Origin of the sequence: Amycolatopsis sp. NPDC051903 (genome assembly GCF_044452505.1) — a bacterium.
GTDB lineage: Bacteria > Actinomycetota > Actinomycetes > Mycobacteriales > Pseudonocardiaceae > Amycolatopsis.
This window is the reverse complement of the sequence record NZ_JBITBT010000001.1, coordinates 1-223,796: the sequence shown is the minus strand read 5'-3', so window position 1 is coordinate 223,796 and position 223,796 is coordinate 1. Positions and strand designations below refer to the sequence as shown.

General features: G+C 70.9%; 231 protein-coding genes, 4 tRNA genes and 3 pseudogenes (1 of these 238 running past the window's edge). 120 read left to right on the top strand and 118 right to left on the bottom strand.

Annotated features, from left to right (window positions below):
* On the bottom strand, positions 1-365 hold the start of the coding sequence (locus ACIA77_RS01190) for a UDP-N-acetylmuramate dehydrogenase (protein WP_395883741.1). Its footprint begins 697 nt before the window's first position; the window shows 365 of its 1,062 coding nt (coding positions 1-365); its start codon is at positions 363-365; the stop codon falls past the left edge of the window.
* Positions 366-390: 25 nt separating this feature from the next.
* Between ACIA77_RS01190 and ACIA77_RS01185 the strand changes: the two genes are divergently transcribed.
* The 5 genes and pseudogenes from ACIA77_RS01185 (at position 391) to purU (ending at position 4,250) form a co-directional block, all read left to right on the top strand.
* The gene (locus tag ACIA77_RS01185) at positions 391-891 is read left to right on the top strand and encodes a DUF2505 domain-containing protein (RefSeq protein WP_395883740.1); all 501 of its coding nucleotides are present in this window, start codon (positions 391-393) and stop codon (positions 889-891) included.
* On the top strand, positions 870-1,670 hold the full coding sequence (locus tag ACIA77_RS01180) for a class I SAM-dependent methyltransferase (protein ID WP_395883739.1): 801 nt from the start codon (positions 870-872) through the stop codon (positions 1,668-1,670). Before ACIA77_RS01185 ends, ACIA77_RS01180 begins: the two co-directional genes overlap by 22 nt.
* A 398-nt stretch (positions 1,671-2,068) precedes the next feature.
* Positions 2,069-2,860 (top strand): DedA family protein, encoded by a 792-nt coding sequence (locus ACIA77_RS01175; RefSeq protein ID WP_395883738.1) that lies wholly within the window; start codon positions 2,069-2,071, stop codon positions 2,858-2,860.
* Positions 2,757-3,362 (top strand): annotated as a pseudogene (locus ACIA77_RS01170) (maleylpyruvate isomerase family mycothiol-dependent enzyme); the annotation flags it as partial. The gene ACIA77_RS01175 and the pseudogene ACIA77_RS01170, both read left to right, overlap by 104 nt.
* Positions 3,363-3,377: 15 nt before the next feature.
* Entirely contained in the window at positions 3,378-4,250 is an 873-nt protein-coding gene (gene purU / locus ACIA77_RS01165) for a formyltetrahydrofolate deformylase (protein ID WP_395883737.1), read from the top strand.
* Between the two features lie 33 nt (positions 4,251-4,283).
* On the opposite strand, the gene ACIA77_RS01160 is transcribed toward purU, so the two are convergent.
* Positions 4,284-5,333, bottom strand: coding sequence for an NAD(P)-dependent alcohol dehydrogenase (locus tag ACIA77_RS01160; protein ID WP_395883736.1), 1,050 nt, complete (start codon positions 5,331-5,333; stop codon positions 4,284-4,286).
* A gap of 117 nt (positions 5,334-5,450) precedes the next feature.
* Between ACIA77_RS01160 and ACIA77_RS01155 the strand changes: the two genes are divergently transcribed.
* Both ACIA77_RS01155 and ACIA77_RS01150 read left to right on the top strand, forming a co-directional pair.
* A complete protein-coding gene (locus ACIA77_RS01155) occupies positions 5,451-6,041 on the top strand; it encodes a TetR/AcrR family transcriptional regulator (RefSeq protein WP_395883735.1) in 591 nt (196 codons plus the stop codon).
* Positions 6,042-6,090: 49 nt separating this feature from the next.
* Complete coding sequence (locus ACIA77_RS01150; RefSeq protein ID WP_395883734.1) at positions 6,091-6,738, top strand: haloacid dehalogenase type II; 648 nt, start codon at positions 6,091-6,093, stop codon at positions 6,736-6,738.
* Here the strand turns inward: ACIA77_RS01150 and ACIA77_RS01145 are convergent.
* The 3 genes from ACIA77_RS01145 to ACIA77_RS01135 all read right to left on the bottom strand — a co-directional run bounded on the left by ACIA77_RS01145 (position 6,731) and on the right by ACIA77_RS01135 (position 9,390).
* Complete coding sequence (locus ACIA77_RS01145) at positions 6,731-7,744, bottom strand: NADP-dependent oxidoreductase (RefSeq protein WP_395883733.1); 1,014 nt, start codon at positions 7,742-7,744, stop codon at positions 6,731-6,733. The two genes, ACIA77_RS01150 and ACIA77_RS01145, sit on opposite strands and share 8 nt — an antisense overlap.
* Positions 7,745-7,861: 117 nt before the next feature.
* Positions 7,862-8,296, bottom strand: a complete 435-nt coding sequence (locus ACIA77_RS01140; protein WP_395883732.1) for an SRPBCC family protein — start codon at positions 8,294-8,296, stop codon at positions 7,862-7,864.
* A gap of 170 nt (positions 8,297-8,466) precedes the next feature.
* Positions 8,467-9,390 carry an ABC transporter substrate-binding protein gene (locus ACIA77_RS01135; protein WP_395883731.1) on the bottom strand — a complete coding sequence of 308 codons (924 nt, stop codon included), beginning with the start codon at positions 9,388-9,390 and terminating at the stop codon, positions 8,467-8,469.
* 137 nt (positions 9,391-9,527) lie between these two features.
* Here ACIA77_RS01135 and ACIA77_RS01130 point away from each other — a divergent pair, with 137 nt between their 5' ends.
* Both ACIA77_RS01130 and ACIA77_RS01125 read left to right on the top strand, forming a co-directional pair.
* Positions 9,528-10,226 (top strand): ABC transporter permease, encoded by a 699-nt coding sequence (locus ACIA77_RS01130; protein WP_395883730.1) that lies wholly within the window; start codon positions 9,528-9,530, stop codon positions 10,224-10,226.
* A complete protein-coding gene (locus ACIA77_RS01125) occupies positions 10,199-10,933 on the top strand; it encodes an ABC transporter permease (protein WP_395883729.1) in 735 nt (244 codons plus the stop codon). Before ACIA77_RS01130 ends, ACIA77_RS01125 begins: the two co-directional genes overlap by 28 nt.
* Here the strand turns inward: ACIA77_RS01125 and ACIA77_RS01120 are convergent.
* From ACIA77_RS01120 to ACIA77_RS01095, 6 genes are all read right to left on the bottom strand, one after another.
* Complete coding sequence (locus ACIA77_RS01120; RefSeq protein WP_395883728.1) at positions 10,930-12,321, bottom strand: aromatic amino acid lyase; 1,392 nt, start codon at positions 12,319-12,321, stop codon at positions 10,930-10,932. The two genes, ACIA77_RS01125 and ACIA77_RS01120, sit on opposite strands and share 4 nt — an antisense overlap.
* The gene (locus ACIA77_RS01115) at positions 12,318-13,334 is read right to left on the bottom strand and encodes an ornithine cyclodeaminase family protein (protein WP_395883727.1); all 1,017 of its coding nucleotides are present in this window, start codon (positions 13,332-13,334) and stop codon (positions 12,318-12,320) included. Before ACIA77_RS01115 ends, ACIA77_RS01120 begins: the two co-directional genes overlap by 4 nt.
* On the bottom strand, positions 13,331-13,876 hold the full coding sequence (locus tag ACIA77_RS01110) for a YbaK/EbsC family protein (RefSeq protein WP_395883726.1): 546 nt from the start codon (positions 13,874-13,876) through the stop codon (positions 13,331-13,333). Before ACIA77_RS01110 ends, ACIA77_RS01115 begins: the two co-directional genes overlap by 4 nt.
* 20 nt (positions 13,877-13,896) lie before the next feature.
* Positions 13,897-14,196, bottom strand: coding sequence for a DUF2516 family protein (locus ACIA77_RS01105; protein ID WP_395883725.1), 300 nt, complete (start codon positions 14,194-14,196; stop codon positions 13,897-13,899).
* Between the two features lie 78 nt (positions 14,197-14,274).
* Positions 14,275-14,937, bottom strand: a complete 663-nt coding sequence (locus ACIA77_RS01100) for a hypothetical protein (RefSeq protein ID WP_395883724.1) — start codon at positions 14,935-14,937, stop codon at positions 14,275-14,277.
* Complete coding sequence (locus ACIA77_RS01095; RefSeq protein WP_395884305.1) at positions 14,934-15,338, bottom strand: helix-turn-helix domain-containing protein; 405 nt, start codon at positions 15,336-15,338, stop codon at positions 14,934-14,936. Before ACIA77_RS01095 ends, ACIA77_RS01100 begins: the two co-directional genes overlap by 4 nt.
* A 142-nt stretch (positions 15,339-15,480) precedes the next feature.
* Between ACIA77_RS01095 and ACIA77_RS01090 the strand changes: the two are divergent.
* A pseudogene (locus tag ACIA77_RS01090) lies at positions 15,481-16,386 on the top strand (methyltransferase domain-containing protein); the annotation flags it as partial.
* A gap of 1,512 nt (positions 16,387-17,898) precedes the next feature.
* Here the strand turns inward: ACIA77_RS01090 and ACIA77_RS01085 are convergent.
* Genes ACIA77_RS01085 through ACIA77_RS01075 form a run of 3 tightly spaced genes read right to left on the bottom strand, consistent with a single transcriptional unit; the run spans position 17,899 to position 19,272 of the window.
* On the bottom strand, positions 17,899-18,522 hold the full coding sequence (locus tag ACIA77_RS01085) for a nucleoside kinase (protein ID WP_395883723.1): 624 nt from the start codon (positions 18,520-18,522) through the stop codon (positions 17,899-17,901).
* A 6-nt stretch (positions 18,523-18,528) separates the two neighbouring features.
* On the bottom strand, positions 18,529-18,888 hold the full coding sequence (locus ACIA77_RS01080; protein ID WP_395884304.1) for a zf-TFIIB domain-containing protein: 360 nt from the start codon (positions 18,886-18,888) through the stop codon (positions 18,529-18,531).
* Positions 18,889-18,903: 15 nt separating this feature from the next.
* Positions 18,904-19,272: a VOC family protein gene (locus ACIA77_RS01075; RefSeq protein WP_395883722.1), complete on the bottom strand. Its 369-nt coding sequence runs from the start codon at positions 19,270-19,272 to the stop codon at positions 18,904-18,906.
* 85 nt (positions 19,273-19,357) lie between these two features.
* Between ACIA77_RS01075 and ACIA77_RS01070 the strand changes: the two genes are divergently transcribed.
* Positions 19,358-19,825, top strand: coding sequence for a CGNR zinc finger domain-containing protein (locus tag ACIA77_RS01070; RefSeq protein ID WP_395883721.1), 468 nt, complete (start codon positions 19,358-19,360; stop codon positions 19,823-19,825).
* A 1,248-nt stretch (positions 19,826-21,073) separates the two neighbouring features.
* Here ACIA77_RS01070 and ACIA77_RS01065 read toward each other — a convergent pair.
* Positions 21,074-21,682: a hypothetical protein gene (locus ACIA77_RS01065; protein ID WP_395883720.1), complete on the bottom strand. Its 609-nt coding sequence runs from the start codon at positions 21,680-21,682 to the stop codon at positions 21,074-21,076.
* A gap of 58 nt (positions 21,683-21,740) precedes the next feature.
* Between ACIA77_RS01065 and ACIA77_RS01060 the strand changes: the two genes are divergently transcribed.
* Positions 21,741-21,992, top strand: a complete 252-nt coding sequence (locus ACIA77_RS01060; protein ID WP_395883719.1) for a hypothetical protein — start codon at positions 21,741-21,743, stop codon at positions 21,990-21,992.
* Between the two features lie 21 nt (positions 21,993-22,013).
* Positions 22,014-22,289, top strand: coding sequence for a hypothetical protein (locus ACIA77_RS01055; protein WP_395883718.1), 276 nt, complete (start codon positions 22,014-22,016; stop codon positions 22,287-22,289).
* A gap of 697 nt (positions 22,290-22,986) precedes the next feature.
* Here ACIA77_RS01055 and ACIA77_RS01050 read toward each other — a convergent pair.
* Entirely contained in the window at positions 22,987-24,153 is a 1,167-nt protein-coding gene (locus tag ACIA77_RS01050; protein WP_395883717.1) for a pyridoxal phosphate-dependent aminotransferase, read from the bottom strand.
* Between the two features lie 29 nt (positions 24,154-24,182).
* On the opposite strand from ACIA77_RS01050, the gene ACIA77_RS01045 reads away from it, so the two are divergent.
* Entirely contained in the window at positions 24,183-25,481 is a 1,299-nt protein-coding gene (locus ACIA77_RS01045; protein WP_395883716.1) for a DUF445 domain-containing protein, read from the top strand.
* Positions 25,482-26,167: 686 nt separating this feature from the next.
* Here the strand turns inward: ACIA77_RS01045 and ACIA77_RS01040 are convergent.
* A complete protein-coding gene (locus ACIA77_RS01040) occupies positions 26,168-27,622 on the bottom strand; it encodes a PLP-dependent aminotransferase family protein (protein WP_395883715.1) in 1,455 nt (484 codons plus the stop codon).
* A 61-nt stretch (positions 27,623-27,683) separates the two neighbouring features.
* On the opposite strand from ACIA77_RS01040, the gene ACIA77_RS01035 reads away from it, so the two are divergent.
* Positions 27,684-28,325, top strand: a complete 642-nt coding sequence (locus tag ACIA77_RS01035) for a YitT family protein (protein ID WP_395883714.1) — start codon at positions 27,684-27,686, stop codon at positions 28,323-28,325.
* Here the strand turns inward: ACIA77_RS01035 and ACIA77_RS01030 are convergent.
* Both ACIA77_RS01030 and ACIA77_RS01025 read right to left on the bottom strand, forming a co-directional pair.
* Complete coding sequence (locus tag ACIA77_RS01030; RefSeq protein ID WP_395883713.1) at positions 28,322-28,864, bottom strand: Clp protease N-terminal domain-containing protein; 543 nt, start codon at positions 28,862-28,864, stop codon at positions 28,322-28,324. The two genes, ACIA77_RS01035 and ACIA77_RS01030, sit on opposite strands and share 4 nt — an antisense overlap.
* A complete protein-coding gene (locus ACIA77_RS01025) occupies positions 28,864-29,073 on the bottom strand; it encodes a sigma factor-like helix-turn-helix DNA-binding protein (protein ID WP_004559389.1) in 210 nt (69 codons plus the stop codon). Before ACIA77_RS01025 ends, ACIA77_RS01030 begins: the two co-directional genes overlap by 1 nt.
* 66 nt (positions 29,074-29,139) lie before the next feature.
* Here ACIA77_RS01025 and ACIA77_RS01020 point away from each other — a divergent pair, with 66 nt between their 5' ends.
* Together ACIA77_RS01020 and ACIA77_RS01015 are read left to right on the top strand one after the other, a co-directional pair.
* On the top strand, positions 29,140-29,901 hold the full coding sequence (locus tag ACIA77_RS01020) for a hypothetical protein (protein WP_395883712.1): 762 nt from the start codon (positions 29,140-29,142) through the stop codon (positions 29,899-29,901).
* A gap of 60 nt (positions 29,902-29,961) precedes the next feature.
* Positions 29,962-30,642: a DUF998 domain-containing protein gene (locus tag ACIA77_RS01015; protein WP_395883711.1), complete on the top strand. Its 681-nt coding sequence runs from the start codon at positions 29,962-29,964 to the stop codon at positions 30,640-30,642.
* Position 30,643: 1 nt separating this feature from the next.
* Here the strand turns inward: ACIA77_RS01015 and ACIA77_RS01010 are convergent, their stop codons facing one another.
* Positions 30,644-31,672 carry a D-cysteine desulfhydrase family protein gene (locus ACIA77_RS01010; protein WP_395883710.1) on the bottom strand — a complete coding sequence of 343 codons (1,029 nt, stop codon included), beginning with the start codon at positions 31,670-31,672 and terminating at the stop codon, positions 30,644-30,646.
* 134 nt (positions 31,673-31,806) lie between these two features.
* Here ACIA77_RS01010 and ACIA77_RS01005 point away from each other — a divergent pair, with 134 nt between their 5' ends.
* The 3 genes from ACIA77_RS01005 to ACIA77_RS00995 are packed head-to-tail and all read left to right on the top strand — an operon-like array spanning position 31,807 to position 34,566.
* A complete protein-coding gene (locus ACIA77_RS01005) occupies positions 31,807-33,180 on the top strand; it encodes an amidase (protein ID WP_395883709.1) in 1,374 nt (457 codons plus the stop codon).
* Complete coding sequence (locus ACIA77_RS01000; RefSeq protein WP_395883708.1) at positions 33,147-33,719, top strand: TetR/AcrR family transcriptional regulator; 573 nt, start codon at positions 33,147-33,149, stop codon at positions 33,717-33,719. The genes ACIA77_RS01005 and ACIA77_RS01000 overlap by 34 nt, the downstream gene beginning before the upstream one ends.
* A gap of 1 nt (position 33,720) precedes the next feature.
* The gene (locus ACIA77_RS00995; RefSeq protein ID WP_395883707.1) at positions 33,721-34,566 is read left to right on the top strand and encodes an oxygenase MpaB family protein; all 846 of its coding nucleotides are present in this window, start codon (positions 33,721-33,723) and stop codon (positions 34,564-34,566) included.
* A gap of 1 nt (position 34,567) precedes the next feature.
* On the opposite strand, the gene ACIA77_RS00990 is transcribed toward ACIA77_RS00995, so the two are convergent.
* On the bottom strand, positions 34,568-35,107 hold the full coding sequence (locus tag ACIA77_RS00990) for a CGNR zinc finger domain-containing protein (protein WP_395883706.1): 540 nt from the start codon (positions 35,105-35,107) through the stop codon (positions 34,568-34,570).
* A 55-nt stretch (positions 35,108-35,162) separates the two neighbouring features.
* Between ACIA77_RS00990 and ACIA77_RS00985 the strand changes: the two genes are divergently transcribed.
* Complete coding sequence (locus ACIA77_RS00985; protein ID WP_395883705.1) at positions 35,163-36,020, top strand: alpha/beta fold hydrolase; 858 nt, start codon at positions 35,163-35,165, stop codon at positions 36,018-36,020.
* An 800-nt stretch (positions 36,021-36,820) separates the two neighbouring features.
* On the opposite strand, the gene ACIA77_RS00980 is transcribed toward ACIA77_RS00985, so the two are convergent.
* From ACIA77_RS00980 to ACIA77_RS00970, 3 genes are read right to left on the bottom strand one after another with little or no spacing between them, the layout of a single operon-like run.
* Entirely contained in the window at positions 36,821-37,255 is a 435-nt protein-coding gene (locus ACIA77_RS00980; RefSeq protein WP_395883704.1) for a VOC family protein, read from the bottom strand.
* A gap of 40 nt (positions 37,256-37,295) precedes the next feature.
* Positions 37,296-38,150 carry an LLM class flavin-dependent oxidoreductase gene (locus tag ACIA77_RS00975; RefSeq protein ID WP_395883703.1) on the bottom strand — a complete coding sequence of 285 codons (855 nt, stop codon included), beginning with the start codon at positions 38,148-38,150 and terminating at the stop codon, positions 37,296-37,298.
* Between the two features lie 11 nt (positions 38,151-38,161).
* Complete coding sequence (locus ACIA77_RS00970) at positions 38,162-39,181, bottom strand: aldo/keto reductase (RefSeq protein WP_395883702.1); 1,020 nt, start codon at positions 39,179-39,181, stop codon at positions 38,162-38,164.
* Positions 39,182-39,350: 169 nt separating this feature from the next.
* On the opposite strand from ACIA77_RS00970, the gene ACIA77_RS00965 reads away from it, so the two are divergent.
* Genes ACIA77_RS00965 through ACIA77_RS00950 form a run of 4 tightly spaced genes read left to right on the top strand, consistent with a single transcriptional unit; the run spans position 39,351 to position 42,858 of the window.
* Positions 39,351-40,790: a hypothetical protein gene (locus ACIA77_RS00965; protein ID WP_395883701.1), complete on the top strand. Its 1,440-nt coding sequence runs from the start codon at positions 39,351-39,353 to the stop codon at positions 40,788-40,790.
* Entirely contained in the window at positions 40,787-41,185 is a 399-nt protein-coding gene (locus ACIA77_RS00960) for a FixH family protein (RefSeq protein ID WP_395883700.1), read from the top strand. The genes ACIA77_RS00965 and ACIA77_RS00960 overlap by 4 nt, the downstream gene beginning before the upstream one ends.
* A gap of 13 nt (positions 41,186-41,198) precedes the next feature.
* The gene (locus ACIA77_RS00955) at positions 41,199-42,317 is read left to right on the top strand and encodes a hypothetical protein (protein WP_395883699.1); all 1,119 of its coding nucleotides are present in this window, start codon (positions 41,199-41,201) and stop codon (positions 42,315-42,317) included.
* Positions 42,310-42,858 carry a hypothetical protein gene (locus tag ACIA77_RS00950; protein ID WP_395883698.1) on the top strand — a complete coding sequence of 183 codons (549 nt, stop codon included), beginning with the start codon at positions 42,310-42,312 and terminating at the stop codon, positions 42,856-42,858. Before ACIA77_RS00955 ends, ACIA77_RS00950 begins: the two co-directional genes overlap by 8 nt.
* A 595-nt stretch (positions 42,859-43,453) precedes the next feature.
* Here the strand turns inward: ACIA77_RS00950 and ACIA77_RS00945 are convergent.
* On the bottom strand, positions 43,454-43,714 hold the full coding sequence (locus tag ACIA77_RS00945; RefSeq protein ID WP_395883697.1) for a DUF397 domain-containing protein: 261 nt from the start codon (positions 43,712-43,714) through the stop codon (positions 43,454-43,456).
* 245 nt (positions 43,715-43,959) lie between these two features.
* On the opposite strand from ACIA77_RS00945, the gene ACIA77_RS00940 reads away from it, so the two are divergent.
* Positions 43,960-44,145: a hypothetical protein gene (locus tag ACIA77_RS00940; protein WP_395883696.1), complete on the top strand. Its 186-nt coding sequence runs from the start codon at positions 43,960-43,962 to the stop codon at positions 44,143-44,145.
* A 4-nt stretch (positions 44,146-44,149) separates the two neighbouring features.
* On the top strand, positions 44,150-44,404 hold the full coding sequence (locus tag ACIA77_RS00935) for a hypothetical protein (protein ID WP_395883695.1): 255 nt from the start codon (positions 44,150-44,152) through the stop codon (positions 44,402-44,404).
* Positions 44,405-44,454: 50 nt separating this feature from the next.
* Here ACIA77_RS00935 and ACIA77_RS00930 read toward each other — a convergent pair whose 3' ends face one another.
* Entirely contained in the window at positions 44,455-45,303 is an 849-nt protein-coding gene (locus ACIA77_RS00930) for an SAM-dependent methyltransferase (RefSeq protein ID WP_395883694.1), read from the bottom strand.
* A 161-nt stretch (positions 45,304-45,464) separates the two neighbouring features.
* On the opposite strand from ACIA77_RS00930, the gene ACIA77_RS00925 reads away from it, so the two are divergent.
* Positions 45,465-45,773: a hypothetical protein gene (locus ACIA77_RS00925; protein WP_395883693.1), complete on the top strand. Its 309-nt coding sequence runs from the start codon at positions 45,465-45,467 to the stop codon at positions 45,771-45,773.
* 75 nt (positions 45,774-45,848) lie between these two features.
* On the top strand, positions 45,849-46,628 hold the full coding sequence (locus ACIA77_RS00920) for a glycosyltransferase (RefSeq protein WP_395883692.1): 780 nt from the start codon (positions 45,849-45,851) through the stop codon (positions 46,626-46,628).
* On the opposite strand, the gene ACIA77_RS00915 is transcribed toward ACIA77_RS00920, so the two are convergent.
* On the bottom strand, positions 46,585-47,442 hold the full coding sequence (locus ACIA77_RS00915; protein WP_395883691.1) for a helix-turn-helix domain-containing protein: 858 nt from the start codon (positions 47,440-47,442) through the stop codon (positions 46,585-46,587). The two genes, ACIA77_RS00920 and ACIA77_RS00915, sit on opposite strands and share 44 nt — an antisense overlap.
* Positions 47,443-47,782: 340 nt before the next feature.
* Here ACIA77_RS00915 and ACIA77_RS00910 point away from each other — a divergent pair, with 340 nt between their 5' ends.
* Positions 47,783-48,700, top strand: a complete 918-nt coding sequence (locus ACIA77_RS00910) for an MBL fold metallo-hydrolase (RefSeq protein ID WP_395883690.1) — start codon at positions 47,783-47,785, stop codon at positions 48,698-48,700.
* 3 nt (positions 48,701-48,703) lie between these two features.
* On the opposite strand, the gene ACIA77_RS00905 is transcribed toward ACIA77_RS00910, so the two are convergent.
* Entirely contained in the window at positions 48,704-49,501 is a 798-nt protein-coding gene (locus ACIA77_RS00905) for an SDR family NAD(P)-dependent oxidoreductase (protein ID WP_395883689.1), read from the bottom strand.
* 104 nt (positions 49,502-49,605) lie between these two features.
* On the opposite strand from ACIA77_RS00905, the gene ACIA77_RS00900 reads away from it, so the two are divergent.
* The gene (locus ACIA77_RS00900; protein WP_395883688.1) at positions 49,606-50,166 is read left to right on the top strand and encodes a PadR family transcriptional regulator; all 561 of its coding nucleotides are present in this window, start codon (positions 49,606-49,608) and stop codon (positions 50,164-50,166) included.
* 74 nt (positions 50,167-50,240) lie between these two features.
* On the top strand, positions 50,241-51,677 hold the full coding sequence (gene gndA / locus ACIA77_RS00895; protein WP_395883687.1) for an NADP-dependent phosphogluconate dehydrogenase: 1,437 nt from the start codon (positions 50,241-50,243) through the stop codon (positions 51,675-51,677).
* Between the two features lie 57 nt (positions 51,678-51,734).
* On the opposite strand, the gene ACIA77_RS00890 is transcribed toward gndA, so the two are convergent.
* The 8 genes from ACIA77_RS00890 to ACIA77_RS00855 form a co-directional block, all read right to left on the bottom strand.
* Positions 51,735-52,598: a hypothetical protein gene (locus ACIA77_RS00890; RefSeq protein ID WP_395883686.1), complete on the bottom strand. Its 864-nt coding sequence runs from the start codon at positions 52,596-52,598 to the stop codon at positions 51,735-51,737.
* Positions 52,599-52,715: 117 nt separating this feature from the next.
* Complete coding sequence (locus ACIA77_RS00885; RefSeq protein ID WP_395883685.1) at positions 52,716-53,441, bottom strand: Clp protease N-terminal domain-containing protein; 726 nt, start codon at positions 53,439-53,441, stop codon at positions 52,716-52,718.
* A gap of 53 nt (positions 53,442-53,494) precedes the next feature.
* Positions 53,495-54,322 (bottom strand): MerR family transcriptional regulator, encoded by an 828-nt coding sequence (locus tag ACIA77_RS00880; protein WP_395883684.1) that lies wholly within the window; start codon positions 54,320-54,322, stop codon positions 53,495-53,497.
* A 37-nt stretch (positions 54,323-54,359) separates the two neighbouring features.
* Positions 54,360-55,535: a 4-hydroxybenzoate 3-monooxygenase gene (locus ACIA77_RS00875; RefSeq protein WP_395883683.1), complete on the bottom strand. Its 1,176-nt coding sequence runs from the start codon at positions 55,533-55,535 to the stop codon at positions 54,360-54,362.
* A gap of 19 nt (positions 55,536-55,554) precedes the next feature.
* Complete coding sequence (locus ACIA77_RS00870; RefSeq protein WP_395883682.1) at positions 55,555-56,790, bottom strand: NAD(P)/FAD-dependent oxidoreductase; 1,236 nt, start codon at positions 56,788-56,790, stop codon at positions 55,555-55,557.
* The gene (locus ACIA77_RS00865) at positions 56,787-57,110 is read right to left on the bottom strand and encodes a 2Fe-2S iron-sulfur cluster-binding protein (RefSeq protein WP_204091904.1); all 324 of its coding nucleotides are present in this window, start codon (positions 57,108-57,110) and stop codon (positions 56,787-56,789) included. Before ACIA77_RS00865 ends, ACIA77_RS00870 begins: the two co-directional genes overlap by 4 nt.
* A gap of 5 nt (positions 57,111-57,115) precedes the next feature.
* On the bottom strand, positions 57,116-58,288 hold the full coding sequence (locus tag ACIA77_RS00860) for a cytochrome P450 (protein ID WP_395883681.1): 1,173 nt from the start codon (positions 58,286-58,288) through the stop codon (positions 57,116-57,118).
* Between the two features lie 82 nt (positions 58,289-58,370).
* Positions 58,371-59,168 (bottom strand): IclR family transcriptional regulator, encoded by a 798-nt coding sequence (locus ACIA77_RS00855; protein WP_395883680.1) that lies wholly within the window; start codon positions 59,166-59,168, stop codon positions 58,371-58,373.
* A gap of 35 nt (positions 59,169-59,203) precedes the next feature.
* Between ACIA77_RS00855 and ACIA77_RS00850 the strand changes: the two genes are divergently transcribed.
* Entirely contained in the window at positions 59,204-59,881 is a 678-nt protein-coding gene (locus tag ACIA77_RS00850; RefSeq protein WP_395883679.1) for a MerR family transcriptional regulator, read from the top strand.
* Here the strand turns inward: ACIA77_RS00850 and ACIA77_RS00845 are convergent.
* Positions 59,878-60,192, bottom strand: coding sequence for an NIPSNAP family protein (locus tag ACIA77_RS00845; protein ID WP_395883678.1), 315 nt, complete (start codon positions 60,190-60,192; stop codon positions 59,878-59,880). The genes ACIA77_RS00850 and ACIA77_RS00845 overlap by 4 nt on opposite strands.
* Positions 60,189-61,307, bottom strand: coding sequence for a 5-methyltetrahydropteroyltriglutamate--homocysteine S-methyltransferase (locus tag ACIA77_RS00840; RefSeq protein ID WP_395883677.1), 1,119 nt, complete (start codon positions 61,305-61,307; stop codon positions 60,189-60,191). The genes ACIA77_RS00845 and ACIA77_RS00840 overlap by 4 nt, the downstream gene beginning before the upstream one ends.
* A gap of 73 nt (positions 61,308-61,380) precedes the next feature.
* Here ACIA77_RS00840 and ACIA77_RS00835 point away from each other — a divergent pair, with 73 nt between their 5' ends.
* Positions 61,381-62,730 (top strand): nucleobase:cation symporter-2 family protein, encoded by a 1,350-nt coding sequence (locus tag ACIA77_RS00835; protein ID WP_395883676.1) that lies wholly within the window; start codon positions 61,381-61,383, stop codon positions 62,728-62,730.
* A gap of 11 nt (positions 62,731-62,741) precedes the next feature.
* On the opposite strand, the gene ACIA77_RS00830 is transcribed toward ACIA77_RS00835, so the two are convergent.
* Positions 62,742-63,314, bottom strand: coding sequence for a hypothetical protein (locus ACIA77_RS00830; protein WP_395883675.1), 573 nt, complete (start codon positions 63,312-63,314; stop codon positions 62,742-62,744).
* A gap of 255 nt (positions 63,315-63,569) precedes the next feature.
* On the opposite strand from ACIA77_RS00830, the gene ACIA77_RS00825 reads away from it, so the two are divergent.
* Complete coding sequence (locus tag ACIA77_RS00825; protein WP_395883674.1) at positions 63,570-64,211, top strand: rhomboid-like protein; 642 nt, start codon at positions 63,570-63,572, stop codon at positions 64,209-64,211.
* 124 nt (positions 64,212-64,335) lie between these two features.
* On the top strand, positions 64,336-66,738 hold the full coding sequence (locus tag ACIA77_RS00820) for an EAL domain-containing protein (protein WP_395883673.1): 2,403 nt from the start codon (positions 64,336-64,338) through the stop codon (positions 66,736-66,738).
* 16 nt (positions 66,739-66,754) lie between these two features.
* Here ACIA77_RS00820 and ACIA77_RS00815 read toward each other — a convergent pair whose 3' ends face one another.
* The 9 genes from ACIA77_RS00815 to ACIA77_RS00775 all read right to left on the bottom strand — a co-directional run bounded on the left by ACIA77_RS00815 (position 66,755) and on the right by ACIA77_RS00775 (position 71,219).
* Entirely contained in the window at positions 66,755-67,555 is an 801-nt protein-coding gene (locus ACIA77_RS00815) for an arylamine N-acetyltransferase (protein WP_395883672.1), read from the bottom strand.
* 43 nt (positions 67,556-67,598) lie between these two features.
* The gene (locus ACIA77_RS00810) at positions 67,599-67,943 is read right to left on the bottom strand and encodes a YciI family protein (protein WP_395883671.1); all 345 of its coding nucleotides are present in this window, start codon (positions 67,941-67,943) and stop codon (positions 67,599-67,601) included.
* Positions 67,944-68,044: 101 nt separating this feature from the next.
* Positions 68,045-68,713 carry a class I SAM-dependent methyltransferase gene (locus tag ACIA77_RS00805; RefSeq protein ID WP_395884303.1) on the bottom strand — a complete coding sequence of 223 codons (669 nt, stop codon included), beginning with the start codon at positions 68,711-68,713 and terminating at the stop codon, positions 68,045-68,047.
* Positions 68,714-68,796: 83 nt separating this feature from the next.
* Positions 68,797-69,258, bottom strand: a complete 462-nt coding sequence (locus tag ACIA77_RS00800; RefSeq protein WP_395883670.1) for a hypothetical protein — start codon at positions 69,256-69,258, stop codon at positions 68,797-68,799.
* 457 nt (positions 69,259-69,715) lie between these two features.
* A tRNA-Phe gene (locus ACIA77_RS00795) sits at positions 69,716-69,792 on the bottom strand.
* A 31-nt stretch (positions 69,793-69,823) separates the two neighbouring features.
* Positions 69,824-69,897: transfer RNA gene (locus ACIA77_RS00790), tRNA-Asp, on the bottom strand.
* A gap of 15 nt (positions 69,898-69,912) precedes the next feature.
* Positions 69,913-69,985 (bottom strand) — tRNA-Glu (locus ACIA77_RS00785).
* Between the two features lie 117 nt (positions 69,986-70,102).
* A complete protein-coding gene (locus ACIA77_RS00780; RefSeq protein WP_395883669.1) occupies positions 70,103-70,864 on the bottom strand; it encodes a hypothetical protein in 762 nt (253 codons plus the stop codon).
* A 103-nt stretch (positions 70,865-70,967) separates the two neighbouring features.
* Positions 70,968-71,219 carry a hypothetical protein gene (locus ACIA77_RS00775; RefSeq protein WP_204091923.1) on the bottom strand — a complete coding sequence of 84 codons (252 nt, stop codon included), beginning with the start codon at positions 71,217-71,219 and terminating at the stop codon, positions 70,968-70,970.
* A gap of 485 nt (positions 71,220-71,704) precedes the next feature.
* Here ACIA77_RS00775 and ACIA77_RS00770 point away from each other — a divergent pair, with 485 nt between their 5' ends.
* Positions 71,705-72,124, top strand: a complete 420-nt coding sequence (locus ACIA77_RS00770; protein WP_395883668.1) for a hypothetical protein — start codon at positions 71,705-71,707, stop codon at positions 72,122-72,124.
* 1,154 nt (positions 72,125-73,278) lie between these two features.
* On the opposite strand, the gene ACIA77_RS00765 is transcribed toward ACIA77_RS00770, so the two are convergent.
* The gene (locus tag ACIA77_RS00765) at positions 73,279-73,482 is read right to left on the bottom strand and encodes a cold-shock protein (RefSeq protein ID WP_003097368.1); all 204 of its coding nucleotides are present in this window, start codon (positions 73,480-73,482) and stop codon (positions 73,279-73,281) included.
* A 470-nt stretch (positions 73,483-73,952) separates the two neighbouring features.
* On the opposite strand from ACIA77_RS00765, the gene ACIA77_RS00760 reads away from it, so the two are divergent.
* The 5 genes from ACIA77_RS00760 (at position 73,953) to ACIA77_RS00740 (ending at position 78,411) form a co-directional block, all read left to right on the top strand.
* The gene (locus ACIA77_RS00760; RefSeq protein ID WP_395883667.1) at positions 73,953-75,155 is read left to right on the top strand and encodes an Ig-like domain-containing protein; all 1,203 of its coding nucleotides are present in this window, start codon (positions 73,953-73,955) and stop codon (positions 75,153-75,155) included.
* A 174-nt stretch (positions 75,156-75,329) separates the two neighbouring features.
* Positions 75,330-75,653, top strand: coding sequence for a hypothetical protein (locus tag ACIA77_RS00755; protein WP_395883666.1), 324 nt, complete (start codon positions 75,330-75,332; stop codon positions 75,651-75,653).
* Between the two features lie 8 nt (positions 75,654-75,661).
* Positions 75,662-76,207, top strand: a complete 546-nt coding sequence (locus ACIA77_RS00750; protein WP_395883665.1) for a SigE family RNA polymerase sigma factor — start codon at positions 75,662-75,664, stop codon at positions 76,205-76,207.
* A 4-nt stretch (positions 76,208-76,211) separates the two neighbouring features.
* The gene (locus ACIA77_RS00745) at positions 76,212-76,685 is read left to right on the top strand and encodes a hypothetical protein (protein ID WP_395883664.1); all 474 of its coding nucleotides are present in this window, start codon (positions 76,212-76,214) and stop codon (positions 76,683-76,685) included.
* Between the two features lie 1,603 nt (positions 76,686-78,288).
* The gene (locus ACIA77_RS00740) at positions 78,289-78,411 is read left to right on the top strand and encodes a hypothetical protein (RefSeq protein WP_395883662.1); all 123 of its coding nucleotides are present in this window, start codon (positions 78,289-78,291) and stop codon (positions 78,409-78,411) included.
* Between the two features lie 107 nt (positions 78,412-78,518).
* Here ACIA77_RS00740 and ACIA77_RS00735 read toward each other — a convergent pair whose 3' ends face one another.
* Entirely contained in the window at positions 78,519-79,877 is a 1,359-nt protein-coding gene (locus tag ACIA77_RS00735; protein ID WP_395883661.1) for an MFS transporter, read from the bottom strand.
* Positions 79,878-80,079: 202 nt separating this feature from the next.
* Here ACIA77_RS00735 and ACIA77_RS00730 point away from each other — a divergent pair, with 202 nt between their 5' ends.
* Positions 80,080-80,670, top strand: a complete 591-nt coding sequence (locus tag ACIA77_RS00730) for a PaaI family thioesterase (protein WP_395883660.1) — start codon at positions 80,080-80,082, stop codon at positions 80,668-80,670.
* Positions 80,671-81,705: 1,035 nt separating this feature from the next.
* Here the strand turns inward: ACIA77_RS00730 and ACIA77_RS00725 are convergent.
* From ACIA77_RS00725 to ACIA77_RS00660, 14 genes are all read right to left on the bottom strand, one after another.
* Positions 81,706-84,042 (bottom strand): tetratricopeptide repeat protein, encoded by a 2,337-nt coding sequence (locus ACIA77_RS00725; RefSeq protein WP_395884302.1) that lies wholly within the window; start codon positions 84,040-84,042, stop codon positions 81,706-81,708.
* A 1,714-nt stretch (positions 84,043-85,756) separates the two neighbouring features.
* Positions 85,757-86,620 carry a glutamate ABC transporter substrate-binding protein gene (locus tag ACIA77_RS00720; protein ID WP_395883659.1) on the bottom strand — a complete coding sequence of 288 codons (864 nt, stop codon included), beginning with the start codon at positions 86,618-86,620 and terminating at the stop codon, positions 85,757-85,759.
* A gap of 205 nt (positions 86,621-86,825) precedes the next feature.
* Positions 86,826-88,232, bottom strand: a complete 1,407-nt coding sequence (locus ACIA77_RS00715) for a hypothetical protein (RefSeq protein WP_395883658.1) — start codon at positions 88,230-88,232, stop codon at positions 86,826-86,828.
* A 95-nt stretch (positions 88,233-88,327) separates the two neighbouring features.
* Entirely contained in the window at positions 88,328-88,624 is a 297-nt protein-coding gene (locus ACIA77_RS00710; protein ID WP_395883657.1) for a DUF397 domain-containing protein, read from the bottom strand.
* Entirely contained in the window at positions 88,621-89,478 is an 858-nt protein-coding gene (locus ACIA77_RS00705; protein ID WP_395883656.1) for a helix-turn-helix domain-containing protein, read from the bottom strand. The genes ACIA77_RS00710 and ACIA77_RS00705 overlap by 4 nt, the downstream gene beginning before the upstream one ends.
* 107 nt (positions 89,479-89,585) lie before the next feature.
* The gene (locus tag ACIA77_RS00700) at positions 89,586-90,821 is read right to left on the bottom strand and encodes a GAF domain-containing protein (protein WP_395883655.1); all 1,236 of its coding nucleotides are present in this window, start codon (positions 90,819-90,821) and stop codon (positions 89,586-89,588) included.
* 9 nt (positions 90,822-90,830) lie between these two features.
* The gene (locus ACIA77_RS00695) at positions 90,831-92,009 is read right to left on the bottom strand and encodes an acetoin dehydrogenase dihydrolipoyllysine-residue acetyltransferase subunit (protein ID WP_395883654.1); all 1,179 of its coding nucleotides are present in this window, start codon (positions 92,007-92,009) and stop codon (positions 90,831-90,833) included.
* Positions 92,009-93,022 (bottom strand): alpha-ketoacid dehydrogenase subunit beta, encoded by a 1,014-nt coding sequence (locus ACIA77_RS00690; protein ID WP_395883653.1) that lies wholly within the window; start codon positions 93,020-93,022, stop codon positions 92,009-92,011. The genes ACIA77_RS00695 and ACIA77_RS00690 overlap by 1 nt, the downstream gene beginning before the upstream one ends.
* A gap of 14 nt (positions 93,023-93,036) precedes the next feature.
* Complete coding sequence (locus ACIA77_RS00685) at positions 93,037-93,993, bottom strand: thiamine pyrophosphate-dependent dehydrogenase E1 component subunit alpha (RefSeq protein ID WP_395883652.1); 957 nt, start codon at positions 93,991-93,993, stop codon at positions 93,037-93,039.
* 14 nt (positions 93,994-94,007) lie between these two features.
* Entirely contained in the window at positions 94,008-95,018 is a 1,011-nt protein-coding gene (locus ACIA77_RS00680; RefSeq protein WP_395883651.1) for an ATP-NAD kinase family protein, read from the bottom strand.
* Positions 95,019-96,443: 1,425 nt separating this feature from the next.
* A complete protein-coding gene (locus tag ACIA77_RS00675; RefSeq protein WP_395883650.1) occupies positions 96,444-96,668 on the bottom strand; it encodes a heavy-metal-associated domain-containing protein in 225 nt (74 codons plus the stop codon).
* Between the two features lie 628 nt (positions 96,669-97,296).
* A complete protein-coding gene (locus ACIA77_RS00670) occupies positions 97,297-97,500 on the bottom strand; it encodes a cold-shock protein (RefSeq protein WP_204091936.1) in 204 nt (67 codons plus the stop codon).
* A gap of 200 nt (positions 97,501-97,700) precedes the next feature.
* Entirely contained in the window at positions 97,701-97,913 is a 213-nt protein-coding gene (locus tag ACIA77_RS00665; protein ID WP_395883649.1) for a hypothetical protein, read from the bottom strand.
* A 235-nt stretch (positions 97,914-98,148) separates the two neighbouring features.
* Positions 98,149-99,810 (bottom strand): thiamine pyrophosphate-binding protein, encoded by a 1,662-nt coding sequence (locus ACIA77_RS00660; protein ID WP_395884301.1) that lies wholly within the window; start codon positions 99,808-99,810, stop codon positions 98,149-98,151.
* Between the two features lie 117 nt (positions 99,811-99,927).
* On the opposite strand from ACIA77_RS00660, the gene ACIA77_RS00655 reads away from it, so the two are divergent.
* The 5 genes from ACIA77_RS00655 to ACIA77_RS00635 all read left to right on the top strand — a co-directional run bounded on the left by ACIA77_RS00655 (position 99,928) and on the right by ACIA77_RS00635 (position 104,747).
* Complete coding sequence (locus ACIA77_RS00655) at positions 99,928-101,208, top strand: hydroxyacid-oxoacid transhydrogenase (protein WP_395883648.1); 1,281 nt, start codon at positions 99,928-99,930, stop codon at positions 101,206-101,208.
* The gene (locus ACIA77_RS00650) at positions 101,202-101,615 is read left to right on the top strand and encodes an acyl-CoA thioesterase (protein ID WP_395883647.1); all 414 of its coding nucleotides are present in this window, start codon (positions 101,202-101,204) and stop codon (positions 101,613-101,615) included. The genes ACIA77_RS00655 and ACIA77_RS00650 overlap by 7 nt, the downstream gene beginning before the upstream one ends.
* 76 nt (positions 101,616-101,691) lie before the next feature.
* On the top strand, positions 101,692-102,525 hold the full coding sequence (locus tag ACIA77_RS00645; RefSeq protein WP_395883646.1) for a hypothetical protein: 834 nt from the start codon (positions 101,692-101,694) through the stop codon (positions 102,523-102,525).
* A gap of 129 nt (positions 102,526-102,654) precedes the next feature.
* On the top strand, positions 102,655-103,293 hold the full coding sequence (locus ACIA77_RS00640; RefSeq protein WP_395883645.1) for a cysteine hydrolase family protein: 639 nt from the start codon (positions 102,655-102,657) through the stop codon (positions 103,291-103,293).
* 239 nt (positions 103,294-103,532) lie between these two features.
* Complete coding sequence (locus ACIA77_RS00635) at positions 103,533-104,747, top strand: cytochrome P450 (RefSeq protein ID WP_395883644.1); 1,215 nt, start codon at positions 103,533-103,535, stop codon at positions 104,745-104,747.
* On the opposite strand, the gene ACIA77_RS00630 is transcribed toward ACIA77_RS00635, so the two are convergent.
* The 9 genes from ACIA77_RS00630 to ACIA77_RS00590 all read right to left on the bottom strand — a co-directional run bounded on the left by ACIA77_RS00630 (position 104,734) and on the right by ACIA77_RS00590 (position 113,734).
* Complete coding sequence (locus ACIA77_RS00630) at positions 104,734-105,987, bottom strand: cytochrome P450 (RefSeq protein ID WP_395883643.1); 1,254 nt, start codon at positions 105,985-105,987, stop codon at positions 104,734-104,736. The genes ACIA77_RS00635 and ACIA77_RS00630 overlap by 14 nt on opposite strands.
* Positions 105,984-106,514 (bottom strand): GTP-binding protein, encoded by a 531-nt coding sequence (locus ACIA77_RS00625; protein ID WP_395884300.1) that lies wholly within the window; start codon positions 106,512-106,514, stop codon positions 105,984-105,986. Before ACIA77_RS00625 ends, ACIA77_RS00630 begins: the two co-directional genes overlap by 4 nt.
* A gap of 52 nt (positions 106,515-106,566) precedes the next feature.
* Positions 106,567-106,926 (bottom strand): DUF742 domain-containing protein, encoded by a 360-nt coding sequence (locus ACIA77_RS00620; RefSeq protein ID WP_395883642.1) that lies wholly within the window; start codon positions 106,924-106,926, stop codon positions 106,567-106,569.
* Positions 106,923-107,339 (bottom strand): roadblock/LC7 domain-containing protein, encoded by a 417-nt coding sequence (locus ACIA77_RS00615; protein ID WP_395883641.1) that lies wholly within the window; start codon positions 107,337-107,339, stop codon positions 106,923-106,925. The genes ACIA77_RS00620 and ACIA77_RS00615 overlap by 4 nt, the downstream gene beginning before the upstream one ends.
* A gap of 76 nt (positions 107,340-107,415) precedes the next feature.
* Positions 107,416-108,882 (bottom strand): sensor histidine kinase, encoded by a 1,467-nt coding sequence (locus tag ACIA77_RS00610; protein WP_395883640.1) that lies wholly within the window; start codon positions 108,880-108,882, stop codon positions 107,416-107,418.
* 505 nt (positions 108,883-109,387) lie between these two features.
* Complete coding sequence (locus tag ACIA77_RS00605; RefSeq protein ID WP_395883639.1) at positions 109,388-110,068, bottom strand: fasciclin domain-containing protein; 681 nt, start codon at positions 110,066-110,068, stop codon at positions 109,388-109,390.
* 85 nt (positions 110,069-110,153) lie between these two features.
* On the bottom strand, positions 110,154-111,638 hold the full coding sequence (locus tag ACIA77_RS00600; protein ID WP_395883638.1) for a molybdopterin-dependent oxidoreductase: 1,485 nt from the start codon (positions 111,636-111,638) through the stop codon (positions 110,154-110,156).
* Between the two features lie 37 nt (positions 111,639-111,675).
* Positions 111,676-112,881 carry a glycosyltransferase 87 family protein gene (locus ACIA77_RS00595; RefSeq protein ID WP_395883637.1) on the bottom strand — a complete coding sequence of 402 codons (1,206 nt, stop codon included), beginning with the start codon at positions 112,879-112,881 and terminating at the stop codon, positions 111,676-111,678.
* A gap of 148 nt (positions 112,882-113,029) precedes the next feature.
* On the bottom strand, positions 113,030-113,734 hold the full coding sequence (locus ACIA77_RS00590; RefSeq protein ID WP_395883636.1) for a LysR substrate-binding domain-containing protein: 705 nt from the start codon (positions 113,732-113,734) through the stop codon (positions 113,030-113,032).
* 36 nt (positions 113,735-113,770) lie between these two features.
* Between ACIA77_RS00590 and ACIA77_RS00585 the strand changes: the two genes are divergently transcribed.
* The 4 genes from ACIA77_RS00585 (at position 113,771) to ACIA77_RS00570 (ending at position 115,780) form a co-directional block, all read left to right on the top strand.
* The gene (locus tag ACIA77_RS00585) at positions 113,771-114,136 is read left to right on the top strand and encodes a DUF5997 family protein (RefSeq protein ID WP_395883635.1); all 366 of its coding nucleotides are present in this window, start codon (positions 113,771-113,773) and stop codon (positions 114,134-114,136) included.
* 109 nt (positions 114,137-114,245) lie between these two features.
* Entirely contained in the window at positions 114,246-115,037 is a 792-nt protein-coding gene (locus tag ACIA77_RS00580; RefSeq protein WP_395883634.1) for an SRPBCC domain-containing protein, read from the top strand.
* Positions 115,034-115,621 carry a dihydrofolate reductase family protein gene (locus ACIA77_RS00575; protein ID WP_395883633.1) on the top strand — a complete coding sequence of 196 codons (588 nt, stop codon included), beginning with the start codon at positions 115,034-115,036 and terminating at the stop codon, positions 115,619-115,621. The genes ACIA77_RS00580 and ACIA77_RS00575 overlap by 4 nt, the downstream gene beginning before the upstream one ends.
* Positions 115,622-115,707: 86 nt before the next feature.
* Positions 115,708-115,780 (top strand) — tRNA-Lys (locus tag ACIA77_RS00570).
* Positions 115,781-116,264: 484 nt separating this feature from the next.
* On the opposite strand, the gene ACIA77_RS00565 is transcribed toward ACIA77_RS00570, so the two are convergent.
* The 4 genes from ACIA77_RS00565 to ACIA77_RS00550 form a co-directional block, all read right to left on the bottom strand.
* Entirely contained in the window at positions 116,265-116,657 is a 393-nt protein-coding gene (locus ACIA77_RS00565) for a hypothetical protein (RefSeq protein ID WP_395883632.1), read from the bottom strand.
* 453 nt (positions 116,658-117,110) lie between these two features.
* Positions 117,111-118,121: a WxL protein peptidoglycan domain-containing protein gene (locus ACIA77_RS00560; protein ID WP_395883631.1), complete on the bottom strand. Its 1,011-nt coding sequence runs from the start codon at positions 118,119-118,121 to the stop codon at positions 117,111-117,113.
* Positions 118,122-118,203: 82 nt separating this feature from the next.
* Entirely contained in the window at positions 118,204-119,778 is a 1,575-nt protein-coding gene (locus ACIA77_RS00555; protein WP_395883630.1) for a fibronectin type III domain-containing protein, read from the bottom strand.
* A 122-nt stretch (positions 119,779-119,900) separates the two neighbouring features.
* Positions 119,901-121,091, bottom strand: coding sequence for a HupE/UreJ family protein (locus tag ACIA77_RS00550; protein ID WP_395883629.1), 1,191 nt, complete (start codon positions 121,089-121,091; stop codon positions 119,901-119,903).
* Positions 121,092-121,266: 175 nt separating this feature from the next.
* On the opposite strand from ACIA77_RS00550, the gene ACIA77_RS00545 reads away from it, so the two are divergent.
* Entirely contained in the window at positions 121,267-121,920 is a 654-nt protein-coding gene (locus tag ACIA77_RS00545) for a hypothetical protein (RefSeq protein WP_395883628.1), read from the top strand.
* 51 nt (positions 121,921-121,971) lie between these two features.
* On the opposite strand, the gene ACIA77_RS00540 is transcribed toward ACIA77_RS00545, so the two are convergent.
* On the bottom strand, positions 121,972-122,850 hold the full coding sequence (locus ACIA77_RS00540) for an SDR family oxidoreductase (protein ID WP_395883627.1): 879 nt from the start codon (positions 122,848-122,850) through the stop codon (positions 121,972-121,974).
* A gap of 40 nt (positions 122,851-122,890) precedes the next feature.
* The gene (locus ACIA77_RS00535) at positions 122,891-123,634 is read right to left on the bottom strand and encodes an SDR family oxidoreductase (RefSeq protein ID WP_395883625.1); all 744 of its coding nucleotides are present in this window, start codon (positions 123,632-123,634) and stop codon (positions 122,891-122,893) included.
* A 246-nt stretch (positions 123,635-123,880) separates the two neighbouring features.
* Here ACIA77_RS00535 and ACIA77_RS00530 point away from each other — a divergent pair, with 246 nt between their 5' ends.
* Positions 123,881-127,255: a phosphodiester glycosidase family protein gene (locus ACIA77_RS00530; RefSeq protein ID WP_395883624.1), complete on the top strand. Its 3,375-nt coding sequence runs from the start codon at positions 123,881-123,883 to the stop codon at positions 127,253-127,255.
* A gap of 89 nt (positions 127,256-127,344) precedes the next feature.
* Here ACIA77_RS00530 and ACIA77_RS00525 read toward each other — a convergent pair whose 3' ends face one another.
* The 3 genes from ACIA77_RS00525 to ACIA77_RS00515 all read right to left on the bottom strand — a co-directional run bounded on the left by ACIA77_RS00525 (position 127,345) and on the right by ACIA77_RS00515 (position 128,649).
* Positions 127,345-127,722 (bottom strand): DUF427 domain-containing protein, encoded by a 378-nt coding sequence (locus ACIA77_RS00525; RefSeq protein WP_395883623.1) that lies wholly within the window; start codon positions 127,720-127,722, stop codon positions 127,345-127,347.
* Positions 127,723-127,889: 167 nt separating this feature from the next.
* A complete protein-coding gene (locus ACIA77_RS00520; RefSeq protein WP_395884299.1) occupies positions 127,890-128,261 on the bottom strand; it encodes a hypothetical protein in 372 nt (123 codons plus the stop codon).
* Positions 128,262-128,283: 22 nt separating this feature from the next.
* Positions 128,284-128,649, bottom strand: coding sequence for a hypothetical protein (locus ACIA77_RS00515; protein WP_395883622.1), 366 nt, complete (start codon positions 128,647-128,649; stop codon positions 128,284-128,286).
* Between the two features lie 434 nt (positions 128,650-129,083).
* Between ACIA77_RS00515 and lanKC the strand changes: the two genes are divergently transcribed.
* The 8 genes from lanKC to ACIA77_RS00475 all read left to right on the top strand — a co-directional run bounded on the left by lanKC (position 129,084) and on the right by ACIA77_RS00475 (position 140,021).
* Positions 129,084-131,630: a class III lanthionine synthetase LanKC gene (lanKC, locus tag ACIA77_RS00510; protein ID WP_395883621.1), complete on the top strand. Its 2,547-nt coding sequence runs from the start codon at positions 129,084-129,086 to the stop codon at positions 131,628-131,630.
* Between the two features lie 32 nt (positions 131,631-131,662).
* The gene (locus tag ACIA77_RS00505; protein ID WP_395883620.1) at positions 131,663-131,809 is read left to right on the top strand and encodes a SapB/AmfS family lanthipeptide; all 147 of its coding nucleotides are present in this window, start codon (positions 131,663-131,665) and stop codon (positions 131,807-131,809) included.
* 482 nt (positions 131,810-132,291) lie between these two features.
* On the top strand, positions 132,292-133,974 hold the full coding sequence (locus ACIA77_RS00500) for an ABC transporter ATP-binding protein (RefSeq protein ID WP_395883619.1): 1,683 nt from the start codon (positions 132,292-132,294) through the stop codon (positions 133,972-133,974).
* Positions 133,971-135,686 (top strand): ATP-binding cassette domain-containing protein, encoded by a 1,716-nt coding sequence (locus tag ACIA77_RS00495; RefSeq protein ID WP_395883618.1) that lies wholly within the window; start codon positions 133,971-133,973, stop codon positions 135,684-135,686. Before ACIA77_RS00500 ends, ACIA77_RS00495 begins: the two co-directional genes overlap by 4 nt.
* A gap of 402 nt (positions 135,687-136,088) precedes the next feature.
* On the top strand, positions 136,089-138,530 hold the full coding sequence (locus ACIA77_RS00490; RefSeq protein ID WP_395883617.1) for a nitrate- and nitrite sensing domain-containing protein: 2,442 nt from the start codon (positions 136,089-136,091) through the stop codon (positions 138,528-138,530).
* 52 nt (positions 138,531-138,582) lie between these two features.
* Positions 138,583-139,008, top strand: a complete 426-nt coding sequence (locus ACIA77_RS00485; RefSeq protein ID WP_395883616.1) for a roadblock/LC7 domain-containing protein — start codon at positions 138,583-138,585, stop codon at positions 139,006-139,008.
* Positions 139,009-139,081: 73 nt separating this feature from the next.
* On the top strand, positions 139,082-139,450 hold the full coding sequence (locus ACIA77_RS00480; protein ID WP_395883615.1) for a DUF742 domain-containing protein: 369 nt from the start codon (positions 139,082-139,084) through the stop codon (positions 139,448-139,450).
* Positions 139,431-140,021 (top strand): GTP-binding protein, encoded by a 591-nt coding sequence (locus ACIA77_RS00475; RefSeq protein ID WP_395883614.1) that lies wholly within the window; start codon positions 139,431-139,433, stop codon positions 140,019-140,021. Before ACIA77_RS00480 ends, ACIA77_RS00475 begins: the two co-directional genes overlap by 20 nt.
* Before the next feature lie 65 nt (positions 140,022-140,086).
* Here ACIA77_RS00475 and ACIA77_RS00470 read toward each other — a convergent pair whose 3' ends face one another.
* Both ACIA77_RS00470 and ACIA77_RS00465 read right to left on the bottom strand, forming a co-directional pair.
* Positions 140,087-141,460, bottom strand: coding sequence for a tryptophanase (locus ACIA77_RS00470; RefSeq protein WP_395883613.1), 1,374 nt, complete (start codon positions 141,458-141,460; stop codon positions 140,087-140,089).
* Between the two features lie 45 nt (positions 141,461-141,505).
* Positions 141,506-142,582 carry a tryptophan dimethylallyltransferase family protein gene (locus ACIA77_RS00465; protein ID WP_395883612.1) on the bottom strand — a complete coding sequence of 359 codons (1,077 nt, stop codon included), beginning with the start codon at positions 142,580-142,582 and terminating at the stop codon, positions 141,506-141,508.
* A gap of 403 nt (positions 142,583-142,985) precedes the next feature.
* Here ACIA77_RS00465 and ACIA77_RS00460 point away from each other — a divergent pair, with 403 nt between their 5' ends.
* On the top strand, positions 142,986-143,906 hold the full coding sequence (locus tag ACIA77_RS00460; RefSeq protein WP_395883611.1) for an SAM-dependent methyltransferase: 921 nt from the start codon (positions 142,986-142,988) through the stop codon (positions 143,904-143,906).
* A 152-nt stretch (positions 143,907-144,058) separates the two neighbouring features.
* On the opposite strand, the gene ACIA77_RS00455 is transcribed toward ACIA77_RS00460, so the two are convergent.
* The 3 genes from ACIA77_RS00455 to ACIA77_RS00445 all read right to left on the bottom strand — a co-directional run bounded on the left by ACIA77_RS00455 (position 144,059) and on the right by ACIA77_RS00445 (position 147,666).
* The gene (locus ACIA77_RS00455; protein WP_395883610.1) at positions 144,059-145,369 is read right to left on the bottom strand and encodes an MFS transporter; all 1,311 of its coding nucleotides are present in this window, start codon (positions 145,367-145,369) and stop codon (positions 144,059-144,061) included.
* A gap of 32 nt (positions 145,370-145,401) precedes the next feature.
* Positions 145,402-146,727, bottom strand: coding sequence for an MFS transporter (locus tag ACIA77_RS00450; protein WP_395883609.1), 1,326 nt, complete (start codon positions 146,725-146,727; stop codon positions 145,402-145,404).
* A 168-nt stretch (positions 146,728-146,895) separates the two neighbouring features.
* Positions 146,896-147,666 carry an IclR family transcriptional regulator gene (locus ACIA77_RS00445; RefSeq protein ID WP_395883608.1) on the bottom strand — a complete coding sequence of 257 codons (771 nt, stop codon included), beginning with the start codon at positions 147,664-147,666 and terminating at the stop codon, positions 146,896-146,898.
* A 114-nt stretch (positions 147,667-147,780) separates the two neighbouring features.
* Between ACIA77_RS00445 and ACIA77_RS00440 the strand changes: the two genes are divergently transcribed.
* Genes ACIA77_RS00440 through ACIA77_RS00415 form a run of 6 tightly spaced genes read left to right on the top strand, consistent with a single transcriptional unit; the run spans position 147,781 to position 154,248 of the window.
* On the top strand, positions 147,781-148,392 hold the full coding sequence (locus tag ACIA77_RS00440; RefSeq protein ID WP_395883607.1) for a CoxG family protein: 612 nt from the start codon (positions 147,781-147,783) through the stop codon (positions 148,390-148,392).
* Entirely contained in the window at positions 148,389-149,276 is an 888-nt protein-coding gene (locus ACIA77_RS00435) for an FAD binding domain-containing protein (RefSeq protein ID WP_395883606.1), read from the top strand. Before ACIA77_RS00440 ends, ACIA77_RS00435 begins: the two co-directional genes overlap by 4 nt.
* Positions 149,230-151,551, top strand: a complete 2,322-nt coding sequence (locus ACIA77_RS00430; RefSeq protein ID WP_395883605.1) for a xanthine dehydrogenase family protein molybdopterin-binding subunit — start codon at positions 149,230-149,232, stop codon at positions 151,549-151,551. The genes ACIA77_RS00435 and ACIA77_RS00430 overlap by 47 nt, the downstream gene beginning before the upstream one ends.
* On the top strand, positions 151,548-152,027 hold the full coding sequence (locus ACIA77_RS00425) for a (2Fe-2S)-binding protein (protein WP_395883604.1): 480 nt from the start codon (positions 151,548-151,550) through the stop codon (positions 152,025-152,027). Before ACIA77_RS00430 ends, ACIA77_RS00425 begins: the two co-directional genes overlap by 4 nt.
* Positions 152,024-152,809: an alpha/beta fold hydrolase gene (locus ACIA77_RS00420; RefSeq protein WP_395883603.1), complete on the top strand. Its 786-nt coding sequence runs from the start codon at positions 152,024-152,026 to the stop codon at positions 152,807-152,809. The genes ACIA77_RS00425 and ACIA77_RS00420 overlap by 4 nt, the downstream gene beginning before the upstream one ends.
* Complete coding sequence (locus ACIA77_RS00415; RefSeq protein WP_395883602.1) at positions 152,806-154,248, top strand: UbiD family decarboxylase; 1,443 nt, start codon at positions 152,806-152,808, stop codon at positions 154,246-154,248. Before ACIA77_RS00420 ends, ACIA77_RS00415 begins: the two co-directional genes overlap by 4 nt.
* A gap of 341 nt (positions 154,249-154,589) precedes the next feature.
* Here the strand turns inward: ACIA77_RS00415 and ACIA77_RS00410 are convergent, their stop codons facing one another.
* From ACIA77_RS00410 to ACIA77_RS00395, 4 genes are all read right to left on the bottom strand, one after another.
* Positions 154,590-155,309 carry a maleylpyruvate isomerase N-terminal domain-containing protein gene (locus ACIA77_RS00410; protein ID WP_395883601.1) on the bottom strand — a complete coding sequence of 240 codons (720 nt, stop codon included), beginning with the start codon at positions 155,307-155,309 and terminating at the stop codon, positions 154,590-154,592.
* Between the two features lie 81 nt (positions 155,310-155,390).
* Positions 155,391-156,146 (bottom strand): alpha/beta hydrolase family protein, encoded by a 756-nt coding sequence (locus ACIA77_RS00405; RefSeq protein WP_395883600.1) that lies wholly within the window; start codon positions 156,144-156,146, stop codon positions 155,391-155,393.
* Between the two features lie 89 nt (positions 156,147-156,235).
* Entirely contained in the window at positions 156,236-156,979 is a 744-nt protein-coding gene (locus ACIA77_RS00400; protein ID WP_395883599.1) for a hypothetical protein, read from the bottom strand.
* Positions 156,980-157,061: 82 nt separating this feature from the next.
* Positions 157,062-158,108, bottom strand: a complete 1,047-nt coding sequence (locus ACIA77_RS00395) for an acyl-CoA dehydrogenase family protein (RefSeq protein ID WP_395883598.1) — start codon at positions 158,106-158,108, stop codon at positions 157,062-157,064.
* 115 nt (positions 158,109-158,223) lie between these two features.
* Here ACIA77_RS00395 and ACIA77_RS00390 point away from each other — a divergent pair, with 115 nt between their 5' ends.
* On the top strand, positions 158,224-159,423 hold the full coding sequence (locus tag ACIA77_RS00390; protein ID WP_395883597.1) for an acyl-CoA dehydrogenase family protein: 1,200 nt from the start codon (positions 158,224-158,226) through the stop codon (positions 159,421-159,423).
* A 16-nt stretch (positions 159,424-159,439) separates the two neighbouring features.
* Positions 159,440-160,999 carry an AMP-binding protein gene (locus ACIA77_RS00385; RefSeq protein ID WP_395883596.1) on the top strand — a complete coding sequence of 520 codons (1,560 nt, stop codon included), beginning with the start codon at positions 159,440-159,442 and terminating at the stop codon, positions 160,997-160,999.
* Here ACIA77_RS00385 and ACIA77_RS00380 read toward each other — a convergent pair.
* Entirely contained in the window at positions 160,990-161,604 is a 615-nt protein-coding gene (locus ACIA77_RS00380) for a hypothetical protein (protein WP_395883595.1), read from the bottom strand. The genes ACIA77_RS00385 and ACIA77_RS00380 overlap by 10 nt on opposite strands.
* A gap of 102 nt (positions 161,605-161,706) precedes the next feature.
* Here ACIA77_RS00380 and ACIA77_RS00375 point away from each other — a divergent pair, with 102 nt between their 5' ends.
* The 5 genes from ACIA77_RS00375 to ACIA77_RS00355 all read left to right on the top strand — a co-directional run bounded on the left by ACIA77_RS00375 (position 161,707) and on the right by ACIA77_RS00355 (position 166,269).
* Complete coding sequence (locus ACIA77_RS00375; protein WP_395883594.1) at positions 161,707-162,525, top strand: SDR family NAD(P)-dependent oxidoreductase; 819 nt, start codon at positions 161,707-161,709, stop codon at positions 162,523-162,525.
* 18 nt (positions 162,526-162,543) lie between these two features.
* Positions 162,544-163,131 (top strand): TetR/AcrR family transcriptional regulator, encoded by a 588-nt coding sequence (locus tag ACIA77_RS00370; protein ID WP_395883593.1) that lies wholly within the window; start codon positions 162,544-162,546, stop codon positions 163,129-163,131.
* Between the two features lie 68 nt (positions 163,132-163,199).
* Complete coding sequence (locus tag ACIA77_RS00365; RefSeq protein WP_395883592.1) at positions 163,200-163,739, top strand: DinB family protein; 540 nt, start codon at positions 163,200-163,202, stop codon at positions 163,737-163,739.
* 82 nt (positions 163,740-163,821) lie between these two features.
* Positions 163,822-165,168 carry a 3-carboxy-cis,cis-muconate cycloisomerase gene (gene pcaB, locus ACIA77_RS00360; RefSeq protein WP_395883591.1) on the top strand — a complete coding sequence of 449 codons (1,347 nt, stop codon included), beginning with the start codon at positions 163,822-163,824 and terminating at the stop codon, positions 165,166-165,168.
* Positions 165,169-165,294: 126 nt separating this feature from the next.
* Positions 165,295-166,269, top strand: coding sequence for an SCO0930 family lipoprotein (locus ACIA77_RS00355; protein WP_395883590.1), 975 nt, complete (start codon positions 165,295-165,297; stop codon positions 166,267-166,269).
* Between the two features lie 114 nt (positions 166,270-166,383).
* Here ACIA77_RS00355 and ACIA77_RS00350 read toward each other — a convergent pair whose 3' ends face one another.
* Complete coding sequence (locus ACIA77_RS00350) at positions 166,384-166,968, bottom strand: DUF4383 domain-containing protein (RefSeq protein ID WP_395883589.1); 585 nt, start codon at positions 166,966-166,968, stop codon at positions 166,384-166,386.
* Positions 166,969-167,153: 185 nt separating this feature from the next.
* On the opposite strand from ACIA77_RS00350, the gene ACIA77_RS00345 reads away from it, so the two are divergent.
* On the top strand, positions 167,154-168,089 hold the full coding sequence (locus ACIA77_RS00345) for a hypothetical protein (RefSeq protein ID WP_395883588.1): 936 nt from the start codon (positions 167,154-167,156) through the stop codon (positions 168,087-168,089).
* A 3-nt stretch (positions 168,090-168,092) separates the two neighbouring features.
* Here the strand turns inward: ACIA77_RS00345 and ACIA77_RS00340 are convergent, their stop codons facing one another.
* Positions 168,093-169,304, bottom strand: coding sequence for an alpha/beta hydrolase (locus tag ACIA77_RS00340; RefSeq protein ID WP_395883587.1), 1,212 nt, complete (start codon positions 169,302-169,304; stop codon positions 168,093-168,095).
* A gap of 142 nt (positions 169,305-169,446) precedes the next feature.
* Entirely contained in the window at positions 169,447-170,412 is a 966-nt protein-coding gene (locus ACIA77_RS00335) for an alpha/beta hydrolase (RefSeq protein ID WP_395883586.1), read from the bottom strand.
* 160 nt (positions 170,413-170,572) lie between these two features.
* On the opposite strand from ACIA77_RS00335, the gene ACIA77_RS00330 reads away from it, so the two are divergent.
* From ACIA77_RS00330 to ACIA77_RS00320, 3 genes are all read left to right on the top strand, one after another.
* Positions 170,573-171,046 carry a MarR family winged helix-turn-helix transcriptional regulator gene (locus ACIA77_RS00330; protein ID WP_395883585.1) on the top strand — a complete coding sequence of 158 codons (474 nt, stop codon included), beginning with the start codon at positions 170,573-170,575 and terminating at the stop codon, positions 171,044-171,046.
* Positions 171,047-171,100: 54 nt separating this feature from the next.
* Entirely contained in the window at positions 171,101-171,949 is an 849-nt protein-coding gene (locus tag ACIA77_RS00325) for an SAM-dependent methyltransferase (RefSeq protein WP_395883584.1), read from the top strand.
* Positions 171,950-172,095: 146 nt separating this feature from the next.
* Positions 172,096-172,566, top strand: a complete 471-nt coding sequence (locus ACIA77_RS00320) for a hypothetical protein (protein WP_395883583.1) — start codon at positions 172,096-172,098, stop codon at positions 172,564-172,566.
* 9 nt (positions 172,567-172,575) lie between these two features.
* Here ACIA77_RS00320 and ACIA77_RS00315 read toward each other — a convergent pair whose 3' ends face one another.
* A complete protein-coding gene (locus ACIA77_RS00315; RefSeq protein ID WP_395883582.1) occupies positions 172,576-173,514 on the bottom strand; it encodes a patatin family protein in 939 nt (312 codons plus the stop codon).
* Between the two features lie 104 nt (positions 173,515-173,618).
* On the opposite strand from ACIA77_RS00315, the gene ACIA77_RS00310 reads away from it, so the two are divergent.
* The 4 genes from ACIA77_RS00310 (at position 173,619) to ACIA77_RS00295 (ending at position 177,485) form a co-directional block, all read left to right on the top strand.
* Complete coding sequence (locus ACIA77_RS00310; protein ID WP_395883581.1) at positions 173,619-174,170, top strand: PadR family transcriptional regulator; 552 nt, start codon at positions 173,619-173,621, stop codon at positions 174,168-174,170.
* Positions 174,167-176,161, top strand: coding sequence for an FAD-dependent oxidoreductase (locus tag ACIA77_RS00305; RefSeq protein ID WP_395883580.1), 1,995 nt, complete (start codon positions 174,167-174,169; stop codon positions 176,159-176,161). The genes ACIA77_RS00310 and ACIA77_RS00305 overlap by 4 nt, the downstream gene beginning before the upstream one ends.
* A 21-nt stretch (positions 176,162-176,182) precedes the next feature.
* Positions 176,183-177,160, top strand: a complete 978-nt coding sequence (locus ACIA77_RS00300; RefSeq protein WP_395883579.1) for a prephenate dehydrogenase — start codon at positions 176,183-176,185, stop codon at positions 177,158-177,160.
* A 100-nt stretch (positions 177,161-177,260) separates the two neighbouring features.
* Positions 177,261-177,485, top strand: a complete 225-nt coding sequence (locus ACIA77_RS00295) for an antitoxin (protein ID WP_395883578.1) — start codon at positions 177,261-177,263, stop codon at positions 177,483-177,485.
* Between the two features lie 7 nt (positions 177,486-177,492).
* On the opposite strand, the gene ACIA77_RS00290 is transcribed toward ACIA77_RS00295, so the two are convergent.
* On the bottom strand, positions 177,493-179,454 hold the full coding sequence (locus ACIA77_RS00290; protein ID WP_395883577.1) for an FUSC family protein: 1,962 nt from the start codon (positions 179,452-179,454) through the stop codon (positions 177,493-177,495).
* 71 nt (positions 179,455-179,525) lie between these two features.
* Here ACIA77_RS00290 and ACIA77_RS00285 point away from each other — a divergent pair, with 71 nt between their 5' ends.
* Entirely contained in the window at positions 179,526-179,978 is a 453-nt protein-coding gene (locus ACIA77_RS00285) for an SRPBCC family protein (RefSeq protein WP_395883576.1), read from the top strand.
* Positions 179,979-180,046: 68 nt separating this feature from the next.
* Positions 180,047-180,814 carry a polysaccharide deacetylase family protein gene (locus ACIA77_RS00280; RefSeq protein ID WP_395883575.1) on the top strand — a complete coding sequence of 256 codons (768 nt, stop codon included), beginning with the start codon at positions 180,047-180,049 and terminating at the stop codon, positions 180,812-180,814.
* Here ACIA77_RS00280 and ACIA77_RS00275 read toward each other — a convergent pair.
* The 5 genes from ACIA77_RS00275 to ACIA77_RS00255 form a co-directional block, all read right to left on the bottom strand.
* Positions 180,811-183,405 (bottom strand): CHAT domain-containing protein, encoded by a 2,595-nt coding sequence (locus ACIA77_RS00275; RefSeq protein ID WP_395884298.1) that lies wholly within the window; start codon positions 183,403-183,405, stop codon positions 180,811-180,813. The genes ACIA77_RS00280 and ACIA77_RS00275 overlap by 4 nt on opposite strands.
* A 64-nt stretch (positions 183,406-183,469) precedes the next feature.
* Positions 183,470-183,952, bottom strand: coding sequence for a carboxypeptidase regulatory-like domain-containing protein (locus ACIA77_RS00270; protein WP_395883574.1), 483 nt, complete (start codon positions 183,950-183,952; stop codon positions 183,470-183,472).
* Positions 183,949-184,554: an RNA polymerase sigma factor gene (locus ACIA77_RS00265; protein ID WP_395883573.1), complete on the bottom strand. Its 606-nt coding sequence runs from the start codon at positions 184,552-184,554 to the stop codon at positions 183,949-183,951. The genes ACIA77_RS00270 and ACIA77_RS00265 overlap by 4 nt, the downstream gene beginning before the upstream one ends.
* A 299-nt stretch (positions 184,555-184,853) precedes the next feature.
* Complete coding sequence (locus ACIA77_RS00260; protein WP_395883572.1) at positions 184,854-185,006, bottom strand: hypothetical protein; 153 nt, start codon at positions 185,004-185,006, stop codon at positions 184,854-184,856.
* Positions 185,007-185,105: 99 nt separating this feature from the next.
* Entirely contained in the window at positions 185,106-185,849 is a 744-nt protein-coding gene (locus tag ACIA77_RS00255; RefSeq protein WP_395883571.1) for an SGNH/GDSL hydrolase family protein, read from the bottom strand.
* Positions 185,850-185,939: 90 nt separating this feature from the next.
* Here ACIA77_RS00255 and ACIA77_RS00250 point away from each other — a divergent pair.
* Together ACIA77_RS00250 and ACIA77_RS00245 are read left to right on the top strand one after the other, a co-directional pair.
* A pseudogene (locus ACIA77_RS00250) lies at positions 185,940-186,151 on the top strand (hypothetical protein); the annotation flags it as partial.
* 30 nt (positions 186,152-186,181) lie between these two features.
* Positions 186,182-186,382 carry a hypothetical protein gene (locus ACIA77_RS00245; RefSeq protein WP_395884336.1) on the top strand — a complete coding sequence of 67 codons (201 nt, stop codon included), beginning with the start codon at positions 186,182-186,184 and terminating at the stop codon, positions 186,380-186,382.
* On the opposite strand, the gene ACIA77_RS00240 is transcribed toward ACIA77_RS00245, so the two are convergent.
* On the bottom strand, positions 186,339-186,968 hold the full coding sequence (locus tag ACIA77_RS00240) for an NAD(P)-dependent oxidoreductase (RefSeq protein ID WP_395883570.1): 630 nt from the start codon (positions 186,966-186,968) through the stop codon (positions 186,339-186,341). The genes ACIA77_RS00245 and ACIA77_RS00240 overlap by 44 nt on opposite strands.
* Positions 186,969-187,056: 88 nt before the next feature.
* Between ACIA77_RS00240 and ACIA77_RS00235 the strand changes: the two genes are divergently transcribed.
* Positions 187,057-187,626, top strand: a complete 570-nt coding sequence (locus tag ACIA77_RS00235) for a TetR/AcrR family transcriptional regulator (protein ID WP_395883569.1) — start codon at positions 187,057-187,059, stop codon at positions 187,624-187,626.
* Here ACIA77_RS00235 and ACIA77_RS00230 read toward each other — a convergent pair.
* On the bottom strand, positions 187,623-188,114 hold the full coding sequence (locus ACIA77_RS00230; protein WP_395883568.1) for a GbsR/MarR family transcriptional regulator: 492 nt from the start codon (positions 188,112-188,114) through the stop codon (positions 187,623-187,625). The genes ACIA77_RS00235 and ACIA77_RS00230 overlap by 4 nt on opposite strands.
* A gap of 94 nt (positions 188,115-188,208) precedes the next feature.
* On the opposite strand from ACIA77_RS00230, the gene ACIA77_RS00225 reads away from it, so the two are divergent.
* Together ACIA77_RS00225 and ACIA77_RS00220 are read left to right on the top strand one after the other, a co-directional pair.
* Complete coding sequence (locus tag ACIA77_RS00225; protein WP_395883567.1) at positions 188,209-189,108, top strand: ATP-binding cassette domain-containing protein; 900 nt, start codon at positions 188,209-188,211, stop codon at positions 189,106-189,108.
* Entirely contained in the window at positions 189,105-190,748 is a 1,644-nt protein-coding gene (locus ACIA77_RS00220) for an ABC transporter permease (RefSeq protein WP_395883566.1), read from the top strand. Before ACIA77_RS00225 ends, ACIA77_RS00220 begins: the two co-directional genes overlap by 4 nt.
* A gap of 65 nt (positions 190,749-190,813) precedes the next feature.
* Here ACIA77_RS00220 and ACIA77_RS00215 read toward each other — a convergent pair whose 3' ends face one another.
* Positions 190,814-191,155: a hypothetical protein gene (locus tag ACIA77_RS00215; protein ID WP_395883565.1), complete on the bottom strand. Its 342-nt coding sequence runs from the start codon at positions 191,153-191,155 to the stop codon at positions 190,814-190,816.
* Positions 191,156-191,415: 260 nt separating this feature from the next.
* Between ACIA77_RS00215 and ACIA77_RS00210 the strand changes: the two genes are divergently transcribed.
* A complete protein-coding gene (locus tag ACIA77_RS00210; RefSeq protein ID WP_395883564.1) occupies positions 191,416-192,582 on the top strand; it encodes an MFS transporter in 1,167 nt (388 codons plus the stop codon).
* Here the strand turns inward: ACIA77_RS00210 and ACIA77_RS00205 are convergent.
* On the bottom strand, positions 192,579-193,118 hold the full coding sequence (locus ACIA77_RS00205) for a TetR/AcrR family transcriptional regulator (protein ID WP_395883563.1): 540 nt from the start codon (positions 193,116-193,118) through the stop codon (positions 192,579-192,581). The genes ACIA77_RS00210 and ACIA77_RS00205 overlap by 4 nt on opposite strands.
* A gap of 105 nt (positions 193,119-193,223) precedes the next feature.
* Here ACIA77_RS00205 and ACIA77_RS00200 point away from each other — a divergent pair, with 105 nt between their 5' ends.
* A complete protein-coding gene (locus tag ACIA77_RS00200; RefSeq protein WP_395883562.1) occupies positions 193,224-194,018 on the top strand; it encodes a nuclear transport factor 2 family protein in 795 nt (264 codons plus the stop codon).
* On the opposite strand, the gene ACIA77_RS00195 is transcribed toward ACIA77_RS00200, so the two are convergent.
* The 3 genes from ACIA77_RS00195 to ACIA77_RS00185 all read right to left on the bottom strand — a co-directional run bounded on the left by ACIA77_RS00195 (position 193,984) and on the right by ACIA77_RS00185 (position 195,718).
* Entirely contained in the window at positions 193,984-194,766 is a 783-nt protein-coding gene (locus ACIA77_RS00195) for a metal-dependent hydrolase (RefSeq protein ID WP_395884297.1), read from the bottom strand. The genes ACIA77_RS00200 and ACIA77_RS00195 overlap by 35 nt on opposite strands.
* Before the next feature lie 59 nt (positions 194,767-194,825).
* Complete coding sequence (locus tag ACIA77_RS00190) at positions 194,826-195,179, bottom strand: STAS domain-containing protein (RefSeq protein ID WP_204092009.1); 354 nt, start codon at positions 195,177-195,179, stop codon at positions 194,826-194,828.
* Positions 195,180-195,409: 230 nt separating this feature from the next.
* On the bottom strand, positions 195,410-195,718 hold the full coding sequence (locus tag ACIA77_RS00185; protein WP_204092010.1) for a WhiB family transcriptional regulator: 309 nt from the start codon (positions 195,716-195,718) through the stop codon (positions 195,410-195,412).
* A 151-nt stretch (positions 195,719-195,869) separates the two neighbouring features.
* Here ACIA77_RS00185 and ACIA77_RS00180 point away from each other — a divergent pair, with 151 nt between their 5' ends.
* From ACIA77_RS00180 to ACIA77_RS00165, 4 genes are all read left to right on the top strand, one after another.
* Positions 195,870-196,286, top strand: a complete 417-nt coding sequence (locus ACIA77_RS00180) for an anti-sigma factor (RefSeq protein ID WP_395883561.1) — start codon at positions 195,870-195,872, stop codon at positions 196,284-196,286.
* On the top strand, positions 196,283-197,059 hold the full coding sequence (locus ACIA77_RS00175; RefSeq protein ID WP_395883560.1) for a SigB/SigF/SigG family RNA polymerase sigma factor: 777 nt from the start codon (positions 196,283-196,285) through the stop codon (positions 197,057-197,059). The genes ACIA77_RS00180 and ACIA77_RS00175 overlap by 4 nt, the downstream gene beginning before the upstream one ends.
* Before the next feature lie 68 nt (positions 197,060-197,127).
* The gene (locus tag ACIA77_RS00170) at positions 197,128-197,553 is read left to right on the top strand and encodes an ATP-binding protein (protein ID WP_395883559.1); all 426 of its coding nucleotides are present in this window, start codon (positions 197,128-197,130) and stop codon (positions 197,551-197,553) included.
* 30 nt (positions 197,554-197,583) lie between these two features.
* A complete protein-coding gene (locus ACIA77_RS00165) occupies positions 197,584-198,561 on the top strand; it encodes an aldo/keto reductase (protein ID WP_395883558.1) in 978 nt (325 codons plus the stop codon).
* A 49-nt stretch (positions 198,562-198,610) separates the two neighbouring features.
* On the opposite strand, the gene ACIA77_RS00160 is transcribed toward ACIA77_RS00165, so the two are convergent.
* The 3 genes from ACIA77_RS00160 to ACIA77_RS00150 form a co-directional block, all read right to left on the bottom strand.
* Positions 198,611-199,354: a 3D domain-containing protein gene (locus ACIA77_RS00160; protein WP_395883557.1), complete on the bottom strand. Its 744-nt coding sequence runs from the start codon at positions 199,352-199,354 to the stop codon at positions 198,611-198,613.
* Positions 199,355-199,463: 109 nt separating this feature from the next.
* On the bottom strand, positions 199,464-200,114 hold the full coding sequence (locus ACIA77_RS00155; RefSeq protein ID WP_395883556.1) for an alpha/beta fold hydrolase: 651 nt from the start codon (positions 200,112-200,114) through the stop codon (positions 199,464-199,466).
* A gap of 41 nt (positions 200,115-200,155) precedes the next feature.
* Complete coding sequence (locus ACIA77_RS00150) at positions 200,156-200,812, bottom strand: HNH endonuclease family protein (RefSeq protein ID WP_395883555.1); 657 nt, start codon at positions 200,810-200,812, stop codon at positions 200,156-200,158.
* Positions 200,813-200,983: 171 nt separating this feature from the next.
* Between ACIA77_RS00150 and ACIA77_RS00145 the strand changes: the two genes are divergently transcribed.
* From ACIA77_RS00145 to hypB, 17 genes are all read left to right on the top strand, one after another.
* Positions 200,984-202,036, top strand: a complete 1,053-nt coding sequence (locus tag ACIA77_RS00145) for a tetratricopeptide repeat protein (protein WP_395883554.1) — start codon at positions 200,984-200,986, stop codon at positions 202,034-202,036.
* A gap of 181 nt (positions 202,037-202,217) precedes the next feature.
* A complete protein-coding gene (locus tag ACIA77_RS00140; protein ID WP_395883553.1) occupies positions 202,218-202,841 on the top strand; it encodes an SIS domain-containing protein in 624 nt (207 codons plus the stop codon).
* Positions 202,842-202,870: 29 nt separating this feature from the next.
* Positions 202,871-203,062, top strand: a complete 192-nt coding sequence (locus ACIA77_RS00135; RefSeq protein WP_395884296.1) for a HypC/HybG/HupF family hydrogenase formation chaperone — start codon at positions 202,871-202,873, stop codon at positions 203,060-203,062.
* Between the two features lie 10 nt (positions 203,063-203,072).
* Complete coding sequence (locus ACIA77_RS00130) at positions 203,073-203,759, top strand: SIS domain-containing protein (RefSeq protein ID WP_395883552.1); 687 nt, start codon at positions 203,073-203,075, stop codon at positions 203,757-203,759.
* Positions 203,756-204,805: a hydrogenase expression protein HypE gene (locus ACIA77_RS00125; RefSeq protein ID WP_395883551.1), complete on the top strand. Its 1,050-nt coding sequence runs from the start codon at positions 203,756-203,758 to the stop codon at positions 204,803-204,805. Before ACIA77_RS00130 ends, ACIA77_RS00125 begins: the two co-directional genes overlap by 4 nt.
* A gap of 14 nt (positions 204,806-204,819) precedes the next feature.
* Positions 204,820-206,610 carry a nickel-dependent hydrogenase large subunit gene (locus tag ACIA77_RS00120; RefSeq protein ID WP_395883550.1) on the top strand — a complete coding sequence of 597 codons (1,791 nt, stop codon included), beginning with the start codon at positions 204,820-204,822 and terminating at the stop codon, positions 206,608-206,610.
* Between the two features lie 3 nt (positions 206,611-206,613).
* Positions 206,614-207,174 (top strand): NifU family protein, encoded by a 561-nt coding sequence (locus ACIA77_RS00115; protein ID WP_395883549.1) that lies wholly within the window; start codon positions 206,614-206,616, stop codon positions 207,172-207,174.
* Positions 207,171-207,794 (top strand): DUF5947 family protein, encoded by a 624-nt coding sequence (locus ACIA77_RS00110; RefSeq protein ID WP_395883548.1) that lies wholly within the window; start codon positions 207,171-207,173, stop codon positions 207,792-207,794. Before ACIA77_RS00115 ends, ACIA77_RS00110 begins: the two co-directional genes overlap by 4 nt.
* Positions 207,787-208,425, top strand: a complete 639-nt coding sequence (locus tag ACIA77_RS00105) for a DUF6084 family protein (RefSeq protein ID WP_395883547.1) — start codon at positions 207,787-207,789, stop codon at positions 208,423-208,425. Before ACIA77_RS00110 ends, ACIA77_RS00105 begins: the two co-directional genes overlap by 8 nt.
* Positions 208,422-209,726, top strand: coding sequence for a hypothetical protein (locus ACIA77_RS00100; RefSeq protein WP_395883546.1), 1,305 nt, complete (start codon positions 208,422-208,424; stop codon positions 209,724-209,726). The genes ACIA77_RS00105 and ACIA77_RS00100 overlap by 4 nt, the downstream gene beginning before the upstream one ends.
* Complete coding sequence (locus ACIA77_RS00095) at positions 209,723-210,220, top strand: hydrogenase maturation protease (RefSeq protein ID WP_395883545.1); 498 nt, start codon at positions 209,723-209,725, stop codon at positions 210,218-210,220. The genes ACIA77_RS00100 and ACIA77_RS00095 overlap by 4 nt, the downstream gene beginning before the upstream one ends.
* 2 nt (positions 210,221-210,222) lie before the next feature.
* Positions 210,223-210,330 carry a DUF6893 family small protein gene (locus tag ACIA77_RS00090; RefSeq protein WP_395883544.1) on the top strand — a complete coding sequence of 36 codons (108 nt, stop codon included), beginning with the start codon at positions 210,223-210,225 and terminating at the stop codon, positions 210,328-210,330.
* Between the two features lie 2 nt (positions 210,331-210,332).
* Positions 210,333-210,605: a HypC/HybG/HupF family hydrogenase formation chaperone gene (locus tag ACIA77_RS00085; RefSeq protein ID WP_395883543.1), complete on the top strand. Its 273-nt coding sequence runs from the start codon at positions 210,333-210,335 to the stop codon at positions 210,603-210,605.
* A gap of 23 nt (positions 210,606-210,628) precedes the next feature.
* Positions 210,629-211,756 (top strand): hydrogenase formation protein HypD, encoded by a 1,128-nt coding sequence (gene hypD / locus ACIA77_RS00080; protein WP_395883542.1) that lies wholly within the window; start codon positions 210,629-210,631, stop codon positions 211,754-211,756.
* Positions 211,753-212,829, top strand: coding sequence for a hydrogenase expression/formation protein HypE (gene hypE, locus ACIA77_RS00075; RefSeq protein WP_395883541.1), 1,077 nt, complete (start codon positions 211,753-211,755; stop codon positions 212,827-212,829). The genes hypD and hypE overlap by 4 nt, the downstream gene beginning before the upstream one ends.
* Positions 212,829-213,158, top strand: a complete 330-nt coding sequence (locus ACIA77_RS00070; protein WP_395883540.1) for a hydrogenase maturation nickel metallochaperone HypA — start codon at positions 212,829-212,831, stop codon at positions 213,156-213,158. Before hypE ends, ACIA77_RS00070 begins: the two co-directional genes overlap by 1 nt.
* A 1-nt stretch (position 213,159) precedes the next feature.
* Positions 213,160-213,873, top strand: a complete 714-nt coding sequence (gene hypB, locus ACIA77_RS00065; protein WP_395883539.1) for a hydrogenase nickel incorporation protein HypB — start codon at positions 213,160-213,162, stop codon at positions 213,871-213,873.
* On the opposite strand, the gene hypF is transcribed toward hypB, so the two are convergent.
* Both hypF and ACIA77_RS00055 read right to left on the bottom strand, forming a co-directional pair.
* Complete coding sequence (gene hypF, locus ACIA77_RS00060; RefSeq protein WP_395883538.1) at positions 213,803-216,049, bottom strand: carbamoyltransferase HypF; 2,247 nt, start codon at positions 216,047-216,049, stop codon at positions 213,803-213,805. The genes hypB and hypF overlap by 71 nt on opposite strands.
* 4 nt (positions 216,050-216,053) lie before the next feature.
* A complete protein-coding gene (locus tag ACIA77_RS00055; RefSeq protein WP_395883537.1) occupies positions 216,054-216,986 on the bottom strand; it encodes a helix-turn-helix domain-containing protein in 933 nt (310 codons plus the stop codon).
* Positions 216,987-217,140: 154 nt separating this feature from the next.
* Between ACIA77_RS00055 and ACIA77_RS00050 the strand changes: the two genes are divergently transcribed.
* The 6 genes from ACIA77_RS00050 to ACIA77_RS00025 all read left to right on the top strand — a co-directional run bounded on the left by ACIA77_RS00050 (position 217,141) and on the right by ACIA77_RS00025 (position 221,650).
* Positions 217,141-218,148: a carbon-nitrogen hydrolase family protein gene (locus ACIA77_RS00050; RefSeq protein ID WP_395883536.1), complete on the top strand. Its 1,008-nt coding sequence runs from the start codon at positions 217,141-217,143 to the stop codon at positions 218,146-218,148.
* Between the two features lie 115 nt (positions 218,149-218,263).
* Positions 218,264-218,671 (top strand): tRNA (N6-threonylcarbamoyladenosine(37)-N6)-methyltransferase TrmO, encoded by a 408-nt coding sequence (gene tsaA / locus ACIA77_RS00045; protein ID WP_395883535.1) that lies wholly within the window; start codon positions 218,264-218,266, stop codon positions 218,669-218,671.
* An 80-nt stretch (positions 218,672-218,751) separates the two neighbouring features.
* Complete coding sequence (locus ACIA77_RS00040) at positions 218,752-219,288, top strand: sigma-70 family RNA polymerase sigma factor (protein ID WP_395883534.1); 537 nt, start codon at positions 218,752-218,754, stop codon at positions 219,286-219,288.
* Positions 219,289-219,353: 65 nt separating this feature from the next.
* Entirely contained in the window at positions 219,354-219,926 is a 573-nt protein-coding gene (locus tag ACIA77_RS00035; protein ID WP_395883533.1) for a hypothetical protein, read from the top strand.
* Between the two features lie 169 nt (positions 219,927-220,095).
* A complete protein-coding gene (locus tag ACIA77_RS00030) occupies positions 220,096-220,938 on the top strand; it encodes an MBL fold metallo-hydrolase (RefSeq protein ID WP_395883532.1) in 843 nt (280 codons plus the stop codon).
* Between the two features lies 1 nt (position 220,939).
* Entirely contained in the window at positions 220,940-221,650 is a 711-nt protein-coding gene (locus ACIA77_RS00025) for a flavin reductase family protein (protein ID WP_395883531.1), read from the top strand.
* Here the strand turns inward: ACIA77_RS00025 and ACIA77_RS00020 are convergent.
* From ACIA77_RS00020 to ACIA77_RS00005, 4 genes are all read right to left on the bottom strand, one after another.
* Positions 221,641-221,994 carry a DUF3040 domain-containing protein gene (locus tag ACIA77_RS00020; protein ID WP_395883530.1) on the bottom strand — a complete coding sequence of 118 codons (354 nt, stop codon included), beginning with the start codon at positions 221,992-221,994 and terminating at the stop codon, positions 221,641-221,643. The two genes, ACIA77_RS00025 and ACIA77_RS00020, sit on opposite strands and share 10 nt — an antisense overlap.
* A complete protein-coding gene (locus tag ACIA77_RS00015) occupies positions 221,991-223,064 on the bottom strand; it encodes a CU044_5270 family protein (RefSeq protein ID WP_395883529.1) in 1,074 nt (357 codons plus the stop codon). Before ACIA77_RS00015 ends, ACIA77_RS00020 begins: the two co-directional genes overlap by 4 nt.
* Positions 223,057-223,620: an RNA polymerase sigma factor gene (locus tag ACIA77_RS00010; RefSeq protein ID WP_395883528.1), complete on the bottom strand. Its 564-nt coding sequence runs from the start codon at positions 223,618-223,620 to the stop codon at positions 223,057-223,059. Before ACIA77_RS00010 ends, ACIA77_RS00015 begins: the two co-directional genes overlap by 8 nt.
* Positions 223,621-223,686: 66 nt before the next feature.
* Positions 223,687-223,796: acyl-CoA dehydrogenase family protein (locus tag ACIA77_RS00005; protein WP_395884295.1), on the bottom strand; the 110-nt coding region annotated here is incomplete at its 5' end.

Sequence of the window (223,796 nt, the reverse complement as noted above, 5' to 3'; positions counted from 1 at the left end):
GGCGTCGCGCCGACCGAGCCGGGGATCCCGGACAGGCACTCGAGGCCACCGAGGCCCGCTTCGACGAGCGCGGCCACGAACGCGTCCCACTCCTGGCCCGCGGCGACCTCGACGATCTCGCCGTCGCGGGTCCAGCCGGTGGTCGCGATCCGGACGAGGGTGCCGGGGAACCCGTCGTCGGCGACGACGAGGTTGGATCCGCCGCCGAGCAGCAGCACCGGCTCGCCCGCGTCTTCGGCCTCGCGCACGGCGGCGACGACGTCGGCGCTGGTCGCGGCCCGCACGAAGCGGCGCGCGGGACCTCCGAGGTGCAGCGTCGTGTAGTCGGCGAGGCGCGGCGGAACGGGCGTTTCGGCGGGGTTCACGCTGTCTAACGGTACTGTCCGGCGCATGGGATCCCGGATCGAGCACCGCGCCGAGTTCTCCGCGCCACTCGCGGCCGTGCTGACCGCTGTGTCGGGCGAAGACGCGCTGCGGGCGCGCTTGGCCGAGCTGGGCGGCGACGACGCGAAGCTGCTGTCGCACTCGGCCAACGGCGACGCGGTGCGCTACGAGCTGCAGCACGGCATCGCGGCGCAGCGCCTGCCGCAGGCCGTGCGCGCGCTGCACAAGGGCGACATCATCGTGCAGCGCAAGCAGGTGTGGCAGCGTTCGGGCGACGGGTACACCGGCCACGTCGACGTCAACGTCAGCGGCGTGCCGGGTGAGATCGGCGCCCAGACGTTCCTGACCCCGCGCGGCGAGCGCGTGGAGTTCCGGACGTCCGGCGAGGTGACGGTGCGGATCCCGCTCTTCGGCGGGAAGATCGAGGAGTTCGTGGCGCAGCAGGTGACCACCCTGCTCCGCCGCGAGGCCGACTTCACCGCGTCGTGGCTGGCCGAGCACGCCTGAGCCCGGTGGGCGCCCCGACGCGGGGCACCACCAACCCCAACCGGTTGCGGCGAGTCGATCGCTGGCTCGCGCACGATCCCGCGGTGACGCGCCTGCTGCGCCGCTCCCCCGACCCGCTCGTCGTGGACCTCGGCTACGGCGCGTCCCCGGTGACGACCGTCGAACTGCTGCGCCACCTGCGCCGGGTCCGCACCGACGTCCGGGTGCTGGGCCTGGAACTCGACCCCGTGCGCGTCGCCGCCGCCCTGCCCGCCGCCGACCCGCCCTGGCTCGACTTCCACCGCGGCGGCTTCGAACTCGCCGGCGCGCGCCCGGTGCTGGTGCGGGCGTTCAACGTCCTGCGCCAGTACGCGGAATCCGAGGTCGAGGGCGCCTGGAAACTCGTGCTCGACGCCCTGCCTCCAGAAGGCCTCCTGGTCGACGGCACCTGCGACGAAATCGGCCGGCTCGCTTCCTGGGTCGCTGTCGGGTCCACGGGTCCGCTGTCCCTGACGGTGTCCATGCGCCTGGCTGAGCTGGATCGTCCGTCCACTGTGGCCGAACGGTTGCCGAAGATCCTCATTCACCGCAACGTTCCTGGTGAACGGGTGCATTCTCTGCTCTCTACTTTGGACGAGTGCTGGGCGGCGGCCGCACCGCATCGGGCGTTCGGCGTCCGGGCGAGGTGGGTCTCCGCGGTCGGGATGTTGCGTGATCGGGGGTGGCCGCTGCTGGGGCGGCCGGACCGCTGGCGACTGGGGGAGTTGTCGGTGCCTTGGGAGAGTGTTGCGCCGAGGTGATCCGGGGGCGTGGCGCTGTGGTCGGGATGCGGTCCTGCGCAGGGGCGTGTTGCGGGGCGTAAGCACCCCGAAGCTGGATTGTGCCAACGGCCGCTGACCCCGTGTCAAGGCGGGAAAGCGTGCCTTGACACGGGGTCGGCGGCCGTAGAGGAGCTTCGGATCGGGGTGCCGGGCAGGGGCTGGGTGCCAGGGTTGTTGCGTAGTTCGGCGACGGGTGCGTAGGTGGAGGTTTGTCGCCTTTCGACGTGCTTGGCGGGAGTTGGGCGTGGTGGCTCACCGTGGCCCCCGGGTCCTCACCCGGCGGTACGAATGCGTCGTCCAGGTACGAATCCCACCTGTTCACCGACGCACCCCCACGGCGTCACCCGGTGGTGACCTGCGGTGATCACGATGGGGCCGTGGAACTGCTGGAGCACGTCACCGAGCTGCTGCGTGGTGCGTTGGGCTCGCCGTGGTTGTGGGTGCTCGTGTTCGCCGTCGCGGGGCTGGACGCGTTGCTGCCGTTCATGCCGAGCGAGACGACCGTGGTGACGGTCGCGGTGTTGGTCGGGCCGCACCCGGAGAAGCTGGCGCTGCTGGCGCTCGTCGCGACGGGCGGGGCGTGGGCGGGCGACTGCCTGGGGTACTTCGTGGGCAAGCTGGCCGGGCCGCGGGCGCTCGCGAGGGTGCAGCAGGGGCCGTCGGGGCGGCAGCGCTACGAGTGGGCCCGCGCGCAGGTGCGGCGGCAAGCGCCGTTGCTGATCATCGCGGCCCGGTACTTGCCGGGCGGGCGCGTGGCGAGCGCGCTGGCCACCGGCAGCCTCGGTTACCCGCTGCGCCGCTTCATGCCGCTCGACGCGCTGGGCGCCGCGCTGTGGTCGGTGTACAGCGTGCTGATCGGGCTGGCCGGCGGGTCGACGTTCGCGCACGAGCCGGTGAAGGGGCTGCTGCTGTCGTTCGCGCTGGGGCTGCTGCTCGTCAGCCTCATCGAGCTCGGCCGCCGCGGCCGGCTGCGCAGGTTACGGTCGACGGATGCGGCAGCTGATCGAGGCCATCGACATCCACGCGGACCGGTTGAAGGCGGCGGCGCTGACGGCGGGCCCGGCGGTCCGGGTCCGGAACTGTCCGCAGTGGACAGTGCTGGACCTGGTGACGCACCTGACGGGAGTGCTCTCGTACACGGTCGCGGCGATCACGGACCGGCGCGCTGACCCGCCGCGGCCCGAGGACTGGACCGACGCGCTCGGCAGCTGGGACGGCCAGCGCCTCGCCGTCCGGGAAGCCCTGCGCCGGCCGGCCGAGTCACCCGTGCGCTCGTGGTTCCCGCGGGGTGCCGGCGTGACCGTCGGCGACCTGGCTCGGCGGCTGGCCCACGAAACGGCCATCCACCGGCTCGACGCGGAGAGCGCCCTGCCGGAGCCGCCCGACACGCGCTACGCCGAGGCGTTCGCGGCCGACGGCGTCGACGAGTACCTCACCTTCCTCGCGCCGCGGCGCAACTCCGGCGGCGACGGCGTGGTGCGCGTCGAGGCCGGCGGCCGCGCTTGGACGCTCGTGCTGCGCCCCGACCAGGCGCCGGCCCCCGGCGAGGGCGCCCCCGACGTCACGGTCAGCGGCGCACCGAACGACGTCTACCGCGCGTTGTGGGGCCGCCCGCACACCGCGCGGATCGTGGGCGACGTCGCACTCCTGGAGCCCCTCGCGGCGCCCTGACCAGCACCGGTGAGAATGGTGGCCGTGCCTGATCCCCAGCGTTACGTGCTCACCTTCGGCTGCCCCGACCGCACCGGCATCATCGCCCGCATCGCGGGCTTCCTCGCCGACCACGGCGGGATGATCGTCGAGGCGGCCTACCACACCGACCCCGACACCGGCTGGTTCTTCACTCGCCAGGTGGTACGGGCCGATTCGCTGCCGTTCGACGCAGTCGGCTTGCGCGAGCGGTTCGCCGACGTCGCGGCAGAGCTGTCGGCGGAATCGAGCTGGCAGGTGCGCGACACCGGCGAGCGGCCGCGCGCCGTCGTGCTCGTGTCGACGGCCGGCCACTGCCTGTACGACCTGCTGGGCCGCGTCGCCTCCGGCGAGCTGGACGTGGAGATCGCCGCGGTGATCGGCAACCACACGGCGCTGGCCGACATCACGCGGGCGCACGGGATCCCGTTCCACCACGTGCCGTTCGCGCCCGGCGACAAGGCCGCCGCGTTCGACGAGGTGCGCAAGCTGGTCGACGAGCACGACCCGCACGCCGTCGTGCTGGCGCGCTTCATGCAGATCCTGCCCGCGGACCTGTGCGAGGCGTGGGCCGGGCGGGCGATCAACATCCACCACAGCTTCCTGCCGTCGTTCATCGGCGCGAAGCCGTACCACCAGGCGCACATCCGCGGCGTGAAGCTGATCGGCGCCACGTGCCACTACGTCACCGCCGACCTCGACGCCGGCCCGATCATCGAGCAGGACGTGATCCGCGTCGACCACGGCGATTCGGTCGACGACATGGTCCGCAAGGGCCGCGACATCGAGAAGGTGACGCTCGCCCGCGGGCTGCGCTGGCACCTCGAGGGCCGCGTCCTCGTGCACGGCAACCGGACCGTGGTGTTCTGAGCGGGGGCCGGAGTTCCGGCCCCCGCCCGGGAATCAGGCGCCGATCGTCGACGCGTCGATCACGAAGCGGTAGCGCACGTCGCTGTTCTCGACGCGGTCGTAGGCCTCGTTGACGCGGTCGGCGGAGATGGTCTCGATCTCGGCGCCGATGCCGTGCTCGGCGCAGAAGTCGAGCATCTCCTGCGTCTCGGCGATGCCGCCGATCATGGAACCCGCCAGGATGCGGTTGCCGCCCAGCAGCGAGAAAGCGTTGTACGACAGGGGTTCGCCCGGGGCGCCGACGTTCACCATCGCACCGCCGACCCGCAGCAAGCTCAGGTAAGCGTCCACCGGCAGCTTGGCCGAAACGGTGTTGACGATGAGGTCGAACCGGCCGCGCAGGGTGTCGAAAGTGGACTCGTCGCCGGTGGCGAAGTAGTCCTTGGCGCCCAGCTTCAGGCCGTCTTCCTGCTTCTTGAGGCTCTGGCTCAGCACGGTCACCTCGGCGCCCATCGCCGCGGCGAGCTTCACGGCCATGTGGCCGAGCCCGCCGAAGCCGATCACGGCGACCTTCTTGCCCGGGCCGGCGCCCCACTGGCGCAGCGGCGAGTACGTGGTGATGCCCGCGCACAGCAGCGGCGCGGCGACGTCGAGGCCGATGCCCTCGGGGATGCGGCAGACGAAGGCGTCCTTCACGACGATCTGGCGGCTGTACCCGCCATAGGTGGTCTCGCCGTCGAAGCCGACGCCGTTGTAGGTCTGCACGTTGCCCTTCACGCAGAACTGCTCCGTGCCCGCCCGGCAGTACTCGCACTCGCCGCACGAATCGACCATGCAGCCGACGCCCACGCGGTCGCCGACCTGGTACTTCGTCACGTCCGAGCCCACCGCGGCGACGACGCCGGCGATCTCGTGCCCCGGCACCATCGGGAAGGCCGAGCCGCCCCACTCGTCCTTGACCTGGTGGATGTCGCTGTGGCAAATGCCCGCGAACGCGATGTCGATCAGCACGTCGCCGGGGCGCAGGTCGCGCCGCTCGATCGTCGTCGGTGCGAGCGGCTGCCCGGCGCCCGGTGCGGCGATGGCGTGCGTGGTCGTGGTCATGAAATCCTCCAACAATCCGGGCAACCGCCCGGCTGACACGATGTAAGACCCCCCTTACATCTCTATCGTAAGAGGGGTCTTACATTCGCGCGACCGAGATCGGGTGTGATCCACGCCATGGGCAACTACCACCACGGCGACCTGCGCGCCGAACTGGTGCGCGTGTCACTGGAACTCATCGCGGAACAGGGGGTGGCCGGCTTCTCCGTCGCGCAGGTCGCCAAGCGCGCCAAGGTGTCCGCGGCCGCGCCGTACCGCCACTTCCCCGACCGCACGAGCCTGCTGGCCGCCGTCGCCGCCACCGCCGCGTGCCGCCTGCGCACCATGGTCGACTCCGCCGTCGCCGACTCCGGTGCCGATCCGGTCACCCGCCTGGCCACGGCGCTGGGCGCCTACACCCGCTTCTTCATCGAGACCCGGCTCGGCTTCCCGGTCCTCTTCGCGGAAGGACTGGCCGACCCGAAGTACACCGAACTGCACGACCACCGCCGCGCCATGAACGACGCGTACCTCGTGCTGTGCCTGGAAATCAGCCCCACGCCCGCCGCGGCCCTCGAGCTGCTCGAACAGCTCTACGCCCAGTCCCACGGCTACGGCGAGCTCTACCTCGACGGCGTCTACGTGCGCATGGGCTACACGCCCGACCTGGTCGTCACCAAGGCCACCGCCGCGGCCCGGCTGGTGATCGAGGCCCACCGAGCGGGGTGACGGCTTATCCTCCACCACGAGGCGTCCACTGAGACCCCCTGGAGTGCGGATGCTCTGCGTGTTCGACGTCAACGAGACCCTGCTCGACCTCCGCGCCCTGGATCCCCTGTTCACCGAGCTCACCGGGAGCGCGGGAGCGCGCCGGGAGTGGTTCGGGCTGGTGGTGCACACCGCGCTGACCGTGACGGCCACCGGCGGCTACCGGGACTTCGCGGAGATCGCGGGGCTCGCGGCGGCCGACACGGCGCGGCGGTACGGCCGCGAGCTCACCGACGCCGAGCTCGTGCGGATCGGCGACGGGTTGCGGGCACTGCCGGCGCACGAGGACGTGAAGCCCGCCCTCGACCAGCTCAAGCGAGACGGCCACCGGATCGTCGCGCTGACGAACTCACCGTTGGCGACGGCGGAGGCGCAGTTGCAGCACGCGGGCCTGGCCACGAAGTTCGAGCGGATCTTCTCCGCCCAGCAGGTCGCGCGGCTCAAGCCGGCGCCCGAGCCGTACCGGCAGGTGCTCAGTGCGTACGGCGCGGACGAAGCCGTGATGATCGCCGCGCACGGGTGGGACCTGGCGGGCGCGCAGGCGGCCGGCATGAAGACCGCGCTGGTCAGCCGCGAGGGGCAGCGCGCGTTGCCGGGCACGCCCGCGCCGACCTACGCGGCGGCGAGCCTGCCCGGGCTCGCGCGGCAGCTCAGCTGAGCCGCACCAGCATCTTGCCGGTGTTGGCGCCGCCGAGCAGGCCCAGGAACGCGTCGGGCGCGTTGCGGATGCCGTCGACGAACGTCTCCGAGTACTTGATCTCCCCGGAAGCCACGAGCGGCGCGACCTCGGCCACGAACTGCTGCTGCAGACCCCAGTGGTCCAGCACGAGCATGCCGCGCATGGTGATCCGCTTCGCGATCAGCTGCACCAGGTTGCGCGGCGCCGGCGTCGCCTCGGTGGCGTTGTACTGCGAGATCATGCCGCAGATCGTGATGCGCCCGTGGAGGTTCATCGACGCGATCGCGGCCTCCAGGTGCTCACCGCCGACGTTGTCGAAGTACACGTCGATGCCCTCGGGCGCGGCCTCGGCCAGCTGCGCGGCGACGGGGCCGTCCTTGTAGTTGAACGCGGCGTCGAAACCGAGGTCCTCGACGAGGTGGCGCACCTTCTCCGCCGAACCCGCGCTGCCGATCACGCGCTTCGCGCCCTTGAGCTTCGCCAGCTGACCCACCAGCGAACCCACCGCACCGGCCGCGCCGGACACGAACACCGTGTCACCCGGCTTGAACTCCGCGGTCACCAGAAGGCCCGCGTACGCGGTGAGCCCCGGCATGCCGAGCACGCCCAAGTACGTCGACAGCGGCGCGACGGAACCGTCGACCTTCACGACCTTCGTCGCGTCGACCACGGCGTGGGTGCGCCAGCCGAGCTGGTGCAGCACGTGCTCACCCGGCGCGAATCCATCCACAGTGGACTCCACGACCTCGCCGACCGCACCGCCCGACATCGCCTCGCCCACCTGGAACGGCGGCGCGTACGACTTCGCGTCGTTCATCCGGCCGCGCATGGCCGGGTCGACGCTCATCACCACGTTGCGCACCAGGAGCTGGCCCGCTGCCGGGGCCGGGATCTCGGTGTCGACGACGTCGAAGTTCTCGAGCGTCGGGACACCGTGCGGGCGGGCGGCGAGCCGGATCTCGGTCGCCTGGGTCGGTGCGTTCACCGTCGGACTCCGTTTCGTAGAGGCTGGGTCAACCGGGGCGTGCGCCCCGCATCCACTCCCGCCCCAACGAGGGAACCGGGGCGATCATTCCGATCATCCCCCGCCCTGTGGCCGGCGCTACACGATCTCCTCGAGCTTGCCCAGCACGCCGTCGTAGATCTTCTTCAGGCCACCCGGCGCGAACGTCTTCTCGAAGAACCCGCCGACGCCGCCGGCCCCGTCCCAGCTCGTCTCGATCCGCACGACGCTGTCCGAGCCCGCGGGCGAAACCGTCCACGTGGTCACCATGCTGGAGTTCGCGTCGGTCTCCACGAGGGTGCCCGGCGACGGCTCGGTCACGGTCGCGGCGACGTCGCGCACGCGCTTCGAGGTGGCCTGCAGCTTCCAGCTGGCCTTGGTGCCGGCGCCGACCCCGCCCTCGGTGACCTCGTAGTCCCGGTAGTGCTCGGTGAGCAGCTTCGGCCGGGTCTCGGCGTAGTCGGCGACCAGCTCGCGAACCCTGTCCACCGGCGCCTTGATCGTGCGCTCCGCGGTGGCCGTGACCTTACCCATCTCGCTCCTCGATCCAAGAAAGTTCCGGGAAACCAACCCCTGGACGCCACCTTTGCACACCAGCCACCGCGCCACCGCGTCACCAGGCGTTATTCCGTTCAGGCTCACACCGGAACGAGACGGGCCGCCCGCGGACGGCGTGTCCGCGAGCGGCCCGTTCGGCGAAAACGTCAGGCGAGGCCCTGCTGCGACAGCCACTCCTTCGCCACGTCGGCGGCCGGCTCACCGTCGGAGTCGACGCGCTTGTTCAGCTCGCGCATCCCTTCGGTGGTCAGCTTCGCGCTCACGGCGTTGACGGCGTTCGCGAAGTCGGCCCCGCGCTCGTCGAGCACCTTCTTGGTCACGGCGGGCACCACGTTCTCCGTCGGCACGATCTGCAGGTCGTCCTTGAGCGCGACGTACTGCGGGTCGCCGACCAGCGGGCTCACCGAGTCGACCGGGATCACGGTCGCCGCACCGGAGTTGAGCTGCTGCACGCGCGGCCCGGCCTCCTGCACGGTCTGGAAGGTCGCATTTGTCAGCTTGTAGACGTCGGTGAACCCCTTGAAGCACGGCAGGCGCGTCTCGCACTCCGGCGGGCCCGCCATCACGACCTTCGGGAGCTTCTTGAGGTCGCTGATGCTGGTGATGCCGTTGGCCTTCGCGAGGTCGGCCTTCATGATGTAGGTGTTCTTGTTCTCCGCCGGCGCGTAGTTCAGCAGCGCGATGCCGGACGGCGCGAACAGCTGCGCCAGCTGCTCGTGCTCCCCCTGCGCGTCTTTCACGGCGTCCTTGCCGAAGCCGGTGGTGATGGCCGCGCCCTGGTACTCGGGCAGGAACTGCAGCTCACCCGACTTGAGCGACGGGTAGATGAGCTCGCGCGAACCCAGGTTCAGCTTGCGGGTGACCGGGTAGCCCTTGGCCTCGAGCGCGCCCGCGTAGATCTCCGCCAGGATCTGGCTGTCGGTGAAGTTGAACGACGCCACGACGATCGGCGCCCCGCCCTTGCTCTGCGCGGCGGGCTGGTTCGAGCCGCCCCCACCCCCGCACGCGGTCAGTCCGAACGCGGCCACCGCCACCAGCGCGGCCGCTCGGATGTTCCGGGTCCAGCGCACGTCCCCACACTCCTCAGTCCACGAACGACAGGACTGGACCCTAACGGTGAGCCACGACAGAAACCACATATCGGGAACCACCGCCACCGAATCTCAACAACGGGAAATGCACCACCCGAACGGGGTAGCCTTCTCCGGTGCACGCGTTCTCGGTCACCCCGCTGCTCGCGGAGAGCAACCGGCCGATCTTCGAATGGCGGTGGGTCGAGCGCAACGCCGACGCCATCGGCCAGCGCCTCGGTGAGCACATCGCCCTCACCGCGACGGCCCTGGGCATCGGGCTGGTCGTGTCGCTCGCGCTGGCCACGCTCTGCCTGCGGTTCCGCTGGTTCTACCCGCTCGTGCTGGGCACGGCCGGCGCGCTGTACGTGATCCCCAGCTTGGGCGCGTTCGCGCTGCTCGTGCCGTTCTTCGGGCTGACGTTCACCACGGCCGTCATCCCGTTGGCCACGTACACGCTGCTGATCCTGATCCGCAACATCGTCACCGGCGTGCAGCAGGTGCCCACCGAGGTGCGCGAGGCGGCGATCGGGATGGGCTTCACGCGCGGCCGGCTGCTGTGGCAGGTCGAGCTGCCGCTGGCGCTACCGGTCGTGATCGCGGGCCTGCGCGTGGCCGCCGTGACGACGATCGGCCTGGTCACCGTCACGTCGCTGCTCGGCATGGGTGGTCTCGGCTACTTCATCCGCGCCGGCATCCAGACGACCACGCCGAACCCGAGCCCGATCATCGTCGGCGTGGTGCTGTCGGTGGTGCTCGCGGTCGTCGTCGACCTCCTGCTGTGGCTGAGCGAGCGCGCGCTGGCGCCGTGGGTGCGGAAGGTGGGCAAGCGGTGAACGTCTTCACGCAGTTCGGCCAGTGGCTCTCGGCTCCGCAGCGGTGGAGCTGGACGGACCCCGCCGGCATCCCGTACCGGACCGTCGAGCACCTGTGGTTCTCGGTGCTGTCGCTGGTCGTCGCGGCCGTGCTCACGATCCCGCTGGCGCTGTGGCTCGCGCACTACCGGCGCGGCGCGTTCCTCGCGAGCAGCGCCGTGAACATCGGGCGCGCGATCCCGAGCTTCGGCTTGATCATCCTGTTCTGGTTCCTCGCGAGCCGCTGGGGCGCCGACACGGACTTCTGGCCGCTGCTGCTGGCGCTCGTCGGCCTGGCGCTGCCGCCGCTGTTCACCAACACCTACGCCGGTGTGGTGCAGCTCGACCAGGAGACCATCGACGCAGCCCGCGGCACCGGGTACCGCGAGTGGCAGATCATGCTGCGCGTCGAACTGCCCTTGGCCTCGCCGGTCATCGTGGCCGGCGCGCGCGTCGCGTTCCTGCAGCTCGTGGCCACCGTCGCGATCGGCGCCATCGTCAACGACGGCGGTGGCCTCGGCCGCTACATCGTCGACGGCTTCGCCGAAGGCGCCCAGGGCTACGGTGAGATCTTCGGCGGCGGCGTGGCGGTCATCATCCTCGCGCTGCTGTGCGAAGGCGTGTTCTCGCTGCTGCAGAAACTGGCGACGCCGAAGGGCGTGGCGCTGCAGAACGCCCGGCGCGACTAGGCCAGGTCCTCGATCAGCCGCGTGAGTTCCGGGCCCAGCGAGCGGTCCGCGTCCAGCGGTTTGACGCGCTCGGCGACCCACGCGTAGAGCGGCTCCAGCGCGGGCGCGCCGGTGCCGCGCAGGTACCGCGCCTGCGCACCGGCGATCAGTTCGCACGCCGTGATGGCCGTGAGGTGGTCCAGGGCGGTGTGCAGCTCCGCGCCGGCGGCCCCGGCGAAGGCCTGCACGTCCTCCTGGCCGGCGGACGTGTCGAGGGAGCCGAGCGTGGCGGGCGCGGCGAGGCGGCGCAGGGCGTGCAGCTCGCCGGCCGCGCGTTTGTGCAGCGGGGTGAGGCCGGCCTGCGGACCCGGGTCCACGGCCAGCTGCGCGGGCAGTCCGCTGAACTGCGGGTCGAGCAGCCGGTGCAGGCGCTGCACGGCGATCTCGCCGACGTGCACCAGCGCGGCCTTCAGCGCGTCCATCCGCAGGCCGAGGCCGGCGGCGTGGTAACCGGTGGTGGTTACGAACTCGCCGTCCACAAAGGACGGGGAGTCGCCCGGTTCGTCCCAAGCCAGCTGGAGTTCGTCGTGCAGTTCGCCCGTGACGCGCGTGAGGAGTTCCAGCACGCGGGGGCCGACGCGCACGGAGACGGGCGCCTGCACGACTCCGGCGCGCGGTTCGGCCCCGGCGATGAGCTCGTGGAACCGCGCCGAAGCGCCGAACCGGTAAACGGAGTGCGGCGCGCCGAGCACGTCGACGGCGATCGCGGCGCATTGCGTCTGCAGGTCGGCCAGTGCCGAAGCCCGGCGGGCACCGAGCCACGCGTACGCCTCGGCCAGCGGTGAGCCCTGGATGAGGCTCGCGCCCTCCTTCGGGCCCAGCGCCAGCGGCCGGACGCCGCGACGCTGGAGGGCGTCGGCCGCGGGCGTGAGCACCCCGTCCGCCAGCATCGAACCGAGGCCGGCGAACGTCTGGAACGCGTGCGCCAGCGGGATGATCTCGCCGGCGCTGCCGAGGCCGGTGCTCGGGACGGCGGGCAGGAAGCCGTCGTTGAGGCGGTCGGCGAGGAACGTCACCAGCGCCGGGCTCACCGCCGGCTCCGGCCGAAGGAAGCCGCGCAGCCGCATGAGCAGCAGCGTCCGCGTGAGCTCGGGCGAGAGCCACGGCGGTCCGCCGACGGCCCGGCCGACCAGCAGGTTCCGTTGGTGCTCGGCCTGCTGGTCCGGGGTGAGCCGCACGCCCGCGAGGCGGCCCATGCCGGTGTTGACCCCGTAGACGGGCGTGTCCGCGCGGTCGAGCGCGGCCAGCATCGCCGCGCGGTTCTCCGCCAGCTCGACCAGCAGCGCCGGGTGGAGTTCAAGGCGTTCGCCGGGGGCCGCCAGGACGTCGGCGGGACTGCGGACGATCACCGGTACGGCAGCATCGTGCCGACGTCCGCGGCTTCGGCGCGTTGCAGGACCAGGTGCGCGACGGCGACGTCCGTTGTGGACAGTCCGCGGTGCCAGAACAGGATCCGCTCGCCGTCGCTCTCGCGGCCGGGCCGGTTGCCCGCGACGACGTCACCGATTTCGGCGTGCACGTCGCTCGCCGTGAGCAGACCCGCGTTGAGCTGCGGCCGAAGCGCGCCGAAGCGCGGGTTGCCCGACTGCGATTCGCGCCAGTCGTCGACCACGACCTTGTCCACGGCGTCGAGCAGCGTCAGTTCGAGCGCGCTGATGGTGCCGTACGGCACGAGGAACGAGCCCGGGCGCAGGAACTCCTTGCGCACCAGCGCCTCCGGCTCCGTCAGCCGTGAGGCTTCGACGAGGATGTCGGCGCCGTCGAGCGTTTCGGCCGCGGTGTCGCACACGCGCACGTCCTTGCCGAGGTGCTCCGAGAGCCGTCGGCCGAAGTCTTCACGCGATTCCGGGCGCTTGCTCGTCACGCGGATCTCGGCGAAGTCGAACAGCGAATCGAGCAGGACGACGTTCCACCACGCCGTGCCACGCGCACCGACGTGCCCGAGCACCTTCGAATCCGGCCGCGCGAGGTACTTCGCGCCGACGGCCGTCATCGCGCCCGTGCGGGCCTCGGTGATCATGGTGCCGTCGACGATCGCGCGCGGCATCCCCGTCTCGGGGTCGAGCAGCAGGATCAGCGCCATTTCGCTGGGCAGGCCGCGTTCGAAGTTCGAGACGAAGTCGCCGACGACCTTGACGCCGCTCACCTGCTTGGCCGACAGGTGGCCGCGCAGGATGTTGAAGTGGCCCTTGCCGCCGTTGTCCGGCACGAGGTGCGTGCGCGGCTCGAACACGACGTCGCCCCGGCCGTGGTCGCCGAGCACGCTCTCGACGGCACCGACGATGTCGGCGTGCGTGATGCCGAGGCTGTCGATGTCTTCGCCGGTGAGGTACCTGAGCCAGACCGAGGCGGACGCTGTCACCGGGCGAGGTCCTCGATCACCTCGGCGCCCGGCAGCGATTGCAGGGCGGCTCCGGAGATGAGGAGCTTGCTGCCGCGGATGCCGCTGCCGATCACGAGCTCCGGCGCGGCGGCCACGCGCGCGTCGATGAGGATCGGCCATTCGGCGGGCAGGCCGACGGGCGTGATGCCGCCGTACTCCATACCCGTGAGCGACACGGCTTCGTCCATCGGGGCGAACGACGCCTTGCGCACGTCGAGGCGGCGCTTGATCACGCCGTTGACGTCGGCGCGGGTGGTGGCGAGCACCATCGCCGCGGCGAAGCGGACCTCGCCGGCGCGCTTGCCGGCGACGACGACGCAGTTGGCCGACGCGTCCAGCGGCGAGCCGTACGCCTCGCAAAAAGCGGCCGTGTCAGCCAGTTCGGCGTCGATTTCGGCGACGCCGACCGCGTCGGGGTCCGCCAGCGCGGCGAGCGCCTTCGCGACGGGTTCGGCGAGCAGGTCGGTGCGGGCGGGCGCGGGGACGACCGTGAGGCTCCCGGCGATGGTCCAGGTGGTCACGACCCGAATCTACGCGCCGGTCACCAGTTGCGATTACCCCGCTGGACTTCGATGAGGCGCGGGCGCACGTCCACGAGGTACACCAGCGTCGCGGCCATGGCGGGGACGTAGAAGATGAAGCCGGGCCCGTTGATGAAGTTGCCGAACAGGACCAGCGCGAGCGTGGCGCCACCGGTGATGAGCATCCAGATCGGCTTGGTCTTCTTCTCCGCCGCCGGGTACGCGTCGGAGCGCTGCAGCAGCGCGTGAACGAAGGCGAAGAGCCCGACCAAGGCGCTGCCCCAGTGGATGACCATGATGATCCATTCGGCAACCAGCACCAAGTCAGCTTACGGCAAACCACCCAACCCACCCGGGCCCCGGCAGCGGGTGCTGCCGGGGCCCGGGGGTGTCGTTCGTTACTTCTCGGTCTTCGGCTCGGCCGGCTTCTTCGCGGCGGTGGTCGTGGTGCGACGCGCCGGCGAAGCGGTCTTCGGCGCCGTGCGGTTGGCGGCCTTGCGGGCCACGGAGCGGGTCTCGTGGGCCAGGTCGTCACCGAGTTCCTCGACGGCCTCGGCGGTGTCGTTCGCGACCTCGGTCACTTTGCGGGCGGTCTTCTCGCCGGCGGAGCGGGTGCGCTTGGTCACCTTGGCCAGCACGTCGTCGACGCGGCCGCGGGTCTCCTCGGCGAGGCCGTCGACGCGGGTCTGGGCCGTGGACAGCGCCTGGTCGAGCTGCTCGAGGGCCTGCTTCACCTGCGGCTGCGCGGCGATCTTGTCCCAGGCCTGCTCGCCGGACTCGGCCAGCTTGTTGTAGAGCTTGAGCGCGGCCTCGGTGTACTCGTCGATGACCTTGCGCAGCTCGGCCGGGTCGAGCTTCTCGCGGAGGCTCTCGACGTCGGTCGGCAGCTCCTCGAGGTTCTTGCGGGCCTGCTCGCCGCTCTTGCGAGCCTTGGCGACGGCGTCCGTCACGGCGTGGGTAGCCAGGTTGCCGGCGCCGAGCGCGGCGAGCAGCGGGGTGCGGACCTGGTCGATGGCGGTGCTGACGGCCTTGCGGACGTCCTCGGTCTTGGGGGTGGTCATGCCGACTCCTCGGTGGTCTGGTGGGTGGTCGTGGTGGGCTTGGTGGCGGGTTTCTCGGCGGCGTTCTCGCGCCGGAACGACTCGTAGACGTCGAGCAGGACCTGCTTCTGGCGCTCGGTCAGCTCCGTGTCGGCGCGGATCGCTTCGCCGACCGGCCCGCCGGTGGGGAGGTCGAGGATCCCCGCCTGCACGTACAGGGCTTCGGCCGAGATGCGCAGCCCTTTGGCGATCTGCTGGAGGATCTCCGCGCTGGGTTTGCGCACCCCGCGCTCGATCTGGCTCAGGTACGGATTGGACACGCCGGCGAGCTTCGACAGCTGGCGCAACGAAATCTTCGCGGAGCTGCGCTGCTGGCGGATGTACTCACCGATGTCGGAGGCGATGTCCGCGACCTTCTCCATCGGGTTCTGGGTCCCGCCGGGTTCTGTCATCCGGTCACCTCCTCGCGACGTCTTCGACGGTACGCGGGAGTGCTAGCTATTGCAAGCACCCTGCTTGCACTTGTGGGTGTGGCTCCGCTCACCCGCCACTACGGTGGTCCCCATGGCGACTCAACGGCTGCGCCGCAGGCTGGTCAAGCAGCTGATCGAAGAGGACGTGCTGCACGACCCCAAGTGGGTCGAGGCGTTCCGCAGCGTGCCGCGCCACGTGTTCCTGCCACGCTTCTTCACCCACGCCGGCGACCTCTGGGCCGCCGTCGACCGCGGCGATCCGGGGTGGCTGGAGCGCGTGTACTCCCGCGACGTCCTGGTGACCCAGCTCGACGACGACTCCTCGCTGTGGGAGCAGGCGCGCGCCGCCGGGCCGGTTTCCGGCGTGCCGACGAGTTCGTCCAGCATGCCCGCGATCATGGCGATCATGCTCGAGGAGCTGCGCGTCGGAGACGGGCACCGCGTGCTGGAGATCGGCACGGGCACCGGTTACAACGCCGCGCTGCTGAGCCACCGCTGCGGTTCGGGTCTGGTGTCCACTGTGGACGTCGATGCCGGGCTGGTTTCCTCGGCTCGGGAGCACTTGCGGAAAGCCGGCTACGCGCCGGCCGTGGCCGTCGGCGATGGCGCCCTCGGGTTCCCGTCCGGGGTGCTGTTCGACCGCGTGCTGTGCACGGCCTCGGTTTCGTCGATCCCGCCCGCGTGGCTCGAACAGACGGTCCCCGGCGGCCTCATCGTGACCACCCTCAACCGCCCCCTCGGCGCCGGCCTGGTCCGCATCACCGTCGGCGACGGCGCCACGGGCCACGGCAAGGTCCTCGCCCAGGACGGCCGCTTCATGCCGCTGCGCGCCCACCGCCTGCCACCCCCACCCACCCTGCCCACCCCCTCCGACCACGACTGGCGCCCCACCCAGTTGCCCCTCGACCTGGTGCTGAAGCCGCGGCTGAAGTTCGAGTTCTTCGCGTCCTTGGAGCTTCCCGACGTGCAACCCGTCCTCGATCGCGCTGACGACAGTGCCGACCCCTATCCCGGTTCGGTAACCGATGAGCCTCCGGCCGGCCCCTCGGCCTCGCCGAGCTGCGGCACCACGGCCTCGCCGAGGGACGGCGCCACCGATCCGGCGACGGGCTCTGCGGCCTCCGCCTCCGGTGCCGATTCGGCCTCGGATCGTGGTTCTGGCGCGGGTACCGGTTCGGATTCAGAACCGGTTCCAGCTTCCGGCTCAGGCCCGACCTCGGGCCCGGGGCTGAGGTCGGGGACGGATTCGGGTTCAGGTCCGGTTTCGGGTCCCGGTCCAGGTCCAGGTCCGGGTCCGGGTTCGGGTCCGGGTCCGGGTTCGGGCCCGGGTCCGGGTTCGGGCCCGGGTTCGGGCCCGGGTCCGGGTTCGGGTCCAGGTTCGGGTCCGGGTCCAGGTCCGGGTTCGGGCCCGGGTCCAGGTTCGGGTCCCGGTTCGGGTTCAGGTTCGGGTTCGGGTTCGGGTTCGGACGATCGCCCCCGCCCAGGCTCCTTCGCCCTCACCCACCCCGACGGCTCCTGGGCCCGCTACCGCACCCGCGGCACCACCCTCGAAATCGCCCAAGGCGGCCCCCGCGCCCTCTGGGACCTCGCCGAACGCGCCTACGTCCTCTGGGACTCCCTCGGCCGCCCCCAACGCGACCGCTTCGGCCTCACCCTGGACGGCCCCCACCAAGAATTCTGGCTCGACGAACCCGACGGCCTCCGCTGGAAACTCTGCGACTAGGCCCAACCCACCCAGCTCCGCCGCCCACAACAGCTCGCTGGGTCCGACCCAACCGCTCGTCCCCAACCTCAACCCCTCGCTGGGTCCGACCCAACCGCTCGTCCCCAACCTCAACCCCTCGCTGGGTCCGACCCACTCAGCCACACCCGACAGCACCGCTCGCAGAGTCCAACCCAAACGCTTGCCCCCCACCCCAACCGCTCGCTGGGTCTAACCCACTCAGCCACACCCGACAGCACCGCTCGTGGGGTCCGACCTACCCGCTAGCCCCAGCGGGCACTCCTCGCTTGGACCGACCCAGCTACTCGTCCCCACCCTGCAGGCGCTAAGTGGGTCCGACCCACCCGCGCATGCTCAGCCGGGCCAGGTTGTTGGGTCCGACCCAACCGCTAGCCCCAGCAGCAGAGCTCGCTGGGCTGACCCCACCTGCCCATCCCCACCGGCCTCCGCTCTGCGCAGTGCAGGGGTCTGCCCCAACAGCCACCAGCGAACATCCGCGCGGCTTCGCCCCCAACATCGGCAAGAACCAGGCCAGGAGCACCGCCTCAGCCGCACTGCCGGCACTGCCCGCTCACCCCAGCCGAACCACATTCTTCGACCGAACTGCCCACTGGGTCCGACCTACCCGGCCGCACCAACAGCACTCCTCACTGGGTCCGGCCCAGCTACTTATCCCCACCCTGCGGGCGCTTGGCGGGTCCGACCACCCACGCATCCCCAGCCAGGCCAGGTCGTTGGGTCCGACCCAACTGCTTGTCCACACGCGCGCGGCTCGTTGGGTTCGACCTACTCACCATCCCCAGGTAGGCCACCCGCCAGGTTCGACCGCACCCACTTCTCCACCTGCGCAACCACCTCGTCGAGCGAAACGGCCGTGGTGTCGATGTGCTCGACCTGCGTCCGTATCCACAGGTTGAACTCCAGCATCTCCTCGATGCGCGGCTCATCCCATTCGCGCCAGGCGGGGCGGGCGCGCAAGCGTTTGCCGAGAGCGTCCGGGGAAGCGACGAGGGCCAGGTAGTGCACGTCGGAGAAGAAAATGCGTTCCGGGAGGGGCTCGAGTTCCTGCGGGGCGACGGTGCCGCACAGCACGACGGGCAGGCCGTTCTGGTGCAGCATCGCCGCGGTGCGCAGCCAGGTGGCGCGGAAGCCGCGGGTGTCACCGTGCCAGGCACCTGTCCACAGGACGTCCTGCTCCAGGACCACGGCATCCCCAGCCAGCCGCGCCGCCAGGGCCGGCCCGACGGTCGACTTGCCGGCGCCGCTCGGCCCCGTCAGTGCGAACAGCGGCAACCGCCGGAAGGGCCAGCGGTGGCCGCACGCCGAGCACACCAGCGTGGCGCCCGAAGCGTGCGGTGACTCGGCCCGATCGCCGCACGCTGGGCAGATCCGCAGGTCGAGAGCGCACACCGGCGGTCAGTCGAACAGGTTCTCGAGGAAGCTGCGCTTGCGGTGCCCGCCGTACGGCCGCGGCGAATCCGAGTAGCCACCGCGATACGGCCGCGGCGAATCCGCGTATCCACCCCGGTACGGCCGCGGCGAATCGGAGTACCCGCCGCGATACGGGCGCGGCGAGTCGGGCCGGCTGTGCGCGTACGGCGGCGGTGGCCGTTGCCCGTAGTACGAGCTCTCGGCCCCGACGATCTGCTCCAGCTCACCGTGGTCCAGGAAGATCCCGCGGCACGCTTCGCACTGTTCGATGTGGATGCCGTTCTTGTCGACGGCCCGCATCCGGTTCTGACACTTCGGACAAATCACCCCGCCGAGACTACGCAGATTCCGCCCGCCGCGTCAGCACGCGCACAGGCAGAACGGGTGCCCGACCGGATCGGCGTACACGCGGAACGTCTTCGGCGAGTCGTCCAGCAGCTTCGCGCCGAGGCTCAGCACGCGTTCGTGCGCGGCCTCCAGGTCCGTGACGTCCAGGTCCACGTGCGCCTGCTGCGGCTTCTCAGCCGACGGCCACTCCGGCGCCCGGTAGTCCGTCACCCGCTGGAACTCCAGACGAGCACCGCCGAGCGGGTTGACGAGCCGCGCCCAGTGGCCGTCGGGCGTCACCTCGGGTTCCGTCCAGTCGAGCAGCGCGCGGTAGAAGCCGGCGAGCGCCGCGGGGTCCGGGCAGTCGATGGCCACGCCGCCGAAGGTCGGTGTCGCACTCATGTTTCGTCTCCCTCCAGTAACCGGTGTTCGGATTATGGGAGTTATCGTTCGACGAAGCAACCAGCATCCCTCGTACACTGGTTGCGTGCACACCGACGCGACCCTGGTGGTGGACTTCCTCAACACCGTCGACATCGAGCACGGTGAGGACGTACTGGACAACCCCGAACTCTGGCGACGGTGGGCCGAGGAACACGAGTTGTCCCCAGGTGAGGGCGACGACGCGCGCGCGGCGCGCGACGGCCTGCGCGCGGCCGTCGGCGACCCCCGGCTGCCCGGCGCCTCCCTCGAAGTCCCCCTCGTCTTCTCCCTCGACGACGGCGGGCCCAGCCTGCGCGGCACCGACGCGACCTCGACGATCCTCGCCGCCGCCACCCGCCTCGCCATCCGCGGCGACTGGGTGCGCCTCAAGATCTGCCCGGCGGACGACTGCCTCTGGGCCTTCTACGACGAGTCCCGCAACCGCTCGCGCACCTGGTGTTCGATGCGCGTTTGCGGAAATCGCGAAAAGGCGCGCACCTGGCGCGCCCGGGCGACGGGTGTGCACAACTGACGTTGCCCGAATGGGGTTGTGGACAAGTCGGGGTGGGCACCACATGTGCACGTGCAGAAGCACCGGATCCCCACAAGTTGTGGATGGGCGTTAGGCCATCACCGTGAAAAGTTGTGGATAACCCGGGGGATAACTCAGGTTCCTGTGGACAACTGGTTCTGGGGTCCCCCGGGTGTGGTAAAGGCACGGGTTGCGTGTGGATGGGTGCGGGGAGTGGTTGTGGAGGGGTTGGATTGGGCTGTGTGGGGGATGGGGTCTGGGGGCCGTCGCGGGGGCGGGTGCGGCTGATCTGTGGTGGGGATGCGGTCCTGCGCGGGGGCGTGTTGCGGTGCGTAGGCACCCCGAAGCTTGAGTGTGACTACGGCCGCTGACCCCGTGTCAAGGCGGGAAAGCGTGCCTTGACACGGGGTCGGCGGCCGTGGGGAAGCTTCGGATCGAGGTGCCGGGCAGGGACTGGGCGCATCCTTAGTGGGGTGGTCGGGCGGCGGTGCCGTATGCGTGGTGCGTCGCCTTTTGAGGTGGTTGGCAGGGGCCTGGGCGCAGCCTTGTGGTGGTGGGCGGCGGTTGCGTGCATCGCTTTGCGTCGCCTTGGGTGGGTGGCGGAGTTGAGCGCGTCGGCTGAGGCGGGGCGGGGCTGGGTGCATGACTCATTGCGTTGTCGGCCGGCGGTTTCGTGGTTGGAAGCCCGTCGCTGTTGAGTTGTTGCGCGGGGCTGTTGGGTCGTCGGCCGGTGGTGGGGCTGGTGTAGGGCGTCGGTGCGTGGCTCGGTGGAGACTCGTTCCGGGGGGCCGTGACTGAGGTTCCAGGGCACCGACATAAACAGCCGGTGCACCGGATGGTCCGGCCACCCAGGGATGGTGGCGGTCGCATTCGGTGCACCGGCTGTTCGTCACCCGCTCGGTTTGAGCGGGCGCCGCGGCGGCGTCCCGGCACAGCCCCTCGACGTGCCGGGAGCCGCCGACGGCTCAGGCGGGCTTCGGTTGGCGCAGGTTCCCGCTCGGCGCGGTGAGCGGGAACCTCCGGAGCACGCCCGTTGTGGGTCCCGGCGCCGCGGGGGCCGCGCGGCGCCGGGACCAGGACCCGATCCGGCCGGGCGCGGTCGGCCGGTCGGGAAGCGAGGTCTTGCGCATGGTTCAGCCCCTGGGGAAATGCGTGCGGTGGGGTGAGCCAGGCGCTGCGAACGGGCGCGCGCTCCAAGAAGTTGATCTTGGTCTGGACGTGGCTCTCCCCGGAGGACCGGGTGGTCGGTCAGTCCGGAGAGGTGGTCGGCAGGGCCGCTTCGCGACCCGCCCCCGCGACTTCGTGGTCGCGGCTCACGCCGATCAGCTTGAGCTGGGTCGTCGTGACGCTGTCCGCGGCGACCGCGAACGGCTGCCGCGCGCCGCCCGAGCCGTCGTGGCCCGAGTTGGCGGTGGTGCTGGGTGCGGCGGGGGCGCTGGGCGCCGAGGGCAGGCCGCCCCCGCCCCCGCCGCCGCCGTTCGCGGCGCCGAGGTGGGACGCGCTGTCTTGCTTGGCCGCGGCGGCGCTCTGCTGCACGGGGATCAGGTGCACTGCGCCGAGGTACCTGACGCCGTGGATCTCCTGCTCCGGTGCCGTCGCCGGCACCGCTTCGGTCGACGTCCCCGGCGCGACCGCAGCGATCTCCGGGACGGGCGCGGTCGCCGGCTCGGGCGCCGTCGCGCTGACCCCGCCGCTCACGGACCCGCCCGAGAACACCGGCCCGAGCACGTCGCCGATCGGGATCAGCGGCGGGTCTTCACCCGTGCCCGGCATGGTCGTCACGGGCGGCAGCACACTGCCCCCGACGTCGCCCACCGTGTCGACGACGCCGGTGACCGAGGTCAGGGTGGTGTCCACGACCCCGAGCACGCCGCCGAGAAGACCGCCGAGCAATCCGCCGCTCGGGGATCCACTCGTGCGCAGGGGCGTCTGGTCTGTTGTGGACTGCTCCGAGCCGGTTCCAGTCGGCGCACTCGTTTCGCCGCCTTGGCCGGAGTTCGTACCGGAGCTGGGTGACTCATTGCTGGGGGACGAGGTCCCGGACTGGTCCGAGCCAGCGCCGGTGGAGGTGCCGGAGCTGGAGCCGGCCGAACCGGACTGGTCCGAGCCAGTGCCGGTCGACGTGCCGGAGTTGCTGTCCTGGCACGGGTTGCCGGTGCCGGACTGATCCAGGCCGTTGTCGCTCGGCGTGCCGGTCTCGTGGGAGCCGCTGCTGTCGTTGTCGGATTGGTCCGGATCGTTGGTGCTCGGTGTGCCGGTCTCGTGCGAGCCGCTGTTGTCGTCCGCGGTGCCGCCTTGGGCCGGGTTGCTGGTGCCGGAGTGGTCCGAGCCGTTGTCGCTCGTCGCGGCGGACTCGGGGGAGCCGCTGCTGCCGTTCGACGAGCCGCTGTCGGTCGCGGTGCTGGTGTCCGAAGTCGACGCTCCGGACGGGCCGCCGTGGTGCCAGTCCCATGTGGACGTCTGAACCCAACTGTGGTGGCTGTGCCGGTGTTCCCGCGCCTTTTCCGCGGCCTCGCCGTGTGAAGCGCGCCCGGGTGCCGTTGCGACAGTCCCGCCGGAGGTGTCACCGCCGTGGGGGTGTTCGGCCGCGTCGGCGCTCGCGCCGGCGAGCACGGCTCCCAGGAGCCACCCCACGACCGTCAAACCGCCCGCCAACGCGATTCGCGCAGCGGGCCGGGAGAGAGGTGCAGTCCACGGTCGCGGGCGGCGGAGGGCGGGATCAGCGCTGGTGACCGGGGGTGCGACGGTGCGCACGGATTCCGTGCCGCTCACGCCACCACCACCGTCCGCGCCTGAAGCTCATGCGGTTCGCCGCACGAGGCTGATCCAACTGGGTTCTTCTCCGGCCAGGTCGCAGTTCCCCCGGGGCTGCACTCTTTCTAGCACCGCCCGCGAGTGTTTCATCTTCCCTGCGTTCGATCCACCCCGTAAGGCGGAACGGGCTTACCGGCTCCGGTGTCCGAACGGCCGAAGTTGATCACGGAGCGTGTGCCCGGACGGACGGGCTGCGGCCATCCGGGCGGCCGGTCGCACTGCGGTTGACCTGATGTTTCAGCCCGAAAACGTACTCTCGGTATTTCCGGCTTGACGCACTGTCAACGAAATCGGAGCGTCACCGGCCCGGACTCGCCGGGCGCTCCGGCCGCGACCAGCGGAAGTGGTCAGACGAGTTGCCGCAATCGCTCGACGGCTTCGTCGATGACCTCGTTCCGTTTGCAGAAGGCGAAACGCAGCAGGTGTTTCCACTCGTCCGGGTGATCTGTGAACACCTTGACGGGCACGGCCGCGACGCCGACGCGCTCGGGCAGTTGCCAAGCCAGTTCCGCCGCGTCGGAAAAGCCGAGCGGACGGACGTCGGCCGTCACGAAGTACGTGCCGGTGCTCGGCCGCACGGCGAAGCCCGCGTCGGCGAGGCCCGCGGAGAGCCGGTCGCGTTTGTCCTGCAGGCTCGTGCGCAGTTGTTCGACCCACGCGAGTTCGTGGTCCAGCGCGTACGCGACGGCCGGCTGCAGCGGCCCGCCCGAGACGAACGTGATGAACTGCTTCGCCGCCTTCACCGCGGCGACGAGTTCGGGCGTCGAGCAGACCCAGCCGATCTTCCAGCCGGTGCAGTTGAACGTCTTGCCGGCGCTGGAGATCGCGACCGTCCGCTCGCGCATGCCGGGCAGGGTGGCGAGCGGGACGTGCTCGGCGCCGTCGAACACGAGGTGCTCGTAGACCTCGTCGGTCACGGCGACCAGGTCGTGCTCCACGCACACCGCCGCGACGGCCTCCAGCTCGGCGCGCGAGAACACCGTGCCGGTCGGGTTGTGCGGCGAGTTCAGCAGCACGGCGCGGGTGCGGGGCGTGACGGCGTCGAGCAGGGCGTCGACGTCCAGCTCGAGGCGCCCGCCGGCCGTCTCGCGCAGGCCGATCACGCGCCGCTGGGCGCCGGCCATCGCGACGGCCGCCGCGTACGAGTCGTAGTACGGCTCGACGACGATCACCTCGTCGCCCGCCTCGACCAGCGCGATGAGCGCCGCCGTGATGGCTTCGGTCGCGCCGGCCGTGACGAGGACCTCCGTGTCGGGGTCGTACTCGGTGCCGTAGCGGGTGCGGTGGCGCGAGATGGCCGCGCGCAGCTCGGGGCGGCCCGGGCCGGGCGGGTACTGGTTGTCGCCGCCGAACAGGGAGTTCTTGGCCGCTTCGAGCATGCCGGCGGGGCCGTCGGTGTCGGGGAAGCCCTGGCCGAGGTTGACGGCGTCGTGCTTCACGGCGAGCGCCGTCATCTCCGCGAAGATGGTCGCGGTGAAGGGCCGGAGGCGAGGGACGAGAGCTGGTTCACGCACGAAAACGCATCCTCACGGACAATGGCCTTGTGGAGCAACTCACCCCAGCCAAGGTCACGCCCGCGGACCCGCCCGGAGGCGCCGCCGGCGAGGAGGCGAAGAAGCGCGGCCTGCGCCGCATGAAGCTGGTCGCGCTGGCCTTCCTGCTCGGCGCCACGGTCGTCTTCCTGCTCACGAGCTGGGCGGAGGCGGCCGGCTGGCCCGCGTGGGTCGGCTACGTCCGCGCGGCGGCGGAAGCCGGCATGGTCGGCGCGCTCGCCGACTGGTTCGCGGTCACCGCGCTGTTCCGGCACCCGCTCGGCCTGCGCATCCCGCACACCGCGATCATCCCGAACAAGAAGGACCAGCTCGGCAACAGCCTGGGCGACTTCGTCGGCTCGAACTTCCTGTCCGAGACCGTCATCCGCGACAAGCTGAAGCGCGTCGAGATCTCCCGGCGCCTCGGCGGCTGGCTCTCGCAGCGCGAGAACGCCGAGCGCGTGACGTCCGAGCTCGCGACGGTGGTCCGCGGCGCCGTGACGGTACTGCGCGACGAAGACGTGCAGGCGATCATGGAACAAGCCGTGGTCAAGCGGGTCATCGACCGGCCGTGGGGCCCGCCGCTCGGCAAGATCCTCGCGGGCGTTTTCGAGGACGGCGCGCACCACAAGCTGGTGGACCTGATGTGCGACCGCGCGTACGAGTGGGTGCGCGACAACCACCAGACCGTGCTGCGCGTCGTCTCGGACCGCGCCCCGAGCTGGTCGCCGAAGTTCGTCGACGAGATGCTCGCGGACAAGGTGTACGGCGAGGTGCTGACCTTCGCGTGGGCCGTGAAGACCGACGTCAACCACCCGATGCGCCTCGCGCTGGACAAGTTCCTCGGCGAGTTCGCCCAGGACCTCCAGACCGACCCGAGGACCATGGAGCGCGCCGAGCAGGTCAAGGGCCAGATCGTCCACCACGCCGAGGTGCAGCGGCTCATCGGCTCCGCCTGGGCCACCGCGAAGGAGATGCTGCTCAACGCCGCCGAAGACCCGTCCAGCGAACTGCGCCTCCGCGTCCGCGGCGCCCTCGAATCCCTCGGCGACCGCCTCACCTCGGACCCGAGCCTCTCCACCAAGGTCGACGGCTGGGTCGAAGGCGCCGCGGCCTACCTGGTGAAGAACTACTCGAAGGAAATCACCACGATCATCACCGACACCGTCGAACGCTGGGACGCCGAAGAAACGTCCCGCAAGATCGAACTCCAGGTCGGCCGCGACCTGCAGTTCATCCGCATCAACGGCACGGTGGTCGGCGCCTTGGCGGGGTTGATCATCTACACGGTGGCACAGCTGCTTTTCTGAGCCACCCCACTGCCGGCGGGCGGCTGAAAGCCACGGCCTGCGGCGCGCCGCCGACCCAACTTCGGCAACCAGCCATGCAAGGCGACGCGCAGCCACCTGCGACACAGCCTGTCGACAACTGAAAGAGATCTCCATCCAGCCCCGTGGCCGAGCACCTCAAATGGCGACGAACGCCCACCTACGGCACCGCCGCCGAGCCATCCACCGAGGGCGTGCCCAGCCCCTGCCGGGCATCTCGAACGGTGACGTATCCCCACCTGCGGCACCGCTGCCGAACCACCCACCGAGGGCGCGCCCAGCCCCTGCCCGCCACCTCGAACGGCGACGCACCACGCATGCGAATCCGCCGCCAAACCACGCAGAAAGGCCTGCACTCAGCCCTTGCCGAGCACCTCGAAACGGCGACGCACCACGCATACGACACGGCCGCCCGACCGCCCAACTGAGGATGCGCCCAGTCCCTGCCCGGCACCTCGATCCGAAGCTTCCACACGGCCGCCGACCCCGTGTCAAGGCACGCTTTCCCGCCTTGACACGGGGTCAGCGGCCGTAGTCACACTCAAGCTTCGGGGTGCCTACGCCCCGCAACACGCCCCCGCGCAGGACCGCATCCCACCACAACCCAACCGCACCCGCGCAGGCCCACATCCCCTCCGCAACGAGACCGCACACAAAAACCCAAACCCCTAAGTCACCGGCACATTCACCGCAGGTACATCCGCACACCCCCGCACCGAAGCCACCGCCAAACTCACCCTCCGCATCGCCTCAAGCAACTGCTCACGCGGCAACCCGAACGGCACCCTCAACCACCTCTCCAACCCCCCATGCACCCCGAACCGCGACGCCGGCGCCAGCTGCACCCCATGACTCGCCGCAGACACCGCCAACCGCGTACTCATCGGCTCCGGCAGCCGGCACCACAACGACAACCCGCCGGGCGGGACCTCGAACGTCCACTCAGGACAGTACGTGCGCACGGCGTCGATCAACACATCCCGCTGCCCCCGAAACTCCACCCGCCGCTGCGCGAGCGCGGCATACCCCTCGGGCTCCAGCAACGACGCCAGCACCAGCTGGTCGAACACCGGCGCCCCCAGGTCCACGGCGTACCGCGACGACAGCAACCGGTCCAGCAAATCCGCCGACGCGCGGATCCAGCCGAGCCGCAGCCCGCCCCAGTGGGACTTCGCGGCCGAGCCGACCGTGAGCACCAAGTCGCCCGAGAACGCGGCCAGCGGCGGCGGCGCGTCGAGCGGATCGCCCTCGTAATCCAGTTCCACCAACGATTCGTCGACCACCACGGGGGTGCGCGACCGCGCGAGGAGGCTGCCGAGCCGTTCGCGGCCGGCGGCGTCGAGGCGAAGCCCCGTCGGGTTCTGGAAGTCGACCACGAGGTAGCCGAAGCGCGGTGAAGCCTGGCGCACGGCGGCCTCGATGCCCGGGAGATCCCAGCCGTGCACGGGATCCAGCGCGACCGGCACGGGCAGCGCGTGCGTCGCGCGCACGGCGTCGATCGCGTTGGGGTAGGTCGGCTGCTCCACGAGCACGCGGTCGCCGGGGCCGGCGAGCATGCGCAGGCACAGCACGAACGCCGAGTACGCGCCGGAGGTGACCATGACCTGGTCCGGTGTCGTCGGCAGGCCGCGCGCGGTGTAGCGCTCGGCGATCCGCTCGCGCAGCCGCGGCAGGCCGCCGGTGAGGTACCCGTTGCCGCCGAGGTGGTCGACGAGGTCGCGGCGCGCCGCGTCGACGGCCGTCATCAACCCCGGCAACGCGGGCGGCGCGGCGCGCGCGAGGTCGAGGACGCCGTCGCGTTCGCGCAGCACCGGTTCGTGCGCGCGGCGGCCCGCGCCCGAGATCCACGAACCGGCGCCGCGGCGGCTCGCGACGAGGCCGTCTTCGCGCAGCCGGTCGAGCGCTGCGCCGATGAGCGTGCGGCTGACGCCGAGCGTGTCGGCGAGCTCGCGCTCGGCGGGCAGCCGGGTGCCGATGGGGAGCTGGCCGTCGAGCACGTGCAGCTCGACGGCCGCGGCGAGATCCGCCGCCCCCTGCCGGGAGCCGCGACGGCGCCACTCCCCCAGCAACACGGCCAATCGCTGACCGGAAACGCGGCTACCGAGCGGGACAGACGAGGTCATAAGGCCAATTATCCGATATTGGCCATGGTTTACCAGTCCACTTGTCCCGGATAGTGCAGTGGTGGCAGTTGTCGACCTCAGTCCCCTCAGTGTCCGCCGCGCCCCCGTCCGCCGCGGTGCGCAGCTCCTCGCCGGCCTCGCGCTCTACGGCGCCAGCATGGCCATGCTCACCCGCGCCCACCTGGGCCTCGACCCGTGGGACGTGCTGCACGAAGGCCTCACCAAGCTCACCGGCCTGACTTTCGGCACGGTCACCGCCATCGCGTCGGTGTTCGTGCTACTGCTGTGGATCCCGCTACGCCAGCGACCCGGCGTCGGCACGGTCGCGAACGTGCTGGTCATCTCGGTGACCGTCGACGCCGTCCGCGCCGTGCTGCCGGACCAGCACGCGCTCGCCCTCCAGATCCTGCTGATGGTCGGCGGCATCGTGCTCAACGCCGTGGCCACCGCCGTCTACGTCGGCACGCGGCTCGGTCCCGGCCCGCGCGACGGGCTGATGACCGGCCTCACCGCGCGCACCGGCTGGTCGGTGCGGCTGGTGCGCACCGGGATCGAGGTGACCGTGCTCGCCGTCGGCTGGCTGCTCGGCGGCACCTTCGGCGTCGGCACCGTGCTCTACGCGTTCATGATCGGACCGCTCACGCAGGCGCTGTTGCCGCTGGTCACGTGGCGGACGCGGCGCCGCGAAGAGCAGGAGCACTAGCCGGCCTCGCGCTGCCCGACCGCTCGGCGGACCGACACGTAGTCGACGCCGCGGGCGGCCAGCAGGTCGGGGACCGGGCCCTTCTGCTGCGTCAGCGCGAGCAGGATGTGCTCCTGGCGCAACTGCTTGTCCCCCAGCTTGAGAGCCTCGCGCAGGCTCAGTTCGAGCGTGCGCTTCGCGTCGGCGGCGAACGGGATGTGGCCGCGCTTGCCGCGTCTCCCGCCGCCGGCCAGCGCGCCGGGACCGTGGGTTTCCTCGATGCGCTCGACGATCTGCTCGACGTCGATGCCGAACTCCGTGAGCGCCTCGACGTCGGCGTCGCTGATCCCGCCGCGACGGCGGACGCGGTCGAGTTCGGCCAGCACGTCTTCGCGCGACACGCCGAGCTCCTGCAGCACGCGCAACGCGCTGCCGTTCTCGGTGCGGGCGAGCCCGGCCAGCACGTCGGTGAGCTCGATCTCGCGCGCACCGGCTTCGCGCGCCACGATCTGCGCCTCCACCACAGCCATGCGGGCGTCCTGCGTGAACCGTTCGAACATCAGTGCCTCCCGTACTTCTTGTGCACGGCCTGCCGGCTGACCCCCAGCTCGGCGGCGATCTCCTGCCAGGACCAGCCGTGCACGCGGGCGCTGCGCACCTGCACGGCCTCGAGTTGTTCCAGGAGCCGACGAAGCGCGGCGACCGCGCGAAGCCCCACCCGGGGATCACGGTCGCCCGCCCTCGCGGCCAGGTCTGTTGCTTCCGTCATGTATGTCAATCTAGGTTGACACGCGAACCGTGTCAACCTGAGTTGACGTCGGGTTAGCATCGGCTGATGCCCGAGATCGCGATCGCCGAACGGGCGGGAGTCGGCGCGGACGGCCTGCCTCGCCCCACGGAAGACCACGTCGCCGTGCTGGACAACGCCGTGCTGGTGCTGGACGGCGCGACGTCACCGAGCCCCGAGCTGCCGCCCGGCGGCTGGTACGCGGGGCTGCTCGTGCACCGCCTGGCCGCCGAACTGCGCGCGCGACCGGCCGCGGAGCTGGCCTACGCGCTGGCCTCGGCCATCACCGCCGTCGCTTCCGCGCACGGCCTGACGCCCGGGAACTCGCCGTCGAGCACCGTGTCGATCCTGCGCTGGGACACCGATTCCGTGGAGTCCCTCGTGCTCGCCGACAGCCCGGTTGTCGCTTTCGGACGGTTCGGGGTGGATGTCGTGTCCGACGACCGGATCGTCTGGCTGCGCGACGAAGGGCTGCTGCAGACGGGCGCGGAAGTCCGCCGTCGCCGCAACGCCGAAGGCGGGTTCTGGGTTGCCGAAGCGGACCCGCTGGCGGCGGCGAAGGCCGTGCGCCGGTCGTGGCCGCGGGAGGCGGTGGACGCCGTGCTGGTCGCCACGGACGGCGTGTCGATCGGGGTGGACGAGTACGAGCTCTTCGGCTGGCCCGAAGCACTCGGACTGGCCCGGGCGAACGGGCCCGACGCGGTGCTGGACGCCGTGCGGCTCGCGGAGAAGCAGGACCCGGACGGCGCCCGCTGGCCCCGCGCGAAGCGCCACGACGACCAAGCACTGGTGTTCGTGGACTTCGAGTAGGGGTCGAATTCAGGGTGATCCCTGATCACGCCGTCGCCGTTCCCCGCGAAGCTGTGGACCATGGGGATGTCACGGGGGCTGCGGATCTGGCGGCTGGCCGCCTTCGCCGCGATCGGCTGGGGGCTGTTCACGTTCGTGGTGATGAACGTGTTCGGTGCGCGAAATCCGCTGTACGACACGCTGTCGAGCTACACGCTCACGGATCCGGGCCTGCTGAGCGCCGCCCTGCTCTCGCTCGCCGTCGGTTCGCTGGCGGTGCTCGGGTGCCTGGTGGCGGCCGGGGTACCGCTGCCGCGTAGTGCCCGGGTGCTGCTTTCGTTGTGGGCCTTGGGGTTGACGTTCGCGGCCGTGTTCCCGGCGAGCTACCCGCCGAACCCGGACCCGGTGAGCGGCGAGATCCACCTGTACTCGTGCCTGGTCGCGTTCGCGAGCCTGCCGGGTGCGGCGCTGGTCCTGCTGGAACCGTTGCGCGGCACGGCTTCTCGCGCGGTGGTGGTGCGATGGCTACGGGTGGGCGTGGCCGTGCTGGCGCTGTTCGGGGTGAGCTTCCTGTTCGTGCGCCTCGACGAAGCCGGTGTCGCGGGGTTCCACGCGCTGACCGAGCTGCTGCCGGTCGGCTTGACGCAGCGGCTGATGATCGTCGCGGACGTCGCGCTGCTGCTGGGTCTGCTGCGCGTCGCCGTCCAGTTCGACGCCACCCGCGCGGAGGCCCGGCCCGCGCTGGCCTCCGCGCGGGACTGACCTACTCCTGCATCGCCGCGGCGAATTCCGGCGCGTAGCCGTACAACCCGGGCAGCCCGCCCGTGTGCACGAACACCACCGTCTCCTCCGGGTCGAACCGCCCGGCGGCCGCCCACTCGACCAGCGCGGCCGCGACCTTGCCGGTGTAGACGGGGTCGAGCACCACCCCCTCGGTGCGGCCGAACAGCCGCAGCGCGCCCCACGTTTCGGGCGACGGGATGCCGTAGCCCTCGCCGATCGTGGTGTCGCTCATGCGCACGTGGTCCAGCGACGGCGTGTCGACGCCCAGCAGCTGCGCGGCCGAGGTGACGAGGTGGGTGAGGTTGTCCGTGGCCTCGTCGAGCGGGTGGCTCACGCACGCGAAGTCCGCGCCGAGGTTGCCGAGCAGCGCCGTGCCCAGCGCGAGGCCGGCAGCCGTGCCGCCGCTCGCGTGCGGCCCGACGATCCGCGCGCTCTCGATGCCCAGCGCCGCGAGCTGCTGCGCGAGCTCGTGTGATGCGGCGACGTAGCCGAGGGTGCCGAGCGCGTCCGATCCGCCGACGGGGACCGTCGCGACCTTGCGGCCCTCGTAGTCGGCGGACGCGAGCAGTTCCTCGTACGTGCGGGTGGTTTCTTCTTCGTCGGCGCAGATGTGGACGCGGGCGCCGAACAGCAGGTCGAGCGGGATGTTGCCGGAGTGCTCGTAGGCTTCGCCCGAGCGCGGGACCTTGGCGGTGAGGACCAGCTCGCACCGCAGGCCGAGGCGCGCGCACGCGGCCGCCGTCTGGCGTCCGTGGTTGGTCTGCAGCGCGCCGAAGGTGATCACCGTGTCGGCGCCCGCCGCGAGGGCCGCGCCGAGGTGGAAGTCGAGTTTGCGCAGCTTGTTGCCGCCCGCGCCGAGCGGGTGCACGTCGTCGCGCTTCAGCAGCAACCGGGGCAGGCCCAAGGCTTCCCCGAGCCGCGGCGCCGCGACCAACGGCGTGGGCCCACTGCCGAGCCCCGCCCGCGGAAACGCGTCGAAAACGGGAAACCGGTCGAAGTCGAACGTCATCGATCCTCCGTGGGCTGGGGGTGGGCGTCCCGGTAATCGTCGGCCCCCGGCCCGCCGGCTGTCGAACCAGGCGCCCCGGATCACAGCTCCGTGGTAACGTTCGTTCGAACGAACGAGAGAATCGGGAGCGGCCGATGACCGTCGAGATTTCCGCGTTCCCGACGCTCGCCGAGCAGGCGGAACGGCTGCGAGCTCGGGAAACGTCGTCCGTCGAGCTGACTCGGGAAGCGCTGGAGCGAGCGCACGCGAGCCAGCCGGTGCTCAACGCGTTCCGCTTCCTGCGCGTTGAAGCCGCACTGCACGACGCAGCGCTGGCCGACCGCCGGCGCGCTGAGGGCGACGGCTCACCGCTGCTCGGTGTGCCCGTCGCGGTCAAGGACGACGTCGACCTCGAAGGCCTGCCGACGGCGTTCGGTTGCGCCGGCGACTTCCCCGACGCCACCCAGGACTCGCCGGCCGTCGCGAAGCTCAAGCGGGCCGGCGCGGTCATCGTCGGCAAGACGAACACTCCGGAGCTGGGCCAGTGGCCGTTCACGGAGGGGCCGGCGTTCGGCGTCACGCGCAACCCGTGGCAGCCCGCGCACACGCCGGGCGGGTCGTCGGGCGGGTCGGCGGCCGCGGTGGCCGGCGGGGTGGTCGCGGCGGCGCTCGGGTCGGACGGCGCGGGCTCGGTGCGCATCCCGGCGGCGTGGACGGGCCTGGTCGGCATCAAGCCGCAGCGCGGGCGCATCGCGACGGACGGCGAACTGTTCCACGGCCTCACCGTGCTCGGCCCGCTCGCGCGGACCGTCGTGGACGCGGCGACCCTGCTCGACGTCACGGCGGGCACCGGCGACACCTTCCGCAAGGCCGCCCGCCGCGAACCCGGCCGGCTGCGGATCGGCCTGTCCACCAGGATCCCGTTCACGGCAACGAAAACGCGGCTCGACCCGGTCGTCGAGGCGGCCGTGCGGCACACCGCCGAAGCGCTCGAAGGCCTCGGCCACGAGATCGTCGAGGTCGAGCCCGGCTACGGGCTCATCGGGCTCACCTTCCTGCCCCGCTCGCTGACCGGCGTGCGCGACTGGACCCTTCGCGTCCCCGAACCCGCCAAACTCGACCGGCGCACGCGCGGCAACGCCCACCAGGGCGCCCTGCTCGCCGGCGCGCTCAAGCTCGCCAAGCGCCTGGAACCGGCGCTGCAGCGCCGCATCGGGTCGGTGTTCGGGCGCGTCGACGTGCTGCTCACCCCGACCACCGCGACGCCACCGCCGAAGACGGGCGCGGTCGACGGCCTCACCGGCTGGGCCACCGACCAGACGATGATCGCCGCGTGCCCCTACGCTTGGCCGTGGAACGTGCTGGGCTGGCCGGGGATCAACGTCCCCGCCGGTCAGACGGCGGACGGGCTGCCACTCGGCGCCCAGCTGCTGGGCCCCTCGCACGCCGAGGAGCGGCTGATCTCGCTGGCCGCGCAACTGGAAGAGGTCGAACGGTGGCCGGAGCGACACCCCGCAAGGGTGTGGTGAACACCCGCGACGCGATCCTGCGCGCGACGCTCGACGTCGTCGGCGGGCAAGGCGTCGGCGGGCTCACCAACCGCCGCATCGTGGCCGCCGCGGGGGTTTCGCTCGGCACCCTGACCTACCACTTCCCCAGCCAGACGGAGCTCCTGCGCGAAGCCATGCTGCTGTTCGCCGAGGAGGAGACGGCGAAGCTCGCCGCGATCGCCGACGCGCACCGAGCCGAGGGCCTCAGCCTCGAGCAGGCCGCGGCCGTGGTGGAGCACGTGATCGAGCAGCTCCCCTTCGGCACCGACGAACTCGCGCCGCACGAGCTGTACCTGCAGGCCGCGCGCGACCCCGGCTTGCACGAAGCGTCTTCGCGCTGCTTCGCGGCCTACGACGACCTGGCCACGGCCATCCTGCGCGGGCTCGGTGTGCCGGAGCCGGAGCGCGTGGCGGGTCCCGTCGTGGCGCTCATCGCCGGGCTGCAGCTGCGCCGGCTGGCCACGGGCACCGACGTGCCGGCCGCCGAACCGCTGATGATGCTGCTGCGCGGAGCCTGACGTGGCGCCGCCGGTGATCCGCGGGACCGCGGCCTGGCGGTACTTCGGGGACTTCCGCGACCTGCTGCTCGCCGGTCAGGTGCTCGTGCTGCAGGTGGCGCACCCGGTCGTCGCCGCGGGCGTGCGGGACCACTCGGACTACACCGAGGACCCGTGGACGCGGTTGATGCGCACGGGTGCGTCGCTGTCGATCTACGTCTACGGCGGTCTCGACGGCGCGCGGTTCGAGGCCGAACGGCTGCGGAAGCTGCACCGCACGTTCACCGGTGTCGACGGCGGCCGGCGCTACAGCGCTCTCGACCCGGCCGCGTACGCGTGGGTGCACGCGACGCTCGTGAAGGTTCCCGTTGACGTGCAACGGTTCTTCGGTCGCCCGCTGGCCAAGGACGAGCTCGACGAGTACTACGCCCAGCTGTGCGACATCGGCCGCCTGCTCGGCGTCCGCGAAGGCGATCTGCCGCCGGACTGGCCGGCGTTCGAGCGCTACTACGCCGAGCAGGTGGCGTCGTTCGGGCCGAACGAAACGATCACGACGTTGTTCGAGACCATCGACGCGGTGCCGAACCCCGTGCGGTGGCTGCCGGACCGGTGGTGGCCGAAACTCCGGGCGGCACAAGCGAAAGCCCAGCTGTTCCTGATCCGGGCGACGCTGCCGTCGCCGCTGCGCGACCGGCTCGGTCTGCGGTGGACGCCGGCTGACCAGCGCCGGTTCGACCGGTTCTGCCGCTGCACGAGGGTGTTGGGCGCGGTGCTCCCGGCTTCGCTGCGCACGGCCCACATGCGGTGGATCGGCAAGCTCAACGTCTGGTTGCGCGCTCACCCGTGGGCCTACCGGTTCATCCCGTAGCTCACTCACCGCGGCTGCGCGCGTAGTGCGCCCGCGCCTTCGCACGGTTACCGCACCGGGCCATGGAGCACCACTGGCGGGTCCGGCGCGGCGAGGCGTCGGCGAACCGCAGGCCGCAGTCGTCGGCCGCGCACACGCGGACGTCCACCGGACCCGTCACCAGGTCGACCGCGTCGGCCGCGATCACCGCGAGCGCGGCCGCCACCGGGTCCCGCGGCGCCGGCACGGCGCGGAGAAGCTCGCCGCCGGAAAGCTGCAGCCGCGCCGCCGGCACCGGCGCCTCGACGGCCTCGTTGACCAGCTCGACGTCCTTGCGCTCCGGCGACGCCGTGAGCAGCCGGTTCACCGCTTCGCGCAGCCAGCGCGCGGTTCGCAGCTGGTCCTCCGTCACCCGCGCGCGGCCGGCGGTCAGCCCCGCCAGCTCGAGCCATTCGGCCAGCGCGGCGGGCGACGTCAGCAGCTCGACCCCGTCGGCGTAGCGGTCGCGCAGGGTGTTGACGAGGTCGAGGGACGGCCGGCCGCCGTCGAAGACCCACTCCATGGAGTCGATTCTAACCCTTGCCACCAGTTAGACACACCGGGTAACGTCTAACCCCATGAGCCGGTTAGAACCCTCCATGGCCCAGGTCGGTGACCTCCGCGTGCACTACTTGCGCGGCGGCGACGGCCCGCCCGTTTTCCTGCTGCACGGCTGGCCGCAGACCTCCCACTGCTGGCACCGCGTCGCGGGCCCGCTCGCCGAAACGCACACGGTCATCGCACCCGACCTGCGCGGTTACGGCCGTACCGACAAACCGCGCGGCGGCTACGACAAACGCACGATGGCCGCCGACGTCGCCGGGCTCGCGGAGCGGCTCGGCTTCGACCGTGTGGCCGTGGTGGGGCACGACCGCGGCGGGCGGGTCGGGCACCGGTGGGCGCTGGATCGTCCGGACCAGGTCGAGCGCCTGGCCGTGCTCGACATCGCGCCGACGCGCGAGATGTGGCGGCTGCTCGACAAGGACATCGCGAAGGCGTACTGGCACTGGCTGTTCCACCTGCAGCCCGATCTGCCGGAGTTGTTGGCGGGCAGCAACATCGCCGCGTACCTGGGCTACTTCTTCGAGCGCTGGACGTTCCAGCGCCAAGGCCTGCCGGCCGAGGACGTCGCCGAGTACGTCCACGCGTTCTCCGCCCCCGGCGCCCTGCGCGCCGGCTTCGACGACTACCGCGCGTCCTTCCCGGACGACGCCGACCTCGACGACGCCGACTTCGCGGCCGGCAAGCGCGTCACGCAGCCCCTCCTGGCGATGTGGGGCCAGGAAGGGCTGCTCGGCAAACTCCCGACGCTCGACCTGTGGCGCCAGTACGGCACCGACGCCACCGGCGTCGGCCTGGAAAACTGCGGCCACTTCGTGCCGGAGGAACAGCCGGAACTCGTCCTCCAGCACCTGCTGAACTTCCTGGGCCACTAGGTGTGCTGTTGAAAGCCAGATGAGCAGGGTGGCCAGGTCGAGCATGCCTTGGTAGGAGATGGCGGTCTTGTCGAACCGCGTGGCGATGGCGCGGGATTGCTTGAGACGGTTGAAGCAGCGTTCGACGATGTTGCGGCGTCTGCAGGCGACGCGGTCGAACGTCGGTGGCCGTCCACCGGTCCGGCCACGGCACTGTCGGTTGGCCTGCCGGTCATGGCGTTCGGGGATGGTCGCCGGGATGTGCAGCCGACGCGGCTAGCAGCGGATCGCGCGGCTGGAGTAGCCCATGTCCGCCAGCACCCTGCTCGGCTGGGGACGGGCGGCCGCCGACCCGGCGCGCGGAACGAGATTCCAGCCAGTACGTGGGTGAACATGGTGCAGTCGTTGACGTTGCCGCCGGTGAGGACCACACCGACAGCGGTCGCCCGTGGCCGTCGCGGGCGAGGTGGATCTTGGTGGTGGGTCCGCCACGGGACCGGCCGATGGCAATGATCGTCTGGCTCACTGCGCCCGCCGCACGACCCGGCGTCCCCCCTGTGCGAGGCGTGCCAGGGCGGCGGGCACCGGCCGCGTGCTGGTGCCCCCGCACGATGCCGGAACCGACCGAGACTTCCCAGTCGAGCTCGTCGATCGCGCCAGCGATCACCCGCGCCCGCGTCACCAGCATCGTGAGAGTCCCGTACGCGACCAGCCGCCTTCGTGTCCTGTTCAGTGCGAGCCCGCTGCGATTTCCCGGGAGACCCGCCGCGTTCGAGAAATTCGGATCGCGGAGGCGGTCGCGAGGCGCCCTTCGCCGGCCCTCAGTCGAGGCAGAACTCGTTGCCCTCGATGTCCTGCATGACGATGCACGACTCGTTTTCGTCATCGGCTTCGAGCAGGCGCACGCGGACCGCGCCGAGGGCGAGCAGGCGGGTGCACTCGGCCTCGAGGGTGGCGAGGCGCTCTTCGCCCACGAGCCCGGTGCCGGCCCGCACGTCGAGGTGCACGCGGTTCTTGACGACCTTGCCTTCGGGAACGCGCTGGAAGTACAGCCGCGGGCCGACCCCCGTGGGATCACTGCAGACGAACGAGGTGCCCCGCTCCTCAGGAGGCAGCGAGAGGTGGAAGTCGTCCCAGGTGGCAAATCCGTCGGGTGGCGGCGGTACGACGTACCCGAGCACCTCGCACCAGAAGCGAGCGACGCGTTCAGGTTCTGCGCAGTCGAAGGTGACCTGGACCTGCTTGACCGACCCCATCGCCCCACCCTAGCGGGCAGTTCAGCGGGACACCTCGGGATTAACGGATCAGCTCCGCGGCCACCCACTGCGCGACACCCTCGGGAAACGGCGCCGGCAGCCCGAGGACGACGTGCCCGAAGCCGGCGTCGACGGCCTCGGCGATCGCCTTGCGCGTCCGGCCGGGGTCCTCGTAGGACACCGGGAGGTGGATCGAGCGCGTGATCTCCGCCGGATCGCGGCCGATCTCGGTGCAGTAGCGGTCCAGCAGTGCACTGCGGCTGACGGCGTCCTCGAGGTCGCCGCCCGGGATGTTCCAGACGTTCGCGTGCTGGGCGACCACGCGCAGCGTCGCGGCCGCGCGGCCGCCGATGAGAATCGGCGGGTGCGGGCGCTGCACGGGCTTGGGGTTGCCGTAAGCGCCCTTGAGCTGGACCTGGGCGCCGGCGAAGTCGAACGGTTCGTCCTCGGTCCACAAGCGACGGATCACCGTGCACGCTTCGGCGAGCCCGGTCACCGCGTCGCGCGTTTCGAGGAAGGGCAGGCCGTGGGCTTCGTACTCGCGGCGGGCCAGCGGGTGGCTGGGCCGCGAGCCGACGCCGATGCCGAAGTCCAGCCGCCCGCCGGAGACGACGTCGACGGTCGTGGCCATCTTCGCGAGCATCGCGGGCGGGCGGAAGCGATTGCTGGTGACCATGAGGCCCAAGCGCAGCCGGGACGTCTGCGCGGCGAGGGCCGACAGCAGCGTCCAGCCCTCGAAGATCGGGCCGTCGGGATCACCGGCGATCGGCAGGAGGTGGTCGAACAGCCAGGCGTGCTCGAGCTCCGGGACGGCGTCGGCTTCACGCCAGACGCGGACGAGGTTGTCGTAGCCCACCTGCATGGGCGCGGTCATGATGCCGAAACGAGGTGACACGAGGGTTCCTTTCAGCGACGGCGCAGCGTCGCGTCAAGCAGAGCGGGTGGGGTGTCGAACTTTTCGTGCGCGGCGAGGTCGACGCCGGGCGCGACGACCTCGTCGATCGCGTCGAGGACATCGCCCGGCAGCACGGTGTCGGCCGCGGCGAGGTGCGAACGCAGGTGCTCCAGCGTGCGCGGGCCGATGAGCGCACTGGTCACGGCCGGGTGCGTGGTCACGAAGCCCAGCGCGAGCTGGATCAGCGTCAGCCCGGCCTCGTCGGCGATCTTCGCCAGGCGCTCCACGGCTTCGAGCCGCGCCCGGTTGGCGGGCAAGGCGGTGTCGAACCGCTGCGGCATGACCTTCGAGCGGCTGGTGGTGATCTCACGGCCTTCGCGCACCACGCCCGAGAGCCAGCCGGACGCGAGCGGGCTCCACACCAGCACACCGAGGCCGTACTCCCGCGCCACGGGCAGCACGTCGGCTTCGATACCGCGCTGGAGGATCGAGTAGCTGGGCTGCTCGGTGGCGTAGCGGCTCAGGTGGTGCTCGCGCGCGGCCCACTGCGCCTGCACGATCCGGTACGCGGGGAACGTCGACGCGCCGAAGTAGCGGATCTTCCCCGCCCGCTGCAGATCCGTCAGCGCGGACAGGGTTTCCTCGTCGCTGGTCGTGGGGTCCCAGCGGTGCATCTGGTACAGGTCGACGTGGTCGACGCCGAGCCGGCGCAGGCTGTCGTCGAGCGCGGTGACGAGCCAGCGGCGCGAGCTGCCGCGGTGGTTGCGCTCGTCGCCGATCGGCATGGTCGCCTTGGTCGCGAGCACGAGGTCGTCGCGCCGGCCGGCGATGGCCTTGCCGACGAAGACCTCGGATTCGCCGTCGCCATACATGTCGGCGGTGTCGATCACGTTCACGCCGCCTTCGAGCGCGGCGTCGACGATGGCGGTGGCCTCGTCCTGGGTGGTGCGGCCGATCCGGCCGAAGTTCATGGCGCCGAGCGCGAGCGCGCTGACCTGCACGCCGGTGCGGCCCAAGGTGCGGTACTGCATGGGGTTGGTTCCTCCGAAGCAAGCGGAACGTTGCTCCGTTAACGATACGGATCAGTGTTCCGCTTAGCAACCTCGGGCCGTCTCAGGGTCGCCGTCCCCCGCGCTGGGGATGGATCTTCCCCCGGCGCCGTGACGATCCGGGCGGGCGTTCCTCGCTACGTTTCCCGTGATGGGGACCACCACGAGGGGGCGGCGCGCGGCGCTGCTGCTGGTGCTGTGCGCGCTGGGGCTCGCGCTCGGCACAGCACCGGCGCGCGCGGACGGCGCGCCGGTCGGCACCGACATCCTGGTCGCGCAGACGCTCGGCGCGCGCGAGCTGACCGTGGTCATCCGGCGGATCGACGTGACACCGGGTGACCTGCACGTCGACGTCGCCACGCACACCGGCACCGCGCCGGGCCCGCTGCACCTGGCGACCGCGGCCGACGGCGTGGTGTTCTCGCGCGGCGACGTCGTGCTCGGCGCGACGCCCGGCCTGTACTCGGGTTCGGTCGGCGTCGACCACCCGGGGCCGTGGGAACTGCGGTTGTCGGACGGCACGACCACGGCGACGATCCCGTTCGTCGTGCCCGCGCGCGTGGTGCCGCCGTGGGAAAAGGCGGCGTACGGCGGGTTCGTGGCGGCGGGTGCGTTCCTGCTGATCGCGCTGGTCGTCGCCGTGCGCTCGCGGCGGACGGCGTACGCGCTGGTGCCCGGCGGCGGGATGGTCGCGGCGCTGGCCGTCGCGGTCACCGGCGCGCTGCTGTCCACGGGCACTCCCCCGCCGCCGGCGCCCGGGCAGCAGCTCGACGCGACCGTCGACAACGTCACCGATCCGTACGCGATGTCGCGCCTGCCCGTCACCGACTACTCGCGGCCGCCGGTGAACTTCGCGGTGAAAACAGTTGCGGCGACGGGGAAATCCGCCGATCTGGACCTGCGCTTCACCGACGGTTCCACCGGCCGGCCCGCCGACGACCTCGTGGTGCACGACGACGCGTTCGTGCACCTGACCGTCGTGTCGCCGTCGGGGCGGTTGTGGCACCTGCACCCCGTGCGCGTGGCGCCCGGCGAGTACCGCGTTTCGTTCGTGCCGCCGGAGTCCGGGACGTACGCGGTGTCGGCGGAACTGGAGCGGCGCGGCGGTGGCGTGCAGCTCCCACGGTCCACTGTAGACGTCAGTGGCGCGCCGGGGACAGCGGAAGCAGTGCCTGCGGGGCCCGGAAAACGCGTCGTGGACGGGGTTCCCGTGGACGTCACGACGACGGCGGTCGAGCCCGGCGTGCCCGTGACCGTGACCGCGCACTTCCCCGCCGGGGATCTGCAGCCGTGGCTGGGGATGCTCGGGCACCTGATCGTGGTGGGGCCGGTGCCTTCGGACCGGCAGGTGGGCGCCGCGGCCGCCGCGGCGCCGACGTGGGCGCACGCGCACGCGATGCCGCCGTACGTGCCAGGCCTCACCGGGGTGCCGGACGAGACCGTCGCGGCGTACGGGCCCGACGTGCCTTTCACCTACACCTTCGCCGCGCCCGGGCGGTACCGGCTGTGGCTGCAGGCCGAGCGCGGCTGGTCCGTCGTGACCGTGCCGGTGGTGCTCGACGTTCCGGCGAGTCCTGGAGGGGGCCGATGAGGACGAGACGACCGGTCGTGCTGATCGGCGTGGTTGTGGTGGTCGCCGCGGTGATCGCGGGCTGGCTGCTGTTCGGCGGTGGTTCGAGCGGTCCCACCGTGCTGAAGTCGACGGCCGGGCCGTACACCGTGGAGCTTTCGGCGGACTCGCCGCGCGTCGGGGACAACGCGTTCGCGTTCGCCGTGACCGGGCCCGCCGTCGACGGCGTGACGGTGGAGCCGGTGATGCCGCAGATGGGCCACGCCATCACGCCCGTGCCCGCGACGGCCGACGGGCCGGGCCGCTTCCGCGGCGCCGTCGGCCTGCCCATGGCGGGCCAGTGGGAGATCACGGTCTCCCTCCACGGGCCGGCGGGTGCCGGTCAGGTCGTGTTTCCCGTGTTGGTCAACCAGTAGAAGGGGGCTGGGGATGGATCTCACCGCGTCGGGGGCCCGGGTGGTCACCGCGACGAGGCGCTCGGGGCTCGCGCCCGCGAGCACGGTGCTGGCGGGTTCGGTGATCTCGATGGTCGGGCTGACGTGGGACGTGCAGTGGCACGACGACGTCGGCCCGGACACGTTCTTCACGCTGCCGCACCTGTTCCTGTACTCGGGCAGCGCGATCGTCGGCTTGGCGAGCCTCGCCGTCGTCCTGCTGACCACGGCGGCCGACCGCGCCGGGCGGCCGGTGGACGCGCGCGTCGGCGGGCGGGCGATCGGCGTGTTCGGCCGGACGTTCGCGGCGCCGATCGGCTACCTGGTGTCGGGCGTGGGCGCGGCGCTGTTCCTGCTGTACGGGTTGTGGGACCAGTGGTGGCACGGCCTGTACGGCTTCGACGCCGTGATCGATTCGCCGCCGCACATCGGGCTGCTGTTGTCCGTGACGATCTCGATCATCGGCACCACGATGGTCTTCGCGGCGGCGCGCGAGCACCGGTGGGGCCGGCTCGGGGTGTTCGGCTCGCTGGCGGTGCTGATCGCGTTCAGCGCGGTGACGGCGCTCGCGCTGCAGCAGGTGAACGCGGACCCGGTGGAGGCGACGTCCGTCGGCTCCACGCTGCTGTCGGTGCTGCTGGTCTTCGCGGGCGCCGGCTTCCTCCGCCGCCCGGGCGGCGCCGTCGCCACCGCGGCGATCCTGGCGGTGATCCAGGGCGTGTTCTGGTGGTTCTCCCCGTGGGCGGCGCGCTGGTACGCGGACCTGGTCGGGCTGCCGGTGCGCGACTACGTGAGCGGCGTGCCGGACATGCCGGCGCTGATGCCGATGGCGCTGCTGCCCGTGGCCGCGCTGGTGGAGGGCTACCTGCTGGTGGCGCGCCGCCGCGGCTGGCAGCTGGGCCGGGTGTCGGTGCTCGCCGGTGGTCTGGCCGGGTTGCTGATCGGCCTGTGCCTGCCCGTGCAGCGCAACTGGGTCTACGCGGGCTCGGCGGCCCCGCTCTCGGCCGTCCTCGCGACGGGCCTCGCCGCCGGCGTGGTCGGCCTCCTGGGCGGCTTCGCGGGCTGGCGCTTCGGCGGGATGCTGCGGCTGCTGGGAGGTTCGGCCGATGCGTAAGACGCTCTTGGCTCTGGGCGCGGTGATCGCCCTGCTGTTCGGCTTCGCGGCCCCGGCTTCGGCCTACGAGCCCGTGAACATCGTCCACACCGAACGCGTGCAGGCGGGCCCCTACGGCCTGACCGTCGGCTTCTCCACGTGGCCCCTGCGCGCCATGCAGTCCCTCGACTTCACCTTCATCCCCGACGGCGGCATCGGCCCGAAGACGGGGACGCTGTCGCTGTTCAACCCGGCCACCGGCCGCTACCAACGACCCCAGCCCCTCGCGCGGCACCCGCGCAAGCGCGACGTGTGGGGTCTGGACATCCGCGCCCTGCCCACCGAGGGGTCGTGGAAGTTCCGGTTCGCGATCAACGGCCCCCAGGGCCAGGGCACGGGGGAACTCGCGAACCTCCGGGTGCTCGAACAGCCGGGCCCGCCGATGGGACTGAGCTGGGCCATCAGCGGGCTGCCGCTGATCGCCCTGGCGGCCTTCCTGGCGATCGCCTGGCGCCGCACCCGCGCCCCCCTCCGCGGCGGCGGCACTCCGGCTGCCGCCTGACCCCGGCCTCGGCCGGGAGTGCTTCGGCGCTCCCGGCCGTCGGCCCTTCGACTTCTGAGCCGCCGACCTGCGCCCACGCGCGCTGCGTCGCAACCTCGCCCGGTGTCGGCCGAACGGCGCCGCCCTCCGTACCCCCGCTGCCTGACCACCACCCGCCAGAAGACAGCCCCCGCCCTCCCGAGGGGGGCGTCCCCAAGTCGATTCTACCGGGCAGGCCCGACAAAACCTTCGAAAAGCGCCGCCAGCGCCTCAGTTGTCCACAACTCGGCCGAGGTGTGGACAACTGAGGTTTTGCCCGCGGCGCAGTGGTCCGGCGCAGCAACGCAGCCGCGAGAGAGAGGTCCTGGCCGGCGCAGCGACGTTGCAGCAGAGCGAAGAACTGACCCGGCTCAGCCCCACAGCGGGGCAGATCGACATCAGCCGACAGCCGAAATCACCATCGTCGGCTGACTCGCCGAGTCAAGGTCACATCCCAGCCCCCACCCAGCAGTGATCAACTCAACCACCACCCCCGAACACCCAGGGTCAACGCAACTCACTCAATCGGGTGACGCTTGGTGAAGGGGTAACGCCCCGCGGGGGCGGGGCATGATCGTCAGGCGCCCGGGGGCAGATCGAACTGGCCCGCCTTCACCGCCACCAGGAACGCCTCCCATTCGCCCCGGTCGAAGACGAAGACGGGGCTCGCCGGGAGCTTCGTGTCGCGCACGCCGACGACGTCCGGGCGGCCCAGGTTGACCTCGACGCAGTTGCCGCCGTTGGGCTCGCTGGCGAACGACTTCTCCCAGGCAGCGTCCTCGAACAGCGTGTCTGCCGTGTTCGGGTCGTAATCCTGGAGCGACGGATAATCCGTCATGGGTCGTACCTCCGAGCCTTGGGCAGGGCGTGCGGTCGCCGCGCACGTCCCCGGCTTCTTTCTGTCACTGCGAAGCAAACCGCAGGGCCAAGCGGGTGATCAACTCGACCCGATCTCGACACGAAGATTATTCCAGGAGTAGGATTAATCGCGTCGATCGGGGCACCGGTGGTGGGTGAATGGCTTGCTGCATTCGGCCTACCCCGCCCAGGGCCATCCACGAACCTCGGGGGGAGGGGACCGCAGTGATCATCCAGGACAGCTTGACTGCCGACGTGCTCGTGGCGGGCCGCCTCGCCCGCGGCACGGCGGGCGTGCCCCGGGCCGACGTCGAGTGGCTGGCGCCGGGCGTGGGAATGCCGTGCGAGAGCTGCCTCGGTCTGGCCGGTGCGGACCTGCCCCGGTCACCGCTTTCGGAACTGGAGGTGTGATCTCATGGCCGTCCGGCTCACCACGCTCTTCTGCCGTGAGGATGAACACACCCACGGCCGCCGGGCCATCAACCACGAATTGCGCAACCGGTTCGGCTTCAGCCTGATCCAGGCGCCGCTGCGCAAGCCCATCACGTGGGACACCGACGTCGACCTGCCCGCGCCGCGCCAGCCCGATCTGGTGCGCGCCACCCGGCCGCTCGAGGCGCGCGTGGACCTCGCGCCCCTCGTCCACGGCCGGGGCTCGTCCCACGGCTGACCCGAAACCACCCGCTCCCCGGGCGACCGTCCCGGGGAGCGCATTCGCGTCTAGGGTTTGCGCCCCACCGCGCAGATCCCGCCGCTGAACGACGGGTCCGCGGCCATGCGGTCGCTGTTGCGGGATTCGCCTTCCTCGGGCCGCCACTGCGACACCCACACGATGCCGGGCTCCACGAGCTCCAGCCCCTCGAAGAACTCCGCGAACTCCGCGCGCGAGCGGAAGTGGATCGGCGTGCTCGACTGCTTGTACTGCTCGTGGATCTCCTCGCGGCTCTCGCCGTCGGGCGCCGTCACGCCGTCGGTCGTGATGTGCGACGCCATGAAGTACGAGCCCGAAGGCGCCAGCGACAGGTACTTCCGCACCATCTCGACGGCCGGCTCGTCACGGCCGATGAAGTAGAGGACGCCGGACATGATCAAGCCGATCGGGCGCTTCGGGTCGAGCACCCCCGTGTCGAGCGCGCGCGGCCAGATGTCACCCGGGTTGCGCAGATCGCCCTGCAGCACGGCGTGCCGGTCGGCCACGCCTTCGCGCTCCAGCAGGACCTGCGAGTGCGCGACGGCCACCGGCTCGTAGTCCACGTACACGCAGCGCGCGTCGGGGTTCACGGACGTCGCGATCTGGTGCACGTTGCCGACCGTCGGCACCCCCGAGCCGAGGTCGAGGAACTGGTCGATCCCGTTGCGCGCCATGTAGCGCACGGTGCGGCCGAGCAGCTCGCGCCCGGACTTCGCGATGGTCTTGATCATCGGGAAGGTCTGCACCGCGCGTTCGCCGAACTCGCGGTCGATGGCCCAGTTGGCCGTGCCGCCGAGGAACCAGTCGTAGATGCGGGCGGCGTTCGGCCGTTCGAGGTCGACGCCCTCCGGGGCTTCGGGATCCGGTACCTGTGTCATCAGCTGTCCCCTTCCGACCCCAGTGGTCTGGTGCTGTGAACCAGTCTGCCGATCTGGCGGGCGACCCCGCAGCCGACCCCCGATCGAGTGACACCCGCACAGCCCAGCGCTACGTGAAATCGACACGACCGGACCCGGCGTTACCCGCTACGTTGCCGGGAATGCGCTTCCTCTTCACCTTCGTCGGCGGCCGGGGCCACTTCGACCCGCTGGCGCCCGTCGCGCGCGCAGCCGCCGCGCGCGGGCACACGGTCGCCGTCTCCGGCGGGGGTAGGCACGTGGCCGGGATCGACCGGGCGGGCTTCACGGTCATCCCCACGACCCCGCCGCCGGTGGCCGAAGCGCCGGCGCGGCGCGAGCCGATGCCGCCGGTCGACCCCGCCCGCGACGACTGGGAGATCAAAGAACTCTTCGCCACGCGCGGCGCGCGCACCCGCGCGGAGAAGCTGCTGGAGATCATCCACGACTGACGACCCGACGTCGTACTCCGCGACGAGGTCGACTTCGGCTCCGCGATCGCGGCGGAACGCGCGGGAATCCCGTGCGTGAACGTCCTGGTTTTGGCCGCGGGAACGTTGCTGCGCAAGGAACTCGTCGCCGAACCGCTGCACGCGCTGCGCGCCGGGCACCGCCTGCCGCCCGACCCCGGGCTGACGATGCTCGACGGGCAGCTGGTGCTCTCGCCGTTCCCGCTCAGCGTCCGCGATCCGTCCTCGCCGCTGCCGCCCGGCGCGTTCTCCTTCCGCCAAGCCGAGCCGGTGCCGCCGCGCGTACCGCACGAAAAGCCGGGTGTCTACTTCACCCTCGGCACGGGGTTCAACACCGAATCCGGCGACCTCATCGAGCGGGCTCTCGCCGGGCTGGCGAAGCTCGACGCGAACGTGACGGCCACCGTCGGCGCGCAGCTCGACCCCGCCGAGTTCGGCCCGCAGCCGCCCCACGTCCACGTGGCGCGGTTCGTGCCGCAGGCCGAACTGCTGCCGTCGATCGACCTCGTGGTGTCCCACGGCGGTTCCGGCAGCGTCGCCGGCGCGCTCGCCCACGGCCTGCCGTCGATCCTCTTCCCCATGGGCGCGGACCAGCCGGGCAACGCGCGGCGCGCCGCGCGCCTCGGCACGGGCGTCGCGCTCGATCCCGCGAACGCGACGCCGGACGAGATCCACGCGACCGCCGCGCGGCTGCTCACCGAAGCACGCTGGCGCGAAGCCGCTCAGCGCGTGCAGGAAGAGATCAACGCCCAGCCCGGCGCGGAGGAAACCGTGCCACTGCTGGAAGCGCTGGTCACTGGGTCATCTGCGCCCGGTAGCCCTCGGCCAGCTCCTTGAGGAACTGCCGCGTCTCACCGCGCTCCAGCGCGGCCCCGCGCAGGCGGTCCCACGAGTCGACGAAGATGTTGAAGTCCTTGACGTCGTCGAGGTACAGACCACCGGCGGAGTGCTCGATGTAGACGAAGTCGCGCGTGCGGTCCGGGAACCGCATGATCGTGAAGTCGTTGGGCACGGCCGCGAGCTTCGCGCCGAACGGCAGCACGTGCACGTACACGCGGGGGTAGCGGTCGAGCGCCAGCATGTGCTCGACCTGGTCCAGCATCACCGCCGGCGCGAACCCGCCGGGCGCGCGGCGCAGCGCGCCCTCGCTGACGATGAACCGGTAGTACGGCGGCTGCTGCTGGTCGAACACGGCCTTGCGGTCGAGCCGGTTGCGCACCAGCGACGTGACATCCGTGGCACCGGCCTCGGTGAACTGCTTGAGCATGTAGTGCTCTGACTGCAACGGACCGGGGATGCGCTCACCGTGCCAGGTGAGGATCTCCGCGGCCGCCGGCTCCAGGTCCGTGAAGGTCCGGAACCAGTGGGGCACCACCGACCGGTAACCCGACCAGTGCCCGCGCTGGCCCGCGGCGGCGCGGGCCAGGTTCATCAACGTGTCGGCTTCTTCGCCGTTGATCCCGAAGGCGTTCAACATCGTCCGCACATCCCCGAGCTTTACCCCCACCGCACCGGACTCGATCTTGTTGACCTTGCCCTGGGTGCAGCCGAGAACCTCGGCGACCTGCTGCTGCGTCATCCGCGCGGCGTTGCGGGCATGCCGGAGCTCGTTGCCGAGCTGCTTCCGGCGCGAGGTGACGGTGCTCGCCATCAGCCTTGCTCTCCCGGACCACTACCGGCTGACGATCACCGTCAGCGCACGGACGCTCGAACCACCCAGGTTAGTACCTTGACCCGACGGGGTTCGATGATGACACTGCGCAGCGTTCCAGGAAATGATCCGAAATGCCAGTCACCCCGGGTGTCACTCTCCTGGACCAGGCCTTATCCCGCCTTTCGGACACGAGCACTGCTCCATCCGGACGACGAGGCCCGCCCTTGACACGCTGCGTTGCCTGTGCACCCGGACGCGCGGGCAGAAGCGGCGGACGAGCGGGAGACGCTGAACGCTCGAGCGGATCCCGCGCCCGGATGTGCGGCATAGTGGCGACGTGATCGATCGTTCCCCCGCCGCCGCGAAAGTCGAGCGTCTCGCCGACGGCGCCTTCGGCTACGTCCAGCCCGACGGCTCCTGGTTCATCAACAACTGCGGTTTCGTCGACGCCGGCGACCACACCGTGCTCATCGACACGTGCGCCACCGAGCGCCGCACGCGCGCGTTGCTGGCCGCCGCCGAGGCCACCACGGGACCGGTCACGACGCTCGTGAACACCCACCACCACTCCGACCACACCAACGGCAACTACCTCGTGGGCGGCGCGACGATCATCGGGCAGCGCAAAACGCGCGAGGCCCTGCTCGCCTCGGGCATCGAGACCTACGACGGCGCGCTCGTCGGCAACGACTGGGGCCACCTGGAACTGCGCGCGCCCGACGTCGTGTTCGACGACCGGCTCACCGTGTACGCGGGCAGCACCGCCATCGAGCTCAGCCACCCCGGCCACGCGGCGCACACGACCAACGACGTGCTCGCGTGGCTGCCGGAGCAGCGCGTGCTCTACGCCGGCGACCTCGTGTTCAACGGCGGCAGCCCGTTCGCGCTCATGGGTTCGGTCGCCGGCTGGCGCGCCGCGCTCGACCTGATCCGCGAGCTGGAGCCGGCGCTGATCCTGCCCGGCCACGGCGGCCCGTGCGGGCTGGCCGAAGTGGACGTCGTCGACGCGTACCTGAAGTTCGTGCAGCAGACGGCGGAACGCGGCAAGGCCGCCGGTCTGTCGCCGCTGCAGCTGGCGAAGGAGACCGACCTCGGCGAGTTCGCGAACCTGACGGAACAGGAACGCCTCGCCGGCAACTTGCACCGCGCGTACGCCGAACTGGACGGCGCCGAGTGGGGCGCGCCGATCGACCTCGTCGCGGCGATCACCGACATGGTCGCGTACAACGGCGCGCCGATCCGCTGTTTTTCCTGACGCTCACAGGAAAGGCGCGAGCAGTTCCGCGGTGACCTCGTGCAGCCGCGCCCGCGTCGCGCGGTCGTAAGACCCTTCGTGCGCACGGGCCGGGCGCAGGCCGTCGAAGTACTGCCCGCTGCGCTCGCCGCCCGGGCCCGTCGCCACGGCGAGCACGGCCTTCGTCCCGGTGCCGACCGTCGACATCGGCGGGATCAGCGATTCGCGAACCATGTGCGTGTTCATCAGCGACGCCGGGTGCACGCAGTTGACGGTGACGTCGCGGCCGCCGAGTTCCGCGGCCAGGTCGAAGGTGAACGCGGCGAGCGCGAACTTGCTGCGGAAGTACGCCTCCGGGCCGCGATAACCGCGGTCCATCCGCAGATCCGCGAAGTCCACCGGCGCCTGGCCGACCGAGCCGACGTTGACGACCCGGCCGCCCGCACCCACCCCGGGCAGCAGCCGCCGGGTGAGCAGCACGGGCGCGAGGTAGTTCACTGCCAGCCGCAGCTCGTGGCCGTCGGCGCTGAGCTCCCGCTTGCGGTACGGCGGACGGCCCGCGCCCACCCCGGCGTTGTTGACCAGCAATCCGACTTCGCCGACGCGCTCGGCGAGGTCACGCACATGCGCGAGCGAACGCAGGTCGGCCAGGCACGCCTCGGCCTTGCCGCCCGCCTCCGCGATCCGCTCGACGACCGCGTTCGCGCGCTTGGCGTCGCGCCCGTGCACGACGACGTGCACCCCCTGTTCGGCGAGCGCCAGCGCGACCGCGCGGCCGAGCCCGGCGGTCGCACCGGTCACCAACGCCTTGTGCTGCAGCATGAACCGCTCCACCTGTACTTAGGGACATGTACCTCAGGACATGACGGATCATCCACATGTCCCCCGGGACATGTCAAGGTAGGCTGCCGTCCGGAGGTGTCGCCTTGTCGTTGCGGTATGGGCTGCTCGGGCTGCTCGCCGAGGGGCCGGCCAGCGGCTACGACCTGGCCCGGCGCTTCGAGGAAGCGCTCGGCCCGGTGTGGCCGGCGCAGCACCCGAAGATCTACGCCGAGCTGTCCCGGTTGGCCGACGCCGGCCTGATCGAGGTCGACAGCCACGGCCCGCGCGGGCGCAAGGCGTACCGGATCACCGAAGCCGGGCTCGGTTCCTTGCGCGCGTGGCTGACCGAGGACGAGGTCGACCACACGTTGCGCACCGAATCGGTGCTGCGGTCGTTCTTCTTCTGGCTCATGGAGCCCGCCGACTTGACCGAGCACCTGCGCCGCGAGCACGAATTCTTCAGCGAGACCGCCGAAACCATGCGCGCCTACGCGGCCGCCAAGGACCGCGGCGACTTCGGCACGGGCCCGCAGACGAAGGCGATGCGCGTGGCCGTGGAAGCGGCGATCCGGATCTACCAGGCGATGGCCGACTGGGCCGAGTGGGCGCAGACCGTGCCGCCGGCGACCACGGCCGATGATGATCCATTCCCGAACTCCCGGTGAATGTTCTCGCAGGTTCGCCGCGGTCCGAACCCCGCTAGGCTCGGGTTCGAAACGAGACTTCGGAAAGGGTTCGGATGAGCAAGAAGGCGAGCATCGGGGTCACCGGCCTCGCGGTCATGGGCCGCAACCTGGCGCGGAACCTGGCCCGGCACGGACACACCGTCGCCCTGCACAACCGCTCCGAGGGGCGGACCCGGACGCTCGTCGAGCAGTTCGGCGACGAGGGTGACTTCATCCCCGCGTACTCCGCGCAGGAGTTCGTCGACGCGCTGGAGCGGCCCCGCCAGATCGTGATCATGGTGCAGGCGGGCGGGCCCACCGACGCCGTGATCGAGGAGTTCGCGCCGCTGCTGGAGCCGGGCGACGTGATCGTCGACGCCGGCAACGCGCACTTCGCCGACACCCGCCGCCGCGAAGCCTCGCTGCGTGAGCGCGGGCTGCACTTCGTCGGCACCGGCGTGTCCGGCGGCGAGGAGGGCGCGCTCAACGGCCCGAGCATCATGCCCGGCGGGTCCAAGGAGTCCTACGAGTCGCTCGGCCCGCTGTTCGAGGACATCTCGGCGAAGGTCGACGGCGCGCCGTGCTGCACGCACATCGGCGCCGACGGCGCGGGCCACTTCGTGAAGATGGTCCACAACGGCATCGAGTACTCCGACATGCAGCTGATCGCGGAGTCGTTCGACCTGCTGCGCGGTGCCGCCGGGTACTCCCCCGCGGAAAGCGCCGAGGTGTTCAAGACCTGGAACACCGGCCGCCTCGAGTCGTACCTCATCGAGATCACCGCCGAGGTGCTCAAGCACGTCGACGGCTCGGGCAAGCCGTTCGTGGACGTCGTCGAGGACGCGGCGGAGCAGAAGGGCACGGGCCGCTGGACCGTGCAGATCGGCCTCGACCTGGGCGTGCCGATCAGCGGCATCGCCGAGGCCGTCTTCGCGCGGTCGCTGTCGGGTTCGAAGCCGCTGCGCGCGGCCGCCCGCGGGCTGGCCGGGCCGGCTCGCGCGCCGCTGAAGGGCGCCGCGCTGGAGACCTTCGCCGACGACGTCGAGCACGCGCTGTACGCGTCGAAGGTGGTCGCGTACGCGCAGGGCTTCAACCAGATCCAGGCCGGTGCCACGGAGTACAACTGGGACATCGACCTCGGCGCCGTCGCGTCGATCTGGCGCGGCGGCTGCATCATCCGCGCGAAGTTCCTGAACGACATCACGGCCGCGTATGTGGAAGACCCGGCGCTGCCGACGCTGCTCACGGCGGGCGCGTTCCGCAAGGCCGTCGAGGACGCGCAGGACTCGTGGCGTTCCGTCATCTCGACGGCGGTGCGGCTGGGCATCCCGACCCCGGGCTTCTCGACCGCGCTGGCGTACTACGACGCCCTGCGCGCCGACCGCCTGCCGGCGGCGCTGGTGCAGGGGCAGCGCGACTTCTTCGGTGCGCACACCTACCGCCGCGTGGACCGCGAGGGTTCGTTCCACACCCTGTGGGCCACCGACGAGCGCAACGAAATCGGCGCCTGAGTTTTTCCCGAGGGGCCCTCGCGCGGCTGCGCGGGGGCCCCTTTTCACTGCGCGGCTTTACTGACCGGCGTAGCGCGTGAGCCAGTCGGGCACCCGAGAGCGGCGGTAGGTCTGCAGGTCGTTGCGGTAGTGCTCCGGCGGCAGGAGCTGGTGCTGGGGAAAGGGTTCGTCGCCGTAGTCGTAGGTGATGCTGAGCTGTCCGCTGTTGAGCACGCTCAGCACCAGCCGCCACCACGGCCCGGCCGACATCTGCGCGGCGACGTGCCGCTGCCGGCGCAGCATCGCGGTGATCTCCTCCGGCACGAAGACGTCGCGGTGCTGGTTGCCGGCGAAGAAGCGCAGCAACGCGATCTCGGCGGAGACGGTGAACGAGAACTCCGCCGCGAACCACTCCCAGCCGCCGGGCCCGAGCAGCGCCAGCTGCTGCACGATCGGCTCCAGCAGCCGGCTCGCTTCGGCCGCGAGCGCGTCGTCGTTCGGCGGTGGGGTGCCGGCGATTTCGAAGCTCTGAACCGCGGGCGGGCCGTCGCCCTGGGCGTCGAGGAACGCTTGGCGGAACTCCTCCATGAACGCCTGCTCCTGCGCGGGAGTGGGCGGCGGCTGCGGTGTCTCGGGTTCCTGCGGCGGCTGAGGCGGCGGCACGTGGCCGTCGGCACGTTCCTCGGCGGCGAACCGCATCTCGTGCTCCCGCAGCCGGTCCGACGGCACCTGCTCGATGCGACCGGACTGCCCCACCAGGAACACCGGGCTCCCGGGTGGCAGGTCCAGGAACGCCAGCGGATCGCTCGGGTCGGCGGTGTCCGCGGCGAACACCGTCCACCCCATCTCGAAGCGATCGGCCGAAAGGCCTTCCGTGGGGTGATCCAGTCCTCGTGACCGGATCCACTGCGCCACCAACGAAATCGCCTGTGCCGCTTCCATTCGGTTGTCCTCCCGTACGCGTCCCGGTCACCCTAGGGGGTGCGGTGGCGCGAGGGAACCAGTCAGGCGATCACCGTCACCAGCACCACGGCGACAGCGACCGCCAGGCCAGCCCTTTCACTGTTCCCGGGCCGACACGATCTCCGCGAGGGCTTCCTGGATCTTCGCCTCGGCCGGTTCCTTCGTGATGCCCAGTCCGGTCAGCACCTCGAAGCCCGCACCCTCGCCCTGTTCCAGGAGCGCCAGCAGGATGTGCTCGGTGCCGATGTAGTTGTGGCCCATTCGCAGGCCTTCGCGCAGCGTCAGCTCCAGCGTCTTCTTCGCGGCGGCCGCGAACGGCATCGGCTCCGGCACCGGGTCGACGGGCTCGGGCAGCCGCGCCTCCGCGGCTTCCTTCACCGCCTCCAGGGTCACTCCCTGGAAGACGATGATCCCCGCGGCCAGCGCCGCGGGCTCGGCGAGCAGCCCCAGCACGAGGTGCACGGTGTCGATGCCGGGGCTCTTGGCGGCGACCGCCGCCTGCTGTGCCGCCACGACCACGTGGCGCGCGCGGAGCGTGTAGCGCCCGTACACGCGCTCGATCATGCCGCCGTCGCCGACATCTCCCTTCGGCACGAACCGCTTCTGCGCAGCCTGTTTCGACACGCCCATGCTGGCGCCGATCTCCGTCCAGGACGCGCCGCTGCGCCGCGCCTGGTCCACGAAGTGGCCGATGAGGTGGTCCGCCAGCTCGCCGAGGTGCTCGCCCATGTACACGGCGTCGGAGAGCTGAGCGAGGGCGTCTTGTTCGTTGTTCGCCTTGATGGCGCTGATGAGGTCGTCGAGCTTCACCGGGTAGGTCATGCCGTCAACTCTAGGTTGACGATCACGCGTGCGTCAACCTCTGGTTGACCAGCTCAGCTCTCAGCGAACGGCGTCACCGGGATCTGCAGCTCCGTGATCCACCCCGCTTCGTCGCCCTCGGTGTGGAGGTAGACCTCGCGGGCCTGCCCCGGTTCGGCGCGGTAGCCGTTGTCGTCGATCCAGTGGGCCAGCGCCTGGTACGACTCGGCGATCGTGGTCATCGGGCCGCGGTGCACGAGCGTGGCGGCCTGGGCGACGGGCGGGAGGTCGATCCGCGACAGGCCCGAGCCGTCCGGGGAGCCGGCGAAGGGCGCGCACGCCCGGACTTGCACGCGGTCGTCGGGGGTCGGCTCGTACGAGGCGATCGCGGGGCCCGCGAAGCGCAGGCCGGCGGCCTCCATGCGGGAAGCCAGGGTCGAGCACAGGCCGCTGACGACCGGGCCGATGTCGTCGTACTCGAACGACTCCGCGACGCCGCCGACGGCGACGACAGCGGCTCCGGCAACGGGCTTGACCACAACGTCCACAACGGACATGGTGTCCTCCGATTCGATCAACCGGAGCCTCGCCTCGACCCGCGACAGCCGCGCCGCCGCGTCGGCGACCTGGGCGGCCAGCTCGGCGCGGCGCAACCGCAGCATGCCGCGCAGCTGTTCGGCTCCGGGTTCGTCGTCAAGCAGGTCGGCGACCTGCTTGAGACCGAACCCGAGGTCGGTCAGCGCGAGGATGCGGTTGAGCCGCGCGAGCTGGCCGGCGGCGTAGGAGCGGTACCCGGTGTGCGGGTCCACGCGGGCGGGTCTGAGCAGGCCGAGTGCGTCGTAGTGGCGCAACATCCGCACGGACACCCGGCCGAGCTTGGCGAACTCTCCGATGCTGAACATGACACCGCCTACGTTCGAGCCTCACACGGTGTCAGAGTCAAGAAGCGAACGGCAATCCCACGTAGTTCTCGGCCACGCTCGTCGCCGCGGCGCGCGACGACGCGGTGTAGCGCAGCTGCGAGAGCTGCAGCCGGCGGGCGAACGCGTCGGCGCTCGGGTCGACGTGGAGCATCGTCGTCATGAACCACGAGAAGTGCTCGGCGCGCCACACGCGCCGCAGGCACGTGTCCGAATAGGACGCGGCCGGCGCCGGGTCGCCCTTGACCAGCGCCACCAGCGCACGCGAGAGCACCCGGACGTCCGCCACGGCCAGGTTCATGCCCTTGGCGCCGGTCGGCGGCACGATGTGCGCGGCGTCGCCGGCCAGGAACAGGCGCCCGTGCCGCATGGGCTCCGCGACGAAGCTGCGCATCGGCGTGATGCCCTTGTCCAGGATCGGGCCCTCGCGCAGCGTGAACTCACCGTCGACGGCCAGCCGCGCGGACAGCTCCGACCAGATGCGGTCGTCGGACCACTGGGCGAGGTCTTCGTCGGGCGGCACCTGCAAGTACAGCCGCGTGATCTCCGGCGAACGCATGCTGTGCAGCGCGAACCCGCGCTCGTGGTGGGTGTAGATCAACTCCTCGTGCGAAGGCGGTGTCTGCGCCAGCACACCCAGCCACGCGAACGGGTACTCGCGCTCGAAGAACTGCAGCACCCCGTCCGGAACGGACGGTCGCGCCACGCCGTGGAACCCGTCGCAGCCGGCGATGGCGTCGCACTCCAGCACTTGCTCGACACCGGCCGAATCCCGGTACCGCACCACCGGCCGTTCGGTGTCCACATCGGACAGCGACACGTCCGAAACCTCGAAGTGCAGCGGCAACCCGAGGCGCTCGTGCGCGTCCACGAGGTCCTTCACGATCTCCTGCTGCCCGTAGACCGTGATCGCCTTCCCGGTGAGCTCCGTCAGCGCGATGCGGTGGTCACGCCCGTCGAAGCGCAGCGAGAACCCCTCGTGCGGCAGGCCTTCCCGAGCCATCCGCTCACCGAGCCCGATCTCGGTGAGCAGGTCCACCGTCGGCTGTTCGCACACCCCCGCGCGCACCCGCTGCCGCACGTACTCGCGGTCGCGAGCCTCCAGCACGACGGCCTCCACGCCCTCCTGGTGGAGCAGGTACGAAAGCAGCAGGCCGGCCGGGCCGGCGCCGATCACGGCTACCTGGGTGCGCAACGGGGGTACCTCCGGATCTCTAAGCCGCCGAACGCGACTTCACGTGGGCTTTCAGGTCGAACGAGCTGGCTTCCAGGTCGGCGTACGTCGGCTTCAGCTCAGCCGTGAACAGCCGGCGCGCGGCGATGTGGTCGGGCGGGCGGTTGACCGACTCGACGGCGATCAGCACGCCGTCGCGGAACGAGAGCACGGAGAACCGGCCCTCGGCGCGGTCGCCGGTCACCACGGTCTGGTCGGGATTGGCGAGGATGCCGACGATCTGCAGCTTCGCGCCCGTCTGGTCGGTCCAGAACCAGGGCAGGCTGTCGTACGGCGCGCCCTCGCCGGCGATCGACGCGGCCACGGAGCGGGCCTGGTCCACGGCGTTCTGCACGGACTCCAGCCGCGTCGCCGCGCCCGCGTGGACGCACGGGAAGTTCGCGCAGTCGCCGATGGCGAAGATCTTCGGGTCCTCGGTGCGCAGGTGCTCGTCGACGACCACGCCGTTGGTCACGGGCAGGCCGGCCTGCTCGGCGAGCGTCGTTTCCGGCACCACACCCACCGCGACCACGACGAGGTCGGCGGGCAGCCGCGTGCCGTCGGCCAGCTCCACGGACTCGACGTGACCCGCACCGTGCAGCGCGGTGACGCCGGTGCCGAGCAGCACCGTGTGCCCGGCCTTTTCGTGCAGCTCCTTGAAGAACTCCGACACCTCGGGCGACGCGACGCGCGCCAGCAGGCGGTCCTGCGCCTCGACGACCGTCACCGGCCGCCCGGCGTGCGAAGCGAACTCCAGCCCGATGAACCCACCGCCGATCACGACGACGTTCGACGCGCCTTCGAGCGAAGACCGCAGCCGGTCCGCGTCCTCGCGGGTGCGCAGCATCAGCACGCCGTCGAGGTCCGCGCCGGGCACGGGCAGCACGCGGTTGCGCGCGCCGGTGGCGAGCACGAGGTGGTCGTACGGCAGCTCGGTGCCGTCTGCCAGCACCACGCGCGAGGCGGCGCGGTCGACCGACGCGACGCGGCCGGGGATGAGCTCGATGTCCTTCTCCGCGAAGAAGTCCTCGGGCCGCAGGCGCAACTGCTCGTCACTCGCCGTGCCCTTGAGGTACGCCTTCGACAGCGGCGGACGCTGGTAGGGCACGCCCGGCTCGTCGCCGACCAGGACCACCCGCCCGGTGAAGCCCTTGTCGCGCAACGAAGCCGCGGCCTGGAAGCCGCTCTGGCCGCCGCCGGCGACGAGGACGGTTTCGGGCGAGGACCCTGTGCTCATAACTGCTCCTCCGGCAAGCGCAGGACCAGACCGTCGAGCTCGTCGGTCACCGGTAGCTGGCAGGACAGCCTGCTGGTGGCCGCCCGCGGGCTGGCCGTGCAGTCCAACATCTCCTCTTCATCTGAGCACAAGGGCCCAAGATCGTCGAGACGCTCCGGGTCGACGTACACGTGACAGGTCGCACACATGGCGTTACCACCGCATTCGGCGACGATCCCGTCGACGCCGTGGTCGAGCGCCGTCTGCATCACGGACCGGCCGACGGTGGCGTCGACGGTGCGAGCGGTCCCGTCGGGCTGCACGTAGGTGAGCTTCGGCATCGCGCTCACCGCACCCGCACCGGCAGCGACGCGAGGCCGCGCAGGGTGTTGGACAGCTGCGGCCGCGGCGGGCCGGCGAGTTCGAGCGTCGTGACGCGCCGGGCCAGCTCCGCCAGCAGCACCTCGCCTTCGAGCCGCGCGAACATCTGGCCGACGCACGCGTGCACCCCCGAGCCGAACCCGACGTGCCCGGCCGCGCGACGGCCGATGTCGAACGTGTCCGGGTCGGCCCACCGGCGCGGGTCGCGGTTGGCGGCGGCGAGGAACAGCAGCACCTTCTCCCCCGCCGGGAGCCGCTCGCCGCCGAGTTCGACGTCGCGAGTGGTGGTGCGGAAGAACGTCTGCACGGGCGAGGAGAACCGCACGACCTCCTCGAACGCCGCGCGCGAGCGCTCGGGCTTCTCCCGCAGCGCGGCCCACTGATCGGGGTGCTCGGCGAAGCACTGCACGGCGTTGCCGAGCGCGTGGACGGTCGTGTCGACGCCGGCGGACAGGAACGAGCGCACGAGCAGCGCCCGTTCGTCGGGGGTGAACCCGGCCTCGGCCGCGGCTTCGTGGATCCGCGCGCCGAGCCCGTCCGGCGCGAGGTTCTCGGCGCGGCAGTGCTCGGCGATCCATTCACGCGCCCGCGCGCCGCGCTCCATGGCGTCGGTGAAGAGGTGGTTGCGGGGGCCGAAGCCGTTGAACACCATCGAGCCGTAGGGCAGCAGGTGCTCCCGGCCCTCGGCCGGCAGCCCGACGGCGTCCGGGAACACCTTGAGCGGGAACGCTTCCGCGAAGTCGGGCACCGCGTCGAACTCACCGCGCGCCAGCAGTTCGGCGACGAGCTTCTCGGCTTCGGCGGCGAAGGTGTCGCGGTAGGTCTTCACGACCTTGGGCGTGAGCACGCTGGTCACGGTGTGCCGGGCGCGGGTGTGCTCGGGCGCGTCGGCCTCGAGCAGCAGGCTCGGCGGGCGCCACGGCGTCTCCTTGCGAAAGTCCGTGAGCCCGACGCCGGCCGACGAGCAGAACGTCTCGGGTTCGTTCAGCGCGTGCGCGACCTCTTCGGCGCGGCCGCTGGCCCACACGCGGTAGCGGTCGAGGTACACGACCGGGCCCGCGTCGCGCAGCCGCCGGTGCAGCGGGAGCGGATCGGCCAGGACGTCGTCGGCGAACGGGTCGTCGTTGAGCGTGATCACCGGACCTCCTCCTGTCGGTTGCCCGACAGAGTGCGGGTTCGGGCGCGTTTGGCACACCACGTCTTCCACTGAGTGGAAGAACTCAGTGCGTCTCGCGATGCGCGTCTTCGGAAAGCCGCAGCGTGCGCGGGGCGCCGAGCGTCCGGGAAATCCCGCGCGCGGCCGCCCGGACGGCGGGCACGAGCGTGAGCGGATCGGTGCCTTCGGCGGGCACGACCACGGAGATCGACGCGACGACCGCGTCCGACGGCCCGTGGATCGCGGCCGCGACGGAAAGGGCCGGCAGCTCGATCTGGCCGTCGCTCACCGCGTAGCCGTTGCGGCGGACGTCGGCGAGCACGCGGCGCAGCTGCTCGGGCGAGTGGATGGTCTTGCCGGTGTAGCGCTTGAGCGGCAAGGTGAGGACCTGCTCCTGCACGTCGGCGGGCGCGTGGGCGAGCAGCACGAGCCCGACCCCGGTGGCGTGCAGCGGCAGCCGCCCGCCGACGCGCGAGATCACGTTCACCGCGCGGCGCCCGGAGAGGCGTTCGAGGTACACGACCTCGGCGCCGTCGAGCACGGCGAGCTGCACGTTCTGGTGCGTCGCCTCGTAGAGGTCCTCGAGGAACGGCATCGCGCTCTCGCGCAGGTGCGCGCCGTGCGGCGCGAGCGACGCCACCTCCCACAGCCACAACCCGACGCGGAACCGGCCCTCGTCGTCGCGCTGCAGCGCCCCGCGGCGCACGAGTTCGGCCGAGAGCCGGTGCGTGGTCGACAACGGCAGTCCGGCGCGGCGGCTCAGCTCGGAAAGCGTGAGCACGGGCCGTTCGGACGTGAACGCGCCCAGCACGTCCAACACCCGCTCCACGACCGACGGTGGCCGCTCCGCGTTGTGCCGCATGGGCACCAGTGAAGCACCCTTCTAAGGTGGCAGCTGTGCGGCCGACTGACCTCGCGCGCGAACACGGCCTGTCGACGCAGGCCGTGCGCAACTACGAAGAGGCCGGGATCCTGCCCGCGGCCGCGCGGGGCCCGCAGGGGTACCGGCTGTACACCGACGTCCACGCCCAGGCGCTGCGGACGTTCCTCGCGCTGCGGCCCGGCTTCGGACACGGGGTTTCGGCGCGAATTCTCAACGCCGTCAACGAAAACGCGTTCGAAGACGCGTTCCGCTTGATCGACGAAGGCCACGCGGCGCTGCTGCGGGACCGCCGGACGCTCGACGAAGTCGCCCGCGCACTGGGCGATCTGACCGCCGGCCCGCCGGTGGACTCGGGCGCACTGTCCATCGGCGAACTCGCCCGCCGCCTGGCCGTCCACCCGGCGACGCTGCGCAAGTGGGAGGCCGCCGGCCTGCTCCGGCCGGCGCGCAGCCGCGCCGGCCACCGCACCTACGACGCCGCCGCGATCCGCGACGCGCAGCTGGCCCACCAGCTCCGCCGCGGCGGTTATCCCCTGGCCCGCATCGCGACGGTCATCGCGCAGGTCCACTCCGCCGGCGGCGTGGCACCGCTGGAGGAAGCCCTGCAGACGTGGCGGGCCCGGCTCGACGCCCGCAGCCGCGCGATGCTGACCGGGGCGGCGGAGCTGGCTGTCCACCTGCGCCTGAGCTAGTCGTCGTCCGGGAGCAGCGGGCGCAGGAACGTGCGGCGGTACCGGACCACGCAGCCCGACTCGTCGCGGATGCGGTCGGCCGCGATGAACTCCGGGTCGACGCCGAACAGCGCGCGGTACTGCTCGTACGCCGCGAGGCTTTCGAAGCTGAACAGGGCCCGCGCCTCGTCACTCGCGCCTTCCGCGGGCAGGAAGTAGCCGTGGTGCACGCCGCCTTCGCGGGTGACCAGGCGCATCCACGCGTGGGCGAAGCGTTCGAACTCGGTGATCTTCGCGGGACCGATGACGTAGGCGACCACGCAAGTGATCACCGGCCCCAGACCCGTTCCGCGGTCGCCACGATGAGCTCGAGCTTGCGCAGCTGGTCGTCGGTGGTCAGCTCGTTGCCTTCTTCGGTCGAGGAGAACCCGCACTGCGGCGACAGGCACAGCTGGTCGATGTCGACGAAGCGCGAAGCCTCCTCGATGCGCCGCACGAGCGCGTCCGCGTCCTCCAGTTCGGGGCGTTTCGTGGTCACCAGGCCGAGGACCACGCGCTTGCCCGGCGGGACGAAGCGCAGCGGTTCGAAGCCACCGGAGCGTTCGTCGTCGTACTCCAGGAAGAACCCGTCCACGCCGAGTTCGCCGAACACGGCCTCGGCGACGAACTCGTAGCTGCCCGAAGCCGCCCACGACGAGCGGAAGTTGCCGCGGCACAAGTGCGTCGTCACGGTCATGCCGTCGGGCTTGCCCTTCAACGCCGCGTTGATCGTCTTGATGTTGCGCAGGTGCAACGTGTCCGGGTCGCCGCCCATGCGGGACACGAGCTCGCGCTGCGCCGGGTCGTTCAAGTACGCGAGGCTCGTGTCGTCGAGCTGCAGGTACTGGCAGCCCAGCTCACCCATCGCCGACAGCTGCGCCGCGTACGCCGTCGACAGGTCGACGAAGAACTCCTCGAGGTCCGGGTACACGGTTTCGCTCACCGCCGCCCGGCCGCCGCGGTAGTAGACCATGCTCGGCGACGGGATCGTCAGCTTCGGCGTGATGCCGGCGTCCACGTGGGACTTCAGGAACTCGAAGTGCTCGGCGAAGATCGGGGCGTCGAGGCGCACGCGACCGTCGACCTGGAGGCCTGGCGGGCTGAACTCGAGGTCGCCCGCGAGGTTGTGGAACTTCACGTGCAAGCGTTCGTCGCTCTGCGAAACGCCGCCGAGCGAGTAGATGAAGTCCATGTGCCAGGACGCGCGGCGGAACTCGCCGTCGGTGGCCGAGGAGAGGCCGGCGATCTTCTGCATCTTGACCACGTCGCGGATGGCGTCGTCTTCGACGGCCTTGAGCTGTTCGGTGGTGATCTCGCCCGCGGAGTGGCGACGGCGAGCCTCGCGCAGGACCGGCGGCCGCAGCAGGCTCCCGACGTGATCGGCGCGGAAGGGGGGACGCGGAGTCATGCTCGCATCGTCACACACAAACCGGCGGTATGCGTCGTGAGAAGATGCGCGGACCCGCGTGAAAGGGCCGCCCATGACGAAACCCGCCCCGCACCCGGTCGACGCCGGGCTGCCCGCCGGCCGGCTGCTCCTGCTCGGCCTGCAGCACATGGCGATCATGTACACCGGTTCGGTCGCCGTGCCGCTGATCGTCGGCAGCGCGCTGAAGCTCGACGCGGCGACGATCGCGTTGCTCGTCAACGCCGACCTCTTCGTCGCCGGCATCGCGACATTGGTCCAGGCCATCGGCATCGGGAAGCTCGTCGGGGTGCGGCTGCCCGTGGTGGCGGGCGCGACGTTCACCGTCGTCAACCCGATGATCCTGATCGCTTCGCAGTACGGCCTGACCGCGGTCTACGGCTCGATGATCGCGTCCGGCGTCTTCGGGCTCCTGCTGGCGCGGCCGTTCGCGAAGATGCTGCGGTTCTTCCCGCCGCTGGTGTCCGGCACGCTGCTGCTCGTCATCGGCGTCTCGCTGCTCGGCCCGGGCGCCGCGATGATCGCCGGCCACGACACGGGAGCGCCGGACTACGCCGCGCCCGTGAACCTCGCGGTCGCGTTCGGCGTGGTGGTGCTGATCGTGGTGTTCACGCGGGTGCTGCGCGGGTTCGTCGCGCAGATCGCGCCGCTGCTGGCGCTGGCGCTCGGGCTCGTCGCGGCGATCCCCCTCGGGCTGACGCAGTTCGGCGGCGTCGGGCAGGCGCACTGGTTCGGGCTCGCCGCACCGCTGCACTTCGGCGCGCCGACGTTCCCGATCGCCGCCGTGCTGTCGATGTGCGTGGTGATGCTGGTGACGTTCACCGAGTCGACCGCCGACATCGTCGCGGTCGGCGAGATCACCGGCCGCCCGGCGTCGGACGCCGACGTGGCCCGCGGCCTCGCGACCGACGGCCTGTCCGCGATCCTCGGCGGCTTCATGAATTCGTTCCCCGACACGGCTTTCGCGCAGAACGTCGGGTTGGTGCAGATGACGCGCGTGCGCAGCCGGTGGGTCGTCGCGGTGACGGGTGGCCTGCTCCTGGTGATGGGTCTCGTGCCGAAGGTGGGCGCCGCGATCGCGGCCATCCCCGAACCCGTCGTCGGCGGGGTCGCCGTGGTGATGTTCGCGATGGTCGCGGTGGTGGGCGTGCAGAACCTCAAGAAGGTGGAGTTCGCGGGCAACCACAACTCGTTCGTCGTCGCCGTGTCGCTGGGCGTGGGACTGTTGCCGGCGTTCGCGACGAACCCCTTCGGCACGTCCATCTTCTTCCAGCACTTCCCCGCGTGGCTGCAGACGATCTGCGGCAGCCCGATCACGCTGACGGCGATCCTGGCGTTCGTGCTGAACCTGGTCTTCAACCACCTGAGGCGGCGGGACGACCCGGATCTGCTGGCGGCACCGTAGGAATCACCGCGTCAGAAGCAGAGGATCCCCAGCACGCACGGGCCCTTCGTCGGCGTCGGCTGGTGCGACGACGTCGTCGGGGTCGGCTGCTGCGACGACCCGCCACCCGAACCGGGCTGCGACGTGTCAGTGGGCGCCACCGACGTGTCCGACGTCGTCGACGGGTCCCGGGGACTCGTGGACTTCGTGGGCGAATCCGCCCCGCGCGGGTTGAGCGGGTCGATGATCGACGTGATCTTCGGGGTGCTCGGCGCCGTGGTCTCGTCGTCGCCGTCGGCCGTGGTGGAGCCCTCGCCGCTGCCTTCGATGGTGGCCGGCGGGTTGGTCTCGGAGACGCCGCCGGCACCGTCGGTGCGGTCGGGCATCTCGATGACCTTCATCTCGGTGATGTGCGAGGCCTCGTCGTTCGCGGTGGTGCCGAAGCCGACGAGAACGGCCGCGGCTCCGCAGCCGACGACCACCGCGAGCATCACGGCGACCATCCGCCAGCGCGACCGCGACGGTGGTGGAAGGCGTTCGCCCCAGCCTTCGCGCACGAGCAGGTCGGCGACCGAAACCTCTTCGTCCACCAGCGGGCCTTTCACCAGGAGTGGTCCATTCTTACCGCAACGGCCCACCGAACGGGTGAACAATGACAGAAATTCGGCGTAGCGTGCCTCACTCTAGCGGGTGAGAATCACAGGGCTTTCACAGCTGCCCTTAGCCAAACTCCCAGCATGCCCGGTGATCCTGGAGCCATGCTGCTGCGCGCCCGACAACCAGTCACCCTTCGGGACTGGTGGACGCATCGGCACGTGGAGACCGGCGCTCCCACCCGGGTGAGGCTGACCTGGCGCACCGTGGCCCGCAGCGCCGTGCGGGCCTTGCCGAACCCGAAGACCACGCCGTTCACGTTCGGTTACCTCGTGGTCCTGCTCGGCACCACTCTCGTGCTCCGCTTCGCCGACCCCGTCGTCACGGCGAAGCTGCTGCAGCTGTCGAGCACCGACGCCCACAACCTGTGGCGCCGTCCGCTCACGTCGCTGCTCACCAGCGCCCTCTGGCTCGCCGACGGCGGCTGGCTGGTCTACGCGATCATCTTCGCCATCGCGATCGCGCCGTTGGAGCGCCGGTTCGGCCCCGGCCGCACGGCGCTGGTCTTCTTCTCCGGCCACGTGCTGGCCACCCTCGTCACCGAGGTGCCCGTGATGGCGCTGATCAGCGGCGGCCTGCTCCCGATGACCGCCGGCCGCTGGCTCGACATCGGCGTGAGCTACGGCTTCTTCACCACGCTCGGCGCCCTCGTCTTCCTGCTGCGCGGCCGGGCGCGGATCGTCGCGCTGGTCGGCGTCGAGCTGTTCATCGCCACGATTTGGGTGTCCGATTCGCCGGAATCACTCGATTCCGTGGTCACGGTGCTCGGCCACTTGTGCGCGGCCCACTTCGGCTTCTTCTACTGGGGTCCGCGGTTGACCCGGCCGCCGGCACCGGCACCGGCCTAGGGATTTCGCGGAGGCCGAGCCCCGCGGCACGTGATATACGAAGGTTCCCCGGTGCATATACAGAGAGATCCGTCGGTGGTGTAATCGACGGGCCATACGCCGACACGGGGGGACCGGACGCACTATGGAGGCCGACGCCCTAGCCGGCGGGCCGGCGGACGACGCCGGAACCGTCGCCTGGCGCGCCCAGCTCGCGCGCCCGCCCCGCGCTTCCACCGCGGGCCCGGTCGGCGTTCCCGGAGACCTCGCCGAACTGGCCGACCGCTACCGCGTGCTCGTGGACTTGAGCACCGACGCCGCCTGCGTGCACGAAGGCGGCGTGCTCACCTACGCCAACCGCGCGGCGCTCGACCTGCTCGGCGCGCGCTCGGCCGCCGAGGTCGTCGGCCGGTCGGTCACCGATTTCGTCGTGGTGGACCACGACCGCGTGGCCGAGCCGGGCAGCGGCGTCGCGGCCGTGGTGAAACGCGTGGACGGCAGCAAGTTCGTGGTCGAGACCCTTTCGGTGCGCACCGGCGACGTGGTGCAGGTCCTGATCCGCGACGCGGGCGCGGCCACCGCGCTGAAATCGCAGGCCGCCGTGGTCTCGCACGTCAGCGACGCGATCGTCGCCACCACGCTCGACGGCGTCGTGACCAGCTGGAACCCGGCGGCCGAAACCGTCTACGGGTGGCCGGCCGGGGAGGCCGTCGGCCGGCCGGCGCGGGAGGTGCTCGGGGCCGACCTGGACCCCGGCGAGGTCCGGCGGGCGGGCGGGGTCGTGCGGCAGACGCACCACCACCGCGGGGGCGCCGCCCTGTTGATCCGGGTTTCCGCAGCTGAGATGAATGACGGCTACGTGCTCGTCTGCGCTGACGAAACCGCGCGCCGCCGCGCGGAGCAGCACTACCGCACGGTGGTCGCGGCGCTCGACGAAGGTGTGCTGGTCGTGGGCCCGGACGGCCTGATCGAGTCGGTGAACCCGGCCGCGAGCCGCATCCTCGGCGCGGCCCCGGAAGACCTCATCGGCGTGCCGTGCACCACGCTCGTGCTGTTCGACGAATCGGGCCACCGCATCCCGGAAGACGAACTGCCCTCGATCTCCACGCGCCGCACCGGGATCCCGCAGAACGGCCTCGTCCTGCGCCTGCGCCGGCCCGACGGCCGCGACGTCTGGGTCTCGCTCACCTCCCGGCTGCTCAACACCGAAGACCCGGCCGGCGTCTCCGTGGTCACGTCGTTCACCGACATCACCGAGCGCCGCGCGATCAGCGCCCGCCTGGCCCACGACGCGACCCACGACCCGCTGACGCGCCTGGCCAACCGCACGCTCGTGCTCGACCGGCTCGACCGCCGCGGGCGCACCAAGCCGACCACGGTGCTGTTCCTCGACCTCGACAAGTTCAAGGTCATCAACGACTCCCTCGGCCACTCCGTCGGCGACCAGGTGCTGCGGATCGTCGGCGAACGGCTGCGGCGCGCCACCGCGTCGACCGACGTCGTGGGCCGCTTCGGCGGCGACGAGTTCGTGGTCGTCACCCGCGCCACCACGGGCGAGGCCGAGGTGCGGGCGCTCGCCGGGCACCTGCGCTCGGTGCTCGCGGAGCCGATTTCGGTGCACGGGCGCGAACTGCACGTGGACGCGAGCATCGGCATCGTGCTCGTGGGCCCGGGCGACCAGCGCAGCGCTGAAGACCTGCTGCGCGACGCGGATGTCGCGATGTACCAAGCGAAAGCGCTCGGCCGCGGCCGTTACGAGTTCTTCGACGTCGCCCTGCGCGAACGCATGCAGCGGCGGCTGCGCATGGAACAGGACCTGCGCAACGCCGTCCACAGTGGACAGCTGTGGCCCGCGTACCAGCCGGTGGTCGACCTGCACAGCGGCGAAATGGTGGGCGTGGAAGCGTTGCTGCGCTGGACGCACCCGAAACACGGCGCGATCTCGCCCGGCGAGTTCATCCCGCTGGCCGAGGAGAGCGAGCTGATCAACGAGCTCGGCAAGCTCGTGCTCCGCGACACCACCCGGGAGGTCGCGCAGCAGCGCGCGGCGAGTGGACTGGACCTGTCGCTGAAAGTGAACCTCTCCGTGCGGCAGCTGGAAGACCCGCAGCTGGTGCCCGCGGTCCGCGACGCCCTCGCGACCACGGGCCTGCCGCCCGGCGCGTTGTGCCTGGAGGTGACGGAGAGCGCGCTGATGCGCGACGAAACCGCCGCCGGAGAAGTACTGGCAGCCCTGCGTTCCCTGGGCGTGCTCCTGGCGATCGACGACTTCGGCACGGGCTACTCGTCCCTCGCCCAACTGCGCCGGCTGACCCTCGACACCCTCAAGATCGACCGCTCCTTCATCACGGGCATCGCCGAGTCCCGCGACGCGGCCGCGATCGTCGCGAGCATCATCGCCATGGCGCACGCGGTCGGCCTCACGGTCGTCGCCGAGGGCGTCGAATCGGCCGAAGAGCTGTCCCTGCTGCGCGAACTCGGCTGCGACCAGGCTCAGGGCTACCACCTGGGCCGCCCCGTGCCCGCGGCGGAGCTGTTCGGCCGGTAACCCCGGAGCCCGGTTCTCAGTACACGTCGAGCAGCGCGTCGAGTTCGCCGCGCGTGAGGTCGATGTCCAAGTCCTGCAAAGTTTTCTCGAGGTCGGCGGGTTCGATCACCCTGGTTTCGCTGCTGCCGTCCGGACGCTCTTCGGTGAGTTCGCGCCCGAGCAGACGCCGGAAGCGGCCCGGTTCGAGCCGCATGATCACCAGCCGCCCGGTGAACGGCGAGTTCGGGTGCGTGGACGTGTAGTGGTGGTACACCTCGTAGTCGATCGGTTCGCTGTGGACCTTCGGGAGGAACTCGTGCAGGTCGTCCCAGCCGTCGGCGGTCTGTTTCTGCAGCAGCCACCACCCGTCGCGTTCGAAGAGCCGGTGCGGCCAGCCGGCCTGGTCCACCACGGCGCCGTCGGCGAGCGGCATCGGCACCAGGATCCCGGCGCCGAACCCGACGTCGACGAGGTGGCGCACACCGTCGACGGTCACGATCAGGTTCATGTGCGTGTACGGCCCGCCGCGCCGCGGCTGCACCCGCGCGACCGTCCGCTGCACCTCGTACCCCAGCCGCTCGGCAACGGCGGCGAAGAGGCCGGCCTGCTCGTAGCAGTAGCCCCCGCGCCGCCGTCCGACGAGCTTTTCGCTCACCACGTCGAGCCCGATCCCCCGGTGCCGCTTGAGCACGACGTCCACGTTCTCGAACGGGATCGTCTCCACGTGCGCCCTGGCCAGCGCCGCCAGCGCGGCGGCCGAAGGGGTTTCCTCCGGCCGCCCCACCCGTTGCAGGTACGCGGTGACGTCCACCGCGTCGATGTGCCACACCCCGGTCATGGTTCCCAGGGTGCGACCTCGACCAAGGTGGAGGTCAAGGCCGTCAGGCCTCGAACACGATCGGCCGCACCTCGACCGCGGTGTACTTCGCGTCCGGGATCTCGGCGGCGAGCTCCACGGCGCGGGCCTCGTTCTCGACGTCCACCACGTAGTAGCCGCAGAAGAACGTCTGGCCCTGGCTGGCCAGCCCCTGCTCGCTGCTGGGCTTCCCGTCGCGCACCCGCACGGTCTTGCTGCTCGCCGGCTCCCCGAACGCCTGCGTCCCGACGATCTCGGCGGCGTTGCGCTTGAGGAACGCGCCGTGCCCGTCGCCGATCTCCTGCTTGGCGGCCTCCGAAAGCGTCTCCCACAGGGCGGGGTCGAGGTGGAGGGTGAGTGCGTACTTCATGGTTGCTCCTTCGTCCGTTGGTGCCGGTTTCGCGAAGAAGTCGGAGCGGGCGCGGACTTCCGGACACGCCCTGGCGGCCGATTTCGGCCGATCGGGCCGCCTTACGCCCGGCTGGTGATCAACCGGAACCCCACGTCGATCTCCTGCTGTTCCAGGAGGTCGGCGTGGTTCCGGTGCCAGGTGCCGTCCGCGAGGTCCCGCCGCAACTTCGTGATCCCGCGCCGGACGGCCTCCGGGTCGGTCTGCGCGAACGCGGAGGAGTTCCGCCGCACCCGCTCGTCGAGGTACGCCTCCGGCCTGCGCCAATACGCCGGGAACACGCCGTCGGTGAAATCCCACGGCACGGGCAGCACTTCGACGCGGTCCGCGCCGAGCTCCTCGGCGATCTCGTCCGCCCCCGGCCGCCCGCGCTCCAGCCCGGCGATCTCCGGCACGTACTCCCGCGTCACCCAGAACTCGACGTGCTTGCGCGGGTCGTACGCGAGCACGACCTGCCTGCTCGATATCCGCCGCAGCTCTGCGAGCCCGCGCCGCCAGTCCGTCCAGTGGTGCACGGTCAGCACGGCCAGCGCCACCTCCGCCGCGTTGTCCCTGACCGGCAACCGCTCCGCGACGGCCTGCACCGCCGGCGGCCTCGCGGCGCGCTGCCCGATCATCTCGAGCGACGGTTCGACCGCCAGCACCGTCCCGCGCGGCTCGTACGACCCCGTGCCCGCCCCGACGTCCACCACGACGCCGGCGCTTCCGACGGCTTCGGTGATGCGCGCCATCCAGCGGGGATCCGTGCGCCGGCCGCGCGAGTAGCCGCGGCCGATTTCGTCGTAGACGGGCCTCAGCCGGCCGGCGGTGGGCTTCAGCTCTCTTCCCGCTGCCGCCACGCCGCGACCTTCCGCTCGTGCCGGCTGTCGAAGTGCGCGTCGCGGCGGGCTTGCCACGGGGACATCTCCAGGCGGCGCAGGACGTGGAGTTCGTCGGCCGCCTTGCGGACCTCGAAGCCGGCCTCCGTCAGGATCGTGGCCATCGCGTCGTGCATCGCGGTGTGGATCGTGGTGCGCAGGTGGGTGAACGCGGCGAGCTCCGCGCCCTTGCCGAACGGGTCGTCGCCCCAGGCGTCGTGGGCCGCGTCGCGGAGGATCGCGTGGGTTTCCCAGGCGACGGTGACGCAGCTGTCCGCCGCGTCGATCGCCACCTGCGCGCCCGCCGTACCCGGCGGCGGATCCTCCGGCGTCACCGGCAGACCGGCGGCCGCCAGCTCGGACCTGACCTGGTGGGCGATGCTCCGCAACGACAGGTGGCTGAAGTCTTCAGGCGCCATACCGCCCATCCTCCCCCGCGATCGGCGATGACGAACGCCCTCATCAGCACGAGGTGAGGCCCGAGCACGCCGCGTCTGTGACCCGCCGTGCTCCCGGGGAGGGTTGTCATGAGGGCCGTGAACGTCGGCGGTTGAGACCCGCTTCGAGAACCCTCTGAGCACCCGCCGGACTGGCGGGGTCGCACCGCTGCGGCTACCGCAGAGGAAAGGCTGCCTGATCCGTCCGCGACAACGGCAACCCCACGGTCACACCCACTCGCCCAGCGCAGTGAGCATGTGCGAGCAGTAGAACGGCTCCCGACCTGCACCGGTTCGGGCAGGTCGAGGCTCGGGAGGAGGTGGCCGATCAGCTGAACAAGTACTTCTGGAGGGATGCGGCGTGAGACCCGTTGAGACCCTGGATACGAAACGGGCCCCCACCCGGTCGGGTTGGGGGCCTGTTTTCGCAGGTAAACCGTGGTGGCCAGGGCCGGGGTCGAACCGGCGACCTTCCGCTTTTCAGGCGGACGCTCGTACCAACTGAGCTACCTGGCCGGGAACGCCGGCTAGGAGCCGAACGATCTTGCGACCCTGACGGGACTCGAACCCGCGACCTTCGCCGTGACAGGGCGACGCGCTAACCAACTGCGCCACAGGGCCTTGCTTGGTACTGCGTACTCCCAACGGGATTCGAACCCGCGTTGCCGCCTTGAAAGGGCGGAGTCCTAGGCCACTGAACGATGGGAGCCCAGCCGGTTTCGGCGAACCGACCGACCGCGCTCTCAGGTTCCCCCGGGAGCGATTACAAGCATAGGGCACGCCACCAGGCCCCTGCACCGGGGGGTGACTAACACCCTCGCACGGGTCAGGACCTGCGAGAACGGCCCAACGAAGCCAGCCTACGCGCCAGATCGTCGATCTCGACTGAAGACAGGGCCGCGGCGAGGAGCTCGTCGACGCGGGTGTCGGTGAGGGTTTCGGCGGTCTGCCACCGTTCCGCGGCGTCCGGGCGAGCCGCGGCGATGAGGGCGTCGGCGTCCTCGGCCGACCACGCCGTGCGCAGGAGCCGGCCGCGGCCGCCCTCTGGGTCGACGATGACGGCGTCGGGCACGGAGAGCCCCGAGGCGCGCAGCGCGGCGAAGTGGAGGCCGCCGCGGAGTTCGCGGAAGAGCATGAGGGCGAAGCCGAGACGTTCGACGTCACCGGTGGGCGTCGGGACCGCTCGCCAGCCGGCGAAGAGCACCAATCCGCTCGCGTCGGCGGCGTTCGTCACGCGCAGTAGCAAATCGGCGAGCTCGGCCGGCGACTCGACGTCCACGAGGTGGTTCCGCGACCACCGCGCGAGGCCCTCGACGTACGCGCGCACGGACCCCGGCGCGTCGAGCACCGCCGAGGCCGCCGGGAGCGTCAGCTCGAACAGCCACTTCGGGAAGATCCCGAACACCTCCGCCGCCACGACCGGCGGCACGTCGCCGAGCACCGCCGAGCGGCCGCGCACGTACAACGTCCGCTCCGGCAGCCCGGCCGCCGCTTCGACCTCGGCCAGCTCAGACGAAGTCATGAACGCCCCGCCCACCGTCTGCACCACACCGCGGATGTCCCGCGCGGTTCCCGTTCCCAGTTTCATGACAGCAAACATAACACTGTTACCAAACGTGCGCCAAGGAACTTCCGCAGAAAACGAGGGCCGGCCGCGCTCAGGCGCGACCGGTCCCGTCACGTTCAGGAGTTCAGCGCTGCACGGGCGCCTGACCGCTCTCGTCGAGGTCCAGCCCCAGCATCTCGAGCAGCTGGGTGCAGTCTTCGACCCCGAGGGCCCCGTTCGCGACCGCGAGGCGCGCTCGGCGCACTTGGTCGTCGGAAACGCGCTGGGCGTCGTTGGCCCCGCGCTGCGCCGGCACACCGCCGGCCAGCGACGTACTGCCTCCATCGGCACCTTCGTACCGAAGGAGGAACTGTCGAACTTCCACAGAACCGCTCATGGCCCCTCCGCCCGGTTCGGAACAACTGGCCGCGAGGCTAACCAGAGCCGAGCGCAACGGGCAGCCCCCCGGAGAGTGAACCTGGGAACACTCTCCGCACAACCCACAGCAATCGTGCAATGCATTCACGAGGTGGTGAATGTGAACCGGAGACGGGATTTCTCACCGCTCCCACTCGCCGAAGCCCGGAACTCGTGCAACAATCGATGGTGCTGACACACCCCCGGTCAGCGCCTGTGGAGATCCCCTCCGACCCCCGCGTTCCTCCCCCTGGCGCGGGGGTCTCTCCATTTCTGCGGTTTCGCACAGCGACCTGGTGATTCGTTCACTTGCGCACCATGATCAACGGCATCAACCGACAGTCGTCGAACGGCGTTTGCCTGTTGGGCTGATCAGGTGGTCGAATGCGCTTATCGGGCTGCAAATTGCTTGTGTCGTGTCTCACAGTGGTTTGTTTGCCGAGACCTAACCGTTATCGTGTCCGGGTGCCTCTTCCCTCACTCGGCCGCCTCGGCAGCCGTACGAACCTCAAGGCCGATCCCCCCGGTCGGCACCGCAACGCCGCCAAGCCGGTGGGCGACGAAGTCGTCGAGGACAAGGAGCTCACCAGCTACCTCGCAGCCCTCGCCCCGGACGCCGACCCCGAAAGCACCGGCACCGGCAAGCGCTTCGGTGAAGCGCAGGTCTACCAGGTGCGGATGAACCTCATCGCGTCCCAGCAGCTCAAGGAACTCGCTGCCGAGCGCGACATCTCGCCCCAGGCCCTCGCGATGGAGTGGATCCTCGAACGGCTCTCCTGGGAGGGCCAGGCCTCCTCCGCCCAGAACCGCCGCGAGTCCGACGCACTGACCGACGAGTACTCCTTCCCTGCCGGCTCGTTCGACGGACCGCTACTCCCCCGCTGACCGCCGCTCAGCGGCTGGGTTGCCCGGTTCGCTGACACTGACCCGTAGAAGCCCCCGGCGTGTTGTCGCCGGGGGCTTCTACGTGCGCTGACAGGTGGGCGATGGGACCCGTCGCGCGGCGTTGTTGGTCGGAACGGACCGCTTGCGTGCTGGCGGCACGATTGGACCGTTCGCGCCGCACCGCGCCCGAGAGGGGACCGCTCGCCGGCCGCCACTGCTCCGAAAGAACCACGCTCACCCCGCGACTCGGCCGACCGGTGCGAACAGTCGCACCGCGTCTCGGGGCCGATCGGACCGCTCGCGCCGCCACGACCGCACGACAGGGCCGCTCGCGCCGCAGCGCGCGGCCGATCGGACCGCTCGCGCCGCCACGACCGCACGACTGGACCACTCGCGCAGGATCTCCGGACGTGACGGGACCACTCGCGCCGCGCCACGCCGCCGCACACGATCGGACCGCTGACGCCGCACCGCCGCCGATGGGACCGCTCGCGCCGCAGCAGCTGCGTGATGGAACCGTCCGCCAGGGTCGCAAGGTCGTAGCGGCGATCGACCGGTCGCGCCGCTGCCCTAACGGCGGGACCGCTCACACCAAAGCCAGCCTCACGACTGGACCACTGGTGCCACGCCGACGAGCCGAGGGGACCGGTCGCGGGAAACCACACCGCCAAGGGGACTGATCGCGCGTCGCGTCAGGTGCAGTGGGACCGCTCAGGCCCGGAACGCCACCATCGACGGGACCGCTCGCGCCAGACAGACCAGAACGATGGGACCGTTCGCGCGGAGCCACACCGCCAAAGGGATCAATTGCCCACCGCGACGCGTGCGGCGGGACCGTTCGCACCCGGACCGCCACCGCCCGCCGTGACCGTTCACGACGCGCCCGCAAATCGAAGAGCCGCCGTCACTCCGTTGGCCTAATCACCATTCCCCCACTCGCACCCCACCAGAACCAATCATCCCCCACTACTACCGAAAGTAGAACTCCGCCCATCCGCCCAAGCCGGCCGTTCTACTCACAGTAGAGCGCCCACCCGCCCTGGCAGACCCCCACGTTCCACAGAAACCTCAACCCCCACAACAAAAAGAAGAACCCCCGGCGATCGCTCGCCGGGGGTTCCCAATCAGGCCTGAGAAAACGCGCTGGGCCTGTGTCAGATCGCGCGAACCTTCTGGGCCTGCGGCCCCTTCTGACCCTGGCCGACCTCGAACTCCACTCGCTGGTTTTCTTCGAGGGTGCGGAAGCCGCGGCCCTCGATCTCCGAGTAGTGAACGAACACGTCGCCTTCGCCGCCGTCCTGCGCGATGAAGCCGAAGCCCTTCTCCGCGTTGAACCACTTCACAGTGCCTTGCGCCACCGCTGTACTCCTCGCAAAAACATCCGCTTCGAATGCCACCGAAGCGGCACCCCGGCCATCCCGGGCGGTTCCAACGAGAGGAGCGAAGAGCTGTAGGGCCCCACGGCTCGCGTCGGAAGTTCCGCGAGTGTGAAGCCACGAACACGCAAAACGACGGCCTGCTGAGCAGCCTACCGGGATCTGGCCAAATCTGAAGCCCGTGATCTCTTGGATCGGTTCACAGACCCGCACGTCACCGGAACGTCGTATCGCTGCCTACGCACCGCTGTCGGTCCTGCCGGTTAGGCTTACTGAGCGCGGCAACGCCGGAGATCGACCGACTTCGCCGGTGCACGTAACGAAGCCGGTCGAACGTTGTGCGTCACCGCCCCGCGGGCAGTGTGACATTGGTCACCATCTAATCGATCAACGTCCGGGCGCTTCGGGACGTCTGGGTGGTTGGGGTTGTCCAGGGGAGATTGGGGATCGGTGTGACTATCCGACACTTCGCGCGCCGCCGCGCCGGCATCGCGGTGCTGGGGGTCGTGGCCGCGCTGGCGCTCGGGGCGTGCAGCGGCGACCCGGCGACGGTGAGTGCGAGCGGTGCCGCCGGCGGGGGTCCCACGAAGGAGGCGCCCGTCGCGAAGCCGGCAAGCATCACGCTGGCGCCCGCCGCGGGCGCGAAGGACGTGTCGCCGGGTGATCCGGTGAAGGTGAGCGTCGCGGACGGCACGCTCGGCTCCGTCACGCTCACGAACCCCGACGGCAAGCAGGTGCAGGGCCAGCCGTCGGCGGACAAGAAGAGCTGGAGCACGACCGAGGACCTCGGTTACAACAAGACGTACACCTGGTCGGGCCAGGCGACGGGCAACGACGGCAAGCAGGTGCAGATCAGCGGCGCCTTCACCACCGTCAAGCCGCGGCGGCAGATGGCCGGCAGCCTGAACGTCGGCGACGGCCAGACCTACGGCATCGCGATGCCGATCGCCCTGACCTTCCCGAGCGCGGTGAAGGACAAGGCGGCCGTGGAGAAGGCGCTGTCGGTGGAGACGACGCCGAAGACCGAGGGCTCGTGGGCCTGGCTCAACGGCGACACCTCCGTGCACTGGCGGCCGAAGGAGTACTTCCAGCCGGGCACGACGGTGAAGGTCAACGCGAACATCTACGGCGTCGCGATGGGCAACGGCACCTACGGGCGCCAGGACGTCTCGGCGAGCTTCACGATCGGGCGTTCGCAGATCGTCAAGGGCAACACCCAGCAGCACCGGATGCAGGTGATCCGCGACGGCAAGCAGGTCATGGACTTCCCGGTCAGCTACGGCCTGGACTCCGACCCGGGCCGCGTCACCCACAGCGGGGTGCACGTGGTGATGTCGAAGCACGCGACGTACTCGATGAGCAACCCGCGCTACGGCTACACCGACGTCAACGTGCCGTGGGCCGTTCGGATCTCCAACAACGGCGAGTTCATCCACGGCCTCGCCGGCTCCGTCTGGGCGCAGGGCAAGAAGAACATCTCGCACGGCTGCCTGAACCTGTCTCCGGCCAACGCGAAGATCTACTACGACAGCGTGCTCCCCGGTGACCCGGTGGAGATCACGGGCAGCACGCAGACGCTGACCGCCAAGGACGGCGACTACAGCGACTGGACGTACGACTGGGCTTCGTGGAGCAAGCTCTCCGCGCTGGCCTGACGGTTTCGCGGCAGACGGCCGGGTGGTCCCGTTCGGGGCCCCCGGCCGTTTTTTCGCGGGGCGAACGGTCCCTTCGGGATCGGGAAAAAGTCGATGCAACCCGAGTGGGTGGCGACGGCATGACTACCGGCAGAAGGGGCGCCGGGGGGTGCCCGCCCGAGTCGAGGAGATGTCTTGCGTATTCGTTTCGCGTTGAGTGTGGGTGCGTTGCTGCTGGCCGGCGGCGCCGTGACGGGCGGGGCGGTGGCGTTCGCGCAGCCGGCGCCGGTTCAGGCTCCGCCTGCCGCCACCCAGCCGACGGCCCCGACGCTGCCCGCCAAGCCGCCCGCCACCGCCCTGCCGACCGCGCCGACGCTGCCCGCGCAGCGCCCGACCGAGGTCGCCCCGCCGACGGCCGTCCCGTCGCTGCCGACGCGCGCGCCGGGCCAGGTCCGCGTGCCGACCGCGATCCCCGCGGGCCCGACGGGCGAGGCGAACCTGCCGGCGATCTGGGGCTGATCGCGCAGGTGATCTCCCGCTCGCGTCCGACGTCCGGGCCGGGCTCGCCGTGGGACGGCGAGTTCGCCCGGTACTTCGGCGAGCGCGCGCACAGCCTGCGGTCGACGGCGTTCCTCCTGTGCGGCGACTGGCACCGCGCCGAGGACCTCACGCAGGCCGCGCTGCTCAAGCTGTACCTCGCCTGGCCGCGGCTGTCCCGCCGCGACAGCCTGGACGCGTACGCCCGCAAGGTCGTGCTCCGCACGTTCCTCGCCGAGAACCGCCGCAGCCGCTGGAAACGCGAGCGGCTGACGGACGATCCACCGGACGTCCCGGCCGCTTCGTCGGTGACGGACGACGAACTGGTGGTGCAGCGGGCGCTGGCTGTCCTGGCGCCCCGTCAACGCGCCGTGCTGGTGCTGCGGTACTTCGAGGACCTGTCCGTCGAGGAGACGGCCGCGGCGCTCGGCTGCAGCACCGGCACGGTGAAGAGCCAGGCCGCTCGCGGGCTGGCGACTTTGAGGGCGAAGCTGGGGCCGCACTTCGCGGCCGTGCCGATCACCGGAGGGAGGTGACGTCGTGGAGGATCCGGACGTTCGCGCACTGTTCTCCCACCCGCCCGCCGGCCCGCCGCTCTCGCTGTCCGCCTCGGACGTGATCACCCGCGGCTCCCGCATCCGGCGCCGCCGCAAACGTCTGGCGGTCGCGGGCAGCTCGATGGCGACGGCGCTGGTCCTCGTGCTGGCCGGCCTGGCGGTCGGCCACCGGGGCACCGCCGGCCCGGCCCCGGTCGAGCCGGCCGGGCCCGGGTTGTCGACGGTCGCTCCGGTGCCTTCTCCTTCCGCCGCCCCCGGTTCTTCCCTGCCCGCCGCCCCGCCTCTTCCCGAGACGACTCAGTCCGGGACGGAGACCCCGCCGCGCCGGCCGGGCCAAGCTCCCGGCGAACCGCCGCGGACGCTGCCGTCGTCGCCGCGGACGCCCTCGCACGCTCCCCCGTTGGCCACGCTGCCGACCCAAAACACCCCCGCGCCGCCCACCGCCACCACCCGCTGACGCGGCGGCCGGGGGGCCTGCCGCGCGAGTGGACCGGTGGCGCCGCGGCGGCGGCGCGGAGGGACCAGTGGTGCCTGCGGTTCGGCATGAGTGGACCGGTCGCGCCCCGCGACAGCACGAAAAAGCCGGCAGTGTCGGCGGTTCGGCGGTTCGGCGCGAGCGGACCGGTCAGGTCGCCGCCTCGGCACCAATTGACTAGGCATGACGACGCCCGGCGAAGGGGTCGATCGTGCCGGAGCACGAGTGGGCCGGTGATGCCGGCTGAGCCCGAAAGGCCCGGCCGCGCCAGCACTTCGATACCAGTGGATCAGTGAGGCCGCTGCTTCGGTACCAGCGGACCGCCCGTGTTGCCGCGGTGGTGCGAAGGGACCGGTCGTGTCTGTGTCCCGGCACGAGTGGTCCAGTCATACCGGAGCCGGTGGCGCCAGCGGACCTGTCCTGCCGGACTTTCCGCCCGAGTGGAACCAGTCGCGCCAGTGCTTCGACACGAGTGGAGCAGTCGCGACGAGGCGTCGACACGAGTGGACCAGTCGTGCCGGTGCATTGGCACGGATGGACCGATTAGGTCGGCGTTTCATCGTCTGGCCCGCCGTGCCATCGATTGGCACCAGTGGTCCAGTCGTGCCGGCGCGGCGGCACGAACGGGCCAGTCATGCCGCGGCGGTGGCACGAGGGGACCAGTCACGCCGGTGGCTCGGCACGAGTGGGCCAGTCGCGTCGGTGCTTCGGCGCAAGTGGACCGGTGGTGCCCGCAGCGGGACGGAGAAGGGGCCGTGCAACCCGAGTGGAGCGAGTGGACCGCTCGCGGCGAGCGTTGCGAGACGTCCGGTTGTTACACGCCGCCCGCGCGAGTGGACCGGTGGTGCCCGCAGCGGGACCGAGAAGGGGCCGTGCAATCCGAGTGGAGCGAGTGCACCGCTCGCGGCGAGCGTTGCGAGACGTCCGGTTGTTACACGCCGCCCGCGCGAGTGGACCGGTGGTGCCCGCCGCGGGGCCGTGAAGGAGCCGTGCAAACCGAGTGGAGCGAGTGGACCGCTCGCAGTGAGCGTTGCGAGGGGTCCGCTTGTTACGCGCCGCCCGCGCGAGTGGACCGCTGGCGCCGCCAGGGAGCTGCGAATGGTCCAGTCGCACCGCGCGAGAGCCACGAAGGGGCCGGTGGTGCCGCTCGTGTGCAGGATTGGTCCAGTCGCTGCGGGAGGGGTGCGGGTAGACCAATTCGGGCGGGAGCGCGAGTGGACCAGAAGGATCGGCGGGGCGAGAGGACCGCTCGTGCCCGGTCGTGCGAGGGGACCGTTCGCGCCCCCGCCGCGGCGGCCAACAGACCAATCCGGCAGCCCGCGGAGTGAGACGACCGGTCGTAAACCGAGCCGGACGAACGCGACGAAATTTTGGTCTGAACATCTCACTCAGTGAGGACGTTTCCCCTGTTCAGACCCCTGTTACCCCCTCGACAGGAGGGTGGCGGACGTCACCCCCGAGAGGTGGGTTTTCGGCGAAATATCCGCGGCCTTCGTGGCGATGTTCCCAGTGGCGGTCACGCGGACCGTCGACAAGTCCGTTGCTCAGCCGGCGCCGCCGGCCCGAGAACCTGAGGAGGAAGCAAATGGTGTTCGCGGCACTGATCATGGAAACCGTAGTAGCTGTTGGTATCGCCGGTGGGCTGGCGATCTGGTCGCGGAAGCGCTTCGCTCCCCGTCCGGCCGAGGTTGTCGCCGAGGTGCGCTGAGCGCAGCGAGACGAGTCAGCCGGCTGAGCCGCGCTGACCAACTGTCTACAAAGGAAACGGCCCGTCCCCTGGCAGCAGGGGACGGGCCGTTTCTCGTGGGACGAGGCTCAGCGCGTGGCGCCGGCCAGCTTGCCGCCCGAGTCGGAGGTGTCGATCTCCTCGATCGGCACCCGCGCGGTCTCCGGGATCTTGATGATCGGGATCAGCGCGATCGCGGCGGCGATGATCAGGTAGTACGCCGGCCAGTCCTTGTTGCCGGTGCTCTGGATCAGGGCCGTCACGACGACACCACAGGTCCCGCCGAACAGCGAGGTCGACACGTTGTAACCGATGGCGAACGAGCCGTACCGCACGCGCGTCGGGAACATCGCCGGGAAGGTCGAGCCGATCACGGCGAGCATCAGGACCAGCAGCAGCGCGACAATGCCGAACCCGACGATCAGCCACAGGATGCTGCCGGACTGCATCAGCTTGATGCACGGCCAGCTCAGCACCAGGAACCCGATCGCCGCCGTCAGCAGGAGCGGCTTGCGGCCGATCCGGTCGGACAGCCCACCCAGCGGCAGGATGATCGCCATCTGCACCAGCTCGACGCCGATGATGATCAAGGTGGACGTGTTGTCGTTGATGTGCAACGTGTCCGTGAAGTACGTCGGCATCGTCGTCAGCAGCATGTAGTCCGCGATGTTCAGCAGCAGGACGATGCCGATGAGGTTGAGGATCATCCGCCAGTTGCGGGTGAACGTCTCCTTCAGCGGCGCCTTCTCCGGCTTCTCGCCGGCCGCCTCGAGGCGCTTGAACTCCGGCGTGTCCTCGAGCCGCGACCGCAGGTACAGACCGATGAGGCCCAGCGGCAGCGCGACGAAGAACGGGATCCGCCAGCCCCACGCCTCGACCTGGTCCATCGGCAGCGACAGCGTCACCGCGAGCACGACGACGTTGCCCAGCACGTAGCCGCTCAGCGTCCCGAACTCGAGGAAGGACCCGAAGAAACCACGGCGTTTCGTCGGTGCGTACTCGGCGATGAACGTTGCCGCGCCGCCGTACTCACCACCCGTGGAGAAGCCCTGGATCAAGCGCAGCAACAGGATCGCGATCGGCGCGCCGATGCCCATGCTGTAGCTGCCCGCGTACGTCGGGAGCACGCCCACCAGGAAGGTGCAGCCCGACATCAGCAGGATCGTGATCGCGAGGACCTTCTGGCGCCCCAGTTTGTCGCCCAGTGGACCGAAGAACGCTCCGCCGAACGGCCGCACGACGAACCCGACCGCGACCAGCGCGAGCGACTTCAGCACAGCGTTGCCCTCGCCGGGGAAGAACACCGTGCCGATGCTCGTCGCGATCGCACCCGACGTGAAGACGCCGTAGTCGTACCACTCGGTCGCGTTACCCATTGCGGAGGCCCAGACCGCTCGTTTGACGGTTCTCTGGTCCACGTCCGGCTTCTTCGCCGTTGCCTCACTCATCCCCGCGACGACCTCCTCGTACGCGACCCAGTAGCTCCGAAACAGCTCATTTCCCGAGTCTCGTCCCGCGTGGATTAATCGGCAGCGTGAGTCGCGAAATATCTACCGTCCGGAATTTTCCGACTACTGTGCGCCGAGGAAAACGCGCGTCGCAGGTCAGGCCGCGTACCCCGAACGGCTACTGGCGGGTTAACGTCAGCGCATGAGTCGTGTTTCAGGACCGTGGCCGCCGGTGTCCGTGGAGCCTCCCGAGGTGCACCCGAAGGCCCCTTCGCCCGGTACCGAACTGGGTGTGCACTTCGACGAGTGCTTCGGCTGCGGCGACGAGATCGACGCGGGCCTGCGCCTGCGCTCGGTCGTCGGCGAGGGGCACACGGTGCTCTCGAAGTTCACCGTGACGCCCGCCCACCAGGGTGCACCCGGCCTCGCCCACGGCGGGCTGCTGGCGTGCGCGTTCGACGAGGCCCTGGGCTCCGCGGTCGGCAACCTGCTGCGCCGCCCCGCCGTGACGGGCAAGCTCGAAACGGACTTCCGCCGCCCCGTGCCCGTCGGCTCGACGCTGCACATCGAAGCCCGCCTGGACGGCACAGCGGGCCGCAAGATCTACGTGAGCGCCGACGGCCACCTCGACTCCCCCGACGGCCCCATCGCGGTGACGGCCCGCGCCCTCTTCGTGGCGGTCGGCTTCGAGCACTTCACCACCCACGGTGACCCCACGGCGCTCCAAAAGCTGGCCGACGCCCGCGAAAAGCAGAAGCGGCAGCGTGATGAGGAGTGGGAGATCAACCCCTGACCTGTGGTCTCGTCCGCTCGCCGGCTTCAGGCCGGGCTGTTGTGGGCGCGGGGCTCGGGCGGACAGGCCCCCGCCCTCCCGAGGGGGGCGTCCCCGAGTCCATTCTACCGGTGGGCACCGACAAAAACGCTGGTTGAGCCAGTTGGAGGCCGAGTTGTCCACAACTTGGGGATGCTGTGGACAACTTCGGGTGGATGGGCGTGGGGCGAGGTTTGCCGGGTGACGGGCGTGCGGGCTGCGCGTTTACGCGCGCAGGGGCATCTCGTTGGAGCCGGGTGGCCGCGCCAAGCCCAACGGCCGATGCGGGGTTTGCGGGCGCACACGGGGATGACCGCGGCTAGCAGTGGCTCGGCTGCTGGCCCGGGGTTCGCTGACGTGAGAAGGCAAGAACGGGTGATCGAGGCTCGAACCGAGATCACGCAGCGGCTCTAGTCGGGCCCGCCGGGCCGGTTCGAGCACCGGTGGGATGCGCGCATCCCTGAAGCTACGGCGAGGAGTCGGCCGGTACGGATGCACGTGGCAAGGCAGTCGAGCGCTCGCCCCGCCGGATCGAAGACCGGATCGGACCGAACGGGGCCACGTCAGCGTGCGCAGGCGGAACGCGGCGGCGCACGCCAAAGCAGAACCAGCACCGGCTGGCACCGACCGCAGCTACACCAACACGCACGCAACCGAGGCGGAGCCCACCAGGCCAGTCCGAAAGCCGGTGCGGAGGCACTGGCCGAGCAGCTACGCCAACCCGCCACGCAACCGAGGCGGGGCCCATCAGGCCAGTTCGAAAACCGGTGGGCAGGCACTCGCCAAGCAGCTACGCCAACCCTGCACACAAACGAAGCCGCACCCACCAGGCCAGTCCGAAAGCCGGTGCGGAGGCACTGGCCAAGCAGCTACGCCAACCCTGCACGCAACCGAGGCCGCGCCCGCCGGGCCAGTCCCAAACCCGCCGGCAGGCACCGGCCGAGCAGCTACGCCAACCCGGCACACAAACGAAGCCGCACCCCACCAGGCCAGTCCGAAAACCGGCGGACCTAGCAGCTACGTCAGCGTGCGCGGGCGGATCGAGTTCGCGCGGTCCACCAACGTGATGCGGTCCTCCGCCGAGCCGGCGAGGCGGGCGAGGGTGCGGTAGCAGCGTTCGAGGCCGAAGCGGACGTCGCGTTCTTCCAGGGCGTAGCCGAGGACCTTGGAGGTGTCCGAGGGGGTCGAGGAGTCCGCGCGGAGCCAGTCGTAGGCGGCCTCCAGGACTTCCGCGGAGAGGCGGGTGCGGCGTTCCGCGTCGAGGTTGAGGCGTTCGAGGCGGACGGAGGCGTCGAGGAGGTCCTGTTCGGACACGGTGGTCTGTTCGGCGTTGCCGGTCTGGGTTTTGATCTTGATGGAGGCGACCTGGGCGTCGAGGTAGTGCGTGGAGGTCGCGGGGACGGTTTCCAGGACTTCGACGGCGCTGGTGCGCGCGCCCTGCGCCAGGTACACGCGGGCGAGGCCGAAGGCGGCGCTCACGTAGGTGCGGTCGGTGCGCCAGACGAGCTCGTAGTAGCGCGCGGCGCCGAAGTAGTCGCCGACACCTTCGGCGCTGACGGCGAGCGCGAGCTTCGGCGCGATCTCGCCGGGGAGGTCGTCGTACACGGCTTCGAAGGCGACGTGGGCGACGCGCGGGCGGGCGCCGGCCAGTTCGATGAGGCCGCGGTACCAGTCGATGCGCCAGTCGTGCGGGAAGCCGCCGCGGATGGCGAGGTACTGGGCGGCCTGGAGCTGGCGCTGGGCTTCGACGAACTCGCCCAGCTCGATGCGCGCGCGGACGATCCGCAGGCGCACCTCGATCGACTCCCGCGGCGCGCCCGCGAGGGCCTCGATGGCCTCGCGCGGGTCGAGCGCCGTGGTGGTGGCGAGGACGCCGGCGGCGGGGTCGTCGGTGTCGACCTGCGGGATCGGCAGTCCGGCGACGACCTCGGCGGGCTCGGGCAGCGGCACGCTCGTGCCGGCCTCGGGTACGACCAGGTGCACGCCGAACGTCCGGCTCTCCGGGCCGAACACCGTCGACGCGGCCGGGCGCGGCTTGTTCGTGCCGAGCGCCATGATCTCGCGCAGCACGCCCGTGAGCTGGTCGGCCATGTCTTCGGCGGCCAGGAACCGGCGGTCGGGGTCGTTGTGGGTCGCGCGCTTGAGGAACCGGTAGTACGAACCGAAGAGCGCGAACAGCGGCACCTGGTCCGGACCGGGCAGCGCCGTCTTGAACTTCGTGGTGTAGCCCTGGAACTCGAAGCTCAGGACGGCCAGCGTGCGCCCGACGGTGTAGAGGTCCGACGAGATCGACGCACCCTGCGACGCGAGCTCGGGCGCGCTGTAGCCGGTGGTGAAGAACAGCGGGCTCTCGTAGTCGTCGACGCGCCGGACGGCACCCAGGTCGATCAGCTTCAGCTGCTCGTGGGTCTGGATCACGTTGTCGGGCTTGAGGTCGCAGTAGAGCAGGCCCTGGCTGTGGAGGTAGCCGAGCGCGGGCAGGATCTCGAGGCCGTACGCGATGACCTGGCCGATCGGCAACGGCTCCGGCCGCTTGCTCTCCCGGTGGTGCTGCAGGGCGAGCTGCCGCAGCGACTGGCCCCCGACGTACTCCATCACGATGTAGCCGACGGAGTTGCCGGTCTGGGCGTCCGGGTGCTGCACGAAGTTGTGGATCTTGACGATGTTCGGGTGCTCGACCTCGGCGAGGAACCGCATCTCGTTGGCGGCGGCAGCCATCGCGGTGGCGTCGCCGGTGTCGATCAGGCCCTTGAGGACGACCCAGCGGTCGGAGACGTTGTGGTCCTGCGCGAGGTAGATCCAGCCGAGGCCGCCGTACGCGAGGGCGCCGAGCACTTCGTACTGGCCGCCGACGAGCTCGTGCGGCTGCAGTTTCGGCAGGAACGAGAAGGACGTGCCGCAGTTCTCACACGTGCCTTCGGGGCTGCCGGGCTTGCCGTCCTTGGCGCGGCCGACCTTCGCGCCGCAGTTGCCGCAGAAGCGCTTTTCCTCGGAGACGACCGGGTTCTGGAGGACGGCCGTGGACGGATCGCGGTACGGGACCGGGGGGACGTCGATGAGGCCGGCGCCCAGGCGGCCGCGCCTCGACCGTCGTGAAGACGTGCGGCTGCCGGTGCGGCGCGAGGTGCCGGGGAACGAGCCGGTGCCGCTGGTGCCGTGCGAGCCCGTTCCGGTGCCCGTGCCCTGGCTGCCTTGGCTGCCCTGTTCGCTGCTTTCGCGGCCTTCGCTGCCGGACGCCGCGATCACGCTGTCCGTGCCCGGGTCGGGCAGGTCTTCCTTCGGCTGCACCCGCGGCGACGGCGGCATGATGCTCTGCGTGCCGGGGCTCGGGTTGGCGAGCACGCTGGTGGGCATCGGCGCCGCCGGATCGACGGGCGCGACCGGCTGCTGCGACTGCGGGACGATGACCGGCGCGAGGTCGCCCGGAGGGCGGGTGGGGTCTTCGGCGCCGGGGAGTTTCTTGTCTGCCGCGGACTTCGGCGCGTCGGAGTCCCCGGTTTCCTTGGCGGCGCGGCTCGGTGCGGAGTCCGGGGTGCCTTCGGAGGGCGGGGAAGTCAGGTTGCCGGACTGCGCTTCGGCTTCGCCCGGACCGGGTTCGGCGGGGCGGGACGGGGTGCGCTGCGCACCCGGTTCGGCGGTGCGGTTGCCGGGCTGGCCGGCGTACTGCGGGCCGCCGGGATAGGGCTGGCCTTGGGTGCCGGGGCGGACGGGGTGGCGCTGCTGGCCGGTGTGGGACTGGGGCGGGTAGCCGGGCGCGCGCGACTGCGACTGCGGGTTCGGCGGGTACGCCTGGCCCTGCGACGGATACCCGGGCGCGGGTCGGCTACCGGTGCTCTGCGCCGGCGGGTAGCCGCCGGAAGGCGGTTGGCTGCCCGTGCCTTGACCGGGCGGGTAGCCGGTGCCCTGGGCCGGTGCGTAGGCGCCCGGGGCGGGCTGGCTGCCGGTGTTCGGCGAATACTGGCCGGGCTGGCCTGAACCAGCCTGGCCCGGCCGCGCCCACGGCGGCTGCGGCTCCCCCTGCGCCGGCGTCGACGGGCGGTAGACGGGGGTGTTGATCACCGTCGGGGATTCGGGGTCGGCGGGGCGGGCGGCCGGGTCGAGGCGGCCCGAGACGGACGGCTCGGGCGTGTCCCAGCGGACGGGCGGCGGCGGAGTCCACGAAGGCGTCTCGGCGCCCGCGTTCTCGTCCGGCGCGGCGTGCCGAGGACGGCGCGGCTCCTCCGACACAACTACCTCCCGAGCTCGCGGAAAAACTCCGTCAGTGATCCTAGACGGGCGTCACGATCGTGGGGTCCGGACCGCGCAGGTCCGTTCGAACGGACCACCGAAGCGCCCGCGAAACCCCCGCCCCACCTGCGAAACGGCACGACTGGCCCGTTCGCACTGGGCGGAAATCGGCGGCACGAAAGGTCCCCTCGCGACGCGGCGGTCGGCCGGAACGCAGGCGAGCCGACGCGCGAAGGGGCGGCCGCCCAGGCCCGGTCGCGCAGCGGGGAACGCTGTGGGCTCGCAGGCAACGGCGAACGATGCGCGAGACGACATCGGGCTACTCGCATCTCGGCGGCAAAGATCCGACGCGGCGCTCGGCCGGAACGCGGGTGGCGCTGCAGCCACCAGCGAACCGACGTGGGTTGGGCGCCGGCCCAGGCCCGGTCGCCCCGCAGCGAACGCCGGGAGCCCTCCGGCAACGACGAACGGAGCGGGGCCGAAGGCATCGAGCTGCCTGCACTCCGGCGGCACGAACGGTCCCCTCGCGACGCGACGATCGGCGCGGGCGGCGCAGGCGAGCCGACGCGCGAAGGGGCGGCCGCCCAGGCTCCGTCGCGCAGCGGGGAACACCAGGAGCCGGCAGGCACCGGCGAACGGAATGCGCGCGCGGTCGGGGACATCGGGCTACTCGCACTTCGGCGGCGCAAAAGGCCCCCTCGCGAGGCAGCGCTCGGCCGGAACGCGGGCAGCGCAGGCGACGCGGCCACCGGCGAACCGAGGTGCGAAGTGGCAGCCCAGCCCCCGTCGCGCCCGGGGGAACGCCGGAAACCGGCAGCGAAACAGGACGCGGGCGAAGGCATCACTTGTAGTTCGGCGACGGAGGCGAGGCGGGGCCCAGGCGGGAGCCGACCCACTTCTGGTAGCTCGTTTGCCAGGCGCCGGCGCGGACGGTGTCGAGGACGCCGTTCACGAAGCGCACCAGGTCGGGTTCGTCCTTGGGCATGCCGATGCCGTAGTTCTCCGTGGTCATGGGGTCGCCGGCGACCTTGACGGTCGGGTCCTGGGCGGCCATGCCGGCGAGGATCGTGTCGTCGGTGGAGACGGCGTCGACCTGGTGTTGCTGGAGCATGATCAGGCAGTCGGACCAGTTGTCGACGGAGACGGCGATCGGGTGGGCCGGGTCGGTGGCGATCTTGGCCAGCGACGTGGACTGCTTGGTGGCGCAGACGCGCTTGCCCTTCAGGTCCGACAGCGACTCGGCGTTGGAAGCCTTCGGCACGAGGATCTTCTGGCCCGCGACGTAGTACACCGTCGAGAAAGCCACTTCCTTCAAGCGGGCGCAGGTGATCGAGTACGTCCGCACCACCACGTCCACCTGGTGGTCCTTCAGCACCTGCTCCCGCTGCGACGACGCGATCGCCCGGTACTGCACGTGGCCCTCGGCGGTGCCGAAGATCGCGGCGGCGATCTGGTCGACCATGTCGATGTCGAAACCCTCGAGGTTGCCCGTCTTCGGGTTCCGGAAACCGAACAGGTACGTGGTCTGGTCGACGCCCGCGATCAGCTTGCCGCGCGCCTTGATCTTCGCCACCGACGGAGAACTCGTCGACGCGCCCGCCGGCGAAAGGCTCGCGGTGGGGTCGCAGCTGTCGTCCGCGGGGCCACCGGCGGTCGCGTCCGGACCACCGACGTCGGCGGGCATCGGCCAGGCCGCGTCACTCACCGGAGCCGGATCGATCGGCTGGAGTGCCGACCCGCAAGCGGAAGCCAAGACTGCGACCACCACCAGCGCGGCCGCCCGGAACAAGTGACGCGACCGAATCACCGGTACTCCTCGAATCTTCTCCGCACACCCACGATCCGCACGCCCCCAGTCCCCTCGAACACAGTCAGGTCCAGCACAGTCACACACACCGGCGAAGCCGGGATCACCGGTACTCCCGCAGGCGTTCGCGCACGCCCACGGTCACGCCACCCGCCGCCAGCACCGCCAGCACCGCGACGCCCGGCGCCAGCGCCGTCAGCCACCGGTCACCGGACTGCGTGTCGTCGAGGAACTCCTGGCGGCACACCTCGATCGCGTCCTGCAGGTTCGCGTCGAGCCGGGCGAACGCGGCCGCGGCGCTGCCCTGGCTCACGCTCGTCGCGAAGTCGACGGCCTGCTGGTACTCCCCGCTGTCGTCCAGCTTGCGCACCTGAAGGTGCGCCAGCGACCACTCGCGTGCGGCCTGCTCGGCGGCCTCGATCTTCTGCTGACCCGGCGTGCCGGCCGCGAGGTCACGGGCGTGGCCGAGGAGCCCGCCCTGGCCGTCGGCGCCCACGAGCTTCTCCGCGAGCGTGATGAACTGCTGGTCGTACGACTGCCCGTCACCACGCGCGACGAGCGTCAGGGTCTCGTCGGCGCGCGCCTGCAGAGCCGCGATGCGCGCGCGGACCAGCACGTCGACCTGCGAGGTCCCATCGGTTTTGCCCGAAGCCACGGAGGTGCCCTGGAAGACGAGCGCGACCGCGCCCCACAGCATCGACACGATCACGCACGCCGTGGCCACCAGCAGCCCGATGTTCAGCACGCGGTTCGTCTTGCGCGTCAGGTACACCTGCGTCACGACGAGCGCCGCCACCAGCACCAGGAGCAGCGCGACGGCCGCCCACGGGAACGACGTGCTGTCGTCCTGCTCGTCGGACAGCTTGGTCGTGTCGGCGTTGTACAGCGCTTCCGCCGCGGGCAGGATCGTCGACCGCATCAGCTGCGACGCCTCCCGCAGGTACGAAGCCCCCGACGGGAACCCCTGCCGGTTGTTCGCGCGCGCCGTCTCGACGATCCCGGTGTACACGGGGATCTTCTGGTTCAGGATGTCCACCTGGTGAGCGGCGTCACCCACGTCCGCGGTGTCCGAAGCGGCCTTCGCGAGCGCCGAACCGGCCTCGGCGATGTCCTGCTCGTACTTCTTGCGCAGCTCGGGCGGTTCGGTGCCCACCGACAGGAACGTGGTCGCCGCCGTCGCATCCGCGTCCGAGAGCGAGCGGAAAACCTGCTGCGCCGCCACGGCGAGTGGCTCGCGGTGGTCGATCAAACCCTCGATCGTGTCATCTTTGTCCTGCACGGACAGCGTCGCGACGAGCCCCGCCACCAGCGACAGCAGCACCACACCGACCGCGATCACCGACAGCCGGCCCGGCGTCGTCTTCGCCGTTCTCACGACCGCGCGCACCGCCTGGCCGGGCAGCTCCAAGAGCCCCGCGATGCCGCTGCGGCCTTCCGGCTCCTCCGGCGGGGGCGCGTCCGCGCCCCCAGCGGGCGCAGACGTCTCCGGCCGCGTCACCGTGCTGGTCATCCCCGATCCTCCCCGTACGCCACCCGCAGAAGGTAGCCGGTCACGGACAGGCGGGCGAACCTCACCCGGAAGGTGTCACCAGCACGTGATCTCTCTCAGCGCGTGACGGCGGTGAGGAACGAGGTCCACGCTTCAGCCGAAACGGTGAGGTGACCAGCCGCACGGTCCTTCGTGTCCCGCACTCCGACCTCCACCACGGAGGTGGCCACCTCGACACAGTTCGCTTGCGTGGTGCTGTGAGAACTCTTGTGCCAGCCACCAACCTCGACGCAGTTGGCCTGGTCGGTGCTGAAGGAACTCTTGCGCCAGGACCCGACCTCGACACAGTTGGCCTCTGTGGAGCTGTAAGAACTCTTCCGCCAAGTGGCCTGAGCGGGATCGGTGACGATCATGGTTCGGGCTCCTCGGATGGGTTGCCGATCAATCTGGCAATCAGCCTAGCTGAGTCATCCGGTGACAAGGCAGTGCGAAGTAGGCCACCCCAGGCATGCCGAACGCGTGCGACTGATGCTTCATCTTCGAGGAAGCTGCTGGCGCCACGGGTTTCCGCGTAAGCGAGAGTCGGCTGCTCGGAGAATTCGAGCAGCACGAGGGGACCTTCGAGGCCGGGATGACCGCCTGCTGAGAACGGCACCACTTGGAGGGTGACCTTTGACCGGTTTGCCATCAGCTGAAGGTGCTGCAGCTGCCCGCGCATCACCTCCGGCCCACCGACGAACCTTCGCAGGACCCCTTCCTCGATCAGCAGGTGTACCGCGGGACCGTTCGCCCGGCTCAACACGAGCTGGCGGCTCACCCGCGCGGCGATCAGTTTGTCGACGTCGATCTCATCCAGCTGTCGGTCGATGCTGTGAACCAAAGCCCGCGTGTACTCGGGGGTTTGCGCCAGCCCCGGAATCAAAAGCGGCTCGTAGTTCTTGATGGCCGAAGCTTCGTCCTCGAAGCGGATCAGCTGCTTCCAATTGGGTGGCAGCTTGCCGTGGATCTCGTGCCAGTTGCGCTGTTCTCCCTCGCGCAGCAGCTGCATCAGCTCCTGCCGCTTCTCGCTCGGGGCTCTGAGGAAGCCGAGGATGGTGGAGACGTCGTCGGTGTACAGGCCGCGGTTGCCCGTCTCCATGCGGGAGATCTTGCTCTCGGAGAAGCCGAGGCCGTCGGAAACCTCTTTGCACGTCAGCCCCGCCTCCAGGCGCAGCAACCGCAGCTCGGCGGAGACCCGGCGCTGCCGCACCGAAGTTCGCTTGGTCATGGTGCACACCATCGCCGCTTGCCACGCGGGCAAGGAAGATCACTCACACCAATGGTGGTTGCGCGTACGCGGGGCAACGCGCACAACCCGCGTGCGCAGCGCCGAAACTACCCGGCCACAGCGGATCCGTGCACGACGACGTCGAGGTTGTCGGCGAACCGGTACGGCCGCCCGACCACGATCCCGCCCACGATCCGGCGCAGCCGGGAAACTTCGGCGCGGACGGTGACCGTGCGCGTCGCGTCCCCGAAGAGCACCGCGGCCAATTGTGAAGCGCTGCAACCGCTTCGGTGCGCGGCGAGCGCGGTCAGCAACTGCGCGTGACGCGGGGAGACGCGGTGGGTCCATTCGCCCGCGGCGCCGTAGACGGTCAGCAGGGGCTCGCCGGGACTGCGCAGATCGAGCGCAACCCGGGTTGGCAGCGCAGCGTTCCCCGCGGGCTCCCCCGCGACCAGCCGGACGAGCCAGCCGCCGGGCAACGGCTCGACGAAGCACTGGCCGTAGGCGGGCAGCCAGAGCGGTCCGGGTTCGACGGAACCCGGCAGCGGCAGGCGTCCGCTGGGCGCGAAGCCGGTGGCGGCAGCGATCCAGCCGTGCCGATCGGTCACCAGCGCGCGGCCGGAAACCTTGGCCAGCAAGGGGACCGCCACCCCGCGCAGGTGCTCCAGGTCCGTCAGGTGGCTGGTGCGCAGCTGCGATTCGGCGAGCCGGCCGACGGCGGCGACGAGGGCGAGGGTGGTGGCGTGGACCGTCGAGGCGGGACCGGAGAGGTCGACGACACCGAGCAACCGGCCGTCGCGGGGGTCGTGCAGCGGCGCGGCGGCACAGGTCCAGTCGTGCTGGGCGCGCACGTAGTGTTCGGCGGAGTAGACCTGCACCGGCCGTCGCGCGACGAGCGCGGTGCCGATGGCGTTGGTGCCGACGGATTCCTCCTGCCAGTCGACGCCTTCGACGAACCCGAGCCGGTCGGCGCGGTGGCGGACGGGGTTGGAGCCGTCGCGCCAGAGGACGTGGCCGGCGGCGTCGACGATCACCATGATGTGCGCGGCCTGCTCGGCCAGGCTGAGCAGGCCGCCGCGCAACAGGGGCAGCAACGGCGTCAGACCGCTGGCGCGGCGACGTTCTTCGAGCTCGGCGGCGCCGAGGATCGGGACGGCGGGCCCGCGGTCGGGGTCGATGCCGAGCCGTTGGACGCGTGACCAGGATTCGCCGATGACCGTCCGGGGTGCGCTGGGCAGCGCTTCGCCCGCGACGGCGGCTTCGTGGACGCGGGCGAGGGCGCGCGCGTGCTGTCGAGGATCAACCCCGACCGGCAACGCTGCCTCGAGGTGCTGCTCGCCCAACCACCGCTCCTAGTCCACCCGGCCTCCCTCGGTCAGTGTGCCCGCCGACGGGCCGTGATCGGAAGCCTCGGTGACTTCGCCGACAGACTCGACGAGCACCGTCGCGACCTCGACGACGGCCGCGGGTTTCTCCAGGTGCACCATGTGGCCGGCACCCTCGACGTAGTGCACCTCGTCCAGCTGAGCAGCGTTTTCGGCCGGCAGCACGGCGTCTTCGCGACCCCAGACCACCGATACGGGGCCGGGGTACTGCGCGAGGAGCGGGCCGATGTCGAGGGCCGGGGCGTCGTCTTCGGTCAGCAGGGTGCCGAGGAGCTTCGAGAGCACTTTGTCGACGCCGTCGAGGCGTTTGTACTTGAGCAGGTCGTCGGCGAGGCGGCGGGTGACCTGGTCCGGGTCGGCGAACAGCGCCGTGAGGTGCGGTTTCAGCTCTCGCCGCGAACTCGCGCTCGCGAAGCCGCGCAGGTAATCGGCGTTGATCCGGCTGCCGACGCCCGCCGGCGCGACCAGCGTGAGCGAGGCGACCTTGCCCGGTTGCATCGCGGCCGCGGCAGCGACCACCGCGCCGCCGAGCGAGTGGCCGACGAGGTGGGCTTTGGTCACGTTGAGTGTTTCGAGGAAACCGAGGACGGCGTTGGCGAGGGTGGTCAGCGACCCGTCGCCGACGTCCTTCGTCGACTCACCGTGACCGGGGAGGTCGAGGGCGTGGACGGTGCGGCCGTCCGAGAGCGGCTCCTGGACGAAGAGCCAGGAGTTCTTGTCGCCGCCGTAGCCGTGAACCAGCACGACCACCTCGCCGGTGTCGCCGAGGGTGGCGTAGCTGAGACTCCGGCCGTCGACTTCGACGGTGCCCGCGACCGGTCCCCCGACGTCCTCGACCAGGCCCTCCGCCAGCTCGCGGCGGGCTTCCTCGGCGGCGGCGTCGACCTCGGCGTCACCCACTTCGGCGGGCGCGAGCAGGGCGATCGTGCCGCCGACGGGCACGTCCTCCCCCGCCGCCGCGATCACCCGGCGCAGCACGCCGGAGCCCGGGGACTCCAGGGTGCCGGTGATCTTGTCGGTGTCGATGTCGACGAGGTCGTCGCCTTCGGTGACGTCGTCGCCTTCGGCCGCGATCCAGTCGGTGATCCGGCCGGTTTTCATCGACAGGCCCCACTTGGGCATGGTCACGCGTTCGATGCCCGTCATCAGCGCTTCCACTCGACCACGGACTTGGCCGCGTTGACCACCTTCTGCGCGTCCGGGATGTAGAGGTCTTCGAGCGCGTCGGAGAAGGGCACCGGGGTGTGCGGCGGGGTGACCATCTCGATCGGCGCGCGCAGCGAACCGAAGGCCTCCTTGGCGACCAGCGCGGAGATGTCAGTGGCCAGGTTGCAGCGAGGTGAAGCTTCGTCGACGATCACGAGCCGGCCGGTGTTCTCGACGCTTTCGAGGATCGTTTCGGTGTCGAGCGGGCTGGTGGTGCGCGGGTCGATGACCTCGGCTTCGACCCCTCCGGCCGCCAGCTCGCGGGCGGCTTCCTCGGCGACGCCGACCATGCGGCCGATCGCGACGATGGTGACGTCGTCGCCGTCGCGGACGACGTTGGCTTCACCGAAGGGGATCGTGTAGCTGTCTTCGGGGACTTCGCCGGAGGTGTCGTAGAGCGCCTTGTGCTCGCAGAAGATGACCGGGTCGTCGTCGCGAATGGACTGGATGAGCAGGCCCTTCGCCTCGTACGGGCTGGACGGCACGACGACCTTGAGGCCCGGGATGTGCGTGAAGATCGGGTACAGGCACTGGGAGTGCTGGGCCGCGGCGCGCAGGCCCGCGCCGTACATCGTGCGGATCACCACCGGCGTGCGGGCGTTGCCGCCGAACATGTAGCGGAACTTGGCTGCCTGGTTGAAGATCTGGTCGAAGCAGACGCCCATGAAATCGATGAACATCAGCTCGGCCACGGGCCGCTGGCCGGCCGTCGCGGCGCCGATGGCCGCGCCGATGAACGCCGATTCGGAGATCGGCGTGTCGAGCACGCGGCCCGGGAACCGGTGGTAAAGGCCTTTGGTGACACCGAGAACGCCGCCCCACGCGTCGTCCTCACCGGGGCTGCCGGCGCCGCCGGCGTTGTCCTCACCCATGACGATCACGGACTCGTCTCGCTGCATCTCCTGCGCGAGGGCCTCGTTGACCGCTTCGCGGTAGCTGATCGTGCGTGCCATGACTCGCGCTCCTTTCAGTACGAGACGTAGACGTCGGTCTCCAGGTCGGTCCGGGTGGGTTTCGGTGCGGTTTTGGCTTCCGCGACGGCTTCGTCGATGAGCTTGGCGACCTCGGCGTCGACCCGGTCGAGGGTGATCTCGTCGAGCTCGCCGCTTTCGACGACGCGGGTGCGGAAGCGCTTGAGGCAGTCGAGGTTCTCGCGGGCGTGGGCGACTTCGTCGGCGCGGTAGCTCTGCTGGTCGCCTTCGAAGTGGCCGAAGTAGCGCGTGAACTTGACTTCCAGGAGGGTCGGGCCGCCACCGCCGCGCGCCCGTTCGATGGCTTCGCCGGCGGCTTCGGTGACGGCGAAGAAGTCGTAGCCGTCGACGATCACGCCGGGCATGCCGAAGCCTGCGGCGCGGTCGGCGATGTTGTCCGAGGCCACGGACCAGGTGCTGGACGTGGCTTCGGCGTACCCGTTGTTCTCGGCGACGAACAGCGCGGGCAGGTTCCAGACGGAGGCGAGGTTGAGGGCTTCGAGCGTGGTGCCCTGGTTGCTGGCGCCGTCGCCGAAGAAGGCGACGCCGACGCCGCCCGTGCCTTGTTGTTTGGCGGCGAGGGCGGTGCCGCAGATGAGCGGTGGGCCGCCGCCGACGATGCCGTTGGCGCCGAGCATGCCCTTCGACAGGTCGGCGATGTGCATCGAGCCGCCCTTGCCGTGGCAGGAGCCGGTGGTGCGGCCGTAGATCTCGGCCATCATGGCCTTGACGTCGACCCCCTTGGCGATGCAGTGGCCGTGGCCGCGGTGGGTGCTGGCGATGGTGTCACGGCGGTCGAGGTGGCGGCAGACGCCCGCGGCGGAGGCCTCCTCGCCGGCGTAGAGGTGGACGAAGCCGGGGATGTCCCCGGTGGCGAACTCTTCGTGCACGCGTTCTTCGAACGCGCGAATGGTGCGCATGGTGCGATACGCCTCCAGCAAGGTTTCCGTCATCGTCGACGCTCCCTTCACTCGGTTTTCGTGCGCAACAACCCCTGTCGGGACGCTTCGGCCATGGCGGCGCGGACGTCGACGCACCACGGCCCGTCGGACCGGAGTTCGACGTAGGCGCCCTCGCCCTGTTTGAGCTCGAGTTCCCGTTCGCCGTCGACCGCGATCACACCGCCACCCGCGGCCAGGTCGACGCGCATGCCCTGCTTGAGCACGCCCCAGCCGCGCACGCCGACGGCTTTGACCAGGCCGGGGGCGATCGGGGCGTGGACCACGTGCTGGGTCACCCCGACGGGCCCGAGCTTGAGGGCGACGCCGTCGGCGCTGGAGCGCGGGCTCGGGCAGAGCTGGCCCGCGATGCTGGACAGGCCGATGCCGTCGGGCTCGGCGAAGGTGCAGTACAGCTCGGTCAGCGCGGTCGGGTCCCAGAGCGCTCTGGCGCCGACGTGCTTGCTGAGCGTGACGGCGACGTCCACGAGCGCGATCTCGCGGCGGTTCTTCGTGACGACTTCGAGCTTGCTGACGCGGTGGGTGACCAGGTCGGCGTCCACTTGGTTCGTGGCGATCAGGCCGGCGGCGAGCCCCGCGACGGTGGCTTCGCGCATCTGGGGGAAGGCGTTGTTGGTGCCGGTGGAGAGCGCGAGGAGGGGGACCTCTTGGGCGGCCTTCGCGGCTACGCGGGCGGTGCCGTCGCCGCCGAGGCAGACGATGACCCCGGCGCCCGCGTCGACCATCCGCTGGACAGCGGTGACGGTGTCCTGCGCGGTGCCGGTGATGGGATCCTTGTCGCAGAACTCGACGCCCGGTTGCGGCTCCCGTTGCAGGTGACGGTGGACGGCCGCGGAGATGCCGCCGAGGTCGGTGGAGACCAGCGTCCTCTCGACGCCGGCCACGGCGAACGCGGCCAGCAGGCGCTGGACCATGTTGGCCTTCTCGGCGGTCGGGAACACCGACGCCTGCGCGACCAGCCGCCGGATGTCCCTCCCCGACGCCGGGTTCGCCACGATGCCCGCCACGCCTGCGCCCACGGCACTTCTCCTTGCCCCGGTTTGTGCGGTTTCAGGAGACCGCGTCGCGCCGAGTTCGGGAAGGGTTGCGGAGGGTTGCAGATTTGTGGCTCACCCGGACGGCGCAATGGGTTGGTGCTGGGGTTGTTGGGTTGGGTGGGGTTTGGGTGGTTGGGGGTTGGGGCTGCGGTTGGTTGGGGCTGCGGTTGGTTGCGGCTGCGGGGTTGGGCCGCGTGGTGGCGGTCGTGGTTGTGGCTGCGGTTGGCTGGGGCTGCTGGGTTGGGCCGCGTGGTTGCGGTCGTGGTTGTGGCTGCGGTTGGTTGGGGCTGCGGGTTGGCCGCGGCTGCGGTTGGTTGCGGCTGCGGTTGGTTGCGGCTGCGGTTGGTTGCGGCTGCGGTTGGTTGCGGCTGCGGTTGGTTGCGGCTGCGGTTGGTTGCGGCTGACTTTGGCTGCCGGGGTTGCGGGCCGCGTGGTTGTGGCTGCGGTTGGCGCAGCCGACTTTGGCTGCCGGGTTACGGGCCGCGTAGTGGCGGTCGTTATTGCGGCTGTTGGGTTGCGGGCCGCGTGGTGGCGGTCGTGGTTGTGGCTGCCCGGCTGCGGCTGGCCGCGGCCGGCTTTGGCTGCCGGGTTGCGGGCCGCGTGGTTGTGGCTGTCCAGCTGCGGTTGGTTGCGGCTGGTTTTGGCTGCCGGGGTTGCGGTCGTGCGCTGCCGGTCGTGGTTGTGGCTGCGGCCGGTTGTGGCTGCACGGCTGCGACTGGGTGCGGTTGCGGTCGCGTGATTGCCGGTCGTGCCTGCGGTGGCCGGCAGGCGGCCACGTTTGCTGGCTGCTCGTTGCCTGGGCTGCGCGGCCGCTGCAGTGCAGCCCTGGTTGCCGGTCGCAGCTGCGGCTGTTGGGCTGCTGCGGTCGCTGGCGACCCGTTGCGTGGCTGCACGGCCGCGGCTGGACGACCGCCAGTCACAGCTGCAGTGCCGGCGCCCGTTGCCTGGCTGCCCGGCCACGGCTGTGCAGCCGCGGTTGCCAGTCGCAGCCGCGGCTGTCGGGCTGCTGCGGTCGCTGGCGACCCGTTGCGTGGCCACACGGCCGCGGCTGGACGACCGCCAGTCACAGCTGCAGTGCCGGCGCCCGTTGCCTGGCTGCGCGGCCACTGCCGTGCAGCCACCGTTGCCAGTGGCAGCCGCGGCTGTTGGGTTACTGCGGTTGCTGGCTACCCATTGCGAGGCCACACGGCCGCGGCTGGACGATCGGCCGCCGCAGCTGCGGTTGCCAGCTGCCGGTCGCGGTTTCTCGAGCGCGGTTGCCGTTGTGCGGCTGCAGGCTGCCGTCGCATGGCTGAGCGGCCGCTTCTGTGCGGCCGCGGTTGGATGACTGCCGGTAGCGGCTGCTCTTGCCAACTTCTGGCCGCGGCTGCCGGCTGCGGTTGCACCACTGCCGGGCCGCGGCTCCGCTCAGGCGGCTTCGGCGGTGGTGCCTTCGAAGGTGTACCCGGCTTCCTCGACAGCGAGTTTGACGGCTTCCTCGGTCAGGGGTTCGGTGCTGCGAACCTTGACGTGCCCGGTCTCGACGTCGACATCGACCTCCTCGACGCCAGGCAACTCGGCCAGTTCCTCGGTGACCGACTGTGCACAGTGGCCACAGGACATTCCGGAGACGGTGTACCCGTTCTCGATCATGGCGGGGAGCCTAAGGGGTTCCCAGTTGACACGATCGGGTGATATCTGGATCGCTCCCACGCACGGAAGTCGTTGCCGCGCAACGGGAACCGAATGGTGGGACCGGGAGCCGCGGCGCGTTGTCCACAGGGGGAGCGAGTTGTGGACAACTCGGGTCCACATCGGCTCGTGGCCAGGTTTTGTCGGGGGTGGCCGATAGAATGGACGTGGGGACGCCCCCTGGGAGGGCGGGGGACTTTTCTCCCGGCCGGTGGGGGCTGCACACCTGCTGTGGCGGGGAGTTGGTGAGCGCAAGAGCGGGGGTTGCGTCGCAGCGAAGGCAAGAGCCAGCGCCGGATCGCGCCGATCAGGGCAGGCAGCGTGAGCGACGGTGGCCGACGGAGGCGACAGCACGGTAGAGGACTGCATCGGGCACCGCTGATCAGCAATCGAATCGGCCACGTAGCAGAAGAAGCGGCGGCAAGGTCCTCGGTGCGGGCCGGCCGCGGGCGAAGGGCGGCCCGGGCGGCTGGAAGTCGTCGAAGCGGGCTACACACCGGCACACCCTCGGCCGCGCAACAACAACGACAGCGAAAAGGGCCGCCACCCGTAGCGGGGGTGGCGGCCCTTCTTCGAAAGTCCTAGGGGGTCAGATCACGGTGACCGAGGTGGCCTGCGGACCCTTCTGGCCCTGGCCGATCTCGAACTCCACGCGAGCGTTCTCCTCGAGGGTGCGGAAGCCGTTGCCCTTGATCTCGCTGTAGTGAACGAAGACGTCGCCGCCGCCGTTGTCGGGGGTGATGAAGCCGAACCCCTTCTCGGAGTTGAACCACTTCACGGTGCCCTGAGTCATCAAAATCTCCATAAATACAACCAAAACAGGAAGCCACATCAGCATCCCGGGTCGAACCCGGACGGTTTGCTTCCTCGGTGAGGAGACACTGCGCCCGCTGAAATCTGCGAGCGTGACTCACAAAAATCGAGACCGCCGGAAGTAAAGCACAGCACACGCCACCAGGACAACCCGGACTCACCCGGGCGCGCAGGGGTGAGTTATTCGCCACTCGCGGGACGGAGGTCCCCGAACGGCGAGCGCCAGGCGACGCCCTGGTCGGACGCGACGACGGCGTCGTCGTGGGCTTCGGCGCTGGCGCTGAACAGCACTGGGACGACGCCGGAGGTCTCGCGGACCTGCTCCGTCGCCGTGCGCGCGCCGGCGGCACGCGCCGCCGCCGTGCGAGAAGTGCGTGAAACCGAATCGGCCATAGTGGTGAAACTCCCCTCGTTCCCACCCGCCCCGAAGCGGGCGGTGCCGCGATGATGGCATCCGGCACCGACAGAAAACGGCCGTTCCCGACCGGACCAGACCACGAATTCAACGACCCCAACTGGACGGGCCCGGGCTCTCCCGCGAACCCCCGGGAACACCGCCAGGCTACCGGAGCCACCCCCGTGCGGCCACTGAACTCCTCCGGCGTTTCTCGTTGTCCGCCGGAAAAAGTCACTGACCCGGCACACCTGGGCGAACAGCGCTGAGCAGCGCGCTCAACCGGACGTCCGGGGTGACCACATCGGGGTCCGTCCTCACATCGATCACACACGGACGCTGGCGCACCAGCGCACTCGCGATGATCGCCTCGAGTTCTTCCCGATCGTCCACCGTGTACCCGGCGGCGCCGAGCCCGCGAGCCCAGGAGGCGAAGTCGGTCAACGGGATCGTCACGCCCGAAAGCCGCCCGTGGACGCGCGCTTGGTGCATCGCGAGTGCCCCGTGGACCCCGTTCTGGAACACGACGACCATCACCGGCGCCCGGTAGCGCACCGCCGTCTCGATCTCCTGGCCCGTCATGAGCGTGCCGGCGTCGCCGACCATCGCGACGACGGCGCGCCGCGGCTCGGCGAGCTTCGCGGCGACGGCCGCGGGCACGGCGTACCCCGTGGCCGCGTTGCTCGGGCCGAGCTGGCTGCGCGGCGCCGTGAAGCACCAGTAGCGGTGCATGAACTGCGCGAAGTTGCCCGCGTCGCTCGTCACGATCGTGTCCTCGGGCGCGAGCTTGCGCAGGGCGCGGATCACGTCGACGGGGTGCACGCGCGTGTTGCCGCTCGTGTCGGGCGGGGTCATGAAGGTGTGCACGGCGGCGTTGGCGGCCGAAGCCCGGCGCGTCCGCGGCGTCGCGACCGCCCTCAGCTCACGCAGGAACGGCTCCACCTCCGAGTCGACGCGGAAGGTCAGCCCCCGGCGGCGCGGCTCGTCGATCCCGGTGCCGACGAGCACGAGCGTCTGCTGCGCCGTCGGGTAGCGGTAGCCCTGGGTGGTCACCTCGTCGAGCTGCGTGCCGAGCGCGAGCACGAGGTCGGCGCGTTCGAGCGCGTCGAGCTGGCGCGCCGGGATGCCGAGGCCGAGGTGGCCGGCGTAGCGCTCGTGGGTCTCGGGGAACGCGTCCTGCCGGCGGAAAGCGTTGTAGACGGGCAGCGACAGCTCGTCGGCCACGGCGATGAGCTCGTCGCGGGCCGAGCGCGCGCGGCCGCCGACGATGACGACCGGGTAGCGGGCCTCGTCGACGAGCCCGGCGACGGCTTCGGCCGAACGGCCCAGCGTCCCGGTGATCGGCGGGCGCACCTTGGCCACCGGTTTGGCCGAGTCGTACGGGACACCCCACGCGTCGCTCGGCACGCCGATCACGACGGGACCCGGGCGGCCCTCGCGGCAGCGCGTGAGGCCCTCGGCGAGCAGGCCGGGCACGTCGTCGGGGTCGTTCGCGCGGACGCACCACTTGGCGATCGACTCGAACATCGCCGTGAGGTCCGACGTCGGCAACTCGCCGGTGAGCGTGCGGTCGAGCGCCGGCGTTTCGAGGAGGACGACCATCGGCGTCTCGTCCTGGTAGGCCGTCTGCACGCCGATGGCGAGGCTCGCGGCGCTCGGTCCGCGGCTCGCGAGGAGCACGGCGGGGCGCTCGGTGAGCTTGCCTTCGGCCTCGGCCATGAACGCCGCGCCCGAGTCGTGACGCGCCGAGATGAGGGTGACTTCGCGCTCGCGCTGCAGCGCATCGAGCAGTTCCAGGAACGCCTGACCGACGACCGCGTACACCCGGCGGACCTGGGCCTCGGTCAGGATGCGCACGGCCGTCTGGGCGACGGTCGCTTCTACTTGGTATCTAATGAGGAGAGCTTAGGGCGGCACGGTTCACCGTAGTCAAGTGATCTTGCAACATTGACGGCTCCGTTGGGCCGAATGTCCGGTTCGGCCCGCCCACAGCAGGAAGCGAGGACAGCGCTCTTGACGTCCACTGCACATGAAACCGTTTTCACCTACGGCGCGCCCGCGTTGAAGTACGGCACCGGCGCGAGCGACGAGATCGGCTACGACCTCACGCAGTACGGCGTGCGCCGGGTGCTCGTGGTGACCGATCCGACCGTCGCCGCGACGGGGTGGCCGGCGCGGATCGCCGAGGGGATCAGGGGCTACGGCATCGCCGCGGAGATCTTCGACGGCGTCCACGTGGAGCCCACCGACGTGAGCCTGCAGAAGGCCGTCGACTTCGCGCGCGGCTCGGGCCCCTACGACGGCTTCGTCGCGGTGGGCGGCGGGTCCAGCATCGACACGGCGAAGGCCGCGAACCTGCTGACCAGCAACGAGGGCGAGCTGATGGACTACGTCAACGCCCCCGTCGGCGGCGGCCGCGCGCCCGCCAACCCGCTGAAGCCGCTCGTGGCCGTGCCGACGACGACCGGAACCGGTTCCGAGAGCACCACCGTGTGCGTGCTCGACGTGCTGTCGCTGCGCGTGAAGAGCGGCATCAGCCACCTGCGCCTGCGCCCGACGCTGGCCGTCGTGGACCCGCGCCTCACGGTCACCCAGCCGGCCGGCGTGACGGCCGCGAGCGGCATGGACATCCTGTGCCACGCGGCCGAGAGCTACACCGCGAAGCCGTACACGTCGTTCGACCGGAAGAAGCCGGAACAGCGCGTGCCGTACTGCGGGGCGAACCCGCTGGCGGACATGTTCGCGGAGAAGTCGCTGTCGCTGCTGTCGTGGGCGCTGCCCCGCGCCGTGAGCAACGGCGACGACCTGGAGGCGCGCGAGGCGATGGCGCTCGCGGCGACCTTCGCCGGGCTGGGCTTCGGCAACGCGGGGGTGCACATCCCGCACGCCAACGCGTACCCGATCGCGGGCCAGGTGCGGGACTTCCACCCCGACGGCTACCCCGGTGAGGAAGCCATGGTGCCGCACGGGATGGCCGTGTCGCTGACCGCGCCGTCGGCGTTCCGCTTCACGTTTTCCGCGGCGCCCGATCGGCACCTGCGCGTGGCCCGGCTGCTGGCGCCGGACTTCGAGTGGGCGGGCGACTTCGAGGCCCACCTGCCGGCGGTGCTGACGAACCTGATGCGCGAGATCGGGATCCCGTCGGGCATCGGCGCGGTGGGGTACTCGGCGTCCGATGTGGACTCCCTCGTCCAGGGAACGCTGAAGCAGCAACGACTCCTGGCGACGGCGCCGCGAGAAGCGTCCGAAGAGGACCTGTCGGGGATCCTGGCGGACTCGGTCGAGCTGTGGTGAGTTACCCGCACTGGCAAACGGTTCCGTTGCGGTGGAAGGACAACGACGTCTACGGGCACGTGAACAACGTCGTCCACTACTCGCTGATGGACACGGTGATCAACACGTTCCTGGTCGAGGAGGGCGAGTTGGACATCGAGACCGGTGGCGTGATCGGGTTGTGCGTGGAGTCGCAGTGCCGCTACCACGCCTCGGTGGCGTTCCCGGGGTCGCTGCGGATCGGGCTGCGGGTGGCACACCTCGGGAAGTCGAGCGTGCGCTACGAAATCGGGATGTACAGCGCCGCCGACGCCCTGGTCGCCGAGGGGCACTTCGTGCACGTGTTCGTGGACCGGGAAGCACGCCGGCCGGTGCCCGTCGAGGGAAAGCTGCGGGAAGCCTTGGCGGAACTGGTCACCGCCGGCTGACCGGGCCTCGGTAGCTGCGCACGGCCAATCCGGCAAAGGTCCGGACAACGGGTGCCTACCCGACTACCCTGGGCCGATGCGGATGCTGCGAGCGCTGCTGCTGATGGCCGTGGTGGTCACCTTTCTCGTGGTGTTGTGCATCGAGTTCGTCTCGGGTCGTCCCACGCACGCCGAGGTCGTGCTGCTGGCCGTGCTGATCGGCGTGGTGTACCTGCTGTCCTGGCCGCCGATGCGGGTCCGGACCGGCGAGCCGGGCCGGGCGCCGTCGACCGGGGCCGTGCTGATCGCGGTGGCCTGGCTGGCGCGGATGGCCACCGCGATCACGCTCACCCTCCTGGTCGCCGGGCACGCCCGGCACCTGGCGTTCGATCCGCAGATCGCCGCGTTCGTGCTGGTGGGCGGGCTGCTCGGACTGGTGCTCCTGCTGGGGTCCCTGCTCACCGGGGTTCAGCAGCCCCAGCGCGGCGACTGGCTGCGTTCGCTCGTGAACATCCCGATCGCGGTGGCCATCGGCGGATTCGCCCAGCCGCTGAAGGTCGCCGCCTTCTACTTGCTGTGCTGGGTGCCGCTCTGGGTGTACCACGGCGTGGCCGGCGGGACGGGCGCGCGCTGGTTCGGCGTCCTGGTCGTCATCCCGGTGTGGCCGCTGTGGCTGGGCTTGGTGTTCTTCGTGGTCACCTGGCTCCGCAAACTTCTGAACCGCGCGCTCGGTCCGACCAATCCGATCAGCGCGTGGCTGGGTGAGCTCAAAGCCGAGGGCGAAGGGGTGAAGGCCGAGGTCCGCACCGAACCGCAGCACACCGCATCGGTTTCCATCGCGCCGGGCCTCAGCAAGGACTGGGACCTGGACGTCGCACCCGGCGAACCGGTCGGGCACCGGGCCGGCAGGCGTCGCCGGAAGCGGAGGTGACCGGGCTCGGCGCACCGCGCGAGCACGGCCGGTGGACGGAACCCTTTCAGCCAGCGGAAAGCCGCCTGGTTCTTGCGTGAGCCGGCCGGTAGCGTGCCGCGGGCCGAGCGGCTCGAAGGGGTGGCGACTGTGCAGTTCGACGACGACAAGCTGGACCCCGCGAAGGCGGCCGTCCTCGTGGTGGACGTGCAGAACGACTACTGCCACCCCGACGGCGCGTGCGCCCGCCGCGGCAACGACGTCAGTGCGGCGAAAGAGATGCTGCCGCGGCTGCGGGGTCTGCTGACCGGCGCCCGCGAACACGGCGTGCCGGTCGTCTTCATCCGGACGGCCCACGAGAAGGCGACCGATTCGGCCGCGCTGACCGTCCGCTCCGTGGGCCGCTCGGGTGTGGTCTGCCGGGCCGGCACGTGGGGCGCGGAGTTCTTCGAGGTCGCGCCGCTGCCGGGCGAAGCCGTCGTGACGAAGCACCGGTACAGCGCGTTCGTCAACACCCGGCTCGATTCGGTGCTGCGCACGGGGCGGATCGAGACGCTGGTGATGGCCGGGGTCACCACGAACGTCTGCGTCGAGTCGACCGCGCGGCACGGGTTCATGCTGGATTACCACATCGCGTTCGCCGGCGACTGCTGCGCGGCCTTTTCCCAGGCCGAGCACGACTCCGCGCTGGTGAACATCGACGGTTACTTCGGCTCGGTGATGTCCGCCGGACACCTGCTGGAAACGTGGGGTTCGCTCGTGGGCGAAGGCATTTCCCCGGAGCGTTGACGCACGTCGGTTTGTCCGCGGGAACACCTTTCGGCGATTCCCCGGCCGAATGGTAATCCCGCTGACCGGAAAAACTCACGTGAGTGAAACGGGATCCCCTATCACTACTCCCCGGAACCGAACGCCGCGAAACCCCTAATCCACCCGGACCATCGAGCTGCTCCGATGGCTTGAACTTCTTCCGCACGAGCGACGTCCGTCGATAGCCTGGCCATCGTCCGCCCGAGCGAGGGAGCTCCATGACCACGGCACGACACGCGCCGGACATTCTTTCGGCCGAATTCGCAGCCGATCCGTATTCCGCCTACGACATCATGCTCGAAGACGAGCCGCTGATCTGGCACGAAGCGATGCAGAGCTACATCGTTTCGCGCTACGACGACGTCGCCCGGGCCTTCCGGGAACCGGTGTTCACGACGGACAACTACAGCTGGCAGCTTGAACCCGCGCACGGGCGCACGATCCTGCAGATGAGCGGGCGCGAGCACTCGATCCGGCGCGCGCTGGTGGTGCCGGCGTTCCGCGGCAACGAGCTGGAGCAGAAGTTCCGGCCCGTCATCGAACGGAACTCGCAGCAGCTGATCGACGCGTTCCGCGGAAAGGGCGAAGCCGACCTCGTCCAGGACTACGCGCGGCACTTCCCCATCAACGTCATCGTGGACATGCTCGGCCTCGACCAGACCGACCACGAGCGGTTCCAGCGCTGGTACACCGCGATCATCGGGTTCCTCGGCAACCTCAGCCAGGACCCGGACGTCGCCGCGGCCGGGGTGCGCACGCGCGAGGAGCTGGCGGAGTACCTGCTGCCGATCATCCGCGAACGCCGCGAGAACCTCGGTGACGACCTGCTCTCCACGCTCTGCTCGGCCGAGGTCGACGGCACGCGGATGAGCGACGAGGACATCAAGGCGTTCTGCAGCCTGCTGCTCGCCGCCGGTGGTGAGACCACGGACAAGGCCATCGCCAGCGTGTTCAAGAACCTGCTCGAACACCCGGAGCAGCTCGAAGCCGTGCGCGCCGACCACAGCCTGATCCCGAAGGCCTTCGCGGAGACGCTGCGCTACACGCCGCCGGTGCACATGATCATGCGCCAGCCCGCCGAGGACATCGAGATCGGCGGCGGCGCCGTGCCCGCGGGCAGCACCGTGACGTGCCTGATCGGTGCGGCCAACCGCGACCCGCGGCGGTTCGCGAACCCGAACGAGTTCGACATCTTCCGCACGGACCTACCGACGGAAACCGCGTTCTCGGCCGCCGCGAACCACCTGTCGTTCGCGCTCGGGCGGCACTTCTGCGTCGGCGCGCTGCTCGCGAAGACGGAGATCGAGGTGGGCGTCGCGCAGCTGCTCGACGCGATGCCGAACCTGCGCCTCGCCGAGGGCGCGGACACCCACGAAGCGGGGGTGTTCACGCGCGGCCCGTCCGCCCTGCCGGTGCGGTTCAGCCCCAGCTAGCCGCGTGGCTGGCCACGTAGGTCGGCGTGAACGTGACGGGCAGTGACTCCAGCCCGCGCATCCACATCGACCGCTGCCACCGCAGCGCTTGGTCCGGCACCGACAGCGACAGGTCGGGCAGCCGGTCGAGCAGCACCTCGACGGTCGTGCGGGCGATGACCTCCGCGACCTCGGGTGCGGGGTGCGGGCAGCCGTGCTCGCCGTGGCCGAACGACATGTGCGCGTGGTTCCCCGCCGCGCCCCCGGCGAGATCGGGGCGCACGTGGGGGTCGGCGTTCGCCGCGGCGAGCCCCAGCACCAGCAGGTCGCCGGTGCGGATGCGGCGCCCGCCCAGCTGGGTGTCGCGCGTGGCGAAGCGGCCGATGAAGTTCTGCGTGGGCGTGTCGTGCCAGAGGACTTCGTTGAGGGCTTCGCCGACGCTGCCGCGGCCGCCCGAGAGCGTCATCGCGAACCGGTCGTCGGTGAGCATGAGGCGGATCGTGTTGCCGATCCAGTTGGCGGTCGGCTGCTGAGCGGCGGCCGTGACCACGAGCAGGTCCTGCACGATCTCGGCGTCGGTGAGGTTGGCGGGGCTCTGCATCATGTGCGACGGCACGTCGAGGCCCGGCGCGTGGTGCTTGAGCTGCAGCAACCGGCCCATGGCCTCCTGCACGCGGCCGTACGCGGGGATCGCGTCGGGACCGACGTCGAGCGACATCGCGACGTCGCGAACCAGCGCCGGGGTCTCGGCCTCCGGCATGCCGTACATCTTCGCGATGACCAGCAACGGGATCTGCTGCGCGTACTGCGTGATCAGGTCGGCTTCACCGGTGCCGGCGAAGGTGTCGATGAGCCGGTCGGCGATCTGCTCGCAGTGCTGGCGCAGGTCGAACTGGTCCACAGCGGACAGTGCGTCGCCGATCGCGCCCGCGCGGCGGCGGTGCTCCATCGCCTCGGTGAACATCACCGACGGGTTGTGCGCCACGTACGGCAGCAGCGGCCAGTCGGCCGGCACGTTGTCCCACTGGTTCCAGCGGCGCGTGTCGCGCGCGAACAGCTGCGAATCGCTGGTGACCTGGTGGACCTCGCGGTACCCGCAGACCAGCCACGCGGGGACGTCACCGTCGAGCAGCACCGGGGCGACGCCGCCGTACTGCGCGCGGATCTGCCCGTACAGCGTGGCGGGATCCTCCTGGAACTGCCTGCCGTAGAGCTTGACGTAGTCCTCAGTGGACTCATCGGGGCGCTGGTGGTCGGTCACGGCTGGTTCTCCCGGGCGGTGGACAGCGAGTAGAGGTGGTCGACGAGTGAGATGAGCACCTGCTTGGAGGACTCGCGGCTTCGCGCGTCGCAGTCGATCAAGGGTACGTCGGGTGAGAGGTCGAGCGCGTCGCGCACCTGGCTCAAGTCGTGGGCGGGTGGCTCGAAGTTGTTGCGCGCCACGATGAACGGCGTGCCGTGGTGCTCGAGCCGGTCGATCGCGTACCACGAATCGGCCAGGCGGCGGGTGTCCACGAGCACGACCGCGCCGAGCGTGCCGGAGAACAGCCGGTCCCACAGGAACCAGAAGCGTTCCTGGCCGGGCGCGCCGAACAAGTAGAGGATCATGCGCTCGTCGAGGCTGATGCGGCCGAAGTCGAACGCGACGGTGGTGGTGGTCTTGCCCTGCAGGCCGTTGTCGATGCCGATGCCGGCCTGCGTCATCGTCTCTTCGGTGCTCAGCGGGCGGATCTCGCTCACGGAGCGGACCATCGTGGTCTTGCCGACGCCGAAGCCCCCGACGATCACGATCTTCAGCCCGTCGGCCGCGGTGGCGGCCAGCGGAGCACGAGTGGTGCGTTCAGAGATTGCGGAGTCCAACGAGCACCTTCTTGAGGAATTCGGAGTCGGGGATGGACGTGGGCGCCTGCGCGAACGAGGGATGGCGAGCGGACACCTTGCCGCTGTCGAGGAGGTCCGTGACCAGGATCTTCACCACGCTCACCGGGAGCGACAGCTCGGACGAGAGCTCGACGACCGACGTCGGGTGCCGCGTGATCCGCAGGATCTTCACGTGCTCCGACTGCATCCCGGCCGACGGCGCCGATTCGGCGACGATGATCGTGACGAGGTCGAGCTCCAGGTCGTCGGTGCGGCTGCGGCCGCCCGTGAGCGTGTAGAGGCGGTCGGGGTCCTCTTCCTCGACGGCGCGGCGGATCATGCCGTCGGACCGGCCTGTGCGTAGCGCGGAGCGGCGGTCAGGAACGAGCCGATCTGCTCGACCAGCTCGTCCATGTTGTGGCCGATGAGGCCGACGTCGGCGTCCTCGGCGGCGATCACGGCGAGGTGGGCACCGAGGCCGGCCTCGACGATGAACAGGATGCCGCCGTGGAACTCGGTCATCGAGTTGCGGATGCCGCCACTGCCGTCACCGAATTCGGCCGACGCGCCGTGGGACAGCGCCTGCACGCCGGCGGCGATCGCGGCCAGCTGGTCGGCCTTGTCGACCGAGAGGCCGGCGGTGTGGCAGAGCTTGAGGCCGTCCTTGGACAGCACGAGCGCGTGGATGGCCCCGGGCGTGTTGCCGACGAGGTTCTCCAGCAGCCATTCGAGGTTCGTGTTCTGGGTGGTCATCGAGGCTCCGGGGGCGGACGGCGCGGGCCCCCACACTCCAATCTCGGGATTCCGGTGCGGCAGCTGGGAAGCGGGCTCAGTCGTGGTCATCGGTGTCCGCGGGCGACTCGGCCGGCGCGGCCGCGACCCGGCGGGAGCGGCTCTGCTGGAAGGCGCCGAACCGCGCACCGCTGTCGGCGTGCGTGCGGCTCGCGGGGCGCGGGGCGGGACTCGGCGCGGGGCTCGCGGCGCCGAGCTGGCGCGACGCGGCGAGCGTCTGGCCGCGTGGACGCTTCGGCAGGCCGCCGGACTCGGTGAGCAGCACGGGTTCGAGCGTGCCGCGGGTGCCGGAGTCGAGGGGTTCGAGCGTCTGGCCCAGCGCCGGCTGGCGCACCTCGACTTGCGGTTCGGGGTCGGTGAGCGGCTCCGGGCGCGGCTGCGTGATCAGGTGGTTGGGGATGCGCAGGACCACCCCGGTGCCGCCGCGCGAGGACGGGCGGAAGAACACGTGCAGCTGGTGCTTGCGGGCGAGCTGGCCCACGACGGCGAGGCCGAGACGGGTACCGGAGATCATCGTGAGGTCGAGCTTCTCGTTCTGCGCCACGGCTTTCTCGGCGCGCTCGAGCGCCTGCCGCTTCATGCCGAGGCCACCGTCCTCGATGGTGATCACAGCGCCGTTGTGGAGGTCCTCGACGTAGACGTGGACCTCTTCCGAGGGCGCGGAGAACTTGGTGGCGTTGTCCATGAGCTCGGACAGCGCGTGCATCACGTCCTCGGCGGCGTACCCGGCGATGGCGCTGCCGCTCGTCGAGTGGAGGCGAACGCGCTGGTAGGCGCCGATGCGGCCCATGGCGCCGCGCAGGATGCTCTCCATGCGGATCGGTTTCGGCCAGCGGCGGCCGGAGCGCGCGCCCGTGAGCACGGCGATCGAGTCGGCGAGGCGGCCGGCCTGCGCCGTGCTGTGGTCGACCTTGAGGACCTCGCCCAGCATGTCCTCGGGGCAGTGGTTCTCCAGCTCGCGCAGGTCGGCGAGGATGCTCGTGGACAGCGCCTGCACGCGGCCGGCGGCGTTCGCGCACGCGGCGGTGGCGGCCGCGCGGCGGCGCTCGCCGAGGGCGATCTCGTCGACGAGCGTGCGCACCAGCCGCTCGTGGACCTGGTTCTCCGGACGCGGGGTGGCGGCGTAGACGTCGCTGGCGCTCTTGCCGTCGCGCAGCAGCGCGACCAGGCCGGGAATGGTCTGGTCGACGAGCTGGCCGAGCTGCGCGCCCTGGGCTTCGGCGTGCTGGTTCGCGGCGTCGGCCTCGGCCCGGGCCCGGCCGGCGCGCGCCTCGGCCGCCTCGAGCGCGGACGACCCGCGCGTGGCGACGTACACCGCGGCGCACAGCGCGATCCAGGTGACGGCCGCGACCACCGCGACGAGCACCCGGTTCTCCGCCGGCACCTCGAGCGTCACCCACGCCCACAGCGCACCGGCGACGACCGCCGTCACCGGCACCGCGACCGCGGCCGGGACGGCGGGCCTGCGCTGCTGCGCGTGGCGGGCGGGCAGTTGTTCCGACATGGCTTCAAGTCCTCGCGTCCGGTGGGCAGGCCGTACTTCCGCTCGGTGAAAAAGCGCGCTTTCCACTTTTCCCGCCGTCGGGTGCCGATCCCCCACTCCGTCGACGACGGGACCCGGATATTAGCGCCCTCACATCCCGACGGCGAGCACCAGTGGGCACTTCGTTCGCGAATGCGGCTTCGGGGCGGTCCGCTGACCACGGAATTCCGAATTTTCGCCACTCTTCGCTGTGCCCGACGTGACTCTGCGTGTGATCATGGCCCGCTCGCGCTGGTCTGGACCTCTTTCGCGACGGCGTGGTTGAATTCGCCCGAACAGAGCAGTCGGTTCACCGACTCGGCCCCCTGCGCCCCACCGCGATGTGACACATCGGCCCGGTTCTTCACTCGATGCGGTCGGGAAATTGTTCTGTTTCAGCGTTCGCGATTATGAATTCGGTTCGGTGTTCACGGGGAAACCCGCCGTACGAGCGGGTACTCGTACGGCGGGCGGTACCGAGCGGCGCTCAGCTCTTGTTCGTGCCCGGCGTGAGGACCTTGTCGATGACGAAGACGGTGGCGTTCTTCGTCGGGATGTTGCCGCAGAGGACCTTGGCTCCGTTCACGGTCAGGTTCTCCCCCGAGCCCTCGATCTTGAGCGGGCCGCCGGCCGGGTCGAGCGACGCCACGGTCCCGGCCTGCTCGAGGCCCTTGGCGTCGTAGCGCTTGCCGACCACGTGGTACTGCAGGATCGGTGCGAGCTGGCTCGGGTTTTTCGCCAGCGCTTTGAACTTGGCGTCGCCGAGGGCGTTGAACGCCGGGTCGGCCGGCGCGAAGACGGTGATGCCCTGCTGGCTGTTGAGCGTGTCGACGAGGTTGGTGGCCTTCACCGCCGCGACCAGCTTCGTCAGCAGCGGGTTGGTCGACGCGGCGCTCGCCACGGGCTGCGGGCCCATGGAGTCGAGCGAGCCCGGCGCACTGCCCTGCGGGAGCTGCGAGCACGCGGGACCGAACACGTCGGCGTTGGTGGTGACGCCGTCGGCCGTGCCCGGCGAGGGCATGGGGGCGGGCATGGCGCTGCTGCTCTGCTGACCCCCGGAGGAGGCTTGGTCGCCACCACCGGCGGCGCTGCTGCACGCGGCCAGGGCGAGGGCGGCGGCAGCGGCGGCGGCGGTCAGGCCGATTCCGCTCACACGAGAGGACTTCACGGTACTTCTCCGTTCCACAGTGGAATTTGCTTCTGCTGCAGGGGATTCGTCGCCGGTGGCCGCGCGGATGGGTCACCCTTCCGAGTCAGGCGGCGATGAACGTCGTGGAGTGCCAACCGGTCGCGCCGTCGGGGACGGTGCCGACACGCTCTTCGGTCTGCGTGTAGCCGGACCGGTCGGTGGCCCGGCAGAAGACCTGGTGCGTTCCGGGTTTCACGGAGATCTGGGTCCACCACATGCGCCAGGTGTCCACGGTGACCTCGGTCGACAGCGTCGTCGGCTGCCACGGGCCGCCGTCCACGCGGATCTCGACCTTGTCGACACCGGTGTGCTGAGCCCACGCGACGCCGGACAGCCGGACCGCGCCGGCGGGGACCGTCGCGAAGCCCTTCGGGACGTCGATGCGCGACTCGGTTTTGATGGGCGCCTGCTCGCCCCAGCCGCGCTTGAGCCAGTAGGACTGCCGCGCCCGCCACGTCGTCACCTCGAGGTCGACGACCCACTTGGTGGCGGAGACGTACCCGTACAGGCCGGGGGTGACGAGCCGGGCGGGGAAACCGTGTTCGAGCGGCAGTGGTTCGCCGTTCATGCCGAGAGCGAGCAGCGCACCGCGGCCGCGGTCCTGAGCCGCGGCGACGGGAGTGCCCGAGGTCCAGCCGTCGACACTGGTGCTGAACAGCTGCTGCGCGCCCGGGCGGACGCCGGCTTCGTCGAGCAGGTCCGCGAGGTCGACGCCGATGAAGTTCGCGGTGGACACGTAGTCGCCGCCGACCTCGTTGGACACGCAGGTCATCGTGATCGTGCGTTCGACGAGCGGGCGGGTGCGCAGGTCGGCGTAGCTGTAGCGGCGTTCGCGGTCGACGAGGCCGTGGAGGCGCAAGTTCCAGTCCTCGGCGCGGACCTGCGGCACGGACAGGGCGGTGTCGACGCGGTAGAAGCGCGCGTTGGGCGTGAGGAACGGTGGTGTGCCGAGCTTCGCGAAGTCCGCGTCGGCCGGGATGGGCGGCGCGGCGCGGGCCGGGATGAGCTTGCCGACGGCTTGGCGGGAGGCGGTGGCGTCCTTCGTCGAGGTGAGGAACTGGCCGGCGGCGGCCGCGACGCCGGCGCCGGCCGTGACCAGGAGGAACGCTCGGCGGGAGGGGTTGGCCTTCGTCTTCCGTTGCAGCAGCACCAGGAAAACGCCGACGCCGACGAGCAGGCTGGTGATCGGGGCGAGCACGGCGACGAGCGGCAGGCTCGGGCGCGTCGCCACCGCCGCGACGCCGGCCAGGCCGAACACCGCGACGATGGCGGCGCCCGGCCACGGCCGGCGAGCGGACAGCACACCGGCGAGCGCGGCGGCCACCACGAGGACCACGGCCATGCCGCCGAGCAGCACCTGCTTGTCGTGCGTGCCGAACGTGCGGACGGCGAAGTCCTTGAGCGGCAACGGAGTCAGGTCGATCGCCGCGCCGCCCACCGCGAGGTAGGGCGACGCGCCGGGGTCGATGAACGCCGCCACGAGGTGACCCGCGGCGAGCGCCGCGGCGAGGGCGAGCACGCCGCCCAGGCACCTGGCCGTCTTCGTCATGGCGGGGATTCGGCGCGGGACCGGCCCCGGATGGGTGTCATCTCGATTGGAGCGCGGGTTCCGCCACGGTGGCCGGCTGGGTCGAGACGAGCAGCCACGTCAGCAGCCCGAGCCCGAGCAGGAGGTAGGAGTCGCCGACGACGTGCTCCCACGGTGACCAGCCGAGCTCACGCAGGTGGTCGGACGGGAGGAAGCCGTGGGGCGCGGCGATGAACACGGCCGTGACCGCGGTCAGGATCGCGCCGCCGCGGACGGTGCGGACGCGGGCGGCGAGGATCAGCAGCGCGGGCGCGACCCAGACCCAGTGGTGCGACCACGAAATCGGCGAGAGGACGAGCACGGCCGTCGCGTTGACGACGAAGGCGAGCGGGCCGTCGACGCGGCGCATCACGACCACGGCCGCGACCAGGACGAACGCGGAAAGGCCGAACCACGCGACGTCGTGCGCGAAGGGCGGGAGGGCGAGGCGGTTGAGGGCGCCTTCGATGGTCTGGTTGGTCGCGTAGGGCGAACCACTGAGGCCGCCCGCGCCGGTGAGGCCACCGTGGAAGAAGTACTCGACGGAGGCGCGCGGGGCGATCACGAACCCCAGCAGGGTCGCGCCGGCGCCGGCGAGCACGGCGTTGCGGGCGGCGCGGAAATCCTTGGTGAGCAAGAAGAACAGCAGGAACCCGGCGGGCGTCACCTTGATCGCGGCGGCCAGGCCGACGAGCACACCGCGCGGCCACCGCGGGTTGGGCATCAGGCAGTCGACGGCGACCAGTGCCATGAGGACGAGGTTGATCTGTCCGAAGTAGATGGTCGAGCGCACCGGTTCGAGGGCCAGCGCGGCGACGGCGAGGCCGGTGGCGGTGAGTGCGGCCGGTTTCGCGCTCCAGAGCCGCCGGAGCGCCGCGTACAGCGCGGCCCAGAGCGACGCGAGCGAAACGAGGTCCATGAGGACCGACGCCACGGACAGCGGCGGGAGCGTCATCACCAGGAACAGGACGGCGGCGAACGGCGGGTAGATGAACGGCAGCGGGGTCCCGGTGGTCGGGACGGGGAGCGGGCCGTAGAGGTCGTCGCCGCGAGAGACGGCGTCGGCGCCGAAGCGGTAGATCTGCAGGTCGACGTCGTCGAGGTTGCCGACGACGGCGACCACCACCCCCGTGACCAGCACCGCGACGGCGGCGAAGACCAGCTTGCGGTGCGCGGCGGCGCGCACCCAGGTGGCTCGCGCGTGCAGCCACGCGCCGACGTTCATGTCCACAATCACCTCGTGTCCCGGTTCGGTCGGTCCGGGGTCCGAGCCTGGCGGGAACCGGGTTCTTCTTGATCACCTGAAGGGCCGGGGTGGCGTGGCCGTTCGGCCGGGGATCGGTGGGGAGATCCGGCCGAACGGCCGAGGCGGACTACTTGCGTCTGCCCCGCCTCGGCAGCGGTCTGGGTTTCCGCGGCTGCTTGGCCTGCGGTGGTTTCGCCTGCTTCGGCTGTTTCGGCTGCGGCGCGCGGCCGCGGGTGCTGTTGACCGTGCGGCCGCGGACGACGCCGATGAACTGCTCCATCAGGTCCGTCGTCTCGTCTTCCAGCCAGGACAGCGCGACACGGGACTCGGGGACGTCGGTGATCGGCCGGTACGTGAGGTCGCGACGGTGGTGCAGGCGCGCGAGCGACATGGGAACGACGAGCAGCCCGACGCCGGCGGCCACGAGCTCGATCGCGTCGGCCGTCGTCTCGGGCCGGTGGACGGCGACGGTGCCGGGCGGGCCGGGCCAGTCGAGCGTGTCGTCGTGCGGGTGGAGGAGGACTTCGCCGGCGAGGTCCGCCGTGGTGACCTCGTCCGCCGCCGCGACCACGTGGTCCTTGGGCACCACGACGACGGTGGTCTCGGTGTACAGCGGGATCGCGTGCAGCCCTTCACGGTCGACGGGGAGCCGGAGCAGCGCGGCGTCGACTTCGCGGTCGTGGATCCGGGGCCTGGCCTCGGCGTTGGTGAGCTGCACGAGGTGGAGCGGCACGCCGGGGTAGCGCTCTTCCCACGTGCGCACCCACTTGCCGGGGCTCACGCCGGGAACGTAGCCGAGCTTGAACGAGGGCGCTGCGTCCGGGCCGGTCACCGGGCCAGGCTACCGACGATGGTTACGCTGGGCCCCATGACCTCGCGCCCGCAGACGATGAAGCCGGCCACCGCCGCGAAGAAGCTCGGCATCTACCTCCCGGCCACCCCCGAGTCCTTCCAGTCGGGCGTCGTGTCGCGGGACGAGCTGAACGCGCTGCAGTCGGACCCGCCGGAGTGGCTGCGCTCGTTGCGGCAGAACGGGCCGCACCCGCGTCCCGTGGTGGCCGCCAAGCTGGGCATCTCGATCGGCGGCCTCGCGCGGGCGGGCCTCACGGACGCCCTGACGACGGCGGAGATCGAGGAGATCAAGTCCTCGGCGCCGTCCTGGCTCGAGCAGGAACGGGCGACGCAGGCAGAAGTGCGCCGCGAAGCGGCCCGGCTGAAGGCCGAGGGGCGCTGATCGGGCGACGTCGTCCCTCAAGGCAGCGAACACAGCTCTTCGACCAGGTCGGAGCCTTACCGTAGATATTCCTTGACAAGAATATTCACTACGGAGAATACTTCTCTGCGTGAACGAGATCGCAGCGGTGCTGGGTGACGAGGCGCGGTGGCGCATCGTCGGGTGGCTGGCGGGACGGCCGAGGTCCGTGGGGGAGCTCGTGGAGCTCACGGGGCTGAGGCAGCCGCAGACGACGAAGCACCTGCAGGCGCTCGCGAGGGCCGGCGTGGTGTCCGTGGCGCCGCTCGGGCAGAAGCGGGTGTACGCGCTCGAAGCGGAGCCGCTGCGGAAGTTCGGGCTGGAGATCGGCGAGCTGGTGCGGAAGGTCGAGGCGCAGGCGGGCGAGCGGGACGTGCTCGCGCGCTACCAGGCGGCCCTCGACACCGAGACGGCGGCCGCGATCCGGGAGCGGTGGGCGGACGGCCGGGAGTTCTCGTTCGAGCGCGTTCTGCCCGCGCCGCCGGACGTGGTGTGGCGGTACTGGGTGGAGCCGGAGAAACTGGCGGCCTGGTGGGCGCCACCGTCACTCGCGGTGGTGGAGGTCGTGCTGGATCCCCGGCCGCACGGCGACGCGGTACTGGAGTTCCGCGACGCCGAGGGGCGCTACCGCTCGGAAGGCCACGTCCAGGAAGCCACGGAGAACGAACGGCTCGTGTTCGACCTGGCCGTGCTCGGCGACGCCCCGTTCACCGCCGAGTACGACCTGGAGCTCGACGAAGTCCCCGAAGGCACCCGGCTGCGGCTGGGGCTGCGCATCACCGACACGACCGTCGAGGCGGCGCCGGCGATCGCCGGCATCGAGACCGGCTGGGGGCAGGTCCTCGACACGCTCTCCGAAACCATCGAAGGAGCACAGAGATGACCCGCAGAGTTTCCGCCAACATCAGCCTCACCCTCGACGGCCGCTTCCACGGCGCCGGCGGCCCGGGCGACCTGGCCGCGATCATCCCGTACGCGACCACGGAGGTGGCCCGCAACCACCTGGCCCGCCTGCACGAAGGCGCCACCACGGCCGTTCTCGGCCGCCTCAACGCCGAGGGCTTCCTGGGCTTCTGGCCGTCGGTCGCGAGCGATGACAACGCCGACCCGCGCGACCGCGGCTACGCGAAGTGGCTGGTGGACACCGAGAAGGTCGTGCTGTCGAGCACCCTGACCGACGCCCCGTGGCCCCGTGCGCGCATCGTCAACGCGCCCACCGCCGACGTCGTGACCGAACTCAAGGCCACCGGCACGGGCGACATCCTCGTGAACAACAGCACCACCGTCATCAAGGCGCTCCTCCAGGCCGACCTCCTCGACCGCCTCTACCTCATGATCACCCCCGAAATCGCCGGCGGCGGCGCACGCCTCTTCGACGACGGCCTCCCCGCGACGAAGTGGAAGCTGTCCCTGCACGACACCGGCGACCTCGGCGAGATGGCCACGGTCTACGACCGCGTCCGCTGATCCCCTGTGGGCCCCCGGCGACGTGACGAGGATCAACGGGGTTGCGCTGCCGAACAAGCGAGCCGTGCCCGCTAAACTAACCCCGCGGGCCGCTAGCTCAGTTGGTAGAGCAGGAGACTTTTAATCTTCGGGTCCAGGGTTCGAGCCCCTGGCGGCCCACTCGTTTTCGCAGGTCACAATGCCTTGTGCACGGCCGGGGTGCCCCGGCCGCCGGGCAGTGGCCGGGGATCGCGGACTCGTCGAGCGGAGCCCGTCGTCAGGTTGTCGATCGGTGCGCTGGTCCGCCCCAGCGCCCGGCCCCGCCCCGACGCCCGGGCGAGTTGGGTGACGCCTCAGCCCTTCTCCCCGGGTTCTCGGATGTCTCGAGCGGTCGCGGTCATCGCTGGTGAATCCGGCGCAGCAACTCAAGGCTTTGGATGGCATTCGCTCAGGACGTGGTCGGCCTCGGCTTTGTGATCGAGGCCGCCGGAAGGCAGCTGCGGACGTGCCGAATGCTTGCCGGCTGACTCGAAAGACCACAGGGCAGTAGCGCCCGCCTGCAGGAAGGGTCATGCAGGGGAAGTCAGGCGGCCGGCGCGGCGCCAAAGGGCTCGCCGGCGCCACCCGCCCGTATCGACTCGGCCTGAATCGAAGGTGTGCGGCACTACGTCACGTCGGATGTCTCCGGGGTGAAGGTGAGCTGCGGGGCGGCTACGGTGTGGATGCGGACGTGGCCCCAGTCGCCGGTGATGTCGTAGTAGCCGTCGTGGTATCGGAGGCTGTCGATGTTGCCGAGGTCTTCTTCGCCCGCGGCATCGAGGTAGGTCTGGCCAGAGCTGGTGATCCAGTCGATCTCCGTGGTGTTGCCGATGGTCAGGACGGCGTTGGCGTAGCAGTACTGCTCGTTGGGTGGCGGCGCGTGGTAGCGGGGGTGGCCTGGGGTGAGGACGAGGTCGAGGGTGAAGGACAGGGCGTCCGGGCGTTCGTTGATGGCCAGGACGTAGCTGTCCTCCAGGTAAACCTGGGCGAGGTTGGCGATGTCGGTGTAGCGCTTCATGCTTGCGGATCCCAGGTGATCGGTGTGTGGGTTGCCGGGGCTCTTCCTCGTGACAGGATTCCCGGACAGGTTGGTGCGAGCGCTCCGAGGGCGGCCGCGCCGTTGTAAGGCGCACGCCCAACGTCCACATCAGACGGAACAACGCCCGAAGGCGGCTCCAGGTGGGCTCCGCTGCCGTCCCAGTGCTCGGCAGAAGGTGACACGCAACCTGCTGGAACCAACACCGATAGCCGTCCACTGGCACTGGCCGACGTGGACCCGCTAGGAATTCGATGTTCGAGTCCAGGGTTCGAGCCCATGGCGGCCCACTCGTTTTCGCAGGTCACAACACCTTGCGCACGGCCGGGGATCCCCGGCCGCCGGGCAGCGGCCCGGGATCCCGGACTCGTCGAGCGAGAACCCGTCGCCAGGTCGTCGATCGTCGTCCCCGGTCTGCCGCAGCGCAGGGGTCGGCTAGTTCTCCGCAGTGGCGGAGATCTCTTCCGCAACCTCGCCGTCGACCCGGCTGTCCACTTCGGTCTTGCCACGGTGGCGGCGCGCGAGGAGAACGGCAGCCGGCGCGCAGGCGACCGCGAGGAGAACCACGAGTGCCCACGGCACGGCCCAGCCGCTCGCAACGGAGGGGACCGCGGGGAGCGGTGCGGTCGAGCCGGAGGCGTCGGTGAGGAGGGGGGTGACGGAGACGGCGGCGGAGAGGCGCACGGCGGGCACGACGTCGTGGACCGAAGTCACGACGTGCCAGGTTTCGCCCGGCAGGAGCTGCGGCGAGTCGGGGATGGGGGCCGACGGGGTGGCGAAGGTGCCGAAGGGGCCGGTGACCGACGCGGTCTGCCGGGCCGCGGCGATGGCGTTGCCGGTGTTGCGGATGGTGTACGACAGGGTGGCTTCGCCGGTGCCGAAGGGGTTCGGGGTGCCCGAATAGTCGACGCGGGCGTCCTCGACCGAGAGCCGCGGGGTCAGGGCGCCGCCCACGCGGAGGTGGACGCGGAGGCCGAGGCGGCGCTCGACGTCGCCTTGCCGCACCGAGGTGACGAGGCCGCCGAGGTGGTCGCCGGGGGTCGCGTCGGGTGGGATGGTGAGGGTGAAGGGCACGTCGGCCGATTGGCCGGGCGGCAGGGTGACGTGGTCGGCCGCCGGGTGGACCCAGGCGCCGACGCCGTGCGAGCGGGTGTCGCGGGTGACGAGGTCGAGTTGCCCGGCCGCGGTGGTGAAGGCGTCGGCGCTGTAGACGGCGAGGTCGAGCGGGGCGGTGCCGCGGTTGGCGATCACGAGGCCGTCGCGGACCTGCTCCCCCGGTTCGGCCGTGTAGCTGTAGTTCGCCCGGTCGGCGCCGAACTCGTTGGCCGCCGTGGCGACGGTCCACGGCACGACGCCCTGCGCTGCGGCGGGAACCTGCGCCCCGGCAGCGAATCCGGTGGCGGCGAGCAGAACCGCGGTGGCGAGGCGGGCGAAGGTACGGCGCATCGGGAGGTCCTCGAGTCGGGGGAAGGGACGGTGGGGGCGGGCACCCGCGGGCACCCGCCCCCACCGCGGAACTGCGAGTGGGTCAGCTCAGCGCGGTCAGCGTCGAACCGTCCTGGCCGGACTGGCGGGTCCAGCACGGGTCACCAGAGCCCGGGTTACCGCCGCCGTGACCGTGGCCGTCGTCGTGCCCGTGGCCGTTGCTCCGGTACGGGTGGATGACCACCTTGTCCACAGTGGACCCGACGGGCTTCGCCCGCGTGGCGCCCTCGTCCGGGCCGCACCACGAAACGTTGCCGCGTTCGACCGCGGCGTTCGGGGCGGCGCAGGTGCCGCTGCGGACGTTCTGCACGACGAGCTTGTCGTCGCGCACCTCGACCTTCACGTACGTGCGCACGTGCTCCTGGTTCTCCACGGAGTTGGCCCAGTGGTTGTCCGGGTTGAGCGGGTCGGCCCCGTAGTTCGGGTCCTTCGTGGGGTCGGGGTCCGTGAGGTCGTAGTACTTCGACCCCGACGCGGAGTTCGCCGTCACGTAGACGACCCCGCCCGGGCCCTGCGCCACCTGCGTGGCGCCCGGCTGCTCGGCCGGGTCGGCCTTCTGGCCGTTCTTGATCACGTAGCTGCGCGAGTAGCTGTGGTCGTGCCCCTGCAGCACCACGTCGACCCCGAGGTTCGAGAACGCGGTCGGGAAGTCCTGGCGGCGCAGCTGGTTGTCGCCGTCGTTGGCGTGGGCGGCCGGCGAGTAGATCGCGTGGTGGTAGACGAGCACCGTGTACTTCGCCTCGCCGCCGTGCTTCTTGACGACGTCGGTGACGTACCCGATGTGCGCGTCGTCGGCGCCGTTGGCGTAGGCGTTGCTGTTCAGGTCGATGAACAGCACGTCCTTGTAGACGAACCAGTAGTCGCCGCCGGAGCGCGTGTCGGGCGAGCCGTTGTAGAACGGCGCCGAGCGGTCGGTGTTGGGCGTCCAGAAGTGCTGCTCGTAGGCCTTGCCGCCGACGTCGTGGTTGCCGATGGTGGCGGCCCACGGGTACTGGCGCAGCTTGTCCGAGCCGAGGAACGCGTCCCACTGCGTTTCGGTGTTCGCGCTCTCGACCTGGTCACCACCGGAGACCAGCAGCTCCGCGTCCGGATTGGCGGCCAGCGACACGTTCAGGGTGTCGGCCCAGCCCGCGCCGTCCTTGGCGGTGTCGCCCGACGAGCCGATCTGCGGGTCGCCGTAGAACAGGAAGTCGAAGTCGCCCTTGAACTCCTGCGTCTTGAAGGTGTAGGTCGGCGACCAGGTGGTGCCGGACCCGACGCGGTAGGAGTAGCTGGTGCGCTGCTTCAGCCCGTCGATGGTGGCGTGGGCGTTGAACCCGCCGTTGACGGTGTTCGCGGCGACGGTAGCCGGGAACTGCTGGGCGTTGCGCGGGAACTTCCCGTGGTCGAGCCGGCTGGTCGGGGCCAGCTGCACGACCTGGGCCGCACCGGTCGAGGAGTACCAGCTGACGACGCGCTGCGACTCCTCGGCGCCGACTCCGAGGACGATGCCCGACGCCGTCGAGGGAGTGGGCGCCGGCGCGGCGACCGCCGAGCCGCCGGAGAACGCGACGGCGAGGCCGAGGGCCGCCGCGGTGACACCGAGGGCGAGGTGCCGCCCGGATCTGGAAGGTTTCATCGGATTTGCTTCCCTTTCGGGTCATTGGGTCGAGAAGACCGGTTGATAGCGTTTCCGCCCCCGATGTGCGAAGGGTGAACAACGTCCGAAGGAGCGGTTGCCCGGCCCGGAAGAACTCGCCCTCAGCCCGCGGCGATCCGCTCGACGAACCACGTCAGCCCCAGCACCGAAACCGCCGCGGCGATCAGGCCCGTCGTCCACTGTGGAGCGGTGAGCGACCGGCGGCGCACCAGCACGAGCAGCGGGAACACGAGCGCGATGATCGCCAGCTGCACCGCCTCGATGCCGAGGTTGAACACGAGCAGTGACCACAGCAGCGTCCACGACCACGCAGTGTCGATGCCGAGCGCGGACGCGAACCCGAGCCCGTGCGCGAGACCGAAGCAGAAGACCACCGCGAGCCGGAGCCAGCCGGCGCGGTCGAGGCTGAAGTGGCCGTCGCCGGCCAGTTCGAACTCGGCGGGGTTCGCCCGGCGGCGCCACAACCGCCAGAGCGGCCACCCGGCGACGACCGCGATCGAGAGCGCGATGAGGGGTTCGATGATCGCGGCGGGCACGGTGACCAGGCCGAGCGCGGCCAGCACGAACGTGACGGAGTGGGCGAGCGTGAACGTGGTCGCCGCCAGCACGATCTCGCGCAGGCGGCGGGAACCGGCGATGAGCGCGAGCAGGAACAGGATGTGGTCCAGACCGGTGAGCAGGTGCTCGGCGCCGAGCCGGAAGAACTCCCAGAACCGCGCGCCCACCGACTGCTGCGTGGAGAACGACCGCTGGTTCGCGTCGAGGGCGGCGCTGCCGGACGTGAGGTCGAGGTCGTAGGTCACGATCGTCTTGGTGTCGCGGACGTAGCCCTCGGAGTCGGGGAACAGCGTGCTGCGGACCTCGTGGGCGTCGGCGCGATCGCAGCGGTAGTCGAGCGCGAACACCGCGTACGGCACGCCTTCGCGCTGTTCGGCGCGGAAGCCGCCGTCCTTCGCGGGAGAGCACGGGGTTCGCGTGGTGACCTGGAAGCGTTCGGTGACGTACCTGACGACCGTGGCCGCGTGGGCTTCGAGCGCCGCGACCTGGGCGGCCGGGTCGCGGGCGTCGAACGCGGCGGTGCCCTGGCGGAACAGCGGGTCGTCGTGCTCGTAGTCGGCGGCCGAGACGACGAGCAGGTCGTACTCGAGGCCGAGTTCGGCGCGGACGTGCCCGGAGCCGGGTGAGGTGACGCCGACGTACACCGTCGACGAAAAGCCGTGGGCGAGCGCGGGTGCGCTGCCCGCGAGCAGGGCCAGCGCGGCGAAGGCGAGGACCACGAGCACTCGGGGCATCAACTTCCTCTTTCCGTTGTCCGACGCACCTTGCTGGGCGCAAGCGAACAACGGGCGGAGGCCGGGCGAACAAGCAGCGACCGGATTCCGACGGAGAAAAGCCGCGGAACGGAAACCAGGCACCGATCGGGTAGGAAGGACCCGACCCGCTGCCTTCCCGGGAGGACGATCCGGCTTGCGTTCACGAGTTCTGGCCGTCGGCGCGCTGGCCGCGGCACTGCTCGCCGGGTGCGGCGCGGGCGACGACTGGTCCGGTCCGCGCGTCGCGCCGGCCGCCGTCGGCACCCTCGGCCCCGGCTTCACCACCGGGCCCCCGACCCCGGAGGCGACGATCACGCCCCGCCCCGGCTCCTGGGACGGCGTCCACCCGGCGCCGGGCTACCGCGTCGTGCTGCTGACGGCCGGCGACGACGCCCAGACCGCGACCCTCGTGTCCGCCGTGCGCGACTGGGCTTCGGCGGAGCAGGTCAGCCTGAAGACGGTCACGGCCGCCGACCCCGGCCAGTACACCGACCGCATCGACGAGGCGCTGCGCCTGTCCCCCGACCTCGTCGTCGCGACCGGCAGCCGCCTCGTGGACGCGCTGACCCTGGTCACCGCCAACCACCTCCGCCAGCAGTTCCTGGTGCTCGGCGCCGAACTCGCCGAGCCCACGGCCAACGTCACCGCCGCCAACTGGCCCGGCGCCACCTTCCGCGGCGAAGGCTTGGCCACTTCCACGGGCTACGACCCGGCGTCCTTCACGCCGGCCCGTGCGGCGGCCGCCGTGCGGGCCGGCGTGGCGAGTGTCCTGAGTGGACTGACGGGGATCGTGATCCGCCTCGGTTGACCCGCGCGAACGGGGGAGGGAAGCCCGGCTCCCCTCCCCCGCGGGAAAAGCTCACACCTGCACGGCAAGCAGGTCCTGCAGTTCGATCCGCGTCAGGAACTCCCGGCGGATGCGGTCGGCGACGTCGGAGACCTCCTCGGAGCCGTCGTCGGCCGGGTCGATGTGAACGCGGTAGGGGCGTTCGCCGCGGGGCAGGGCGACGATGCGGGCGATCTCGTCGGAGACCAGCGAAGCGTCGGCGTTCTCCGGGGCCAGCGCGGCGAGCTTGCCGGCCACCTGCTCCATCAAGCCGGCGTACTTGGTCTCGTACTCGGCTTCCACGGCCGTGTCCGCGGGGTGGCCCGAGTGCGCGAAGTGGTTCGTACCGGAGGTGAACGAGCCCGGGACCACGATCGACGTTTCGACACCCCAGCGGGCGAGTTCGGCGGCGTAGCTGACGGCGAGGGAGTCCATCCCGGCCTTGGCGGCGAAGTACGGGGCGAGGTAGGGCGGGGTGCCGCCCTTCACGCTCGAGCTGGAAACCCACACGACGAGCCCCTGTCCACGGTGGCGCATGCCCGGCAGCACCGCGCGGTTGACGCGCTGGGTGCTGAGCACGTTCACGTTGTAGAGCTCCGCCAGCTGCTCCGGCGTGAACGCCTCGGCGGGCCCGGTGACCATGTGGCCGGCGTTGTGGATCAGCACGTCGAGCGCGCCGATCTGCGCGACGGCGGCGTCCACGGAGTCCTGGGAGTTCACGTCGAGCTCGATGGCGCGCAGGTCGACGCCGTGGTCTTTGGCGTACTGCGCGGCGGCTTCGACCTGGGGCGCGTTGCGGCCGGTCGTCTCGCGCATGCCGGCGTAGACGGTGTGGCCCTCGTCGGCGAGAGCGCGGGCGGTGAGCGCGCCGAACCCGCTGGAGGCACCGGTGATCAGGATGGTCTGGGACATGGGAGTTCTCCTTTGAACGAATCGGGCGGGCGGGGGTGGGTCAGGCGATGGCTCCGCCGTTGACGTAGAGGACCTGGCCGTTGACCCAGCGGGCGGGGCCGGCGAGGAAGGCGACGGCTTCGGAGACGTCTTCGGGCAGGGCGAGGCGCTCCAGCGGCGGGACCTTGGCGAGGCGGTCGATGACTTCCTGGGGTTTGCCCTCGAGGAACAGCGGGGTCGCGGTCGGGCCGGGGGCCACGGCGTTGACGGTGATGTCGCGCCCGCGCAGTTCGCGGGCCAGGATCAGGGTGATCGCGTCGACCGCGCCCTTGGAGGCGGCGTAGGCCGCGTAGTCGGGCAGCGCGAGCTTGGTGACCGAGGTGGAGAAGTTGATCAGTGCGCCGCCGGGGCGCAGGCGGCGCGCGGCCTGCTGGTCGACCACGAAGGTGCCGCGGATGTTGGTGCGGTGCATCCGGTCGAGCACGTCCAGGTCCAGCTCCACCAGCGGCGCGAGCAGCATGATCCCGGCGGTGTGCACGACCACGTCGACCCCGCCGTAGCGCTGTTCGGCGGTGTCGAACAGGGCCGCGACCTGGGTCTCGTCGGCCACGTCGGCGCCAGCGGCGCTGGCCACCCCGCCGGCGGCGGTGATCGCGGCGACGACCTCCTCCGCCCGGGCCGGGTTGCCGGCGTAGTGCACCAGCACGTGCATGCCGTCCGCGGCCAGGCGCTCGGCCACGACCCGGCCGATCCCGCCCGAACCACCGGTGACGATCGCGACGCGCGGGGTGGTGTGCTCAATCATGTCAGTCTCCGTATCGCTGTTCCGCTCTGTTGGTACCAACGCTACAGCTCGATTCGTATCCGCGCTAGAGTGAAGCCGTATCAACGCTATGGCCTACGTAACAGAGCTACGAACTGCGCTACGCGCCTCAGCCGCCCAACCCGTCCCCCACCGCACTCCTCGTTGCCGACCTGGGGACATTTCGTTGTCACGCAGCGGTGCTGAGCTGGGCGGGCACGCCCCTGTGCACCGGAACGAGGAGTTGTCTTGACCAGGAGCCGAAGAGGCAGCGCGGTCGTGGCCGCGTTGCTCGCGGGAAGCGTGGTCGCCGTCGGCGCCACCGGCACGGCGGAAGCGACGGCCGCGCCCAAGCCGTGGCTGCCGGCCACCCCCGCCAACTGGAGTCTCGTCGTCGACCAGACGAAAACGCCGCCGACCACCGTGACGCGCGGCGTCACGCAGTACTCCGAGACCTACGACACCGTCGGCGGCCGCCAGCACACGCAGGTGCTGGACGTGAACCTGGCTGACCCGAACGTGCGGCTCGGCGTGGTCGAGGCCGGTGACGTGATCACCAACCCGGCCGACGAGACGGTCAGCTCGATGGCCGGGCGCACCCACGCGGTCGCGGGGGTCAACGGCGACTTCTTCGAGATCAACGCGAGCGGCCGCCCGCTCGGCGGCGTCATCACCAACGGGAAGCTCCTCAAGAGCCCGCGCCCGAACTTCAACGCGCAGCTCGGCGTCCGCGCCGACGGCACGATGGTGCTGGGCCCGCAGTCGTTCAAGGGGTCGATCACCGATGGCACCGCCAGCACGAACCTGACTTCTGTCAACGTTGTCAACGACGTCGCGAGCGGCGGCATCACCGAACTGACCCCGGATCTCGGCGGTGCGACCGGCCTGCCCGCCGGCACGCTCGTGCTGGGCCACGAGACGACGCCCGGCACGCTCGTCGTCGACTCCGTGCAGACCGGCGTCACCGCGGCGCCCGCCCTGCCGAAGGGCCGGCTCGGCCTGCTCGGCGGCGGCGCGGGCGCCACGTGGCTCTCGGGCACCGTCCACGTCGGTGACTCGGTGGCCGTCACGACCGACACCGGTGGCCTCAAGCAGCTCCTGTCCGGTTCGACCATGCTGGTCAAGGACGGCGCGGTCTACACCGACCCGACCGGCAACCCGCCCGGCGGCGTCAACCCCGAGACCGTCGTCGGCGTGAGCAAGGACGGCAAGCACACGATCATCGCCACGCTCGACGGCCGCCTCGGCGCGAGCACGGCCGTGGGCGTGAGCCCGGCGCAGGTCGCGGGCTACATGGTGGCCCACGGCGCGTACAACGCCGTGCTCTTCGACGGCGGCGGCTCGACCGAGATGGTCGCCCGCAAGCCCGGTGACCCGGCCGTTTCGGTGATGAACAGCCCGTCGGACGGCCACGAGCGGCCCGTCGCGAACGGTCTGTTCCTCTACTCCACGGAGCAGGCCCCGGGTCTCGCGCGCTCCGCGGTGCTCAACGGCGGCCAGGGGGTGGACACCGTGCCCGGTGCGACCGTCCCGGTCCCCGCGTACGGCCTCGACTCGCTGGGCAACCCGGCGCGTGAGCAGGCTTCGGTGCAGGTCGTGCCGTCCACACTCGGTTCGTGGCACGACGGCCGGTTCACGGCGGGCCGCGCCGGCGTCGGGGTGCTGATCGCCCGCGCGGGCATCGCCGTCTCCGTGCAGCCGCTGCGCGTGGTCGACCGGCTGGGTTCGCTGCAGGTCTCGCCGACCGATCCGGACCTGAACAACGGCGGGACACAGACGTTCACGCTCTCGGGCTCGACGTCGACGGGCACCGCGGTCACCATCCCCGCGGCCGCCGCGACCTGGTCGGTGAGCGACCCTACGCTGGGCAGCGTCGACGGGTCCGGTGTCTTCACGGCCGCCGCGACCGGCTCCGGCCTGGTGAAGGTGACGGCGAAGGTCGGCGGCACCACGGCGACCGCGACCGTGGCCATCGGCAGCGTTTCGCAGGAGCTCAACGACTTCAGCGACCCGGCGGCCTGGAACCTGCGCAACACCACGGGCCAGCCGGCCACGATGGTCGCCGCGCCGGGCGTGGTCCCGCCGGGTTCGGCCGCCGCCGCGTCGACGCAGCTGACGTACACGATGCCCGCGGGCTCCGGCGTGAAGCAGCTCGTGCTGTCGCCGAAGTCGACGATCACCGCGGGCGCCAACGCCGACGGCCAGAACCCGACCGGCATCGGGGTGTGGGTGAAGGGCGACGGCACCGGCATCCAGCTGGCCGAGTCGTACATCGGCATCGACGGCGCGACCACCACGCTGTACCCGACCACGGTGACGTGGCAGGACTGGCGCCTGGCGATCGCGACGCTGCCGCCGGGGCTGAACTTCCCGCTGCGGATCAGCTTCGTCGACTTCCTCACGATCAACCCGAGCCAGACGACGTCGGGCACGCTGAACGTGAGCGGTCTGCAGGCGCTGTACTCGCCGCGTCCGCCGGTGACGCCGCCGTACCAGGCAATCCCGCAGAACCCGTCGTGGCTGAAGTTCTCCGAGAACGCGGCGGATTTCTCGCGTTCGGGCTCCACGATGCTGCTGGGCGACGACGCGCACCTCGTGGCGAGCGACCCGGGTTCGGCGTCGGCCAACGTGCTGGACACGATCAAGACCCGGCTGCCGCAGCTGCCTTCGCAGGCGCAGCCGTCGCTGGTGCAGACGCTGGGCGACATGTCGGACGACGGCCAGCCCGCCGACCTGCAGTACGCGCAGTCGAAGATCGCCGCACTCGGGCTGCCGTACCACGACGTGGTCGGCAACCACGAGATCAGCCAGGGCTCGCTGCCGGAGAACGGCAACTTCGCCCAGGTCTTCGGCGCCACGCACTACGCGTACCGGGCCGGGGACGCACAGGTGATCGTGACCGACAACGCGCACGGCAGCCTGCAGTCGTCGGACGCCTTCCAGGTGCCCGCCGAACCGCAGTACCCGTGGCTGGTCAAGCAGCTGACGGACACCACGTCGCCGACCGTGCTGGTGACCACGCACATGCCGGCGTACGACCCGCACCCGGTGGCCAACAGCCAGTTCAGCGACCGGTGGGAAGCGCGCATGTACGTGCGGCTGGTGCAGCGCTACCAGCAGACGCACCCGGACAAGCACGTGGTGATGCTGTACGGCCACGCGCGCGGGTTCGCCGACCAGGTCATCGACCCGCTGGGCAACCCGAGCACCCCGGCCGCCGGCGGCATCCCGCAGCTGACGATCGCGGACCTCGGCATGCCGGCGTACGCGCCTTCGGACGAAGGCGGCATCTACCACTTCGTGCTGCTGCACACCGCCCGCGGTGACGTGCAGTTCTCGGTGGAGCCCGTGCTGTCCTCGATCACGGTGACGGTGCCCGCCCTGCGGGCCGGTTCGTCCGGTGCCGCCACGGCCACCGGGGCCGAGGTCGGCGGGGACAACCTGCCGGCCGCGACGATGCCGATCGCCGATCCGGCCTCGCACGTCTGGTCGTCGAGTGACCCGAAGGTGGCCACGGTCGACGCGAAGACGGGCAAGATCACGGCCCGGCGCGCCGGCACGGCCACCATCTCGGTGACCAGTGGTGGCGTGACGGGTTCGGCGCAGCTGACCGTGACGCGCTGAGTCCGCGGGCCGGAAGCGTCCGGCCCACTGCTCGGGCGCACTTTTCGCGGGCCGGGCACGCCTTCGCGGGCGTGCCCGGCCCGTTCACGTCAGGCCGAGAGCTCCTCGATCGACACCCGGTTCGGGTAGAACGCGAGGTGATCCTTGATCGGGGACACGGCGTCGTACGGCTCCTCGTACGTCCACACCGCGTTGTCGCCGTCGGAGCCGGCCGCGGTGAGGGAGTAGTAGGACGCGTCGCCCTTGTACGGGCAGTACGTCTGGTGCTCGGTGCGCGCGAGCGCGGTGAAGTCGACGTCCTCGCGCGGGATGTACTGCACGGCCGGGTACGTGGACTCGCGCAGGACCTGGGCGCGGGTGGTGTCGGCGATGACCGCGTCGCCGAGCTTCACGACCACGCGCGACGGGTTGACCTCGACGGTGATCGGGTGGTCGGGGCCGGGGATCTTCGGGACTGCCTGGGACATGGTCTCCTCGTTCCGCTCTGGCGACGGCTTCTCCCTTGCACAACCGCCGGAGGTCCGGGACCCTTCCCGCCGCGGGTGCGTCACCGTCCCGTCACCGACCAGAACCAGCCGGGGTTCCCCGTTTCCGCAGGACCGCGTGCAGTTCCGCGCCGTGGTTGCGCCGGTGGTCAGGCCGATACGCGCTTCGGCGCCGTGCGCCAGAGCCAGTACAGCCCGATGAGCGGCAGCACCGCCGGGATGAAGTAGTAGCCCTGGCCGTAGACCGACCACACCGTCGCGTCGGGGAAGGCCCGGCGGTCGAAGATGCTCAGCGTGCCGATGGTGAGCACACCGAGGAGCTCCACGCTGCACGCGACGAGCGCGACGCGCCACCAGCGTTCTCCGCCGATGGCGAGCGCGACCGTGGCGACGAGGTAGATCACGCCGGCGAGGGCCGAGAGCACGTAGGCCAGCGGCGCTTCGTGGTACTTCGTGAGGATCTGCACGACGGCCCGCGACGTCGCGGCCAGCGCGAAGATCGCGTACACCGCGACCAGCACCCGGCCGGGGCCCGTGGCCGTATTACGCGCTCGCTCCACTCCACACCTCGTTCAGTCGCAGCACCATCACCGGGATGGCCAGGCAGGCGATGCCGAGCACGACCGTGCTCGAGCGGCTCCGCTCGGCCAGCGCCCACACCGCGCCGATCGGCAGCACGACGAGGCAGCCGATCAGGTAGGCCAGGAACGTGGCGAGGCTGCCCGGCCGTTCGCCGCTGACCAGCAGCACGACGCCGACCACCAGCTGGGCCACGAGCAGCAGCTCCACCACGGCGAGCGCGACGAGCAGCGGGGTGTCGGGGAGCTTGTTGCGTGCGGACTGCACGAAGCTCCACACCGCGACGAGCAGCGCGCAACCCGCTACCGCCACCGCGAACCCGAGAATCACCGTTCCTCCTTCTGCCGCGCCGGGCCCAACGTACCCGGAGGCCATTCCGGGCCCGCTGCCCGAGGTGCGCGGACGTGGCCCGGGACACCACCGTCGTGTCGCGTGTGGACGGAGCACTCCCCCAGCTCGGGGCGGCCGGAAAACCGCTCACCGGAATCCGTTGATGGCATTCTGCCAATTCCGGGGTACAGTTGTGCCGTTCTTCAACCGACCTGCGACGACCGTGAACGCGCCGAGCGTTACACCACGACCGAGTGGTCGGGAATCACTCAGGGTTCCCGGAATCCGGACTCGTGGCCCGTGGTGTCTACCCTGATCAGCCCAGCCGAACCCCCGGGTTGGCGGATTGGCCGGTGCACCTCCGGCGTGCGGGAATATTCCTCGTCAGCGTTTCCGGAGCACGGATTCGGGGAGCACGCGGAGGGATCGGTTTCATGGACGTCCGGTATGAAGCGTTCTGCTTCGCCGATCCATTGTTCTTCGACGAACAACGGATGAGCGGAACGGCCGCCGACGACCTCGCCGCGGACCTGCCGGCGCCGGGACCGATGTGGACGGTCCGGACGCGCGGGATCTGGCGCGTGGTGCACCCGGACGGCTCTGAGCTGCCGGAACAGGGCTGGAAGGTGCACGTTTCGGCCGGAATGGACAATGCGGACCGCGTGCTGGCGGCGGTGCACGAGTACTGCGTGGACCACCGCGTGGCGTTCAAGCACCTGCGGTCGCGGGCGATCCTGCTGGCGCGGAATTCGAAATACGCACCACGCGACGGAAGCGGCAAGCTCGTCACCATTTATCCGGCGGACACCCTGGAACTCGAACGGGTTCTTGATGATCTTTCTTCGCGGCTGGAGGGCGAGCACGGAGCTTACGTTTTGAGCGACCTCCGCTACGGTTCCGGACCGCTGTACGTTCGTTATGGCGGATTCGCCGAACAATGGGTGGAACACGACGGCACGCGGGTGCTCGCGATCCGCAAACCCGACGGTACACCCGTTCCCGATCGGCGGGAGCCCGTTTTCTCGGTACCCGATTGGGTGAAGATTCCGGCGTGCCTGGACACGAGCCTGGCGGCGCGCAAAGGCGGCGATCCGGGGCAGTTCCCGTACCGCGTCACGAGCTCCCTGCACTTCTCCAACGGCGGCGGGGTGTACCTGGCCGAGCACAAGGTGCGCGGCGAGACCGTGGTGCTCAAGGAGGCGCGGCCGCACGCCGGGCTCGACCGGGCGCTGGTGGACGCGGTCGAGCGGCTGCGGCGCGAACACGAGGTGCTCGAGCGGCTGGCGGACGTTCCGGGCGTTCCGGACGTGTACGAGCGCTTCACCGTGTGGGAGCACCACTACCTGTCGATGCAGCGGATGCCGGGGACGTCGCTGGGCAACTGGCTCGCGCTGCACTACCCGCTCACGCGCCGCGACAGCACCGACGCCGACCTGCTGGCCTACCGCGACCGGGCACTGGGGGTGCTCGCGCAGGTGGAGCGCATCGTCGGGGACCTGCACCGGCGCGGGATCGTGTTCGGTGACCTGCACGCGCTGAACGTGCTGGTGGCCGACGACGACACGGTGTCGCTGATCGACTTCGAAATGGCGTTCGACGTCGTTTCGGGCGATCGGCCGGCGTTGGGCGCGCCCGGGTTCCGCGCGCCGGCCGACCGGCACGGGTTCGACATCGACCGCTACGCGCTGGCGATGCTGCGGCTGTGGCTGTTCCTGCCGCTGGCGACACTGCTGGAGCTGGCACCGGCGAAGCTGCGCGGGGCGGCGGAGTTCGCGCAGCGGCGGTTCGGACTGCCCGACGGCTACGCGAACGACCTGGTGCGGGTGCTGGGGGTGGCCGGGGTCGCCGTGACGCGGACGGAGCTCGACGAGGAACGGCCCGACTGGTCGGTGGTGCGCGCGCAGATCGCGGAAGCGGTGCTGTCGGCTTCGACCCCGCAGCGAACGGACCGGTTGTTCCCCGGGGACATCGAGCAGTTCCGCGTGGGCGGCGCGTGCTTCGGCTTCGGCGCGGCGGGGGTGCTGCACGCGCTGTCCGTCGCCGGGGCCGGCCGGTTCCCGGAGCACGAGCAGTGGCTGCTCGACCACGTGCGCCGCGAGCCGCCCGCTCGGCCGGGGTTCTTCGACGGCAGCCACGGCATCGCGTACGTGCTGGAGAACTTCGGCCACCACGACGCGGCGAGCTCGCTGCTGGCCGCGTCGCGGGCGCTGGTGGAGCAGACGACGGACCACGCACTGGGGGGCGGACTCGCCGGCATCGCGCTGACGCAGCTGCACTTCGCGACGACCCGCGGCGACAACGAGTTCGGCCGGCAGGCGCTGACCACCGCCGTCCGGCTCGCGGAAACGCTGGAGACGGCGGCGCCGCCCGGGAAGTTCGCGCGGGCGGGGCTCCTGAGCGGCTGGTCGGGGCCGGCGCTGCTGTTCGTGCGGCTGTACGAGCGGACCGGTGAGCCCGCGTGGCTGTCGTTCGCGGACCAGGCGCTGAGCCGCGACCTCGAAGAATGCGTCACCGCGGACGACGGCTCCCTCCAGGTCCGCGACGGCGAGCGGCGGACGCTGCCGTACGCGGGCATCGGCAGCGCCGGGATCCTGGTGGTGGCCGAGCAGCTCGCGCGGCACTCACCGGGCGCCCCGGCGTGCGCGAGCTTGCCGGCGCTGCGCGAGGCGTGCCGCGGCGAGTTCGTGATCCAGCCGGGCCTGTTGCACGGGCGCTCGGGCCTGATGGCGGCGCTGTCCTTCGGCGAGGCTCCGTCCGACCGCGTGCGGTCCGCCGTGGACCTCCACCTGGCGCGGCTTTCGTGGCACGCCGTCCCCTACCGCGGCGGCCTGGCCTTTCCGGGCAACCAGCTGCTGCGCCTGTCGACCGACGTCAGCACCGGGAGCGCGGGCGTGCTGCTCGCGCTGTCGGCCCTGCTGGACGGTGCGGAAGTCCTGCCGTTCCTGGGCGCCACACCGTCCCCCCACACCTCCGGCCGCTGAGTGCCGGTGGGAAGAACAGAGAAGGGATCACCATGGAACTGGTTCTCGACCTGCAGGCCCTGGAAGCCCCCGAAGCCCTCGACGGCCACGGCGGCGGTCACGACCACTGCGCACCGAGCAATCTGAGCCTGCTCGCCTCGTGCGCGCACAGCACCCTCAGCCTGCTGACCTGCCACTGACGGGCTTTCTGACGTGAGGCGCGGGAGCGGCGCAGGCCAAGTGCGCCGCTCCCGCGTGCCCATTCTGCCCGTTCGGCGGGCGCGGTGGGACCGATCGAGCGGGGAGTGAGATGCCGGGGTACGTCGCACCTTCCGACCACCGCCCGGGCGAGCCGGTGGCACGGGGTGGGGGTTCGGGGCAAGGTGCCTCTGCTTCGGGCGGATTGCCACAGCCGACGGCATGCCAGGCTGGCAAGGAACGGCCGCGGGCGGCAAGCGCTCCGCCTGAATGGCAAGCTGCCAATGTCGAGGTCAACTTGCCACAACCGATGGCACGCGGTGGGGTAACCGGCTGGCCGCGAACCGCAAGCACACGCCCTGACCGGCACGTTGCCAATCCTCAGGCCGACTTGCCACAACCATCGGCAAATCGACGCGGCAAGCGGCGACAGCGAATCGCAAGCGTGAGCCCCAAGCGGCACGTTGCCACACCCCAACCCGACTTGCCACAGCGAGAGGCAAACCAGCCGCCGCCGGAGGAAGCCGGGGATCGGCTGCTGGTCGACGTCGCGACGAGGGATCCGTGGCGGTTGGTGGCGCTGGTCGTGATCGCGCTGGTGGCGACGGGCGCGAGTTTGCTGTTGCCCGGAGCGCTCGCCGAGGCGGCCGACGCGGTGGTGAGCGGGCGCGGGGCCGGGCGTGCGGTCGGGTGGCTGCTGACCGTCGGCGCGGCGGAGATCGCGGCGGACGTCGTCGGCGGGGTCGTGGTGGTGCGCGTGACCAGCCAGGCGAGCGCGTGGCTGCGCCGTCGCCTGACGGACCGCCTCCTCGCGCAGGGCACGCACTCGCCGTTCGACGCGGGGGACGCCGTCAGCCGGATGGCCGGGGACGCCGTGGGGGCGGGGTCGATCGTGCCGGTGGTGGTGCAGCTCGCGTCGGCGGCCGTGATCTCGCTCGGCGCGGTCGGGCTCCTCGCCGTGCTGGACTGGCGGTCGGCGCTGGTGTTCCTCGGCAGCCTCCCCGTCGCGCTGCTGCTGGCGCGGTCGCACCTCAAGAACACCGCCGACGACGTCCTGGCCTACCAGCGCGTGTCCGGCGAGCTGGCGGCGCGGCTGCTCGACGCGGTCGCGGGGCTGAAGACCATCGCGGCGTCCGGCACCGCCGAGCAGGAAGCCCACCGCGTGCTCAAACCGCTGCCGCGCCTGAGCCTCGCCGGGCGCGGGATGTGGCGCACGCAGGCCAAAATGGTCTGGCGGGCCGCGCTGCTGCTGCCGGCCGTGGAGCTGGCCGCGCTGACGGCCGCGGGGTTCGGCGTCGCCGCGCACCGGTTGACGGTCGGGGACGTCGTGGCGGTGCTGGGGTACGTGGCGCTCGGGATGGGGCTCGTCACGCAGATCCCGTTGCTCACCACGGTTTCCCGCGCGCGCTCGTGTGCCCGCCGAGTCGCGGAGGTGCTCGACGAGCCCACCCGCTCCCGGGGCAAGCTCGGTCTGCACCGGGGAAACGGCACCCTCACCCTCCACCGCGCGGCCACGAAACACCTCCACGACGTCAGCCTCACCATCCCCGGCGGCACGTTCACCGCCGTGGTGGGCCGGTCCGGCTCCGGGAAGTCCACTGTGGTCACCCTGCTCGGCGGACTCACCACACCGGACAGCGGTGAGGCCACATTGGACGGTCGCAACCTCAGCGACCTGCGTCCTGAAGAACTGCGCGCGGTCGTCGGCTACGCGTTCGCGAAGCCGAACCTGCTGGGCACCACGGTGGCCGACGCGGTGGGTTACGGCAGCTGGGCCGGCGACACCGCCGTCCGCGCCGCGTGCCGCACCGCGCGGATCCACGACGTCATCACGCGCCTGCCCCACGGCTACCGCACACCGCTGGCCGAAACGCCGTTGTCGGGCGGCGAAGCGGCGCGCCTCGGGCTCGCGCGGGCCATCGTGCACAACCCCCGCGTGCTGCTGCTCGACGACGCCACCGCGAGCCTCGACACGGTCACCGAACAGGCCGTCCTCGCCGACATCCGCACGAAAACCCGGGTGGTCGTCACGCACCGCGCCGCGCTGGCCGCCCGGGCCGATGCCGTGGTGTGGCTGGAGAACGGTCGTGTGCGGGCCGTCGCGCCGCACCACCGGCTGTGGCAAAACCCCGACTACCGTGCCGTTTTCACGGAGGAGCCGGCGTGAGCGTGGGCCGCCTCTACCGCACGACGCTCGTGCGCCAGTGGCGCGGCGGGCTCGTCCTGCTGGCCTGCTCGGCGCTCGAGGGCGCGCCCGCGTTCTTCTCCGGACGGCTCGTCGAGCTGGCCGTCGACCGCGGGTTCGCCGCCGGGCAGCCGAAAACCGGCCTCGCGTACCTCGCGCTGTTCGGCGCCGCCGCCCTGGCCGGCGCGTTCGGCTCGCGGCTCGTGTGGCACCAGCTGGGCAAGGTCGTCGAGCCGCTGCGCGACGCACTGGTCACGGCCGTCGTCCGCGGCGTGCTGCACGACCCGAACCCGCCGCGCAACGCGCCGGACGCGAGCGGCGTCGCGCGCATCACGCAGCACGTCGAGGTCGTCCGCGACGCGACGGCGGGCCTGCTCGTGCAGGCCCGCGCGATGGTGGTGACGACGGCCGCGGCGATCGCCGGGCTCGTCACCGTCGCGAGCCGGCTGGTGGTTCCGGTGGCAGTGCCGGTGGCGCTGTCGGTCGTCGCGTTCGCGTGCCTGCTCCCGTCGCTCGCCCGCCGCCAGCGCGCGGCCGTGCTCGCCGACGAACGCACCGCCGAGACGACCGGTGCGGTCCTCGGCGGGATGCGGGACGTGGTGGCGTCGGGCGCGGAACCCGTTGCGGCACTGGCGGTCTACGACGCCGTCGACGAACAGGCGAAGGCCGCCGTGCGGGTCGCGCACTCGAACGCCGCCCGTTCGCTGGTGATCTCGCTCGGCGCGTTCCTGCCGCTCGTGCTGTCGCTGGTCCTCGCGCCGCGCCTGGTCGCGAACGGCGAACTGACGGCCGGCGCGGCGCTCGGCGCCCTCGTCTATCTGGCCACCACCATGCAACCCGCGCTGCGCGGCCTCGCGGCCACCGCCGGGACGGTCGTGCTGCGCCTGCTCGTCGCCCTGCGCCGGCTGGCCGAAACCGCGGAGGTGCCGCAGCCACCCCGCGCGACCGCGACGCCGCGCAACGCCGACCTCACCGTCCGCGGCCTCACGTTCCGCTGGGGCGCCGCGCCGGAACCGGTCGTCCGGAACCTCGACCTCGACCTGCGCCCGGGCGACCACCTCGCCGTGGTCGGCCCGAGCGGAATCGGCAAGTCGACCCTCGCCGGCCTGCTCACGGGCTTGCTGACCCCGCAGGCCGGCCAGGTGCTGCTCGGCGGGGTGCCCGTCGCGGCGGCCGCGAACCGGCACGACCTCATCGCCTTCATCCCCCAGCAGGCCTACGTCTTCGCCGGCACCGTTCGCGACAACCTGGCACTTTTCGCCCCCGCCGCCTCGGACGAGCACCTCGCCCGAGCGGCGGAAGCCGTCGGTGCCGCGGACCTGCTCACCCGCCTCGGCGGCCTCGACGGCGAGCTCGGCCACGAAGCCGAAGGCCTCTCCGGCGGCGAAGCGCAGCTGCTCGCCCTCGCCCGCGCCTACGCGAGCCCCGCGCGCATCGTCGTCCTCGACGAAGCGACGTCCACTGTGGACCCCGCCGCGGAAGCCCGCGCCGAACGCGCCTTCACCCACCGGGGCGGCACGCTGATCGTCATCGCGCACCGCCTGTCGTCCGCGATGCGCGCCCGCACCGTCCTGCTCCTCGACGGCCGCGAAACGCTGCTGGGCAGCCACGCCGAGCTGCTGGTCCGCTCACCGCGGTACGCGGAGCTGATGCAGGCGTGGCTGCCCGGGGAGCCGGTCCGAACCACGGGGTGACCGATCAGCGCACACCGTGAATACGTGTCGACAAATCACTTCAGCGACTACCCGGCCAGTGGGATTCACCACCGTTTCCGGAATCCACATTCACTCGTTCAGCCCAGCGGGGCGCCGCCCGCCAATCAGCCACAGCCCGGACCACGGGAAATGCCGGTAATCGGTTGCCTACGCGTCGTGACCGGCCCGAAACCGGTGTCGACCGGCAGATCGACGGCGCGATCGCGAGCACCACGATGGACGCATTCGTGGTAAAAAACGGACCCACCGATCTGTTCCGTGGTGTAACGAAGGGTGAGTCGAGGATTCATGACGGCGGCTCCCCCCGTACCACTGTCGTATCCGCATCCCCGGCCGGGTTCCGGCTTTTGCCGACTGTGACTCAGGAGTTCGTGAATCGTCGTGGAGAACAAGGATGAGTCCGGCAAGGCGTACGACAAGTCCATCCGGAAAAGGCTGACCAGGACTGTTCTCATCCCGAGCATCACTCTGCTCGTGCTGTGGACCGCGGTCTCGTCGTACTTCTTCATCAACGGGCTGTACGTGCGTCTCGTCGCCGTCTCGGTGCGCGAGGTGTCGATCCCCGCGATCCAGGCGCTGTCGTCACTGCAGCAGGAGCGCCAGGACGCACTGCAGTTCCTGGACAGCCCCAACGCGGGGTCGACCCAGCTGCAGCAGCAGGAGAAGAGCACCGACGACAAGCTCAAGGGCATGCAGGACGCCTTCGCGTCCACGATCTCGAGCGCGCCGGCCGAAATCGCCGACAAGGTCACCGCGCTGAAGAGCCAGCTCGACCAGCTGCCGGTGCTGCGTTCGCAGATCAACTTCCGCACCATCGGCCGGGAGCAGGTGAACAGCTACTTCAACAGCCTGCTCGACACGGCGTCGACGCTGTTCGACACCCAGGCCCGCGTCGTGCCCGACGCGACGGCCGTGCAGGGCGCGATCTCCGCGACCTCGCTGTTCCGCGCGAGCGACCTGATGTCGCGCGAGACGTCGCTGGTGTCCAGCGCGTTGACGAGCGGGACGTTCGACCCCAACGACTTCGTGCAGTTCACCCAGCTGACGGGTTACTACCGCACGCAGGTCAGCCAGGTCGCGCCGTTCCTCGAGCCCTCGGTGCGGGACCAGTACCAGGCCCTCGTGTCGAGCCCGGGGTGGAAGCAGCTGACCGACGCGGAAAGCGCGCTGGTGAAGCGCGGCCCGTGGACACCGGACGACCAGGACACCGTGCCGGTCACGGCGGCCGATTGGCAGACCCTGACCAGCCAAGTCTCGAGCGGCCTCACGTCGCTGACGATCGCCCAGGGCGACCAGGTGTCGGCCGCCGCCATCGAGTCCGGCGACGCCCAGCTGCGCAACGCGATCATCGGCAGCATCGTGGCCCTGCTCGCGTCGCTGGCCGCGATCATCGTCGCGGTGCGGGTCTCCCGTTCACTCGTCGACCGCGCCCTGATGACCCGCCTCGAACGGCTGCGCAACGACTCGCTGGACCTCGCGCGCAACCGGCTGCCGAACATCGTGAACCGGCTGAAGAACGGCGATCCCGTCGACGTGAACGCCGAGCTCCCGCAGCTCGACCACGGCCTCGACGAGATCGGCCAGGTGGCCGAAGCGTTCAACGTCGCGCAGCTGACCGCCGTCAACGCGGCCGCGAGCGAGGCGAAGGCCCGCAGCGGTGTCCACAACGTGTTCCTCGGCATCGCGCACCGCAACCAGGTGCTCGTGCACCGGCAGCTGCAGATCCTGGACGAGATGGAGAGCCGGGAGGAGAACTCCACCCAGCTGGCGTCGCTCTTCCAGCTCGACCACCTCGCCGCCCGTGCGCGCCGCACCACGGAGAACCTGATCATCCTCGGCGGCAAGCAGCCGGGCCGGCGCTGGCGCAAGCCGGTGTCGCTGATGGAGGTGCTGCGCGCCGCCGTCTCCGAGACCGAGCAGTACTCGCGGGTGCAGGTGGAGCAGGTACCCGACGTCTCGATCGTCGGCTCGGCCGTGGCCGACGCCATCCACCTGATCGCCGAGCTGGTGGACAACGCCACGTCGTTCTCCCCGCCCGGCTCGCCCGTGGAGGTGACCAGCCGGATGGTCGCGCGCGGCGTGGTCGTGGACGTCTCCGACCAGGGCCTCGGCATGAAGGACGGCGTGCGCGACTGGGCCAACGCGATGATGGCCGACGCGCCCGAGTTCGACGCCATGGCGCTGCGAGCCGACTCCAGCCTCGGCCTGTTCGTGGTCGCGCGCCTGGCGGCGCGGCTCGGCATCACCGTCACGTTCGACCCGTCGCGGTACGGCGGCACCCGCGCTACCGTGCTGATCCCGACCCAACACCTCGCCGGCGAGGAGCAGGCCGACGCCGTGGGCAACGCCGAGTTCCGGTCCGAAGGCCCGCGCGAGCAGGCAGTGCTTGAGCCGGTGGGTGCCCGCCCGGCACAGGAGAACTCACCGCGTCCCATGGAATCCACCAGCTCGTTCACCGGCCAGATCCCGATGAGGCGAGACGCCAAGCCGAGGCCGTACCCGGCTCGCGCGTACACCCCGGCCGAGGATCCGCAGCCGGCCCAGTCGCACCAGGCACCGCCGCAGCCGCCGGCTCCGTTCCAGGCACCGATGGCCGCGCCCGCCGAGCCGCCCCACGAGCTCGACCAGAGCCAGTTGCGCGGCGACGACCGGCCCCGGCTGCCCCGTCGACAGCCCCAGCAGAACCTCGTTGCACAGCTGCAGGAGGACGATCCGGGCGAGCAGGACGTCGATGTCGCCAGCACCGGAGAAGCCACGGCACGCACGCTGATGGCGTTCCACAAGGGTACCCGCCGCGCGCGGGGCGGCGCCGACGATTCGTAGTTCCGCGACAGCACTCAGGAAAGTCCACACAGGAAAGTCAAGGTCTCTCCGCATGAACGAGTACGGGAACCCCAAACCCGATCTCAACTGGCTCCTCGACGACGTCGTGAGCCGCGTCGTCGGCGCGCAGAACGCCATCGTGCTGTCCGCCGACGGGTTGCTGCTCGGCAAGTCGAACGGCATGAGCAAAGACGACTCCGACCAGCTGTCGGCCATCGCCTCCAGCCTGCAGAGCCTCGCCAAGGGGGTGAGCCGGCAGTTCAACCGTGGTTCCGTGCTGCAGAACATGATCGAGATGGAGGGCGGGTACCTCTTCGTTTCGGCCGCCGGGCAGGGCGCCTGCCTCGCCGTGCTCGCGGGTGCCGACGTGGACGTCGAGATGATCGCCTACGAGATGAACCGGCTCGTCAAGCGGGTCGGCGACTACCTGGCGTCGGCACCGCGGGAAGCCGCAACCGTGTTACGGGAGGCCACATGAGCCCGGCCGACGCAGTTCTTCCCGCGGAAGCGGCGATCGACGACGTCGATGGACTCGTTCCTGGGAGGGCGGCATGACTGACGACAGCTGGTACGACGAGGCGGCGGGGCCGCTCGTGCGGCCCTACACGATCACCAGCGGCCGCACCCCGTCCGAAGGTGCGCAGCTCGACGTTTCCACGCAGGTGATGACCCTGCAAACCGGCCAGGAGCCGACGGGTCTCGGTCCGGAGCACCTCGCGATCACCCGGCTGTGCCGGCGGCCGCTGTCGATCGCGGAGATCGCGGTGTACGTGAAGCTGCCGCTCGGGGTCGTCCGCGTGCTGTGCGCGGACCTGATCGACAGAGGTCTCGTGATCACGCGGTCCCCGTCCCACCAGCCGGCGCAAGCGCCGGACCACGAAACTCTCCAGGCGGTTCTCGATGGCCTCATCAAGCTCTGACGGCAAGGGGATCGACTCGGTCCCGACCCCGGTCAAGATCATCATCGCGGGCGGCTTCGGCGCCGGGAAGACCACCATGGTCGGCTCGGTCAGCGAGATTCCGCCGCTGTCCACCGAGGAGGTGCTGACCGAAGCCAGCCACGGCATCGACGACCTGTCCGGGGTGGAGCGCAAGAAGACCACGACGGTCGCGCTGGACTTCGGCCGGATCACGATCTCGCCGCGGCACGTGCTCTACCTGTTCGGCACCCCCGGCCAGGAGCGCTTCTGGTTCATGTGGGACGACCTCGCGCGCGGCGCGATCGGCACCATCGTGCTCGTGGACACCCGTCGCCTGGAGACCAGCTTCGCCGCCGTCGACTTCTTCGAGCGGCGGCGGATCCCGTTCATCGTCGCGGTGAACTGCTTCGACAACGCACCGCGCTACACCGCCGACGAGATCCGTGAGGCGCTGGTCGTGCCCGACGGCGTGCCGATCGTCATGTGCGACGCGCGGCAGCGGGACTCGAGCAAGATCGCGCTGATCCGTCTGGTGAAGCACGCCATGACGGTGGTCCCGCAGCCCGCGTGACGTCCGCTGGGGGGAGCCGCGTCGCCGCGGCTCCCCACGAAACTGTCCGATGTGGATGGACGAGGTCAGGCCACCGGTGCCATCTTCAGGTTGAAGTGGCGCAGGATCTTCGGGGCGTCGACGATCCGGTAGCCCGGCACGCTTTCCGGGCTCTTCGCGATGTCACCCAGGATCTCGGCGACGTAGTCGTAGTGGCCCCGGGAATAGGTCCGGCGCGGCAGCGCGAGGCGGACGAGCTCGAACGGTGCCGGCGTCACCAGTTCGTTGTTCTCGTCGAGCTCGCCGATGTAGAGCGAACCCAGCTCCGCGCACCGGATCCCGCCCGCCAGGTACAGCTCGCACGCGAGCGAGTGGCCCGGGAAGCGACCCGCGGGCAGGTGCGGCAGCAGGCGGCCGGCGTTGAGGTAGAGCGCGTGGATGCCCGGCGGCTGCACGATGTCCACGCCCGCGTCGTTCGCGAGCTGCGCCAGCCGCGCGGCTTCACCCGCGCGCGCCTCGAGGTAGTGCGGGTCGAGCACCTCGCGCAGGCCCTGGGCGAGGCGGTCGAGGTCGTGGGCGCCCAGACCGCCGTAGGTGCGGAACCCTTCGGTGGCGATGAGCAGTGCCTCGCACCGCTGCGCGAGCTCGGGATCGCGCAGGCCGATGAACGCACCCATCGGCGAGATGCCGTCCTTCTTGAGGCTGGCCACACAGCCGTCGACGAGGCCGAACGCCTCCTCGGCCACCTCGCGCGGCGTCTTGCCCGCGTAGCCCTCCTCGCGCTGCACCACGAGCCACGCGTTCTCCGCGAACCGCGCTGCGTCGAGGAAGATCGGGACGCCGTGCGCCCGCGCCAGCCGCGCCGCGGCGGTCAGGTTCGCCATCGACACGGGCTGGCCGCCACCGCCGTTGTTGGTGATCGTGACGAGCACCATGCCGACGCGGCCCGCGTCCGGCCCCGTGAGCAGCTGCTCCAGGAGGCCGAGGTTGATGTTGCCCTTGAACGGTTCCAGGCTGTCGAGGTCGCCGAACTCCGCGCACGGCAGGTCGCGGGCCTCGGCGCCGAGCAGCTCGACGTTGGCGCGGGTGGTGTCGAAGTGGGTGTTGCTCACCGAGATCTTGCCCGGCCCCAGCACGTTCGAGAACAGCACGCGCTCGGCCGCCCGGCCCTGGTGCACCGGCAAGAGGTGCGGGTAGTGCGTGAGCTCGCTCAGGGCCTCGTGGAAGCGGTAGAACGACTCGGAGCCCGCGTAGGAGCGGTCCGCGGCCGCGGCCGCGGCCTCCTGCCTCGCGGAGACCGCGCCGGTCCCCGAGTCCGTGAGCAGGTCGATGGAGACCATGTTGGCCGGCAGGTTGAACGCGTTGTAGCCGGCCGCGGCGAGTGCACGCTCACGCTCGGCGCGGGTGGTGACCGGGATTTCCGACACAACCTGGGCACGATAGGGCGGGAAGGTCCGCATCAGGTGTTTCCTCCACTGTCTGGTGTCGGTGAAAAACTACCGCAGTCAGGAAACCAGTCCGAGGACCGGCCTCTTTCGAGCAGGCAGAACCCGATAAGCCTCTGATGACAGGTAGACGGTGATTCCCGAGCCGAATTCCCCCATTCTCAGAGCGACGTGCGCGATCAACCCGACACCAGCCTGCAGTGGTCGCTGCGAAACCGCTGCCAGGGCTTTGTCCAGCTTTGTCCCGTCGAAGCCGTACTGCGCGAGAACAGCGTGCGCGCGGGCGCTCGCCACTTCGTCGTCGGGCACGTAGCTGCGAATGGGAAGATAGACGCTGTAGTTGGCCGGCCGAGCGCCCGAGCCCTCCACGAAAGAATAACTCGAGACCAGCGGCCTGCCTTCGAACGGACCTTTCCCGCCGCCCAGCACGGCGAGGAATTCGCGGATCAGCAGTGGGTCGGTACCGGCCACCAGTTCCGCCGCGACTTCGGCGTCGGCCGAATCGGCGGCGTCGTGCGACACGTACACCTTCACCCGCGAGAGCGGGTCGTCGTCGAGATCGAGGGCGAAGAACGAGAAGTTGTCGCGCTCGCCGCGGCGCAGCGCGTGCTCGATCATGGGGTCGAACGCGTCGGCGATGTTCAGCCTACGCAACCCTTCGCTGACCAGCGAATCTGCCATCTTCGGGCCGCTGATCTGCGGGTTCAGGTAGACCTTGATCTTCGGCTCGCGGCCCGGCCGGAAGATCAGCGAGTACCACAGCGTGAACGGCCCCTGCCGTTCCTCGTGCGGCAGGAAGAGGTCGGCCACGGCGTCGAGCCGGTCGGTGACCAGGCCGTACTCACCGGCCACGCGGTCGAGGAACTCCCGCGGGGTCCCCGACCCGACGGTCTCGCCGAGGACCCGTACCACGCATTCGCCCGTGGAATCGAATGCCACCGAGAATTCGACGGGGGTTGTGTCGTCCGCCACATTCGAAGGGAATGCCGCCGGCTCTGAAATGCTCTTTTCTCCGTGGGCACCCAGTAGCCCCCGGAGAAGGTCCAGGTGACGGCCTTGGGCGTCGTCGAAACCGACTACCCGGCAAAGCCGGTCGAGTTGTCCGCTGGTATGGGTGTACATCGACAAATCAGCCATCGACACACTCGTTCCGACCATGGCTCAGTATTCACCGTTCATTCGTGCGTTCGGCCCAATCGGCCACCCCGTCTGGCGGACAGACAAGAGAACCGTCGAACAGATTAGTCGGGTGAATACTGCACCGCTACGGCTGACGGGGCGGATCCGGACCGGAAAAGCCGTGTCTGAGTGTGCACGTGGCTCGAAGAGTTCACCTGAACAACGCATCGACACAGCCAGGTAATACGAGGTAGGTGGACTCGACCACGTGGGCCCTGCCTGCTACTGCAGTCACAGTCCGGCGTGTTCGAGGTGCCTTCGCTCGGACTCGCTCGGCGTGCGCCGTGCCGAGCGCAGCAACGCGGTGCTGCGCCGAGCTCGCCGGACGCCGGGGTGTGGGTAGCTCGCTTGGCGGCTGGACGTGGTTCCGGTGTCGGTGCGAGCATCGGCGGCGCAAAGCGGCGGGGCAGAAGGGGCGCAGGTGACTTCAGTAACCAACGGTAGCGGAATCGAAAAGACTGTGCGTGGCTACTACGACGCGGCGATCGATGCGTACTCCGTGATGATGCCCCAGGACTCCTGGCATCACGGCGACGAACGTGCTCACGAGGCCGGACTGTCCTCTGAGGAGGCTGCGCTGGACATGCAGCGCCAGCTGGTTGCCGCCGCCGGGATCACGGCCGGTGACCTGGTGCTCGATTTCGGCTCCGGGGTCGGCGGCGCAGTGGTCAGCATGGCGGAGATGACGGGCGCTCGGTTCGTCGGCATCTCGAACAACGACGCGCTGACCGCGAAGTCCCAGCGGCTGGCTGCGGCGCACGGCTTGGCGGACAAGGTTTTCTTCCACTCGGTGGGCGACCTCGAGTACCGGACCCTCGGGGCGTGGCCGGATGCCGCGTTCGCGGCCATCACCTACCAGGAGTCTGTGGTCCACCTGCCGGACAAACAGGCGTTCTTCAACGCCGCGTTCCGGGTCCTGCGCCCGGGCGGGACCCTGGCCGCCGTGGACTGGATCCAACGGCCGTGGGGCGAACACCTCAGTCCTGAGCAGATCGAGGCGGTGATGGCGCCGGTGAACCGGGGGTTCTGCATTCCGGGCCACGCCACCGTCGAGCAGTACCGGGACATGCTCGCGTCGGCCGGGTTCGACGTCCGCGAAGCGATCGACCTGTTCCCGTCCGGCCCCTGCTGGGGGTCGACGCCCGAGGACGAACGGGAAAAGTGGCTCACCTACGAAGGTGACCGGAATGACCTCTTCCACGACGGGAAGGTTGCTCTCGACGCAGCCCGGGCCGCGGGCGTCTTCTCGGTGGCCAAACTGGTCGCGACCAAGCCCGCCTAGCGTCGCCCTGGCACCGCGAAAAGCGCCTGGAGAACGACGAAGAGGGCCAGGTCCGCACCAGGGACCTGACCCTCTACGCCGATTTGGCCTCCACAGCACACCAACGCCGTGCTGCGGCTACAGACCTACTGCTGAAAGCTCGGGAACGCCGGCTACTCGATGGCTTCGATCCGCCGCCCCGTCGAGTCCGGGGCGGCAAGCGACAGCACGGCGGCCGCGACGGGGCCGACGATGCCGAAGGCCAGTGCGAGGGGCACGGTGCCCGCGATGGAGAGGGCGACGAGCGGGAACAGGCCCGCGCCGAAGCCGCGGCCGGCGTAGTAGCTGAGGTTCGAGCCGGTGGAGCGGACGCGCGTCGGGAAGAACTCGGCCATCCAGACGCCCAGGACGCCGAAGCCGCTGGCTGCCGCGGCGCACATCATGAGGGCCCAGAAGGTGGGCGAGACCCAGAAGTTCGGACCGATCTTCGCGCTGTGGGTGACGACGAGGATCAGGAACCAGGCGAAGCCGATGATGCCGAACGCGCCGGCCACGAACATGGCCCACTTGCGCTTGATCGTGTCGGACAGCATGCCCGCGAGCGGGTAGGTGACGGCGGTGACGATGAGGTTCAGCAGCACGATCAGGCTGGCCGTGCCCAGCGGCACCTTCTCGACCTTGATCAGGAACGTCGAGAGGTACGAGATCATCGAGTTGGTGGTGAGGAACAGGGCCGTCGCGATGCCCATGAACAGGATGGTGCCGCCCGCGTAGCCCTTGCGGAACAGGTCGACGATCGGGACCTTCGTGCGTCGCAGGTGCTCGGGCACGCGGCCCTCGCGCAGCTCCTTCTGGTAGGTCCGCCACTGCTCGGACTCCGGCAGCATGATCGCGGAGAACACGCCGATCAGCAGGGTCACGACGCCGATCACGATGTAGCCCGCGCGCCAGCCCGACGCGGTGCCGAACTGGACGATGCAGAAGTAGATGACGCCCTCGGTCACGATCTGCCCGACGATGTACATCGACTGGATCGAGCCGCCCATCAGGCCGCGCTTGCGCGTCTTCCAAGCCTCCGCGAACATCGAGTAGGACAGGCCGAACAGGCCACCCATGCCGACGCCGGCGAGCAGCCGCGTGAGCAGGAACAGCAGGTAGTTGGGCGCGAGCCCGCCGAGCAGGGCAGCGAGGCCGAACACGACCACCGAGCCCGTGTACGTCCAGCGCCGGCCGTAGAGGTCACCGAGCCAGCCGACGAGGATGCCGCCCGCGATCGACGCGAAGCCCTGCAGCGTGGCGACCTGCACGATCTGGATGGTGCTGACGTGCAGGCTCTCCGACAGGTACGCCAGCGGGTACCCGACGAGGTTCAGCTCCGCACCGTCGAACAGGGTGCCGAGGAAGGCGAAGATCAGGATGCGCGCGGTGGCCGGACGCAAGCCGGTCCCGCCGCCGGTCGGCGCGTTGATGCGGACGGTCGACATTCAGGGGCCTTTCACGGGGGAGGGAACAGCGGTCAGTCGGGGAGCTGCTGACCGCGGGTTTCGGGGCAGAACGGGGCGACGACGAGGCCGAGGATGTAGATCAGGCCGACGACCGTCGCGGCGACGCCGTACCCGCCGAGCTTCGAGATGATCGCGCCGGCGGTGAGGGGCCCGAGGAACGCGATGAAGCGCGCCGCGTTGAAGACGAACGCCGCGCCGGTCGCGCGCAGGTGCGTCGGGTAGAACTCCGGCAGCCACACCGGCATCCAGGTGTACTGGCCGAGCGTGAAGAACCCGTTGACCACGAGCACGACCACGATCAGACCGAGGCTGTGGGTCCACAGGAACAGCACGGGCGTGAGCACCAGCGACGCGCCGAAGAACAACAGCACCGCCGGTTTTCGGCCGAACCGGTCGGCGATGAAGCCGAACGCGATGTAGCCGGCGATGGCGCCCGCGTTGTAGATCATCCCGGCCGCGCTGGCCCACGACTGCCCTGATTCTCCGTTGTGGGCGGCCTGCGAAGCGACGTACGCGGGCACCCAGGTGGAGATGCCCCACCAGCCGAGTGTGGTGACCAGTGACATGAGCGACCCGAGGATGGTCAGCTTGCGCAGCTTGGGGTCGACCATGATCTGGCGCAGCGTGAGCCGCGTGAACGACTGCTCGTGCTCGGTGAGGTTCTTGTCCTTGCGTTCCTTCAGCGCCTTGCGGCGCTCGTGCGCGGTCTTCCAGTTCTCCGACTCGGGCACCGACTTGCGCAGCCACAACGCGAACAGCGCCGGCAGCACCCCGATGAGGAACATGTACCGCCAGGAGTCCGCGCCCAGCGGAGCGATGAAGAGCCAGCAAGCCGACGCGATGAAGAAGCCCAGCCCGAGACCGCACTGCATGAGGCCGGCGGCCTTGGCCCGCGCGTTGGCGGGCCAGGTCTCGGCGACCAGCGACGTGCCGGTGCCCCACTCCGAACCGAGCGCGAACCCGGTGATGAAGCGCAGCACCAGGAACGACGTCCACGACCACGACGCCGCGGTGAGGCCCGTGAACGCCGCGTACATGACCATCGACGTGAGCAGCGCGCGGCGCCGGCCGAAGTAGTCCGCGAAGACGCCACCGAGGATGCCGCCGAAGCCCCAGCCCAGGAGCGTGACGGCGATCGTCGCGCCGGTGAGGAAGGCGACCTGGCTCGCGGGGGCGCCGGGGTCGAGCCGCTTCAGGACGACCGCTGCCGTGAGGATCAGCGCGTACGTCTCGAACCCGTCGAACAGCCAGCCGAGGTTGGCCGCGATGAGCGACCGCCACTGCGTCCGGGTGAGAGCACGGGTCCAGGTCGTGGGTTTGACGGCGACGTCGCTCACGGCCATCTCCTTCCGGGCCGCCCTGGGCCGGATCGGGACTGGAGTACGGGACAGGATGTCCTCTATCTAGGACATCGAGTCCCGCATGCGGCACATTAAGCGAGCCGGTCGACGGCGGTCAAGAATCGTGTGACCAGGCAAGATCGGAATTGCTCCGCAAATGCGGAACTATTCTTCGTTTTTCTCCGCACCTCCGGTGCGATCTGTGATCCTGAGCCCGCATTCGCGGATCAACGATCCATGTTGATCCACAGTGGATTCGTTCAGTTCCGAGGAGAACGCGAGCGTGCAGACGACCATCGACACCCGGCCCTGCGGGTCGAACACCGGCGCCGCCACACCCGACTGACCGAGGTCGAACTCCCGGACGCTCACGGAGTACCCGCGCTTGCGGGTGGCCTCGAGCTCGTCGCGCAGCCGCTCGCGCGTGGTGACCGTCTCGGGCGTGAACCCCTCCAGCCCGTAGCGTTCGGCCAGGCGCTCGACGTTCGCCGGTTCGTCCCACGCGTAGAAGGCGCGCATGATCGCGGGCGCCGAGAACGGGAACGTGTCGCCGATGCCGACGGTGATGCGCACCCCCTTGCCGCGGTCGCCCTTCGCGAGCACCGAGTACTCGGCGGGTCCGTGGCGCTGCACGGCGAAGACGATGAAGCCCGTGCGCTGGCTCAGCGAATCGAGCTCCTGCTGCACGATGTCGGTCATCCAGTCCTCGGACACACGTGACATCGACAACAGCCGCGGGCCCAGCGTCCAGCCGCCGCGATCGCCGCGCGTCGCCGTCCAGCCGGCCCGCTGGAGCGTGCCGAGGATGTTGTAGGCCGTGCTGCGATTGAGGCCCAGCTCCTCGATCAGCACGCCGGACGACACGGGTTCGGGCCAATCGCGGGCAATCCGCTCCAGAAGCCGCACCGCGTTCAGCACCGCAGGAACGTCGCTCACCTTCGTCACCCCTCGCCATTCTGCTTCAGCGCACGGTAGCCGAGCTCTTTTCGAGTTCGCCAGGACCGTGTTAACGTCCTCTAGAGCAGACACTAAGTCCTCTATGGTGGTCATATGAAGCTTGGATCCTCCTTTGTCGTCCCCGCGGACCACAAACGCGTGTTCGCGCACTTCCTCGATCCCGACACGATGCGGGTTTCGATCCCGGGCGCCGCGGAACTCGTCCGGACGGACGAGACGCACTACCGCGGCAAGCTCGTGAACGAGATCGCGCACGTGAAGTTCAGTGCCGGGTTCTCCGCCGAGATCACGAAGCTGGCCGAGCCCGAGGAGGTGCTCGCCCTCCTCAAGGGCGAAGACCACCGGCTCGGCAGCTCGATCAAGATCGACGCCCGGCTCGCGGTCGCACCCGACGGCGACAACTCCTCCACAGTGGAGTACAGCCTCGACGTCGCGATCTGGGGCAAGATCGGCCGCATGGGCGAGTCGATCGTGCGCCGGCGCTCGCAGGAGGTGGAGCGGGAGTTCGTGGCCGCCTTCGCCGAGATCTGCGCCGCCGGCCCGCCCGGCCCGGACAACCCCGGTCTGAAGACGGTACTCGCCAAGCGCGAAGCACCGGCCAAGAAGAAGGCGGCTCCCGCGGAAGCCGGCTCCGGCGCGGCCGCACCCGTGCGCGAGTCGTGGTGGCGCCGCCTGCTCGCCAAGCTGTTCGGCGGTAAGAAGTGACGGCCTACCACTACACCACCACGCTCGAGGAGACCTGTGCGCTCCTCGACGACGGTGAGGACACGATGGTCTACGGCGGCGGCACGGCCGTGCAGATCCTGCTCAAGCAGGGCGTGCTGTTCGCCACGGACCTGGTCGACATCGGCGGGGTCGCCGGGCTCGACCAGATCGAAGAAACGTCGAAGGGCCTCCGGGTCGGGCCCCTGGTCACGTTGCGGCGCATGGAAACCAGCCCGGTCGTGCAGCGGGTCGCCCCGCTCGCGGCCGAGGTCTACGGCCGCGTCGCCAACCCGCGCGTGCGCAACACCGCGAGCGTCGCCGGCAACATCGCCCACGGCGACTACCGCCTCGACCCGCCGACGGCGCTGATGGTGCTCGACGCGACGGTGGAGATCACGTCGCGCCGCGGCTCGCGCAAGGTGCCCGCGCGCGAGTTCTTCGTCGACTTCCAGCAAACCGCGCTCGAGCACGGTGAACTGGTGACCGCGATCGAGATCCCGAAGCAGCCCGAATCCGCGGGCGCGCACTTCGCGAAGCTGTCGAGCCTGGCGGCCAACGACTGGCCCGCGGCGTCGGCGGCGGCGCTGGTGGTGGAGGGTTCGCGCGGCAAGCGCGAGGTCCGCCTCGGGCTGGGCGCGCTCAGCCACGTGCCGGTGTTCCTGCAGTTCGAGACGACGGCCGACACGTCCGTCGACGCCGTGGTCGAGGCGGCCAAGGAAGCCGCTTCGCCGCTGCTCGAACCGATTCCCGACGTGCGCGGGAGTTCTGACTACAAGCGGCGCCTCGGCCTCGTGGCCGTGGAAGAAGCCGTGCGCAACTCTTGGAAGGAGGGCAGCGATGACGACCGTCGAACCTCGTTCTTCGGCCGGCGCCGCCGTCGGTGAGCGCTGGGCCCGCGTCGACGGGCGGGCCAAGGTCCGCGGTGAGTACCGCTACGCCGCCGACCAGCCGATCCGGCCGTGCCTCGACGTGGCCGTGCACCGCAGCACCCGCCCGCACGCGAAGATCACCGCCATCGACACGAGCCAGGCGCTCGCGGCCGAAGGTGTGGTCGCCGTGGTGACCGGCGAGGACCTGTACGCGGAGTTCGGCGACCGGCTGATGACCGGCCCGGCCTTCTCCGACCAGCCGTGCCTGGCGCACGGCAAGGTGCGCTACGTCGGCGAGCCGATCGCCGCCGTGATCGCGCACAGCGTCAAGCAGGCGCGTGAAGCAGCCGAGCTCATCGAGGTCTCCTACGACGAGCTCGAGCCGATCCACGACGTCGACAAGGCCGTGCAGGGCGCGCCGTACGTGCACGACGAGCTCAAGCCCTCGATCGTGTTCGGCGACCTCAAGCACCTGCGCGGCATCCGCGACACGAACGTGAACTACGAGTTCAACCTGCGCCGCGGCGACCCGTCGAGCGTCTCCGGCACCACGGTGTCGTACGACTTCTGGTGCCCGCCGACCCACCATGTGCCGATCGAGCTGCCGTTCGCGTCCGCGTGGTGCGAAGGCGACCGGCTGGAACTGCTGGCGACCACGCAGACACCGTCGTACGTGCGGCAGTCGCTGGCCGACCTGCTGGACCTGCCGCTCAACCGCGTCCGCGTGCGCACCGCGCCTCTGGGTGGAAGCTTCGGCGCGAAGATGTACGACCGGCTCGAACCGCTGGTCGCCGCGCTGGCGTGGACGCTGAAGCTGCCGGTGAAGATCACGGCGACTCGCGAAGAAGCGTTCCTGCTGACCACGCGCCACGGCTGCGCGGTCGCGGGCAGCATGACGGCCGACGAGAACGGCATGATCGTGGCGTCCACTTCGGACGTGCGCTACGACACCGGCGCCTACGCCGACGTCGGTCCGCGCATCACGGCGAAGTCGGGCATGGTCGCGCCCGGTCCGTACAAGGTCGAGAACGTGTCCGTGAAGTCGCGGTGCGTCTACACGAACAAGCCTTCGGCCGGTCCGTTCCGCGGGTTCGGTGTGCCGCAGGTGACGTGGGCGCACGAGTCGCTGGCCGACGAGCTCGCTCGTCAGCTCGGTGAGGACCCGGTGGAGTTCCGCCGCCGCAACATGCTGCGCGAGGGCGACACCGCGCCCGTCGGCACGCCGATGCACAGCGCCGACTTCATGGGCAGCATGGAGGCCGTGGCCGAGGCCATCGGCTGGGGCACGCCGTTCGTCAAGCAGGAAGGCCGGCTCGTGCGGGGCCGCGGCATCGCGGTCGGGGTGAAGGCGGTGCTGACGCCGACGATCTCCAACGCCGTGGTGCAGCTCAACCAGGACGGTTCGGCGTCGCTGCTGATCAGCACGATCGACATGGGCCAGGGCAGCGACACGATCATGGCGCAGATCGCGGCCGAGGTGCTCTGCCTCGACGAGGGTGGCGTGCGCGTGATCCAGGCCGACACCGACGTGACGCCCTACGACACGATCACCGCCGGCAGCCGCTCGACCTACCACACCGGCAACGCCGTGCGCCTGGCCGCCGAGAACATGCGCGACAAGCTCGTGGCGCTCGCCGCGGAGCGCTTCGGCGTGGCGGAGACGGACATCAAGCTCACGTCCGACGGCCTCGTCAGCGCGCAGACGCAGGAGACGGTGTCGATCTCGGAACTGCTGCACGGCCACTTCGGCGCGCGCGGCACGACGCTGACGGCCGAGGCCAACTTCACCACGTCGTGGCAGCCCTACGACAAGGAGACCGGCCAGTCACCGCAGGTCACCGAGCACTGGTTCGCCGGTGCGGCCGCGGTGCAGCTGACCGTGGACACCGGGACCGGGCGCGTCCACATCGAGCACCTCGCCGTGGCCGGTGACGTGGGCCGCGCGATCAACCCCGCGATGGTGGAGCAGCAGCTCTCCGGCGCGGCGATCATGGGCATCGGGCACGCGCTGTTCGACCAGATGGTGTTCGACGAGGGCCAGATCGTGAACGGCACGCTGCTGGACTACCAGCTGCCGTCCATCAAGGACATGCCGGACAAGCTCACGCCGATCATCATCGAAAGCCCGCACCGCACGGGCCCGTTCGGCGCGAAGGGCGTCGGCGAGACCACCATCATCCCGCTCGCGCCGGCCATCGCCAACGCCGTGCGCGACGCGACCGGCGTCCGCATCACGACGCTTCCCCTGACGCCGGAACGGATCCTGACCGCGCTGGAGGAGCAGGCATGAGGGAGATCGAGCTGAAGGTCAACGGCCTGCGCCGCAAGCTGGGCGTGGCCGACGACGAGCTGCTGCTCGACGTGCTGCGCCGCGAGTTCGGCACCACGAGTGTGCGCGAAGGCTGCGGCGTCGGCGCGTGCGGCGCCTGCACGGCGCTCGTGGGCGGCAAGAGCGTGTCGACGTGCCTCTCGCGGGCGGCGCGGTTCGACGGCGCCGAGATCACCACGGCCGACGGGCTGCCGCGCGACGACGAGGTCGTCGAGGAATTCGTGGAGAACCGCGCGATGCAGTGCGGTTACTGCATCCCCGGGTTCGTCATGATGGCGCACGAGCTGCTGAGCGAGAACCCGCAGCCGACGGACGAAGAGGTCGTGGAGCACCTGGAGGGCAACATCTGCCGCTGCGGCACGTACTCCGAGATCCACGCCGCGATCAAGGCGGCGGCCGTGCGCCGCGCCGCCCGCAACGAAAGGGCCACCGCGTGAACGTCGAAACCCCGCAGGGCACCCTGCACGTCCACCGGACGGGAACGTCGGGGCGGCCGTTGCTGCTGCTGCACCCGCTGGCGCTGTCCGGCGCGGTGTGGGACCCGGTGGCGCGGTTCTTCGCCGACCAGGCGCAGGTGCTGGCGCTGGACGCCCGCGGTCACGGTGCGTCGACCTGGGACGGGAACGACTTCACCGTCGCGGACATGGCGGCCGACGCGGCGGCGGTGATCGAAGCCGCCGGTGCCGGCCCGGCCGACGTCGTGGGGCTGTCGATGGGCGCCAGCACGGCGCTGACCCTGGCGGCGGCGCGGCCGGACCTCGTGCACCGGCTCGTGCTGGCCGACGGCACGGCGTACTACGGCGATGACGCGGTCGGAGTGTGGGCCGAGCGCGCGGAACGCGCGACGACCGTCGCGCGGAACAAGCAGCTGGACTTCCAGCGCGACCGGTGGTTCGCCGCGCCGTTCCTCGAGCAGCACCCCGACGAGGTCCAGCGCGTCTGCGAGATCTTCCTGAAGACCGACTCGGCCGCGCACGGTGCGGCGTGCCGGGCGCTCGGCGGCCTGGACGCGCGGGCGCAGCTCGGTGACGTGACCGCCCGGACGCTCGTTCTCGTCGGCGAAGAGGACTACGCCACGCCGCCGGAGATGTCGCAGGCGCTGGCCGACGGGCTCCGCGACGCGGAACTGCGCGTGCTGGAGAAGACGCGGCACCTGAGCCTGCTGGAGCGGCCCGACCTGTGGCCGGAGCTGGCCGAGTTCTTCGGCGGTTCGAAGTGACGGAACCCCTCCTCAGCCTGCGCACGCACCTCGACGCGATCACGAGCTACGGCGAGCTGCGCGACGTCAAGGGCGCGAACTGGGACCTCGAGCTGGGCGGGCTCGCCGAGCTGAGCTACCGGATGGACCCGCCGCCGGCGTTGCTGTTCGACGACATCACCGGCTATCCGAGCGGCCTGCGCGTGCTCACCGGCAGCACGGGTTCGCCGCGCCGGCTGGGCCGCACGCTGCGGCTCGGCGAGGACCTGGACGACGTGGGCGTGGTCGACGCGCTGCGGGGCAAGCCCTCGCAGTGGGCCGCGGCGGCCCGGGACTTCCCGGTGCTGCCGGTCACGGACGCGCCGTTGCTGGCCAACGAGGTGCCCGGCGACAAGGTGAACCTGCTCGACTTCCCCGTGCCGCGCTGGCACGCGGACGACGGCGGGCGGTTCATCGGCACGGGCTGTTTCGTCGTGACGTCCAACCCGGACACCGGCGTGCACAACGGCGGGTGCTACCGGATGGAGGTGCAGGACGACGGCCGGGGCGTGACCGTCGCGATGGTGCCGGGCAAGCACGGTGACCAGAACGTGCGGCGCTGGTTCGAGAAGGAGGGCCGCGCGCCGGTCACCGTTTCCTTCGGGCACGACCCGCTCCTGCTCGTGCTGGGCGGCACGGAGGTGCCGGGCGGGATTTCGGAGCTGGAGTACGCGGGCGCCGTGCTGGGTTCACGCGTGCCGGTCGTGCTCGGGCCCGACACCGGCCTGCCGATCCCCGCGGGCAGCGAGATCGCGATCGAGGGCTGGCTTCGCCCGGACCTCCAGCGCGACGAGGGCCCGTTCGGCGAGTGGACGGGTTACTACTCGGGCAAGCGCCGGCCGAACCTGGCCATCGACATCACGCGCATGTACTACCGCGACAGCCCGATCCTGCTGGGCGCGCCGCCCGGGAAGCCGCCGCACGACTACTCGTACATGCGGACCGTGATGAAGTCCGCGATGATCCACGACGAGCTCGCCGCCACCGGCGTCCCCGGCGTCGTGAAGGCCTGGGCCCACGAATCCGGCGGCGGCCGGTTGTTCATCGCGGTCTCGCTGCAGCAGAAGTACCCCGGCCACGCCCGCCAGGTCGCCTACCTCGCCGCCCAGTGCCCCGCGGCGGCCTACATGAACCGCTACGTCGTGGTCGTGGACGACGACGTGGACCCCGCCGACCCCGACGAGGTCATCTGGGCCATGTCCACCCGCAGCGACCCGTCGCGGGACATCGAGGTCATGAAGCAGACGTGGGGCAGCAAACTGGACCCGCTGTTCGTGGAGGGCTCAGCCGCCTACAACAGCCGGGCCATCGTGGACGCCTGCCGCCCCTTCGAACGCCTGGACTCGTTCCCCAAGGTGGCCTCCAGCGACCCTGCCTTCCTGACCGAACTGGCCGACAAGTGGCGGGACGTCCTGCGCTGACGCTCCGCCCTCTCCCCGACGCCCGGCCTCGCCGGGAGGTGCCACGGCACTCCCCCGGCGAGGCTGGGTTCCCACCACGAACACCACGGGTTCAGACCAACGGCGCTTACTCCACGTATTCAGCCTCCGGCCGGGTACCCAACCCAACCCTCCGCACCCACACCCTCCCCCGCACCACGATCCCCGCTCCCCACACGGTCCGGAACCCGTTGTCAAGGTACGCTTTCCCGCCTTGACAACGGGTTCCGGACCGTAGTGACAATCAAAAATCGGGGTGCCCACCCACCCCACCCCGGGCGCAACGATGCGCTCCAGCGCATCGAGCCGCCCGCGACCGCGAACTAAAACCCCGGAAACAACCCCCGAAGCTCCTCCACCGTCGCCCCACTGACCTCCACCACGTCACCAGGCCGATTACGCCCGTAGACGAGCCTCACCACCGCTTCGTCGCCAGGACCGGTCGCCGTGAAGGTCACCCCACCCCCACCGACCTCAAGCCGACCACCACGAAAATCAACCACCCGCGAACCCAACCCCTCCCGCACTCCGGCATCGTGAAACCGGCCGGCCACCAGCCCCAGGCGCTCCCACAACAGATCCACCTGGTGCACAAGGGCCCCGGAGTCGAGCACCACCTCGACGTCCCAGCCGTGCACAGCCTGTTCGGACAACCGGTACCCCGCGTACTCATCGAGACTGAGCGGACCGGCGAAGTACGGAACCACCACGTCCGCGTCCACCGCGGACAACAACCGGCGATGAACCTCATCCGCCTCGGCCCAAACCGTCCGCTGCTCAGCACCACTCAGCGCGTCCCACTTCGCCCACACCGGTTTGGTGTCCTCCTGGCTGGGCGGGGTGAGGTCACCATCGGCGCCTCGTCGCACGAGGCCCGTGCAGATCTCGGCCGCGCTCCCGAGGTGCGAAAGCACCTGCGCGAGGCTCCAGCCCCCGGGTTTCCCGAAGGCGGGCTGGTCGAGCTGCCGCACCGGCAGGTCTTGGACGATCTTGAGGAGCCGCGCGGACGTGTCGTCGAGGGCGGCGAGCCAGGAATTGGTCACGCTCGTAGCCAACCGCTGCTGCGGCGCGAACGGTCCCGACGCGCCAGACGCGTCGCCGGGAGCGGCCATAAGGCGGGCTTTTCAGACGTACCGCTTCGCCCAGGTGGCGAGGATTTCAGCGGCGAAGACGGCGTCATCGCGATCGGTGAGCAAGTGGTCGGCGCCGTCGAGCGCGATGAACGACTTCGGGTGCCGCGCCGTGTCGAAGATCAGCCGCGCGTTCTCGACACCGACCTCGGCGTCCACCGGCGAGTGCAGCACCAGCAACGCCGCCCGGAGCTCGCGGATCCGCTCGGCCTGCGGCTGAGCCGCGATGTCCGCCAGGAACTCCTTCCGGATGCGGAACTTCCGCCCCGCCAGCACGACGTCCGCCTCACCGCGCAGTTCGATCTCGTCGCGGCTCCCGGCGAAGTGCTTCGCGACGTGCTCGGGATCCGCCGGCGCCGCGATCGTGGCCACGGCCTTGACCTCCGGCACCGCGTGCCGCGCCGCCAGCACGGCGGCCCCGCCGAGCGAGTGCCCGACCAGCAGCTTCGGCGCCTCGTACGCCGCCCGCAGGTGATCGGCCGCGGCAACCAGATCGGCCACGTTCGAGCTGAAGTCGGTGTTGCCGAAGTCGCCCTCCGACCCGCCCAGCCCGGTGAAGTCGAACCGCAGCACGGCGACCCCGAACTTCATCAACCCGCGCGCGACGCGCGTCGCCGCCACGACGTCCTTGTTGCAGGTGAAGCAGTGCGCGAACAGGGCGTACGCGTGGGGCTCACCGTCGGGCAGCTCCAGCCGGGCCGCCAGCGGCGTGCCCTGCGACCCCGGGAACTCGACCTTCGCGCTGCCCATGAACCCTCCCCGCCGACGGCTGCAGTGGATCACACCACGCCCTCTGCCGCGGGGTCGAGAACGGGTGACCGAAAGGACAGCGGATCAGGTCAAGCCCGGCACTCGAGGGCCGGGTCGACGAGCGCGACGAAGGTGACCTCGGGCCCCTCGGCCGTGAAGTCGTAAGCCCAGCCCGGGTGGCCCGGGACCGGCACCGCGAAGTGACCGGCCGGCGTCGGCTTGAGGCCCTTCGCGTCGTAGCGGCGGTGCACCTCGGCCAGCGGCGTGCCCGCGCCGACCCCCTCCGGCGTCTTGACCTGCGGCGGAGCGACGATCGCACGCAGCTTGTCACCGAGGAACACCGCACCGCCGGTGGCCGCGAGCTCGGCGGCACGGGCTTCGCGCAGCTCGGCGACGGCGGTGATCGCGGACGCGGCCTGAGCGCTGAGCTTGGCCGCGGCAGCTGATTCGGCGGCCGACTTCGCGTAGTCCTCGGCCGTTCCGCGCAAACCCGGGTCCAGGATCTTCGAGTCGGCGTCCTGCGCCTTGTGGTTCAGGTCGTCCGCCTTCGCGACGGCGACCTGCTCGGCCTCCAGTGCCGTGGGATCCGGCGCGGGACCGCCCGCGAACGCGTACGACAGGCAACCGTCGAGGCCGGACATCGGCTGCGCGGCGAGCTTGGCGCCGGTCGACGCCTTGGTGACGCCGAGCGTGAGGCCGCGCAGGCCGTCCGGGCCCAGTGTCTCGGGACCCGCCGGCTTCGCCCCCGCGCCGGCGGGTCCGCTGCTGTCGATTCCGCTGCTGCACGCCGCCAGCACCACGAGCAGCGCAGCACCGAGCACGACGATCCGCATGAAGTTCCCCCTCGTTCCGGAGCGGAAACGTACCGGAACGAGGGGCCGGTGGTCACGAGGGTTTCCGGGGCCGCGGTGCGGCTCAGGCGAAGACGTGGTCGGCGACCGCGTCGAGGCGGCGGGCCGGGGAGCCGAGGAGCTGCCGGCGGGCGCGGGCGTGCTTGAGGTAGACGTGCGACGGGTGTTCCCACGTGAAGCCGATGCCGCCGTGGGTTTGCAGGGCGTCGCGGGTCGTGGCGTCGGCGGCGGTGGCCGCGGCGGCGAGCGCGGTGCGGGCGGCGGCCGGTGCGCCGGGGTGCTCGTCGTCGAGGGCGGTGGCGGCCCATTCGACGAGCAGGCGCGCGGCGTCGAGTTCGACGAAGCGGTCGGCCAGCAGGTGCTTGATCGCCTGGAACGAGCCGATCGCGCGGCCGAACTGCCGGCGTTGCTTCGCGTAGTCCACAGCCCCGTCGAGCGCGCGCCGAGCTGTCCCCACCAGTTCGGCGGCGAAGACGGTCAGCACGCGGGCCGCGCCGTCGGTCGGGGACAACTCATCCACAGGGACGCCGGAAAGTTCGATCACGGCAAGGGGTTCGCTGACGTCGAACGCGGCCACGGCGCTCCGGTGGACAACCCCGGTGCCGGTCGTCAGGTCGATCCTCACGAACCTTCCCGCCACGGCCGCCACGAGGAAGTCCGCGTCCAGGCCGAAGGGCACGGCCCGCAGCACACCGTCCACAGTGGATCCTCGGCGCCGCAAAGATCCGCTGTGGTTGGGGAAAAACGGGAAGGTCTCCCACGCCGCGATCACCACACATGATCCATCCACAGCCTTGTCCACACTGTGCACAGAGTCGAGCATCGCGAGGGCCGAAGCCGTCGCGACGAACGGGATCCGCGGCACCGCGGCGCCGATTTCCTCGGCCACGACACACATTTCGCGCACCCCGCCGCCGGAACCGCCGCGCGCTTCGGCCAGACCGAGCCCGAGAAGCCCGGCGTCGGCGAACGTCCGCCACAGCGCGCGGTCGAGTCCCGCGCCCACCGCGTCCCACGCCGGCGGCAACGGCGTGGTGCGGGCGGCGTCGGCGAGCACGCGCCGGGCCAGTTCGGCGAGCTCACGCTGTTCGGACGTCGTCGCGTACCCCACGGCTCCTCCTCCGGCTCGGGAACACCGAGCATTGACTATTGGGTCTATCTACGCAACTGTTGAGGTCAGGACAGATCTGAGGTCAACACAGCGCGGTGAAGGCACGGGAGGACGCGTGGGAGACTTCCGCGACGAGGTCAGGGCGTTCGTCGCCGAACTCGTCCCGCCGGGGTGGCGCGGCATCGGCGGGCTCGAGGGCGACGCGTACGCCGAGTTCCGCGTGAAAGCCCGCGCGGCGCTCGCCGAACGCGGCTGGGTCGCACCCCATTGGCCGGTCGAATACGGCGGCGCCGGCCTCAGCCCCGCCGAGTTCGTGGTGCTGGTCGAAGAGTTGTCCACAGCGGGGATCCCGTTCGGGTCCGACAACGACGCGTTCGGCATCGGCATGCTCGGCAACACGATGCTGCACTGGTCCAAACCCGAGCTGCTGCAGCGGTTCCTGCCGCGCATCGTCTCCGGCGAGTACGTCTTCGCCCAGGGCTTCTCCGAACCCGGTGCCGGGTCCGACCTCGCGTCGCTGGCCTTGCGCGCCGAGCCCGACGGCGACCGGTGGGTGCTCACCGGGCAGAAGCTGTGGTCGTCGGGCGCGCACGTCGCGAACTGGATGTTCGTCCTCGCCCGCACCGACTCCGAAGCCGCGCCGCACAAGGGGATCAGCCTGCTGCTGGTCCCACTCGACCAACCGGGCGTGGAGGTCCGCCCGATCCGCAACATCACCGGCGGCACGGACTTCAACGAGGTCTTCTTCACCGGCGCCACCACCGACCGCGAGCTCGTGGTCGGCGAGGTGGACCGCGGCTGGACCGTCGCGATGACCCTGCTCGGCTTCGAACGGGGCGAAACCGCGCTGCACGCCCCGATCCGCTTCCGCGCGGAGCTCGACCGGCTCATCACGCTCGTCCGCGAACGGGGCCTCGACGCGGATCCGGACATCCGCCGGCGCGTGGCCTGGTGCCACGTGCAGGTGGAACAGCTGCGCTGCCACGGCCTGCGCACCGCCGCGCAGCTCGTCGCGGGCGAGGAGCCGGGTCCGCGCGCGGCCGCGTTCAAGCTGCTGTGGAGCGAATACCACCGCGTCGTCACCGAGCTGGCACTCGACGTGCTCGGTCTGGACGCGCTGACGCCGTCGGGCCGGCCGTCGCCGAACTGGTACCACACCGACGATCCCGGTGCGCCGAACTCCACCGCGTCGTGGACCAGCGTCTACCTCAACTCGCGCGCGGGCACCATCTACGCCGGCTCCTCGCAGGTCCAGCGCGGCATCGTCGGCGAGCTGCTGCTCGGACTGCCCAAGGAACCGAAGCCCGCGCGCTGATCTTCCGGGAGGACCGATGCCCATCCGCAGCACGTACCCCGACGTCGTCGTCCCCGACGGAGCTGTCCACACCCTGCTGTTCGGCACCCTCACCGAGGAGGACGCCGCCCGCCTCGCCGTGCTCGACACAGCTACCGGCCGGCGCTACACCTACGGCGGACTCGCCGCGGCTGTGGACAGACTCGCCGCCGCACTGGCCCAGCGCGGGATCGGCCGCGGCGACGTGGCCGCACTCGTGTCCCCGAACAGCGCCGAGTACCCGCTGGTGTTCCACGGCGTCCTGCGCGCCGGGGCCGCGCTGTCGCCGGCGAACCCGCTCTACACGCCCGGTGAGCTCGCGCACCAGCTGCGTGACGCCGGTGCGCGCATCCTCTTCACCACGACCGCGGGACTGGACACCGCGCGGGCGGCGGTGAAGGAAGAGGGCCTGCGGGTCGAGGAAATCGTGGTGCTCGACGGCGACGACGGCGCCACCCCGCTCGCGGATCTCCTGGCGACGACAGATCCCGTCCCGCCCGGGCCGTCGGGTGCGGACCTCGCCGTCCTCCCCTACTCGTCCGGGACGACGGGGCTGCCGAAGGGCGTCCAGCTGACCCACCGGAACATCGTCGCCAACCTGCGCCAGATGAAGCCGCTGCTGGCGCTGCGGCCGGGTTCGCGGTCGATCGCCGTGCTGCCGCTGTTCCACATCTACGGCATGAACGGCCTCCTGAACATGAGCCTGCTGAACCGGGCCACCGTCGTGACCATGCCGAGGTTCGACCTCGCGAAGTTCCTCGCCGCGGTGGCCGAGCACCGCGTGGACCACCTCTTCGTCGCGCCGCCGATCGCGTTGGCGCTCGCGAAGCATCCCCTGGTGGACGACTACGACCTGAGCTGCGTGGACGTCGTCATGTCCGCGGCCGCGCCGCTCGACGCGGACCTCGCCGACGAGCTGGCCGAGCGGCTCGGCGCCACCGTGCTGCAGGGGTACGGGCTGACCGAGTCGAGCCCGTGCACGCACGGCATCCCGGTGGACCGGCCCGACGTCGACCGCGGGTCGATCGGGGTGCTGGTGCCGAGCGTCGAGGCGCGGGTGGTCGATCCGCTGACCGGCGAAGACGCCGCGCGCGGCGAGCTGTGGGTGCGCGGCCCGAACGTGATGCGCGGCTACCTCAACAACCCGGCGGCGACCGCGGCGGCCGTCGACGCCGACGGGTACCTGCACACCGGCGACGTCGTGACCGTCGACGACGACGGGGTGTTCCACGTCGTCGACCGGCTCAAGGAACTGATCAAGTACAAGGGTTTCCAGGTCGCGCCGGCCGAACTGGAGGCGCTGCTGCTCACGCACCCGGACATCGCCGACGCGGCCGTGATCGGCGTACCCGACGGCGAAGCGGGTGAGGTGCCGAAGGCGTTCGTGGTCCGCAGGTCGCCGGACCTCGACGCGGCCGCGGTCCGGGAGTTCGTGGCCGCGCGGGTGGCGCCGTACAAGAAGGTGCGGCGCGTGGAGTTCGTGGAGAGCGTGCCGAAGTCCGCCGCGGGCAAGATCCTGCGGAAAGTGCTGCGGCAGCGCGAACTCGCTCAGAGCTGAGCGCTGAGCCGGTCGCCGAACTCCACGACGTCGGCGGTGATCGCGTGCAGCCGCCGGGCCTGCTCGTGCCAGTGCTGCGAGTCCTCGGTCCACGCTTCGCGCGTCAGCTCCAGTTGTTCGAACAGGGTCTGGTTGAGCCGCCGGAACTCGTTGCGGTTGAGGCGCAAGGCGCTGCGGGCCGGGGGCGATTCGGCGTACGCGTACTGGTCGGAGATGCCCAGCATGATGCCCTTGGCCAGCACGAGGTCGTCGAACACGAAGCCGGGTACGGGCACGCCGATGCGTTCGTTCGCGCGCCGGAGCAGGGGTAACCAGCGGCGGGTGAGCACCGTGTGCACGGCGATGGCGGCAGCGCACGCGGCGAAGACCGCGATCGGGATCCACACCGGGAAGGGCGCGCTGCCGTTCCACGCCGTGAAGACGATCACCATGAAGGAGATCGTCACGATCGGCCACAGCGGACCGGATGTGCCGCGGATCCGCCGGTAGGAGCGGTAGTGCCCGACGGTGCGGCGCTGGTCTTCGGCGTCGTCGCGGAAGTCGACCTCGATGGTGCGGTGCTCCGAGAACGGGAAGAACCGCCCCTCGCGGTGCTCGTCGGTCACGCCCGGAGCGTAGGGCGACTTGGCGGCGACCGGTCCCCCTAACAATTCGGAGTGTCCTCCGGTATTATGGTAAGTACTCAGTTACTTACTTGAGGATGGACGATGTCACGCACACTGTTGATCACCGGAACGTCACGCGGCCTGGGCCGGGCGCTCGCCGTCGCCGCGCTCGAGGCGGGCCACCGCGTCGTGGCCACGGCTCGGTCGGCCGGTGCCGTCGCGGACTTGGCCTCGACCTACCCGGAAACGGCCCGGGCCGTGGCTCTCGACGTCCGCGATCCCCAGGCCGCGGCCGACGCGGTGCAGGTGGCTGTGGATGACTTCGGCGGGCTCGACGGCGTGGTGAACAACGCCGGCTACGCGACCCTGTCGAGCCTGGAGGACACGCCGCTGGCCGATTTCCGCGACCAGCTCGACACGAACCTGTGGGGCGCGATCCACGTGAGCCGCGCGGCGCTGCCGGTCTTCCGGGAACAGGGGTCGGGCCACGTCGTGCAGATCTCGTCGGTGAGCGGCCGGCTGGCGCCCGCGGCGGGTCTGGGGCCGTACGTCACGGCGAAGTTCGCGCTGGAGGGCTTCTCCGAAGCGCTGGCTCTGGAGACGGCGCCCTTCGGCGTCCGCGTGACGATCGTCGAGGCCGGCTCGATGGCGACGTCGCTGTACACCTCGATGAACGCGCCCGCGCCGAGTCCGGCGTACGCGTCCGCGCTGGCGCCGATGCTGACCGCGCAGGCCGGCGGACGGACGCCGGGCGTGGCTCCCGAGCGGGCCGCCGCCACGATCCTGAGCGTGTTCGACCTGGCGGAGCCGCCGTTGTGGCTGCCGCTGTCCGGGCAGGCCGTGGATCTCATCCGGCCGGCGGAGCAGTGGAAATCCGCGGAGCTGGACCGGTGGGAGGAGCTGAGCCGGTCGGTGGACTGACGGGTACGTTGCCTGGCTGTGGACAGTGACCAGCCCAGCACCGGTGACGCCCCGGCCCGCGACGCCGCCGCCACCCGCCGCCGCATCCTCGACGCGGCGACGGCGGAGTTCTCGGAGTCGGGGCTCGCGGGCGGGCGCGTCGGGCGGATCGCGGAGCGGGCGCGCGCGAACCAGCGCATGATCTACGCCTACTTCGGCAGCAAGGACGGGCTGTTCGAGGCCGTGCTGGCCGAGCAGGTGCTGCAGGCCCAGACCGCCGTGGTCTTCGACGCCGAGGACCTGCCCGGGTACGCCTGCCAGGTCTTCGACTTCTACCGCGAACACCCGCGGATGGTCCGGCTGAACCTCTGGCAGGCCCTCGAACGGCCCGACCTGCTGAAGTCCCTCGCCCCGGTCGAGCGCGCCATGGCGGACAAGGTCGCGGGCATCGCCGCCGCGCAGGCCGCGGGCAAGGTGTCCCCCGCCCTGCCGGCCGACCGGGTGCTCGACCTGGTCCTGGCCTTGACCTACGGCAACGTCGCTCAGGCCGGCAACGCCGCCGCGTGGACGGACGACCAGCGCACCGCCCTGGCCATCGCCGTCGCCCGGCTCACCGCCCCTCAGTAAGCACCGGCAGCAACCGCGCCGCCGCGCACCGTGCCGGAATTGTCGGGGGTGGGTGCGACCGTGAGGGCATGGTGGAGATACCGAAGCACTTCTCGCCGGTGGCGGAAGGCGAACGGGAGGCGATCCCGCGGCTCGCGGGTGAGCGGGAGACGCTGGTGGCGCTCCTGGAGTGGCACCGGCAGACGTTCGTGATCAAGTGCGCGGGGCTGGGGCAAGGGGAGCTGTCGCGCAAGGCCGTAGCGGCGTCCGCGCTGTCGTTGCACGGGATCCTCCGGCACCTGTCCGGGGTCGAGCGGTGGTGGTTCCGGCAGCAGTTCGCGCGTGAAGACGTCCCGATGCTGTACTACTCCGACGAAGATCCGGATCAGGACTTCGAATCCCTCGACGGCGACATCGCCGAGGCCACGGCCCGCTGGCACGCCGAATGCGACCGCTCGCGGGAGATCGTCGCGGCGGCCGGGTCGCTGGAGGCCCGCGGGGCTTCGCAGGTGACGGGTGAGCCGTTCACGTTGCGCTGGCTTCTGCTGCACATGATCGCGGAGTACGCGCGGCACAACGGCCACGCCGACCTGCTGCGCGAATCCATCGACGGATGCGCCGGACACTGACCGCGGCCGGCCGCGCGCGGGGCGTGCGAGCCTCCGCACAGGAGCGCGGTGCGGGCCCGGAGCCCGTGCCATGCTGAGCGGCATGAGCGCCGATCCTGATGCCGGACTCCTGTCGCCCGTGCGGGCGGGAACCCCGGTCGAAGCGGTGACCGGGGACAACGCCGTCGTGAGCGCGATGCTGGCGGCCGAAGCGGCGCTGGCGAGGGCGCAGGCGCGGCTCGGCACCGTGCCCGGCGACGCGGCGGAGCGGATCACCCGCACGGCCGGCGAGCTGACCATCGACGTCGTCGCGCTCGCCCGGACGGCGCGGGCCACGGCCAACCCCGTCGTCGGGCTGGTCAAGGAGCTCGGCCAGGCCGTCGGCGAAGACGCCGACTACGTGCACCGCGGCTCGACGAGCCAGGACATCGTGGACACGGCGTTGATGATCGTCGCCAGGAACGCGGCGGCGATCATCCGCCAGGACCTCGAGAAAACGGCCGCAGCGCTGGAAACCCTGGCCCACGAGCACCGCGACACGGTGATGCCCGGCCGCACCCTCACGGCCCACGCCGTGCCGACCACGTTCGGGCTCAAGGCCGCCGGCTGGCGGGAGTACGTGCTCGACGCGAAGGCCCGCGTGGACCGGCTCACCTTCCCCGTCTCGATCGGCGGCGCTGCCGGCACGATGGCCGCGTACGCCGAGTACGGCGACGGCACCGCGGACTACGCGGAACGCCTCGTCGCCGCGTTCGCCGAGGAAACCGGTCTCACCACCACGACCCTGCCCTGGCACGCCAACCGCACGCCCGTCGCGGATCTCGTCGCGGCGCTGGCGCAGGTGGCGACGGCCCTGGGCAAGATCGCGGTCGACGTGCAGGTGCTCACGCGCACCGAGATCGGTGAGGTGAGCGAGCCGACGGGCGGCGGCTCGTCGGCCATGCCGCACAAGCGCAACCCGGTGCTCTCGGCGCTGATCCGGTCCGCCGCGCTGCAGGTACCGGTGCTCGCGGCGGGCGTGACGCAATCCGGCCTCGCGGAGGACGAGCGCTCGGCCGGCGTCTGGCAGGCCGAGTGGCAGCTGCTGCGCGAATGCCTGCGCCTCACGGGCGGCGCGACGCACACGGCCGTCGAGCTCGCGCGCGGTCTCGGTGTGCACGCCGAGCGCATGCGCGCCGACGTCGAGCTCACCCACGGGCTGATCGTGTCCGAACGCTTGTCCGCGCAGCTCGCGCCGCTGCTCGGGAAAGCCCGGGCGAAGGACGTGCTCGGCGAGGCGTCGAAGCGGGCCGTCACCGAAAACCGGCCGCTGCGCGACGTGCTGGCCGAGGTCCCGGAGATCACCGACGTCCTCGACCCCGCGAAGCTCGACGACCTCCTCGACCCCGCCCAGTACACGGGCGCGGCCGGGCGGATGGTCGACCGCGCTCTCGAACGTGACGGAAAGTAGTCGCGAAAAGCGCTGAACCGCTCCGCCCGCCGATGCGTGTAGGTGGGTGGGAAGCGTTCCTCGCGGAACGCGGGGGGTACCGGCAGCCGCGCCCGGCGCGGCGACCACGTACCCAAGGAGAACAGCATGCTTCGCTGGTTCCGCACGGGCGTCATCGTCACGGCGGCCGCAGGGCTCACCTCGCTGGCCGCCTGCTCGGGCACGACGGCGCCGTCCGCGCCCGTGCCCGTCGGCGGCGCCGGTGGCGGCCAGATCGGCAACGCCGCCGCCCAGTCCGCCACCGAGACCAAGCTCGTCGCCACGCAGGTCGGGGACCTGGGGAAGGTCCTCACCGACGCCGACGGCCACACCCTCTACCGCTTCGACCGCGACACGGCCAAACCGCCGGCGACCAACTGCGACGGCGACTGCGCCAAGGCGTGGCCCCCGCTGCTGTCCACCGGCGCGATGCAGCTCGACGGCGTCGACAAGAGCCTCGTCGGCAGCCTCACCCGCGCCGACGGCCGCCAGCAGGTGACCGTGAACGGCTGGCCGCTCTACACCTACGCCAAGGACTCCGTGCCCGGCGACGCGACCGGCCAGGGCGTCAACGGTTCCTGGTTCGCCGCGACCCCCACGGGCGGCAAGGCTGGCAAGTCCGGTTCGGACGGTGTCAAACTCAGCGCCGGCCAGGTCGACGGTGTCGGCCCGGCCGTGGTCGACCAGGACGGGTTCACGCTGTACCTGTTCACCAAGGACAGCAAGAAACCCTCGAAGTCCACTTGCGACGGTGAGTGCGCCACCACGTGGCCGCCGGTGCTCACCTCCGGCGACGTGAAGCTCGACGGCATCGACGCCAAGCTCCTCGGCACCGTCAAACGCGCCGACGGCACCGCCCAGGCGACGCTCGGCGGCTGGCCGCTCTACCGCTTCGCGAAGGACACCGCGCCCGGCCAGGCCAACGGCATGGGTGTGAAGGGCACCTGGTTCGTCATCGAACCCAACGGCTGCAAGGCCGGCACCACGAGCCCCGCCACCACCAAGCCGGCCGCACCGGCCGCACCTGCTGCACCCGCCGCACCCGCCGCGCCCGCTCCGGGCAGCGACTCGTACGGCTACTGAGCCCCTTGCCCGGCGCGTCCCGACAACGCGCCGGGCAAGGTCCACAGTCGACAGAACCCGCACGCGGAAAGACCCGGTAGCCCTGGTGGCCACCGGGTCTTCCTCGGACCGGATCTAGTGCGCGAGACCCGGTCCGCGCTTCTCCTGCGACTGCTCCGGCGGCGTGATCCGCGTCGGTTCGTCCTCGACGCGGTCGATCACCGTGGTTTCGGCGCGGTCTGCCGTGATCGGTTCGACGTCGTCCTCCGGCAGCGCCACCCTCCGGCGGGCCGGCGCCATCGCGATCACCAGGCCCAGCACGGCGATGCCGAGGTGCAGCCAGTTGTCGGCGGTGGTGAGGTCCAGCGGGTTGCCGGCGTTCACGAAGGGGTTGGCCGAGATCATGCCGGTGATCATCAGGCCCCACACGAACAGCGCGCCGTACCCGAGGAACAGCAGCCAGCCGAACGTCCGCGCGCGGCCGGAGCCGAACGCGAGCAACAGGCCGACCACACCCGTCACCACGTGCACGAGGTTGTTCATCGGGTTGGCGGAGAACCGCCAGAAGCCGGCGGCGTGGTGCCCGGTGAAGTCCCCGACACCCGTCCGCACGAACCCGACGATCCCGAAGACCAGGAACGCGACACCCACCAGCGCGGCCAGGACCTGTGCGGGCTGCAGGCCCTCGACCCGGATCCGAGCTCCGTCCGCATGAACCATGACTCCAGTCCTTCCCGTGGTGAGGTGACTCACGCGGAGGAAGTACCCCGTCTTCACCGTCGGTGAAACGCGGGTGCTTGCCCGCAGGCCCCCCTCGCGTCACCGGTTTCGGCCCGCTCCGAGAGGAATCCCACAAACCCGGGTGATCCGGCGAACCGCCGACGGGTGATCGGCCAAGTCCGATCATGCGCAAGGTGAACATCGTCTTCCTCGTGGGCTTGTGCGTGGGAGCTCTCGCGGCGCTCGTGGTCGTGGTGGCGACACCGCAGCGGCACGTCGTCACGGCGCTCGGTCCGGCTCCGGTCGCCGCGGCCGGCACCGACCGCAGCACGGCGGAAGTCCGGGACAGCCCGGCGGCCACCACGTCCGGCACCACCACGGGCAGCGCCGCCGCGGGCACGGCCAAGACCAAGCCGGCCGGTGCCGGTAAGGACAACACGGCCCAAGCGCTCGCGTCGCTCGTCCCGGACGGGCACGTCAGCGTGGTCGTCTACGACCGCCAGGACAAGACCACCGTGCTGTCGGTCGACGCGGATCGCACGTACACGTCGGCCTCGCTCGTGAAGCTGATGATCGCCTTCCAGGCCCTCGACAACGGCGCGGATCCCGCGCGGGTCACCGAAATGCTGGAGCGCAGCGACGACAACACCGCCAGCGATCTGTGGGTCACCTACGGCTGGGGCTCGATCGTCGACAACGCCGTCCGGCGCATGGGGCTGACCGGTACCCACCCGCCCGCGAGCCCCGGCCATTGGGGCGACACCCAGATCACCGCCGACGACATCACGAAGATCTACCGGTACCTGGTGGAAGAGGCGCCCGAGCGGGACCGCACGATCATCCTGGCCGCACTGCACCACCCGACCGTGCACGGAGCCGACGGCATCCGGCAGTTCTTCGGCATCCCCGACGCCGTCGGGCCCGGGAACTTCGCCGTGAAACAGGGCTGGTCGTGCTGCGAACCGGACCACTCGATCATGCTCCACACCTCAGGTCTGGTCTACGACGACCGCTTCATCGTCACCGTCCTCACGCAACAGCCGGCCGCCGCCGACTACACGAAGGCCTCGGCGCAGCTCACGGCCGTGGTCAAGAACTTGGTGCCACTGTTGAAGAAGTGACGTTCACTGGTCCGTTGAGGACAGTCCGCCCCTGGCACCGGTCGAAGGCAGCGGCCACGGCCGCACCCCGCCGCTGACGGCCACGGGCCGCCCTTCCGCGCACGGGCCGGGGAGACGCTGTCCGAGCCACGCGAGCACGTCGGGCAGCTGCGTTTTGAAGGTGTTCATGTTGTGGCCCGCGTCGGGGATCCGCCACGAGGAGAACCGGATCGGCGGCTGCGCTGCGGCGCGGATCTGGTCGATGGCGAAGCTTTCGTAGCTCTCCTCGTCGCCCGAGATCGCGAGGAGGTCGACGGGCGAGGGGTGCAGGCGCACGTTCACCCGGACGTTGTTGGCGTCGTCGATGTCGTGGCGCCCGTGGAAGAGGTCCTCGGTTTCGGAGTCGACCTGCGCGCGGTCGTAGCCGCTCACGCTCACGGCCGTGGCGAACCACTGCGGGTGGCGCGTCACGAGGTTCAGGGCGCAGTAGCCGCCCGACGACCAGCCCGCGACGGCCCACGCGCCGCGCGCCGGGTTCAGCCCGAGGCGCTGGATCGCCCACTCGCGCAAGTCGGCGGAGAGGTAGGTGTCGTTGGGCGTGCCACCGACCTCGTCGACGCATTCGGTGTCGTGCCCGACCTTCGGCACGCCCGTCGGGTCGGGGATCACGACGACGGCGGGTGGCAGCACGTGCTTCGCGATCGCCGCGTCGAGTTGCTCCGGCAAGTGGTAGCCGCTCGTCGCGACCTCGGGACCGGACGGGTAGTTCGGGATCCACTCGATCGCCGGGAACCGCAGTCCGCGGTAGGCGAGCTGGAAGTACTGCGGTGGCAGGTAAACGGCGACGTCGCGGCTCAACCCGGTGCGCCGGCCGGTGACCTTCGCGTGCAGCACGGTCCCCTTGCCGTCGCGGGCGTGGACCACGCCGAGGTCGCGCAGCTTGTCGAGGTCTGCGCCGTTGTCGCCCGCCTCGGCGTCGACGCTTTCGGCCGCGTACACGCCGGTGCCCAGCAGCGAGCCGAGCGTCGGGAAGAAGCCGCCGATCAGGTTGCCGACGAGTGCGACGCTCACCACGACCAGGACCACGGCCGTGAGGACGGTCGCGCTGCGGCCCAGCTGCTTGCGCTTGCGCCAGCGGTCCCAGAACCACGGCACGACGACGACGGCGAGCACCGCCAGCCCGCCGAGGACGGCGACTTCGACGGGTGAGTCCAGCCTGATGCTGCTCAGGTGCACGGGAACCCCCTCTACCGGCGCGTGTCCGGAAGGTCGAACCCGCTGTAGGAAAAACGTTCGGCGGGCCACCGCCGTTGTGATCAGGTGAGGGTCGTCACAAGATCACAACGGCGTGGCCCGCCGGGCGTCTCAGCTGCGGTTTTCAGTTCGTGAAGGCGGTTCGCAGAACGTCGCTCGCCTGCCTGATCGCGGCCTCGGCGGCGTGGGTCTCGCGCAGCGAGTTGACCATCACGAAGTCGTGGATGACGCCGCCGTAGCGCACGGCCGTCACGGCGACACCGGCCTGGCGCAGCTTCGCGGCGTACGCCTCGCCCTCGTCGCGGAGCACGTCGGCCTCACCGGTGATCACGAGCGCCGGCGGCAGCCCGGCGAGCTCCTCGAGCGACGCGCGCAGCGGCGACGCGGTGCTCTCCGCGCGCTGGGCCTCGTCGGTCGTGTACTGGTCCCAGAACCACTTCATGCCGTCGCGCTGCAGGAAGTAGCCCTCACCGAACCGGTGGTAGGACTCGGTGTCGAAGTTCGCGTCGGTGACCGGGTAGAAGAGCACCTGCTGCCGGAAGTGCACGTCGCCGCGCTGCTTGGCCATGATCGTCAGCGCCGCGGTCATGTTGCCGCCGACGGAATCGCCCGCGATCGCGAGGCGCGAGGTGTCCAGACCCTTCTCGGCGCCGTGCTCGACAGCCCACTTCGCGACGGCGTAGTTCTCCTCGATCGCGACGGGGTAGCGCGCTTCGGGCGAGAGGCTGTACTCGGGGAAGACGACGGCCGCACCGGTGCCGGCGGCCAGTTCGCGAACCAGGCGCTCGTGGGTGTGGAAGCCGCCGAAAACCCAGCCCGCGCCGTGGAGGTAGAGCAGGATCGGCAGCGGGCCGGTGGCGCCTTCCGGCTTCACGATGCGGACCTCGACGTCGCCGTTCGGGCCGCCCGGCACCTTCAGGACCTCGATGTCGGCGGGTGCCAGCTCGACGGGACCGTCCTGCACGCCGTCGACCGCCTTGCGGCCCTCGGCCGGCGGGAGCTCGAACAGGAACGGGTGCGCGGCCGTGGCCTCGGCGAAGGCCTGCGCGGCCGGCTCGAGGGCGATGTTGTTCGGGTTCGGGGTGGTCATCTCAGGTCTCCTCCGGGCTCGTGCTGACCTCGATGAAGGTAGTACCCAACTAAGTTGTGTACAACTAAAATGAGGGCAATGAGATCTAAGGCACTTGAGTTGCTCTCGCGGGTACGAGTCGGGGATCATCGAGCGTTGGGGGTGTTGAAGGAGGTGTCAGATGACCAGCCAAGATCCCGGCGAGACCGGTTCACTGTTGCTGGACGACCAGCTGTGCTTCGGGCTGTACTCGGCCTCGCGCGCCGTGACGTCGCTGTACCGCACGTTGCTCGAGCCGCTCGACCTCACCTACCCGCAGTACCTCGTGATGCTCGCGCTGTGGGAGCACGACAAGCAGCAGGTGAAGGAGCTCGGGGCGGCGCTGAACCTCGACTCGGGCACGTTGTCCCCGCTGCTGAAGCGCCTCGAGAAGGCCGGGCTCGTCACGCGCGAGCGCCAGGCCGACGACGAGCGCTCCGTGCGCATCACGCTCACCGAACAGGGCAACTCGCTGCGCGCGCAGGCGGAGCGGATCCCGCCGCACATCGGCCGCGCGCTGGGCTTCGACAACGCCACGCTCGGCCGGCTGCGCACCTCGATGGACCAGTTGACGGAGTCCGTGAACGCCTATCGGGAGGCCATCACCACGGACTGATCCACCGCGTCCGGCCGCGTGGCTAGCATGGGCGCCGACCCGAGGAGGACGCCGATGATCGAACGCGACGAGGCGCTGCGCGCCGTCGAAAGCAGCCTGGACCGGCCGTCCGCGGCCCGGATCTACGACTACTTCATCGGCGGCACCACCAACTGGGCGATCGACCGCGAATTCGCCGAGAAGGTCCGCGCGCGCCTGCCGCTGATGGGCGACTACTGCCTGACGAGCCGGCAGTTCCTCGGCCGCGCGGTGCGCCAGTCGGTGCGCACCGGCATCCGGCAGTTCGTGGACATCGGCTCGGGCCTGCCGACGGCGGGCAACGTGCACGAGGTCGCCGACGAGGAGCGGCCGGAGCAGGACGTGCACGTGCTCTACATCGACAACGAGCCCGTGGCGCTCGCGCACTCGCAGATCCTGCTGGCCGACACCGCCGACCCGGACCGCCACCAGGCGATCGCCGCGGACCTGCTGCAGCCGGAAGAGCTGTGGGAACGCGTGATGGACTCGGACGTGATCGACGTCCGCGAACCCATCGCCCTGATCGTGAACGCGGTGCTGCACTTCATCAAGGACGACCAGGACCCCGACGGCGTGCTGTCGTTCTTCCGCGACCGCGTGGCCCCGGGTTCGCTGCTGGTGCTGTCGCAGATGACCAACGAGAACCCCGTGGACGACGAGGAACGCCAGGCGCTCGCGGACTTGCTCGAGTACTACGAGTCCACGACGAACCCCGGGGTCCTGCGCACGATGGCGGAGTTCGAGCGGTTCTTCGGCGGGTGGCCGCTGCTGGAGCCCGGGCTCGTGTACGCACCGGCGTGGCACCCGGACCGGCACACGGTGTTCAAGAAGGCACCGTCGGAGTCGCGTGTGATCGGCGGGGTGGCCCGGAAACCGGCTCTCTGACGGGTTTCCGCGGATCCGGGCCGAATCAGGACGGGGCTCGGGTTCAGGCGGGTGAACCCACCCGGGATCAACCCTGGGTTTGACGCGGCGGCCCGGCTCGGGCGCAAGAGTGGTCCCCAGCCGATTTTCTGCGGAGGGGACCGCCCGTGAGCAACACCGTCAACATCCTCATCGGACTCGTCGTGCTCGCGTGGCTGCTGTCGCGACAGGTCCAGAAACGGCTCGTGCGCGAGGACCGCAAGCCGACCGTGCTGCTGGTCCTCGCGGTCCTCGGCGTGATCCAGCTGGCCTCGTTCTTCAACGGCGCCGCCCCGACCACCACGATCGTCCTGCTGCTGGTCGCGAGCTTGGTCATCGCCGCGATCTTCGGCGTCATCCGCGCCTACACCGTGCGGCTGTGGCGCACCGACGGCCAGCTGTGGCGCCAGGGCACGTGGCTCACCATCGTGCTGTGGCTCGTCGCCATCGGCCTCCACATCGGCCTCGACCTGCTGATCGACCACAACGGCGCCGCGAAGGGCCTGAGCGGCGCCTCGATCATGCTGTACCTCGCCGTCTCCCTCGGCGCGCAGCGGCTCGTGGTCCAGTCCCGCGCCAACCGCGTCGTGGCGGCGTGAGGTTCAGACCTAGGACGCTTCCCTCAACAGCTCCAACGCCGAGTACACCGCTTCGCGGCCCAGTTCCACCGCGCGCCGCAGGACGGCGGGGTCGCGTTCGAGGGCCACGACGTCCGGGGAGCCGGCCGGGGGGCGGACGCTGGCGAGGCGGGGGTCTTCGCGCAGGAGGCGTTCGTCGTCGAGGTCGCGGGTGTACTGGTCGCGCCAGGCGTCGACGGTGCCGGGCGCGTGGCGTCTCAAAAACCGGGGCACGACGACGTCCTGAACGCGCGGCGGCGGAGCCGGGAGTTCGTCCTCGCGGCGGGTGCGCAGCACGAGCACGTCCGTGGCGCCCTGGGCCAGAGCGGTCCGAAAGGGCAGCGGCTCCGCGACACCCGCGTCGACAAAACGGTGCCCGCCCATCGCGATGGGTGGGCCGGCCAGCACCGGCATGCACGAAGACGCCGCGAGGGACGTCTTGACGTCCGCCACGGTCTCGATGAACGGGTGCAGGTCGGTGGACTCGCCGGTGTCCGCGTCGGTCGCCAGGGGGTGGAACGTGACCGGGTTGGCGAGGATCGCCGGGAAGTCCATGGGTTCCAGCACCGAGTAGACCTGGTGCACCAGGTAGTCCAGATCGATGACGGACTTGCCGCGCAAGGTGTGGAGCGGGTTGATGATCCGGCGCATCACGGTGGGGTTCCACCACGTGCGCACGCCGGTCTGCGACCGCCCGCACAGCAGCCACGCGGCGTTCAGCGCCCCGGCGGAGGAGCCGTAGACGGCGTCGAACGCGGGGGTCGCGCCGAGTTCGTCGAGGGCGAGGACCATGCCGCTGGAGTACGTCCCGCGGCTGCTGCCGCCTTCGATCGCGAGGACGAGGCGGCGGTCGTCGGTGCGCTCACCCGGCAGACTGCCCGAAGCGACGCGCTCGTTGATCAGCTCCAGTACCGGGTGCACGATGTCCATCCTGGCCGGTTCACGCGATTCGTCGACCCGATTTGCCCCACCCGCCGGGTGAGCTGCGTTGCACCGGGTTGCACTGCACCTAGTTGCATAGCACCATGCTCGCCATGGCACTGGAGCACGCGATCCTCGTCTCGCTGTCCGAACGCTCGGGCTCGGGGTACGAGCTCGCGCGCCGCTTCGAGAAGTCGATCGGCCTGTTCTGGAGCGCCACCCACCAGCAGATCTACCGGGTGCTCAAACGCATGGAGGACGCCGGCTGGGTAGCCGTCGAAGCCGTCGCGCAGGAGGGGCGCCCGGACAAGAAGGTCCACACCGTCAGCGCCGAAGGCCGCGCCGAGCTGCGGCGGTGGCTGGCGGAGCCGAACCCTTCGGCCGGACCGCAGGAGCTGGCGGTGAAGCTGCGCGGGGCTTCCTACGGTGCCGGGAAAGCTGTCGCCGAAGAGCTCGCCCGCCACCGCGCGGCCCACGCCGAACGCCTCGACGCCTACCGCCAGATCGAGAAACGCGACTTCCCCTCCCCCGCCGGGCTGCGCGGGCGCGCGCGGCACCAGTACCTCGTGCTGCGCGGCGGCATCCGCGCGGAGGAGGGCCAGGTCGACTGGCTCGACGAAGTCCTGACCGCACTCACCGGCGAGGACGCAGGGGACCCCCGATGACGCCGTACCCGCACCTGCTCGAACCGCTCGACCTGGGCTTCACGACGCTGCGCAACCGCGTGCTCATGGGCTCCATGCACACCGGCCTCGAAGACCGGGCGGCGAGTTTCCCGCGCCTGGCCGAGTACTACGCCGAACGCGCCCGAGGCGGTGCCGGCCTGATCGTCACGGGCGGGTTCGCGCCGAACCGCACGGGCAGGCTGGCGCCGTTCGCGTCGAAGCTCACGACGAGCGCGCAGGCGCGGCAGCACCGGCAGCTGACCGCACCCGTCCACGACGAGGGCGGCAAGATCGCACTGCAGGTCCTGCACGCCGGGCGCTACGCCTACCACCCGTTCAGCGTGTCGGCATCGGCGCTGAAAGCCCCGATCAACCCGTTCCGGCCGCGGGCGCTCACCGGGAACGGCGTCGAGCGGACGATCCGCGCGTTCGCCGACTGTGCCGCGCTCGCCCGGGAAGCGGGGTACGACGGCGTCGAGATCATGGGCTCCGAGGGGTACCTGATCAACCAGTTCCTGGCCGAGCGCACCAACAAACGCACCGACGCCTGGGGCGGCTCGCCGGAGAAGCGGCGCCGGTTCGCCGTCGAGATCGTGCGGCGCACGCGCGAGAAGGTGGGCCGCGACTTCATCCTGATCTACCGGCTGTCGATGCTCGACCTCGTCGAAGACGGCCAGGGCTGGGACGACGTCGTGGCGCTGGCCCGCGAGGTCGAAGGCGCGGGCGCGACGATCATCAACACCGGCATCGGCTGGCACGAGGCGCGGGTGCCCACGATCGTGACGTCCGTGCCCCGCGCGGCGTTCACGTGGGTCACGGCGAAGCTCAAACCGCACGTGTCGATCCCGGTGGTCACGTCGAACCGGATCAACCTGCCGCAGGTCGCCGAAGAGGTGCTCGCGCGCGGTGACGCGGACGTCGTGTCGCTCGCGCGGCCGTTCCTCGCGGACCCGGAGTGGGTGCGGAAGGCGGCGGAGGGGCGCGACGACGAGATCAACACGTGCATCGCGTGCAACCAGGCCTGCCTCGACCACGCGTTCAGCCGCAAGGAGGTGTCCTGCCTGGTTAACCCGCGCGCCGGGCACGAGACAATGCTGGTGCTGGCACCGACGCGGCGCGTGAAGCACGTCGCGGTGGTCGGCGCCGGCCCGGCCGGACTCGCGGCGGCGACGTCCCTGGCCGAGCGCGGTCACCGCGTCGAACTGTTCGAGGCGGGCGACGAGATCGGCGGCCAGTTCGGCCTCGCGCGGCGCATCCCGGGCAAGGAGGAGTTCGCGGAGACCATCCGCTACTACGCGCGGCGGCTGGAGGTCACCGGCGTGAAGGTGCACCTCGGCCGGCGCGCGGCCGCCGCCGATCTGGCGGGGTTCGACGAGGTCGTGCTGGCCACGGGCGTCGCGCCGCGGGTGCCGGAGCTGCCGGGGATCGACCACCCGAAGGTCCGGTCCTACGTGGACGTCGTGCGCGGCGCGCCGGTCGGGTCGCGGGTCGCGGTGATCGGGGCCGGTGGGATCGGGGTCGACGTGAGCGAGTTCCTCACGTCGGCTTCGGCCGACCGCGACGAGTGGCTGGCCGAGTGGGGTGTCACGGATCCGGCGCTGGCGCCCGGCGGGCTCACCGAGCGGCGGCCGGCGCCGTCGCCGCGGCACGTCTACCTGCTGCAACGCAAGAAGACCCCGATCGGCGCGGCGCTGGGCAAGACGTCGGGCTGGGTGCACCGCGCGGCGCTGAAGGCCAAGGGCGTCGAGCGGATTTCGGGAGTCACGTACGAGCGGATCGACGACGCGGGTCTCCACGTGACCGTCGACGGGGAGCCGCGGCTGCTCGAGGTGGACACGGTGGTGGTGTGCGCCGGTCAGGAGCCCGTGCGGGACCTGGCTTCGGAACTGGGCTCGACACCCGTGCACCTCATCGGCGGCGCCGACGTGGCCGCCGAACTCGACGCGAAGCGCGCCATCGACCAGGGCACCCGCCTGGCGGCCACGCTGTAGCCGGTTGCGCCCACTGGCAGGATGAGCCCCGTGCGAGATGTGTGCGTGATCGGGCTGGGCCTCATCGGCGGGTCGCTGCTGCGCGCGAGCGTGGCTACCGGCAGGACCACGTGGGGCGCCGCGGTGTCCGAAGTGGACGCCGACGCCGCGAGCCGCGCCGGCTACGACGTGACCACCGACGTGGAAGCGGCCCTGCACCGCGCCGCGGCCGAAGACGCGCTGATCGTGCTCGCCGTGCCGCTGCCGGCGATCGAGAACCTGCTGCGCCTCGTCGCGCAGCACGCTCCGCATTGCCTGCTGACCGACGTCGTCAGCGTCAAGGCGCCGGTGCTCGACGCGGTGCGGCGGCGCGCGCCGTACACGCGCTACGCCGGCGGCCACCCGATGGCCGGCACCGCCGAATCCGGCTGGCGCGCGGGCGACGCTTCGCTGTTCAAGGACGCGGCGTGGGTCGTGGGCGTCGAGGAGGACACCGACCTCACCGCGTGGGCCGAGGTCACGCGGCTGGTGCTCGACGTGGGCGCCGTCGCCGTGCCGTTGCCCGCCGATTCGCACGACGAGGCCGTCGCCCGGATTTCCCACCTGCCGCACCTGTTCGCCGCCATCCTCGCCACCATCGGCGCCGAAGGCGGGCCGCTCGCGATGTCGCTGGCCGCCGGCTCGTACCGCGACGGGACCCGCGTGGCCGCGTCCAACCCCGAGCTGGTCCGCGCCATGACCGAAGGCAACCGCGACGCGTTGCTCCCGATCGTCGACGAGGCCCTCGGCCGCCTCGGCGCGGCCCGCGGCTCGCTCGCTTCCACGGGCGGCCTCGCCGCGACCATCAAGGCGGGCCACGAGGGTTCGCTGGCGTTCGCCGCCGCCCGCGACACCGCCCGCTCGGGCGTGCGGATCACGCTGGACGCCCCGGACGCGCGCGACGCGCTGATCGGCGTCGGCGAGCGGGGCGGGCGGATCACGGGGCTGGAAGACGGGGTCGCCGTCGGCGAGGTGAACTGACCCCGATCCGGAGTGATCCGGGAATTTGCCGGAGTTGCCAGTGCCGTCCGTTGTGTGACGATGGACGTGGATCGATTCCGGGATTGGGGAGCGAACGACGATGGGCATCAACTTCGACGAGATCAAGAACAAAGCCACCGACGCCCTGCGGGACAACAGCGGCAAGATCGAAGACGGTCTCGACAAGGCGGCCGGCTTCGCGAAGTCCAAGATCAGCGGCCACGATTCGCAGATCGACGGCGGCGTGGAGAAGGCCAAGGACTTCCTGGGCAAGCTCGCCGGCAAGCCCGACGAGGGCGGCGAGCAGCCCCCGCAGCAGCAGTAGGACGCCGTCAGGTGCGCCGGTGGTAGGGCAGGAACCGGCGCACCAGGCCCAGCGGCGCGCTCTCCACCAAGTCCGGACCGCGCACGGCGTCGAACGTCGAGCCGAGCTGGTCGACGACGCCGGAGAGCCGGGCGCTGTCGGGCAGGGGCACGGACGCGGGTTCGCGTTGCTCGCGCACGGCCGCCGCCAGCTCGGCCAAGGCGTCCGTGAGCAGCGTGATCTCCGCCGGCGACGGGGCCGGCACGCCGCGCCCCAGCGTCACCCCGACCTCGGTCACCGCGTCCGTCACGCGCTCCAGACCCGCGATCACCGGCCACCACGCGACGGCGTGCCGTCCGGCCGGCGAGGGCTCTACGATCACCTGCTGGAACGCGGTGCGCAGGTCCGCCAGCGCCCGGTACGCGGCGCGCCGGGCGCGCGAGCGGGCCAGTCGCGCCTCGCTCGTCGAGGTGAGCACGAGGGCGGCCCGCACGTACGCGGCGACGGTGTCGAAGCTGTCGGCCAGCCGGCCCCCGACCTTCGGGCGGCGCGAGCCCGGCCAGAGCAGGTAGCCGATCAGCAGCACGATCACGCAGCCCGTGACCGTGTCCACGAGCCGCGCCAGCACCACCGACCAGCTGCCCGTCTGCGCGAGGTCCATCTGCAGGATGATCAGCGGCGTCACGAAGGTGCCGAGCATCCCGTAGTTGCGCACCTTCCCGACCGCGGCACCGCCGGCGAACAGCGCGATCAGCACCACGAGCACCCAGCCGCGCGCGCCGATCGCGAGCACGACGGCGCCGATCCCGACCCCCGCGATCGTGCCCAGGCCACGCAGCACCGCGCGGCCGAACACCGAGCCGAAGTCCGGTTTCAGCACGACGCCGACCGTCAGCACGATCCAGTACGACCGCTCGAACGGCACCAGCAGCGCCACGAACTCGGCCACCGTCACGCAGAGCGTCAACCGCAGGGCGGCCAGCCAGGTCAACGGGCCGGACGCGAGCGAGCCCAGCCACTCTCGGAAGCGCCGCCACGGCGAGGCGGGCTTGCGGCGCTGGCGGTCGTCGCCCTTTTCGATGCGCGCGAGACCCGCGTAGAGCGCGGACTCGACCGGGTCGAGGTCGTCCTCGGGCATCGGCGGCGGCGCGGGCAGCGGCTGGGTCGCGAGCACCGACGCGGCCGCGGCCGTGAGGTAGTCGAGGACCTCCTGCGGCGGCTGGTGCCCCGCGTTGACCATCGCCACCGACGCTTCCACGGCCGGCGTCGTCGCGGACAGCTGGTTGAGCAGCTGCCGGTACGCCGCGTCGCGGCCCGAAAGCCACGAGCGCGCGGTCAGCAACCGGTCGTAGGCCGTGCTCATGGCCGTGGTCAGCTGGTTGCGGGCGACGCGCGACGTCGGCTCGTCGGTGGCCGAGAGCATGGCCGCGATTTCGATGTAGACCTGCGCCACCGCTTGCCGTTCGGGGCTCGTGCCGCGGACCGTCCACGTCACGAGCGCCACGAACAGGCTCCACGCCGCACCGAGGCAGAAGAAGCCGAACAGCTCCTCGACCTTCAGGCCCGTCGCGTGCTGCGCGGTGCCGAGCACGCAGAACACGAACATCTGCAGCGCCGCCACCGAAGCTTTGCTGCCGGCCGCGCTGATCAACGCCGACACCGCGGCGATCACGACGACCGCCGGGATCGACCACGCGGGCATGCCGCCCGTCAGCAGCCCGACGAGGTACCCGGCGGCGGCCGCGAGCGTCGCACCGCCCAGCCGGCGCGCGCGGTAGCGGTACGGCCCGGCGGCCTCGGACAGGACGGCGGGCAGCGCGCCCGTGGAAATGAGGGCGCCCACGCCGATGTCGCCCGCCGCGTACGCGACGGCCAGCGGCGTGGCGAGCGCGACGACGGCGCGCGCGACCATGTTCCACGGGATCGGGACCGGTTTCGACCGGAGGAGCTGGACCAGCCAGTGCGGTGCGGCGAAGTCGGGGCGGCTCACGCACCCATCTTGACCTACGCTGAGCCACTGAGCTTAATTATCATCCTGTCAACAAGCCGGGAGGGGCAGCGATGCCACGTCGCAGGTTCTCGTTCGAAGTCAACCGCGTGAGCACCGCGCCGCCCGAGACGCTGTTCCGGCTGGAGACCGAAGGTCCGCTGTGGTCGACGTGGGGGCGGCCGCTGATCGTGCAGGCGCGGTGGGCGCGCCGCGGCGACGACAACCCGAACGGCGTCGGCGCGATCCGCGAAGTCGGCCTGTGGCCGGTGCTGCTGCGGGAAAAAACGGTCGAATACGACCTCGACCGCCGGCACGTCTACACGTTCGCCGAATCCGGACCGGTGCGGGATTACCGAGCGGAGGTGTTCTTCACCCCGAACACCGCGGGCGGCACGGACCTGCGCTGGACGGGATCCTTCACCGAATCCGTGCCCGGAACCGGGCCCCTCGCGCTCGCCGCGCTGCGCACCGCGATCCGGTTCCTCTCGGCACAATTGGTCAAAGCGGCCGACACCGGGCGCTGACCACGTGCGCTGGGCCACAGCGGTTCAACTCCGGCCGCCGTGCGGACGTCTTGCCGGGTGTGATCCGCATGGTGAAGCGCTCGACCGGGGTGGCCGCACTGTTCGCGCTGGCGGCGTTCGTCGTCTCCTGTTCCGGGCCGGCGCCGGCGCCCGCGCCGCCGAGCCAGGTGAACCCCGCGCCCCGCGCGCAGCACCCCACCGGGCCACCGGCGCCGTACGCGTTCGGGACGGCGCAGCAGAAAGCGCCCGCGATCGCCGACGGGAAGGTCGGTGTGGTCCGGCGGATCACCACGACCAAGCCCTACGTCTTCATCACCGTGGACGACGGCGCCGTGAAGGACCCGTCGGCGCAGGGCTTGATCCAGCAGTCGGGCGGGCACCCGGTGCTGTTCCTCAACGAGAAGTACGTGAAGGGCCACGAAGCGTACTTCAAGTCCATTCTGGACTCGACGGGCGCGGTGCTGGGCGACCACACGGTCGACCACCCGAACCTCAAGGGCAAACCTGTGGCGTTCCAGCAGAAGGAGATCTGCGACGACGCCACCGACTTCCAGCGTGACCTCGGCGTGCGGCCCGTGCTGTTCCGCCCGCCCTTCGGCAACTACGACCAGAACACCCTGCACGCCGCCGCGCTGTGCGGCATGCGCGTCGCGGTCCTGTGGAGCGCCGCGGTGAACGACGGCCACGTGCAGTTCCAGGTCGGGACCAAGCTGCGGCCGGGCGACATCGTGCTCATGCACTTCCGCAAGACGTTCAAGGAAGACTACGAAGCATTCCTCGCGGAGGCCAAGAAGGACGGCCTGACGCCGGTGCCGCTCGCCGACTTCCTGGCCTAACCCGCGCCGAGGCAGACGAACGGGCGCCGCAGGGGGTCGACGGCGATCGCTTCGGCCAGCGCCAGCGCCGGGGGTGTGCCCTCGGCGAGGCGGCGGTGCAGGTCGGCCATGGTGTCGGCCGCCGCTCGGTCCCCGACGCGGGCGACCGCGCCGATGACGGTGTGGGAACCGCTCGCGAGCAGCGTGCCGGCGAAGCCGAGAGCTTCCTCACCGGGCCGGATGTGGCTCATGGCGAGCTCGCAGGCGGCCAGCACCACCCGCTCCGGAGGGCGCGAGAGGCGGGCGGTTTCGTGGGCGAAGAGCGGGCCGTCGACCAGTTCCAGGCGGGAGAACAGGGCGTTGGCGGGCTCGTGCGCCCCGTGCGCGACGAGGTGCGCGAGCCGCGTGCCGTCGAGCGCCTGCAGGACGGTGGTGCTCGTGGCGTCGGTGCCCTCGACGAGCCGGGCGTCCGGGTAGACCGAGCGCAGCTTGCTCACCTCGCCGACGGCGCCGGGCACGCCGGGGCCGCCCGCGAGCAGCACCGGACCGGTGTCGGCGGCGCGTTTGGCCGCGATCCACGCCGTGGCCGAGGGCGCGATCGACACCGGGTGCCCGCGCAGCGAAGGCAGCGCGCCCCACGGCATCGCGTACAGCTGTCCGATGGGGACGATCACGAGCTCGCGGTCGTCGAGGGTCTTGACCAGCGACGCGGAGATCAGCGCGTCGAGCTTGTCGGCGCGGCGGACCGCGGAGGCGGCCACCGTCTCCGCGAGCATCGGCGGCAGGTGGTCGGGCGCGAGGGCGTCGAGGTCGGCGTGCAGCTGCTTAGCCGTCTCGACGATGTCGTGGTACGGCCCGAGCTTCAGCAGCCGGAACGACCCGCGGTCGACGACCACGGAGTAGAGCTGCCCGTTGTAGGGCACCAGGCTCACCAGCACGCGGTCGCCGAGCTGCTCGACGACCTCGTCCGGCGTCGCGACGGGCCGCGGCCGGCCCCAGGGGCTCGTGTACCAGCCGAGCCGGCTCGCCTCGTGCTGCAGCGCGGAGTAGCGCTGCTCCAGCACCTTCACGGGTTCACCGTCGAGCCGCGCGCGCTGGATGGTGCGCTGCAGGTGCCGCATCTCCGTGATGTGCTGCGACAGCACGGGATCCTCGATCACCGGCAGCGGTTCGTAGCGGTACACCTGCGCGCGCGTGCGCTCGAGCCACGCGAACATGCGCCGGGCGCCCGCGGCGTTGCGCCGGGCGCGGCGCAGCACGAGCCGCATCGCCAGCCGGCCGAGCTCTTCGCCGTGCACGGCCGTGCCGCACACCAGGTCGAGCCCGCCCATGCGGTCGCGGATCATGCCGAGCTCCCGCAGGCCGGCGCGGGCCTGGGCCAGCGCCGCCCGCGGCCGGCCCGTCGCGACGGCCACCTCCGCGCGGCAGAGGCGGAAGAGCATCCGGTGGTCGATCGGGGTCGTTTCGCGCGGCTTCGGCACCCGCGCCAGCATCTCGGCCGCTTCGTCGATCTCCTCGCGCCGCAGCAGAAGCCGGACCGCCAGCAGCCGCGCGACGGCCGCCTCGTCCCGCACCCCCAGCGCCGACAGGCGTTCGGCGAGCGCCACGAGCTCGGCGGGCAGCCGGGGCGTCGAGCGGGCGTCATGCGTGGTGAGGACCTCGTTGGCGTCGGCGCGCAGCCGGGCGAGGCCCGCGATCTCGGCCCACGTGGTGTTGCCGCGCCGCAGGAACCGGCGCCGCGCGGCGGACGAGAACTTCCGCGCCAGCGCGAAGTCGCCCTCCAGCAGCGCGGCGGCCGCTCGCGCGACCTCGGCTTCCGCGATGTGCTGGCCCGAGCCGTTGGCCCGCAGCTGGGGCAGCGCCTCGTCGAGGTGCCGCGCGGCTTCCTCGCCGAGCCCCGCGGTGAGCAGCGCCCGCGCCTGATCGAGCCGGACGACGAGCAGCGACCCCGGCATGACGGCGCCGAACAGCCGAGCGGCCTCCTCGTAGTTCCGCAGGGCTTCCGGCACGTCGCCCAAGAGCTGGGCGTGGTCACCGAGGTTCTGCCGGATCTTCGCCTCGAGCAGCGTGTGGCCGTGGTCGACGGCGAGCGTGAGCGCGCGGCTGAGGTCCACGTGCGCGGCGGCGGGCTTGTTCAGCGCCATGTGGACGAGGGCGCGGTTGTTCAGCGTGCGCACGAGCAGCAGGAACCCGTCGTCCACTTCGGACTCGATGGTCGGCAGCACCACGTCGTAGAGCACGAGCGCGTCGGCGAACCGGCCGGCGCGCATCACCACGACGGCGCGCTGCAGGCTGATGATCAGGCGCAACGAACTGCGCAGCCCACCTTTGGGCAGCTCCAGCCGCACCGTTTCCGCTGCTTCGAGGTGCGCGAGACCGGCTTCGGTCGACGTGACCTCGGCCTCGGCCGCGGCCAGGCTGATCAGCACCCGGGTGCGCAGCTCCGTGACACCGACCGCGGGTTCGTCTTCGGGTTCGGGCGCGCGCGCCAACCGGCTCAGCGCCTGGCGGAACAGCCGGACAGCGGCGCCGGGCCGCTGGTCAGCCGCTGCCGCACGGCCACGCGTGTAGAAATCCGTCGCTGCCGCGATCACTCGATCGAGGACTGGCATCGGCACTGACACACGCTCTATGGGACCACACGCTCGCGACACCACGTAACGTCCGGGGTCGGATCTAGAGCACGACCGTGGGCGTGACCACCGTCCGGCGGCGCGGCCCCTCACCGAGGTGCACGAGGATCTGCGTGGTCCCGGACGGCACGTTTTCGAGCACGAACCGGCCACCTTCGTCGGCGACGGTGGAGTACGTACCTTCGTCAGCCACGCGAACCTCCACCTCGTACTCGCCCGCGGGCGCGAGCCAGCCGTCGATCCGGTGCAGCTTGCCGATGCGGGTCAGGTTGATCATCACTGTCAGGTCGCTGACGGTGAAGGTGATCGTGCCCGTGGCCGTGCTGCGGACGCCGGCGAGCTCGTTGAGCCGTTCCCAGCGCGCGACCTCGACGTCGAGGTTCTCGAGTTCGAGCGCGAACTGAACCCGCTGCACCAGGTCGTCCGGCGGCGGGTCCAGTTCGTCGAGGAACCGGCCGAGATCGGCGAGCAGCGTTTCGTCGTCCGGCAGCGCGCTGCCGCTTCCCGGCGTACCGATGTCGTTCATCGCCCTCCCCCTTCTCCTGCGAGGAGATCGCGCATCGAGTCGAGGCAACGACCCCTGGTGGGTCCGATGCTGCCGCGCGGCATGCGCATCGCCTCGGCCACCGCCTGGTATTCGGCGCGGCCGGCGAGCACGGTGAGGCGGAGCAGCTCCTGACAGCGAGTGGGCAGCCGGAGGAAGGCGCGCCAGACCCGGCGGTCGTTGTCGGCGCGAACGGCTTCCTCTTCGGGCGCGGGGTGGGTGCTTTCGATGTTCGCGGCGACCTCGTCGCTGAGCGGCACCGGCTGGACGCGGCGCCCGAACGGGTGGGCGGCTTCGCGTCTCGTGGTCGTGATCAGCCAGGCGGCCAGCGCGCGCGGGTCGCGCAGCTTGTCCAGCTGGGTGAACAAGGCGAGCCACACGGTCTGCACGACGTCTTCGGCGACCTGGCGGTCGAGGCCGTTCGCGCGCGCGACGTGCCAGAGGAGCGGCGTCAGCTCGTCGACGAGTTTCGCCATCGCCCGGCGGTCACCGGCCCGCGCCGCCTCCATGCAGGCAGCGTGCAGGTCGACGCCGGTCAGGCCTTCCCATGGCGGGTCTACCTCGGTGGTTTGCACGTCGGTCACCGTATCTGCCTCGGGTGGGAGGCGTCTTGGGTTCGGCGGCGGTGTGGCCGGTCGTCCTTCCCGGGGAAGGAGGGCGCAGGCAGGGCTGGGATGCATCGCGTCACTTACTCAGGTCGTCTCAGTAGTCCGGTCCGGGCCGTGCACCGACCGGCACGGGCGTACACCCGCACCGGCCGGCGCTCCCCTCCCTCTCCTTCAGGTCCGCTCCCCTCGGACCCAGCCGGGCGGTTCCTCCCCTGAACCCGCCCGGCAGACGGTGTCCGGGAGCCCCCGCGGCCCCCGGACACCGCCGGTCTCACCTACTTGGCCGTGCCCGGGTCGTCGTAGGGATCGTGGGCACCGTCGGGCTGCGTGGTCGTGCCACCACCCGGCGCGGTCGGCTGCGTGCCGGTGGTGACCGGCGGAACCGCGGCCGGGTTCGCCTTATTCTCTTCGTCGGATTCGTGCGGCATCTGCGTCTCCGTTTCCCTCGGCTGCCCCATAAGACGCAACGGCGGTGCCGCCAGATACACGAAGAGCGGATTTTTTCCCACAGGTTCCATCCGTGCTGGTCACCGCGGTCGCCACGGCTCCTGTGACTGCTCGGCTCCGGTGCCGGCCGGTAGCGCGGCGACGAGCGTGGCCGCCCACTCGCGGTACCCCGCCGGGCCCGGGTGGAACCGGTCCGCCGCGAACGTCCCGTCGTGCAGGAGCCCCGGCGCCATCGCCACGTACGTGACCCCCGGCAGCCGCGCGAGCTCCGCCGCCGCCCGGTCCAGCGCGGCCGACCGCGCGGCCAGCACGTCCCGCAGCGGCCGCGGCAGCGCCGGGAAGCTCCCCATCGGCGGCACCCCCGCCAGCACCACCGGCACGGGCCCGAGCCGGCGCCGGACGTCGACGACCACACCGAGCAGGTCCCGCCGGAACCGGGCCGCGGAGTGCAGCTCGAGCGTGTCGTTCACGCCGAGCGCGATGACGACGAGGTCCGCGGGCGCCAGCCGGTGGACCAGCTCCCGCCTGACGACGGCGGCCGACGCGCCCGTCCGGCCGACCGCTTGCCAGCGGACCCGGAGCCCGCCGCCGGCGATCAGCTCCGCCAGCCGGCCCGTCAGCCCCTCCTCGTGGGTGCGCGCGCCGACTCCCTCCACAGTGGACTCGCCCAGCACGGCGAGCCGGAAATCCGGACCGGAGCCGGTGACACCCGAGGCCGGACCGCCGGCGCCGGGCAGGCGGGGCGTGCCACGCCGGGTGCGCAGGGCTTGCACCACCAGGAGCGGGGCCAGCGCGGCGAACAGGAGGAAGCGGAGAACTGCCATGTCGCCGACCTTAATCACGAGCGCCGGCCGACCAGGGCCGTCGAGGCGAGTTGTCCACAGGGCAGGCGAGTTGTGGACAACCAGGGCCCACTCGACCACCCCGGGCAGTGGGCGGCCTACCGCGAGGCCCGGCCCGAGACCGCGCCCGACGAGATCGTGCGCTCGGCCACGCCCGTCGTGGCGTTCCAGCGCACCGCCACGCATCGCCGACGTCATGCCCGGCGTCTCCGAGGCCACCCCGCCGCAGCGGCTGCGTTTCGAGCTGGCTCAACGGCATCAAGCACTACCGGGTCCGATACGCCTGGTCCGCCGGACACCGCCATGATGGCCGGGTGACCCACCGCGTGGGCGTCGACGTCGAGTTCGGCGCCCGGGTGACGAAACCCGACCTCGCGCGCTACACCCGCCCGGGCCGCTACTGCCCGGCCGACCGCGGGCCCGGGCTCGACCTGGCGCGGCACGGCGACGACCGCGCTCGCGAGCCAGGGCTCACCGGCGGGCGATCGCGGCCGTGGTGCGGACCAGGCCGGTAGCGTCGGCGGCGTCGAGGAGGAACGAGGCCACGTCGGCGCGGCTGATGCTGAAGCTGCCGCGCACGGGGCCGGCCGTGTTGACCTGAACCCGGCCCGTGGCGGGGCCGTCGGTGAGGCGCGGCGGGCGCACGATCGTCCACGCCACGTCGGCGGCCTTGATCGTCGATTCCATCACCAGCAGATCAGCGAACCCGTTGCGCAACACCGCACCCAGGAGGGGTTTGACCAGGAACCGGGTGACGAAGCCGTCGCCGTCGGTCTTGAGGCCGGCGGCGCTGACGGCGACGAAGCGCGTGTCCGAGCCGCGCAGCGCGGACACGACCGCGCGGGCGCCGTCCGCGTTCACCGTGGTGGGCCGCCGATCGCGGGCGCCCAGCGCGAGTACGACGGCGTCGCGGCCCTGCAGCGCCGACGCGAGCGCCGGGTCGTCTAGCGCGTGGACGGCGACGTCGAGCCGTGGGTGGCTCGCGACCGACAGCCGAGCCGGGTCGCGCACCACGGCCGTCACGTGCCAGCCGCGGGCCAGCGCGTCGCGCACGGCCAGGGTGCCGATGCGCCCGCTCGCGCCGAGGACGGTGATCTTCATGGCGCCTCCTCCCAGTAGGGGTGAGTGTTTACTCACCGGGTAGGGTGAGTAAACACTCACCACGCTGAGAGCATGCTCAGGAGCACCGATGGGCAGCCGCCAGGACCTCGTCGCCGCCGCGGCGAAGGTGATGCGCGAACAGGGTTACGCGCACGCCACCACCAAAGCCATCGCCCAGGCGGCGGGCTACTCGGAAGCCTTGCTGTACAAGCACTTCAAGGACAAGACGGAGCTGTTCCTGGCCGTCTTGGGCGAGGAACTTCCCGCGCTCGGCCCGACCGCCGAACGGCTCGCCGACCACGCCGCCGACGCGTCACTGGAGGAGAACCTGACGGAACTGGCCCGCACCGCGCTCGAGTTCTACCGCGCGAGCTTCCCCATCTCCGTCTCGATCTTCTCCTCGCGCGAACTGCTGCGCACCCACCGCGCCGCACTCGACGCCGGGCACGGACCCGAAGTGCCCATCACGTTCGTCGCCGGCTACCTGCGCGCGGAAGCCGGCCTCGGCCGCATCCCGGCGTCCACCGACCTCGAAGCCGCCGCCCGCCTGCTGCTGGGCGCCTGCTTCCAGCAGGCGTTCCTGGACTCGTTCGAGGACCGCGACAGCGGTCCGGCGATCGCCGGACGCGTCGCGAAAGCCCTGATCGCCGGGCTCTAGCCGGCCTCGCGCTTGGCCCGCTCCTCGTGCCACCGGTCGTAGAGGCTGCCGACCTCCTTGAGCACGAACGACAGGAAGTCCTGCATCTCCGCCAGCCGCTTCCCGGCCGGGGTGTCCGCGCCGAGCGCGTCGATGCCCTCCTCGGCCGCGTCCCGCCACATGATCAGCAGGCGGTCGCGTTTGAGGAAGGTCGCGTACCAGAGGTCGTCGTGCAGCCGGTAGTGGTCCCGGCGCTCGCCGGGCTCCCGGACCTTCGTCACGAACCCGACCTGCTCCAGGTACCGCACGGCCCCGGAGATCGCCGCGGGGCTCACCGAAAGCTGCGTCGCGAGTTCGGCGGCGGTCAGCTGACCCTCGTCGTTGGTCATGAGGGCCGCGAACACGCGCGCGGCCATGCGCTGCATGCCGATCTGCGAGAGCACCAGGCCGAGGCTCTCGACGTACCGGCGGACGGCGTCCTCGTCACGCTTCGTCTCAGGCGTCGTCATCCACTCATCCTCTCGCACCCGAACAAATGTGATCACTCGATCTAGACATTTTCTTAACTTCACAACTTCATGAAATCAATGTACCTTCCGAAGCATGGGAAACGCCATCTCGATCGCCGGCCTCCACAAGTCGTTCGGCCGGACGAAGGCCCTCGACGGCCTCGATCTCCAGGTTCCCGTGGGGGAAGTCCACGGCTTCCTCGGCCCGAACGGTGCCGGGAAGTCCACCACGGTCCGGGTTCTGCTCGGGCTGCTGCACGCCGACGCCGGTGAGGTCAGCCTGCTCGACGGCGACCCTTGGCGCGATGCCGCGAGCCTGCACCGCCGGCTGGCCTACGTGCCCGGCGACGTCAACCTCTGGCCCAACCTCTCCGGCGGCGAAGTGATCGACCTGCTCGGCCGGCTGCGCGGCGGGCTCGACCAGAAGCGCCGCCAGGACCTCATCGAGCGGTTCGACCTCGACCCGCGCAAGAAGGGCCGCACGTACTCCAAGGGCAACCGGCAGAAGGTCGCGCTCGTGGCCGCGCTCGCGTCCACTGTGGACTTGCTGCTGCTCGACGAGCCGACCTCGGGCCTCGACCCGCTCATGGAAGCCGTGTTCCAGGAGTGCATCCAGGAGGAGCGCAAGCAGGGCCGCACCGTGCTGCTCTCCAGCCACATCCTCGCCGAGGTGGAAGCCTTGTGCGACAAGGTGAGCATCATCCGCAACGGCCGCACGGTCGAGTCCGGGACGCTGGCCGAACTGCGCCACCTCACGCGCACGTCGATCACCGCCGAGCTGGCCGGCCCGCCGAACGGCCTGGCCAAGCTCGCCGACGTCCACGACCTCGAGGTCACCGGCAACCGCGTGCGCTTCGACGTCGAGACGCGCTCGCTCGACGACGCGCTGCGCCACCTCACGCAGGTCGGCGTGCGCAGCCTGGTGAGCCAGCCGCCGACGCTCGAAGAGCTCTTCCTGCGCCACTACACCGACGAGGCCGGGAGCCGGAAGTGACCGCCACCCTCACCCGGCCCGCGGTGGCGACGCGCGGCCACGCGCTCGTCGGCACCTGGCACCTCACGCGCCTGGCCCTGCGCCGCGACCGCGTGATCCTGCCGATCTGGATCGTACTGCTCAGCGTCGTCCCGGCCGGCACCGTCTCGAGCTACAACCAGTTCTACCCGGACGCCGCCAGCCGCGCGGCCCTCACCGCGGGCGCCGCGGCGAACCCGTCGTTCTCGCTGCTCTACGGCCCGGCCTTCGACCTCACGACGGCCGGCGGCTTCATCGCCTGGCGCCTGGGCGGGTTCCTCGCGCTGCTCGTCGGGCTGATGGCCGTCTTCACCGTCACCCGGCACACGCGCGCGGAGGAGGACACGGGCCGCGCCGAGCTGCTGGCGTCCACTGTGGTCGGTCGCTACGCGGCACTGACGGCGGCCGTCGCCGTGTCCGGCGCGGCGAGCCTGCTCATCGGCCTGATCCAGGTCGCCACGATGAGCAGCGCGAAGCTGCCGGCCGCCGGTGCGCTCGCCTTCGGCGCGGGCACGGCCGGCGCGGGCCTGGTCTTCACGGCCGTCGCCGCGGTCGCCGTGCAGCTCGCCGAGTACTCGCGCACCGCCAACGGCATCGGCACCGCGGTGATCGGCGTCGCCTTCCTGCTGCGCGGCGCGGGCGATTCGACGTCCGACGCGCGCTGGCTCTCGTGGCTCTCGCCGATCGGCTGGGCGCAGCAGACGCGCCCGTTCGCCGGCGAACGCTGGTGGGTGCTCCTGCTGCCGGCCGCGGCCACCGTCGTCCTCGGCGCCGCCGGCTACGCGCTCCTGCCGCGCCGCGACGTCGGCACGGGCCTGGTGCCGCCGCGGCCCGGCCGGCCGGCCGCGAAACCGTCGCTGCGCTCGGCGTTCGCGCTCGCGTGGCGGCTGCAGCGCGGTCCGTTGCTGGGCTGGGTCATCGGCTTCGCCGTCGGCGGCGCGCTCTTCGGCTCGATCGCGAGCGGGATCTCCGGCCTCGTCGGCGACACCGAGCAGACGCGCCAGATCTTCGAGCGCCTCGGTGGTTCCGACGCGATCGTCGACGCGTTCCTCGCCGCGATGGTGAGCCTGTTCGCCATGCTCAGCGCGCTCTACGGCGTGCAGGCGACGCTGCGGATGCGCAGCGAGGAGACGGGCGTGCGCTTCGAACCGCTGCTGGCCACCCGCGTCAGCCGGTTGCGGCTGGCCGCGAGCCACCTCGTGTTCGCCTACGCCGGCACGGCGCTGCTGGTGCTCGTCGGCGGCGTGTTCATGGGGATCTCGCACGGCCTGCGCTCGGGCGGCGGCACCACGGTCGGCTCCGCGGTCGGCGACCTGCTCACCGCCGTGCTGGTCCAGGTGCCGGCGACGTGGGTGATCGTGTCGGTGTGCGTGCTGTTGTTCGGCGTGCTGCCCCGCTTCACCGGCCTCGCCTGGGCGGCCGGCGCGCTGGGCCTGCTGATCAGTCTGTTCGGCCCGGTCGTGAACGCGCCGCAGGCCGTGCTCGACGTGTCGCCGTTCCAGCACCCGCCGAAGATCCCGGGTGCGCCGTTCACCGCGACGCCGCTGGTGTGGCTGCTGGTGGTCGCCGTGATGGCGCTCGTCGCCGGCCTGGCGGGCTGGCGCCGCCGCGACGTCGGCTGAGGGACCCGCAGGCCGCACCGCTCGGGAGAGCTGACCGGGGAAACCCGGGCGCGTGCGGCCCGCACTCACCAGCGCGCCGACGCGTCGTTCGGGGTGAACACCCCCGACGTCGGGCCGAGCGAGGTGGGCGAGCCGGTCTCGGGGACGGTGGTCTCGCGGGTGACCGACACCGTCGACGTGGTCGTGCTCGGCGGCGGGGGCCGGTCGGACTGGGTCGGTGACTGCGATTCGGACTGCGTGACGGTGACCGGCGGCTGCGGCGGGCCGGTGACGGTGACCGTCACGGGTTGCGCGGGCGGGGGTGTCGGCGGCGGAACCGACGAACCGGTCGGCCGCGACGGAGAGTTGCCCGCAACGAGGAGCGCCGCCACGAGCAGGCCGACCGCGAATCCGGCCAGCCCGGTCACGACGACAGAACCCCAGGTAGGAGTCGTGTTCGACAAACCGGCACCCCCTCGTCGTGCCGACGCGCAGGTACGGGGTGTAGTCGCGTTGATCTTATGCCCCGTTACAGAACGTGCAACTTGAGTTTTCCCAACTCAAGTTTATTGCGAACAACATGGCATCTCTGCCAAGGTGTCCCGCGTGGCGGACGAGGGGGTGGCCACCCGTCGAGGTGGCCTGCTCCGCAAACCGGATTTTTCTACCGGCACTGTGGACCGCCGACGTGCTGAGCCAGGTCGGCAGCCGCGTCGACTTCCTGGCGATCCCGCTGCTGGCGACGATCGCGCTGTCGGCCTCGGTCGTCGAGGTCTCGCTGCTGCGGACGCTCGCGACGCTGCCCTACCTCCTGCTCGGCCTGCAGGTCGGCGCGTGGTGCGACCGCGTCCGGCAGCGGCCCGTCCTCATCGCCGCCGACCTCGGCCGCGTGGTGCTCATCGGCTCGATCCCGCTCGCGGCGCTCGGCGGGGCGCTCACGCTCTGGCACCTCTACGCCGTCGTCCTGCTCGCCGGTGTGTGCGCGGTGTTCTTCGACGTCGCGCACCAGACGTACGTGCCGCACCTCGTCGCCAAAGCCGAACTGCCCGAGGCCAACGCGAAGCTGTGGACCAACGCGTCGGTGGCCGCGCTCGCCGGCCCCAGCGCGGCGGGCTTGATCATCCAATTCCTCGGCTACGCGGGCGCGATGGCCGTCGACGCCCTGTCCTACCTGTGGTCCGCGCTGTGGCTGCGGCGCATCGCAACTCCTGACGTGCCCGGCGAACGCAGCGGCCGCCGGCTGCGCCACGAGATCGCGGAAGGCCTGAAAGCCGTGCTGGGCGACGGGATCGTGCGGGCGATCACGCTGCACGGCACGGTCACGGGGCTGTTCCAGGCGATGTACCTGGCGATCAACATCGTGTTCCTCGTCCGCGAGATCGGCCTCTCGCCGGTCGTGATCGGCGCGTTGAGCACGGTGGCGCTGACCGGCGCGCTGGTCGCGAGCGTGCTCGCGCGGCGGCTGGCGACGCGCTTCGGCGCGGCCCGGGCGCTGTGCGGCGCGGCCGTCGTCTACGGCGGCTCGTTTCTGTTGTACGCGTTCACCACACCGGGCTGGGGCCTGACGTGGTACGTCCTCGGCGGCGTGGGGACGAGCTTCGGGATCAGCCTGGTCAACGTGTATTGCGTGAGTTTCCGCCAGGCCGTGACGCCGCGGCGGCTGCTCGGGCGCGTCACCTCGGTGTCGACGACGCTGATCCGCGGCACGACCCCGCTCGGCAGCCTGCTCGGCGGCGTGCTCGCGGAGGTGACTTCGCTGCGGGCCACGCTGTACGTCGTCGGCGCCGGCCTGCTGTTGTCGACGGGGATCCTGCTCGCGTCGCCGCTGCGGAAGCTGCGAGACCTGCCGGATTAGACCGTGCGCAGGCCGTCGAGCAGCACGCGCACGAGGTGGTGGCTGCCCGGCGAGTACCGCTCCACGGCGAGGGCGCCGACGATGAGCGCCCGCAGGTCGTCGCCGGTGATGTCCGCGCGCACGGCGCCCGCGGCCTGCGCGCGCTCGAGCAGCGCCGCGAGGTTGTCGCGGAACTCCGTGCTCACGTCGGCCTTGTACGCGGAGGCGGCCCCGAGCGCCTCGCAGATGGCGCGGTTCAGAGACGCTTGTTCGATCACGCGCGTGAAGTAGTCGTAGAACGCCGTACCCGGGTCCGGCGCGTCGAGGAGCTCACGCGCCTCGTCCGCGTACTGCGCCAGCCGTTCGACGACCACGGCCTTGAACAGCGCCTCCTTGCTGGGGAAGTGCCGGTAGACCGTCCCGGCGCCCACGCCGGCCAGCCGCGCGATGTCGTCGAGCGGCACGGCCAGCCCGTCGGTCGCGAAGGCCTCCTCGGCCGCCGCCAGCACCCGCGCCCGGTTCCGCCGCGCGTCGGCGCGCAGCACTGGTTTTTCCACGGGTGCCCTCCTTCGGCTCGTTGACAAACGGAGTGCTTACTCCGTATCGTCGGAAACGGGTGCACCGTTCCGATTCAACTCTCATTCTTCCTCGGAGTAGGCCTGATGAACCGAACCGTGTCCGAAATCTCCCAGGTGTTCGCGCGGAGCATGGTGAACCTCGACCCGGCGCCGCTGGCGGACTTCTTCGCCGCCGACGCCGTGTACGAACTGCCCTTCCAGGGCCACCGCGTCGAAGGCCGTGAGGCCATCCTCGCCACGCTCACGGCCGCAGGGGCGCGGGGCCGCACGCTCGGCCTGGAGAAGGTGCAGGTCAGCAGCCGGGAAACAGCCGACGGCCTCGCCGTGGAGCTCACCGTCGAAGGCCGCAACCCGCACACCGGCGACAGCTACGGCTTCCCGTCTTCGGTCGGGCTCCTCACCGTCCGGGACGGCGAGATCACCGCGTACCGCGACTTCCCCAACACCGCCGCGGTGCACACCATGACCGCCGCGAAGACCGTCTTCCAGCGGTTCCTCGACGCTTCGGTCGAGAACCGCTGGGACGACCTCGCCGACCTCTACGCCGAAGACGTCGTGCTCGAGATGCCCTTCACGCCCGCCGGGGTACCGCGGGTGACGCACGGCCGGGACGAGCTGCGCAAACGCTTCCGCGCCGCCGGGCAGGTCCGCCGGATGACCAAGGCGGACAACGTCGTCCTCCACGAGACCACCGATCCCGAGGTGCTGGTCGCCGAATTCGACCTGCACGGGGAGTTCGGCGGCGAACCGTTCGTCTCGTCCTACGTCATGGTGCTGACGGTGCGCGGCGGCGAGATCGTCCACACCCGCGACTACGCCGACACCGCCGCGGCGGCGAAGCGGATCACTGCGTTGCGGACTGCGCCGCCGGAGGTGTGAACAAGTGCTCGGCGGTGGCCGTGGTCCAGCTCCACACGCCGGGCACCAGCAGGACACCGACGACGACGAAGACGGGGAACACCAAGCGTTTCTCCACCTTCTTGCCGGTCCGCAGGCGCAGGGGCTTGGGCGGGCGGATCTCGTACCAGGTCTCCCCCGCGATGGGCAGGGGGAACAGGAACGGGCAGCCCGACTCGGTCAGGGAATCACCGAGGCAGTGGACCAGACAACCGGCTGCGACGGCGATGCCGAGCCAGCCGGAGATCCGGTCCAGCTCGCTCGCGTGGTCCCGTGCGGTGAAGTACCACCAGACGATGGCGCCGGCGCTGACCGGGAGCAGCCAGTCGCCCAGTGCGCCTTCGGCGAGCAGCAGCCCGAAGACCACCACGCCGAACACGGCCCACGGCCCGCCGGCCGCGGTGCCGGCCGACGTGGCGGCGCCGAGGCCGGCGGCGAAGAGCACGGTGTGGGAAAGGTGGCGGTGCTTGCCGGTCACCTTCTCGTCGCGGGGGCCCTTCGTGAGGGCGTACACGGCGGAGGAAACGCGGCGCAGGAGCCACGAGAGAGCCTCGGTCAGCCAGCCGAAGATGCGTGACGCGCTGGCGCCGGGGTGATCGAGGTCGGGGAGCAAGGCGAACCCGGCCGTGGTGGCCCCGAAGACCACCGCTTGGTGCACCGTGCCGGCGCCGACCGCGGGGGCGAGGGCCAGGCCCGCGCACCAGCCGGTCAGGGCGTGTGTGCGCCCCATCATCGTGGATCTCCCCCAGGTCGAGAGCGGATTTCAGGTCCGCGCGACCGTATCGGGGATCAGGCGGGCGGTTCCTCCGACACGCTCAGGTGTTCGGCCACTCCCGTGAGCTCGATGACGCGGCTCACCGCGGAACTGGGGACGACCGCGAGCTCGACGTCCTGCTCACGGGCCTGCCGCTGGGCGTGCAGGACCACGTTCAACGCCGAGGAGTCGAAGAAGGTCACCCCCGTGAGGTCGGCCACCACGCGCTGCGAGCTCTTGTCCGCGATCAACCCGGCAAGGGCTTCCTGCAGCTGCGGGCTGGTGAGCAGGTCGAGCTCACCGTTGACCACCACCCTCGGCTCTGCGGCCTCGGTGTCCAGCGTGATGCCGAACCCGGGAGGGGTGGAGTTCTGGTCGGCTGCGGGCATGCAGTTTCTCCTCGTCAGGCGCTGCTGCTGCGCCGGTACGCGCCTGTGTCTCAAGCGGCAACCGTTCACGGTTCCAGGCATCTGGAAGGTCCAACCCTAACCCAGTGGGTGACCGTCGCCGCGTCGGCCGCCACTGTCCCGGAGAACGACACAGGAGGGCAAGGCCCGAACGGCCGCACGCACAGCGACCCGCGCACCGGAAAGGTACGCGGGACTGGTGGGGCTCGGGATTAAGCGGACATCGCCTTGCGCTTCGCGGCGCGGCGTTCGCGCATGAACAGCTCACGGCGTTCGATCTCGCCCAGACCGCCCCAAATGCCGTAGGGCTCCTGTACGGTCATGGCGTGCTTTCGGCACTGTGCCAGCACGGGGCACGTCTGGCAGATCGCCTTGGCGCGCGACTCACGACGCTCGCGGGCGGACCCGCGCTCGTTGTCGGTGTGGAAGAAGAGGCTGCTGTCCGCGCCGCGGCAGGAACCGCGCAGCTGCCACTCCCACTCCTCGGCCACCACACTGGGCAGCCGGCTCACGTCAGCCATCTCGTCCCCACCTTTCCCGGGATCAGCACTTCGACCGCTACATGCCCGCCGGTCGCGTGAATCAAACCCGGGTTTGGTTTGCTCACACCCCGGGCATGAGGTGACCGGGCAGCACAGGACACGGCCGAGTGAGCCGGAGAGAGGACAGCACGTGGAGGACAACGCCCCGCTCGATCGGGAGGACGCCCAGCTCATCGAGGTGCGGACGGCGGCCATCCCGCACGTGGTCCCCACGTTGCGCACGATCGTCGCGGACATCGCGATGCGCCAGGACTTCGACCTCGACGCGGTGGAAGACCTGCGGATGGCGGTGGACGAAGCGTGCTCGATGCTGCTCCCGTCGGCCTCCGACGGCAAGCTGACCTGCGTCTTCTCCTGGATCGAAGGCCGCATCGAGGTGACCGTGTCGGTGCTGGCCGACACCGCGGACCACGGTGACGACACCGGGTTGTCCTGGCAGCTGCTCACCGCGCTGGCCACGTCGGCGCGCCGCACCGTGACCCCGGCCGACGGCGGTTTCCTCTCCCGGGTGCAACTCGTGCGGGAGAGCGAGGCGGCCCGGCCGTGAGCACTCCCGCCGATGGCGACGAGACCACCGACGTGGCGTCGCTGTTCGACGAACTGGCCCAGCTGCCCGCGGACGCCCCGCGCCGCGAGGAGATCCGCGACCGGCTGGTGCGCGAGCACCTGGAGCTCGCCCGCAACCTCGCGCGGAAGTTCCGCAACCGCGACGAGGCCATGGACGACCTCGTGCAGATCGCGACGGTCGGCCTCATCCACGCGGTCGACCGCTACGACCCGTCGCAGGGCACGGACTTCCTGGCGTTCGCCGTCCCCACGATCTCGGGTGAGCTGCGTCACCACTTCCGCGACAACAGCTGGTCGGTGCGGGTGCCGCGGCGGCTCAAGGAGCTCAACGCCACCATCTCCGCCGCGCGCGAGGAGCTCACCGTGCGGCTCTCGCGCGCGCCACGCCCGAGTGAGATCGCCCAGCACCTCGGCGTGCCGATCGAGGACGTCTACGAGGGCCTGCGGGCCGGCCAGGGCCGCTACGGCGCCTCGCTGGACAACCTGCTGGAGAACTCGGCGCACACGCGCTTCGGGGCGCCCGACACGAACCTGTCGCAGGCCGAGCTGCGCGAGGCGCTGCGGCCCATGCTGGAGAGCCTGCCGGAGCGCGAGCGCAAGATCATCGCGCTGCGGTTCGGGTCGGGGATGAGCCAGTCGGACATCGCCCGGCGCGTGGGAGTTTCGCAGATGCAGGTGTCGCGTTTGCTCGCTTCGACCTTGAAGAAGCTGCGGACGGGACTGGTCGAGACCGACATCACCGAGGGCACCTGATTCGGGGTCACCCCGGTTGGGTAGTTAAGGCGGTGCGAGCAACGGACAGGTCGGGAGGTGTGGTCGCCATGACGACGTCGAAGATGCCGACGAGGGGCGGCACGACAACACCCGCCACCGTGCGTCTGCGGCTCCCGGACGACGTCACCGCGCCCGCGATCGCCCGCCACGCGGTCCGCGCCGCACTCGCGGACCTGGACGTGGACGAGCGGTCGTGGGACGACGTCCTGCTGGCGACGTCCGAGCTGGTCACCAACGCGTTCGAACACGGGGAGCGGCCCGACCGCCTCGAGCTCAAGCTGGCCGGGGACCGGCTGGTGGTGCGCGTGTTCGACGCGGGCAAGAAGGTGCCCGAGCTGAAGGAGCCCTCGCCGGCGGCGGCGCGCAGCAGGGGCCTGCAGCTGGTCCGCGCGCTATCGGAGGACTGGGGCTACGAGCGCTGCGAAACCGGCAAGTTCGTGTGGGCGGCGTTCGCGGTCACGACCGTGGGGTGAGCCGCCGGGGGCGCGCCTAGGATCGCTCCCATGGAGACTCGCAAGATCACCCGGCTGGGGCGTGAGGTGTCCGCCGTCGGCCTCGGGTGCTGGCAGCTCGGCGCCGACTGGGGCACCGTCGACGAAGCCGAGGCCATGGGCGTGCTGCACGCGGCGGCCGACGAGGGCGTCACGTTCTTCGACACCGCCGACGTCTACGGCGACGGCCGCAGCGAGACGCTGGTCGGGCGCTTCCGGCGCGAACGCGACGACGTGTTCGTGGCCACGAAGATGGGCCGGCGCGCCGAGCAGGTGCCGGAGAACTACGTCGAGAAGAACTTCCGCGAGTGGAACGACCGGTCCCGCCGCAACCTCGGCATGGACACGCTCGACCTCGTGCAGCTGCACTGCCCGCCCACGCCCGTGTATTCGTCCGACGCCGTGTACGACGCCCTGGACCGCATGGTCGACGAGGGGCGCATCAAGGCCTACGGCGTGAGCGTCGAAACGTGCGACGAGGCGCTGACCGCGCTGCGGCGCCCGAACGTCGCCTCCGTCCAGATCATCCTCAACTGCCTGCGCCTCAAGCCGCTCGAGCGCGTGCTGCCCGCCGCGGTCGACGCGGGGGCCGGGATCATCGCGCGGGTGCCGCTCGCGTCCGGTCTGTTGTCCGGCCGCTACACGGCGTCGACGACCTTCGGCAGCGACGACCACCGGAACTTCAACCGCCACGGCGAGGCGTTCGACGTCGGCGAGACCTTCTCGGGAGTGCCGTTCGAGGTCGGCCTCGAAGCCGTCGAGCGGCTGCGCGGGCTGGTGCCCGAGGGGCAGACGCTGGCGCAGTTCGCGCTGCGGTGGATCCTCGACCAGGTGGGCGTTTCCGTGGTGATCCCGGGTGCGCGCAACGCGGAGCAGGCGCGGGGCAACACCGCGGCGGCGGCGCTCGCGCCCCTGTCGGAAGAAGCGGCGGCGACGGTGCGGTCGACGTACGACGACCTGATCCGGCCGCTGGTGCACGACAAGTGGTGACCCGGTGAAACGGGGCGTCCTCGAGTGTTCTTCGAGGACGCCCCGTTGTTCATTCGACCGTGAGGGTCAGCCGCTGGACACCCCAGTCGTTGGCCTGGCCGCCGGGCAGCCAGACGTCGACGATGTCGCCGGAGATCCAGCTGCCGATGTCGGCCGCGTAGCAGTGGCCGTAGCCGGGCACGAAAACCCTGGTGCCCCAAGGGATGTACCGCGCATCGACGGCGCAGAAGCCCGGGCCGGCCTGATAACCGAGCGCGGTCTGGGCCACGTCGTTGTACGCGGTGACGCGGTAGTCGAGCGGGGTGCCCTTGGCGAGTGCGTACGGCGCCAGCTTGCCCGTCGCGTCCACGCGGTAGGCGGTGGAGATCTGGCCGAGCGAGCCGGGTGAGTTGTCCTCGGCGGTCATGGCGTAGAGCTGGTAATTGGCGTTCTGGCAGGGGCTCGCGTCGGTGACCTGGAGCGTCGGCTGGCCCCAGTCGCTGATCCACTGCAGGGCCTGGCCGTTGCGGAACGCGCGGTAGGCCTTGGCCCCCGGCACGCGCGCGAACGTGAAGGTGACCTTGCCGTCGCCGCCGAGCGCGCCGGTGACCCCACCGGGTGCGGGCAGGCGGTTGCTCACGTCGACGGCACCGGTGAGCGTGCCGGGGCCGTGGCCGCCGGTGACGGGCCGGTCGGGGATGGGGCCGGTGTAGAAGTGTTGGCACGCGGGCAGAGTCGCGGCCCGCGCGGTGACGGGGACGGTGACGAGCGCGCCGAGCGCGAGCACGGCGGCGCCGATCGTTCTGAGCTTCATTCGGGACCTCCGGGGACCGGGGTGGAGGAACCCGTGCACGGGAGACCGACGTTAGGGAGCTCCCGGCGACGCCGTCAATAGGTCTGGACCATTCGGCCGCTACCCGGTGTCAGAGCGTGGCGAAATACCGGTCCAGCCGATCGGCCAGCTCAGCCGGACGGCTCAACGCGACGCAGTGGGACCCGTCGATCTCGTCGGCTTCGGCGCCGAGCCGCTCGCGCGCGACGCGCCGCTGCAGCTCGGGACTGAAGAACTTGTCGTCGCGGCACAGCAGCGCGCGCGTCGGCACGTCGGGCAACGCCGCCTCCGGCCACGGCTCGTGGTACTCGGCGCTCGCCGGGTTGCGGCTGCGGCGCAGCGCCTCCTCGGCGAGCTGCGGCGGCACGTCGGCGAGGTACTGCTCCGTGACCGACAGGCCTTCGCCGGGGTTCTCGTAGCCGACGTTGCCCCACCAGTCCCCCGGCGCCTCGCCGGGCGCGGGCACCATGCCGGCGACGAACACGAGCAGCCGCGCGCCAAGCCGCTTCGCCGCGATCGGCGCGGTGAACCCACCGTAGGAATGGCCCACGACAACGACATCCGCCGCATCACCGGCGGCTTTCACCGCGGTATCGGCAAAATCGGCGAACTTCGCCTGCGGATTCTCGATCGGCAGATCCGGCGCGACGGCTTCGTGGCCCCGCGCGCGCAACTGCTCGGCGACCAGGTGCCACTCCCAGCCGCTGCCACCACCGCCGTGGATCAACAGGAACATCGCCATGCCGGGGAGCTTAACCGGGGGCACCGACAGTTCCTGCGGGTTCAGGCCCCGCAGCGGTTGAGCATGTCCTGCAACGCGGTCTTCTCCCCGGTGGTGATCGTCAGCCCGTAGTAGTGCTTCACGGTGACCCAGTCCGTCGCGTACGTGCACCAGAACGACACCAGCGGCGGCTTCCACTCGTCGGGTGCCTTGTCGCCCTTCTGCTGGTTCAGGTTGTCCGTGACGGCGAACAACTGGGGGCGCGTGAGGTCGTTGGCGAACTGCTCGCGCTTGTCCTGCGGCCAGTCCCGCGCGCCGCTGGCCCACGCCTGTCCCAGCGGGACCACGTGGTCGATGTCGACGTCGCCGGGCTTGGTCCAGGTTTCGGCGTCGTACACGCTGAACCACGTGCCGGACGTCGGGTTGCAGTCGGAGCCGGCCTTGACGTCCTTGCCGTCGCGCTTGAGGACGAGCTCGCGCGTGTTGCAGTTGTGCCCCTGGTTGTCCCAGTGCGGGAACTTCTCGCGGGAGTAGCCGGACATCGACGTGCGCGGCGCGATCTTCAGCTCGGCCAGCTGCTGCGTGACGTCGGCGGGCGCGGCTCCGGTGCCGGACGGCTGCGCGCCGACCTGCCTTCCCGCGTACCAGATCCCGGCGACGGCCACCACGAGAACCACGACGGCCAGCAGGATCCGCTGGGTCGGCGACTTCCGGGCCATGCGCGCGTGATCCTCTCGACGGGGGCGGGAAGCCGGAGTATGCCCGGCGCGGCGCCCCCGGGGACGCCGACACTCTCAGCGGCGTGAGAAACCGTGTCCGGAACCACGTGTCACGTCTGCGGCGCGCCGAACGACTACTTCGGCAAGGGTGGGTGGAAGGGAGCGTGGCCGATGCCCGGGCGGCTACGGAAGTGGAACTCACGCGTCGACGACTACCTGCAGCGCAAGGCGGCCGAAGGCGGCAACGTCGTGGCGATGACCCGCGTCGCCGCCGCCTTGCGCGACCGCGGCGAGCTCGAAGAAGCCGAGGAGTGGTTCCGCCGCGCGGCGGCCGGCGGCGACCGCATCGCGATGACGGCGCTCGCCAACCTGCTGCACGACCGCGGCGAGGTCGACGAGGCCGAACGCTGGTTCCTCGAAGCGGCCCACGCGGGTGAGCCGCGCGGAATGCTGGGGCTGGGCCGGGCGTACGAACGCCGTGGCAGCCACGAGGACGCCGAGTACTGGTTCCACGCGGCGGCGACGACCGGCGACGCCGAAGCGATGGCCGCGCTCGGCCACCTGCTCGCCGAGTACGGCCGCTTCGACGAGGCCGAGGACTGGTGCCGCCAGGCGGCGAGCGCGGGCAGCACCGCGGCGAAGCTCGACGTCGGCGTCGTCATGCGCGAACGGGGCCGCTACGACGAAGCCGTCCGCTGGTGGCGCGAGGCGCTGTCGGACGGCGACCTGTCGGCCACGTGCCTGCTGGGCCGGCAGTCCGAGCGCTTCGGCAAGGTCGACGACGCCGAATCGTGGTACCGCCAGGGCGCGACGGGTGGGAACGTCGAGGCGATCGTGCGGCTCGGCCTGCTCCTGCACCGCCGGGGCGACGTCGACGAGGCCGAAGCGTGGTACCTCGACGCGGCCGAGGCGGGCGACCCGGCGGCGATGACGAACCTCGGCGTGCTCGCGCGCGCCCGCGGCGACGACGGCGAAGCCGCTGCCTGGTACCGCAAGGCGGCCGAGCACGGGAGCGTGCCGGCGCTGACCAACCTGGGCCACCTGGCCGAGGCGCGCGACGAACTGGCGACGGCAGAGAAGTACTTCCGCCGCGCGGCCGAAACCGGTGACGTGCAGGGCATGCTGAGCCTCGCCCGGATGCTGCGGGCGCGCGGCGCCGCCGAAGAAGCCGAGACGTGGCTCTCGCGCGCCGAGCAGTCCCAGAGCGAGCACGACCGGACGTGACTGCCCCCCGCTGCCACGAAATCCGCAGTTCAGACCGCCTTCGGCCGCGCTGACCGGCCCCCGCCGCGGAAGCGGTTTCCCGGTGAATCCTGCGCACCCCGAACTATCTTGTGTGGCCCAACTCACAGTTCTACTGTGGGCCTGACTGCTCCCACCACCGAGCGCTCAGGGAAGTGCCGCGATGACCGGCTCTCCGACGACTCCCCCGGGTGCGGTGCCGGCGTTGTTCGAACGCCGCGTCGCGCCGGCCGAAGACCTGGCCGAGCAGGCCGGGGCGGTGGCCGACGCGTGTCACGGCATGGCGCGGCGGTTCCACCGCGGCGGGAAACTCGTCGTGTTCGGCAACGGCGGTTCGGGCACCGACGCGCAGCACGTCGCGGTGGAGTTCGTGCACCCGGTGATCGTGGGCAAACGTGCGCTGCCTGCCATCTCGCTCACGGCCGACGTCGCGACGCTCACCGGCGTCGCGGGGCGCGAAGGGCTCGACGAGATCTTCGCGTACCAGATCGAGTTCCTGGCCGAGCCGCAGGACATCGCGCTCGGCATCTCACCGGACGGCGAGTGCCGCAACGTCCGGCGCGGCCTCGAAGCCGCCCGTGACCTGGGGATGCTCACCGTCGCGCTCACCGGCGGCACGGGTGGGACCGTCGCCGCGATCCCCGGGCTGGACCACGTGCTCATCGCGCGGTCGGCCGACCCACGCGTGGTGAAGGAGGTGCACGTGACGACCTACCACATCCTGTGGGAGCTGGTGCACGTGTTCTTCGAGCAGCCGGGGGTGCTGACCCCGGAGGTGACACCGTGAGAGAACCGGACCCCGTCTGCCACGACGGGGTGTGCATCACCTGCTCCGACACGGCGGTCGAGGTGACCGTCGTCGAACTCCTGGACCTCGGGCTCGCAGTCGTCGACACCGGCGAGGGCCGGGAAGAAGTGAGCGTGGCGCTGGTCGAAGCCGGCGTCGGCGATCGGATCCTCGTGCACGCCGGCGAAGCCATCGCACGCCTGGAGAACCACCCGGAGTAACCCGAGGGAGTTGAGCGCCGTGGCAGGGGATGGCGCGAGCGGCCTCGAAGAGCTCTACCCGTTCCTCTACGCGGGTTCGAGCGACCTCGACGCCGTGCTGACCCAGGTTCGTCAGTCCACTGTGGAGAAAGCTCGCGAGATCGTCGCCCTGCGCCGGCGGGTGGCCGAAGCCGACGGGGCGCGGCTGGCCGCGTGCGCGCGGGACCTCGCGAAGGCCTTCGCCGGTGGCGGCCGCCTGCTGGCGTTCGGCAACGGCGGCAGCTCCACCGACGCGCAGGACCTCACGAGCCTGTTCCTGTCCCCGGCCGGCGGCGCGCGGCCGCTGCCCGCGTTCGGTCTCACCAACGACATCGCCGTGGTCACCGCGCTGAGCAACGACATCGGGTTCGACGTGGTGTTCGCCCGGCAGGTGGCCGCGTTCGGCCGCCGCGGCGACGTCGCGGTGGGCCTGTCGACGAGCGGGAATTCGGCGAACCTGCTGGCCGCCTTCGACGAGGCCGCGCGGCGCGGCCTCGTCACCGTCGGCATCGCCGGGTACGACGGCGGCAAGATGGCCGAACTCGACAGCATCGACCACCTCTTCGTGGTCCCGTCGCCTTCGGTGCACCGCATCCAGGAAGCCCAGACGACCCTTTACCACGCACTGTGGGAACTCACCCTCGGTGCGCTCGACGAACTCGAGGGTGAACAGCCGTGACGCATGCCCAGCAAGAAGAGAAGCCCATCCACATCCTGTGGATCAACGCCGGACTCTCGTGCGACGGCGATTCGGTCGCACTCACCGCCGCGACGCAGCCGAGCGTCGAGGAGATCGTGCTCGGCGCGCTGCCCGGTCTGCCGAAGATCGAGGTGCACTGGCCGCTGATCGACTTCGAATGCGGGCCGGACAAGGGCGCCGACACGTTCATCGAGTGGTTCTACAAGGCCGATCGCGGTGAGCTGGAGCCGTTCGTGCTCGTCGTGGAGGGCTCGATCCCCAACGAGGCGATCAAGGCCGAGGGCTACTGGTGCGGGTTCGGCAACAACCCCGCGACCGGGCAGCCGATGACGACCAGCGAGTGGCTCGACCGCCTGGCCCCCAAGGCGCTCGCCGTCGTGGCGGCCGGCACTTGCGCCGCGTACGGCGGCATCCACGCCATGGAGGGCAACCCGACGGGCGCGATGGGCGTGCCCGACTACCTCGGCTGGGACTGGAAGTCGAGCGCGGGCCTGCCGATCGTGTGCATCCCGGGCTGCCCGACGCACCCCGACAATTTCTCCGAGACGCTCACCTACCTGCTCTACCAGGCGGCCGGCCACGCGCCGATGATCCCGCTCGACGACCACCTGCGGCCGCAGTGGCTCTTCGGCGCGACCGTCCACGAAGGCTGCGACCGCGCGGGCTACTACGAACAGGGCCAGTTCGCGGAGGCGTACGACTCGCCGCAGTGCCTGGTGAAGATCGGCTGCTGGGGCCCCGTCGTGAAGTGCAACGTGCCCAAGCGCGGCTGGATCAACGGCGTCGGCGGCTGCCCGAACGTCGGCGGCATCTGCATCGGCTGCACCATGCCCGGCTTCCCCGACCGGTTCATGCCGTTCATGGACGAGCCGCCCGGCGCCCACGTCTCGTCGCTGGCGAGCGAGGCGTACGGCACGGTGATCCGGCGGCTGCGCAAGATCACCGAACGCAAGGCGGACGCCGAACCCAAGTGGCGGCACAAGGGCAGGGTCCTCGAAACCGGCTACCGCTCCTCTTGGCGCTGAAAGGAGTTCCCGACATGACGCAGACGAAGCCGAAGCGCGGTGGCAAGGTCGAGACCGACCTGGTCGAGATGGCGTGGGACCCGATCACGCGCATCGTCGGCAGCCTCGGGATCTACACGAAGATCGACTGGGCGGCGAAGAAGGTCGTCGAATGCCACAGCACGTCCTCGGTGTTCCGCGGCTACAGCATCTTCATGAAGGGCAAGGACCCGCGCGACGCGCACTTCATCACCAGCCGCATCTGCGGGATCTGCGGTGACAACCACGCCACCTGCTCGGTCTACAACCAGAACATGGCCTACGGCGTGCGCCCGCCGCACCTCGGCGAGTGGATCATCAACCTCGGCGAGGCCGCCGAGTACATGTTCGACCACAACATCTTCCAGGAGAACCTGGTCGGCGTCGACTACTGCGAGAAGATGGTGGCCGAGACCAACCCGGGTGTGCTGGAGCAGGCCAACCGCACCGAGGCGCCGCACGCGCGCGACCACGGGTACCGGACCATCGGCGACATCATGCGCTCGCTCAACCCGCTCGAGGGCGAGTTCTACCGCGAGGCGCTGCAAGTCAGCCGGTCCACGCGCGAGATGTTCTGCCTCATGGAGGGTCGCCACGTCCATCCGTCCACTTTGTACCCCGGCGGCGTCGGGACGATCGCGACGGTGCAGCTGTTCACCGACTACCTCACCCGGTTGATGCGCTACGTCGAGTTCATGAAGCGCTGCCTGCCGATGCACGACGACCTGTTCGACTTCTTCTACGAAGCCATCCCCGGTTACGAAGAGGTCGGCCGCCGGCGCATCCTGCTCGGCTGCTGGGGCAGCCTGAACGACCCGCAGTACTGCGATTTCACCTACGAGAACATGGAGTCGTGGGGCCGCAAGATGTTCGTGACCCCGGGCGTGATCGTCGACGGCAAGCTCGTGACCACCAGCCTGCTGGACATCAACCTCGGCATCCGCATCCTGCTCGGCTCGTCCTTCTACGAGGACTGGGAGGGCATGGAGAAGTTCGTGACGCACGACCCGCTGGGCAACCCGGTCGACGCGCGGCACCCGTGGAACCAGCACACGATCCCGCGGCCGCAGAAGCGCGACTTCGACGACAAGTACTCGTGGACGATGTCGCCCCGCTGGTTCGACGGCACGAACCACCTCGCGCTCGACACCGGCGGCGGCCCGATCGCGCGCCTGTGGACCACCGCGCTGGCCGGGCTCGTGAACACGGACTACGTGAAGTCCACCGGGCACAGCGTGGTGATCAACCTGCCGCGCACGGCCACGAAACCTGAGGTCAGCTTCGAGTGGAAGATCCCGAAGTGGAGCAACGCGATCGAGCGCAACCGCGCCCGCACCTACTTCCAGGCCTACGCCGCCGGCCTCGCGGTGCACTTCTGCGAGCAGGCGCTGGCCGAGGTCCGCGGTGGCCACACGAAGACGTGGGAGCCGTTCGAGGTGCCCGAGGAGGGCGTGTCGTGCGGGTTCACCGAGGCGGTGCGCGGGATCCTTTCGCACCACATGGTGATCAAGGGCGGCAAGATCGCGAACTACCACCCGTACCCGCCGACGCCGTGGAACGGCAGCGTGCGCGACTCCTTCGGCACGCCGGGTCCGTACGAGGACGCGGTGCAGAACACGCCGATCTTCGAGGAGAACAGCCAGGAGAACTTCAAGGGCATCGACATCATGCGGGCCGTGCGCAGCTTCGACCCGTGCCTGCCCTGCGGCGTCCACATGTACACCGGCAAGGGCAAGACGCTCGAACGCATCCACACGCCGCACGCGTTCGGCGGAGAGGTGCTGTGAGCCATGGCGGACCACGACCTCGGCCAGGTCAGCGAGCGGATCGAGCAGCTGCTCGGTGAGCTCGCGGCGGAGGCGGGCGGCCCGGTCGCGGACAAGGCCGAAGACCTCGTCCACACGCTGCTCGAGTTCTACGGCGCCGGCCTGGCCACGATCGTGTCCGCGCTGCACGAGGACGACGCCGGCGAGGCGCTGCTGGCGCGGCTCGCCGGCGACGACCACGTGCGCGGGCTGCTCGTCCTGCACGACCTGCACCCGGTGCCGACGCTGGAGCGCGTGAACGCGGCGCTCGACGAGGTGCGGCCCTACCTGGGCTCGCACGCCGGGGACGTCGAGATCGTGGAGATCGACGGGGCCGGGGTGCTGCGGTTGCAGCTGCAGGGCACGTGCGACGGCTGCCCGTCCTCGACCGTCACCGCGAAACAGGCCATCGAACGCGTGGTGCGCGACGCGGCGCCGGAGCTCACCGACGTCGTGGTCGCCGGCGTGGTACCCGAGCCGACCGGGCCGGGAGGCCGTCCGCTGCTGCCGCTCGAAGCCGTCGAATGCCCCGCGGAGCGGGCATGACGGGTGGTGGTGGCCTTCGCCGGTTCCGGACGCCCGCCCGCCGGCCCGCGCCCGGGGAGCGCTGCGAGCTGTGCGCCGAACCGATCGGGCCGGGCCACGGGCACGTGATCGACCTCGAATCGCGCACGATCATGTGCACCTGCCACGGCTGCTACCTGCTGTTCACCCACAGCGGCGCGGGCGGCAAGCGCCACCGCGCGGTGCCCACGCGGTACCTGCACGCCCCGCGCTTCCCCGCCGCCGCCACGCTGTGGGAGTCCTCGGGCATCCCGGTGCGGATGGCGTTCGTCTTCTACAACTCCACGCAGCACCGGGCCGTCGCGTTCTACCCCAGCCCGGCGGGCGCGACGGAGTCGTTGCTGCCGCTGAACACGTGGGGCGAGCTGCTGGCGTCGGAGCCCGGGTTCGACTCCGTGGCCGCCGACGTGGAGGCGGTGCTGATCAGCAAGCACGACGTCGGGTTCGAGGCGTTCGTCGTGCCGATCGACCGGTGCTACGAGCTCGTCGGCCTCGTCCGGCTGCACTGGCGGGGGTTCGACGGCGGCAGCGAGGCCCACCAGGCGATCGAGGCCTTCTTCGCGGACCTGCGCGAACGCAGTGAGGTCGTCGCCGATGGCTGAGCTGACCTTCGACTGCCTCGACGTGCGCCCGGTGAAGTACGCGGCGTCGCCCACGCTCGCGTTCACGATGAAGATCACCGAGCTCACCGCCCAGCCGATCCACGCGCTCGTGCTGCGGGTGCAGCTGCGGATCGAACCGCAGCGGCGCCGGTACTCGAGCGGGGAGTCGGAGCTGCTCACGAGCCTGTTCGGCGACCGGTCGCGCTGGGGCGAGACGTTGCGGCCGTTCCAGTTCGCCACGGTGGCGGTGATGGTGCCGAGCTTCACGCGCACCACGGAGTTCGAGCTCGAAGTGCCCTGCACGTACGACCTGGAAGTGGCCGCGGGCAAGTACTTCCACGCGCTCGCCGACGGCGTGGTGCCGCTCGTGCTGCTGTTCTCCGGCACGGTTTTCGCCAAGGGCGGGCCGGGGTTCTGGGTCGAGCCGGTGCCGTGGCACACCGAGGCCGAGTGCCGGATGCCGATCACCGCGTGGGAGGAGCTGATGGACCGCTACTTCCCCAACGTCGCGTGGCTCAAGCTGCACCGCGAGACGATCGACGCGCTGCTGCGGTACAAGTCGCGGCACGCGATCCCGACGTGGGACGCCGCGGTGGAACACCTGTTGGCCAACTCCGGGGGTGCGCCGTGACCGTGACGAGTGTGTTCGACCGGGCCCGGGCCGTCGGCGACGCCGTGCTGTACGAGGGGTACCTGCTCTACCCGTACCGCGCGTCGGCGCGGAAGAACCGCGTGCGCTGGCAGTGGGGTGTGCTGATGCCGCCCTCGTACGCGAGCGAGGACCGCGGCGAGTACGCATCGGCCCGCACGGAGTGCCTGCTGGAGCCGCGTTCGCGCGCAGGCGTGCACTTCACGGTGCGGTTCCTGCAGGCCCAGGAGCGGCTGGTGCACGACGGGCACGGGTTCGTGGACGCCGTCACCGTGCGCGGGCGGGACTACACGACGTGGGACGAAGCCGTGGAGCACGAGGTGACGTTCGTGGTGCCCGCGGCCGAACTGCTCGCGCAGCCGGTGCGCCTGCCGTTCTCCGTGCCGGCCACGGAGAAGCGCGAGTGCGTCGGCGAGCACTGCACGCTCGTGCGCCGCTCGCGCGAGCTCACCGGCGAACTGACGGCGCGCCTCGACGCGCTCGACGGCCCCTTCGGCGGCGCCCGCCTGCGCGTGGACCTCCTCAACACGAGCCGGTGGCCCTCCGACGGGACCCGCGAATCGGCGCTGCGCCACGCGTTGCTGGCCGCGCACGTGATCCTCGCCGTGGACGCGGGGCACTTCCTGTCGATGCTCGACCCACCGGAGTGGGCGAAACCGGCCGTGGCGGCGTGCGTGAACGAACGCGTGTGGCCGGTGCTGATCGGCGGTTCGACGCGCAGCGGCGTGGTGCTCGCGTCGCCGATCATCCTGTACGACGACCCGGCGATCGCGCCCGAAAGCCCCGGTGAGCTCTTCGACGGCACGGAGATCGACGAGATCCTCACGCTGCGCACGATGACGCTCACCGACGAGGAGAGGCGCGAGGCCCGCGCCACCGACCCGCGGGCGGCCGCGCTCGTGGACCGCGTCGACGAAGTGCCGCCGGAGGTGCTGGAGCGGCTGCACGGCACCATCCGGAACCTGCGGTCCACGACCGGCTCGGCCGAGCCGTGGTGGGACCCCGGCGCCGACGCGTCCGTGTCCCCGGAGACCGACGCCGTCGTGGTGGCCGGTGTCCGCGTCGCCGCCGGCTCGCGCGTGCGGCTGCACCCGAACCTCCACGGCGCCGACGCGCAGGACATGTTCCTCACCGGCCGCGTCGCCACCGTGCGCGCCGTGCTGTCCGATGTGGACGGAACCACGCACGTGGCCGTGACCCTCGACGACGACCCGGGCGCCGACCTGCAGAACGCCCACGGCCGCTTCCGCTACTTCTCCCCCGACGAGGTGGAACCGACATGAGACCGAAAGTGCTGGTGGCGGGGATCGGCAACGTTTTCCTCGGCGACGACGGCTTCGGCGTCGAAGTCGTCAAAGCGCTCGAGGACGAGGCGCTGCCGGCGTGGGTGCAGATCGCCGACTACGGCGTCTCCGGTTTGCACCTGGCCTACGACCTGCTCGGCGGCTACGACACCACGATCCTGCTCGACGCGACGCCGCACGGGCGCGAGCCGGGCACGTTGTCGCTGATCGAGGCGGACACCGAGGACCTGTCGAGCGCGCCGGAGATCGACGCGCACGGCATGCGGCCCGAAGCGGTGTTCCGCCTGCTGCGGATGCTCGGCGGCGACGCCGGGCGGGTGCTGGTCGTGGGCTGCGAGCCGCGGTCGGTCGAGCCGGGGATGGGGCTGTCGGCCGAGGTCGCGGCCGCTGTACCCGCGGCCGTGCGCGCGGTGAAGGAACTGACGTGGGGCACCGCCTCGCGCCTGCCCGACGAGGAGAAGACGGAGGTCTGACGATGTTCAAGAAGTTGCTGCTGCTGCTCGTGCTCGCCGGTGGGGTGGCGTTCGTCGCCCGGCAGGTGAAGCCGGACGTGCAGCGTTACGTCGACATGAGCCGGAAGTAGCCGTGTGCCTCGGCATCCCCGGTGAGGTCATCGAGATCAGCGAGGAGCGACCGGACCTCGCGAAGGTCTCCGTGAGCGGGGTGAAGCGGACCATCAACATCGGTTTGCTCGCCGACGACCCGCCCGGGCCCGGTGAGTGGATCCTGATCCACGTCGGGTTCGCGCTGTCCAAAATAGACGAAGAAGAGGCCGCCTCGGCGCTGGAGTTCCTGGAGAGCATCGGGAAGGCGTACGAGGACGAGATGGCCGCCCTGCTGCAATCTCGGATCGACTGAGTGCGCATCGAAGAGGAGGCGCCATGCGGTTCGTCGACGAGTTCCGGGACGCGGAGAAGGCGCGGGCGCTGTCCGCGAAGATCACCGCGCTGTGCGAGCCCGGCCGGCAGTACAAGATCATGGAGGTGTGCGGCGGCCACACGCACACCATCTACAAGCACGGCCTCGAGGACTACCTGCCCGAGAGCATCCAGCTCGTGCACGGACCGGGCTGCCCGGTGTGCGTGATCCCGATGGGCCGCATCGACGACGCGATCAGCATCGCGCGCCGGCCCGGGGTGCTGATGACCTCGTTCGGCGACATGATGCGCGTGCCCGGTTCGGGCGGGAACTTCTTCGACTCCAACGCCGAAGGCACCAACATCAGGATGGTGTACTCGCCGCTCGACTCGCTGAAGATCGCGCGGCAGAACCCGGACCTGCAGGTGGTGTTCATGGCCATCGGGTTCGAGACGACCACGCCCTCGACCGCGATGACGCTGCTGCGCGCGGCGTCGGAGGGCCTCGAAAACTTCTCGGTGTTCGGCAACCACGTCACGATCGTCCCGGCGATCAAGGCCATCCTCGACTCGCCCGACCTGCGGCTCGACGGGTTCCTCGGCCCGGGTCACGTGTCGACGGTGATCGGCTGCCGGCCGTACGAGTTCATCGCACGCGACTACGGCAAACCCGTGGTGGTGGCCGGGTTCGAACCCCTGGACATCCTGCAGTCGATCTACCTGCTGATGGTGCAGCTGTCCGAAGGCCGCGCCCAGGTCGAGAACCAGTATTCGCGCGTCGTGCCGTGGGACGGCAACCTGGTGGCGCTCAAGGTGATCAACGAGGTCATGGAGCTGCGGCCGTACTTCGAGTGGCGCGGCCTGGGCTTCATCTCGCACTCGGCGATGCGCATCCGCGAGAAGTACGCGGCGTTCGACGCCGAGCGGATCTTCGAGGTGCCGGGCGTGCGGGTGGCCGACCCGAAGGCGTGCCAGTGCGGTGAGGTGCTCAAGGGCGTGCTGAAACCGTGGGAGTGCAAGGTGTTCGGCACGGCGTGCACGCCGGAGACGCCGATCGGCACGTGCATGGTGTCGCCCGAGGGCGCGTGCGCGGCGTACTACAACTTCGGCCGGTTCAGCCGCAAGCGCGTGCGGGAGGCGAGCCACGCATGACCACGACGGAACGCGAGCAGCAGGTGCTCGACCGCATCGAACGCGCCCGGCGGCGGCGCGCGAAGGTGCGCGAGGAGCGCATCACCCTGTCCCACGGCTCCGGCGGCAAGGCGACGCACACGCTGATCGAGGCGGTGTTCCTCGACGCGTTCCGCAACCCGCTGCTGGAACCGATGGAGGACTCCGCCACGCTCACGATCGGCGGGGCGCAGCTGGCGCTGACCACCGATTCGTTCGTGGTGTCGCCGCTGTTCTTCCCTGGCGGGAACATCGGTGACCTGGCCGTGAACGGCACGGTGAACGACCTCGCGGTGTCCGGCGCGCGGCCGCTGTACCTGACGGCCGGGTTCATCCTCGAGGAGGGATTCCCGGTCGAGGACCTGCTGAAGATCGTCGAGTCGATGAAGGACGCGGCGCTCGCCGCGGGCGTGCAGATCGTCACCGGGGACACGAAGGTGGTGCAGCGCGGCAAGGCCGACGGCCTGTACGTGAACACGGCCGGCGTCGGCGTCGCCCTGAAGTCCGGGCTGGGCGTGGCCGGGGTCCGGCCGGGCGACGCGGTGCTGGTGTCCGGGCCGATCGGCGACCACGGCGTCACGATCATGCTGGCGCGCGGCGAGCTGGACATCGACGCCGACCTCGAGTCGGACACCGCGCCGGTGCACGAGCTGGTGGCGGGCCTGCTCGCCTCGGTGCCGGGCGTGCGCGCGATGCGCGACGCGACCCGCGGCGGCGTCGCGACGATCCTCAACGAGGTCGCGAAGGCCGCCGAGGTCGCGGTGGTCGTCGACGAGAACGCGGTGCCCGTGCGCGACGAGGTGCGCGGCGCGTCGGAGCTGCTCGGCATCGACCCGCTGTACGTGGCGTGCGAGGGCCGGATCGTGGCGTTCGTCGACGGCGCGCAGGCCGACGACGCGCTGGCGGCGCTGCGTTCGCACCCGCTCGGCGCCGAGGCCGCCGTGATCGGCCGCGTCGGCGACGACCCGCCGGGCCTGGTGCTGCTGAACACCGCGTTCGGCGGCACGCGGATCGTCGACATGCTGGTGGGCGACCCGCTGCCGAGGATCTGCTAGTGCACGAGATGTCGATCACGCAGAGCGTCGTCGACGCGATCGTCGCGAAGCTGGGCGAACAGCCCGTGCGCAGCGTGCGGCTGGAGATCGGGCGGCTGTCCGGGGTGGTGCCGGACAGCGTCCGCTTCTGCTTCGACGTGCTGTGCACCGGCACGTCGCTGGAGGGCGCGGCCCTGGAGATCGACGAACCGGCCGGCCGCGCGACCTGTCGCGACTGCGGCGAGGAGTTCGGGCTCGACGACCCGATCCTGCTGTGCCCGTGCGGCAGCGCGAACGTCGAGGTGCTGGCGGGGCGGCAGCTGCGCATCAAGTCCGTGGAGGTGGTTTGAGGTGTGTGCGACGTGCGGTTGTTCGGGTGAGGTGCACGCCCACCCGGGTGAAGAGGCCCATTCCCACACGGTCGTGCTGGAGCAGGACGTGCTGGCGAAGAACGACCACCTGGCCGGCCACAACCGCGACCGGCTGCGGGCGCTGGACGTGTTCGGGGTCAACCTGATGAGCTCGCCGGGGGCGGGCAAGACGACGCTGCTGGAGCAGACCGTGCGTGATCTCGGCGACGAGGTGCCGTTCGCGGTCGTCGAAGGTGATCAGGAAACGCTGCTCGACGCCGACCGGATCAAGGCGACGGGCGCGCCGGTCGTGCAGATCAACACCGGCGCCGGCTGCCACCTCGACGCGACGATGCTCGCGCGGGCCCTCGACACCCTCGCGCCGGCGCGGGGTTCGGTGCTGTTCGTGGAGAACGTCGGGAACCTGGTGTGCCCGGCGTTGTTCGACCTCGGTGAGGCCGCGCGGGTGGTGATCATGTCCGTGACCGAGGGGCCGGGCAAGCCGCTGAAGTACCCGCACATGTTCGCGTCGACGGATGTGGTGCTGCTCAACAAGATCGACCTGCTGCCCCACGTGTCGTTCTCCGTCGCGGACTTCGTCGAGGACCTGCGCCGCGTGAACCCGGAGGCGCGGATCCTGGAGGTCAGCGCAACCCGGGGGGACGGTCTCCCGGAGTGGTACGGCTGGCTGCGACGGCGACCTGCCCGAGGCTGATGCCGCCGTCGTTCGTCGGCACGCGGGAGTGGGTGAGGACGCGGAACCCGTGGTGTGCCAAGGATTCCGCGGCGCGGTCGAGGAGCAGGAGGTTCTGGAAGACCCCGCCGGACAGGGCGACGGTCGTGACGCCGGTGGTGTCGCGCAGCCGCGCGCAGGTGTTCGTGATGGCGTCGGCGAGGCCGTTGTGGAAGCGCGCGGCGACGATCGGGCGCGGGGTGTTCCTCGTGAGGTCCTCGACGACCGCGCGGACGAGATCGACGCCGGAGACGACGGGATCCACGTCACACGGGTAGGCGGTGGTTTCGGCGGGGTCGGCGAGCTGCTCCAGCTCCACGGCCGCTTGGCCCTCGTAGTTGATCGTGTCCCGCACGCCCAGGATTGCGGCGACGGCGTCGAACAGGCGGCCGGCGCTGGACGTGAGCGGGGACGACACCCCGCCGCGGGCCAGCTGCACGACCGGGTCCCACTGGTCCGCGTGGCGGGCGCGCACCTCCGAGGCCGCTACGCCCGCGGCTTCCAGGTAAGCCGCGGCCATGCGCCAGGGCTGGCGGATCGCCGTGGTCCCGCCCGGCAGCCGCACGGGCGCGAGGTGGGCCAGGCGCCCGAACCCGGCGAGGTCGGCGAGGAGGAATTCGCCGCCCCACAGCGTGCCGTCGGGGCCGTAGCCGGTGCCGTCGAAGGCGACGCCGAGGACCGGGCCGGGTTCGCCGTTGTCGGCGAGGCAGGCGGCGATGTGGGCGTGGTGGTGCTGCACGCCCACGAGTTCGACATCCGGCAGGTCCAGCGCGTACTTCGTGGACAGGTACTCCGGGTGCAGGTCGTGGGCGACGACCGCCGGCGTGACGTCGAACAGGCCGCGCAGGTGCGTGATGCCGTCGGTGTAGGCGCGGAACGTCTCGTAGTTGTCGAGGTCGCCGATGTGGTGGGACAGGAACGCGTGGGTGTCCTTCGCGAGGCAGAAGGTGTTCTTCAGCTCGGCGCCGCAGCCGAGGACGTGGCTGCGCAGCCGCCGGCGCAGCGTGACCGGCTCCGGCACGTACCCCCGTGACCGGCGCTGCAGCTGCACCCGGTCGCGCCACACCCGCGCCACGGAGTCGTCGGTGCGGGTGTGGATGGCCCGGTCGTGCGTGAGCACGGCGTCGGCGATCCCGGCCAGGCGGCCGAGGTCCTCGTCGCGGTAGACGATGGGTTCGTCGGACACGTTGGCGCTGGTCAGGACGATGGGCCGGCCGAGGTCGCCGAGCAGCAGGTGGTGCAGCGGCGTGTACGGGAGCATCAGCCCCACGCGGCGGTTGCCGGGCGCGACCGACGGCGCGAGCGGGCCGTTCGCGACACGCGGCAGCAGCACGATCGGCCGCCGCCGGCTGATGAGCGCCGCCGCGGCGACGGCGTCGACCCGCGCGAGCTGCCGCGCCGCCGCGAGGTCGGGGACCATGACCGCGAACGGCTTGTCCTCCCGGTGCTTGCGGCCGCGCAGCCGGGCCACAGCCGGCTCGTCCGCCGCGTCGGCCGCCAGGTGAAAGCCGCCGAGTCCCTTCACGGCCACGACTTCGCCCGCCGCGAGGGCGTCCACAGTGGACTGGAGGGGGTCACCACCGCGCGAGAACGCCAGCCGCGGGCCACAGGCCGGGCAGCACACGGGCTGCGCGTGGAACCGCCGGTCGCCCGGATCTTCGTACTCCTGCTTGCACTCCGCGCACAGCGTGAAGCCGGCCATCGTCGTGAGCGGGCGGTCGTAGGGCACTCCGCGCACGATCGTGAAGCGCGGTCCGCAGTTCGTGCAGTTGACGAACGGGTAGCGGTAGCGCCGGTCGGCTGGGTCCCGCAGCTCGGCGACGCAGTCCGCGCAGGTCGCGCTGTCGGCCGAAACGAGCGTCGCGGCCGCGCCGCCGGCCGGGCTGGCGACGATCGTGAACCCCCGGGCGCCGGTCGCGGGCAGTTCGCCCACGCGCACGTCGTCGACCACGGCCAGGGGCGGTGCCTCGGCCCGCAGCGCCGTCACGAACGCGGCGACGGCCTCCGAAGTGCCCTCGACCTCGATGAACACGCCTCGGCTGTCGTTGCCGACGAACCCCGCCAGCCCGAGCCGTCCCGCGAGTCCGTGGACGAAGGGCCGGAACCCCACGCCCTGCACCACACCGTCGACCCGAACCGCGAAGCGCACCGGCGCCATCGGTTCAGTCTGCGCCGCCCTGACCAGGAGCGGAAGCCTCGATCCGCCACTCGCGCGGCGACAACCCGTACGCGGACTTGAACGAGCGGCTGTAGTGCGCGGCGTCCGCGAACCCCCAGCGGTGCGCGATGGCGGCGACGGTCGCGGTGCTGCGGCCGAGGTCGCGACGGGACTCCTCGAGTCGTCGCTGCTGGATCCACCGCGCGACGGACACGCCGTCGGCGGAGAAGAGCTTGTGCAGGTAACGCACGGAGATGCGGTGGGCGGCCGCGATCGTCGCCGGCGTCAGGCCGGGTTCGGCGAGGTGGTCGGCGATGAACGCGCGGATCCGCAGCAGGAGCGTCGGTTCCGGTGGTTCGGCGCCGTCGAGGACGAGGGACTCCAGCAGGTTCAGCGCGGAAGCGGACAGGCGGTCGGCGGCCGCGCCCTCGGCCGCCGTGAGGCGCGCGAGGAACGGCGAGGCGAGCGCGGGGACACCGGCGTCGGGGCGCAGCGTGGTGGCGGTGACGCGGTGGAGGTCGGCGTCGGCGATCCCGAGGAAGCGGCGCGGCACCATGAAGACCTTCATCTCGAACTCGCCGGGGAACCAGAGCTCGTACGGGCGCGCGGCGTCGTAGAACGCCAGGTCACCGGGGCGGAGCACCGCACGGCGGCCGTCCTGGGTGACGACCCCCGGGCCGAACGCCTGCAGCCCGAGCAGCACGAACTCGTCGCCGGCCTCCGCGACGAGCCGCGGTGTCCGGCGCACGCGCTGGGCGGCGGCGTGGACGGTGGACACCTGGAGCCGGCCGAGCCGGTCGTTCGCGACGGTGCCGGAGAAGGCGTCGGCGTCGGGCGTCGCGACGTTCAGTGGCACGAAGGACCGGCACACGACGTCGTGCCAGAAGGCCACGCGATCGGCCTCCGGCTGCGTGTCGGTTGTCAGCACCACGCTCATCGCACCACCACCTGAGCGGTGAGTATGCGCCGATCCGGCCGCGCGGCACCAGCCGTGCGCTCTGCGTCAACCCCCGGTGCACTGTGAGGCAAGCCACTGACCTGGGCCGCTCCTACGTTCGGCCGAACAGACCAACCGAGCGGAGGGACAGCTCGTGATCACCTATTCGGGCTCATTCAGGGCAGCGGCCGTGCAGGCGGAGCCGGTGTGGTTCGACGCCGACGCGACCATCGACAAGTCGATCGCGCTCATGGCGGAGGCCGCCCGGGGCGGCGCCGGTCTGATCGCGTTCCCGGAGACGTTCATCCCGGGCTACCCGTGGTGGCTGTGGCTCGACTCGCCCGCGTGGGGCATGCAGTTCGTGGGCCGCTACCACGAGAACTCGATCGCGCTGGACAGCCCGCGGTTCCAGCGGCTGCTCGACGGCGCGCGGCAGCACGGGATCGCCGTGGTGATGGGCTTTTCGGAGCAATCCGGCGGCAGTCTGTACATGGCACAGGCGACGATCTCCGCCGAAGGCGAGCTGGTCGGCGCGCGCCGCAAGCTCAAGCCGACGCACGTGGAGCGCACGGTGTACGGCGAGGGCGACGGCTCGGACCTGGTGGTGCACGACGTCGCGGGAGTCGGGCGCGTCGGGGCGCTGTGCTGCTGGGAGCACCTGCAGCCGCTGTCGAAGTACGCGATGTACAGCATGGACGAGCAGGTGCACGTCGCTTCGTGGCCGAGCTTCTCCGTCTATAAGGGAGCGGCGTACGCGCTCGGGCCGGAGGTGAACACGTCCGCTTCGCGGATGTACGCGGTGGAAGGCCAGTGCTTCGTGCTCGCTCCGTGCGCGATCGTCGGGGACGCCGGGCTGGAGCTGTTCTGCGACACCCCGGTGAAGGAGCAACTGCTGCAGCGCGGTGGCGGGTTCGCGCGCATCTTCGGCCCGGACGGCAGCCCGCTCGCCGAACCGCTGGCGGAAGACGAGGAAGGCTTGCTGTACGCGGACATCGACCTGTCGGCGATCCCGCTGGCGAAGGCCGCCGCCGACCCCGTGGGCCACTACTCGCGGCCGGACGTGACGCGGTTGCTGCTGAACCGCAGCTCGCGCCGGCCGGTGGAGGAATCGCGGCCGGCGCCCGAGCAGGTCGAGGAATTCCCTGAGCCTGCTTCGGTCTGAGGTCGCGCAACCGATTTTCCAGGGTTGTCCACAGCGGGGACAAGTTGTGGACAACCCTGGTCCAGTTTCTCCGTGCGAGCCGGGTCCGTCGGCCGGCGGCGGTAGCTTCCGAACCATGACCGATTTCCAGCTCCGCCCCATCGCCCGCGTCCAGTCGACCCTGGCCTCGCTTGATTCCGCGCCCAAACAAGGTGACGAAGGCGCTCCCTCGGCGTGGCTCGTGTTCGAGTCGGACGTCGCGGAGGGCCTGGCCGATCTCCGGGCCGGTCAGCAGGTGCTGCTGTTCACGTGGTTGCACCTCGCCGACCGGTCGGTGCTGTCCGTGCGTCCGCGCAGCGATCCGGCGCGGCCGTTGGCGGGCGTGTTCAGCACGCGCTCGCCCGCGCGGCCGAATCCGATCGGGCTGCACCGCGTTGAAGTGCTCGAGGTCGACGGCCTGCGCGTGCGCGTCGGGCCGCTCGAGGCCGTCGACGGCACGCCGGTGATCGACGTGAAGCCGGCCCGCTCACCGGGAGACGGGTAGAAAAACTCGCGCGATCGGTGAACCGCCCCCAGGTCCAGGCCCGTTTTCAGGGCATCAGGACGAGAGGGTGGTGGAACAACATGGCCGGGATGAGAGCCCGCCGGCAGGTGGCCGACGAGGCGCTCGTGCGGACGTTGTTCGAGGAGCACGGCAAGGCGATGCTCGCCTACGCCACCCGGCTGCTCGGCGACCGCGCGGCGGCGGAGGACGTGGTGCAGGAGGCGCTGGTCCGCGCGTGGCGCAACCCCGACAGCCTGACCAACGGCAAGGGTTCCGTACGCGGCTGGCTGCTCACGGTGGTGCGCAACCTGGTCATCGACCGCGTCCGCGCCCGGAACTCGAGGCCGGCGGAGGTCGCCGAATCGCCGACGACCGGGCCGGTTTCCCCGGACCACTCGGGACACGTCGTGGACTCGGTCGTGGTGCGCTCGGCGCTCGACGGGCTGTCACCCGAGCACCGCGAAGTGCTGGAGCAGGTGTACCTGCAGGGCCACACCGTCCCGGAAGCCGCGCGCCGGCTGGGGATCCCGGCGGGCACGGTGAAGTCGCGTACGCACTACGGCCTGCGCGCCCTGCGCGAAGCGTTCGGCGGCCGGCAGCCGGTGGGTGCGGCGTGAACCACCAGCCTCTCGACGAACGACACGTGATGACCTGTGAGCACTGCCGGAAGGAGGTGGAGACAGTGCGTGAGGTGCAGGAGTTCCTCGAGGCGATCCCGCCCGAGCTGCTCCTCGACGGCCCGCCGGACGACGCGGACCTGCTGCTGCAACGCACGTTGCGGCAGGTGCGCGCCGAGGCGTCGGGCGCGCGCGGGCGCGGCAGAGCGCTGGCCGCCACGGCCGCCGTGGCCGTGGCGGCCGCCGCGCTCGGGGTGGGCCTGTTCGTGGGCCACCCGGGTTCCTCACCCGCACTCATCCCGGCAGCCGCCCCCGACCCCGACCTGGCGCCCGCCGCCGAGCGGCCGTCGCTGCTGTTCACGGGCTCCGCCGGCGACCTTCGGCTCTCGGCGTCCGTCACCCCGGCCGACGGCTGGGCCCGCGTGGAGGCCCACGTCTCGGGCCTCCCGGACGGCACCCCGTGCCGCCTGGTCATCCTCGGCAAGGACGGCACCCGCCAGCTCACCGGCGGCTGGCAGTTCCACGCGACGACCTCCCCGGCCGAGTGGTACGGCTCCGCGTCCCTCCCGGCCTCCGCCATCGCCGCGGTCGCCATCGAGGACCTCTCGGGCCACGAATACGTCCGGACGGGGGTGTGACAGACCGGGCGCACTGAACGGCGCTGCTGACTCAACCGATAGCCCGTTACTTCTGTCGCGTGGCGCGAGAGTTGCTTGCGTCACTATGCCGATACGCCCCAGCTAAGCATCCGCATACTCTACTAAGACAGAAGTAAAACTAATACGGCTATGTTGAAGAGGCGAGTCCATGAGCACCTTGTCCTACGACGTACTGGTGACCGCCGGCGCGAGACGGGAGCGTGGCCAGACGCTGCCCACCGGCGAGCCGATCATCTCGTCGCCGGTGTCGACGACGCTGGTGACCGGCGCCGAGGACGCGGTGCTGGTCGACCCGCCGTTCCTCGACTTCCAGATCGAGGAAGTCGGCGACTGGGTGGCGCGCAGCGGCAAGCGCCTGCGCCACGTGTTCGCCACCCACGGGCACGGTGACCACTGGTTCGGCACCGCCGAGCTGCTCAAGCGGTTCCCCGGCGCCGAGGTCTGGGCGACCGCCGGCACGATCGAGGTGATGCGCACGCAGGCCGTCGAGGGCCGGGCACAGCTGTGGGACCTCGACTTCCCCGGCCGGATCCCGCCGTCGCCCGTGCTGGCTCAGCCGATCCCCGACGAGGGTTTCCTGCTGGAGGGCCACGTGGTGCGGGCCGTCGACGTCGGGCACACCGACACCGACAAGACGTCGGTGCTGCACGTGCCGGACCTCGGCCTCGTCGTCGCCGGCGACACCGTCTACAACGGAGTCCACCAGTACGTCCTCGAAGGCGGCGACGGCGGCCTGCAGGAGTGGCTCGCCGCGCTCGACCGGGTCGAGGAACTGCACCCGCGGGCCGTCGTGGCGGGCCACAAGAACGCGGCGCTGCCCGACGACCCGCGCACCATCGCCGAAACCCGCTCCTACCTGCTCGACGTGATCCGGCTGCTGGCGGCGAAGCCGACCGCGCGCGAGTTCTACGACGAAATCCTGCGCCGGCACCCGGACCGCCTCAACCCGGGCCCGGTCTGGTACGGCGCCGTGGCACTGCTGGGAGGGTGACGTGAACATCGAATCCGCGGGCCTCGACGCGAAGGCCGCCTACAAGCTGCTCATCGGGAGCATCATCCCGCGGCCCATCGCGTGGCTCAGCACGGAATCGACGTCCGGCGTCGGGAACCTGGCGCCGGTGTCGTTCTTCACGTGCGTCGGTCGCAAGCCGCCGAAGATCTCCTTGTCCATCCAGCCCAAGTCCGACGGCGCGACGCTCAAGGACAGCTTCGTCAACCTCCGCGACACCGGCGAGTTCGTGACGAACATGGCCACGCTGCCGCAGGCGTTCGCCCTGCACCGCAGCGCGGCGGAGTTCGAACCGGACGTGGACGAGTTCGACGCGGTGGGCGTCGAGAAGGTGGCTTCGGCGCTGGTGAAACCACCGCGCATCAAGGACGCGCCCGTCGCGCTGGAGTGCAAGGTGGACAAGATCTTCGCCGCACCCGACGGCCTCCACCACGTGGTCTGGGGCGAAGTCGTGAGCTTCCACGTCCGCGACGACCTGTACGTCAACGGCCGCATCGACTTCGGTGCGATCGCCCCGATCGGCCGGCTGGCCGCCGAGTACACCGTGGTGGACAACGCCTTCGTCCCGCCCCTGGACGACGCCGTCCTCACCGAGCGCGCCGCCCGCCGCATGCGCCGCCTCGACGACCAGGGCGCCGAGTACTCCGCCGTCGACTCCGCGAACTGGTCGGCTTCGGGATCCGTTCAGGCGTAACGGCTTGACGGGCGTGCCCGGCAACGGCGGCGGTGCCGAGCACGCCGTCGCGCCCGCGCGCCGCTCCCCCGACGAGCGGCGCGCGGTCGGCTCCGGGGCCCCGCGAGGTGGCAGCACAAGGCGACGTTCGCGAGCACCGTGCCCGCGAACAGCGCCGGCATCGAGACCGTCAGCGCGCCGAGGACCAAGACCGTCACCGCGGCCACGTCCGCCACAGCGCGCACCACCACCTGGCGCCGGCGGTCCCGGGTGGACGGTCCGCCGAACGCCGCGCGCGCCCACTCCCGGTCGACCGAACGCTCGATCTCCCGCAGCTGCCGGCGTTCCGAGCGCGTCAGGCTCATCGCGGTTCGGCCCCGAGCGCGGGCACCACGGCTGTGCGCACGGCCGAGGAGCTGGCCACCGTACCGGCCGGAAGTCCCTGCCACAGGCCGGTTCCCGGCTGCTGGAGGACGTCGCGGACGCCGAGGAACTGGCCCGTCGCGGGGTCGACCACGAGCTCTTGGCGCAGGGTGCCCTGCGCCAAGCCGAGCCCGATGCCGCGGCGCCCGTCGAGGTCGGCGACGTCGCTGGTGATGTCGAGCCCGGGGACGAGCACCAGGGCGCGGTACAGGGCAGTGCGCAGCTCACGGCCGGCCTGCCCGGAGCGCAGCACGTTCGCGGCCAGGCCCAGCACCCCGCCGGGGTGGCCGCCCGCACCGGCGACCATGCGGTCGTACAGCTGCCGCGGGTCGGTCGGCAGCTCGGCGATGAAGCGCGGCGTGACGTGGCTCCAGTCGCCGGAGTCGGTGCTGCAATCGCCGACGAGGTGGGCGCTGGGCTCGTCGCCGAATTCACCGTTCGAAGTGGGGAAATCGCCGCAGGGGGCCCGCTCTTCCCGCGGCCGCAGCGCTTTCGGGTCGAGGAGGCCGCCGTCGCCCTCGGTCCGGGCGAGGTCCGCCGAGCCGACGAGCCACCGCGTCGGCACCCCGGGAGTGGTGCGGATGAGCCAGTCGCCCTGGCGGTCGGCCGGGAGCCACACTTCGGTCTCGGTGTCGAACACGGCCGTCAGCGGTTTGCCGGTGCGGGTCGTCGAGCTGCCGATGCTGGAATCGCGGGAACTCACGTACAGGAACTCCCCCGGCCCCGGCGCGACGGCGGGCGCGTTCGCCGCCGTCTGCTCGAGGTCGCGGGCCGCAGCGGCGCTGGCTGCGGGCGTGACGTCGTCGGCGAGCAGCGGGACGGCGCTCACGCCACCCGCCAGCACGGCCACCACCGCCGCGGCCGCGAACCACCGCCGGGGCTTTCGCTTGCGCTCGAGCCCCACCTGCGTGCGGATCCGCTCCTGCACGTCCCGCGTGAAGGGCAACGGCGGGCCGAGCCGCGCCAGCGCGTCGTCGAGCTCGTCTTCGGACAGGATCTGCACGTCAGCCACCGGTCCTCCTGATCCGCAGCACGCGGCGCACCCTGTGCAGGCGCGACCGCACCGTGCCCACCGGAATCCCCAGCGCCGCCGCGACTTCGTTCGAATCGAGCCGGGCCCACGAGGTGAGCAGCAGCACGTCGCGGTCCTCCGGGCTCAGCGCCGCGACGCGCTCGGCGAGCGCCCGCACGTCGTCCTCCGCCACCATCCGCTCGACCACGCGCCGCTCGTGACTCTCGACTTCGGTCTTGAGCAACGCGCCCAGCCGTCCGGTCGCCGTGGTCTCCCGGCTCTTCGCCCGCAGGTGCGTGTGCAGCAGGTTCGTGGCGATGCCGAACAGCCACGCCCGCGCCGTCGCGCGCGCCGGGTCGTACGCCCCGCGGCTCCTGAGCGCCGCGACGAACGTGTCCGCCACCAGGTCGTCGGCCGCCGCGCCGATCCACCGGGACAGGTAGCGGTACAGCTCGCCGGCGTGCCGGGTGAACAGCTCCTCGAACTCCCGCCCGGGCGGCCCCGCGGCCAGCTCGGGCCTCTCGTCCCCGGCGGACGCGTCGTCCGTCATGGTCATCACGTCTGTTCTTAGCCGCAGACGTGTCCCACGTTCACGCGGGGCCCGCGTCGATCAGGTGACCACTCAGGACTTGGCGCGGTATTCGCGCAGGAGGCCGCGGCTGATGATGGTCTTCTGGATCTCGCTGGTGCCCTCCCCGATCAGCAGGAACGGGGCTTCCCGCATCAACCGCT

Bases quoted from the DNA above. Each gene is read 5' to 3' on its own strand.
- ACIA77_RS01005 (WP_395883709.1), top strand. From the start codon at position 31,807: ATGACCGTCGAGATTTCCGCGTTCCCGACGCTCGCCGAGCAGGCGGAA.
- ACIA77_RS01140 (WP_395883732.1), bottom strand. From the start codon at position 8,296: ATGGGTAAGGTCACGGCCACCGCGGAGCGCACGATCAAGGCGCCGGTG.
- ACIA77_RS00470 (WP_395883613.1), bottom strand. From the start codon at position 141,460: ATGCGGACCTTCCCGCCCTATCGTGCCCAGGTTGTGTCGGAAATCCCG.
- ACIA77_RS00440 (WP_395883607.1), top strand. From the start codon at position 147,781: ATGAAGCTTGGATCCTCCTTTGTCGTCCCCGCGGACCACAAACGCGTG.
- ACIA77_RS01150 (WP_395883734.1), top strand. From the start codon at position 6,091: ATGCTCTGCGTGTTCGACGTCAACGAGACCCTGCTCGACCTCCGCGCC.
- ACIA77_RS00285 (WP_395883576.1), top strand. From the start codon at position 179,526: ATGCCACGTCGCAGGTTCTCGTTCGAAGTCAACCGCGTGAGCACCGCG.
- ACIA77_RS00800 (WP_395883670.1), bottom strand. From the start codon at position 69,258: ATGGCGCCTGAAGACTTCAGCCACCTGTCGTTGCGGAGCATCGCCCAC.
- ACIA77_RS00255 (WP_395883571.1), bottom strand. From the start codon at position 185,849: ATGGCAGTTCTCCGCTTCCTCCTGTTCGCCGCGCTGGCCCCGCTCCTG.
- ACIA77_RS00880 (WP_395883684.1), bottom strand. From the start codon at position 54,322: ATGTTCAGCATCGGAGAGTTCGCCAAGCTCGGCCGGGTGTCCGTGCGG.
- ACIA77_RS00990 (WP_395883706.1), bottom strand. From the start codon at position 35,107: ATGGAGTGGGTCTTCGACGGCGGCCGGCCGTCCCTCGACCTCGTCAAC.
- ACIA77_RS00540 (WP_395883627.1), bottom strand. From the start codon at position 122,850: ATGTCCCAGACCATCCTGATCACCGGTGCCTCCAGCGGGTTCGGCGCG.
- ACIA77_RS00315 (WP_395883582.1), bottom strand. From the start codon at position 173,514: ATGGACATCGTGCACCCGGTACTGGAGCTGATCAACGAGCGCGTCGCT.
- ACIA77_RS00705 (WP_395883656.1), bottom strand. From the start codon at position 89,478: ATGACCAAGCGAACTTCGGTGCGGCAGCGCCGGGTCTCCGCCGAGCTG.
- ACIA77_RS00685 (WP_395883652.1), bottom strand. From the start codon at position 93,993: ATGACGGAAACCTTGCTGGAGGCGTATCGCACCATGCGCACCATTCGC.
- ACIA77_RS00985 (WP_395883705.1), top strand. From the start codon at position 35,163: ATGAGCCGGTTAGAACCCTCCATGGCCCAGGTCGGTGACCTCCGCGTG.
- ACIA77_RS00525 (WP_395883623.1), bottom strand. From the start codon at position 127,722: ATGTCCCAGGCAGTCCCGAAGATCCCCGGCCCCGACCACCCGATCACC.
- ACIA77_RS00405 (WP_395883600.1), bottom strand. From the start codon at position 156,146: ATGGGCAGCGCGAAGGTCGAGTTCCCGGGGTCGCAGGGCACGCCGCTG.
- ACIA77_RS00585 (WP_395883635.1), top strand. From the start codon at position 113,771: ATGACCTCGCGCCCGCAGACGATGAAGCCGGCCACCGCCGCGAAGAAG.
- ACIA77_RS00820 (WP_395883673.1), top strand. From the start codon at position 64,336: ATGGAGGCCGACGCCCTAGCCGGCGGGCCGGCGGACGACGCCGGAACC.
- ACIA77_RS00810 (WP_395883671.1), bottom strand. From the start codon at position 67,943: ATGAAGTACGCACTCACCCTCCACCTCGACCCCGCCCTGTGGGAGACG.
- ACIA77_RS00305 (WP_395883580.1), top strand. From the start codon at position 174,167: ATGACGCCGTACCCGCACCTGCTCGAACCGCTCGACCTGGGCTTCACG.
- ACIA77_RS00330 (WP_395883585.1), top strand. From the start codon at position 170,573: ATGACCAGCCAAGATCCCGGCGAGACCGGTTCACTGTTGCTGGACGAC.
- ACIA77_RS00615 (WP_395883641.1), bottom strand. From the start codon at position 107,339: ATGACCACCCAGAACACGAACCTCGAATGGCTGCTGGAGAACCTCGTC.
- ACIA77_RS00735 (WP_395883661.1), bottom strand. From the start codon at position 79,877: ATGAGTGAGGCAACGGCGAAGAAGCCGGACGTGGACCAGAGAACCGTC.
- ACIA77_RS00280 (WP_395883575.1), top strand. From the start codon at position 180,047: ATGGTGAAGCGCTCGACCGGGGTGGCCGCACTGTTCGCGCTGGCGGCG.
- ACIA77_RS00425 (WP_395883604.1), top strand. From the start codon at position 151,548: ATGAGGGAGATCGAGCTGAAGGTCAACGGCCTGCGCCGCAAGCTGGGC.
- pcaB (WP_395883591.1), top strand. From the start codon at position 163,822: ATGAGCGCCGATCCTGATGCCGGACTCCTGTCGCCCGTGCGGGCGGGA.
- ACIA77_RS00915 (WP_395883691.1), bottom strand. From the start codon at position 47,442: ATGGCGAGCACCGTCACCTCGCGCCGGAAGCAGCTCGGCAACGAGCTC.
- ACIA77_RS01030 (WP_395883713.1), bottom strand. From the start codon at position 28,864: ATGTTCGAACGGTTCACGCAGGACGCCCGCATGGCTGTGGTGGAGGCG.
- ACIA77_RS00355 (WP_395883590.1), top strand. From the start codon at position 165,295: ATGCTTCGCTGGTTCCGCACGGGCGTCATCGTCACGGCGGCCGCAGGG.
- ACIA77_RS00805 (WP_395884303.1), bottom strand. From the start codon at position 68,713: ATGGCGCGCATCACCGAAGCCGTCGGAAGCGCCGGCGTCGTGGTGGAC.
- hypD (WP_395883542.1), top strand. From the start codon at position 210,629: ATGCGGTTCGTCGACGAGTTCCGGGACGCGGAGAAGGCGCGGGCGCTG.
- ACIA77_RS00675 (WP_395883650.1), bottom strand. From the start codon at position 96,668: ATGATCGAGAACGGGTACACCGTCTCCGGAATGTCCTGTGGCCACTGT.
- ACIA77_RS00240 (WP_395883570.1), bottom strand. From the start codon at position 186,968: ATGAAGATCACCGTCCTCGGCGCGAGCGGGCGCATCGGCACCCTGGCC.
- ACIA77_RS00575 (WP_395883633.1), top strand. From the start codon at position 115,034: ATGACCCGCAGAGTTTCCGCCAACATCAGCCTCACCCTCGACGGCCGC.
- ACIA77_RS00170 (WP_395883559.1), top strand. From the start codon at position 197,128: ATGACGACGTCGAAGATGCCGACGAGGGGCGGCACGACAACACCCGCC.
- ACIA77_RS01155 (WP_395883735.1), top strand. From the start codon at position 5,451: ATGGGCAACTACCACCACGGCGACCTGCGCGCCGAACTGGTGCGCGTG.
- ACIA77_RS00960 (WP_395883700.1), top strand. From the start codon at position 40,787: ATGAGGACGAGACGACCGGTCGTGCTGATCGGCGTGGTTGTGGTGGTC.
- ACIA77_RS00400 (WP_395883599.1), bottom strand. From the start codon at position 156,979: ATGCGGATCGTCGTGCTCGGTGCTGCGCTGCTCGTGGTGCTGGCGGCG.
- ACIA77_RS00780 (WP_395883669.1), bottom strand. From the start codon at position 70,864: ATGAAACTGGGAACGGGAACCGCGCGGGACATCCGCGGTGTGGTGCAG.
- ACIA77_RS00160 (WP_395883557.1), bottom strand. From the start codon at position 199,354: ATGAAGCTCAGAACGATCGGCGCCGCCGTGCTCGCGCTCGGCGCGCTC.
- ACIA77_RS00480 (WP_395883615.1), top strand. From the start codon at position 139,082: ATGACTGACGACAGCTGGTACGACGAGGCGGCGGGGCCGCTCGTGCGG.
- ACIA77_RS00600 (WP_395883638.1), bottom strand. From the start codon at position 111,638: ATGACGAAGACGGCCAGGTGCCTGGGCGGCGTGCTCGCCCTCGCCGCG.
- ACIA77_RS00935 (WP_395883695.1), top strand. From the start codon at position 44,150: ATGGCCGTCCGGCTCACCACGCTCTTCTGCCGTGAGGATGAACACACC.
- ACIA77_RS00385 (WP_395883596.1), top strand. From the start codon at position 159,440: ATGCCCATCCGCAGCACGTACCCCGACGTCGTCGTCCCCGACGGAGCT.
- ACIA77_RS00690 (WP_395883653.1), bottom strand. From the start codon at position 93,022: ATGGCACGCACGATCAGCTACCGCGAAGCGGTCAACGAGGCCCTCGCG.
- purU (WP_395883737.1), top strand. From the start codon at position 3,378: ATGGTGGCCGTGCCTGATCCCCAGCGTTACGTGCTCACCTTCGGCTGC.
- ACIA77_RS00110 (WP_395883548.1), top strand. From the start codon at position 207,171: ATGACGGGTGGTGGTGGCCTTCGCCGGTTCCGGACGCCCGCCCGCCGG.
- ACIA77_RS01040 (WP_395883715.1), bottom strand. From the start codon at position 27,622: ATGACCTCGTCTGTCCCGCTCGGTAGCCGCGTTTCCGGTCAGCGATTG.
- ACIA77_RS00485 (WP_395883616.1), top strand. From the start codon at position 138,583: ATGAACGAGTACGGGAACCCCAAACCCGATCTCAACTGGCTCCTCGAC.
- ACIA77_RS00375 (WP_395883594.1), top strand. From the start codon at position 161,707: ATGTCACGCACACTGTTGATCACCGGAACGTCACGCGGCCTGGGCCGG.
- ACIA77_RS00970 (WP_395883702.1), bottom strand. From the start codon at position 39,181: ATGCAGTACCGCACCTTGGGCCGCACCGGCGTGCAGGTCAGCGCGCTC.
- ACIA77_RS00905 (WP_395883689.1), bottom strand. From the start codon at position 49,501: ATGCTGCAGCACAAGGCGTTGGTGACCGGTGCGACCGCCGGGCTCGGC.
- ACIA77_RS00090 (WP_395883544.1), top strand. From the start codon at position 210,223: ATGTTCAAGAAGTTGCTGCTGCTGCTCGTGCTCGCCGGTGGGGTGGCG.
- ACIA77_RS00925 (WP_395883693.1), top strand. From the start codon at position 45,465: ATGCGCTTCCTCTTCACCTTCGTCGGCGGCCGGGGCCACTTCGACCCG.
- ACIA77_RS00595 (WP_395883637.1), bottom strand. From the start codon at position 112,881: ATGAACGTCGGCGCGTGGCTGCACGCGCGAGCCACCTGGGTGCGCGCC.
- ACIA77_RS00955 (WP_395883699.1), top strand. From the start codon at position 41,199: ATGGATCTCACCGCGTCGGGGGCCCGGGTGGTCACCGCGACGAGGCGC.
- ACIA77_RS00095 (WP_395883545.1), top strand. From the start codon at position 209,723: ATGAGACCGAAAGTGCTGGTGGCGGGGATCGGCAACGTTTTCCTCGGC.
- ACIA77_RS00635 (WP_395883644.1), top strand. From the start codon at position 103,533: ATGACCACGGCACGACACGCGCCGGACATTCTTTCGGCCGAATTCGCA.
- ACIA77_RS00145 (WP_395883554.1), top strand. From the start codon at position 200,984: ATGCCCGGGCGGCTACGGAAGTGGAACTCACGCGTCGACGACTACCTG.
- ACIA77_RS00725 (WP_395884302.1), bottom strand. From the start codon at position 84,042: ATGCCCACCAGCGTGCTCGCCAACCCGAGCCCCGGCACGCAGAGCATC.
- ACIA77_RS00225 (WP_395883567.1), top strand. From the start codon at position 188,209: ATGGGAAACGCCATCTCGATCGCCGGCCTCCACAAGTCGTTCGGCCGG.
- ACIA77_RS00665 (WP_395883649.1), bottom strand. From the start codon at position 97,913: ATGGCCGATTCGGTTTCACGCACTTCTCGCACGGCGGCGGCGCGTGCC.
- ACIA77_RS00235 (WP_395883569.1), top strand. From the start codon at position 187,057: ATGGGCAGCCGCCAGGACCTCGTCGCCGCCGCGGCGAAGGTGATGCGC.
- ACIA77_RS00865 (WP_204091904.1), bottom strand. From the start codon at position 57,110: ATGCCGAAGCTCACCTACGTGCAGCCCGACGGGACCGCTCGCACCGTC.
- ACIA77_RS00030 (WP_395883532.1), top strand. From the start codon at position 220,096: ATGAGCACCTTGTCCTACGACGTACTGGTGACCGCCGGCGCGAGACGG.
- ACIA77_RS01100 (WP_395883724.1), bottom strand. From the start codon at position 14,937: ATGACCACCCCCAAGACCGAGGACGTCCGCAAGGCCGTCAGCACCGCC.
- gndA (WP_395883687.1), top strand. From the start codon at position 50,241: ATGAGCAAGAAGGCGAGCATCGGGGTCACCGGCCTCGCGGTCATGGGC.
- ACIA77_RS00730 (WP_395883660.1), top strand. From the start codon at position 80,080: ATGAGTCGTGTTTCAGGACCGTGGCCGCCGGTGTCCGTGGAGCCTCCC.
- ACIA77_RS00645 (WP_395883646.1), top strand. From the start codon at position 101,692: ATGCGGATGCTGCGAGCGCTGCTGCTGATGGCCGTGGTGGTCACCTTT.
- ACIA77_RS00945 (WP_395883697.1), bottom strand. From the start codon at position 43,714: ATGACGGATTATCCGTCGCTCCAGGATTACGACCCGAACACGGCAGAC.
- ACIA77_RS00430 (WP_395883605.1), top strand. From the start codon at position 149,230: ATGACGACCGTCGAACCTCGTTCTTCGGCCGGCGCCGCCGTCGGTGAG.
- lanKC (WP_395883621.1), top strand. From the start codon at position 129,084: ATGGACGTCCGGTATGAAGCGTTCTGCTTCGCCGATCCATTGTTCTTC.
- ACIA77_RS01015 (WP_395883711.1), top strand. From the start codon at position 29,962: ATGGGGATGTCACGGGGGCTGCGGATCTGGCGGCTGGCCGCCTTCGCC.
- ACIA77_RS00230 (WP_395883568.1), bottom strand. From the start codon at position 188,114: ATGACGACGCCTGAGACGAAGCGTGACGAGGACGCCGTCCGCCGGTAC.
- ACIA77_RS00270 (WP_395883574.1), bottom strand. From the start codon at position 183,952: ATGAACGACATCGGTACGCCGGGAAGCGGCAGCGCGCTGCCGGACGAC.
- ACIA77_RS00560 (WP_395883631.1), bottom strand. From the start codon at position 118,121: ATGCGCCGTACCTTCGCCCGCCTCGCCACCGCGGTTCTGCTCGCCGCC.
- ACIA77_RS01095 (WP_395884305.1), bottom strand. From the start codon at position 15,338: ATGGAGAAGGTCGCGGACATCGCCTCCGACATCGGTGAGTACATCCGC.
- ACIA77_RS00455 (WP_395883610.1), bottom strand. From the start codon at position 145,369: ATGTCGACCGTCCGCATCAACGCGCCGACCGGCGGCGGGACCGGCTTG.
- ACIA77_RS00465 (WP_395883612.1), bottom strand. From the start codon at position 142,582: ATGGCTGATTTGTCGATGTACACCCATACCAGCGGACAACTCGACCGG.
- ACIA77_RS01185 (WP_395883740.1), top strand. From the start codon at position 391: ATGGGATCCCGGATCGAGCACCGCGCCGAGTTCTCCGCGCCACTCGCG.
- ACIA77_RS00120 (WP_395883550.1), top strand. From the start codon at position 204,820: ATGACGCAGACGAAGCCGAAGCGCGGTGGCAAGGTCGAGACCGACCTG.
- ACIA77_RS01010 (WP_395883710.1), bottom strand. From the start codon at position 31,672: ATGACGTTCGACTTCGACCGGTTTCCCGTTTTCGACGCGTTTCCGCGG.
- ACIA77_RS00020 (WP_395883530.1), bottom strand. From the start codon at position 221,994: ATGAGCCTGACGCGCTCGGAACGCCGGCAGCTGCGGGAGATCGAGCGT.
- ACIA77_RS00715 (WP_395883658.1), bottom strand. From the start codon at position 88,232: ATGACCAGCACGGTGACGCGGCCGGAGACGTCTGCGCCCGCTGGGGGC.
- ACIA77_RS00670 (WP_204091936.1), bottom strand. From the start codon at position 97,500: ATGACTCAGGGCACCGTGAAGTGGTTCAACTCCGAGAAGGGGTTCGGC.
- ACIA77_RS00260 (WP_395883572.1), bottom strand. From the start codon at position 185,006: ATGCCGCACGAATCCGACGAAGAGAATAAGGCGAACCCGGCCGCGGTT.
- ACIA77_RS01160 (WP_395883736.1), bottom strand. From the start codon at position 5,333: ATGACCACGACCACGCACGCCATCGCCGCACCGGGCGCCGGGCAGCCG.
- ACIA77_RS00870 (WP_395883682.1), bottom strand. From the start codon at position 56,790: ATGAGCACAGGGTCCTCGCCCGAAACCGTCCTCGTCGCCGGCGGCGGC.
- ACIA77_RS00150 (WP_395883555.1), bottom strand. From the start codon at position 200,812: ATGGCCCGGAAGTCGCCGACCCAGCGGATCCTGCTGGCCGTCGTGGTT.
- ACIA77_RS00740 (WP_395883662.1), top strand. From the start codon at position 78,289: ATGGTGTTCGCGGCACTGATCATGGAAACCGTAGTAGCTGTTGGTATC.
- ACIA77_RS00325 (WP_395883584.1), top strand. From the start codon at position 171,101: ATGATCGAACGCGACGAGGCGCTGCGCGCCGTCGAAAGCAGCCTGGAC.
- ACIA77_RS00930 (WP_395883694.1), bottom strand. From the start codon at position 45,303: ATGACACAGGTACCGGATCCCGAAGCCCCGGAGGGCGTCGACCTCGAA.
- ACIA77_RS00185 (WP_204092010.1), bottom strand. From the start codon at position 195,718: ATGGCTGACGTGAGCCGGCTGCCCAGTGTGGTGGCCGAGGAGTGGGAG.
- ACIA77_RS00335 (WP_395883586.1), bottom strand. From the start codon at position 170,412: ATGACCACCCCGAACCCGAACAACATCGCCCTCGAGCCGGCCGCGCAG.
- ACIA77_RS01075 (WP_395883722.1), bottom strand. From the start codon at position 19,272: ATGAGTGCGACACCGACCTTCGGCGGCGTGGCCATCGACTGCCCGGAC.
- ACIA77_RS00550 (WP_395883629.1), bottom strand. From the start codon at position 121,091: ATGCCCCGAGTGCTCGTGGTCCTCGCCTTCGCCGCGCTGGCCCTGCTC.
- ACIA77_RS00565 (WP_395883632.1), bottom strand. From the start codon at position 116,657: ATGAAGCGCTACACCGACATCGCCAACCTCGCCCAGGTTTACCTGGAG.
- hypF (WP_395883538.1), bottom strand. From the start codon at position 216,049: ATGGCGCCGGTGCGCTTCGCGGTTCGGGTCGACGGTGTGGTGCAGGGC.
- ACIA77_RS00295 (WP_395883578.1), top strand. From the start codon at position 177,261: ATGGGCATCAACTTCGACGAGATCAAGAACAAAGCCACCGACGCCCTG.
- ACIA77_RS00775 (WP_204091923.1), bottom strand. From the start codon at position 71,219: ATGAGCGGTTCTGTGGAAGTTCGACAGTTCCTCCTTCGGTACGAAGGT.
- ACIA77_RS00140 (WP_395883553.1), top strand. From the start codon at position 202,218: ATGACCGGCTCTCCGACGACTCCCCCGGGTGCGGTGCCGGCGTTGTTC.
- ACIA77_RS00555 (WP_395883630.1), bottom strand. From the start codon at position 119,778: ATGAAACCTTCCAGATCCGGGCGGCACCTCGCCCTCGGTGTCACCGCG.
- hypE (WP_395883541.1), top strand. From the start codon at position 211,753: ATGACCACGACGGAACGCGAGCAGCAGGTGCTCGACCGCATCGAACGC.
- ACIA77_RS00190 (WP_204092009.1), bottom strand. From the start codon at position 195,179: ATGCCCGCAGCCGACCAGAACTCCACCCCTCCCGGGTTCGGCATCACG.
- ACIA77_RS00505 (WP_395883620.1), top strand. From the start codon at position 131,663: ATGGAACTGGTTCTCGACCTGCAGGCCCTGGAAGCCCCCGAAGCCCTC.
- ACIA77_RS00365 (WP_395883592.1), top strand. From the start codon at position 163,200: ATGGTGGAGATACCGAAGCACTTCTCGCCGGTGGCGGAAGGCGAACGG.
- ACIA77_RS00195 (WP_395884297.1), bottom strand. From the start codon at position 194,766: ATGGGGCGCACACACGCCCTGACCGGCTGGTGCGCGGGCCTGGCCCTC.
- ACIA77_RS00855 (WP_395883680.1), bottom strand. From the start codon at position 59,168: ATGCGGCACAACGCGGAGCGGCCACCGTCGGTCGTGGAGCGGGTGTTG.
- ACIA77_RS01020 (WP_395883712.1), top strand. From the start codon at position 29,140: ATGCCCGAGATCGCGATCGCCGAACGGGCGGGAGTCGGCGCGGACGGC.
- ACIA77_RS00165 (WP_395883558.1), top strand. From the start codon at position 197,584: ATGGAGACTCGCAAGATCACCCGGCTGGGGCGTGAGGTGTCCGCCGTC.
- ACIA77_RS00950 (WP_395883698.1), top strand. From the start codon at position 42,310: ATGCGTAAGACGCTCTTGGCTCTGGGCGCGGTGATCGCCCTGCTGTTC.
- ACIA77_RS00890 (WP_395883686.1), bottom strand. From the start codon at position 52,598: ATGGAAGCGGCACAGGCGATTTCGTTGGTGGCGCAGTGGATCCGGTCA.
- ACIA77_RS00815 (WP_395883672.1), bottom strand. From the start codon at position 67,555: ATGACCGGGGTGTGGCACATCGACGCGGTGGACGTCACCGCGTACCTG.
- ACIA77_RS00710 (WP_395883657.1), bottom strand. From the start codon at position 88,624: ATGATCGTCACCGATCCCGCTCAGGCCACTTGGCGGAAGAGTTCTTAC.
- ACIA77_RS00350 (WP_395883589.1), bottom strand. From the start codon at position 166,968: ATGGTTCATGCGGACGGAGCTCGGATCCGGGTCGAGGGCCTGCAGCCC.
- ACIA77_RS00835 (WP_395883676.1), top strand. From the start codon at position 61,381: ATGACGAAACCCGCCCCGCACCCGGTCGACGCCGGGCTGCCCGCCGGC.
- ACIA77_RS00620 (WP_395883642.1), bottom strand. From the start codon at position 106,926: ATGATCCGCCGCGCCGTCGAGGAAGAGGACCCCGACCGCCTCTACACG.
- ACIA77_RS00980 (WP_395883704.1), bottom strand. From the start codon at position 37,255: ATGGGGTCGGTCAAGCAGGTCCAGGTCACCTTCGACTGCGCAGAACCT.
- ACIA77_RS00200 (WP_395883562.1), top strand. From the start codon at position 193,224: ATGAACCGAACCGTGTCCGAAATCTCCCAGGTGTTCGCGCGGAGCATG.
- ACIA77_RS00010 (WP_395883528.1), bottom strand. From the start codon at position 223,620: ATGACCATGACGGACGACGCGTCCGCCGGGGACGAGAGGCCCGAGCTG.
- ACIA77_RS00610 (WP_395883640.1), bottom strand. From the start codon at position 108,882: ATGTCGGAACAACTGCCCGCCCGCCACGCGCAGCAGCGCAGGCCCGCC.
- ACIA77_RS00040 (WP_395883534.1), top strand. From the start codon at position 218,752: ATGGCCGGGATGAGAGCCCGCCGGCAGGTGGCCGACGAGGCGCTCGTG.
- ACIA77_RS00965 (WP_395883701.1), top strand. From the start codon at position 39,351: ATGGGGACCACCACGAGGGGGCGGCGCGCGGCGCTGCTGCTGGTGCTG.
- ACIA77_RS00300 (WP_395883579.1), top strand. From the start codon at position 176,183: ATGAGCCCCGTGCGAGATGTGTGCGTGATCGGGCTGGGCCTCATCGGC.
- tsaA (WP_395883535.1), top strand. From the start codon at position 218,264: ATGACCGATTTCCAGCTCCGCCCCATCGCCCGCGTCCAGTCGACCCTG.
- ACIA77_RS00695 (WP_395883654.1), bottom strand. From the start codon at position 92,009: ATGACGGGCATCGAACGCGTGACCATGCCCAAGTGGGGCCTGTCGATG.
- ACIA77_RS00155 (WP_395883556.1), bottom strand. From the start codon at position 200,114: ATGGCGATGTTCCTGTTGATCCACGGCGGTGGTGGCAGCGGCTGGGAG.
- ACIA77_RS00275 (WP_395884298.1), bottom strand. From the start codon at position 183,405: ATGCCAGTCCTCGATCGAGTGATCGCGGCAGCGACGGATTTCTACACG.
- ACIA77_RS00345 (WP_395883588.1), top strand. From the start codon at position 167,154: ATGCGCAAGGTGAACATCGTCTTCCTCGTGGGCTTGTGCGTGGGAGCT.
- ACIA77_RS00115 (WP_395883549.1), top strand. From the start codon at position 206,614: ATGGCGGACCACGACCTCGGCCAGGTCAGCGAGCGGATCGAGCAGCTG.
- ACIA77_RS00055 (WP_395883537.1), bottom strand. From the start codon at position 216,986: ATGAGCGTGGTGCTGACAACCGACACGCAGCCGGAGGCCGATCGCGTG.
- ACIA77_RS00105 (WP_395883547.1), top strand. From the start codon at position 207,787: ATGGCTGAGCTGACCTTCGACTGCCTCGACGTGCGCCCGGTGAAGTAC.
- ACIA77_RS00535 (WP_395883625.1), bottom strand. From the start codon at position 123,634: ATGATTGAGCACACCACCCCGCGCGTCGCGATCGTCACCGGTGGTTCG.
- ACIA77_RS00475 (WP_395883614.1), top strand. From the start codon at position 139,431: ATGGCCTCATCAAGCTCTGACGGCAAGGGGATCGACTCGGTCCCGACC.
- ACIA77_RS00885 (WP_395883685.1), bottom strand. From the start codon at position 53,441: ATGACCTACCCGGTGAAGCTCGACGACCTCATCAGCGCCATCAAGGCG.
- ACIA77_RS01025 (WP_004559389.1), bottom strand. From the start codon at position 29,073: ATGACGGAAGCAACAGACCTGGCCGCGAGGGCGGGCGACCGTGATCCC.
- ACIA77_RS00310 (WP_395883581.1), top strand. From the start codon at position 173,619: ATGGCACTGGAGCACGCGATCCTCGTCTCGCTGTCCGAACGCTCGGGC.
- ACIA77_RS00840 (WP_395883677.1), bottom strand. From the start codon at position 61,307: ATGACTCCGCGTCCCCCCTTCCGCGCCGATCACGTCGGGAGCCTGCTG.